The following is a 226,210-nucleotide window of genomic DNA, read 5'->3' as shown; positions in this document are numbered from 1 at the left end:
AAGATCGGTTGCAGCCGCCGGCGTAACCGGCATCTGACCGGCAAGAACAAGAAGCGCGAACGTGACATAGCCTTCACGCACTATCATTGGGCTCACTCGCTCTCCGGCCGGTATACTTAAAACTGCTGCAGTCTAGTTCGCAGATAAAGCGTTGCAAAGAGGCGCTAGCACGGCACAAGCTGCGCCGAAATCTAACTATGGGTAATATGCCAATGACAACAGTCGAGCAAAGGCTTTCCGAATTGGGCCTTAAACTCCCCGAAGCGCCTCAACCCGTCGCCAATTACGTGCCTTTTCTCATTTCCGGTGACCAGCTCTTCATTTCGGGACAGGTCGCCAAGGATGCGACCGGCCGTGTGCTGACAGGCAAGCTTGGAGCCGATGTCTCTATCGAAGACGGGCAGGAAGCCGCCCGGCAATCCGCGCTCAGCTTGCTGGCACAAGCGAAAGCCGCTCTCGGCGATCTTGAACGCGTGGTCCAGGTCTTGAGGCTGACGGGCTTTGTGGCCGCGACGCCGGAATTCGTCGATCATCCGAAGATCATCAATGGCGCATCCGACCTTCTCGTCGCCGTCCTCGGCGACGCCGGACGGCACACGAGATCCGCAGTCGGCGTCTCGAGCCTGCCGCTCGGCACCTGCGTCGAGATTGATGCGATCTTGAAAATCCGCTGACGCCATGCGCGACCGTGCAGCCTTCCTCCGTCCGATCGCACACCGTGGGCTGCACGACGCGAAGCGCGGCATCATCGAGAATACGGGTCCTGCATTCGAGGCCGCGATGACGGCAGGCTACGGCATCGAATGCGATGTGCGGCCCATCAAAGGTGGCGTTCCAATCGTCTTTCACGATGAAACGTTGAACCGGCTCGTCCAAGGACGGGGGCCCCTCTCGGCCGTCAAGGAACGTGATCTCGGAACGCTTCGCTATCGTGTCGGAGGCGACACGATCCTGACGCTCGCCGGCCTTCTGGACTTGGTCGGTGGGCGTGTCCCGTTGCTCATCGAAATCAAAAGCGAATGGGAGCCGCCGGACCGCGAGTTCATCGCCAGCATCGCGAGGCTCGTCTCAGAGTATCGCGGCCCCGTCGCCTTGATGTCGTTCGATCCGGGCGTGATGATGGCAGTGCGGAGCTTGGCTCCAGCCGTCCCGCACGGGATCGTTTCGGGAAGTTACGCGGGCGCCGGTTGGTGGTCGCGCAAGATCAAAAGAAAGCGAGCAACTGCCCTTCGCGGCCTGCTCGAGTCGGGCCCAGTCGCGCCAGACTTTTATGCCTACCAAGTCGATGCACTGCCGACACCGGTAACGGAATACGTGCGCCGCGTCTCGGGCCTGCCGCTCTTTACGTGGACAGTGCGCACGCCGAAGCAGCGGCGCATCGCCGAAGCACACGCCGACGCCATGATATTTGAGGGCTTTCATCCCTAACGATTGGGCCGCCGTTCTAGATCACCGCACTGAGCGCGGATCTGCCCTGCCCTTTGTCGCTTTGAGACAGCGAAGGAGTTGCATAGACTTGGGACATACTCAGCAGCGGTAAAGATGCCGACATTTCCCGACACGGCCGTGAAGCTCGCCCCGTCGATCGCAGCGATCGACGCAGCGCAATGGGATGCGTGCGCCAATCCTGATCCGGCGAAGTTCAATCCCTTTGTTTCTCACGCCTTCCTCAAGGCGCTTGAGGAATCGCACGCGGTCGGAACCAAAAGCGGTTGGCTGCCGCGCCATCTCGTCATCGAAGACGAGACCGGATCGATTACAGCAGCCGCGCCCGCCTACCTGAAATCGCACAGCCAGGGTGAGTACGTATTCGATCACGGCTGGGCCGATGCCTACGCCCAGGCGGGCGGACGCTATTATCCAAAGCTCCAGATTTCCGTACCGTTTACGCCCGTCCCCGGCCCTCGCCTGCTCGTGAAGCCGGGAGCAAAGTCCTATTCCGACGAGCAGATGCTGGCCGCCGCAGCGATTGAGGTTGCCCGCCTCGGCGGCCTTTCGTCAGTACACTTGACATTCCTCGACCGCGACGTCGCGGCCCGCCTGCGCGCCCTCGGCTTCCTGACGCGAATTGGCCAGCAATTCCATTGGCAAAACCAGGGTTACGGCTCCTTCGACGACTTTCTTGGAACCCTCGCGTCGCGCAAACGCAAAGGGATCAAAAAAGAACGCCAAGCAGCATTGGCGCACGGGATCGAGATCGAACGTGTCGCCGGCAGAGCCATCGGCGAAGCCCACTGGGATGCGATGTACACCTTCTACATGGACACCGGAAACCGTAAGTGGGGCCGGCCCTATCTCAATCGCACCTTCTTCTCGCTCCTCGGCCAGGCGATGCCCGAGCGGTGCCTGCTGGTCTTCGCGAAGCGGCACGGAAGCTACATCGCGGGCGCCTTGAACCTCATCGGCGGCGATTGCCTTTACGGCCGCTACTGGGGCGCCATCGAGCACCACCCGGCTCTCCACTTCGAGGTTTGCTATTATCAAGCGATCGAGTACGCCATCGAGCACCGGCTCCCGCGCATCGAAGCCGGCGCCCAAGGCGAGCATAAGCTCGCACGCGGCTACCTACCGGTCGAAACGTACTCCGCGCACTGGCTCGCCGACCCGGCGCTCGAACGAGCCGTGGAACGCTTTCTCAACCAGGAGCGCCATGCCGTGACCCGGTTCAATGCCGACTTGACCGAGATAGGCCCCTATCGCAAAGACGAAGCCTGAAGCGGCGCCCCGTTGGCGGTGGCCCGCATAGTCATATTCAGCCGAGCGGAACATCATGTCGTACGACGCAAACAACATCTTCGCGAAGATCCTGCGCGGCGAAATTCCGTGCCACAAAGTCTACGAGGATGCCGATGCGATCGTCTTCATGGACGTGATGCCCCAGTCGCCGGGTCACACGCTGATCCTCCCGAAGGCTCAGTCCCGCAATCTTCTCGATGCCGACCCAGCAGTGCTGGCGAAGGTCATTCCCATCGTTCAGAAAGTCGCCGTCGCCGCGAAATCCGCCTTCAATGCCGACGGCATCAGCATCGCACAGTTCAATGAAACGGCGGGCGGCCAGACGGTCTTCCACCTGCATTTCCACGTCATACCCCGCTACGAAGGTAAGCCGCTGCACATCCACGCCCGGAATATGGAAGAAGGTTCCGTGCTCGCAGCTAAAGCTGAAAAGCTGAAGGCCGCGCTGGCCTGATAATCCCGGGCCAAGATTGCCGATTTGTCGTCAAGCAGATGTCCGCCCTTATTCAAGCGCAGCGGCGGCCCTCAATCGCGCCCGCTGCCGTCCAGCCTCATCAAAGTTTTCCGGCGCCAGCCAAGCCTCGTAGGCCGCTTTAAGGGCCGGCCACTCCTTGTCCAATATCGAGAACCAGGCGGTGTCCCGGTTGGCTCCTTTGGCCACCATGTGCTGACGGAATAGGCCCTCGTAGGTGAAACCGAAGCGGCGCGCGGCGCGCTTGGATGGCTCGTTATCGTTGTGACATTTCCATTCGAAACGGCGATAGCCAAGATCCTCGAAAACATGCACCGCGAAGAGGTAGAGCGCTTCAGTAGCAACGCGCGTGCGCGCAATCGCCGGACCCCAAAGGATCGATCCGACCTCGATAACGCCGTGGGCCGGATCGATGCGCATCAACGCCTGCCGCCCGGCAGCGCGGCCGCTCGTCTTATCAACCACTGCCCAGAACATTGGATCTTGGCTTTGCGACATCGCATCGAGCCATGACCGCAAATCGGCGCTTGTCGCGGGCGGCGGTTCAAAGAGATAGCGAAAACGCTCTTCAGCCCCGCGAGCAGCCGATTGTTCGAACAACGCGTCTCCGTGCCGTGCTGGATCTAGCGGCTCGAGCCGCGTGTAGCGACCGTCCATGACAACGCGCGCCGGACGCGGGCGGCGCGTCCAGCAGGAAAGATCATGGCCCATGCTCTCGTCTTTCTGTCGATTTTTCACAGATGGATGGATCACTATCCCTTGGCGCATACCCCAAACCACAGCCACCCGGAAGGCCAGCGTGCCGGCACGCCATCCGCACCGAACATCGAGCATGAGAACATAAGAAAACGCGCCGGACTATCTGCCGGCGCGTTTCAATCTTGCGATTTTGTTCAGAGCTGCGAACAGAGGCGACGCTTGCCAGCTGAAGCCTTAGGCCGGACGATCAACCGGCAGTTGTAAGTGAACGCCTCAGGGCCCGGCTGCCGCCCCACACGACGAAAACCGCCGCGATGATCATCGCAAGCGTCGCCGCCGTGCTTGCCGTGAATTCGTTCGCACCGATACTATCGATTGCAATCATAGACCCGGCAACGACGCAGATCAGGATGGGCGCCACCCAGCCGGTTCCGAGCCAGCCCAAAATTCCCGCGAGAAGCAAAGAGGAGAGCCAGATCATGCGACCACGCTGGCCTTCAGGCCCTCCTAACGGCCTCGACACATAAAGAAACGGCACGACCCGAAGGTCGTGCCGTTGAACCTTACTCTTCTCGTTTCTTGCGCGGCACGCTTGGCACCGCACCGGACCCGTTGGGCTTCTCACCCTTCTCCTTTGGACCCGGCAACGCCTTCTTCGGCGTCGCATCCGCAAGAACCGGCTGCGGAAGATCCTCGTCGTCATCATCCGTCTCTTCGTCTTCCGGCGTCTTCACCCTCTTCGAAGGATCGAGCGGCAGGAAGTCGAAGGCCAAAGCCCTGTCAGGGCCTTTGCCGGAGACCAGAACCTTCACCGTTCCGCCGTTCTCGAGCTTGCCGAACAGCAGCTCTTCAGCCAGCGGCTTCTTGATGTATTCCTGGATGACGCGAGACAACGGCCGCGCGCCGAACTTCTCGTCGTAACCCTTCTCGGCGAGCCACCGTGTCGCCTCATCCGACAGCTCGATCGAAACGCTGCGATCTGCGAGTTGCGCTTCGAGCTGGAAGATGAACTTCTCGACGACCTGCGCGATGATCTCGGGCGACAGGCCCGCGAACGGAACGATGGCGTCGAGACGGTTGCGGAACTCCGGAGTGAACAGCTTCGTCACTGCTTCCGTATCTTCGCCTTCGCGCTTCGTGCGGTTGAAGCCCATAGGCGGCTTGGCCATGTCGGACGCGCCCGCGTTCGTCGTCATGATGAGGACGACGTTGCGGAAATCGACCGACTTGCCGTTGTGGTCCGTGAGCTTGCCGTGGTCCATCACCTGCAGGAGGATGTTGAACAGGTCCGGATGCGCCTTCTCGATTTCATCGAGCAGCAGCACCGAGTGCGGATGCTGATCGATGCCATCGGTCAGCAGGCCACCCTGATCGAACCCGACATACCCCGGAGGTGCGCCGATCAAACGCGAAACCGTGTGCTTCTCCATGTATTCCGACATGTCGAAGCGCAGTAGCTCGACGCCCATCAGGTTGGCGAGCTGCTTGGCGACTTCCGTTTTGCCGACACCCGTTGGACCGGAGAACAGATAGCAACCGATTGGCTTCTCGGGCTCGCGCAAACCGGCACGCGCCAGCTTGATCGCGCTCGAAAGAGCTTCGATGGCCTTGTCCTGACCGAAAACCAGCCGCTTCAGATCGCGACCGATATGAGCGATGACTTCGGCATCGCTCTTCGTGACGGTCTTTGGCGGAATACGCGCCATGACGGCAACGGTCGCCTCGATCTCCTTCGTGGTGATCTTCTTCTTCCGCTTGTTTTCCGGGACAAGCATCTGCGACGCACCCGTCTCGTCGATCACGTCGATCGCCTTGTCCGGCAGCTTCCGGTCGTGGATGTACCGGGCCGAGAGCTCGACCGCGGCCTTGATGGCCTCGTTCGTGTACTTGATCTTGTGATAATCCTCGAAGACCGACTTCAGGCCTTTGAGAATCTCGATCGCATCCTCAACTGTCGGCTCCTTCACATCGATCTTCTGGAACCGGCGCACGAGTGCCCGGTCCTTCTCGAAGTGCTGCCGGTACTCTTTGTATGTCGTCGATCCGATGCAGCGGAGCGTTCCGGACTGCAGTGCAGGCTTCAGCAGGTTCGAAGCGTCCATAGCTCCGCCCGAAGTCGCACCCGCGCCAATCACGGTGTGGATCTCGTCGATGAAGAGAACCGCGCCGGGAAACGCCTCGACTTCCTTCATGACGGCCTTCAACCGCTCCTCGAAATCACCGCGATAGCGGGTTCCGGCAAGGAGCGCGCCCATGTCGAGCGAGAAGATCGTTGCGCCCTTCAGAACGTCGGGCACCTGACCGCCCACGATCTTGCGCGCCAACCCTTCGGCAATCGCCGTTTTACCGACGCCCGGGTCGCCGACGAAGAGCGGATTGTTCTTCTGGCGGCGGCAGAGCACCTGCACGGTGCGCATAACCTCCTGCTCGCGGCCGATCAACGGATCGATCTTGCCGTCGCGAGCTTTCTTGTTGAGGTTCACGCAATACGTGTTGAGCGCATCGCCCGGTTTCTTCTCTTCACCCTCGGTCGCGTTCACGTCCTCATCGACTCCACGAACCGTCCGCGGCTCAAACATGCCGGGCCGCTTTGCAATTCCATGAGCAATGTATTGAACAGCATCGAAGCGTGTCATTTCCTGCTCCTGCAGGAAATACGCCGCGTGGCTTTCGCGTTCCGAGAAAATGCCGACGAGCACATTAGCGCCCGTGACCTCCTCCCGGCCCGACGTCTGGACGTGGACGATCGCCCTCTGAACGACCCGTTGGAACGAATTCGTCGGGTGAGCGTCGCGCGCTGATTTCGAAACGATCGGCTTGAGCTCGGTGTCGAGATATTCGATCAATCGGGCACGCAATTGCTCGATGTCGACGGAACAGGCCCGCATAACGGCAGCAGCGTCACGATCGTCGACGAGCGCGAGCAATAAATGCTCAAGCGTCGCAAACTCGTGGTGGCGGACGTTTGCATACTGCACAGCGCGGTGCAGCGAGGCTTCAAGATTTTTGGAGAGCGATGTCAATCCAGTCCTACTCTTTCTCCATGGTGCACTGTAGAGGGTGGCCATGCTGCCGTGAAAAGTCCATCACCTGCGTCACCTTTGTTTCGGCGACCTCGTAAGTATAGACCCCGCAAATCCCGACTCCTTTGTGGTGGACATGGAGCATAATGCGGGTCGCATCCTCCTGTCCCTTGTTGAAGAAGCGTTGCAGCACCAGAACAACGAACTCCATCGGCGTGAAGTCGTCGTTCAACAGAAGAACCTTATATAGGTTCGGCTTCTTCGTTTTTGGACGGGTCTTGGTGACGATACCTGTTTTCGACTCGCCGTCATCGCGCCGCGGCCCATCGGGCGGATCGTCCTTGTTCGCGGCCATGCGGTGGGCCGCCAACGAGGGAATAAGTTGCACCGTCTTCATCGCGTGCCTCGGGGAAAACCCGAATCCGTCGGATCTTCCAAAGCTATCCCGCATCGGGTGCATGTTGGAGGCAGAAAGGTAACGCCCGCTTCCCCAAATGCGTGCCCGGCGGGGCACTCGTCTTTCTTGCCAAATGTTCAAGCTAACACCCGTCTCCATCAAGCACGTAATATAGGCACGCTGACGAACAAAAAATAGAACGAGCCGAGTGACGCATCTGGCATTTCCAACAATTGAATGACGCAAGCCCTTTCAAGTTCCGATTAGCCTCAATAGCGACGGAGCCGGTGTCACGCACAGCGCTCCACCTGGGGCGTCGGGAGCTCCGGGCCTTGCCCCTGTCTCACGCCGAACCTGAGGTTGAACGCCTGCCCCCGTCTTGCCCCCGGCCTTGAACTCTGCCTGTCCATGAGCCGCCTCCCTGGAGCTTGCCCTCCGAACGCTCGCTTGGCGAGCGAAATTGAGACACCGCGAGAGGGTATTTTTACCGCGTTCTTTAACCCTGCTGCAGTTCTCCGCCCATACACTTCCCCGAGCATCTGCGGGCGCTGAAAAATTCGGGAGCGCCCAAAAGGTGCCCAAAAACAGTGCTCTGCTGTCAACGTTGACTGCGGGGCCTTCCACGGGAGCCTTTACCGCCAACCCGTGGATTAGGGTTGTCAAAACAACCGCTCGGTACGAGCGGCAGAGGGAATTAGCGTCTTGTTTCGACGAGCGTTGGCCTATGCGCCGGCTTTTGCAGTTGTGTTTGGTGTGTTCCTGGGAGGCGCAAGCGCCGCCGGGGGAAATCGCCACGCAGCCTTGATCCTTGATGCCAATACGGGCACGGTCCTGCACGACGCGGACGGCGATGCGCTCCGGCATCCGGCATCTCTCACGAAGATGATGACCCTTTATATGACCTTCGAGACGCTCCAGTCCGGGCGTTTGAAGATGTCCGACCGGCTGACGATCTCCACGGCAGCCGCCGGTGTCGCACCCTCGAAGCTCGACCTCAAACCAGGCGAGCAAATCACGGTCTCCGATGCCATCAGGGCCGTCATCACAAAATCCGCCAACGACATCGCCGTAGCGCTCGCCGAGAAGGTCGGCGGCTCGGAGGCCAATTTCGTTCGCCTGATGAATGCCCGCGCCCGCGAGATCGGCATGTCCAAGACGAATTTCGAGAACGCTTCGGGCCTCCCGAACAACGCTCAGGTGACGACCGCACGGGATATGGCGACGCTTGCCCTGCGTCTGCAGGACGATTTTCCGTCCTATTACCCGCTCTTTGCCACCCGCACATTCGAGTATGGCGGCAAAAGCTTCCGCAATCACAATACGATGCTAAAGAGCTTCTCAGGCATCGACGGCATCAAAACCGGCTACACTCGTGCCTCGGGTTTCAATCTCGTGACCTCGTGGCGCCGGGGCGACCACCATCTCATCGGCGTCGTCTTCGGCGGTGACACCGCGGCCGAGCGAAATGCCGAAATGCGGGTTCTTTTGACGCGGATGGCCTCGCGGGCCTCTTCTCAGAAGACCCGGAAGCCCACGCAGTTCGCACGCCTGAAGAGTGAGCCCAAGACGGCCCAACGCCCTGTCGACCGAAAGTCGCGGCCGACAGAGGTTGCAGAGGCAGCGCCGCCTGCCCCCCGGCAGCCGAGCGCCGCACCCTCGCCGGAGCCTTCTTCTGCTGCCGAGCCTGAAACGCCGGTCCAAATCTTCAAGGTTCGCGCCGTGCCGATGGTGCCGAAAGCGCGCCCGGTCCCCGCATCTCCGGAAGAAACGACCGACATGGAAGCGTCGGATCGCAGGCCCGACCGCAACACGCCACCACCGCGCGGCACCTCCACAAGGTCCGACCTGGTCCGTGTGGCCGACAACGCGGCCAGTCAAAATCCGGCAAGCACAAATGCACCCGATGAGGATATCGTCCTTCGTCCCTTCGCGCCCGCCAACCTCGGAGCGTCCGACCGCGGAGCAGGCATACCGGCTCCGAACGAAATGCCCTCGACGGCGAGCCGTCAGACGGGCGGCACGCAACTCGCAATGCTGAACGCTTCGGATGCTGAGCCCTACCGTGCGACAGCTGCAATCGCAGCCGAAGCCCCAACAGCTTCACAGGCAGCTTCACCAGCAGCCGAAGTGAAGCCCATCGCCCGCACAAAGCAGAAGAGTGCGAACACCGCATCGCATGCCGCACCCGTGATCCGCGGACTGCCGCCGTCCACGCTCGGCGCACAAGCAAGCGCGATCCACCTGGCTTCCGCCCAAGGAAGCTACGAGCCAAGGAACGCCGGCAAGAAAGCCACCGGTGGCCGGTACACTGTGCAAATCGGCGCCTATGGCTCGATTGACGACGCGCAGCGTGCCCTCACGAACGTTCAAGGCCGCGCGGGCAAACTCCTCGCCGGCATTCCCACGGTCACGCATCCCGCCCAGAAAGACGGCCGCCAAGTCTATCGCGCGCGCTTCACAGGCTTTGACGCCGACCGGGCGACGACCACCTGCAACGCCCTTCGCCGGCAATCTGTCGATTGCTTCGTGATGGCGGGCGACTGACGACGGCCGCCCATCACAGGCTTGCCCACCGAAGCGGACGCGTCGTACCGTTGCGGGCAGTCCGTCAACCAAGGCTCATCCGTGTCCGCCAATCCAGAATTTCCGAAGCTGATCCTCTTTCAGGGCAATCTGCCCGCTCCCGAAGTTTACCGCCCGGCGGCCGAGCGCATCACCGCCGGCGATCCGGTTCAAAGCGCGCAGAACTTGTTTCAAAGCCCGGACGGCCGCTTCAACAGCGGCATCTGGATCAGCGAGCCGGGAACCTGGCGCGTCGTTTTCTCAGAAAATGAATTCTGCCACCTGCTCGAAGGCGTCATCGTCGTCCGAGGCGACGACGGCTCCGAGGTGACTTTCCGCGCGGGCGACGCATTCCTAACCCCCGCGGGCTTCACCGGCACGTGGCAAATCGTTGAGCCCGCCAAGAAATTTTATGCGTTCTACGAGTGAAATCGTCATCCTAGGCCGGGCACGACCGAAGGACGTGTCCAAGGCCGGGGATCCAGTCCAAGACTTGTCGCAGACGCAACAGACCCCTCGTCACTTCCCGCTGAGCAGCGTGTAGTTGCCGCCAGTCGCGGTAATGTCCGTCGCCCGCACGCGCTCAGTCGCGAACCGCGCCAGATAGTTGGGGCCCCCCGCTTTGGGACCGGTTCCCGAAAGCCCCTCACCCCCGAAAGGCTGAACGCCGACGACGGCGCCGATCTGATTGCGGTTGACGTAAAGGTTGCCGACCCGCGCGTTCTCCGCGACGTAATCGGCGACGCTCTCGATGCGGCTATGCAGCCCGAGCGTCAGGCCGTGCCCGGTAACATTCAGTGCCGCAACGACCTTGTCCAAATGCCCGCGCTCGTACCGGATCATGTGGAGAATCGGCCCGAACACTTCATGGTCGAGTTTGCTCAGGCGATCGATTTCATAGAGCGACGGCGTGACGTAGGTCCCCGCGCGGCACGCTTCCGGCATCGCCAGATCGATGATCTCGCGACCCTCGCGCTGCATGCGGACTTTATGGCTCTCAAGAGCATCCTGCGCCGTTTCATCGATGACGGGACCGATATCCGTCGCATAATCGAGCGGATCCCCGACATCGAGCGCCTCGATGGCGCCCGCGAGCATTGAGCGGATGCGGGGCGCGTTATCGTCCTGCACGAAAAGAACGCGGGCAGCTGAGCATCGTTGACCGGCGCTATCGAAAGCCGACCGCACCGCGTCGCGGACAACCTGCTCGGGAAGAGCAGATGAGTCCGCGATCATGGCATTGATGCCGCCCGTCTCCGCAATGAACCGCACGATTGCGCCGCGGCGATCGGCGAGCGCCCGCTGAATGGCCCACGCGGTTTCGTTGGAGCCGGTGAACGCTACACCCTGAATGCGCGCATCTTTGACGATGGCCTCTCCGAGCTTGCCGCCGCCCGTCACGAGATGAAGCGCGTCGCGCGGCACGCCGGCCTCTTGCAGCAGCTTCACCGCAAGAAATCCTGCGATTGGCGTCTGCTCGGCTGGCTTCGCGATGACGGCGTTACCGGCCGCGAGCGCCGCCGCGACTTGCCCCGTAAAGATCGCGATGGGGAAATTCCACGGCGAAATGCACGCAAACACGCCGCGGCCTCTGAGCGACAGCGTGTTTTCCTCGCCCGTCGGCCCTTTGAGGACAACCGGATCGGAAAAGAGCCGTCGCGCTTCGATCGCGTAGTAGCGAAGATAATCGACCGCCTCGCGAACCTCCGACTGCGCGGCTTCGATCGTTTTCCCCGCCTCGCGAACGAGGGCAGCCATCAAAACCGCGCGATCCCTTTCGAAAAGTTCGGCCGCGGCTTCCAGAATGCGCGCACGCTCCGAGGCATCGGTTTTCTCCCAGCGCGGCGCGCCGTTCACCGCCGAGAAAATCGCATCCTCGAGATGCTGCGGCGTTGCGAGCCGCACCGTACCGATACGATCGCGATGATCGTGCGGCGATAACGAGATCGCCGCCGCATCGCCGCCAGCCGTAACCGTGCCGTTGACGACAGGCCCAGCCAAAAACGGAGCCTTCAGGATCTTCGCAATGTCCGCTTGAATGCCTTCGCGGACGCTCGCCTGCACCAGCGCCAATCCGGCGCTGTTTTTCCGCTCGGGCAGAAAGATATCCCGCGGCCGCGTGATCAGTTTGACGCGCTCGCCCGAGGTGAACTCCCGATCGGCGATCTCGACCGGATCGGCGATGATTTCGGAAATTGACATTTCCTCATCGCCCAGCCGGTTGACGAACGATGTGTTGGCGCCGTTTTCGAGTAGGCGGCGCACGAGATAACCGAGCAAGTCTTCATGCCCGCCGACGGGCGCATAGATCCGGCATGCTCGCCCGAACTTGCCCTCGCCGATGACCTGTTCGTAGAGCGCTTCGCCCATGCCGTGCAGCCGCTGATATTCGAATTCGACCGCGCCGCCCGCAACCGAAGCCGCCGCGATCGTGTGCGCGTTGTGGGTCGCAAACTGCGGGTAGAAGGCTGCGGAATCGGAGATCAGCAGTCGCATCGCAGCCAGATAGGAAACGTCCGTATGCAGCTTTCGCGTGAAAACCGGATAATCCTCCAAGCCGCGCTCCTGCGCCCATTTGATTTCGCTGTCCCAGTAGGCGCCCTTGACGAGGCGCACCGGGATGCGCTTGCCGGTCTTCTCGCTGAGACGGCGCAGCCAGCGGAGCATCGGAATGGCCCGCTTGCCGTAAGCCTGGACGGCGATGCCGAGACCGTTCCATCCCTCGAGGTGCGGACTGATAAGCGTCTCGCCGAAGAGATCCGCGGTAACATCGAGCCGGTCCTGCTCTTCCGCGTCGACGGTCAAACCCAGGCCCTTCGCCCGGGCTGCACGCGCGAGCGTCAAGAGCAGCGGCGCAAGCTCGGCCCTTAGACGATGTTCCTTGCCGGGCTCGAAACGCGGATGAAGCGCCGAGAGCTTCACGGAGATGGAAGGCCGGTCGAAAATCGCATCCGCATGCGGCGTCGTAAACGGCCCGGCATCCGCGCCGACCGCGTCGATCGCCGCCATGTATCGTTGAAAATAGCGCTCCGCATCCTGCTTGGATCGGGCGGTCTCTCCGAGCATATCGTAGGAGAAGCGGTAGCCCTTTTCCGCGAATGCCCGCGACCGCGATAGCGCTGCTTCGATCGTCGAGCCGAGCACGAATTGCTCGCCGAGAAGCCGCACGGCTTGGCGAATGGCGAGCCGGATCGTGCCCTCGCCCGAGCGCGCCACGAGGCGCTTCATCGCCTGCAGCGGGTTTGCGCCCTTGGCTTCCCTGAGCCGCATGATGCGGCCCGTCAGCATCAAGCCCCAAGTCGAGGCGTTGACGAAGAGGCTCTCCGAATGCCCGCGATGCTTCTCCCACGCGCCGCCGGAAATCTTGTCTGCAATGAAAGCATTTGCCGTCTCGGCGTCCGGAATGCGCAAGAGCGCCTCGGCGAGGCACATCAGGATCACGCCTTCGTCCGTCGCCAAACCGTATTCGTGCATGAACGCATCGACGCCGGCGTGGCTCGCCTTGTCCGCCCGCGCCGCGTGCACGAGCCGCCGCGCCACGTCCGCGGTCCGCCGCCGCTCGTCCTCGGTGAAGAGCGCGCGTTCGATCAGAGCGCCGACAAGCCGCGGCTCGTCCATGAGATACTGCGCGGCGAACTCGTCCCGTGACGGGAGACCCCGTTGTGTCACGCTATCCTCGCGCCGCAATGTGGCGACCATAATGTTCCCGCTGATAAAAGGCGCTCACAGCGATTCGCCCAGCGCCAATATTAGCAGATTGAGGGGCCTGCGCCTGCGGCTGAAAAAACTGCCATCAGCTTGTCCACTTGACGACTTGCCCGTAATCCCTGCACCACTGCCCCGAAATCTCATCTGGGCCTAAGCTTTGTCCGAAATCATCACAGTCGTCCGCAATCTGCGCGACCTCCGAAAAGCCACCTCGAAATGGCGCCAGCGTGGCCAGACGATCGCCCTCGTGCCGACGATGGGCGCGCTCCACGCCGGCCATCTTACGCTCGTCAAGCTTGCCAGGAAGAAGGCGGACAAAGTCGTCGTTTCGATCTTCGTCAACCCCACGCAGTTCGGGCCAGCCGAAGATCTTTCGCGCTACCCGCGCGACGAGGCTGGCGACCTGCAAAAGCTCGCCGATGCTGACGCCAATCTCGTTTGGGCGCCGACTGTTGAGGAAATGTATCCGGAGGGTTTTTCCGCGGGTGTCCGCGCCGGCAGCGCCGCCAAGGATCTCGACGGCGCATTCCGTCCAAACCACTTCGACGGCGTGGCGACGGTATGCACGAAGCTCTTCAACCAGGTCACGCCCGACATCGCGATTTTTGGCGAAAAAGACTATCAGCAGCTCGCCGTGCTGCGACAGGTCGTCGGCGATCTCAACATCCCCGTGAAGCTGATCGGCGGAGCGACCAAGCGTGACACCGACGGGCTGGCGCTTTCATCCCGCAACGCCTATCTGAGCGAAACCGAACGTAAGATTGCCCCCGCGCTATACGCCGTGATTTCCTCGCTCGCCGAAGATGTTGCAAATGGCGCGGATGTGCCGACCGGCATCTCCAACGCCAAGCGCAAGCTCATCGCAGCCGGGTTTGCGAGAATTGACTATATCGAGGTCCGCGACGCCGAAACGCTGGCCGTGCCGCCTGCGGCAGATGGGCGGGCGCTGCGCGTCCTGGCTGCTGTTTGGCTCGGCAAGACGCGATTGATCGATAACGTCGCAGTCTAAGGCGTTTGCGCGTTGCCGTGCCGCCACAAGTCGCAAAGGCGATGGTGGCTTCAGCCCGGCTCAGGTTATAAGTAGCCCTCAAGATTCGCTTCAGCGGCTTCTGCTGTCGGGCGTCCCGCCGCTTCTTTCCGAACGTTTGGGTCACGCCACAGACGATCAAGGGCTGCAGATGAGCCGATCTCAAACCGACCTCTTTCCGGAATTCGATAACGAAATGACTGAAAAATCGTCGCGTGCACGCAAGCCTGCCGAAACGGGCGCCTATAGCGAGCACGACATCGAAGTGCTCGAAGGCCTGGAGCCCGTACGCCGCCGCCCCGGCATGTATATCGGCGGCACTGACGAAAAGGCCATGCACCACCTCTTCGCCGAGGTGATCGATAACTCGATGGACGAAGCCGTCGCGGGCCACGCGACGTGGATCGAGGTCGAACTTTCGACCGACGGCTTCCTGACGGTCACCGACAACGGCCGCGGCATCCCCATCGGCCCGCACCCGAAATACAAGAACAAGAGCGCGCTCGAAGTCGTGCTGACGGTGCTGCACGCCGGCGGCAAGTTCGATTCGAAAGCCTACAACACGTCCGGCGGCTTGCACGGCGTCGGCGTTTCCGTCGTCAACGCACTGTCCGAAACGCTTGAAGTCCAGGTGGCGCGCGACCAGCAGCTCTACCGGATGGTATTCTCGCGCGGCGAGCCGCAAACCAAGCTCGAGAAGCTTGGCTCGATCATGAACCGGCGCGGCACCAAGGTGCGCTTCAAGCCGGACGAAAAGATCTTCGGCAAAGGCTGCGCTTTCAAGCCCGCCCGCCTGATGAAGATGGCCCGTTCGAAGGCTTACCTTTTCGGCGGCGTCGAAATCCGCTGGAAGTGCGATCCCGAACTCATCAAGGACGAAACGCCCGCCGAAGCGGTGTTCCACTTCCCCGGCGGTTTGAGCGACTACCTGACGGCGTCGATCGACGGCCAAATCCAGGTAACGAAGGACATATTCTCGGGCCGGGTGGAGAAGGAAGCCGGTCACGGCTCGGTCGAATGGGCAGTTGCCTGGATCGCCAACGAGGACGGCTTCTCGTCCTCCTACTGCAACACCATCCCAACTGCCGAAGGCGGCACGCACGAGAACGGCCTGCGTCAGGCGTTGTACAAGGGCCTCAGGGCCTATGGCGAACTCGTCAACGCCAAGAAAGCAATTCAGATCACGTCGGAAGACGTGATGGGCACGGCAGCGTCGATGCTGTCAGTCTTCATTCGCGAACCCGAATTCCAGGGGCAGACGAAGGACAAGCTCGCGTCCGTCGAAGCGACGAAGATCGTCGAAACGGCTGTCCGCGACGCCTTCGACCACTGGCTCGCCGATAGCCCGCAACAGGCGACCAAACTGCTCGAGTGGACCATCGAGCAGTCCGAAGAGCGCTTGAAGCGCCGCCGCGAGAAAGAGGTCGGACGCCAATCAGCCACGCGCAGGCTGCGCCTCCCCGGCAAGCTTGCCGACTGCTCGATTCAGCAGGCAGCAGGCACAGAAATCTTCATCGTCGAAGGCGATTCCGCCGGAGGCAGCGCCAAGAGCGCGCGCGATCGCGAAACCCAGGCGATCCTGCCGCTACGCGGTAAAATCCTGAACGTCGCCAACGCGTCATCGGCGAAGCTGTCACAAAACCAGCTGCTCGCCGATCTCATTCAGGCGCTCGGCATCGGCACCGGCACCAAATATCGCGACGAGGATTTGCGCTACGAGCGCGTGATCATCATGACGGACGCCGACGTGGACGGCGCCCACATTGCTTCGCTCCTGATAACGTTCTTCTATCAGGAGACGCCGGAACTCGTTGAAAACGGCCATCTGTTTCTGGCTGTTCCGCCGCTCTACAAAATCTCCGACAAGAGCGACGTTGCCTACGCGCGCAACGAAGTGCATCGCGACGAACTTATCGCCACGCGCTTCAAGGGCCGGAAGCCAAAGGTTACGCGCTTCAAAGGCCTCGGCGAGATGGATTTCAAAGATCTCAAAGAGACGACCATGGACAAGAGGAAGCGGACGCTTCTGCAGGTCGGCATCAGCGAAGATGCGCGCGGCGGATTGGGCGATGTCGTCAACGCGCTGATGGGCTCGAAGCCCGAAGCGCGCTACCGCTTCATCCAGGAGCACGCCGCTTTCGCGAAGGACCTGGACATCTGAGACGAAACGATACGTTGGCAGCTTGAACGAGGGGAGCGCAAACGCTCCTCTCGTTTTTTATGTACCGTCGCGCAGAGACGCTTCGTTCTCGCGCAGAATGGCGGCAGCGTCGCTCACCTTGGCGTATTCGAGCGTATCGGTATCGAGGTAGACGTTACCGCCCGGCTCCGGCGCGTACTTTTCACCCAGAACCTCGATGACGGTCGGATTGCGATCCTCGACCTTGCCATGCGGCGAGTTGAAGTAGCCCTCAACGACGATCCCCTTGTCTCGGTATTCGGGATCCTGCAGCAGCAGCTCGTGCAAGCCCTTCAGCTTGTAGTGGGGCACGGACGCGAAGACGTGATGCGGCAGGTGATAATCCATGCCGAACGGAAACACCGCGTAACGAATGAACGGGTTGACGAGAAACACCCGGGTGTTCGTGTAACGCCCGCGATCGGCATTTCCGTGTTGCACCCATTGGCGCATGATCATGAAGAGCGGAAACGCCGTGAAGAGCGGCAAAATCCACAAGAGCCCGTAGTAATCCCAAGCCGGGCCCCATCCCGCAACTTCGATCGCCGTCAGAGCCGTATAGACAATCGCCATAAAGAGGATGCGGCTGATGTTCGTCGTCCGATGCGAAATCACCGTGTCGACGTGCGCGTGCGGCAGCTTCTCCTCATCGAGAAAATAGAAGTACGCAACAGCCGCCGCCGTCATCGCGCCAAGCGCCGCGAAGGCCCACGCGCCATGTCCCAACTTGATGAGCGTGATCGCAGCGGCAGGCGCCGACACGGCGTAAATGACGCCCATCAGCGTCGGTAGCCGCTCGCCCTTGCGCTCGCGGTCCATGTACGGGTTGTTGTCGGTACCGAGCGCGCTGTAGCGGGCACGCACGATCATGTAGCGGAAAAGATTTGGCAGCCAAAGCTGCTTCCCGAGTTCCTTCAGCATCTCGAAATGAGTGATGGGGAAGTCGAGGTCATGACCGCTTTCATTCAGCTGAGCCCAGTCGGGATCGCGGAGCGGGTCGTTGATGAATTGGTGATGCGCGAGATGGTGCAGCCGGTATTGGAACGTCGACGTGTAGATCGGAAACCCGCCGAGCCAATCGGATACCAATTCATTCAGCGTCTTATTTTCAAAGAGGATGAAGTGCGTCCCCTCGTGGATGACGCCGCCGAACTGGTGTTGCGACGCGCCGACCTCGGCAATGCACAAAAGCGTCATGGGGATGTTCCACCACCACCCGAGACCTGCCTCCGCGACCGCGCCGTAGCTCCAAATGGTCAAGCCAATCGATGCAGCGATGACGAGGTAGACAAACGCGATATGGCGGAAATTCGTGTAGTTATCCCGCGTCTTGAGATCTCGGATGGCATCACCGCGGCGGACGCCTTTCGGACGCGCTTCGCCGATCGTCGCGGCTCCGCGAATCGTCAGACCGGCTCCACTCACCGAAGAATCAGCACTTCCAGCCATCGATCGATCCTAGCGAATTTCAGCAGCGCTCGCGTATCTCTAACCTGAGAATCACGTCGCACCAGGCAACGCCATCGACTTTTAGCGAACCAGCGTGCCCGACCGGTATCTGCGCCCCCGGGCAAATATCTACGGCACTGATTATTGATCCAAAAGTCATTTTCACTGATACGACAAATAAGCCGTTCTTGGGCTGGGACCGTTTGTAATCACCTTCAACCTTCAACCGGACCGGCGTCCTATACCTCGCGACCTATGCCCCCTACGCCAATGAGTGCGCGACGCAGTTTCGTCCCGCGGCCATTGTCGGGCCAACATTCTACTCCTCCTGAGCGCCACCGGGCACTGCGGGCATCCTCGGCGTCGCCTTCTGCACCGTGGGAGTGCCTCTCAAGACCGGCGCATAGTGACGACGTCCGGGCAAGCGCCCGAATTCGCTCATCCTTTCCTCACCTGTGACACAACCCCGCGGGTTTAGAGGCCTAAACCGCCGAGATTCCCTTGCGCTGGACCAAGATGTATGCGAGCACCCGAATGTGCCGGAGCGCAGGGGATCGATTTGCGCATTTTTTAAATGCTTTTTGATCCGCACTCCTATTTCGGCTTAGGTCCTTTCGGCACCCGTTCCCCCTGCGCTCTTGAAAGACTGTCTGACGCTGCGTTGCGCCGGACCATCCGAGCTGTGCAGATGGAGATACTGACTTTTGGAAACCAAGACGTTCGCTGACCTAGGGCTTTCGCCCAAGGTTCAAGCGGCCATAACGGCTGCGGGTTACGCAAACCCCACCCCGATTCAAGCCGCCGCCATCCCGGTTGCCGTTACCGGACGAGACGTGCTCGGCATCGCCCAGACGGGCACAGGAAAAACGGCTTCGTTCGTCCTCCCGATGATCACGCGCCTCGAAACCGGCCGCGCGCGAGCACGAATGCCCCGTTCGCTGATCCTCGCTCCGACCCGAGAGCTTGCTGCCCAGGTCGAGCAAAGTTTCGAAAAATACGGTGTAAATCACAAGCTGCAGGTCGCGCTCCTCATCGGCGGCGTTTCGATGGACGACCAGGTCAAGAAGCTTGACCGTGGCGTCGACGTTCTGATCGCGACCCCCGGCCGGCTTCTCGACCATTTCGGGCGTGGCCGCGTCATGCTTATGGGCGTCGAGATCCTTGTCATCGACGAAGCCGACCGCATGCTCGACATGGGCTTCATTCCGGACATCGAGAAAATCTGCAAGCTTCTGCCGCCCCGGCGCCAGACGCTGTTCTTCTCGGCAACGATGCCGCCGGAGATCACGCGGCTCGTCAATCAATTCCTGAACGATCCCGAGCGGATCGAAGTCGCAAAGCCCGCGACGACCGCGAAGACCATCACGCAGCGCTTCGTCTATTGCTCGAACAGCGAAGACTGGGCGAAGCGCGATGTTCTGCGCAATTTGATCCGCGACGGCAACGTCAAGAACGCGATCATCTTCTGCAACCGCAAGCGTGACGTCGCCGTCCTTCACAAATCGCTGACGAAGCATGGCTTCAACGCCGGTGCGCTTCATGGCGACATGGATCAGTCGAGCCGGACGGAAACACTCGACAAGTTTCGGGCCGGCGAAGTCATGCTGCTGGCAGCGTCCGATGTCGCGGCGCGCGGCCTCGACATCCCGGAAGTGTCCCACGTCTTCAACTTCGACCTCCCCTGGGCTGCGGACGATTACGTTCATCGCATTGGCAGAACCGGACGCGCCGGTCACGAGGGCCATTCGATTTCGCTCGTAAGCCCGGACGACCTGAAGTTCGTGAAGGACATCGAGAAGGTCACGGCCGAAACAGCCGTCTGGCTCGGTGATCCGCCGACCGAGGAAGATATCGCAGGCGCCGGCAAACGCCGCCGCGGTCGCGGTGGACGCGGCCAAAGCTCGGGCCCCGATAAATCACGGAGACCGCCGCAGGCAGCCCAACGAGCCAGCCGCCCGCCAGAACATCGGGAACATAAAGACCGCGCACCCGAGCGTCGGGAACGACCCGAGCAAATCGCTCCCCCGCCCCAGCACGAGCACGCTCAGCCGGAGCATGCGGAGCCGATGGAGCAAACGCACCGCCCGGAGCGCCAGGAGCGTAAGCGCACGCCTCGCCCGGAGAGAGCGCCACGACCGCAATCCGAGCAGCCACGGCCCCAACACGCAAGATCCGACCGCTCGAGATCATCCGAGCATTCAAGATCCGAGCAACCGAGGCCTGAGAACCAGGGGTCTGATCAGCCGAGCGTTGATCACCCAAGATCCGAGCACGCACGGTCCGAGCATCCTCGTCGGTCAGCAGAACCGGGACGGCGTCCTCAGCGTCCGAAACCCGCTCCAGATGCGTGGACGGACGAGCCCGCACCCGCGCAGCGACAGGCTCGCCATGCCCATGAGCGGCCGGAGAAGCGGGAAGCGGCAAGGGAAGCGCCTCGTAAGCAGCAACCCTCTCACAAGGGTGATGAGCGTTTAGGCTTTGCCGAGAACGTGCCCGCGTTCATGCGCAAGCCACCGCGACCGATGAAAGTCCCGGGACGCGGCTGATCATCAGCGCCTCTTCGGCTTGACCTTCTGTTTCGCCGGCCTCGTCGTTCCAACGGCGCGAGCCGGCGAAACTTTTTCCTTGGTATGCAAAGCCGCATGTTTCGCAGCCGCGACCGATGCGGACGCCCAGTCTCGTAGGTCCTCCGCGTCGTCCAGGAGGCGCTCTGGAAGTAGCCAATAGGAATGCAGCTCCGCGCGGCCGTTCTTCGTCATGTACGAGAACGCGCGCGAACATTCGGCCGCGAACCTCGGCCGTGTCTCGTCCGACGTCTTGAGATAGATCGCACCGTCGTCGATGATCGCGAAGAAGATGCCGTCGAAATAAACGCCGACGCCGCCAAACATGCGCCGCCCGCGAACCGAGCCCGCACGGCCCAGCGCATCCTTCAGAATTTCGAGAATTTCGTCATTGGCGGACATGATCGACCGTCATGCCCGCGCCCGCGTTCTCATCAAGCTGCGGGGGGAGCAAATCCCGGAGGCGTTGCCGGTTCGAGATTGACGCTCTCGCCGCAGCCGCACGCGCTCTTCTGGTTCGGGTTATTGAACACGAACTGCGAAGAGAGCTTCTCCGTCTTATAGTCCATCTCGGTGCCGAGCAGATACATCATCGCAGCCGGATCGATCAGGACGACCGCGCCCTTTTCCTCGATGATCTCGTCGAACTTCCCGATCTCTTCAGCCCACGTCATGGTGTATTCCATGCCCGCACAGCCGCCCTTCTTCACCCCGATCTTGAGGGCTTTGACGCCGGGCTTCTGCGCAATGAGCGCGGAGACGCGCGACGCGGCGGCATCGGTCAGGGTCATGACTTTTGGCATCATTCTAAGCGAGGGCACGCGGGCCTCCGTATGTGCGAGTCGTGGCTACAGCCACATCATATAGGAATTCGGCGCTCAAATGCGAGGTCGTCCTCAAAACATGCCGACAGCGAGGCGCGCTTCGTCCGACATCCGGCTCTGATCCCAAGGCGGATCGAACACGATGGCGACTTTCGTCTGCGCGACGCCCGGGACCGCGTTGACGGCATTTTCAACCCAGATCGGCATTTCGCCGGCAACCGGGCATCCGGGAGCCGTTAAGGTCATGTTGATCGCGACATTGCGGTCGTCGTCGATCTCGACCTTGTAGATCAATCCCAACTCATAGATGTCGGCAGGGATCTCGGGATCGTAAACGGTCTTCAGTGCAGCGACGATGTCCTCCGTCAGCCGCTCGACCTCTTCCCGCGGCAGCGGGGTCGTCGCAGCCGCCGTCTTTTGATCAGTCGACTTTTGCTCATCCGGCGTCGCAATTTCCGGCACGGGGTCCGGAATGATGCCGCCATCCGGAGGCGATGTCGGCGGCGCGTCGAGCGCTTCGACCGCCTGCTTCACGGCTGCCCGGTCTTCAATTTGCTTCCCGTCCATACGGAAGCTCCTTAAGTAAAAAGGTCATGAGCTTTGGTAAGCGCTGTCACCAGCGCGTCAGCCTCGGCCTTTGTGTTGTACAACGCGAAAGACGCACGGCAGGTTGCGGTAACCCCAAGCCTCTCCATCAGAGGCTGCGCGCAGTGATGACCGGCGCGAATAGCGACGCCCGACCGGTCGATGATCGTCGAAACGTCGTGCGGGTGCAGGCCGTCGATCGTGAACGAAAAGATCGAGCCTTTTCCCGGCGCAGTCCCGTAAAGCTTCAGCCACGGTAGCTCAGCCAGGCGTTCTGCCGCGTAGTGGCCAAGCTCCGCTTCGTAGAGCGAAATCTTTTCTCGTCCGATCTGCATCATGTAGTTGAGCGCGGCGCCCAGGCCGATGGCTTCGACGATGGCCGGAGTACCCGCTTCGAACCGGTGCGGCGGCTGGTTGTACGTCACGTTGTCGAGCGTCACGGTCTCGATCATATCGCCGCCGCCCTCGTAAGGCGGCATGGCGGCGAGGTGTTGGCGCTTCGCGTAAAGCACGCCTATACCCGTCGGTCCGTACGTCTTGTGCCCCGTGAAAACATAGAAATCGGCATCGAGATCGCGAACGTCGACGCCCATGTGCACGGCCGCCTGACTGCCGTCGACGAGAACCGGCACGCCCTTCGCGTGCGCAATCTTGATGATTTCCTTCACCGGATTGATCGTGCCGAGCACGTTCGACATATGCGTAACGGCGACAAGCTTCGTGCGCTTCGTGATCAGGCTCTCGAGCTTTTCAATGATCAGCTCGCCGCTATCCGTCATCGGCGCCCATTTCAGAACGGCGCCCTTCCGCTCGCGCAGGAAGTGCCAGGGCACGATGTTGGCGTGATGCTCCATGATCGTGATGAGGATCTCGTCGCCCTCGCCGATCCTGGGTTCGCCGAACGAACGCGCAACGAGATTGATCGCGCTCGTCGCATTGCGCGTGAAGATGATCTCGTCCTGATGCTCGGCATTGAGAAAGCGGCGCACGGTTTCCCGTGCCGCCTCATAGTGCTCCGTCGCGGTATTCGAGAGATAGTGCAGCCCGCGATGCACGTTCGCGTACTCGAAGCGATAGGCGTGATCCATCGCCTCGATGACGGAGAGCGGCTTCTGCGCCGACGCTCCATTATCGAGATAGACGAGCGGACGATCGTTCACCTCGCGAAAGAGAATCGGAAAATCGGCCCGAATGCTTTCGACGTCATAAGGCGCCGCCGTCAGCCCCGCGTGCGAGGCCGTGCTTCTCGCTACATCAATCGACGTTTCGCGTCCCATATGCCTATCCGCGTGGCGAGCGGCCGAGCCACTGCATCGCGTACGATGCAAGCGCCTCTCTGAGCCCCTCGTGCTCGACCTTGTCGAGCGCCTCACCAATGAACGATTCGATCATCAGCGCGCGGGCCTCCTTCTCAGGAATTCCCCGCGAGCGGCAGTAGAAGAGAAGATCGGAATCGAGTTCCGCACTCGTCGTACCATGACCGCAAACGACATCATCGGCGTAAATTTCGAGTTCGGGCTTTGAATCGAACTCGCAATCCTCGGACAGCATCAACACTTGCGCCATCTGCTTGCCGTCCGTCTTCTGCGCGTCGGGCCGAACAATGACCTTGCCCTGAAACACACCGCGGCCGTGACCGTCGAGAACGCCCTTGAACAGCTCCCGGCTTTCGCAACGCGGCACCGCATGGTCGACGACGAGTGTGTTGTCGACGTGCTCGGAATGCCGCGCCAGATACGCACCCGAAAGATCGAGCTTGCCGCCTTCGCCGTCGAAACGAATGTTGCTGCCATGCCGTGCAAAGCCGAGGTTCGACGAAAATTGGAAGCCGCGATAGGTTGCATTGGCTGCAAGCGTTACCTCGCAATTCGAAAGATGCAGCGACTTGCCTTCATCGACCGCCGACCTGACGTGATTGAGGGTCGCGCCCTTCCCGACCGACACTTCCGCAAGGGCATTGAGATGCGCGTCACGAACAGCTCCCGGCAGCACGACATTCGCTTCGACGATGGTCGCGCGTGCGCCTTCGCCGACCGTGATCAAATTCCGGACGGTAACGGCGTTCGCCTCGGAGCCCGCACGAACGAAAACGATCAGCAGCGGCTTGGCGACCGTCGAGCCCTTGGCGACGTCCACGATGGCGCCGTCGGTCATGAAGGCGGTGTTGAGCGCCTCGACGGCGTCCCCGCCCTCTGGCGTCGAAGCCAAGCGGACGACGGTCTCTTCCGACGCCGACTGAAGCGCTTTCCCGACGGTCGAGATCGCCAATCCCTTGGCATCCGCGATATCGCTGAGGTCTGCACGATGGTGGCCGTTCACGAACACGATGCGATGCGCGTCGACGTGAGCCAACGGCCCGAGCGCGACGATGAGTTCGCCGATGCTCAGCGGAGTCTTATCCTCGACGGCGGCAGGCAGCACCTCTTTGAGGTTGGCGCGCAGATCCGTGTATTTCCACTCTTCGATCCGCCGGTGCGGAAGCCCGAGACCGCCGAACGTGCCGATTGCCTCCGCACGGCGCGCCTTCACCGCCGCGCTGCCCGGAAGCTTCGCAGCGGCCGCCTCGAAGCTCTCCGAGATGGCCTGCTCCGCCTTGGTCTTCATAACTGCTACGTTCATTTCAGGCTGCCTTATGCGAGTATTCTGCGTAGCCGGATTTCTCGAGTTCGAGCGCGAGTTCCTTGCCGCCAGTCTTCTGGATGCGCCCGTCCGCGAGCACGTGCACCTTGTCCGGCACGATGTAATTCAAGAGCCGCTGGTAATGCGTGATGACGAGGAATGCGCGATCGGGCGAACGAAGCGCATTGACGCCTTCCGAGACGATCCGCAGCGCGTCGATGTCGAGGCCCGAATCTGTTTCGTCGAGCACGCACAGCGTCGGCTCGAGAAGTCCCATCTGCAGGATTTCCGAGCGCTTCTTCTCGCCGCCCGAGAACCCGACATTGACCGGCCGCTTCAGCATGTCGATATCGATGTTGAGCTTCGCGCCCTTCTCCTTCGCGAGCTTCAGGAAGGCAGGCGTCGTCAGCTCGGTTTCGCCGCGCTTCTTGCGAATGGAATTGAGCGCCGTACGAAGAAACGTCAGGCCGGCCACACCCGGAATTTCCATCGGATATTGGAACGCCAGGAACACGCCCTTCGCGGCACGCTCGTCCGGTTGCATGTCGAGGATCGACTCGCCATTCCAAAGGATGTCGCCGTCGGTGACTTCGTAGCCGTCGCGCCCCGCGAGCACATACGCGAGCGTCGACTTGCCGGAGCCGTTCGGCCCCATGATGGCGTGCACTTCACCCTTCGGCACCGTCAGCGAAAGCCCCTTGAGGATCATGCGATCCTCATCCGCCAGCTTTACGTGCAAATTCTTGATTTCAAGCATCTCAGCAACCGTTCCTATAAACTTCCGTTTGAATTCTTACCCCAGCGCCAACCCCACTCCCCGCTCGTCTTCGATTTCGCAAACAACGAAAAGACGACGACGACCGCGAGTGCGAGCGCCAAACCTAAACCGACGTCCCAAATCGAGTGCGGAGCACCGCCGGGAATCGGCAAAACAAAAAGCCGGAGAACCGCGAGCAGCGCCACCACCAAAACCAGCGTCGACGCCCAGCCCTTCCAGTTGATCGGCGTCGCGCCGTAGCCGTAGTCGGTCATGGCCTCACCTCAACGTTCTCACCCTGGCCGCTGTACCGTTCGCTGTTTCCCACTGACCACAGCTCTACGGGCAATCGATTTTCGGACGTTGACGGAAAAAACGGGACCATGCAGCACTGTGCGCGGTCTCGAGGGAAAGAATTCGAACCATGCTGCGGGTCGCCGCCCGCAAGAATTGCGGCCGCCGGCTCCGGCAACGGAGCCAGTGGCAACGTTCCCAAATTATGAGCCGGCATTCCGATCATCCCACGCTTCCTTCAAGCGAGATGCCAATCAGCTTCTGCGACTCAGCCATGAACTCCATCGGCAGCTGCTGCAGCACATCGCGGACGAAACCGTTGACGACGAGCGCAACCGCCTCTTCCGACGAAAGCCCGCGCTGACGGCAGTAGAACAGCATGTCGTCCGAGATCTTCGACGTGGTCGCCTCGTGCTCGAAATGCGCGCTCGAATTCTTCGCTTCGATGTAAGGCACGGTGTGCGCACCGCACTTGTCGCCGATGAGCAGCGAGTCACAGTTCGTGAAGTTGCGAACGCCCGTCGCCTTCCGGTGCGCCGACACGAGACCGCGATAGGTATTCTCCGAATAGCCCGCCGCGATGCCCTTCGAGATGATGCGGCTCGACGAATTCTTGCCGAGGTGGATCATCTTCGTTCCGCTGTCGACCTGCTGATAGCCGTTCGAAACGGCGATCGAATAGAACTCGCCACGTGAATAGTCGCCGCGCAGAATGCAGCTAGGATATTTCCACGTGATGGCCGAGCCGGTTTCCACCTGCGTCCATGAGATCTTCGAATGATGACCGCGGCAATCGCCACGCTTCGTCACGAAGTTATAGATGCCACCTTTGCCCTGGGCGTCGCCCGGGTACCAGTTCTGCACCGTCGAGTATTTGATCTCGGCGTCGTCGAGAGCCACAAGCTCGACGACCGCCGCGTGCAGCTGGTTTTCGTCGCGCATCGGCGCCGTGCAACCCTCGAGATAGGATACGTAGGCGCCGCGATCGGCGATGATCAGCGTGCGCTCGAACTGTCCCGTCTGCTTCGCGTTGATGCGGAAATAGGTCGAGAGCTCCATCGGGCAGCGCACGCCTTCCGGCACGTAGACGAACGAGCCGTCGGAGAACACTGCCGAGTTCAGCGACGCGTAATAGTTGTCCGACTGCGGCACAACCGAGCCCAGATACTTCTTCACGAGTTCGGGATGCTCGCGCACGGCTTCCGAGATCGAACAGAAAATCACGCCCGCTTTCTTCAGCTCGTCCTTGAACGTCGTGACGACCGAGACGCTGTCGAACACGGCATCGACCGCGACGCGCGGCGACGTCACACCCGCAAGAATCTCCTGCTCCTTGAGCGGAATGCCGAGCTTCTTATAGGTCTCGAGCAACTCCGGATCGACTTCGGCGAGGCTCTTCGGACCCTCGGTCGATTTGGGCGCCGAGTAGTAATAAAGATCCTGAAAATCGATCTTCGGATAACGCACCTTCGCCCACGTGGGCTCGGTCATCGCCTTCCAGCGGGTGAACGCCTCGAGCCTCCAATTCAGAAGCCACTCCGGTTCGCCCTTCTTGGCCGAGATGTAGCGCACGGTCGATTCATCCAGGCCCTTCGGCGCCCGGATGCTGTCGATCACCGTCTCGAAACCGTACTTGTACTGGTCGACATCGATCTTCCGAACGTGATCGATCGTCTCCTGAACAGCAGCCATTTCTTCGTCTCTCTTTCAACGCCGCCAACCGGCGGCCCTTCAACTAAATGTCGTTACGCAGCGAGCGCCGGCGCCCCTGCGATCGTCGTCCATGCGGCCAGAAATGCCGCGATGTCGTCCTTCGTCGTCGCCGGTCCGAGACTGATGCGGATGGTGCCCGCAGCAATGTCGTGACCTAATCCCATCGCTTCGAGAACGTGGCTCGCGCCGACTTTGCCGGATGAGCAAGCCGAGCCGGCGCTTACAGCGATTCCGGCGAGATCCAACCTGATGACCAGCGTCTCGGCCAGCTTCCCGGGAAGCGCCAATGCGGTCGTATTTCCGAGGCGCGCTGCGCCTTCGCTGATGATCACGACATCGGGATTGATGCGTTTTACGTCGGCCTCGAACTCATCCCGCAAAGCTCGGATGGCCGGCGCCGCCTGCAAGTCACGAAGCGCGGCTTCTGCAGCTGCGCCAAATCCGGCGATTGCCGCGACGTTCTCTGTTCCCGCCCGCCGCCGCCGTTCCTGGCCGCCGCCTCGAAGTAAGGGCACAAGATCTATATGGTCGCGAATGACCAACGCGCCAATACCTTTAGGCCCGCCCAATTTGTGCGCGGAGAGCGCCAGCGTATCGACCCCGAGTGCGGCGAAATCGATCGCCATTCGGCCGGCCGCCTGCACGGCATCCGTATGCACGCTGAGCCCATGCGATCGCGCCAGCCCGGCCATTTCCGCGACAGGCTGAACGACACCGGTTTCATTGTTGGCGAGCTGGAGCGCAAGAAGGGATGGCCGCGCAAAGCCCCGCGGCAATACCTGCTCAGTGACGTCTTTGACGTTCACCACACCGTTCCGGTCGACCGGCAGCATGATGATTTCGCCGTGCGCAGAACGGACCGGCGCGAGGACCGAATCGTGCTCGACGCCGCTCGTCAAAATCGACGCCCACGGCTGCGCGATCACCCAGTTGTTGGCTTCCGTCGCGCCGCTCGTGAAAACAATCTCGGACGGCTTCGCGCCGATCAGACGCGCGACGCTTTCGCGCGCTCCCTCGACGACCGCGCGAGCGCGACGTCCTTCCGCATGAACCGATGAAGAATTGCCGACGACGTCGAGCGCCGCGATCATCGCAACCTTGGCCTCGGGCCGAAGCGGCGCCGTGGCATTATAATCGAGGTATGTTCGCTTTCCCGCTGGTCGCGCGGCAGCGGCTGCGAATATCGGCCGCGACGAATATCGCCCGCCCGTAATGACGTCGGCGAGATTGACGGAGGACAGGAACTGCCCCGTCGACTCACTGAGCGCGCTCCAAAGCCAATGCGTGACACAAGGCGTCGCGGTAGAGCAGCGCGGATCGTTATGCGAGCAACGGGTGAACCGCGTATCTTCCTCGACCGCATCCATGACCGCAGCAATCGAGATTTCCGCGGCAGGCTTGGAAAGCCGGTAACCGCCGGACCGGCCGCGGGCGCTTTCGACGAGGCCGGCGCGGCGAAGTGGCACGAAAAGCTGCTCAAGATAGGCAAGCGGCAGGCTCTGCCGCTCAGCGACGACCGATAGCGCTATGGCGCCTTCATCGGCATGCCCGGCGAGATCGGCCATGGCCATGACCGCGTAGCGGCCTTTGGTCGTCAATTCCACGTTTCTAATCTCCGGACTATCGTCGCCCCAAGTGGCGACGGAATCCAAACCTTGCGTCCGGCACCCCGGACTGTGCTAAGAGAGCCGCCCTGATCCAATGCCTTTTGTAAACGAGCCAGGACCCCAGTATTTCGAACGGTTCTAAAGTTATGGAAATCCTGAGCGCCGGAGTCAAGGATTGAGATTCGACCCACAAGGATTTGATCGCCCGGAGGCCATACATTGGCTTCCCCAGTCGCTCTGAAGCCAACGCCTGAACCCAATCACCCGAAAAAACCGAGTAATCTCCGATGCCCGAACTTATTATCAATGGCCCAGGCGGACGCCTGGAAGCCCGGTACCATCACGAAAGCAACGGCGACAGCCCGATCGCGCTGATTTTGCATCCCCATCCCCAATTCGGGGGCACGATGAACAATCAGGTCGTCTATTCGCTCTACCACACCTTTGCCGCACGTGGATTTTCCGTGCTGAGGTTCAATTTCCGCGGCGTGGGTCGCAGCCAGGGCGTCTGGGATGGCGGCCCGGGCGAGCTTGCCGATGCGGCATCCGCTCTCGACTGGCTCCAGCAGGTTAAGCCCGACGCCAAGACGTGCTGGATCGCCGGCGTGTCCTTCGGAACGTGGATTGCCATGCAGCTGCTGATGCGGCGTCCCGAGGTCGATGGCTTCATCTGCGTCGCCCCGCCGTCTAATCTCTACGACTTCTCCTTCCTCGCGCCCTGCCCCTCTTCGGGCCTGATCATCAACGGCGACATCGACCGTGTCGTCCCGACGGCGTCGGTCGCCGAAATGGCCGCAAAGGTTAAGGTGCAAAAAGGCATCAAGATCACGCATGAGGTCGTGCCCGGCGCCAACCACTTTTTCGAGAACAAGATCGAAGAACTCGGCGGCATCGTCGGCAGCTATCTCGACGACCGGATGATCCAGTTCGAACAGGATCGCGAACGCAACAAGGAACGCGAGCGCGAACGCGAACGCGAACGCCAGCGCCAGCGCGAACTCGAGCGCATGGAAACCCAGAGCACCCCGGCGGCGGCGGCGGCCACCGAGGACGACAGCGACGACGAATAAGTTCGTCGCCGAACTCTCTAAAAGCTGGCTTCCTAATGAACCACATGAGCGGTGGGGTCTGCGCGCAGCCCCCCGCTCATCGGCTCGGCAACGCCGGTGGTTCCAGGATAAGTGATCGGCAAACCGCGGATTGAGCGAACAGCCAGATAGGCCCACGCTTCCGCTTCCAAACTGTCGCCATCGAGCTCCACGGTCTCGGCGGGCACGACCGCATTTTGAACCTGCTCTGCAAGCATCCGCATGATCGCACGGTTCTTGCGGCCGCCCCCCGCGACGATCCACAGCTCAGGCTCGGCGGGCATGTGCTCGCGCGCTCTGGCGATGGCCCGCGCCGTGAAAGCCGCAAGCGTCGCCGCCCCGTCATCGACCGAGAGATGGTCGACGAGATCAGTCGAGAACGTATTCCGGTCGAGTGACTTCGGCGGCGTCTCTGGGAAGTAGCCGTGGCTCAGAAAAAGCCGCACGGCTTCCTCGTCGACATTGCCGTTCGAAGCGGTCGCCCCGTTGGAATCGAGATTCGCGCCGGTTTTCCGCGCCATCCAATCGTCGAGCAACGCGTTGCCCGGCCCCGTATCGAACGCCAGCAGATTGCCGTCGTGGCCGATCCACGTCACGTTCGCGACGCCGCCGATGTTGACGACCGCGACCGGCCGTTGCGGCAGCTTTGACGTGAGCGCGCGATGGTAAACTGGAACGAGGGGCGCGCCTTGCCCGCCCGCGTCGACGTCGGCAGCGCGGAGATCGTAGACGACGGGACAGCGCGTGAAATTGGCCAGAAGTTCGCCGAGCCCAAGTTGCACGGTCAAGCCCGCCTCAGGCTTGTGAAGAACGGTTTGGCCGTGAAACCCGATGACGTCGACCGACGCCCCGTCGATCTCAGTATCCTTGAAAAACTGGCTGACGGCGACAGCATGACACTCGGTCAGAGCCCGCTCGGCCTCCGCCAGTGAGTGATTGCGATCTTCCCGCGACTCGAGACCTCCAGCGTCCGCAATCGCGTTGATGAGCATGCGCCGCATGGCGTCGTCATAGGGATAGGTCCGCGCCGGGCCGCGGCGAACAATGTCCTCCCCGTCCGTTTCGAGAAGGGCTACGTCAACGCCATCGAGCGATGTGCCGCTCATCAGCCCAATCGCCCGCATCAACTTGCCCATGGGCACCTTCCCGTGCATGGTGTCGCCCGCCCGCGACACGGCTCGATTAGAGCAGCCCGCGGCCACCCAAGCGGAAGCCAATAATAACGATGTCGACACCGAAATCCGAATTTCTCAAGATTATGACCGAGCGCGGCTTTGTTCACCAGAGCTCGGATATCGAGGGCCTCGATAAATTGGCGAGCGAGGGCCGCCTCGTCGCCTATGTCGGCTACGATTGCACCGCGCCGTCGCTGCATATCGRCCATCTCCTGTCGATCATGATGCTCCGCTGGATGCAGACATCCGGCGCGGGCAAGCCGATCGCCCTGATGGGTGGCGGCACCACGCGTATCGGCGATCCGTCCGGCAAGGACGAGACGCGCGTATTGCGCACGGTCGAAGAGATCGAAGCCAACAAAGAGAGCATCAAGCAGGTCTTTGCGGAATTCCTGCGCTTCGGCGATCAGAAGACCGATGCACTGATGGTCGACAACGCGGAATGGCTGGCGCCGCTGAATTATATCGACTTCCTACGCGACGTCGGCCGCCACTTCTCCGTTAATCGCATGCTGACGATGGACAGCGCAAAGCTGCGGCTCGAGCGCGACCAAGAGCTGTCGTTCATCGAATTCAACTACATGCTGCTTCAGGCCTACGACTTTGTGGAACTCAACCGCCGGTATGGCTGCAACTTGCAGATGGGCGGATCGGACCAGTGGGGCAACATCGTCACCGGCATCGACCTTGGCCGCCGAATGGGCATCAAGGAGCAGCTCTACGCTCTGACGTGTCCGCTGTTGACGACCGCATCCGGCGCGAAGATGGGCAAGACCGCCGCCGGCGCGGTCTGGCTGAACGAAGCCCAGCTTTCCGCATACGATTACTGGCAGTTTTGGCGAAACACGGAAGACGCGGACGTCGGGCGCTTCCTGAAGCTCTTCACATTCCTGCCGCTCGACGAAATCGCCAAGCTCGAGAGCCTTTCGGGCTCCGGGATCAACGAAGCAAAGAAAGTTCTGGCGACGGAAGCAACCGCCCTTCTGCACGGCCGCGAAAAGGCCGAGGCTGCAGCCGAGACCGCGCGCAAAACGTTCGAGCAGGGAACGCTCGCGGATGATCTTCCAACGATCGAGATCCCCCGCGCCGATTTGGATGCCGGGCTTGGCGTTCTGACGGCGTTCGTGAAAGCGGGCCTTGTCGCGTCGAACAGCGAAGCCCGCCGGCAAATCCAAGGCGGCGGCCTGAAGGTCAACGACGAAGCCGTGACGAGCGACAAGGCAACCGTCGGCACCGCCGACGCCGGAGCGAACGGCGTCATCAAGCTTTCGCTCGGCAAAAAGAAGCACGTGCTTCTGAAACCGGTCTAACCACCCGCTCAGTGGTTGGTCGTCGTCGACGACCAACCGTCGACCGCCTCAGCCTCCTTCGGAGCGGGCTTCTTCGCCTTGGCCTGCGCTGGCGCCGGTGTCTTTGCTTTTGACTTCGGCTTGTCGCCCGCAACGGAGGGAACGGGCGGCGCCGCGCGCACGCGGTCCTCGACCGGCTTTTGCGGAGCCCGGTCTTCGCGCACCTGAATGGTCGGATCCATCGACGTCATCTGGAATATGTCCCGGAATATTCCAGGCGCGACGAGAGAGAACGGGTTGACGATAACCTGCGGGTCGGACGTCGGCCCCTGAACGGCAAATGTCATTCCGACAATTCCCTCGCCCTGCGAGCCCGAAAGGATCTGCCCGAGCAGCGGAATGTCGCCGAGTGCGCCATTCAAACCCTGCAACGGAATGTAAGTGCCGCCGATGTTTACGCGCTTCGTCCTGAAATCGACCTTGCCGCGAAGCGTTGCGCCGAGCAGCGGCCCTTTGAGATAGGATTCCTGCAGCACGAACTGACCGTATCCGACCGAGAAGGGCGCGCGCATTCGCGTGAAATCGAAAACCTCGCGCGTAACTTTGCGGTTGCCGCCGATCGCCGGACGCCCATCATCAGCGCTGCTGACGACTTCGGAAACGATCGGATCGCCCAGAACCCTGAAATTGTCGACGACGAGAACGCCGGTCTTTTCCGCGGGCCCAGCGCCGTCGAGCCCAACTTCGAGCTGCATCTTCCCGCCCGTCATATTGGGATAGAAGTTCACGAGCTTCATCACCTGGCCCGCGTCGCTCGAGGTAACGACCAATCTCCGCCCACCCTGGCCTTGATCGAGTTTCGCGACGAGCAACGCTCCCCCGTCAAGCGTACCCTTGGCATCGAGGCTCGCGAGATTTCCGTTGCGCATTTCGATCGCCATCTTGAGATTGCGCAACGAAACGTCGGAGCTACCGATGACGTTCGCGAGGTCGACGGTAACGTGCGCACCAGGCGACGACGCCTTGTCCTTCCGGTCCGGACCGTCGCCGACGCTGAACAGCGAACGGAAGAAATTTCGCGCATCGAAATTCGATCCGGCGATTTTGATCGTCCAAATGTCCTCCTTGCTGCGCGATCCACTCATGTCGAGCCGCGAGATGACGTTCAGATTGACCCCAGGAAAATCGAATTCCTTGACCTTGTTGTCGGTGCCGATGACGATCCGCCCATCGGCGGCGATATCGTCGCTGATGACCTTGAAGTTCTGCAATTCCGTGTCGCGACCCGGGCTGCTGACGATATCCGCGTCAAGGCTCGCTGTCCGGCCCGCAGGCTTGCGCCATTGCAAATGTTCGAATGTAAGCTCCGCCTCCGTCAAATCGGCATGCAACTTGATCGCAGGCTCTGGCCGATCACCCTTCTGCAAGGAAATTTCGACCGGGACGACGCCATGAACGAGGTTGTTGATGTCGAGGCCGAGCTGCGTGCGATCCGTCTCGTCCAGCTTCGCGACGATCTTGACCGGCGGCTGCTGCCCCGCATCCGGGCCGAGTAGCCGCTGTCCGACGACCTTCGCCGGGATGCCATTGATGAGCAGATCGCCCTTCGCATCGAGCGACGTGTCGGTGAGTGTAAGATCGAGAGTAAAGCCTTGAACATCGAAACGGCCGGCGACTTTGCCGAAGCGACCGTCGGATACGCGCGCTTTGCCGGTAATGGTCATATCGTCGCCGGTAACCCCGGGGACGAACGGCAGCTTGATCACAAGCTGGGCGTCCACCTTGCCTTCACCGGCTTTCGGCAATGGCGACGCATCTCGCACAGCCCGGACCGGAAGCTGCTCCATGGCTTCAAGGAAGGGACCAAGATCTCCGACAGCCGAAAAAGCGATCTCGCCGTTCGTCCGAGGCGCCAGGATGTCGTCCGTCGTCAGACGCCCGTTCTTGAGCGGCAGCTGCCCGCCGCTCGGCAATGCGACAGAGCCTTCGGGCACAGTGATGTCGAGCACATTGTCGTTGATGCGGATCGATGCGCTCGGAGCCGCAATCGCCTGCATGCCGGGCAACGGCGTGAACACCGCGTTACTCGCCTCGAAACTCGCACCGACTCGCTCGAGCTCAGTCGAAACGGAGCCGGGTTCCATGCCACCCACGTTGCTGTTCGTGAACCGAAGAACTCCCCCTTTGAAGTCGACGGCCGACACGTTCTTGCCAACCCAGTCGCGCGTCCCGGTCGCCACCGCACGCGGCCATAGCGCCTTGAGCGTCGCAAGCGGCATCGGTGAAACGGCGAACTCAGCCGACATACTCTGACCTTGTGGTCCCGCCTGCGTCGTCGCCTTGATCGTCGCCTCGCCGCCACCACCAGCAAGGCGGAATTCGGTAAGATCGATGAAGCCCCTCCGGGGTATAATCGTGCCGCGCGCCGACCAGTTGTCGATGGTGACGGGAGGCACGTTGAATTCCGACGCCTCGAAAACACCATTCTTGCCGTCGAGCGCGAAGAGCCACTGCGGCGGATCCGTTCCTTTCGCAACGTCGGTCATGTTCCCGGTGAACATCATTGTGCCGTCGGCCCATTTCACCGGGCTCGGCTGCAGCTCCCAATGCCGGGCCTTGCCATCGAACGTCAGCTTGAAGAGACCGGCCGTGACCTCCATCGGGTGGACCAGATGCGGAAGCCGCACGCGTCCTGCACCGACTTCGACGGCGAGTTCGCCGCTTTCGATATCGCCGACGCTCGAAAGCTCGATCGTGGCATCGCCCGAAACCGGAAATTCGAAGTTGCCGAGCAAGGCTAGCGGCGGCGCCGCGGCTGCGAGCGACGATGGAACGAGGTCGCGGATCGTTGCCTTCACATCGAGCTTGCCGGTTTGAACGCTTTCGTCCGTCAGGAACGATACGGACCATGCCCCCCTTGGCGACGCGACGGTCGCGCGGCCGGAGATGACGCTTCGCCGCTCGGCGTGATTGAAATCGACGCTCGCCTCATCAATGCGCCATGAGCTGCGCTGGCCCTCGTAGTCGACGACGACCGTCGCATTCGAAAGACCGAATTCCGTCAGATACGAAGTCGCGTCGAGGCGCTTTCTGGCGCGACGCGATGACTCGCTCAGCATCTTTGCGAGATTGACCTTCGTTCCCGCTTCCACCGCCGAGCGCGGAGGAACGACCGTTGTTCCCGGGTTGGCGACAGGCGGCGGAGCGGCAGGGGTGCTACCATCCGGACGCACCGGCGTCGGCTTCGGGATCGCCCGCTCGAAAACAAAACCGGATTTCTCGGAATAGGCCAGCGCGATGATCGGATCGATGAGTTCAATGCGCGCCGGAACAATGCGTCCGCGCGCCAGCGCCGCCATCGAGATGTTTACGGCGGCAAGCGGCGACGAGAGCACAACATCGCCGCCCTGCTCGAGCACGCTCACGTCTCTCAAGCGGAATTCCAACTCGCTGTTTGGCCCAAGCCTGAGTTCGGCGCCGTCGATTTTCACCGAGCTCGTAACGAGTTCCGCGTTGATGCCGCGCTCGATCGGCGAGACGACGAAATCAAAAGCGATCGGACCATGCTTCAGCCGTACATAGAGCAGGCCGGTCGCCATCATCGCAAGCAACGCCAACGGCACGACGCAATAGAAGAGAACGCGGCAGCCGCTAAAGAAATGCCGGAGACCGGCAGACGCGGCTCCTTCTTCTTCGTCAGCCAATGCAGGCTCGGACGGAGCCGTCGCCACGCGCTGCGAAACAGCAGTTCGTGGCACGACATTTAGCTGCGCGCTTTGATCGGCGTCGCGCCGATTTGGAGGGCGCCCGCCGGTTGCCAGTTTCGTCAACGCCGCTCCCCAAAAACCCCCGCGGGCCATACCGGCCCGACCCCTCGTGCTGTCGCCGGGAACGGACAAAAAAAGCTTTCAAAAAGAAAGTCTAAATCTGTCTGGCCTCCGCTCGCTCGACGTGTCAGCTACAGTGCCGAAAAGCGACAAAAGAAAGGCACGTTCAAGATGATCGAGGATGGAAAGAAGGCGCCTGATTTTAGCTTGCCTGATGACATCGGTGGAGAGATCCGGCTTTCCAAATTGAAGGGCCGCATAGTCGTCCTTTATTTCTATCCGAAGGACGACACTTCGGGTTGTACGCAGGAGGCAAAAGATTTCTCCTGCCTCGCCGAAGAATTCGCAGCCGCAGGAGCCGACATCATCGGCATCTCCCCCGATAGTCCAAAGAGCCATCAAAAATTCAAAACCAAACACGGCCTGTCCGTTCGCCTAGCTGCCGACGAGCAGAAGGAGACCGCGATCGCCTATGGCGTATGGGTCGAGAAGTCGATGTACGGCCGGAAATACATGGGCGTCGAACGCTCGACCTTCCTGATCGACAAATCGGGAAAACTTCTCCGCAGCTGGCGCAAAGTCCGCGTTCCGGGGCATGCCGAAGAGGTTCTAGAGACGGTTAAAGCGCTCAAATCCTGATCAAAACGGTGCGAATGCGGGCACCGTTGATCTTCCGCCACACTTCTCCACCAAGAATATGCCATCTGCAGCAATGCAGAGAGTTTCCGGTGGAAATTGTTACGCTCCACGGTGGATTGGGCCGCCAAAAATGCTACCCGAATCAAACGCGCTCGCCGCACGTTTGAATAACGTAATGCGTTGAGGCCGCTTCGGGCGCGGGTCGTTGCTTATGTTGTGTTAGAGGGGAAGACCATATGTTGCCTAATTTTCGCCGTACCGAGGCCGTTTCCTCGAGATCGCAGCCGACCGCCTCTGCCGCTGAAGCGAGCGCCGCACCAGCCTTCCAGCCGCGCCCCTTTCTGACCGTGCCCCGCGCCGCCACGACCGAAGGACCAAAATCCGTTTCGGTGATTGGCACGGACCTGACCATAACCGGCAATCTCATCTGCAAGGGCGAAGTCCAAGTCGACGGCATCGTCGAGGGTGACATCCAAGGCAGCAATGTCGTCGTCGGCGAACACGCGACGGTCACCGGCAGCATCTCCGGTGAAGAAGTCATCGTCCGCGGCCACGTCGTCGGATCGGTACGCGGACGCCGCGTCATGCTGCAGACGACCAGCCAAGTCGAAGGCGATATTTTCCACCAGTCGCTGTCCATCGAGCAGGGCGCTCTGTTCGAAGGCAAGTCGCGCCGTACCAAGGAAGACCCGCGTACGATCGCGGCTCCGAAATCCGAGCCGATCGGCTTTGTCGTGCCGCCGAGGCTGCCGCCCGAACTTCCGAATTAATACCCGTCACTACCGACTAAACCCTCTCAAACCCCCAAGGCCTTTCCCCCTAAAGGCCTTAACTTACCTTTCCGGCCGCCAGTTTGTAACTGTGAGTCGACGGCCGGGAAGGATTTCGAAAGCTCTCTCGCGACACGTCAGAACGATGATCTGCGGAACGCTGCTGGCGGCTGCAAGCTCCCCGCATACGGCCGCGAGACGCGCGTCGTCCGAGTAGGCCAGCGGATCGTCGACCACGAGAGGCACGCCCCGTCCGCTCTCGGCGAGTATTTCCGCAAACGTCAGGCGCACCAGGATCGAGAGCTGCTCGCGCGTACCGTCGGAAAGCGCGGTGACGTTCTCGGCGCCGGCAGCACGCCGCAAGGCATCGACAGCGAAATCATCGCGAAATGTCAGCTCCGACGTCCCGAACACCCGCTCGAGATGCCCACCGAGCCGGCGTGAGATTGGGGCCGAATAAGCAGCCTTCGCTTGGGCTTCGATAGCGGCGAGCGTTCGCTCCAAAAGCCGCAACGCTTCCGCCTCATGCCGAAGCCGCTGCGCCTCGGCTTCCGCGCGCTCGAGTTCGCCTTCGCGCGCCGCAAGTTCGCCCGCCCGGCCGTTTTCGTCGCTCGCCTGCTGCGCGCCTTTTGCGTGCGCAAGCTCATCGCGCAGGCGCCCAATCTCGTTTCTGCGATGTTCTTCGTTCTTTCGAGCTGCCGAGATTTCGCTGTCGAGCTTGCGGAAGTCGTCGTCGTCCATCGCCTGCGCACTGAGCGCGTTGAACGTTAGACGAGCGTCCATGGCGACCGACTTCAAACGTTCGACGTCAGCTTCCGACAGTGGGGCTTGATCCACTGCCCCCAACTCCGCCTCGATCTGCACAATGTCGCTCGCGAGCACATCCGCTCCGCGCGGCGCAAGATCGGAGAGCCGGGCGCGCGCCGCGGCGAGATCCGCCTGCTTCTTCGTGCGTGCCGCAGCCCGGTCGCGCGCTTGTTCGGCTGTCGCGACGCCGAGACGCTTCAGCACGTCCTCGATTTCGCGCGTCGCCGCTCCACTCTTTGCGCGAAGTTCCGCGCCGCGTGCAGCATGCGCCGTCGAAATCGAAATCGCCGCTATCCCAGGAATCCGAATTTCGAGCGGCTCGACGACCGCGAAACTGCGGCTCTCTTGAAGCGGCGACCCGCCGATCTCGATGCGCCCCCGGCCGCCGTCTTCGACCGCGATATCGACTGTTGCGGCGTGCCCTGAAAGCTCGGCTTCGGCGACGGCACGTTCCCGTTCCACAACGTCGAGCCGATCGATCACGCGCGGAAGCGCCGGATCGGCTTCGATCTCCGATGTCCACGTGGCGATCTGCCGGCTGAGTTCGAGCGCCGTGGCGTAGCCGGCGCGCTTCTGATCGAGCGATTCAGCCAATTTCTTACGCGATGCCAGCGCACCCAACGCAGTAGCGTGTTCCGCTTCCCGCGCGCGCATCGTCTCCCGTGCAAGATCCCGCTGAGACCGCGTGTCGATGGCAGCCGCGCGCCGCGCCTCTAGCACCACGGTCCCCGAACCGGACGCATTCGATTGCGCCTCGGCTTCCAGTTCGCCAAGCCGCTTCGTCATCTCCACGATGTCGTTGAGCCGCTGCTCTGCGGCCTGAGCGATAACCCGCGTCTCGTCGCGCTCCTTTTTGGCGTCGTCGCGAAGCTGCTGCGCGACGTAAAGCGGTCCGTCTTTCTTGATGCCAGCTCTCGACGGCGTCAGCAGCAGATCGAGCGCACGCTTGGTTCGATCGCGCACGCCCTCGAAAGCCGCATCGAATGCGGCCGTTTCGATTTCGCGGCCGATCACGTCCCTGAGAATGGCCCTCTCGCCACGATCCTTCACTTTGCCAGCGGAATCGATGTCGGGCTCAGGCAGCGACAACGTCTGCTTCTGACGAACCCAGACCAAGCCGAAGCTCCCGGGAAGGTCGCTGCTTCTGCCGGTCAGCTCGGCAAGGCGCTCTTCGGCCTCGGCGTTGCGCGCGACGATCGTCGCGGAATCGAGATCGCTCAAAAGAGCGCTCGCTCCGCGTCCGAACTGTTTGCGAATACGCCAGCGGCGATCCTGCGCTTCGAAGTCGACTTCGACCAGGGGCTCGCCTCCCCCATACGGCCGCATTGCCTCCAGTGCACCGCCGCTCACTTTGTGGCGCGTGAGAAATGCTGCTTCGAGCGCGTGAAACATCGTCGACTTACCCATCTCGTTGGGTCCGCAGAGAACGTTCACGCCGTCGCTGAATGTTTCGATGGCAACCGGCTCGCCAAATCGTCTGAATGCCGCGACGCGGAGGGCGAGGATCTTCACGGGCCCGCCTCGCGCCGGCCTTCAGCCGCGAAGCCCGCGAGCCGAAGCAGCGCCGTTGCGGCAGCGTCCCGTTCCGGATTTGCCGGATCTGAACTCACCTGAGCCAAATGTCGTGCCGCGTCCAACAGGGCCCCCGCGAGACCGAGACTCTCGAAATCCGTGGAGCCGGACGTAACCGTCAGCGCTTTGTCGTCGATTTCGAACCGGCGCAACCGCGCCGACCATTCTTCCCGCCACACATCGAGCGCCGCGCGATCCGCAAGCGAAAGATGCCCGCCAAGAGAGAGCCGAAGCAAGGTCTTACCGAGCGTCGAAGCCGCGATCCGGACATCGCGTTCGATCGCGCCGAGATCGGCGGACGAGTGAACGGTCCGGTCGAACTTCAGCCAGGTGAACTCCGCTGTCGGCACCTTATCGACCGCAACCAGCTGCGCGCCGTCGACCGTAACGGCAAGCGCAAAGCCCGGCTCGTTGTCAGGAAATTGATCCGGTTCCGGCGTTCCCGAATACCAGGTCTCAGTCGAAACACGCGCCGCGCCATGCCAATCGCCGAGCGCCAGATACGCGAGTCCCGCGCGTTTCGCGCGATCGGGCGCCAAACGCAGGGCCGCGTCGTCGTCACTGCCGAAGCCGCGAACGGAGCCATGCGCGAGCCCGATGCGGGCGGCACCCGGCGGGGTCTGGGCCGCGTCCATCCATTCGGTGACATCGCGCCCAGGATCTTTCGACGTTACCGGTGAAGGCAACAGCACCGCATCGCTGGCAAGCACATGAGGCGTCGCACTGGAAAGCACGGAAACGTTCGGCGGCAGACCAAGTCGCGAGACCTGATCCCACACGCCGCTCAAGCGTAAGGGATCGTGATTGCCCGGCAGGAGCAGCCAAGTCACATCGCTTTCCTCGGCGAGTTGCGCGAGCGCACGCCGGATCTCGAGCGTCGCGATCAATTCGGAATCGAAAACGTCTCCCGCGACCAGAACATGCCGCGCGCCACGCTCGCGCGCGATCTTTGCAAGCCGTCCGATAATTCCGAGCCGCGCAGCGGCCAGCTCGCCCGCGAGCCCCGGCTCGAAGCGGCGAAACGGTTTTGCGAGGTGCCAGTCAGAGGAATGGATGAAGCGGAAGGTCATGGCGCGAGGTTTCGCCGCTTCGTCCGTCAACTTCAAGGCATCTATGGGCGCGGCCATTTTTGGACGAGGGCTGGGCGTGTGGATAACTTTGCCAGCACGCGCAGCTCAAGCCAGCGCGCGCAGCCCAAGTTAGAGCGTGCGGCCCAAGAAGAGCAGCTGCCCGCTCGTCCCCGCGCGGGCGATCTCGGCGAACCCGTTCCGGTTGTAGAAGCTGATATTGGGCGAGCCAGCCCCCGTGACGACGTGCACGCCCGGCGACCCGTGAACCTTGGCATCGGCTACGAAGCGATCGACCAACCGCCCGCCGATGCCGCGATTTCGAAAATCCGGCGCGATGTTTACATGCAGGTGCGCGGGGAATTTCTTCGTCTGCTCGCGAAGCGTTGTGAACAGCTCGATATCGGCGAAGCGAGGCGCCAGCGCCGGATCCTCGATGGCCCCGACGAGATAACCGGCGACCTCTCCCGACGGCCTCAGCGCCAGATACCCGAATTGCGGATCGTGCCGCAGATAGCTCCCGAGCCACCGCTCCCGGAACGCTGCCCGAGCCGGCTCGCTCTCGAACGATTTCGTATTGCTCGATTCAAAGAAGATAGCGTCGATGCCGCGCTCGATTTCAGGCGTCGGACCGGCGTCGAGCAAACGGTGGATGGTCACGGATTCGGACATTGCTCTCGCTTGTCACGCAATGGCGTTTGGACGAGGGCAACCCCGATAAAAACATCCCCCTAGCGCACGCATCTACCCGGCGGCGTCGACGGCTGCAACAAGTTGTCTGCGAAACGACGGGGGCAGATCGGCCGGAATTGCAACGGGCATTGGCATCGACGTCAATGCCGTGTCGTTCGGTCTATTCACAGTCGCCGGCGCGGAACGCCGGTCTGCCGGATTGGCGCCGCCGTAGTTGGGGCTAAAGGGCTCGTTCGGATCATCCGGCATCGCCCGGATACGAGTCGACGGAGCTGCCTGCACGGGCAGACCGTCCGCTTCCATCTGGACGGTTGGTGCTTGCGCGACATAAGCCGGAGGCGGCGAGCCCGCGTAATAGGCCTGATTGTCGGTAGCGCATCCCGCCGCTGAGATCGGAACCACTCCGGCCATCAGCGGGAATAGGACCGCGCGCAGGACTTCGACCGGCCGTCGGCCGCTGGATAACGCGAACATGGAACACGCCTTCGACAACGCCACAAACGCTACAAAACCCAAGAACTGTCCGAGATTGAAACATCTGGGCGTTAATGCCGCCCTAACGGCTGCCAGCTTTTGGAAAACCCAGCAGCTTCTTTCGCGCTCAGCGAGGAATAAGCCCCGAGGCGCCTATGCCGTTGAAAACAGCCTGCATGGCGATCGCCGCAAGCAGAATGCCAAACACGCGGATAAGCACGCGTTGCGCCGTGACGCCGAGCAGGTGATTGAGTTCATTCGCGAGCATGAGCAGCACAAGCGTTATGACCATCACCGCGGCGAGTGACGCCGTCACGATTGCAACGCCGAGCGGCTCGCCATGCGCGTTCGCCGTCAGCAAAATGCCGGCGCTCATTGCGCCCGGCCCCGCGATCAACGGAGTCGCTAGCGGAAAAACAGCAATGTCGTCCTTCGTCTGAGCCTCCGCGCCTTCGGGCGGCGTGAGCTTGATCGCGCCCCCCGGCCTCGCAAAAATCATATCCAGCGCGATCAGCAGCAGGATAATTCCTCCGGCGGCTTGCAACGCCGCGAGCGATACGCCGAGTTCACTCAGGATCGGATCGCCGAACAGCGTGAAAACCGCGAGAATGCACGATGCGATGAGCGTCGCGCGAATGGCGATGCCTCGGCGCACGTCGTAAGGCATCTTCGGCGTCAGCGTCGCAAACAGCACCGCCGCTTCGATCGGTCCGATCGTTACGAAAAATGTCAGAAAGCTTTTGAGCGCCATCTCAACCATTGTCATGCGCCTCCAACGCCGCAACAGACACCGAAGCAAAACGCAGAGCTGCACAGCAAGGCAGCGCTTTGCCCAACGCTACGGCGACAAATCCAAGCACTCGATTTGGTCGCCTGCTAACAATTAGAATTGGCCAACAATCATTATGGACACGGAACGAATCTCGCGTGATCATCGTCGTTTCAGGGAGGGCGCCCAATCACCTAATAGAAAGGAGATTGCTACGTGACCGAACGTGAAATGTCTTGCGACAATGGTTTCAAAGCCCAGCTCGCTGGGTTCAGTCTGACGACTGCCGAGATCCTTTATCGTCTTCCGGATCATCCGTCGCTCATCCAAAGCTATATCTGGCAGGAATACGACTCCGCGCCGCGCTTTCCAAAGCTCAAATCCTTTCTCGACTTCTGGACAGCAAAGCTCGAGGGCCAGCTCTACCGCGTGACCGTCGCGCATTCGAAGCTGATCCGCCCGGCCGAGCTCAGGTTGATCGGAACGGAGATCAAGCTGCACTAGGAAGCGAGATCGCATTAAAAGCAGTCCGCCTTTTCGATGATGGCGGCGCCGAGTTCGGAAACGGGGGATCGCGCGCCGCGTCGCGCGCGAAGTGGAACGAGTTCAATCGTCCCGGAGCTGCGCCAGTCTGCGCGTTTCGTTGCATCAGGTCAGTCCCTTCGGGCTCAACCGCCGCGAACGGGCAGACCGGCCCACAAGCCACTTTACGAAAGCGTAAGTTCTGTTTCCGGCCGGCTTGGGTTTAGGCTCAAAGCTCACTGGGGAATCCCCAAGGACTCCGAAACTCGAGGCAGCGCGAATGTGCTGCCTTTTTTTATTTCACGGTCTTCACCGGGATCGTGACGACGATTGCAGTCCCCGGCGAGCGAGGTTCGACTTCGATCTTACTGCCGAGCTGCGCCGCGAGCATCCCCATCAGGCGATTACCGATGCCAGACTTTTCCGATTCCGGCCCGTCGCCCTGACCCACACCATTGTCCGCGACAACGAGCTTATAGACGTCTCCTGCCCGCCGAAAATCCACGACGATGCTGCCATGCCGTTGGCCGGGAAAAGCGTGCTTCGTGGCGTTGGTGACGGATTCGTTGATAATCAGCCCGAGCGGAACTGCCTTTTCCAAACTGACCGAGTGGCTTTCAGCATTGCACTCGATTGCAATGGGGCGCATCGCGAGTCGCGACAGCCGGAGGTCAGCGCACAATTCGCCGATGTACGATTTCGTATCGACCACCACGTGATCGTCGCGAAGCTCCAAACGCCGATGCACCCGCGCAATCGTCTGTACGCGCTCGGCCGCGGATACCAGCGCCTCCTTCGCTTCTTCGTTCGCCGTCCGCGCTTGCAAGTTCAGCAGCGTCACGACGTTTGCGAAATCATTCCGCGTACGGTGAGAAAGCTCGTTGAGCAGCAGATTGCGTTCCCGCACCGCCTCGCTCGCTGTTTCATGCTGGATCGCCAATGACACCAGACCGACATGCAAAGCTTCGACGACCGACGAGATCGCAAATCCGATCACGACGAACAGTACCACAGCCGCCTGGTCTGAAGGGTTGACGACGGCAAGCGAATAGCGCGGGTATAAAAAATAATACGAAACCGCCAGCGCGCTGAGCGTCGTCGCGAAAAAGCCGTTGCCCCGGTCGAGCAACGCGCCGCAGACGAAAATCACCGGGATGAACGCCAGGAACGGATATCGATTGCCCGCCTCTTCGCCGAACGTCATCTGCAACCAGACGGTCAAAGCCACGAGCACCACGGTCGCTACATAACGAACTGCAACGGGCATCCTCCGCGAAGCATTGGCGGCTCGGTGAACTGTCGAAATCCATCCTTGCATGGGCAGAAAACGCGCCTGAGCAAAAATCGTTCAAAAGACATCGATAACACAGCAGGTTCGCCACCTTGACTAACATTTCCTGAAAGCTGCGCTCACCCCTGGCACGGTGACTTCCTCACCATCCGATCGCCGTCAGCGACCATTCTGCGGGAACCACCCTTAAATCGCCTCTCCAGGTCCCAAGGGGGCGTGAAGTTGCTTTATTGGCGCACTTCCGGTACGGTCGCCACACACTATTCGGCAGTTCGATCGGCCTCGCCAAGAACAGCCCGAGGCGCCGCCGGCATAATTGGAGCTGACGCCCACCGAGGCCGGCAGCGCAGAAGTCGCAACGCAGACATCGCGGCTACACCGATAGAGACGCATATTCGCCGACCGGTTCCACGATCTGGATCGGCAACACGCCGTCCACCAACCGGCGTCCACGATGACTTATCCGAAAATACTCGACTAACCCGGACGACCAATTTTAACACGGTGTGCATCTCGCTTTGCGGGTGCTCGAAAAGCACCAACCAACCCCAGCGAGGATCCGACGAATGTCCACTAGCGCAGCTCAGATGCATGCGGCACGCGGCACAAAACACACGTGCAGCAACGACGAATGCGGCGAACGCTTTTATGATCTGAACCGCTCGCCAACGGATTGCCCCTATTGCGGCGTCACTTTCGAGCCGATGGCCGCCAGCACCCGCCACACCTTCGAAATGGAAGTCGGCAAGCGCACCCGCGGCAAGGTCTATAAGCTGACCCAAGCCGCTCCGGAGGCTGAGGAAGCCGAAGCTGGCGTTGAAACCGAGATCGACGTCGAGGAAACCGAGGATGACAGTGCCGACGCGGCGAACATCCTCATCGAAGACGACGACACCGAACCGACGACCGACGACGTCATCGACCCGGCCCACACCAGCGACGAAACGTAAGCGCTCACATTCGTCCTTCGGCGATGCCACACCGGATCGCCGAAGGACCTCTCCGCTTCCAAATCGAACAACCCCGGCAAACCAAAAAAGAACGTGACGCTCCGTATGCTCTCTGGGCATAAGGAGCCCGAGGAACTGCGCCTTCGTCTCGGCAGATTTTTTGCCGAAAAGTTGGAGGCAGTTCCAGGCACGGACGGAGGACGAATGCAGCGCTGGCTTTTTCTGATTTTGATTGGACTGATCTCTCCCGCAAGCGCCGCGTCGATTGACCAATCTCTGCTCAAGCTTGATCCGGAGGAGCGCGCACATCAGGCCTGCATCCTGAAGGGCATCGACGATATCAAGCGCTCGAAGAAGTTGCGGCACGTCGATCGCGTGAAAACGAGCATCCTCTCGCGTGCAAAATTCGACGGCACGACGGTCGTCGCGAACGGCGGCGCCGTCCGCGCCAATAATCGCTGGTATCAGCTGAAGTTCACGTGCGCCGTCACGAATGAGCAAATGAAGGCGACGTCGTTCACCTACGAAGTCGGCCCCGAAATTCCCGAAAGCGAATGGGAAGACCTCGGCCTGTGGAAGTGACGCTGGCGAGCGGCGGCGCGATGCCGCCATCCGAGACAGTGCTCGACATCCTTCCTAACGCCGGCATCGGCATCCCAGCGCGCAAAAAGAAATAGCTCGCATTTACGAGCTTGCGCGAGCGTGCCCACCGGCTATCGCTTGAACAGCGCGCGGCCGATTACAGCACGCTCCTGGTACCCGGGAATATCTTTTGCGGCGGGCGAGCATAAACTTCGCGATATCTCGAAATACTTTGTCGACGAACAGGCAACTATCCACGGCCGCCCTCATACGGGCCGCTTGGGTCTAGCATCCCGGCCCCGCCACACCGCCCTAGCCTTTCGCAAAACAGCCCGCGAACCAAGTGCACGCCGAGTGCACGATGAACCATGTTCGTTCAGTCTCGCCCAAGCCTGAAAGCGGCGTCGCGGCGAATAATGGCGCGTACTGATTATGACGAAAAACCAATACGCCAGATATATTGCGCAAGGAGATTGCCAGTGAAAGCTCCAAAAATTGCAGCATGCGTTTTAGCCTTACTCAGCGCTCCCGTAGGCGTCGCGCATGCGACGGACGCTTCGTTCGATATTAGGCGAGCGTGTGCCGGGCTTCCCAGCGTTTCGGCGCTGCGAGCCAGCCTCATTGCAGCAGCGACCGATCCAAAAGCCTTGAATGGGCTGCAGCTGCTCAACTGGGCGACGGTCGTCAACCGCGACGGCATCGTCTGCGCCGTCGCATTTCAAGGTGACGACCGCGGCGCGCAATGGCCCGGAAGCCGCGTGATCTCGGCGCAAAAGGCCAACACCGCGAATGCGTTCAGCCTCAACAAGCTCGCGCTTTCGACGGCGAACCTCTTCTCGGCCGTGCAGCCGGGTGGAAGCCTTTTCGGCCTGCAGGAAAGCAACCCCGTCAACACAAACGTCGCGTACGGCGGCGATTCACGCCTTATCGGCACGTCGAATGATCCGATGGTCGGCGGCAAAATCGGCGGCGTCAACGTCTTCGGCGGCGGCCTCGCGCTTTACGATGGCAGCGGAACGATCATCGGGGGCGTCGGCGTTAGCGGCGACACCTCGTGCCGCGACCACTTCGTCGCTTGGGAACTGCGCCACGTGCTGAAACTCGACTACGTACCCTCAGGCGTTTCCGGCGATCCTAACCGGCCGGACAACATCATCTTCGACATCCCGACATCGCAGGTCGCAGCGCCGTCACCGGTGCCAGGACCGAGCACCAGCGGCTTTGGACATCCGAAATGCATCAACACCGGCAACCCCGCCGCGCTCGATCCGATCCGCCACGTTTCGATCGCCTCATCGCATTGACCGTTTGAAATTGATCGTTTGAATACGAGAGAGGGCAGCGAGCGGTTCGCCACAAAGGCGGCCGCTCGATTTTCATACCGACCAGCGCGCGACCATCCCTCATCCTCGAACGCACGATCAGCCCCCACCTTCGGCGCCAAACTGAACCCGTTTCTGTCGGCTCAGAGATGCAACGAACGCAGCTACGGCGCTGCTCGGTACAGTTTGATCTGCGGCCGCAACGGTTGATTAATTCGAATTGAATCGAGTCCGAGCGCACTCCGTTTCAACGTCATAAGCATTTGGCGTCCGCGCTCTTGGAGCCGAGCTTCACCGTATTCGAGTCAATTGGACGGACCCAATTGGACGGACATGGTGACCACGTGTTCCGGGAGACTGGAGCAGCGTTATACCGCCGACATTTCAGTAGCAGCGTCCTTCTCGCCCGACGGAAGGCGAGACAATTTTTCCCGCACAAATGGTTTGACGGAACAGGAGTTATTCCATGTTCGATTTTCAAAAACTCAGCAAACTGACGCCACTCATTGCAGCATCCGCGCTCGCGCTCCCGGCACTCTCTGCCTCACCCGCGCACGCCCAATCCCAGCCCAACATCGTCGTCATCATGGGCGACGACATAGGCATGTGGAACATCGGCGCTTATCACCGGGGACTGATGGCCGGGCGAACGCCGAACCTCGACAAGATGGCCAAGGAAGGCATGCTGTTCACGGACTATTATGCCGAGGCGAGTTGCACGGCGGGTCGCGCTAATTTCATCACCGGCGAACTTCCGATACGCACCGGCATGACGACGGTCGGCCAGGCGGGCGCAGCGATCGGCCTCCCCGCCGAGGCCGTGACCATCGCAACGGCACTGAAATCGATGGGCTACGCCACGGGCCAATTCGGCAAGAACCACCTCGGCGACAGGAACGAGTTCCTCCCGACCGTCCACGGCTTCGATGAATTCTTCGGTTACTTGTATCATCTCGATGCCATGGAAGACCCGGCCCATCCCAACTATCCGCAGAACCTGCTGAACGTCGTCGGCCCGCGCAACATGGTCCACAGCTGGGCGACAGACGTCGACGATCAGACCGAGATGCCGCGTTGGGGCAAGATCGGCAAACAGCGGATCGAAGACGCAGGCACGCTCTATCCCAAGCGCATGGAAACGGTCGACAACGAGATCCGCGACCTCGCGATAAACTTCATGGATAAAGCCAAAAAGGACGGCAAGCCGTTCTTCGTCTGGCTCAACCCGACGCGCATGCACATCGTCACCCATCTCTCTCCCAAATATGAGGCGATGCGCAATTCCGAGAATGGCTGGTCGGAAGAGGAAGCTGGCATGGCTCAGCTCGACGACGACGTCGGTCTCGTGATGCAGAAGCTCAAGGACCTGGGTGTCGACGATAACACCATCGTCGTCTTCACGACCGACAACGGCACCGAAGTCTTCACGTGGCCCGATGGCGGTCAAACGCCGTTCGCACAGTCGAAGGGAACCGTTCTCGAAGGCGGCTTCCGCGTACCGGCGATTGCTCGCTGGCCCGGCCATGTACCGGCGGACTCCGTGCAGAACGGAATTTTTTCCGGCCTCGACTGGTTTCCGACGTTCGTCGCCGCCGCCGGCAATCCGAACATCACGGAAGAATTACTGAAGGGTAAGCAGATCGGCGACCGCACCTACAAGAACCATCTGGACGGCTACAACCAGCTCGATTGCGTCACCGGCAAGGGCCCCTCCGCGCGTCACGAGATTTTCTATCTCGGCGAAAGCACGGTCGGTGCGGTGCGCATCGACGACTACAAGTTCCGCTTCATCGATCAGCCACAAGGTTGGGTGGGACAAAAAACGCACCCCGACATCCCCTACATTACCAACCTGCGCCTCGATCCCTTCGAACGCACAGGCTGGCCGGAGAGCGGAACGAAAGAAGGCGGACAGCAATACTTCGATTGGTTCAAGTATCAGTTCTGGCGCTTCGTGTTCGTCCAGCAGATCGTCGGCAAGGAGCTTCAGACGTTCATCGATTTCCCGCCGATGCAGCGAGGTGCGAGCTTCAACCTAGACGCCGTCAAAGCGGAAATGCAGAAGCGTATGGCGCAGGCCGAAGCCGCAAGCAAAGGCACAGGCCAGTGACGCAGCCAACGCAATCGGCGGCCGGCGCAACGGCAAGAGTGATCGGCGGCCGGCTCCCCGAAGGGGTGTCGCCGATCACAAATCAACCGAGTCAATTTTGCGTCTTGTTGCCAGCCGCTGAATCGCCGGCTTTCGCTGGCGCCGATGTCGTGCTGGACTTATCGGCCGCAGCCGCTGGCGTCGTCGCAGTCGAGGAGCCAGCCGCCGATTTCCCTTTCAAGTCCTTTTTGCACTGAGCGCGGAATTTGACACGCTCCTTGCCGTGCAAGCCCTTTGCGTCGGCCTGTTTCGAGCATTCGATCGATTGAGGCGTCTTCGGCTTGGATTTCGAATCTGCCGCAAAAGCCCCAGTCGATGTGGCCGCAATCGCAACGGCCGCCAGCATCATCGTCAAAGATTTCATCTCGTAATTCCTTTAGCTCTTTTCAGATCAGTTACGTTGCACGACTCGTCAGTTCCACCACCCGTGTCGAGAGCGGTAGTCTTCGCTGAGGTCCTCGCGGTCGCGACGAATGTCCGTCACGTCCCGATTGAACTTTTGCTCCGCTCCGCGAAGCTCGACGGCCTCTTCGCGGGCATTTTCCCCGGCCGCGTGGGCGGCCCAGATTTCACTGTGCGACCACGCCCAGCGCGCATGGCGGCGCGCATCGCTGAGCTCCTGGCGTTCTTCATCGACATGGCGCACATCACGCGCGATTGCGGCGCGATCCGGGCGAATGTCGTTCCAATCTGTGCGGATGTGAGAATTGTACTCATAAGCGTAAGCCGCGGACATCGCCGTTGCGGTGATACCAGCGGCTAGAGCGATAGCGGGAAAAATCTTATTCACGACACTCTCTCCATGGAGACGCGTTGAATGCGTTAGCGCAGCGGCGTCCTCGCGCTTTTGCTTGTCCGGATTATTGAAACGCGACGCCACCCGACGCAGCGCAATTTGCGCGCGTTCGGTTGAACCGTTTCGGAATAGACAGTTCACAGACCGTTCAGGATCCAGTCATCGTTTTGCTTGGAAACGTCTTTTGCTGACGCACCCGCACTTCCGCTCCCGCATTCCCGGCCGAACCGAGAGGCGCTCAGGAAATCTCCGATTGCTCCCGGTGGAGCGGCAGCATGCTGTCGCGAGCCCAATCGTCGAGGGACGCGCTCGAGGTCCGCTCGGCCGCCCCGGGGGCAGCGATGCCCACCGGCATGCGCGCACGATTGAAGTGTGTGCCAACAACAATGCCGTGAACTCGTGACCAAGCTGCAATAGCCTCGTACGGAGCAGATTCGATTCGGGCCTGTCATCAAAGGGGGAGCGGCTGTGCGGTTCAAACTGACGCTAGCGATCATCGCGAGTTTTGTGGCGGCCCCGGCCGACGCGGCCGATAGGCAGCTGCCGGGACAAGCCGCGCCGGCCCGTGGTGTCTACGTCGGCGCTTTCGGCGGCGGAGGCTTCAGCACCGCCACTGACGTCACCCAACTCGGCACGGCCTTTTTTCCCGAGATCGCCGGAGGTCAATTAGCCGTCAATGCTAGGGGGCGGACCGGCAGCGGCGGTGTCGGGTTTGTCGGCGGGCAGATCGGTTATGAATTTGCGCACGGCTCGTTGGTGCTGCCCGCCTTCGAGATCGAAGGTCTCTATCTCGCCAACGGGACCCGGCGCGCGACGCTGCAAAATCCTACTGACCGGCTTCCAGAGCATACGTTCGACGACTCTTTCCCGATGAGCAGCTCCGTTATTCTGGCAAATCTGGTTTTGAGCTTTCCGACGTCCTATCCGGGCGTGACGCCCTATATCGGCGGCGGCATCGGCGGCGCCCGCGTCTCCATCGATGGCGCGAATTCCCTCCAGACCGCCCCGGCGGAAGCTGGCATCAACCACTTCAACTCCGGCCCCGATTCATCTGCCTGGACCTTCGCGGCACAAGCCAAGGCCGGTGTTCGCGTCGCCCTTAGCAGCAACGCCTACGTGTTCGGCGAGTATCGCTACCTGTACGTCGGCTCCACCGATCAGACCTTCGGGCCGACCGTCTATGACACCCATGTTCAGACCACCGCCTGGACGGATCGCTTCGGCGATACGTCGTACCATCTGGGAACGGCGGGCCTCGGGTTCAATTTCTAGTTTGACGTCGTGGACGTGCCGCCCGGACACTGCGTCTCGGCTGCACGGTACGCACGTTGCACCATGCCGCTCCAACGGCCGCTCTTCCGCGCCTGCGTGATCATCGAACGGCTGAGCAACGACCCCCGTCATACTCGACCGAGCGCGGCACACAGCGCTGGCGGCCGGCTCGCGGAACGGGAGTCGCTAGCGCAAAACGGAGCCGCGTGGATCCAGCGTAAGACTGGACAAAATTGAATTGCGCACCGCGCGGACCGCCAGCTCCCGGACCGGAAGTCGACAACGCAAAGATGTACTGCTTAAGCTTTCATTCGGCAGCTTCAGCTGCATTACCTAAATCGGTGTTAGCGGCGTAGCCCAAAACTACATCTATCAACTCAGGCTTCTTACGCCTCCCGATATCTTTGCAAGGAATGTGATGTTGACGGATAAGTACACGAAGTGCATCGGCGTTCAATTTTCCTAGCTTTTTTCGCGTTCCGTCTTGCCCCTCTTCCCGATAGACAACAAGAGGATCGATCGGAATAGAAACAAGGCGGTATTCGATAGCCTCAACCAGTCTTTTGGCCAGCGCAGGCTTCTCACCTACTATCTCAATGAGTTCTTGCAGGAACGCCTGCGCCACCTCGACTGCCTTTTCGGACATTTGTAGTCTCCCTTTTGCCCTTCGGCGTAGGCCTGACTTCGTTACCTAGAGATAGGCCTAGGCGATTGAGCACAGTCAGCGAAATTTCCTTAAGCTCCTTCTCAGCAGCTCCGTACTTTTCCTTAATCGTCTCACCGTCTTCAGAGCTAAATAGCTCATGATCAGCCAGCGACTTTTGCTTTTTCAGCTTTAACGGCGATTTGAAATACAAGCGAACGCGGTCAAGAAAGCTTCTATTGGCAGCTTCATACATAGTTGCAACGATCAGAGCGGGTGGCACGGCAGCCCCAGTGGTGTGGAGATGTTTTTCAATTTGCCGCTGTGTGCTCCCGTAAAGCAGTTCGGACGTACTAAGAGCTGCCATCGGAACTAACAGAAGATCGGCCACACCAAGCGCACCTTGGACAAGGGTCGAGAGTCCAGGCGGTGAATCAATGACCAGGACATCATAGTTGGAAGACCGAGCAAGATTTTCGAATGCGCTGCCGAGCTTTGCAAAAACATACTTGTCTCCGTCTGTCATGCAACGACCGGCAAAGTGGCGGTCGGCATCGAGCGTATCATGCGAGCCCATCAATACGTCGACCTGACCATGCCCGTGTATGGTGCCACATCGTTCTGTGATATATCCGGACCCTTCTGGCAGGCTATTTCTCACCATGGCATCAGAAAGATACTTGCTCAAATTCCGACCGCTGCTAGGTTTGCTGCAAGCATCAACCTCCGCCAGCGCACACAGTCGATGTGAGGCACTGCGCTGAGGATCGGCGTCGGCAAGCAATACCTTCAACTTTCCGTACTGCGCCAAACTTTCAGCGAGCGTTACCGCTAGCGTCGTCTTTCCAATTCCTCCCCGCATATTGAAGACGACAATCGTTTTCATGATAGATTCAACTCCAACTCACAAATGCGCGATTTCAAAGCATCAAGATCGGGTTTCTTTAGCCTTTTTTCCAAATAGTCTTCGACATCCACGGGGTGCGGGGATTTTCGCGTCGGAGCGAGCAGGATGTCATAAGACGCAGCGAGCAACGGATCGGAAAACACTATCAAACCGATACCATGAGCCCGACAGTTCGTTTCAACGTCCTTTTTCTTTTCAGGTGGGATGAAATTCCCAGACGGCTGATGCCAAGCCAAATAAGCGTAATGGGTCCAACGCGTGTGAGCCACCGCCTCGAATACGCTGTCAACATTGCTATCGCCAGCGCGCTTCAATTCGAACGAGAAAAGCTCGAGTTCAATGCGTTTCTGAATTGAAAGTTTTTGGATCGCAACAAGGGTAAGATCCGGCTGAGTCCACTTCCCGGATCGGGGGCCGCCGCGCGCAGTATTGGCAACGATTTTTGCGCTGCCACGGAATGGCGTGGTTGCATTGTGCACAAATGGCCCATCAAGAAATCGGGCGAGACCATCCTCGAGCTCTTGTTCGTAGCGAAATTCTAACTCTGCAGAATCCTGCATACTCCGCTACGCCCCACTACACAGGATGAGATTACACCAAACTCCCACGCAACTTCACGTGTACCCTTCAAACGGTCAGTATGCCAGAGGGGGTCAGCGTATATTTGGCAATTGCTCGATCAATCGAAGTCGCGGCGATATCCTATTTGCACCGCTCTCCATTCGTTAGAGAGCAAAAACATCATCCATTATTCCCCCCTCACCCCATCCCCCACCACGTCCCCCCACTCCACACACCAACCGCATCCCCAGCCGCGTCACCCGCCTCCGCCAACTCCACCAACTCCGCATAAACCGCACGCGTACAGAGCGCCTCCAACCTCCCGCGCACGAGCACATACGGCTTCAGCCCACCATCCGGCTCCGTGCGCACGAAACGCAGCGGATGCTCGGCATCCACCGTCACCACATCATCGACGTTCGTTCGAAGCGTAATCGTCCGCGCACGGCCTTCGCCCTCCGCCGCCATCTCGACGGCGAGGAACGGCGCATCCTCCACCTCGACGTCGACCTTCTCGGCGGGCGTCACGAGATAGGTCCGGCCGTCGTCGTCCTTCCGGAGGATCGAGGCGAAGAGCTCGACGAGCGCGATGCGTCCGATCGGGCTGCCCTGGTACATCCAGGTGCCGTCGCGGCGGATCTTCATGCCGATGTCGCCGCAGTACGGCGGGTTCCACTTTTCCACAGGTCTGATGCTCTTCTCGCCGCCCGGCCCCCCGCCTTGAGTTGCGCCCTCTGAAGCGGCCCGCAGCAGCGCTTCGAGGCCCGCCGACGGCTGCGACTGATGTGCATCAGACTCGACGTTCAGACGGCTAACTTCCGATTTTTCATTCGCCATTTACGTTCCGCGCAATCGCGGGCCTCAAAGAGTGCAACATCCTAACGTAACGTTCACTTGACCCTATGAGGGCCGGGCAGGATCGTCTAGGTTCACGCCACCGCCGGGAACGCCCTTCCTCGGCCGTTGTTTCCCAAGGCGTTTTTGCCACCAAGAATGACAAGAAGCTGCCGCGCGAGGCCTCCCTTATGAGCACTGTCGTCGAAACTCACACCGATATCGTGCCGCGGCTCGAAGCCGCTGCCGAACGCGTGCAACGCGCGCACAAGGCGGCCGCATCCGTCATTTTCGGACAGGATCAGGTGATCGAGCGCACGCTCATCACGATCCTCTCGGGCGGACACGCGCTGCTCATCGGTGTTCCGGGCCTCGCGAAAACGCTGCTCGTCGAAACGCTCGGCAAGGTGCTGGGCCTCGACGCCAAGCGCATTCAGTTTACGCCCGACCTGATGCCGTCGGACATTATCGGCTCCGAAGTGCTGGAGGACGAGCCCGGCCGTGGCCGCTCGTTCCGCTTCATCAAAGGCCCAATCTTCACGCAGCTGCTGATGGCCGACGAAATCAACCGCGCGTCTCCGAAGACGCAGTCGGCGCTGCTGCAGGCGATGCAGGAGCATCACGTCACCGTCGCCGGCCAGCGCCACGATACGCCCGCGCCGTTCCACGTGCTCGCGACCCAGAACCCGCTCGAGCAGGAAGGCACGTATCCGCTTCCCGAAGCGCAGCTCGACCGGTTCCTGCTGCAGGTCGACGTCAGCTATCCCGATCTCGCCGCCGAGCGCCGCATGCTATACGCGACGACCGGCACCGAAACGCCGAAGCTCGAAGCCGTCCTCTCCGCGCAGGAATTGATGGCGACGCAGCGTCTCGTCCGCCAGATCCCCGTGCCCGATAAAGTCGTCGAAGCGATCCTGAAGCTCGTGCGCTCCGCCCGTCCTGGCACCGGCGCGAACAGCGACACCGACCGCTTTGTCGCCTGGGGTCCGGGACCCCGCGCCAGCCAGGCGCTGATGCTTGCAGTGCGCGCGAAAGCGCTCATCGATGGCCGCCTCGCACCGTCCGTCGATGACGTCATCGCGCTCGCCGAGCCGATCCTGAAGCACCGCATGGCGCTGACGTTCGCCGCCCGCGCCGAAGGTGAAGACCTCAGCCATATCATCGCCCGTCTCGCAGCGGCCGTGGAGTAGTGCACGAATGGCGGGCCCACTAGGGCGGACAAGCGGCGGAAGCGAAGGCCCGACAGCGGAAAGCCGGCGCGTTCTGGGGCTTGAGCGCGAAGCCATATCGCTCGTCGATCGCATGCCCGAGTTGCTGATGGAAGCGGCGCGCATCGCCTCGACGGTCGCGCAAGGCATCCACGGGCGCAGACGGGCAGGTCCCGGCGAGACGTTCTGGCAGTTCAGGCAATATCAGCCGGGCGAGAATGCCAACCTCGTCGATTGGCGGCGCTCCGCGAGTTCCGATCATCTATACGTCCGCGAACGCGAATGGGAAGCGGCGCACACGCTCTATCTCTGGCCCGACATCTCGCCGTCGATGGATTTCAAAAGCCATCTGTCGAACGTGACGAAGCGAGACCGCGCGCTCGTGCTTGCGCTCGCCTCGGCCGAACTTCTGGTGCGCGGCGGCGAACGCGTCGCCCTTCTCGCACAGACGCTGCCGACCGCGAACCGCAATGCCGTGACGCGCATCGCCGAGACGATCATCGTCAACGCCAAATCGGATCTGACGCAGAAAAGCCTGCCGCCGAACGCGGGTCTCAATCGCTTTTCCGGCCTCATCCTCTTCAGCGATTTTCTGGCCCCCGTGCACGCGCTCCGCGAGCGCCTCGAAGGCTACGCTGGCCACGGCGTCGGCGGCCATCTCGTGCAGATCATCGATCCCGCGGAAGAAACGCTGCCCTATCATGGCCGCACGGAATTCACGTCGCCTTCGGGCAACCAACGCTGGGTCGCCGATCGCGTCGAAGCGTTGCGTCCCAAGTATCAGGAGCGGTTCGCGGCGCACCGCGCCGAGCTTGCTGAAATGACGAAGCGGTTCGGCTGGTCGCTCCTCACGCATCACACCGACCGTCCGGCTTCCGAACCTCTGCTGTCGCTGCTGATGCGGCTCAACGGCTCGGCGACGGGCTATCGCTGGATGTCGTCGAGCTCGGATGCCGTCTCGACCCAAACCAAGGAGCGCGCCCGATGAGCCTCGGCCCGCTCGCATTCCTCAATCCATGGCTGCTTGCGGCCCTCGTCACGCTGCCCGTTATCTACTGGCTTCTGCGCGCCGTGCCCCCGCGCCCGACGCAAGTCGAATTTCCGCCGACGCGCATTCTCGTCGGCCTCGAGAACAATGAGAAGACCGCGGAGAAAACGCCGTGGTGGCTGACGCTCATTCGCCTCATCGCCGCAACGCTCGTCATCCTCGCGCTTGCCGAACCCATTCTCAATCCGTCGAAGGGTTCGAACCTCGGCGGCACCGGCCCCGTCGTCGCGTTCGTCGATAACGGCTGGGCGGCAGCGTCCCGCTGGCCGGAACGCGCGAACATGCTCGAACGCATCATCGGCGAAGCCGAAAGCGGCGGACGCCCCGTCGTCATCGTGCCGACAGCCGCGACGAGCAAACTCCACAACGCCAAGATCGAACCGCCGGGCGAAGCCCGCAGCACGGCAGCCGCACTCGCGCCCGAACCCTTCGATCCCGATCGCGAATCCGCATTCGCCGCCTTGCAATCGGCGCTGTCGGAAGCGGGGGTCAAGAACCCCAGCATCGTCTGGCTGCACGACGGCATCGACCACAAATCCGAGGTCGGCGACGTTGCGAAGAAGCTCCAAAACCTGTCGGGCAACGGCACCTTCGCCGTGCTCGACGAAACGAACGGCCGCGAGGCCTTAGGGCTCGTCGCGAACCTCGCCGAGAAGGGCAAGCTCGAAGCCGTCGTCCTGTCGCCGGGAGGCCCCGCGCGCGAAGGCACCGTCAACGCTTTTTCTGCGCGCGGCGAACGTCTCGGCGAAGCGCCGTTCAAGCTCGCATCCGGAGCGACGGCCACGAAGGCGACGTTCGAACTGCCGCTCGAATTGCGCAATCAGGTCGCCCGCATCGAAATCGCGAGTGAACGCTCGGCGGGCGCCGTGAGCCTGATCGATGCCATGACGCAATGGCACCGCGTCGGTCTTCTGTCGGGTGAAAGCCGCGAAGAGGCGCAGCCGCTGTTGGCGCCGCTCTACTATGTCCAAAAGGCATTGAAGCCTTACGCCGACGTCGTCGTCACGAAGGATTCAAACCTCGTCCAGGGTCTCGATTCCGTTCTGAAGCAGAACGTCTCTGTCCTCGTGCTCGCCGACATCGGCACGCTCGCGGGCGAAGCCGCAGAAAAGGTCGCCGACTTTGTCGATCGCGGCGGCCTGCTCGTTCGCTTTGCCGGACCGAGACTTGAAAAGGCCGGCGACGATCTCCTCCCCGTCGCGCTGCGCTCGGGAGGCCGATCGCTCGGCGGCGCCTTGTCGTGGTCGTCGCCGCAACCGCTTGCGCCGTTCGATGAGAGCAGCCCCTTCTCCGGTCTCGCAATTCCAAAGGACGTGACGATCAACCGTCAGGTTCTCGCCGATCCAGCCGAACTCACGCCCGACGTCGAGATCTGGGCGCGGCTCAAGGACGGAACACCGCTCGTCACGTCGGCGAAACGCGGCAAGGGCCGATTGGTGCTCTTCCACGTAACCGCGAATTCCGACTGGTCCAATCTTCCGATCTCCGGCTTGTTCGTCGAAATGCTTCGCCGCCTTTCCACCATGGGCGTGGTTGGCGCGTCGGCTTCCGGACAAGGCGGCGGCACGAAGGTCGAGAACAGCGATGCGACGGCGAAGCCGAGCAACGACGCCGGCTCCCTCGCGCCGCTGAAAACGCTCAATGGCCTCGGCACGCTCGTATCCCCGCCGCCGACCGCGGAGCCGCTGAAATCGTCGGAACTGCAATCGGCGAAACCGAGCTTCGAGCATCCGCCGGGCTACTATGGCCAGTCGGCGAGTCCGCGCGCACTCAATGTGCTTAACGCGAAAAGTGCGCTCATACCCTTCCCGTCGCTACCGGCAGGCGTCACGCGGTTGAGCTATGACAACGCGGCAAGCACGGCGCTGAAACCTGCATTGCTCTCGGCCGCACTCATGCTTCTCTTCCTCGACATCCTCGCCGTGATGCTGCTGCAGGCCGGCGGCATGCGCGGGCTGTTCTCACGCCGTCCGCGACGCCCGAGGGCAGCCGGTGCCGGTGCTGCTGCGCTTGCGTTCGCCGTACTTGCATTCGCAGGCGCGGGCGATGGCAAAGCCCAGGACATTCAACCGAATTTCCAGGACATACCGCAGCTCGACAATTTCGCACCGATGCAGCCGCAGCAGTCGGGGCCGGAGGTCGTGCGCCGCGCGCCGACACCCGCCGACAAAGCCGCGATCGATGCAACGAGCAAGGTCACGCTCGCGTACGTGACGAGCGGCGACCGCGAAACCGACGAAACGAGCCGCGCCGGCTTGCAGGGGCTCGGCCGCGTTCTTCAGACCCGAACCGCCGTTGAACCCGGCGAGCCCGCGGCCGTCGACATCACCAAGGATGAGATCGCCTTCTATCCGATCCTCTATTGGCCTGTGCTGGAATCTGCTGAAGCCCTTCCTGACGCGACGATCGCCAAGATCGACGCCTACATGAAGGAAGGCGGCCTGATCATATTCGATACGCGGGACTACGGTCAGGGCGGCGCGAATACATTGCCGCTTGCGGGGCGCGGAGGCACAGCCTTGCAGCGGCTCTTGAGCAAGCTCGACGTGCCGCGCCTCGAGCCCGTTCCCGAAAACCACGTCGTGACGAAGTCGTTCTACCTGTTGCGCACGTTCCCGGGACGTTGGGATGGCGGCCAGCTCTGGGTTGAAGCCATTTCGAACAACGATAGCGATACACATAAGGCGCGCGTCTCGGACGGCGTCACCTCCATCATGATCACATCGAACGATCTTGCAGCCGCCTGGGCGCTCGACGATCGCGGCCGCCCGATGTACCCGGTCGTGCCCGGCGGCGAGATGCAGCGCGAAATGGCGTTCCGGGGCGGCATCAACATCGTCATGCACGCGCTGACAGGCAACTACAAAGCCGATCAGGTTCACGTACCCGCTCTCCTCGAGAGACTGGGTCAATAGAGGCATAACTTTTGAACTGGTCGATCACATTCGCCCCGCTCCTTCCGACGCCGGTCCTCATCGGCCTGACGGTGCTGGCTGTCGCGCTGATCGTGGCGCTGCTGTTCCGCCGTTCGCGCGGAGCCTTCATTCGCGCAGCCGCGCTCGCGGCGCTGATTGGCGCGCTGTTCAATCCGATCCTCAAGGAAGAGCAGCGCGAAAGCCTCGCCAACGTCGCGATTGTGGTTCTCGACGAAAGCCCGAGCCAGAAGCTCGCCGACCGCAGCAAGCAAATGGAAGCGATCCGCTCCGACCTCGAGACGAAGTTCGCGAAAATTCCGAACCTCAATATCAAGTGGGTCACGGGCGGCGTTCCCTCCGAGACGGCCCCGCCTGGAACGAACCTCTTCACTGACCTCAACGCCGCGCTGAATGACACCGCGCCCGACCGCATCGCTGGCGTCGTTTTCGTAACCGACGGCCAAGTGCACGACGTTCCGAAGTCCGCCGCGGCGCTCGGCTTCGACGCGCCGGTTCACACCCTGTTGACGGGCAAGCGCGACGAGTTCGACCGGCGGATCGAAGTCATCGAAGCGCCACGCTACGGCCTTGTCGGACAGTCGCGCGAAATCCAGGTCGCCGTGCGCGAGACGGGACACGCGCCGTCCGCCAATTCAGGCGTAGCAACCTTGAAGGTCCGTCGCGAAGGCCAGCCCGACGAGACGGTGCGCACCGAAATCAATCGCAACGTCAAAATCGACATGCCCATCCCGCACACCGGGACGAACATCGTCGAGATCGAGCTTCAACCCGTCGAAGGCGAGCTGACGACCGCCAACAACCGCGCCGTCGTTGCGGCCGAAGGCGTGCGCGAAAATCTCCGCGTTCTGCTCGTATCGGGCGAACCCCATCCCGGCGAGCGCACGTGGCGCAACCTTCTGAAATCCGACGCGGCCGTCGATCTCGTGCATTTCACGATTTTGCGTCCGCCGGAAAAGCAGGATGGGACGCCGATCAATCAGCTCTCGCTGATCGCCTTCCCAACGCGTGAGCTCTTCTCGGAAAAGATCAACGAGTTCGACCTGATCATTTTCGACCGCTACGAGCACCGCGGCATTCTGCAGTTACTCTATTACGACAATATCGCCCGCTACGTGAACGATCACGGCGGCGCGCTTCTCATTGCAGCCGGCGACGATTACGCGAGCCCCTACAGCATTTACAAAACGCCGCTCGCGCCGGTGCTGCCAGCTCCGCCGACCGGCCGTGTCCTCGAAATGCCGTTCAAGGCGAAGGTGACGCCGGACGGACAGAAACATCCGGTCACCAAGGACCTGCCTGGCTGGAACGCGGCGCAAGTGGCTGATGCCGCGCCGGAGCCGACATGGGGAAAATGGTACCGCCAAGCCGAGGTGACGCCCCAGCGCGGCCGCGTCGTCATGAGCGGCGCCGAGGACAAGCCTCTCCTCATCCTCGATCGGAAGGGCAAAGGCCGTGTTGCGCTTTTGACGTCCGATCACGCGTGGCTGTGGGCCCGCGGTTACGACGGTGGCGGACCGCACACCGACCTTCTCCGCCGTCTCTCGCATTGGCTGATGAAGGAGCCCGACCTCGAGGAGGAGCGGCTCATCGCGTCGGCCAAAGGCCTGAAGCTGACGATCGAGCGGCGCTCGATGGAAGACAAGGTCGGCCCCGTCAAGATCCTCGGCCCCGGCGGCGATACCTCGAACGTCACGCTCGACGCCGTGCCGGTCGAAGCGGGCGTGTGGCGCTCGGCCATCGATGTGAAGCTTCCCGGACTCTATAAAATTGAAACCGATGGTCCCGATGGCGAACTGACGGCGGTCGCCAACGCCGGCGTCGAAGACCCGCGCGAAATGAGCGAAGTGACCGCGACCGATCAGAAAATGAAGCCGATCGCCGATGCGACGGGCGGCGGCGTTTTCTGGACAAAGCCGACGAGTGTGCTCGCGTCTGCAACCGATATCGATGTGCCGCGTATCTCAATGATGTCGGCCGCCAAGGTGATGGCAGGGTCCGGCTGGCTTGGCCTCAAGGATCGCCAAGCCTATCTGACCCGCGGCGTCAAGCTGACGCCGATGTTTACGGGCCTCGCAGCGCTTTCGGCTCTGCTCGCCCTGATCGCGTTGGCTTGGTGGCGTGAGGGAAGATAGCAACAAGCACTAACAATGGGGCACGACACAATGGGTCACGCTCTCAACAATCGGCCGGTCGGCGTTATCGGCAATGACGAATTCGGCGGGGCAATCGCCGAGCGCATCGCCGGTTGCCGCCTCCGAGTCATGTACGCTGCGCTGGCTGGCTCCCCACCGGTCGCCTACGGCGAGATGCTCGAGCCGGCGAGCGAGTCGACCATCGCCATGCGATGCCCGATCGTGCTTGCAGCCATCGAAGACACCGAGACCTTCCGCCGGCTCCTCGTAGGCGACGGAGAGAAGGCCCTTGCGGGCGGACTGCAGCCGGGCTCCGTACTTGTCGATCTTGGCGCCCGCACGCCGCGCGAATTCCAAACGCTGTTCGAAGTCCTGGAGCCGCGAAACGTCGCGTTGGTCGATGCAGCATTGATCAGCGCCCCCGAGGCGACGCTGCACGGCCACGCGAAAATTCTTCTTGGCGGCGACCTCGCTTCGGTCGAAATCGCGGAAAGCATTCTGGCGCTCCTCGGCAACGTCGAACGCACCGGCCCGCTCGGCAGTGCGCACGCTGCGGCCGCGCTGATGGGCTACATCGAAGCCGCACAATCCGTTGCGCGCGAGGAGGCCCTCGCTCTCGGTGCGGCCTGCGGACTGACGCCGGAGACGCTGAAACGCGTCCTGTCCGACGAATCGGTTCCGCGTGACCTGAACGTCGTGCAGCTCGCCCGCCGCGCCGCCCTCGCCCGCAGAATAGCCCGCGACCGGCGCGGCAGCGCCGATATCATCAACCTCGCTGCCGAAAAGCACGCACGAAACCGCGAAAATCGTTGATGACCTGCAACACGGGAACCGAATCAATCGAGCGGGGAACGCGACTCACGTAGACATCGGGAGCGGTTGCTCACCCTGAGGCTCCCATGTCCCTTCTCTTCCGAATTGTCTACGCCACGCACGCCAATGGCACCCATCATAAGCTGGCGCTCGACGGGCTCGAAGCCATGGCGCGCGACGACAGCGAAGATTGGACGCGTCTCTTCCTGAAGCATGTGGACCGCTACCTCGAGGGTTCGAAAGCCCCCGACGTGACGTTCAAGGATTTCAAGAACCACGTCCTGCACGTCTCCGAGAACTATTGGGGCGGCGCGCTCGAGAAAACCAACGAATGGTACGGCCGCACCGTCTTTGAACTCAAAGCCGGTAATTGGCCCGAAGCCGTCTACGCCGCGGGCGTGCTGAGCCACTACTTCACTGATCCCGTCATGCCGTTTCATACCGGCCAGACCGAAGCCGAAAACGCCATTCATCGCGCCGCCGAATGGAGCATCAATCGCTCTTACAATACGCTCCGCGCGCTCGGCGAAAAACGCTACCCGAACCCGGACGTTCGCGTTCCCGCCGGTCCGCGCTGGCTCTCCGAATTCGTGTGCAATAGCGCCGAGTTCTCGCATCGCTATTATGAAAAGCTCATCGCCCACTACGACATCCACAAGGGCGCGACGCGGCCGGAGGAAGGCCTCGACGACATCGGCAAAAACATCGTCGCCGAACTTTTGATCTACGCGTCGGCAAGTTTCGGCAAGGTTCTCGATCGCGCCATCACCGAAGCGAACGTGCTGGTGCCCGAAGTGACGCTGACGTCGGAAACATTCCTCGCGATGTCCGAAATCCCGCAGAAGTTCATCGAGAAGCGGCTGTCGAACGCCGAAGACAGAAAGCTCGTTGCCGCCATCTATGACGAACTGCGCGCGACCGGCACTGTCCGGCATTCGCTCTCGGAAGACGACAAGACCATTCGCGAGCTTCATTACAACGAGGTTCTGGCGCCCAAACTCGCGGAGCGGAACGAAGAGCGCGCGGCCCGCATCGAAGGCCGCGACGACACTCCGCTGGAACTCGCCGTCGCCAAATCGGCCGTATCGCTCGCGCAAATCTCCGAGCAACCGCCCGCGCTGCCTGAAGCGCCGCCGCCAAGACCGCGCGCCGAGACCATGACATCTCATTACCAGCCGGCGCCTGCGCCCCGGCAATGGGAAGAGCGCACGATCCAAGCGAAAACATATCTTATGCCGGACGACGATCTCGAGGCCGCGCCGTCCATCGGACCGAAGACCGCCGATCGTATCGCGGCAATCGGCGTCTACAGCGTCGGCGATTTCCTCGCACAGGATCCGGATGCGCTCGCGGAGCTTCTGAATGATCCGCATCTCGACGCCGAAACGCTTCTCGAGTGGCAGGATCAGGCAAGGCTCGTGATGGCCGTGCCCGGCCTCAGAGGCACGCACGCGCAATTGCTCGTCGGCGCGGGCTATCGGACGGCGCAGGCTGTCGCCGATGCCGATCCCGTTGCGCTTTCCGCCGATGTATTGAGGTTCGTTACGACGTCCGCCGGCAAGCGCGTGTTGCGCGAAGGCCGCCCGCCCGACATCGAGAAGATCAAGGGCTGGGTCACTGTCGCCAAACAAGCCATCGCCGCCTAGCTTCGCCTATTCAAGGCGCGCCTGTTTTTTTTCGTCATCCCGGCGAAGCCCGGGATCCATCCAGGCAGATGGCAACCGTAGCCCAAACGCACGTGAGCGCGCTGTCTTGGCTCCGGCAACTTGGGCGGATCCTCGCCTTCGCGGGGATGACGGCGGTAATTGTCCCCCCAGGCTTGCAAACGTCGGCCAATGGAGTCACTGTTTCCCCGTTTTCCGAGGGGCGCCGGTGATCCGGCTGAGATCGCGTAGTGGAAGCGCGAGCACCCTTCGAACCTGATCCGGGTTATGCCGGCGAAGGGACGGAGCACGCAGTGGCACAACGCCACGAATCCGCACCTTTCCGGGCAACGCATTTGTCCGCACGCGTTTTTCGCGTGCCATCGCCCAGCCACGTCCTCACAGAGGCGTGGCCGAGAGGAGCAAAACTGCCATGAATAAACTCACGCGCGCCGCCGACATTCAAACGCCGAAAGTCACCGTCGGACCGCACCGGGCTTCAACGAAAGTCTATTCGTCACCTCAGGGTCACGACGATATTCGCGTGCCCTTCCGCGAAATTGCGCTGACCGACCCGGCAGAGCCGACGTTCCGCGTCTATGACCCCTCGGGGCCCTACACCGATCCATCCGAGACAATCGACGTCACGAAAGGCCTGCCCCGCATTCGCGACGCGTGGAACGCCGGACGCGCCGGCCTCGAGACTTACGACGGCCGGACCGTGAAGCCCGAGGATAACGGCAATGTGTCAGGCACCCACGCAGCGCGCGTTTTCCCGACGGTTCATCGCCCGATGCGTGCGTCGGCCTCCGAACCCCTCACCCAATTCGAACGCGCCCGCGACGGCATCATCACCAAGGAGATGATCTACGTCGCACATCGCGAAAACCTCGGTCGCGAGGCCGTTCTCGCGCGCGCCAAAGACGCGTTGGCAGATGGCCAAAGCTTCGGCGCCGAACTTCCCGAACACATCACGCCCGAATTCGTCCGCAGCGAAATCGCCCGCGGCCGCGCCATCATTCCATCGAACATCAATCACGGCGAACTCGAGCCGATGATCATCGGCCGCAACTTCCTCGTGAAGATCAACGCCAACATCGGCAACTCGGCCGTCACGTCGTCCGTCGAGGAGGAAGTCGAGAAAATGGCGTGGGCGATCCGCTGGGGCGCGGACACCGTGATGGACCTCTCGACGGGCCGCAACATTCATACGACGCGCGAATGGATCATTCGCAACAGCCCAGTGCCGATCGGCACCGTGCCGATCTATCAGGCGCTCGAAAAATGCGGCGGCGATCCCGTGCAGCTGACGTGGGAGCTTTATCGCGACACGCTGATCGAGCAGTGCGAGCAAGGCGTCGATTACTTCACGATCCACGCGGGCGTGCGCCTGCCGTTCGTTCCCCTCACCGCCAACCGCGTGACGGGCATCGTCTCGCGCGGCGGCTCGATCATGGCCAAGTGGTGCCTCTCGCATCACAAGGAGAGCTTCCTCTACGAGCGCTTCGACGAGATCTGCGATCTGATGCGCAAGTACGACGTGTCGTTCTCGCTGGGCGACGGGTTGCGTCCGGGCTCCATCGCCGACGCCAACGATCGCGCGCAATTCGCGGAACTCGAAACGCTCGGCGAACTGACGAAGATTGCCTGGGACAAAGGCTGCCAGGTGATGATCGAAGGCCCCGGCCACGTGCCGATGCACAAGATCAAGGTCAACATGGAGAAGCAGCTGAAATCCTGCGGCGAAGCCCCGTTCTATACGTTAGGACCGCTGACGACCGACATCGCGCCAGGCTACGATCACATCACGTCAGGCATCGGCGCGGCGATGATCGGCTGGTTCGGCACATCGATGCTTTGCTACGTCACGCCGAAGGAGCACTTGGGCTTGCCGAACCGCGACGACGTCAAGACGGGCGTCATCACCTACAAGATCGCGGCRCACGCGGCCGACCTCGCCAAGGGGCATCCGGCAGCGCAACTCCGCGACGACGCGCTCTCGCGCGCCCGCTTCGACTTCCGCTGGGAAGACCAGTTCAACCTGTCGCTCGATCCCGATACCGCAGTCGCCTTCCACGACGAGACGCTGCCGAAGGACGCTCACAAGGTCGCCCACTTCTGCTCGATGTGCGGACCGAAGTTCTGCTCGATGAAGATCACGCAGGACGTCCGCGATTACGCGGCGACACTGAACGACAAAGAAGCCGGCATGGCGGAGATGAGCGAGAAGTTCAAGGCGATGGGGAACGAGGTTTATCTCGATGCGGACGAAGTGCGAAAGCAGACAACAGCTCGCGTGCCGCCTATTGGGGATTGAGCACCATCGGTGCTCAACGCACGAACGAGCTGATGCCGCTTCGGATGCTTAGGCCGCGACCGAGGTCACGCGCTCCACGGTTGCCGCAAAATGCCCGCACCAGTCGGCCTTATCGACAACGGGCCAAGCTGCACGCGTATGGGCGGACGCTGTTTGGGGAAGGGGCGGATTGAACCGGCACAATCCGGTATCCTTTTCCTTATGCTTTGCGGCAGCACCCATATGGGTGTCATAGAATTGGCAGTTCGCGCAGGCACAAGTGGTCATCGGACAACTCCTAGCAAAACATGCCCCAAACGGCGTTATAAGCATTGGCGAGGCACATTGAAATAGTGCAGCACACCACAACGGGACGCGGGGCTCGCTGCCGCCCCCGCGCGCCATGCACGCTCCTTCGCGTCGCCGACAATGCATAAAAAAAGCCGGACAAATGCCCAGCTTTTTAATCCGTCTACCGCGTCTTGCGACGGTTATTTGCCGAGCGCGTATGAAACGCCGAAGCGAACGGCGTGGGACGTCAGAGACATTGTGTCCTTGTATGGCTCCGCCCAGATCGAGACATCTTCCGTCTGCGATCCGAAGTCCGTGTAGCGATACTCGGTACGCACCGACCACCTGTCGTCGAGGGCGTACTGGAGGCCCGCGCCAACGGTCCAGCCGACGCGGACCTCACTCCTGTAGCCCGTGGTTCCAGCCCCGCAAAAATCGCAGAATTGTTCGAACGAGAATTCACCCAAGGCCAGACCGGCCGTAGCGTAGACGAGGGAACGATCGAAGGCATACCCGAGCCGTCCGCGCACCGACCCTTGGAATCCGTAATCCGTGCCAAAGCCCCACGAGAGGAGCCCAACTCTCCAATCCTTGTCGCGCCCATCGTTGTATTCAATGTCGCCTTCTATACCGAAGACGACCCGGCCCCGTTGAAAGTTGTAGCCAGCGTGACCACCGCCGACGAATGCGCCCAGGTGATCGCTGCCGGAAGCACCATCAGGAAATTCGTCGTCCGAATTTCGGTCGACGACGCTCTGCTTCGTGTTCGAGTACCCGGCCTGCAAGCCGACGTACAAACCGGACCAATCGTAAAGCGGCGAGATGGCCGGCGTAGCGCGAGGCATTCCGAGATCTGCCCCAACTGCGGGCGCCCCCATCGCGACGAGCGCCACGGCCGACAAGACAGACAATCTCATAGCGGACCTTCCAATTAGACGTTGATCAGTCCGATTGCTGAAGTGATTCGCCAAAGTCCTCAATCGGAGACTAAGTCGCCAGCCCAAACCTTGCAGGGGCCTTGCAGCAAAGGCGCGCCCAAACCATCGGCGTTCTGGAAAGCAAAAAAGGCCGGACATTCATCCGGCCTTCCAAATCTGCTTATCGCATCTCGCGGGCTGGTTATTTCCCGAGCGCGTATGAAACGCCGAAGCGAACCGCGTGAGACGTCAGATCGAATTTTTCTTTAAGGGGCCAAATGCCGTCGGTGGCATAGTTCCAGTACTCGGAGACATCTGTCGTCTGCGATCCAAAGTCCGTGTAGCGATACTCAGCGCGGATCGACCATCTGTCATTCAGCGCATGTTGCAATCCAGCGCCGGCGGTCCAGCCGACACGGGTCTGGTTCATCGAATCCGAGGTGCCCGAATTCCAGCACCAATCGCAGAAGTCTTGGAATGAAAACTCGCCGACGGCCAAACCTGCTGTGGCGTAGACGAGCGAACGGTCAAAGGCATAACCGAGCCGCACCCGCGCCGACCCTTGCCACCCTGTTTGTGCCTTGTAACCCCAGACGCCGTCGGACGGATTAGCCCAGGTATTGCGGCCATCGTTGAACTCGACATCGCCCTCGATGCCATAAACGAGGGCACCGCGTCGAATGTTGTACCCGGCGTGGCCACCGCCGACGAACGCGGGCTGGCTGTCGCTTCCGTGATATTCCCATCCCTGCAGTAAACTATACCCGATTTGATTGGATTCCTGGTGGGCCTGCGAATACCCGGCCTGCAAGCCGACGTAGGCGCCTGACCAGTCGTACAGCTGCGATATGGGTGGCGTCGCGCCGAATTTTCCGAGATCCGCCGCAAACAAAGGCGTGCCCAGCGCAACGAGCGCCGCAGCTGATAAGAACGACAGCTTCATTTCGAGCCTTCCAGTGAACGATGGTCAGTTCAACTGCTATGATTCGCGCACAATCCTCAACGTGAGACCAAGCACCGAAGGGTTGGTTTTTCAGCCTCTAGGCGCATGCGGCCGGTTCTGCCGAACGGCAATGTGCGAAACAAAAAAAGCCGGGCAAATGCCCGGCCTTTCCAAATCCGTCTATCGCGTCTTGCGACAGGCTATTTGCCGAACGCGTATGAAACACCGAAGCGAACAGCATGGGACGTAAGGTCGATGGTATCTTTGTAGGACTGCTCATAGCCGGCCGCAGTGGTCCAGTACTCGGAGACATCTTCCGTCGGCGATCCCAAGTCCGTGTAGCGATATTCGGCGCGCACCGACAATCTGTCGTTGAGCGCGTATTGCCAACCCGCGCCAGCCGTCCAGCCGACACGAACTTGGCTCATGGAACCAGATACACTTTGGGGCGAGCACCAATTGCAGTAATCTTGGAAGGAGAATTCGCCAACGGCCAAACCTGCCGTGGCGTAGACTAGCGAACGGTCGAAAGCGTAGCCGAGCCGTACTCGCGCAGAGCCCTGCAGGCCCATTTTCGCGTGATAGCCCCAGTACTCTCTCGGGGATTCCACGGAGTTGTCGACGCCATTGTACTCGAGATCGCCTTCGATACCGTAGACAAACCTTCCCCGCTGGAAGTTGTAGCCGGCATGGCCGCCACCGACGAACGCGGACACGCTGTCGTGGAGTAAGTAATTCTCGCCTTCCTGCTCCGCGTATCCGCGATTGGCGTAGTCCTGATGATCTTTGGAAAACCCAGCCTGCAAGCCGACGTAGGCGCCTGACCAGTCTAAGGCGGCGAAATGGGTGGCGTCGCGCCGAATTTTCCGAGATCGGCCGCGAGTGCGGGCGTCCCCAGCGCAATAAGCGCCGCGGCCGAAATAAGCGACAATTTCATACGAGCCTTCCTGTGAACGAGATTCAATTTAATGAACATGATTCGCCGGGAAGTCTCCACCTGAGATTAAGCCCAGCCCCCGACGCGGACGCGCCCGGCTGGGCTTGCGCTCGGAGGCCATCCGTTCGCCGACGCTCATCCCGAAAATCAATGGCCCGATCTCCTCTTTTGCTCCATCAAAGAAAAACGGTGAACGCGGAGAAATCGGGGGTGAGGAAATGGGCTTTAAGACATACCAACTCGGCGAACTGTTCGGGATCGTGCTGCTGCTCGGGGCGACGGCAACGCAAATGTTTTATCTCGACCCGTTGAAGCGCGAGATCGAATGGCGGCTTGCAGCCTTCAGCATTCAGCAATCGGCGCAAGTGCAGATCAAGGCGGTTCACGACAATCACATCGTTCTTCTCCAGACGTTGAACGCCCCCGCCGACAGGATCAAGGAAGCCGAAGCGGAACGCGAGAAAAGCCTCGACCGATTCAAGACGGCGGACGCCAATATCTCTGATTACATGTTCGAGAAGGAAGGCGTTGAAGACATTCTCCAGCTCGCCGTTCTGAGCCTCTTCGGACTCGGAACGCTGCTCGCGGGCTTTGGCCGGGCTATGGAAATGCGCAGGCACAGTGGTTGACCGCACGCCGCGCAGAAATACGCAGCAACCTCAGCCAACGGTATACCGCCGCCCGCTCCAAGCTTCAGCTCAATGGATTTCCCATGCTCGTCTTTCGAACCTTCCTGGCGGTCGACATCGCCGCGCTTTTTCTCGCGCTCTACTTCTTCCTCGCAGGCGTCGCCGACGGCTCCGTATCGTCCTTCAACATCCTGCTTTGGCTGAGCGTGCTCGGCGGCATCAGCGCAATCATCGCCGTGGGCCACGGCCTCAAGAGCAAGGACCGCCGTGGGCTAGCGAATGCGGTGCTGGCCGTTCTCGCCCTTCCGTCAATCGCCGCCGCACTATTCGTCATCACGCTGCTTATCTCTCAGCCCCGATGGAACTAGAGAACGCCGCAACGCTGGAAGGATCGTCGCACACCCCTTTTCAAAGCCGGCAAACAGTGCCAGCTTATCTTCATCTTTCAACAACCGAGAGGAGGTGATCCGATGTCGAGTGGGATCTTGAGGCGGACGATGTCGTGGTCGCTCAGGCTTGCATCCGGAACTCTCCTGGAGCGCATCTGAGACCTAAGCGGTAGACATTGCACTCCGCTCAGAACGATGATCTCACGGGGCCGCTCTTTCGGGAGCGGCCCTTTCTTTTTGCCGAAAGCGCGCCGTGTTAGGCCTATCCACAGCAATATGCGCCGCATGCTGATAAATCATTGAGTTGTATCCAGGACGCCACACCTGCCTGGATTCAGAGCAAGATGATTCGTTTTATCTGGAAGAAGCGCCCGGCCTCACATAGCTTTGCGTCAAGTGGGCAGCCGATCGGGGGATCGACTGGGGGATGGGTCTAGTCCCACGTGATGCCGGAAAACGCTACACGTCGATCATCAGCGTCGGCCGTAGCGAACGCCCAAGGATAAGCCACTGCGCTGTCTTGCGCTTAGGCCACAACACTTGGTTTGCGGCGGGCCCGGGGGGGCCTAACAGGGCGTCCAAAAAGAAATGGGTGGCATCGCCGCCCATTTCTTTTTTGTATCTGGCCCCGGGTTTGTATTGGACCCTCGGCGCTTACTGGCCGAACCAATATTCCCAGGCTTCCTTCACGCGCTGTGAAATCGATTTCTTCGGCTGCTGCGGCCCCGTCTCGACCGGCATCATGGGTGCAGCGGGAGCGGCATTTGCCGTCGCGGTCTCCTGCGGCCCTGTCCCTGAAACGGTTTTAACCGGAGATGACGTCTCTGACGCCAAGTTCACGGCCGCCGTGTGCGTTGGTGAAGCGGCTGCGGTGTTGGCCGCCGGAAGGCTGCCCGTCGCCGTGACGACCGGGCCATTCGGAGACGGCGGCGACGACGGTTCGGCGATCGACTTCATCGGCGCGACCGCCGACTGCTTGCCCGGAGCCGGATTGGACGCTGGTTCCGTCGAAGGCGTTGTCGGAAATGCCGGAAGCGGCGGCGCCGCCTGAGCCGCTGGCGTCGCGGTCCCAGCAGCCGGAGCAGCAGAACCCGTGGTCGTCGAAGCCTCAGGAGTGGGCGGAGCCGGCAGCCCTTCGGGCTCTCCACCGTTCGCAGCAGCCTCCGGCGCAGGCGCCGGACCATCGATCGTCTTGACGATGCTCGACACCGGCCGCTCGGAGCCGACCTGCGGCAAGCCCTTGGCTTCCTTTTCGATGGCTTGATCGTATTCCGCGACCGTCGTCAGCGGAAACTTCGCAGTCATGTGGACGATTTTGTATCCCTTCGCCTTGAGCTGGGCGAGGATCAACGGCACGGCCTTCGCGGTCGTCTTGTGAATGTCGTGCATCAAGAGGATGCCCTTGCCCCTCTTGTCGAGCTTCTGCATCAGCGACTTCACGAGATGATCGGCCGTCTGCGGCTTGAAATCGAAGCTATCGATGTCCGTCGAGAACATCGCGATGTTGCGTTTGCCGAGATAGGCGACTGCCTCTGGCGTATCGGCGAGAGTTGGAAAGCGGAAGAACGGCGCGACCGGACCGCCGACCGCGCGACGAACCGCGCTGGCGCCGCGCTCGATCTCGTCCTTGCCTTCATCGAACGTCTTGAGCTTGGCGATCGACTTGTGGCTCCACGTGTGCGTGCCGACCGTATGTCCGGCCTTTGCGACCTCGCGGATGATCTCAGGGTATCCGAGCGCCATCTTTCCGATCGAGAAGAAAGTCGCCTTCACGCATTCGTCGGCCAGTGCCTTCAGCACGGCTTCCGTCGTGTATTTCTGCGGGCCGTCATCGAAGGTCAGGATGACTTCCTTGTCCTGCAGGAAGTCATAGGCCTTGTAGTTGTCCATGCCGAAGCCAGGACCGCCGGTCGTATCGATTTCGACGGTGCGGGATACCCCGAGCGTGCCCGCGCGAGGACAGGCTGCTTCATCCGCTGCATAGGCGGCGGGTACGGCGAAAAGTGCCGTCAGACCACATAAGAGCGCCACCCGACAAACGAACATGTTGTCCTCCCTTATTTTATTAACGGAACCTAGCAGACTCCAATGGCGGCAGCAGCCCGTCACAGAAAAATTGAGACGAGCACGTCGCTTTCTGGCTTCACTACCCAGGCTCACTTTCAGCACAAGTCTGCCATGAGTCGGACCTTTGCCGCACCCGAGTTGCGTTCGAAACGAATGACCCTTAATTTCAATGACCTACAAACAGAAATGAAGTGAGTATCTGATGACGGCATTTTTCCGCCCCGCGCTAACCATTGCCGCGATGCTCGGCTCGGTCGCGCTGACCGTATCCGCAGCTGACGCGATGACGGTCGCGAAGCCTGCAAGCGCAGCATCCACCAGCCACGTTAGAGTGGATTACCGCCGCAACGACCACCGCTATCGGCATCATCATCGCCACTACCGCCATCGCGGTCGTCATGTCGTGCATGCGCCGTTCACGCGCGTAGAAAGCGGCCGCCGAACTGTCGTCGATGCACCCTTCGTGCACGTCTACAAGGACCGTCACGGCAAGCACATCGTTGCGCCGTTCGTGGACTTGTACAGATAGCGCTCGCGGTCGATCGAGAATGTTTTGCGCGGGCCGTCCGCGAGGCGGCCCGCTCGCTTTTTGGGCAAAGGGTGACGTTAATGATCTTCCGCGAAAAAGGTTTTTCGCAGCGCGGCGAAACTAGGCTGGCACATATGCCAACTTGGCCATAATGTACGCCAAGTACAGTGATTAGGCTGCGGTAGCGGGACGGGCGACAGCAGTTCTTTTTTGGGGGTAGTCAGATGTTCAACCGCGTAGCGACGCCGGATATTCGTGGCCCTGAGCCAGTCAAGACACTCACACCGCAACAGCAGCCGATACCACAGATGAAAACTCCGGCTCCGCCGCTTTTCGGCTCTCCGCTTCAGCAATCGGGCTCAATGATCGACGCACCGACGTCGGTCCTCGGGCAGGACATCACGATTGCCGGTCAGCAGCTCGTCATCAAAACCAAAGGCTCGCTTCTCATTGCCGGACATATCCAGGGCGATGTGCACGGCGAAGCCGTGACGGTCGGCGAGACAGGAAGTGTTGTAGGCACCATCACAGCGCGCACCATTACGGTGCAGGGCGAAGTGAGCGGCGCCCTGAAAGGCACCTCGGTCAACCTCAACGCGACATCGCGAGTCGATGGCGACATCATCAAGCAGACGCTCTCGATTGACGAAGGCGCGCAATTCGACGGCAGCGTCCGCCGTGCCAAAGACGTTGGCGAGGTCACGCCTGACCTGAGCTAAGACGACCTGAGCTGAGACGACCTGAGCTGAGATCTATGCCGGTGATCGTCGCGAGATGATCACCGCATCACACCGAAATCGTCAATCACACTAAAAGCGTCCGCGCACCGACGGGCTGACCTCGTCGCACGACTCCTTGATGCGGATGTCCTGGCCGATGAACCGGCAAAGGTGCTGCTTGAACAGCGGCTCATTGCGAACTCTGTCGGGCGAAGCCTTGAACCCGTAGTCGTGGGCCACCTGCGCGACGTACTGGTCCTGGCAATAAGGCGTCGCGAGCCACGATCCTTGCACCAGCTGATAACCCTTGTTGCACGCGATCTTCGCCTCTGCGGGGAGCACAAATCCCGCCGATAAGAGCGCGACGCTGGCGCCGATCCTGCCACCGATCCCGACGGTCAATCGTAGAGCCATGTAGCCCTCCTTTGAGACTGAATTGTCACACTTAGTGCGTCTCGCTGCAACAAACCTCATCCACCAAGCTTAGACCTTACGGGATTGTCCGCCGCCGAACGACGTGAAATGCCTGGGCGGCTGCACCGGAACGGATCCAACCGCCGGTCGGCCGGCAATTGAGAAATACGAGAATCCAAAAAGGTCTACGCACAATGATCACGGTGTATGACGCAGTTGGCGAGAAATTGGTACCGCGAGGAACAGTCGGAGATATCACGACGGCCGTCTGGATCGACCTCATCGACCCGAAGGAAGACGAGGACAAGTTCATCGAGAAGGCGCTCGGCATAGAGATCCCGACGCGGTCGGAGATGCGCGAGATCGAGGCCTCGAACCGTTTCTACACCGAAAACGGCGCCTACTACATGACGAGCATAATCCTGCACAACAGCGAGCAGGGTGTGCCGATGACGTCCGTCGTCACCTTCATCCTTTTCCGCAACAACCTCGTGACCGTGCGCTATGCCGAGCCGCGAGCATTTCCGATTTACATCGCGAGAGCCGCCAAGGGCGATGTCGACTGCGTAACGGGCCCAGGCGTGATGATCGGCCTATTGGAAATGCTGATCGAACGGGAAGCCGATCTCATCGAGCGCGTCCAGGACGAGGTCGAACGCATGGCGCCTCTCGTGTTCGGACAAACCACCGCCAGCCGCAGGCCCCAGAACCGCCGCCTGGACGTCCTCCTCAAATCAGTCGGCAAGGAAGGCGACATAACCTCCAGAGCGCAGGAAAGCGCCATGTCTCTGCATCGGCTCTCGCTCTACTTTGCGAACGCCGCGCGCGAGCGCAAAGACGACACCCGCGTGCTGGCGCGGATCGAAGCGGCCAATCACGATATCCTGTCGCTCATGGAAAGCATGCGCTTTCTGTCCGCCCGTACGAGCTTTCTGCTCGACGCGACCCTCGGCATGATTTCGACCGAGCAGAACCAGATCATCAAGCTGTTCTCGGTCATGGCGGTCATGCTGATGCCGCCGACGCTGGTCGCATCGATCTACGGAATGAACTTCCGCCACATGCCCGAGCTCGAATTGGACTACGGCTATCCACTCGCACTCGTCTTGATGTTCGTCGCCGCCCTCGTCCCCTACCTCTATTTCAAAAGAAAGGGATGGCTCTGACCTCAGCTGAGAAGCGCCAGCAACAACGAGGCAGCCGCTGAAACGCCGAGCGTCATCACGATGCTCGCGCGCAGCACGAAGAGGAGAAGCGCGGCGAGGATGCCAAGCGTCAGCGCCGCGGGATCGATGCTCGAGATTTCGGGCACCTCGAAATGGAGCGGCCCCGCCGCCACCTCGAAACGGGCCCGAAAGAGTACGTGCAGCGAAAACCAAAGCGACAGGTTGAAAATCACCCCGACCACCGCCGCCGTAATGGCCGACAACGAAGCCTTGAGTTTGGGGGCAGACTTCAGCCACTCGACGTAGGGAGCGCCCGCGAAGATGTAGAGGAAGCACGGCACGAACGTCGCCCAGAGCGTGACAGCCGCGCCGAGGACACCGAACAGGAATGATGTCTGCCCGCCTTGCCGCGCCGCTGCGAGAAACCCCACGAATTCCGTGACCAGGATCAGCGGACCAGGCGTCGTCTCCGCAAGCCCGAGCCCATCGAGCATCTCGTCCGGCTTCAACCAGCCATATCCTTCGACCGCCTGCTGCGCCATGTAGGCGAGGACCGCATACGCGCCGCCGAACGTGACGACCGCGAGCTTCGAGAAGAACAGCGCCAGCTGGCTGAGGACGTGATCGAACCCGAAGGTGATCGCCACCGCCAACAGCGGCAGCGTCCAGATCGCGAACCAGATGCCGATCACCCTCGCCGTCGATGCGAGCGGAACCGCCACGGCGGGGACCGGTACTGCCGCCGCACTCTCGTTTGCACCCGCATTGCGCCAGTAGCCGAATAGCCCGGCGGCGAGAATGATCAGCGGAAACGGCACGCGGAAAAAGAAAATGGCGGCAAACGACAAGGCCGCTATCAACCACTCGACGCGTCCCGCCAGCGATCGCCGCGCAATCCTGATCAGCGCCTCGATGACAATGGCAAGGACGGCCGCCTTGATCCCGGTGAAGACGGCAACGACGACCGGCACGTTCCCCAACGACGCGTAAAGTGCGGCGAGTGTCAGAATGACCAGCGCGCCCGGCGCGACGAACAACAGGCCGGCAGCCAACCCGCCGCGCGTCCCGTGCAGTTTCCATCCGGCATACGTCGCGAGTTGCATAGCCTCGGGACCCGGCAGCAGCGTGCAGAAGTTGAGCGCCAGCAAGTAGGTCCCCTCATCGAGCCATTTCTTTTGCTCGACCAGCACCCGGTGCATCATCGCGATCTGCCCGGCCGGCCCTCCGAATGACATCAGACCGATCTGCGCCCAGACCCGCAACGCCTCACCGAACGATGGATTGGCTAGGGGTTCGGTTGGGTGAGCCCGCACCGGTTCGTGGTCGCCCATATCTGTCTCACCCTCGAAATCCCACACACGAAAAGAAGCCGATGCTTTACCGCGACCGGCTCGGTCAATGTGAATCCTTCAATGGATCGAGCGGCGTGCAACGGATGACGAGCGCGCCGCCGACACGTTGAAAAAGGCGCATACAGAGCAACGAAGGCCGCCGCCGCTCTAGAGGATTGAACGGTCGAGATTTTGTGGCGCTGCCACCCGCCACGATTTTTGTTCCGTTAACACGCGTCCAATTCTGCGACCTGGCGTCGCGCAACCTAAAAGTGCATTCAAAATAACTTATAATTTTCCGTAACTTATGGATTATGGTTAAAAGGTGGTATCGGCCGTGGGTTGACCTCTTATCCACAGGGTGCTCGTTGTGCGCGGCCAGGACGGGGGGAGACCCCAGTTAGCACGGGCAGCAGGTAGAACCAGGTTCTGGAGTTCTGTAACGGGTCACACAGGGGGTAATTCGCCTTAAGAGCTACTTCTCCCAACATTAACGACGGTGCCGCTTCCGAAGCGGTTGCCCCGTGGTCGCCTGCTGGCGTGCCGCGGGCGGGGGAAACCGCTCATTCGACCCGGATCACTGCTGCTCCTTTAACAAGGAGTGAACTATGCGTTCAACGATTGCGATCGCCGCGTTCGCGTTCGCCGGGGTTACGGCAGCAACCGTCCCCGCAATGGCGGCCTCGTCGCACCACAAGGCTACGTACCACAAGACGTCGTACCACAAGGCTTCTAACCAGAAGCACGCCCACGTTTCCGGCCGCAAGGCCACCAAGAAAGTCGCAGCCCGCAAGTCGACTGGCGGCAGCGGCGGTTCGCACGGCGTTGCATCTTACTACTGGCAGGGCCAGCAGACCGCTTCGGGCGCCCGCTTCAACCCTGAAGGCATGACGGCCGCTCACCGCACGCTCCCGTTCGGAACGCGCGTTCGCGTCACGAACCAGTCGAACGGCCAGTCGGTCGTCGTCACCATCAATGACCGTGGTCCCTTCGTCGGCGGCCGCGTCATCGACCTGTCGCGCGGCGCTGCCCGGCAGATCAACATGACCGGAGCCGGCCTGGCCCGCGTCTCGCTCGAGGTTCTCGGCCGCAGCTGAGCTTGAGCGTTATCTTCGAATAAACATCGGGAGGCGTTGGGCAACCAGCGCCTCCCGACGTTTTTCCGCCATCCGAATCACCATAGTCCTCGGCGCTAGGGGAGTATCCGGGGGGATGTGCGTGCGCCGAAGCATTTGTTTGGCATGTGTTGCCGTATGGATAGTTGGTCTGGCCCTGCTCGGCGGGGGAACCCCGTCTCAAGCCCAATCACTGGCCGAAAACCTGTCGGGCCCGGCAAATAAGGCCGAGGCAAACGGCCATTGGACCACGGTGACAGCTCCAGCCCGCCCAGTCGGCACATTCGATCACTGGCAGGCGAAAATAACGATCGCAAAGCCGTCCTTCGCCAGCGCCAAGCAACCCGTTGCCGCTGCAGCGCCGATCGGCGAACAACCCTACGGACTTCATGGCCCCGACCCGGCCGGAACGGGTCACGCCCTCAAGGGCATCGCGTCTTTCTACGGAAAAGGCGAACGGACCGCGACGGGGGAAGCCTTCAACCCGCAAGATATGACCGCCGCACACCGGACGCTCCCCTTCGGCACGCGCGTCCGCGTAACGAGGGTCGATAACGGCGATAGCGTGGTCGTTCGGATCAACGACCGCGGCCCCTTCAAGCCGGGCCGCGTCATCGACCTGTCCACGAAAGCCGCCGAAGACCTCGGCATGACCGGCATGGGCTTGGCGGCTGTCAATCTCGAGGTTCTCAACCGCTAAGCCAGTTCGCTTGGGAAAGTTTGGCGCCGGGGGAAGGTCGCTCAGCGCTCACTGCGCCGGTAAGCCTGCTCGAGACGGGATTCCAGCACGCTGATCTGGTCGAGATAAGCGCCCCTGATGCACTCGATGTCCCGGCCGCAGCTATCGCGGGCATCCAGAAACCGGCGCTGATACATCTTCAAGTCGTTGCGCTGATAGCGATTGTCGTAGGCCGACTTCAACTCGGAATATAAAGCGCTCATCCGCTCGTCGAGCCCGGCCAGCCGGTCGCTTCGGCAAATCGTCCGCTCGGACGCCGTGCGCGCGCGCTGGCAATCGAATTCCTGTGCGGCCGCGGGGCGAACCGCACCCGCGATTATGGCGAGCGCCAGCAGCGATCCAGCCGAAACTGCTGCTGCCAACTTCAAAGTTACCGTATCCGACATGTGCCCATCTCCTCGTTTCGCGCGTCTCTTGGCGCGGGTAGCCACCCCAGCGGTGGACACCCCGACAATGCTGAAACCGGTCCGGAAACGTGAGGCCGTTAAGCGCCACTTGGCGGCAATGGCAGGAAGTCGGGTTATTGCACCCGGATTCCGATTGCGTCTTAGCGGAAAGAATCGGTATTTTCCCGCACCGGCGACGTCCGTCGCCCGGCTTCAAAATCAAGCGGCCAATGAAGAAAGCTGTCGCCCAGCCTGCGCCCGCCACCACTCGTCCCGAGGCGCTCGAGCGCATCAAGACGGCAATGGTCGAAAAGAAGCTGACGCAGGCGGAACTCGCCGACGCCGCCGATTGCCACGAGAAGACAATTCAAAACCTCCTCGGCGGACGCTCCGTGCGCGATCAAACGCTGTTCGACGTCTGCATGGTTTTGGGCCTCGATTTTCACGGGCTTCGCGACGCTTGGCATGGTGAGTCCGTTGCGCTCGAAAGCGCGGGCAGGCCGTTGGAGCTGAGAGGCAACGGCGGCGGCATCGCGCCGATTTATATGGGGGCCTACACGCGCGCGGCCGTCGACCATTACATCGGCAGTTATCTGACGCTCAGACGATCGTTCTCGGTTCCCGACACGATTATCGCCTATCGCACCGATATTACCTGGGACGCGGAGTGGCCGAGCCTTCTCTTTCAGGAGCGCGACCGGCCGGACGCCCCATATGCCCATCGCGGCCGGCTCTATATCCCGGCTTCCTCGAGTTTCATCCACCTCGTCTCGCTGACCAAAGGCGCGATGCGGATGGTCGTCGTCTCGCAACTCGATCGCTCCGGCGAGATGCGCGGTATCATCACGACGCTGAACAAGCAACGCGCGACCTTCATTCCGGTCGCGACCCCGATACTCTACGCCCAGCGCGAAAACTTCGATGCCGATGCCTTTGGCGAGGTGACGCCGAAGAACCCGGCCTATGGCGAATACAAACGCCTGCTCGATGCAACCATCGCCGAGGGCTACGCGCGGCTCGTTACCTGATCCCGTCCGCGCTGGCGGCCGGCTCCCTGCTAGGGGAGTCGCCAGCGCAAATCAAAGAGCCGTTCGCGCTTACGACTTCTGATCGTAGAAATAATTCTTTAGTAGGTAATTCAAGCTGCGCGACCAAGTTTCATCCGTATTGCCGCGAATGTCGACGCTCTTCAAGAACGTCAGCTTATCGGTCGCCGGATCGGCCATGTAGAGGTTCATGTTCAAGATTAGGTTTGAAACCTTCTGAACGGTGATCCAAGCGACCCGGTCAACCTTCAGCTCTTTTCCGAACGCCGCCTCACAGCCCCCGCATGAACCGACGAACTGGCCGCTCGATATTTTCGCGCGGATGTCGTTGGTCAACGGCACAATGGAATAGCTGCGCGCGGCTTCGAGTGACGATGTGAACTGTTTCTCGATAATCGAGATCCGATTGCGTTCGGCCTCAGTCGTCGGCTCCAAAATCTCATTATCGTTCTGAAGGCGCAAGCCGAGGAACGCTAGACGAGGCGGTGACGGCGAAGCTCCAGCCAGCTGAACGAAAGGTACCTGCAGCAGCGCCGCGAGTATCAATGGCAATAGGAATAAGCGTCGCCGCTCAATCATCGTCGTCCTCCAAGAATGTAAAACCGCTGAACGCAGGGATGGTTGCGGAATTTTGCGCTGGCGGCCAGCTCCCCACTAGGTGCGTCCCCAGCGCCAATAAAAATCGCTTACTTCTGGCGCTTGCCACCGACGCCCCGCTTCTGAACCGGCCGCTTGGTCAGGATGGGTGAGCGAAACGTGATGCCGTCCTCGACGGGCGGGAAAAAGTGGTTCGCGAGATTGACGGTTTCGAGCCTTCCAACAGCCGAACGCGCAACCTCAAGCCACTTCTCCGCATAGTCGCGGCCGGCGCCATGAAGGTACGTGATGATGTCCCAATCGGGTTTCACGGTTGTCTCCGGATCGAGTGCGCCTGTGACGGGGCCCCCATCAATCAGGTGAAAGCGGTGACGGCAAATCGGTGCAAGGCGTCCTTTTGCGAGCAACGGCCCCGATGTCTCGCGCACCGCTGTTATGACTTCAATATCCCGCAACAGCGGCGCGTTGAACGTAAGGCGGTTGGCGTGAATTGAAATATCGCGCGCAGTCGTCGGCAGCTTGGCGGTGGTGCGCGGAGCAACCATGACAAGCAGCGTATCGCCGATCGGACTTTCGCTCGCGAGCGTCACAAGGTCGGGATTTGCGGAAAAGCCGCCGTCCCAATAGGCCGCGCCATCGATCTCGACGGCATGATGCATCACCGGCAGACAGGCCGACGCGAGAACTGCATCGACCGTGATCTCGTGTTCGCGAAAGAGACGCGCTCTGCCGGTCGCGACATGCGTGGCGGCGATGAGCAGGTCGACCGGCGACTTGGCTCGAATCAATTCGAAATCGACATGCTCGGTGAGGAGACGGCGCAGCGGATCGAAGCCGAGCGGATTGAATTCGTAAGGCGACAGCATCGATGCGAGATGCGTTGTCCGCACCAGCCCGTTGAGAAACGGATTGAGCCGTGTCAGATCGGGGATGGCGGCGTTGTGGATGGCGTGCCAGATTTTGTACATCTTCTCGCGCGCCTTATCGCGCGAGCCTTCGGCAAGCCCTGCCGCGAGCGCGACCGCATTGACGGCGCCGGCGCTCGTTGCGCTGATCCAGCCGAACTGAAGCGTATCGTCCTCTAACAGACGATCGAGAACCCCCCAGGTGAAGGCGCCATGAGCTCCGCCGCCTTGTAAGGCCAGATTGATGTAAGCAGATTTTGGCAAAACCGCATTGCTCCCCGCAGGCCAATAAAAAAACCAAAGGCCAGCGTGACTCCATATCATTAACGCGCGCGGCAGAGGTATGTCATCGACGCCGCGGCAGAACGACTGGGCTATCACCAAGCTTAGTCACTAGCGTGTAAATGTTACACTTGCTCGTTGCGCGATTTGCTTGCTCAACGCTTGTGCGATCCGCGCCTGCAATGTGCTCAACGCGTAAGCCTCAACTCACGAGACTCCGGAATGGTGGTCGCAAATCGAGCTGATGCGTCAGCTTGCAGCACGAACGCCACGAGGTTGGCGCGCGTGGCATTTGGCCGCGAAGACGAGAGCAGCCATGGTATCGAAATCATATCGCGGGCGTCAGAACCGTCTCGCTGATTTTTCTGACGGGCGAATCCGGCCCGTCGATTCCACGCACCACATGGCGGATACGAAGTCCATTCTCGCTTTTGAAGAACGTAAAGAGATTATAGCTTGCCAATGGCTCTTCGCCATATGTGACAGCAGCTGACGCCGACGCGACGCCCACGACCGGAATGGACTTTGTTCGAGATCTGAGCCAATCCACCCGCGTTTTGTGATTATGGCCGTAAAGCACAAGCTCGGCATCGCCGCGCTCGAGCAGATGCGCGAAGTGCGCGGCATCGCTCAGAGCGCGCCTCGGCGGAGCCAGATTGGGAAGCGGCGGATGGTGGATAAGCACGACACGGACGATACCTTCTTCGCCGAGAGCCGCCAGCTGCTCACCCGCAATCTCGAGCTGATGGGCTCCGATCCGCCCGCCGGCGAAGAACGGCGGCGTCTCGACAGCGGAATTCAACCCGATGAGCGCAATCGGGCCGACGCGCCGCACGAACGGAAACGCCAGCGTATCGTTTTCCCCGCCCATATATTCCGCCCACCGGGCGACGCCCGGATCGCCGTGCAAGCTCGAATAGATGTCGTGGTTTCCCGGAATGACGGTCACGTCCTCGGGCGAACCGATGGATTTCAGCCAATCGAGCGCCGCTTCGTATTCCGACGGCAGGCCGAGATTGATGAGATCGCCCGTAATGACAATATGGCCGACGCGAAGCGCCGTAGCATCGGCGATGAGCTTATTGGCGATCTCGCCCTGATGAACGCGACGCCGCTTCCGAAGCCAATTCAAATATCCAAGCACCCGCTTGGCATTCCAATATTGCCATCGGCTCCCGAAAACGGGCGGCAGGTGCACATCGGAAAAGTGCGCGAGCGTGAAAGTCTCGGTCATATTTGGGAATGCGGTAGGTGAGCTGCGGGAAGCACACTCTAGCACACCGTGCTAACTAGCAAATGCCTAGCGCCTAAGAGAAAAGCGAACGGCCGCCACGCAAAGGAGAGTTCGACGATGAGGGAAGATAGATTTCTGCTGGGCCCCCTCGTCGCCCGCGCTTTCCAGCAATACTGGCGATTTACGCGCGGCGTATATTTGTCCGTCGAGGCGTGTGTCATAGACGACGCGGGCCGGACGCTGCTGGTGCGCCAAGACGAGAGCGGCGGCTGGAGCCTGCCCGGAACGACCACCCGGAACGGCGAGACGCTCGAGACCGCGGTCCGGCGTGGCCTGCGCGACATTGCAGGCATCGAGGTTAATACGAAGCCGGAATTGCGCGGATTTTATTCCGGGAGCCGAGACCGCCGGACAGTCCAAACGGGACTGTACGTCGTCCGCGATTGGCGGCGGCTTTCGATCCCAGGTACTCCGGCGACAAGCTTCTTCCCGCTCGCCTCCCTGCCCGCCGGCCTTCCGCCGGTGACGGCGGAGCGAATTCGTCGCTCGCATGAGGGTCGCACAATTTCCCAAGTGTGATAGAAGCCCCGCCTGCCGGACGTTGCCGGCTTCCTCGAGCTGCTTAGAAGTCCGCGCATGTCCCCTTCTCTCGTCATTCGTAAAGCACGCTCCGACGATATCGCCGAGATATCGAAGCTGCATGCGCGCGTTTTCGGACCCGGACGCTTCGCGCGGTCCGCCTATCGGGTGCGCGAAGGAAAAGGGCATCTGTCGCGGTTCTGCCTCGTCGCCTCGATTGGCAACGAGATCGTGGCATCGATCCGAACGACGGAGATCACTATCGGGGGCGCCAAAGGTGCGGTTCTGCTCGGGCCCGTTGCGGTCGACGCCGATCACCGGAGCTTTGGTCTGGGCAGCAAGCTGATGACGGCGGGCCTCGAAGCTGCGCGGAGCGGCGGCGCCAAGGTCGTCATCCTTGTCGGAGATCATCCCTACTACGGCCGCTTCGGCTTCACAGCCGTGCCGCCTGGCCAGATCGTATTTCCGGGCCCCGTCAATCCGTTCCGCATTTTGGCGCACGAACTGGAGCCTGGCGCGCTTGCCGGCTACCGCGGACTGGTGATCGCCGAGCCGCCCGTCGAAACGCTGGACTTTTAAGCCCGGCGAGCCGCGGCGGTAACGTCATCGTAACCCGGATCTGTCGACCATCTTCCGGGCGGCTTATGGCGGTTGCCGGTGACGCACGAGTTGTATCCAACCCACCGACTGCAAATCGCGGCCCTTGGCACGCCGGTTGAGCTGTGAGATTCCTGTTTAACCAATTCGAGTCGATTGAAGCCGAAAGCTCGCGATGATCTCAACGTATCTCCTCTACCGGACCTACGCCGCGGACTTGCCAAAAACGCTTTCGCGTATTTCCGCCCAGAGCGACGTTTCGAACGCCGCGAAATATTATCAGGCCAACATCGACAAGGTGAAGACGGTCGATGAATTCCTAAGCAATTCGCGCCTTTTCAGCTACGCCATGACGGCATACGGCCTGAGCGATATGACGTACGCCAAGGCCTTCATGCAGAAGGTCCTGACCAGCGACCTGACCGACAGCAAAAGTTTCGTCAATAAGCTCACCGATCCGCGATTTTTGGAATTCGCGAAGGCTTTCCAGTTTTCGACCGACGGCAAGCTCGCGACCCAGCCGACCCTCGCGCAGAATTCCGCGGAAGAGAACGATACGATTGGCCTGTACACGCAGCAGCAGGTCAACAAAGGCAACGCCGCCTCGACCGAAGCGACGTACTACCAGGCGGCCATCGGCAACATAACATCCGTCGATCAGTTGATGGCGAACTCGCGGCTGCTGAACTTCGCGGTTTCGGCCTATGGCTTGAACCCCAACACCACGTCTACCGCAGCGATCAGAGCCGCTCTGACGAGCGATCTGTCCGACCCGAACAGCGTCGCCAATACGCTTGCGAATTCGAACTCCAATTTTAAGCTTCTCGCTTCCGCCTTCAACTTCGCGACGGACGGCAGCGTCAACGGGACCGCCCAGTCTGACAACAACATCGTCACCACGATCTCTCAGTACTTCAACGCATCCGGAACAAACGCGACCTCTTCGGCAGCGACATTCAAAACGCAGTATTATAATTCTGCCATTTCAAGCGTGACTTCCGTCGACGATCTCTTGGCAAACAGCACCCTGTTTGACGTCGCGGTCACGTCCGTTGGTCTCAATCCCAACACTCAATCGAAAACGCTGCTGCGCCAGATCCTGACGAGCGATCTCTCCGACCCGAACAGCGTCGCAAATCAGCAGACCAACCCCGCATTCCAGAAGCTGGCGACGATGTTCAGCTTCAACACCGACGGGTCGGTCAAAGACGGTGCGGCGCAGACATCGGCGCAAGTCAGCAGCCTGTTGGCTTCCTATTCGACCAGTTACAATGCTGCCCAGACAACATCGAACGACACGGCAACCGCCGCTTACAAGGACGCGATCGCCGGTATTTCCAGCGTCCAGGATTTGTTGAACAGCTCGGCTTACAACTACATCCTCTCCGCCTACGGAATAGATCCTCTGAACACGACGAAATACACCATCACCAAGATCCTTCAGAGCGACCCGAGCGACCCGAACAGCTTCGCGAACCAGTCGCACAACCCCACCTACATCGCGATGGCGTCGGCATTCAACTTTGACTCGAACGGCAACGCCAAGACCGCGGCGGTAGCCCAGACGGATTCAAATCTAACCGCGACCGTCAAACTCTATATGACGCAGTCCGACACATCGACGGCCGCGCTGGATCAGGCCGAGGCCGATAGCAATTACTACGCAACGACGATCGCCACGATCGACAACGTCGATGATCTTCTGAAAGATTCCAAGCTCGTGAATTTCATGCTCAGCGCATACGGGCTGAAGGATGCGAAACTATCGACGAGCGATTTGCGCACCATTCTGACGAGCGATCCGTTGGATCCAAAGAGCTATATCAACAAGACCGCAAATTCTAAGTATCGCCCGCTGGCCGTCGCATTCAACTTCGGAACCGACGGCAAGACCCTCACCGTCCCGGCGGGAGAAGCGCAATACCGCAGCCAGATCATAGCGACCGCTGACGGCTACCTCCAGCAGACGATGGAATCGCAAGCCGGCGGTCAGAGTGACGGCGTCCGCCTCGCGCTTTATTTCCAGAGGAAAGCTTCGGATATCACCTCGCCCTACCAGATCCTTGCCGATAAGGCCCTGGTGCAGTTCGCCCAGACAGCCCTCGGCCTATCCTCGCTGATGTCGGCCGCCGATATCGACACCCAGGCGAAGATGATAACCAATAGGCTCAATCTGGCTGATCTCCAGGACCCGGCGAAATTGAACAAGCTTATCGCTAAGTTCGCGGCGCTCTACGATGCGCAAAATGCCGATAGCAGCCAGTCCGCCATCCTTCAGATCCTCCAAGGGAATTCGAGATCCAGCAGGATCATAACGATCGATCCGATCACGACATAAGTGGTTCCCTCGCCGGTCGCCCTTCGCTTTTTGTGCCATTAATGCAGCAGACTGAAGGATCCGGTTAAACGGTCTTTTAGTTGTTGGTCGGCAGGATTAACGTCCGCAGCAGGGAAAATGCGTCTTCCTCGACGCCGGGCTCCGATGCGAAGGACCACGCGATGAGATCTTTTGCTTTCACCTCACTTGTCACGGCAGCCGCACTGTTCGCGGCGGGAACCGCGTCAGCCGGCTATCGCTCCCAGTCAGGGCCGCGAACCGCATGCTGCGGCGTCGTATGGGCTCCTGTCGATCGCCGGGGGCCGACGTTCCCAGCCGACGACTTCCTGCTTCCTGACTCGGCGTGGAACGGTCACTCGCCCAGCACCGCCGGCACAGCCGGACCCAACTGGACACTGAGACAACCGGTGTTCGGCCCGCCGTTGCCGACACTGCCGACACCGAGGCGCCGGCCGTACATCATCCTGAACGAGACCGACTGAGCGTCCCTCTCCCGCCAACGAAGATGGGCGCAAACGGAAGCGGGCCAAACGAAAAAGAGACGTGAGTTTCCTCACGTCTCCAGTCGGGAAGCGCGTAGCAATCAGAATGCTCGAAATCGAAATCGCGCCGGAACGTTGGTATCGCGGCTATTGCCGCCACGGACACCGCCATACCAAGCTGCGCAAAGCCCGATAAGAAGTCCAATTCCGGTCAGAAGCCCCGAAAGCTCCGTCGCCTTCTTCGCCTTGTCCAGCGCGGCGATCGCATCGGTGTAAGCCTGATCTATGCGCGTTTGCGCCTCCGCAATGGGGATGCCCGCCTTCGCCGCAACGATCGACGAGACGAGGGTCCGATCGGCTGGCGCCAGATGCTCATTACCGAACGATCTCATGAACACCGCCTCGATCGTCTTTTCCTCCTCCGGAGTGAGAAGCTGCACGTTCGTCACCGGCTTTCCTTCCGGCGGCGTCGAGAGCGTCGAAACGATAGCCGACAACGGGCTGGAGGAAGCACTCGAGAATTTTGCGATAGCCGACGATCCGGCATGGAGTGCAGCCGAACCGATCCCTACCGCGATCAATCCGCCGAACAGTACGCACACACCCCAAGTGACGAGACCCTGAAGCCCGTCGCGAAATTCAACTTCGTCCGGCGGCACATCGCCGACGCGCGGACGCACACGAGCAGCCACAAATCCAGCGATCAGGAACGACGCTATCGTCACGATGAGCGCCCAAGCCGCAGCGACGGACAAAGCAAGTCCACCATGGGATTGCCCGGGCCAAGGAGATAAGAGCGAAAGGCCTCCCGCGACGCCGAGCGACATCAATACGAAGGATAGCGCCGATCCGGCAACCGCACCCGCCAAAATACCCCGCCAGCTGAGAAACGGGGGAGTGTCACGCATATCGATAACTTCTACCATCGTGGCATCTCCATCGATCATCTAAAACCCAAAAGGCCCAGAAGAAACGAAATGACCACGATCAATCCGATCAGATAAATGATCTCGTGCACTGCACGTCTCCTCACATAATGCCGCTCCTTCAACCCGGTCGGAGGGAGGTTTGTTCCGAAACAACGCGCATCTGGAAGCGCCCCCGTGAGCGTCGAACGCCGTTCCTGAAATCTTAAGCTCCTTCTGTCGAATGGAAGCCGCGCTACGCCGGCGGCGGTCTCTGAAGGAGCTGAGATAACTCAATGGGCTACGCGACAACGCCACATAGGGGACAACGAATGTGCCCCGCCGCCGGAGCGGCTCCGTCTACTTTGCCGGTTTGGTATCCGCTGCGGTCCCTGGGACGGGAACCGAAAGCGAGCGCACGAACGCCGCGACCTCCCAAACCTGCTCGTCGGGCAAAAATCCGCGGAACGACGGCATCCCGTTCGGCCGTCCCTCGCGAATGGACGCCGCAATATTCTCGATCGAACCGCCGAAGATCCAGATGTTATCCATCAGCGGCGGGCCCATGCCGCCGCCGCCATTGGCATGGCAGCCGACGCAATTCATCGCCGAGTAGATAGCTTTGCCTTTCTCGATTGCCGCCGGATCGTTCTCCAATTTGCGGCCTTCAGCGCTTGTCTGCGCGATAGGCTCCCCACCTCCAGGCGCAAGTGGAACCAATGAAACTTGCGGCTCGGGATTAGTCGGCTGCTTGTATGCCGGCTTATCGTCCGCTGCTCGAGACCCGTACCCCGCGAGCAAGATGCCCGCCAGAAGCGCAAAGAGAAGCGCAAAGCTCAGATAGGGTAGAAATCGTTTCATCGGAATCACTCCGCCGCTGCGGATTTCTTCATTGCAGAAGTCTGAATGTGATAATCCGCGAGAATGTTGCGAATGTCCGCTTGCCGCCTGTCGAGAGAACGATTGATCTCGTCGGCCAGCGCCATATCGGGTTTCCGCACGCCCATCGAAATAGAAAACGTCATGTCCGGAATGTCGCTGATGTGGGTGACCCGCAATGGCGGCGTCTGCCGGGCCGCGTAATAGTCCGCGACAGGCCCCCACACGACCGAGATATCGACATCGCCGCGCGCGATGCCTTCGACGACCGGAAGAAGCGGGTCGGGCTTCGACCAGTCACCGAAAACCATGTATCCTTTGATGCCGTTCGTGATGCCGCGGCGCGCAAGCTCCGTCATCGGCGGCGTATTCGCTCCATCGTTACCGACGAGCTGAACGCCGATGTGTTTACCGCGCAAGTTTGCGTCGTCGAACGACGATATCGGAGCAGAGGTCCCCGCAGGTTGAACGAACGCGTAACTCGCCGTGTAATAGGGCTTCGTTGGGCGCACGCGATGAAAGTCGACAGGCACACCGGGAACGACATCACAAAGCCCGGCGCCAAGACCTTTTCGGATGAAACCGCGCCACTGCGGCATCCAGACGAACGTCGCCGTCGCCCCCATGTCGGCTGCGATGAGCGTCGCGATCCGATTTTCGAAGCCTTCGCCGCGATCGTTCGAGAACGGCATGTTGTTAGGATCGGCACAGAACTTCAATTCGCGCGCGTACGAGGGAGCGGCCGAAACAGCTACAATGCCGATTGCGAGGAAGAAGGTTCTATTGAACCGAGAAGACATAGAGCGACCCTCCCTTAGTCGTATGCTCGGGAAGATCTTTGACGGCATTGACGAAGCCGAGCGCGGCGGTGCCATCGCGCTTGTCCAATCCGCCGGCAACGATCGCTCCGGCCCAGCCGCCGACACCCGACAGAATGGAGACGTATTGCTTGCCGTCGGGGCCCCGCCACGTCGTCGGCTGACCGATGATGCCGGACCCCGTCTTGTACTGCCAAAGGAGAGCACCGGTCTTCGCATCGACGGCTTTGAACCAACCTTCCATCGTTCCATAGAAGACGACGCCGCCTGCAGTCGCGAGCGCGCCGCTCCATACCGGAAACGACTCGTTGATTTTCCAGACCGCCTTGCCCGCCTGAACGTCCCACGCCGTCATCTCGCCACGGTGACCGCCGGGACCGGCCTTCATGTGCACGTCGGCGCCGACGTAAGGCGTGGCCGCGATATAGCCGACGTCTCTCTCGGTGATATCCATGCACAGATTGTTGTGCGGAATATAGAGAAGGCCTGTCTGCTCCGAGAATGACGACGGCTGCCAATCCTTGCCGCCAGGCGGTGCCGGGCAGATATCCTTCACTTCCTGATCGACCTTCGGCGTCTTAGCCTGATTATAAATCAAGCGGCCCGACATCATATCGACGGTCTGGCTGCTGGTGATCGGCACGAACGGAGTTGCGGCGAGAACTTCTCCCTTCTCGCGATCGATGATGTAGACGTAGCCATTGCGGTCCGGGTGAACGAGGACCTTTCGCAGCTTGCCGTTCCAGTTCATATCCAGGAGGATGCATTCGTTGACCGCGTCATAGTCCGAGACGTCGTGCGGGCTGAGCTGATAAAACCAGCGCGCCTGCCCCGTATCGGCATCGCGTGCAAAAATTCCGGCAGTCCAGAGATTGTCGCCTGGGCGCATCGACGAATTCCACGGGCCCGGATTGGACGTGCCGTAGTAGATCATGTTGAGTTCAGGATCGTAGGAAACCCAACCCCAGACCGTGCCGCCGCCTTGCTCCCACATACCGGGCGGCCAGGTCGCGACGCCGAGATCCTTGCCCTGGAATTGCGGATAGTACGAATTGAATCCCGTTCCGATCAAAACATCCTTGTCGGGACCCGTGCTGAAGGCTTTCCACAAAACCTTTCCCGAGCCCTGATCGAGCGCCGCGATCCAGCCGCGTACGCCCATCTCGCCGCCAGAGTCGCCAACGATGACTTTGTCCTTGGCGACGAGCGGCGCCATCGTCATCGTCTCGCCCTCGTTGATGTTGCCCATCTTCGTACGCCATATCTCGGCGCCCGTGTTGGCATCGACGGCGACGGTATTGCCATCCAGCGTATTCAAGAAGAGCCGGCCGTTGGCGAAAGACACGCCGCGATTGACGACGTCGCAGCAGGCGACGCCCTGCGAAGCGGCGAGCGGATGCGGCTCATATTTCCATTTCAGCGGCGCGCCGGGCTTCGAGAGATCGAGCGCATAGATGATGTTCGGATAGGGAGTGACGACGTAAAGCGTGCTGCCGATGACGAGCGGCGCCGCTTCTTCACCGCGGTCCACACCCATCGAGAAGGTAAACGTTGGTTGAAGTCTCGATACGTTCTCGGTGTTGATGTCTTTGAGCGAGCTGTAGCGCGTCAAACCGGTATTGGCGCCCGGCATCTGCCACTCGTTTCCACCGGCTGTCGCAAAGGACGGAGCTTTAGGTGGCGAAATGTTTTGCTGGGCTAAAGTTTGAGCGGATGCGGGAAGAGAACAAATTGCAAAAAGCGGCAAGCTAAAAAATATTAACTTGTACTGCCTGAAATTGAGCATCGGCGTATCCCCAGATATTGGGCGTGGCCGGTGCCGAAAAGAACAACGCGTAAGCCGCCATAATTCACGCTCACTGCGTCAACGGCACCCTCTGAGTGCCACAACCTGTCGCGTCAAATCAGGTTCCAGGCATTAGATCCCTTTTGCGAAAGGCCAAACGGACTACCGTTAAGCGGAAGACAACAACTGTCCGGCGTCCGAGATCCACGGATGCGATCGCGCTCGATCAAGGCCCAGGAAAGAGGGACGCACTTCGCCCCGACGCCCAGTACGCAAGCAATCCAATCCACTCTTTGGCCGCGAGATCTGTGCGCGCCAATCCAGCGGAAATACTGTCGAACGGGCGAACGGCATCCCCCATGCCGCGCGTCCGGAAATCGACGGGATAAGGCGCGACATCGAATCCGGCCTTCCGAAAAACGCCGACCGAACGCGGCATATGGAAAGCCGACGTGACGAGAAGCCACTTATCCGGCGGTTGGGGTTTGACGAGCGCCTTCGTGAACATCGCGTTCTCGTACGTATTCCGCGAGTTGTTCTCGATGACGATACGGCTTGGCTCGATGCCGGTGTCGATGAAGTACTTCGCGATGACGGAGCCAATGCCCTCGCCGCCGAAAAGAGAACCGCTGCCGCCCGTGAAGATCACCTTCGCATCGGGAAGCGCGTGAGCGAGGCGCACCGTCTCGGTCAAACGTTCCGCTGACTCATTCAGCGCCAAGCCGCCTCGGCTGTCTGTGAGCGCACCGTCTTCAAAACCGCCCAAGAGAATGATGCCGCTGATCTTCTCCTGCGGAACGTCCATCACCCGCGTTGCAAATCGCTGCTCCAAGGGCAGGATAAGAATATTGCCGCCCGGCAGGATGCCAAAGAGAACGATGATCCCGAAGCCGAGAAGCAGCAAAAATGCTCCCGGCTTCGGACGCTTGAAATGAAAAAAAAGGAACCCGCCGGCTAGCGCGAGGAACGCGAGGCTCGAAGGCTGGATACAGAAGAAGATGATCTTCGATGCAATGAAAAACACTGCAGTCCCCTAACCCTCGACCGTCGAACCTAGACCCTGGTCCCTGGGCTCCTCACCTCACCTCTCAGCCTCAGACGAAAGGATCCTTCATCAGAATCGTGTCCTCGCGCTCCGGGCTCGTAGACAGCAGCGTGACCGGACATTCGATCAGTTCCTCGACGCGGCGAACGTACTTAACGGCCTGCGCCGGAAGATCGGCCCACCGCCGCGCACCTTGCGTCGATTGCGACCAACCCTCGAAATCCTCATAGATCGGCTCGACGATAGCCTGCGCCGACGAACTCGCCGGCAAGCGATCGATACGCTCGCCGTTGAGCTTGTAGCCGACACAGATGCGGATCGTTTCGAAACCGTCGAGAACGTCGAGCTTGGTCAGCGCAATGCCGTCGATGCCCGAGACCTTCGCCACCTGACGCACGAGCACGCTATCGAACCACCCGCAGCGCCGCTTGCGCCCCGTGACGGTGCCGAACTCGCGCCCGCGCTCGCCGATCTTTTCACCGACCGCGTCCAGAAGCTCGGTCGGGAACGGACCGGACCCGACGCGCGTCGTGTAAGCCTTCGCGATCCCGAGCACGTAACCGACGTGGCCCGGACCGATGCCCGAGCCCGTCGCCGCTTGCGCCGCAACGGTGTTCGATGACGTGACGAAAGGATAAGTCCCGTGATCGACGTCGAGCAGCGCCCCCTGCGCGCCCTCGAACAGGATGCGCTTGCCCTGCCTGCGTGCCTGATCGAGCAACTCCCACGATACGTCGGCATACGGCAGAACTTTCGGCGCGATGGCGATCAGCTCCGCCATGAGCTCGTCCTTGACGACTTCGGGCTGGCCGAGGCCACGGCGAAGCGCGTTATGATGAGCGAGCGCCCGGTCGATTTTTGCGCCGAGCGTCGCGGGCGACGCCAGATCTTGCACTCGGATCGCACGGCGGCCGACCTTGTCTTCATAGGCAGGTCCGATGCCGCGCCCCGTGGTGCCGATTTTCTCCGTGCCGGCCGCCGCCTCGCGAAGGACATCGAGCTCGCGGTGCAAAGGAAGAATGAGCGTCGCGTTCTCAGCGATGCGCAGATTTTCGGGCGTGATCGTGATGCCCTGCTGCGTCAAGCGCGCGATCTCGTCCGTCAGCGCCCACGGATCAACGACAACGCCGTTGCCGATGACCGACAGCTTGTCCGGCCGCACGACGCCTGAAGGCAACAGCGAGAGCTTGAATGTCTTGCCGCCGATGACGAGCGTGTGCCCAGCGTTATGACCGCCCTGGAAACGAACCACGACGTCGGCCCGCTCCGACAGCCAATCAACGATCTTGCCTTTGCCCTCGTCTCCCCATTGGGCTCCGACCACCACGACGTTTGCCATTAACTTGAACCTTCTCACCTTCTCATGATTTGGCCCCGGCATCGGCCAGGGCCCCGCGGCAAGTCCGCTAGCTTAAACTCAAGATTTGGCCTGCAGCCTCAGGGGCCGTAGACGATCGACTTCGCCGCCGGCCAGGACACGCGATAGCCGTACTCAAGAATTTTTTCCTCGTCCGGCTCGAGCTTGGCCTGGAACGCGATGATACCGCGCTTGTCGTCGACGTTCTGCATCGTCGGCGAAACGCGGCCCGTAAGATCGACCTTGATCTCGTCGTTCTGTCCGACCGGAATGCGGTCGAGAATGGTCACGTCCATCGCCCGCTCGTGCATGTTCTTTACATTGACGCGGAAGTTCCGGCTATCGATGTGCGACGTCGAAATGAGCCCGCTCTCGCCGCGCTTCTCTTCCAGCACCGCATGCTTGATCTTCACCTGGTCGTCGATGCCGAAGCCGAGATCATGTTCGCTCCCCGGACTGAGAAGGGGCAAATCGCCGGTACCGACAAACGTGCCGTCGCGGAACAGATAAACGGTGCCGGGCAACAGAGGCGTGCCCTTGGCGAGCTTCAGCTTCGCGTAAAGGTAGGCGCTCGTATCGACCTTTGGCACGGCACGGCAGCTCAACGCCGGCTCGAGCGCCTCCGACGCGAGAAGCACGCGCTTGGCTTCACCGGTTCCAGCAACGCTCGCCCGCCCCGGAACCTCGAACGTCGCCTCGAACGGCGCGCTTTGCAGCTGCGCGACGGTTTCTTCTACGTTGACGGCTTCGGACGCCGCCTGCGCAAGCTCGCCGCCGACCGCGTCCGCCGCAGCGATATTGCGGTGCTTCGCCATCAGGCGCTGCTCGGGAAAAGGAGCAGGCGCAGCAGCAGCAGCCACCGGTTTCGGCGCCTGTTCGAAATCCACGAATTGCGTTTCAAGGTACGGCGCCGACGAGCTGTCGCTTGGCCGCGACGTCGAAAGTTTCAGCGCAACGTTGTCCCAATTTTCTCCTGAACGCTGCGTGATCGCAGCGCGCCGGTCGAGGGATAGCTTCGGCGGCTCCGTTTTCGTACCCGTCTCTAGCCGCGCGTCGTAAAGGGGTGCCCAATGTGCATCCGGCACCTGATAGCGAACGCTCAAATCCGCTTCGAGAGGCGTTTGCGCAACGACGTGAACGCGCACTTCGGTCTGTTCTGTCCGTGCGGGCGCCAATGCCGCCAGCTGCTTCTCGGCGTCGGAAATCTGCCGGTCGATCTCACGAATTTTCAGCTCGGCATCGAGTGCGAGCTTGCTCGCATCACCCGTCGCTTGCGCAATGAGCGCCAGAACTTTCGGCCAGTCTTCGAGCGGCGTCGCGGCCGGTGCGGACTGCGAGGAAGAACGCGCCGGAAGTTGCGCGAGATTGGCGATCAGCTTCTTTTGCGTCTTTGCGGCCTGAGCCTGCGCGTCGACAGTCGTCTTCTGATCTTTGAGCGCCTGGATCGAGTCTTCTAAAATCTTGCGCTGCTTGTCTGCGGCTTCGCTCTCGGCGCGCTGCAGAAGTTTCCTCGCCGTATCGACCGAACCGATGTCGAGCTTGCCCGTCGCCTTGCCTTCGACCCGCACGGAACCCGGCGCAGCACTCGCAGGCACGTCGCCGATGACGATCGTATGCTCGCCCCTGTCGATGTGCACCTTGACGATGCGCGTGACCTCGGCACCCGATAGGAACACCGTGACGTCATCGACCGCCGACGTCGCCGGGACGTCAGCCGCAAACGCGCTCAACGGCGTGGCGGCCAGGAAAGCTGCCGCAAAGACAAAACGCATCTCGCTGTGACCTTTGGTTGTTTGATTCTGACGATGCCCGGATGAACCGCCCTTGGCGAGGCGCGACCCCGGCCGATTATGGCCGATGCAAAGCGCGATAAAAAGGCATTGACAGGGCAGGTGTTAACCAGAATACGCGAAGGGTTCCAGCGAATTCAGGCCGAGATCGCCCCCGCGCGAACTTTCGCATACGCCCAATCGAGCCACGGCAGAAGTGCGGCGATATCGTCGGTCTCGACCGTAGTGCCGCACCAGACGCGGAGCCCCGGCGGCATGCCCCGGTAAGCGGCGATATCGAACGCCGCAGCCTCATCTTCGAGCAGTCGCACCATATCGCGCATGACATCGAGCCGCACGTCCTCCGAAGCCTCAGCGAGCGCGGGCTCCGCAAATCGCATTGCAACGGAGGTGTGCGAGCGCGTCCGCGGATCGGCGGCAAGCGGCGCGACCCAAGGTGTCCGGTCGATCCACTCGTAAAGCACCGAAGAACTGTCCTTGCTCCGCGCGATCGTTCCAGCGATCCCCCCAAGCCCTTCGGCCCACGCGAGCGCATCGAGATAATCTTCGACGCACAGCATCGACGGCGTATTGATCGTCACGCCCTGAAAGACGTCCCAGAGAATCCCGTCATGGTTGGTCAGCCTGAAAAGCTTCGGGATGGGCCAAGGCGGACGATAGGAAACGAGGCGGTCGAGCGCACGGGGCGACAGGATGAGCATGCCATGCGCACCCTCTCCGCCAAGCGCCTTCTGCCACGAATAGGTGAGCACGTCGATTTTGCTGAGGTCGATCTCTTCCGCGAATAGCGCCGACGTCGCATCGCAAAACACGAGGCCGGTGCGGTCATCGGGGATCCAATTGCCGTTCGGCACCTTCACGCCCGTCGTCGTGCCGTTCCAGGTGAAGAGCACGTCGCGCGAAAAATCCACAACGCTGAGATCGGGAAGATACCCAGGATTGCCTTCGAACGCTCGCATATCGGGAAGCTTCAACTCGCCGATCACGTCGCGCAGCCAGTTGCGGCCGAACACGTCCCACGCCAGCACATCGGCGCCGCGTTCGCCCAAAAGATTCCACATCGCGAGTTCGAACGCGCCCGTATCGGAACCTGGAACGATCGCCACCTCATAACCGGGCGGAAGGTTGAGAATGTCCCGCGTCCGGTCGACGGCGAGTTTCAATCTCTCGCGCCCATCGGCAGATCGATGCGAACGCCCGACGAGCGCGCCCTCCAACGCAGCCGGTCGCCACCCCGGGCGCTTGACGCACGGGCCGGACGAAAAGAATGGTCTTTGCGGTTTGCTCTGTGGCTTTTTGAGTTCGGGCATTGTGGGCTCTTAGCACGGAGGCCGCACAAGAAAAAAGGCGGTCGCGAACGACCGCCTTTCGGCACCAAGCAACACAGGGGTGCACGTTCTAATCGAACTTGATACGGAGGCCGGAGCGGAACTGCTGCAGGACGGCGTCCTTGTAAACGATTTGGTTCGCGCCCGAGGCCGATGGCGCGACGGACGATATCGCGCCCTGCTCCCAAAGCATCTGCCAACCGTTGTCCCAGATGATGGATTCGGTGAGGTTCGTGGCGACACCCGCCTGAACCGCGGCCGCCAGATTGATCTGGTTTTTGCTGGTCGAACCGTTCGTCGTCGAAGAGTTCGGAGGAAGCGAGGTGTTGCCTGAGCAGGTACCGGCCGGCGTATACGGACCATCTATGGAGTTGGACCCACCGATGCACGTTGCCGATTCCGTATAAGACCGCTGCAGCCTCCGCCATGAGAAGCCCGCGCCGCCGCCAACGTACGGCGTAAACCGGGTTCCTGTATTGAAATCGTAGATCAGGTTCACGAGGCCGGTCGTCCGCGAAAGTTGCACGGTGTCCGTACGCGAGACCGCGTATGCGTTTGTATCGATGCCGCCGATGGTGGTGTTCGGGGCAGAGTTCGTAGCCACATACCCTAATTTGTAATCATTGGAGATCTGGTAGTTGGGCGTGTAATCGATCGCGACTTCGGCCCGCAGAGACGGTGTCAGATAGCGGCCGAACGTCAAACCGAATATCGGTGACATCGGCAGGTCGCCGCTGTCCTTTGCGAAATACCCGGGCGTTGAATCTCCCAGATAATCGGTATCCGTGTCTTTGACCGACGCGCTTTGCGAGATGTTTCCGCCGAGCATCAACCCGACGTACCAATCGGAATCCGCATCATACGTCGGCACGGGAACGGGAGCCGGAACGGGTATCGCGACCCCGCCGCCCATATCCTTGACGCCGCCCCAGTCGGCGGCCATCGCGGGCGCCCCACCGGCAGCAATCAGAAAACACGTGGCAATGCACGCTTTCGCAAGTTTCATCTTCGATCCCTCAAACCCGGCACGCATGCATATGCGCGCCACTCAAGACTCTGCTCAACGCTACGCTTGCGCTAACCGAGCCCTAGGAGGGAACAGCGGCTTCTGCTCGGTGTCCGTGGGCTCCTCGGGAAGGAGGAGCCCACTACGCTTCACGGGGAGGACACACGAACGCGAAACACGCACAACAAACCACACCTTTGGCATTCCGGGCGGAAACAGGCGCTACGCCCCTGTTTCCAATTCTTCTCGAGGACGCGACAGGCGCCCCTGACAATCGCTCAGTTCAGGTCGTACCGAAGGCCGACGCGAAGCTGGTGAGCGGTGATGTCCTTTAATTTTTCAGTCGACGTCACAGTGTCTGCATCGAACGAAGCCGTTTCCGCTTTGCCGAGATAGAGGAAGCGATAGCCGAAATCGAGGTAGAGCGCGTTGCCCGAGCTGACCGCTACCGGCTCATCCTTCATGCCGCTGACGTAGGTCGTCTGACCGCCACGGATGCGCCAGGAGACACCAGCCATTGCCGCCGCCGCGAAGTTGTCGGTAGACTTTCCGCCAAATTCGGTTGTGCAACCGCACTCCTCGAACGTCCCTGACGACGTCGAATTGTGCGCATAACCAATGCCGGCGCCGATGTACGGAATGAAGCGGCCACCACGGTTGAAATCGTAATAGAGGTTGGCGAGGACGACGGTGCTGCTCAAATCGAACTTCGAATTGCCGACGAGGTTGCCCGGAGAATAATAAAGTGACGACTCGGTGGTGGAGTTGAAAATATGATCCACCGTGATATCGCCACGGAAGCCGCGTCCGAAATAGCGGCCGATGCCGCCACCGACGCTCCACGCGCCGTCTTGGCTGGAATTTCCGACCTCACGGCCGCTGAAGCTCAGCGAAGGGCTCGTGAACCAGTTATATCCGCCGTCGGCGCGAATGTACCAACCAGCCGACGCAGCCGGCATGGCCTCCATGATCGGAGCATCCTTGAGACTGGTGCTGCCAAGGTCAGCAGCCGACGCACCCAGAGCACTGCCGAGAACGAGTGCCGCGCTGAGAACGAGTACTTTGCGCGTAAAAAGCATGTGTCTTCCCTTCCGGTGTCGGCTCGGCGCGCGAAGCGGCGGGCCGGTACTAAAACCCGTCCCGAATATTACCAATAAGGTTTAAGGGGAGCTTAATCGGCGTCGAAATCTGACACGCCGGAGCACAAGCAGAAGTCCTAATGAGAAGTTAACATGATGCGCGCGCGGATGATCAGGCGCGGCCCGGCGCCCAACGCCGAAGCCGCGGCCCTACCGCCGCCGATTGGCCGCCGCTAATTGACCGCTGCGATTTGAAAGACCCGTTGCTATGTGAAAGTAAGCGAGCTTACGCCGCCGCTGCCGCCGCCGACTTAACCGCGTCGCAGATATCGCCGACGATGCTCGACACGACTTTCTCGTCGTCACCTTCCGCCATCACACGGATGACAGGTTCCGTGCCCGAAGGCCGAATGACGAGACGGCCATTCTCTCCGAGCTTCGCTTTCGCGCCTTCGATAGCCTTGACGACCCGCGTATCCTCGAGCGGATGCCCGCTGGCGTAACGCACGTTCCGCAAAATCTGCGGCAGCGGCTGGAAGCGATTGCAGACTTCCGACACCGTCTTCCCCGTGGCGACGACGCACGCCAGAACCTGCAGTGCAGAGACCAATCCGTCGCCCGTCGTCGTGAAATCAGAGAGCACGATATGCCCCGATTGCTCGCCGCCGACATTGAACCCGTGCTTGCGCATATGCTCGGTGACGTAACGATCCCCGACCGGCGTCCGCGCGAGCGTCAACCCGATGGAGCGCAAATAGCGCTCGAGGCCGAGGTTGCTCATCACCGTCGCAACGATACCGCCAGCCGCGAGCTTGCCCGTCCGGTGCCAGCTTTCCGCGATCACCGCCATGAGCTGGTCGCCGTCGACGATGTCGCCCTTCTCGTCCACGATCACGACACGGTCTGCGTCGCCGTCGAGCGCGATGCCGATGTCGGCGCGAAGCTCTTTCACCTTCTCGACGAGCGCCTTCGGCGACGTCGAACCACAATTCAAATTGATGTTGCGGCCGTTGGGCTCGACGCCGATCTTGATGACCTCGGCGCCGAGTTCCCACAGCGCTTCCGGCGCGACCTTGTATCCGGCGCCATTCGCGCAATCGATGACGATGCGCAGGCCCGCGAGGCGCAGCTGCTTCGGCATCGTGCGCTTGGCGAATTCGATATACCGCTCCTGCGCGCTCTCGACCCGCGTCGCCCGCCCGATGCGGTCGGCTTCGACGAGCAGGGCTTTGCTGTCGGCATCGATCAAATCTTCGATTTGCTTCTCCATATCGTCCGACAGCTTGTAGCCGTCCGGATCGAAGAGCTTGATCCCATTGTCATTGGAAGGGTTGTGGGAAGCCGACAGCATCACGCCGAGATCGGCGCGTAGCGACCGCGTCAACATGGCGACGGCCGGTGTCGGCATCGGTCCGAGAAGGAACACGTCCATCCCGACTGAGGTGAAACCCGACATGAGCGCCGCTTCAAGCATGTAGCCGGAAAGCCGCGTGTCCTTGCCGATCACGACGCGGTGGCGATGCGTGCCCGACCGGAAAACGGTTCCGGCCGCCATCCCGACCTTCAACGCAATCTCCGATGTCATCGGATGCGTATTGGCGAGACCGCGGATGCCATCCGTCCCGAAATAGCGGCGTACCATGCTAACCTCCCGTCGTGCCGGACCGGCGATTGCGCGCGACTGGCCCAAGTCGACGATCCGAAAAAATATCGGCAAGCACTAGGCGATCGCCTGCGGCGTGCTTCGCCGTCCCCTTAGAGAGCATAGATGCCCGAGCAAACACTACCATTCCATTCCGTTGGTTGAATTGCCGCAAATTTTACACCGAATTCCACTGAGGGTTGCACGGGCGCATCCAAACTTTTCACATTGTGTGCTTTTGAGACCCGTGTTGGACCGGGTCATGGAATCGGCCCATAGGTCGGCTATTGATGTAGCGCGCGCTTCAGGGGAATGTCGTTTAGCGAGCGCAATCTGAGGGGTATCGACTTATGGCAGTCTTTCTAGCGGTCGCTAACCGCAAGGGCGGCGTCGGCAAATCCACTTGCGCGGTGATGCTGGCGCACGGGCTCTCCGTCTACGGGGGCAAGCGCGTCCTGCTGATCGACCTCGACTCTCAGTGCAACGCATCGCTGATCCTGATGGGCGGCCAGGGCTGGAACGAAGCCCGTAAGGCCGGCAAGACCATCGCCGATTACTTCTACGACCTCTTCGACGGCATTCCCGCCAATGCCCGTGACTACGTCGCCAAGAACGTCGGCGATGTTTCCCTGGCGAACGGCAAACCGGCCCCGATTTCGCTCGTTCCCGGTTCGCTCCTCCTGGAGGACATCCAGGGCGAGCTCTACCTGAAGCAGGCAAGCCAGAGCAACGTGCCGGAAGTCGTCGCGAACCGCGTCCGCGGCCGCATGGAAAGCCTTATCCGCCGCTTCGAAGGCGACTACGACGTCGTCATTCTCGACTGCGCGCCGGGCCTCTCGTTTGCAGCACTCGCGGCCCTCAAGACGGCCGACAAGGTCATCGTGCCGTTCCGGCCTGATTACGTCTCGCAGCTCGCCGTCGATCGCGTCGCCATGCTGATCGAGGACATGCGCAATCTCGACGACTTGGCCGCGATGCCGGCTGAGGACAGGCGTTATGTCTGCCTCGCAAACTACGTGCGCAACGACGACCGGGACTATATGATGATCGAAGAAATAAGCCTCGTGCATCCGGTGCTCGAGACATTCCTGCCGCAAAGGAATGGCATCGCCAACGCCTTCGACTACATCGGTCAGTTGCGAACGATCGACGTGAAGTATTCCGATGCCGCCGGCGACGTCAAAGAGCTTCATCAGGAAATCGCCCGCCTGGTCGAAACCGTGGCGGCAAAGAAGAAAGCCAAAGTCTCTGTCTCTTAACTGTTGAAGGCGAGAAAACGTCGAACATGAGCAAAGGCAAACAGCTCTGGCCCGGCGACGAAATGGCGACGTTCTTTCGCGCCCACATCCGGCGTGAAACGGCGCTCGAGGACGAAGCCGCCGAACGGCTAGCGATTGCGCTGACCAAAGCGGTCAACCGCATGCTCGTTCGGGAGATGCCTACGGACGCACCGGAAGCGCCGGCCGAAGAGCCCGCCGTCGAGGCCCGGAAGACCAGGAAAGCCACAGCCGCAGCCCCGGCCGAAGCGCAGGACCGGCACGACCGCGCCGAGAATTTCAATCCCTACCGCTTCTCCGCGCTTGTCACGCTCTCCAAGCATGGCCGCGAAGGACTGATGACGCGCCTTCAGGAAATCAAATCGGCGGAAAATCTGCGCGCCTTCGCCGAAGCGCAGCACGTTCCGGTCGAGGCTTCCGTGAAGCGGACCGACGACATTCGCAAGGCCATCATCGCCGGCGTTGAGCGCCGCCTTGCCGACCGCAAAGCCGCGGCGAGCTGACACCCTTAAGAACAAAAAGGACACGACGTGGTGGCCGAAGCGCCGACTGACGCAAAGCAGCCGAGCCTCCGCCGCTCCATCGGAACGACCCAGCTGGCGCTCTATGCGCTCGGCAGCATGATCGGATCGGGCATCTACGGCCTCATCGGCAAAGCGGCCGGCGAAGCCGGATCTGCCGTCTGGCTATCATTTCTCGTCGCCCTCGTCGCGGCACTGCTGACATCGCTCTCCTATGCTTCGCTCGGCTCGCGTTACCCGCGCGCTGGCGGCGCCGCATACGTCACCGACCGCGCATTCCGCCGTCCAAGCCTCAGCTTCACCATCGGCCTCGCTCTTGTTGCGTCCGGACTGACATCGATCGCGACCCAGTCGAAGATCTTCGCGGCGATCCTCGCCGACATGGCAGGGCTCGAAGCCTTGCCGCCGGCCGCCATCGCGGCGGGCTTTCTCCTGATCCTCAGTGGCATCGTCTTCCGCGGCATCCGCGAAAGCATGTGGGTCAACGTCGTCTGCACGCTGATGGAGGTCTCGGGGCTCCTCCTCGTCATCGCGACGGGCATGTCCTACTGGGGCACGGTCAACTACTTCGAAACGCCGCCGGACCGCGCCGACTTCGGACTGCCTCTCATCGTGCTTCAGGCATCCGTGCTCACGTTCTTTGCCTTCATCGGCTTTGAAGATGCCGTCAACGTCGCCGAGGAATGCAGAGATCCCACGCGCACGATCCCGCGAGGCCTCGTCATCGCGACGCTGGCTGCGGCGGTCCTCTATGTGGCTGTCTCGGTTACGGCCGTGTCGGTCTTGCCGTGGCAGGAACTCGCCGCAGCGCCGAGCCCATTGACGGCTGTCATGCAGCGCACCCTCCCCGACATGCCGGCCGGGCTGATGAGCTTCATCGCGCTTTTTTCAGTGGCGAACACCGCGCTCGTCAACTACGTGACGGCATCCAGATTGATCTACGGCATGTCCGGACAGGGGCTTCTGCCGGGCTTCATGGGACGCGTGCACCAGACGCGAAGAACGCCCCACATCGCAATCTGGCTGCTCTTCGCATTGCTGCTTCTCCTGATCATGGCGGGAGAAATCGCCGATCTCGCCGCCGCGACCGTCCTGTTGCTGCTCGTCGTGTTCATCGCCGTCAACGCATCGCTCATCGTGTTGAAGCGCCGGGCGGGCGAAGCGCCGGGGCAATTCGAGCTTCCCTTGATCCTGCCGATCGCTGGCGTCGTCGTCTGTGCAGCGCTGCTCATCACGCGCGTGGCGAGCACCGATTGGCGCGCCCCGGCCGTCGCAGGCGCGCTCCTCGCGGCAATCCTCGGCTTCTACCTCGTCCTTCGAATGATGAGGCTGACGAACCGATAGCGCGAGGCGCCGCGTTCCGCCGCCTCAGTTCAGGGCCGATCAGTCGAGCCCCTTCTCCGTACCCGCCGCGCAAGCGCGCCAAACTTCTATGGCCTGCTTCGTTTCCTTGACGTCGTGAACGCGCACGATCTGCGCGCCCGCGGCAATGCCCGCGATAGCGCAAGCCAGCGACCCGGGCACCCGGTCTTTCGCGTCTTCCACGTTGCAGAGCTGCCCGATCATCTTCTTCCGGCTGACGCCGAGAAGCAGCGGAACGCCGAGGCCGTGATAGAGCGACAGCCCCGCCATCACGGCAACGTTGTGATGAAGGTGCTTGCCGAAGCCGATACCCGGATCCGCGACGAGCTTCGCCTTCGGGATTCCGGCAGCGATGCAGGCCTGAATGCGCCCTTCGAGATAATCGAACACATCGAGCACGACGTCGTCGTACTGCGGATTTTCGTTCATCGTCTTCGGATCGCCCTGCGCATGCATGAGAATGATCGGCAGCCCGGTCTCGGCCGCAACCTCCAAGGCTTCCGCGTCGTACGTGAACGCCGAGACGTCATTGAGAATGTCGGCACCGGCTGCAGCCGCGCGCCGCATGACCTCGGCCTTCCGCGTATCGACCGAGATCACCGCATCGGTCTTGGCGCGCAATCCTTCGACGACGGGAATGACCCGTCGCAATTCTTCATCGAGCGCCACGGTATCGGAATTCGGCCGCGTGCTCTCGCCGCCGATGTCGAGAATGTCCGCACCTTCTTCGACGAGTCTCAGGCCCTGTGCAATTGCCGTCTCAGTGGTCGCGAACTGGCCGCCGTCCGAGAAGCTGTCGGGCGTAACGTTGATGATGCCCATGATGCGAGGGCGCTCGAGCGACAGTCCGGCAACCCGCGCACGAGGTTCCGATAGCTCCTGAAGGATATCGGCGGCCGATAGCGCCTCCCGTCCCCAATCGCCGCTGAACGCGTCTCCGAGAATGACCTTCCGCCGTTTCGTTTCAGGCGAAGCGCGCGTCAGGACATCGAGCGCCGCGAACGAAAGACGGCTGCCCACAAGCGGCAACCCCTTCCATTCCGGAACCTCGGCCTCATCGACCGCCCGCCGCGAGCTCCGATCCCAGAAAATCGCACTAGGCTGCAGGTAGACTGATCGTTTCATTTCGATTGGATTCCACTCACGAAAAAGCGGCCGCGATATTATCGCGGCCGCCAGGAAATTTGAGGACGATTCGTCCAACGATTACTGCGGCTGCGGTTCGGGCTCGATGTCGATCCCGCCCTTAGGCTCGCCCCGTGGTCGCGGCGGCTGCCGGCCTGCAGACGGAACGGCCGAACCAGCCGGACCCTTGCTGCCGTCATCGTCCGACGGACGCACGATCTTGTCGCCACGCATGATCGCCTGGCACTCGTCACCGTTGACCGTCTCGTATTCCATCAGCGCCTGAGCCATCGCCTCGAGCTCGGCCTTGTGCTGCGTCAGCACTTCCCAAGCGATCTTCTCGCCCGTCGTCACGATGCGACGGGTTTCCTCGTCGATGAGCCGGGCTGTCTCCTCGCTCATGTTCTTCTGCTGTGTGATCGAATGACCGAGGAACACTTCCTGCTGGTTTTCCGAGTAGAGCAGCGGCCCGAGCTTGTCGCTCATACCCCACTCCGTCACCATCTTCTTGGCGATGTTCGTCGCCTGGCTGATGTCGCTCGAAGCACCCGTATTCAAATGCTCGCGGCCGTAGATGATCTGCTCGGCGACACGGCCGCCGAATGCCATCGCGATCTTGCCTTCGCACCACTGCTTCGAATAGCTGAGGCGATCCCGCTCCGGCAAACTCATCGTTACGCCAAGCGCCCGGCCACGCGGAATGATCGTCACCTTGTGCAGGGGATCGTTGCCCGGCACGACGAGATTGACGATAGCGTGGCCCGCCTCGTGATAGGCAGTCGCAAGTTTCTCTTCCTCGGTCATGGCCATGGACTTGCGCTCGGCGCCCATCATGACCTTGTCTTTGGAATCCTCGAACTCCGCCTGCGTCACGAGCCGCTTGTTACGCCGTGCGGCAAGCAGCGCCGCTTCGTTGACGAGGTTCGCGAGATCGGCACCCGAGAACCCGGGGGTTCCGCGAGCAATGACCTTCGGATCGACGTCGGGTGCAAGCGGCACCTTCTTCATGTGAACGCGCAGGATTCTCTCGCGCCCGACCACATCCGGATTGGGAACGACGATCTGGCGGTCGAAACGGCCAGGCCGCAGCAATGCCGGATCGAGCACGTCGGGACGGTTCGTCGCCGCGATGATGATGATGCCTTCGTTCGCTTCGAAACCATCCATCTCGACGAGCAACTGGTTGAGCGTCTGTTCGCGCTCGTCGTTGCCGCCACCAAGACCGGCGCCGCGATGACGGCCGACGGCATCGATTTCGTCGATGAAGATGATGCAAGGCGCGTTCTTTTTCGCCTGCTCGAACATATCGCGCACGCGGCTCGCACCGACACCGACGAACATCTCGACGAAGTCGGAGCCCGAGATCGTGAAGAACGGCACATTGGCTTCGCCGGCAACGGCGCGCGCGATGAGCGTCTTACCGGTGCCGGGAGGGCCGACCAGCAAACAGCCGCGGGGAATGCGCCCGCCGAGCCGCTGGAATTTTTGCGGGTCGCGAAGAAACTCGACGATCTCCTCGAGATCGGCTTTCGCTTCGTCGACGCCTGCAACGTCCTCGAACGTGACGCGGCCGTGCCGCTCCGTCAGGAGCTTCGCGCGAGACTTGCCGAAGCCCATTGCTCGGCCGGAGCCCGACTGCATCTGGCGCATGAAAAAGATCCACACGCCGATGAGCAGCAGCATCGGAAACCAGCTCAGAAGAATGCTTGTGATCGACTGCACTTCATCCTCGGCAGGCCGCGCTTTGAACTTCACACCCTTCTCGCGCAGGCGGGTCACGAGGTTCGGGTCTTCCGGAGCGTAAGTCGAGAACGCCGCATCAGTCGAGCTTGCGTCTTTTTTCGTCCCGGTGATGCGGTTGCCCGCGATCATGGCATCCGACACGTTACCCTTATCGACGGCATCTAGAAATTCCGAATACGGAATTTCGTTAGTCCGGCGGGTCGTGCTCGGGTTGCTGACCAGATTGTAGAGTGCCAGCAATAGGACGAACAACGCCGCCCAGATCGCAAGTTTCTGATAATTCGGGTTCATTGGTTTCCTTGATGGCGCCATCGGCACCAAAATGGCGCGTGCTCGGTGGCACTGCTGCCCCCAAAGTGAGAGCTTAACATAGGTGGCGGCCCATCTCCGCACAAGTTGTGCGTTTACGCAGGTTCCACGCGCCACAATACGCGCAAATCCTTAAAATGTACCCGCTGCCAAGGGGGTAAGATTAAAGCCGGCGGGATCGAGCGGCTCAGCCCCCGCCAGGGCAAACGGCGCGAGTGAGGGCGCTGCAACGAATTGTTCTCCCGCCCAAAATGACGGGAGCGCCGCCGACGCACGCGCTGGCGGCAGCATACGCTCGCGAAGCCGCGGCAGGATCGCCCGGTACGCGGCTGGCCCCAGTGGTCTGACGGTAATGACGGAGGCGCCACCCGCCTGCGACCCTCGGTCCCCGGTTTTCGCAGACCAGCGCAGCACAAATCGACTGTCCCAAACCCGGACATCTCCAGGTCGAAGTTCGATCGCCGTCTGATCGAGACGGCCGGCCTCCCGCCAGATGCGAATGAAGCGCGGCCCTCCCGAGATCATCGCGCCACCCAGTGTCGCACCCAGAGTTGCGGCAGCCTTCTCATTCCGTTGCAACTGCGCCGTCAGGGCCTCGATTTCGGATAGCCTCGGCTCGGGACTATCGCCTCCATAGCGAGCGATGAGACCCGCCAACACCTTCTGCCGCAGGTAGGCCGGACCGTCGTCGAAGGCGCGCCGGTCGAGCGTCGCGAAAATCTCATTGCCGAACGAAATCGCGAGCGACGCAATGAAACGCTCTTCGGCATAGACGAGCGCATCGCGAGCATCACCAAGGCGGCGCGCCGATGTGGCAAGCGCTTGCGGTGACAATCCCGCATCGTGGAAATTGGACAACGCCGAACGTACGCGCGTGCGCTCGTAGCGGTCATCCGCGTTCGTTGGATCTTCGACATAGGCAATGCCGCCCGCGGCGACGGTCGCCACGAGACGCGCTTTTCCAAAGCCGAGCAGAGGCCGCGCCAGAGTAACCGGAGACGTCTCGGCGATAGGCCTTTCGGTCCGCATGCCTGAAAGGCCATCGATTCCCGCACCGCGCTGCAGCCGCATCGCGAACGTTTCGGCCTGATCATCGAGATGATGAGCCGTCGCAACGGCAACGCCGTCAGGAGCGAAGCCGCGCGCGTGTTCATCCAGAAGGCGATAACGCGCTTCCCGCGCAGCCATCGGCACGCCGGTTCGCGGCTTCACATCTTCCCAGGTCAGAATGGCATGCGGCAAATCCAGGCGTCGCGCAGCCGCGCCAACCAGCTCTGCTTCGAAACGCGACTCGGGGCGAAGACCATGATCGACAGTCGCGACCGAGATGGACGGCGCCGGCGATTTCGCGCGTGCCCGCCATTCCGCCGCGAGAACCATCAGCGCCATGCTGTCCGGACCGCCGGACACGGCAAGCACGATGTGGCCGAAGCGCGCCAGCCGCTCGAACGCAGCGTCCGCTTCGACATCGGTGACCGGCGACTGCGAACCTCGTGTCACGGATATTCAGCTCGGCGGAGAATTCGCGCCGCCGCTCCTTTATTGGCAGCCGATCCGCTGCCGCTCACTCTGCGCGCGCGACTTCACGTTTTGCGGCGCTGTCGGAAATTTCGTCGTGAGTTCGGAAAAAGACGAACACGCCGCCTCTTTCTGTCCGAGCCGGTCGAGCGACATGGCGAGCTTCAAGAGACTGTCAGGCGCCTTCCCGCTTTGCGCATACGTCTGATAGCCCTTCAGGAACGAGCCAGCCGCCGCCTTGTATTGACCACGGACGAAATAAGTCTCGCCGAGCCAGTATTGCGCATTTCCCGACAGCGAGTCGTTCGGAAACTTCTTCAAAAAATCGCCGAATGCCGTTTCCGCGGAGCCATAATCGCGCTGAAGCAAATAGCCATACGCCGTCTCGTAAAGCTGCTTCGGGTCGCCGCTCGTCTCGCTAGCGGCAGGCAAGGCGGCCGTGGCGACTGGCGCGGGCAATCCGCCAACGCCGCCGCCGTGGTCGGGCTCGGCCGCTTGTCCATGACTGTCGAGGAGTCCGCCGATGGCATCACCGCCCGATGAAACCGTTGTCGATCCGAAACCGTCGGCTGTCGCGTCCGCATGATCGGTGGCGCCGGTTTCAGGGCCGCCCTGAATTTCCGAACGGCGCGGTACGCCGCCCATGCTGCGAACCTGATCCGAGAGCTGCTGCACTTGCGCCGAGAGCGCACGAACCTGCGTCTCTAGTCCTTCGATCCGTGCAGGGTCCGCGGAAACGGCCCCGCCGGACGACGGAAATGGCGCAGCAGTCGAGCCGCCGCCTTTGGCAAGCGATTCCAAAGTTCCGACGACGACTTGCATATCGACGAGTTGCTCTTCGAGAGCTTGAACCCGGGCTTTGAGCGCGGCATCACCCGAGGAAGCAGCCGCCGCCGCTGCCGCACCGCTTTTCGGCGGCCGCACGTCGGTCGTTTGCGCCAGCGCTGGAACAGCCGTAAGGGCGAACGCCAGCGCTACGATTTGAAATCGCAAGCCACTCCGATGGATCATCCCCGCAAGCTTGGCCATTCCCGGCTCTACCCCTAATGTTCGATATGTTCGATCGAATGTTAAATCGCTAACGCTGCATGACGCGACGTCCGGAGAAGCTTACCCCAGCACCGTCCGCACCTCCACCTACGCCGGGTCGCAGGACCCATCAACTGGGGAGCGAGGATTCATTGCGAAACCGAATCGGCCGGATCCGCCCTGCGGACGCTTACCGGGTTGACCGAACCCTTCGCGGGCGAACCCGACATGGCCGACTTCGACCAGTTCCCGTCAAAATGCCATTCCTTGATGAAGACTTCGGCATTCCGGTTCTGCGCCTGGCACATCGGACCATCGCAGATAGCCAGACGGTCCGCTTCGCCCGCTGCTCTCACCTCGATGCGTGATTCCGCTATCCCCGCCGCGATGAACCGGTCACGCACCACTTGGGCACGCTGCAGCGAGAGAATTTCTGCCGCGCTCCGCCCGCCACCGTCGTCGGCCCGGCCAATCACCACGATCGTGAGATCGGGACGAGCCGTCAGCCAGTGTGCCTGACGCTCGACGATGCTGCGCGCGCGCCCGCCAAGGATCGCGCTATTCTCGGCGAAGAACACGCGATCGCCGACATCGAGAAGAAACGCGCGCCGGTATTCGGCGGCTCGCTCGGCAAGCCCAGCCTTGATCGCTGCACGTTCTTCCGGAGTGCTCTCGCCGCGATCAAGCGCGGCCAAGGCACGCTTCGCCCTGAAGGCTTCTGCTGATCCGGGAAAATCGCTGATCACGCGAGCCAGAAGACGCCGGCCCGATTCTTCCGCGTGATCGGAAAGAGCATCGAGCCCGTCTTCGACGAGCTCCGCGGCCGTTTCGCGGTCCGCCGCCTGATCCTGAGCAAAGACGCGAGGTGAAAGCACAGCCATCAGGCCAAGCACCACACACAGAACGCCCGCCGAAACGTTGCAAGTCCGCAATTTCAACATCGAATACCGGCGCCGCACCAAAGAAAACCTCGGGCGCCGTTATGGAAGTCCAATTAGGCCAAACTTTGCTGAAACCGCGTTACTCGAAAGCACTGTGGAAGTGTGGCCTATTTGAGCCAACTCCAGAGCCACAGCCGACCTTCGATGCGCGACTATGCGCGACGCGGCAGCGGCTCCGCGGGGCGACGGTTAACGCTGGCTAACCACGCCGCCAGCGCCGCCGCTGTTGAGCACCGTTTGCGCGCGGCGATTCTGCGACCAGCAGGAGATGTCGTTGCAAACCGCGACCGGACGCTCTTTGCCGTACGAGATCGTGCGGATGCGCGCGCCATTCACGCCGTGCTCGGAAAGGTAGTTGCGCACCGTCGTTGCGCGACGGGCGCCGAGCGCGATGTTGTATTCACGCGTGCCGCGTTCGTCGGCATGGCCTTCGATGGTGATCGTATATTGCGGATACTGCGCCAGCCACTGAGACTGCTTCGACAGCGTCTGCGCAGCTTCCGGCGTCAGATCGACCGAGTCGGTCGAGAAGTAGACGAGGTCGCCGACGTTCTGCGTGAAGTCGCGCTGAGAACCGGGCGTTGCGTTGCCATACTTGCTGCTCAGCCCATCAGGCTGCATGTCCTTGTTGGCGCACGCGCCCACTGTCGCGGCAAGAATCGAAACGGCGGCAAGGCGCAGACACCAGCTCCGCGCAAACGTGGCCATCATTTCGCAAATCCCCTTCGTATCGATCTCATCTCTCGCGTGAGTTGCACACGCTTCGTCCTCTGAGAGAGATAGCTGTTTCATCCCCGCATAGAGAATCGTTCAGCCCAAAATATGGCCGATTCCGCTGTAGACCCATCCATAACCCACAAAAGCGAGCTCAAGATGTTCTGGATCCACTGCGATCCCTTCTCCCTTAAACTCTTAGCATCGGGATAAGAGGTGTGCGTGCGACTAATTCGGTTTTGAGCAGATTTCTCGATGTTTTCCCGCGCTAAACGCGCGCGCAAAAATCGCTTGGCTTTCGAGCCCTCTGCGGACGGCGATGCAGATTGGAAATCAGTCTCAGACAGAGAGACCGGTGACAGAGAGACCGGTCGAGCGGATCACCGAAGACACCGGTCCGGTAGGATCGCCTCGCGCGTCGGAACGCGCCCGCAAAACTGCATAACTACAAACGCGAAACGGCACTCTAGAAAAGCTCAAGACCGAGATGGTGGCGAGGTAGTCGCCAACAACTCGGTCTTGAAGATTAGGATGAAAAACGCAGTACTTTGCAAACAAGAAGCACTTAGCGTGCGACCTGCTCCGAAGCCGCAGGCCCGCCAAGCTTAAGCGGCTGGTGCTCAACTTCTTTCCGGCATGCACCGAGAGCAACAGCTACTAAAACGGTAGCGAGAACAAATGCGCTTTTCATAGGTAGTCTCCTTTGAGTCAGAGTACTCGCTATTAACGAGCAACCTGGTCGCTAGCGGTCGGGCCGCCGAGCTTCAAAGGCGTATGCTCAGCCTCACGGCGGCATGCGCCGAGGGCCACAGCGGCAACAACTGCTGACAAAAGGATCAGCCCCTTCACACCCTGCATGGTCATATCTCCTGATACGATTCCGGCAAAAGCCGTACTCTGGGGTACCGGGAGGGCGCGTTCCGATCAAGAACAGAGGCAGCAATTCCCAAGTTTTCCAAGCCAATAGGTGCGAAAATGCAACGGGACTTAGTGGGGAAAAGTCAACACTTTTGCGACTACGGTTAAGATGTGCAACATGTTGATATTGCACATCTTTGTCGGCCTCAAAGGAAGCGTCGTTAATAATTGGACGGCTTCATTCGTAAATAGGGTGTTAATTCAGAAGCGGTGACCAAGCGGGGTCCGAAGCGAAGGCCGGAGTGTCGACCTTTCGCTCGTTGTAGCCCGTGATATCGACCGAGAAGATTCTCGGGCCCCCATTGCCCCCCTGCGACTCGCGGAAAAACATCAAAACCCGCCCGTTCGGAGCCCAGGTCGGTCCCTCGTTGTGGTAACCTTCCGTCAGGACGCGCTCGCCCGACCCGTCCGGCTTCATGACGCCGATGATGAAATGGCCCCCCGTCTGCTTGGTGAACGCTATATAGTCGCCGCGTGGCGACCAGACCGGCGTCGAATAGCTGCCGTCGCCCGTCGAGATCGGACGCTGATTCGATCCGTCCGAATTCATGACCCAAAGCTGCTGTCTGCCGCCGCTCCGGTCGCTTTCGAAGACGATCTGACCGCCGTCCGGCGAGTAGCTTGGACTGGTATCGATGCCGTTCGACCGCGTGATCTGCCGCGGCTGCCGGGAGCGAAGATCCATCTCGTAGATATCGGAGCCGCCATCGGGGCGCCCGAGGCTCATGACCACCCGCTGCCCGTCGGGAGAGAATCGCGGCGCGAAGGTCATATTGGGAAAGTCGCCGACGAGTTCGCGGCGCCCTGTCTCCAGGTTCATGATGAAAACCTTGGGCTGGCCGCCGCCGCTGTAGGACATGTACGTGATTTCCTGGTTCGTCGGAGAGAACCTCGGCGTCAGCACAAGTTCTTGGCCCTGCGTCAAAAGCCGGACATTCGCGCCGTCCTGATCCATGATCGCGAGACGCTTCACGCGCTTCTCTTTCGGCCCCGTTTCATCGACGTAGACGACGCGCGTATCGAAATAGCCTTTTTCGCCCGTCAGCCGTTCATAGACGCTGTCGGCGATGAGGTGGCCGATCCGGCGCCAATTGCGTGCAGACGTCGAAAAGCGCTGGCCGGCGAGCTGCTTTCCGCCAGCAACATCCCAGACCCTGAACTCTGCGCCGACCTTGCCGTCGCCCGCATTGACCACGCGTCCGACGACGAGCGCATCGGCTTGAATGGAGCGCCAGTCGCCGAAGCGCGGCGCAGCATTGACGTCCCGAACCTGCTCGAGAAACGATTGATGATCGAGCGGCCGGAAGAGCCCCGAACGTTCGAGATCGGCTTCAACCACAGCGGCGATATTGCTCGCGAGTTCCTGATCGTCGCCGAGGAAGGTCGGAATTGCGATCGGGATGGGCGCGATCGTGCCTTCCGTCTGCGTGCCTTTGAGCTGCGCCATCGCGGGCGGCGCCAAGCCTGGAACGAGCCAGACGCAAGCGGCGACGAGCGTCGCAACGGAAAACAGCCGTTTAAGGCGGACTTTCAAGATCATGAATGGTCTCTCATGCGTCTCAGTGCGATTCGGAATTCCCAAGGCCATGTTTCGCTTCGCGGTCGAATGAAGCAACTTTGGGGCGATTACAACATTTCACGCGGATCGAAAGTCCAGTCGATATACTTCCACCCGCCCTCGTACTTGTCCGGAGGCAGGCGGAACGGAGCGCACATCCTGACAGCTCTGAGCGCCGCTTCGGCATAAACTTGCCCCGCCGTGGTCGATGGCGCCGACGTAACCCTCGGCTCGCCCATGAGCGTACCGTCGGGATTGAGCTCCCAGTGAAGCTCGACGACCGGAACCTCGCTGCCGCCGCCCGTACCCGGCGGACGCCAACAGCCATTGAGCTGCGACTTCAGCATTCCCTTCAAGAGATCCTGCTCGCGTGCGGAAAGAACCGTATCGGAGCCCGTTTGCGTCCCGGCTTCCTTGCCGAAGTTCGTTGCCGTCGAGCTTGAGCCTGCCGCCTGCTGCCCCTTCTTCCGCTTGTCCTTGTCGAGAAGAGCCTTGGGCGTAGCATCATCCGGCGACTTCTCGAGCAGAGAAGCGATCTTGCTCGGATCGAACTGCTTCTTGGCGGCTTCGGCTTTCTTCTTGGCCTCTTCCTGTTTCTTTTTCTTGAGCTCGGCGGCCTTCTTCTTCTTCGCCTCTTCTTCGGCTTTCTTCTTGGCTTCCTCTTCAGCTTTTTTCTTGGCTTCGTCCTCGGCCTTTTTCTTCGCCTCTTCGTCAGCCTTCTTCTTGGCTTCCTCGGCCTTACGCTCTTCGTCAAGCTTCTGTTCCAGAAGCTTTTTTTCGTCAGGCGTCGGCCCCGGAGCAGGCTCCGGCGGCGGCGGTGGTTCTTCGATTTTCTTGGCTATCGGATCCGGCTCGGTCGCCGGCGCAGGTGGCGGCGGAGGCGGAGGCTCGGCAGCTTGAGGTGGCTCGGGCTCCGGTGGCGGCTCGACCTTTGCGACCTGCTCTTCGGCGGGCGGCGGAGGTGGCGGCGGCGGCGCGTTGTTTGGCTTCGCCGTGTCGTTCTTGCTGTCGTCGGGCTTCGGTTTGTCGTTCGCCTTGGTCTCGAGGTTTTTCGCGTCCTCAGCGCCCTGCTTCAGGCGCAGGAATTCGGATGGCGTGATGATGTCGGCCGAGATCGCCGGCGTATCGGGCGAGAGCGGCGGCGTCGTGCGCATGGAAAAGAGCGCCCACCCGAGGAGTGAGGCGTGGAAGAAGAGGGACAGAACAAGTCCGAAGGGCACAGTCAGCACCCACCTTCTCTGAAAGACGGCACGTACGAGCGCGCGCAATGGCGGCGAACCGCAGGGCGAACCAGGAAACGCGTCGTCGGCAGCGAGCAATTCGAGCGACGCATCGGCACAGCGCTTCGCATGTTCCTTGGCCGACGCGCATCATGGTTCGTCATACGTATCGTCCTTTAGCGATTACGGGTGTTAGGAGCCTCCCTTCTCTCCATTGAGGACGAACGATAGTTTCTTGAAGCCGCCCTGGTTGATGCGGCTCATCACCTCCATCACCGTCCCGTAGTTCACGCCCTTGTCGCCGCGCACGAAGATTGTCTCGTCGTAACCGTTCCCGGCGATGGCCTTCAGTTTCGTCGACAGTTCTTCCAACGGAACCTGGGTGTCGCCGATAAAAACGTCGCCGTTGGCTTTCACCGTGACCGCCAGCGGGTCCTTCTTCGGAGGCTGGATCTCCTGCCCCTTCGACTCCGGCAAATTGACGTCGATGCCTGTCTGCAGAAGCGGCGCCGCAACCATGAAGATGATCAAAAGCACGAGCATCACGTCGACCATCGGCGTGACGTTGATTTCGCTCATCGGCATATGCCGCGCGCGCCGTCGACTGCGCCCGCCGCCGCCCGCTTTGACGCTCATCCCCATCGGCTTAAGCCCTCACGTCGATCTGGCGAGATACGATCGCTGCAAACTCATCGGAAAACGCATAGAGACGCTGCGATATCGCAGCCGAATCGGCCGAGAACTTGTTGTAGAAAATAACCGCCGGAATGGCGGCCATGAGGCCGAGTGCCGTCGCGAACAAGGCTTCGGCGATACCGGGCGCAACGACTGCCAGCGAGGTATTCTTCGAAACCGCGATCGACTGGAAGCTCGTCATGATGCCCCAGACCGTACCGAACAGGCCGACGAACGGCGCCGTCGATCCAACGGTTGCAAGAAACAGCAAGCGCCGGTCGAGACGTTCCATCTCCCGGCTGATCGTCACGTCCATCACCTTCTCGACGCGCAGCTGAATGCCGCCGAGCGCGCGAATGTTGCCTTCGACCGAGCGCTTCCACTCGCGCATCGCGGCAACGAAGAGCGCCGCCATGGTGATCGTCCGCCCGCGCGACAGGTTCGCGTAAAGCTCATCCAGCGACTGGCCCGACCAGAACAACTGCTCGAAGCGGTCGCTCTCGACGCGCGCGCGGCGGAACGCGAGAAGCTTCTCGAAGATGATCGCCCACGACCAGACGGACGCAACGCCAAGCCCCGTCATGACGATTTGGACGGTAATGCTTGCTTGCATAAAGAGTTCGACGAACGAGAAGCCACTCGCTTGGACCGGGGCAACGGCGCTGTGGGCGACATCCGCGGGATTCATTTCACCATCCATGTCGAAGAATTGCGATACCCGTACGGAGCCGCACGGGCCGTTGAATTTCGGCAGCATTGGGACGCGCCCGGCGCGGGCCCGATGAAGTTTGCGTATGACGGCGTAATGACGTCCACCCCGGTAGCAAGCGCCATCGCCCACCACACTCATTCGCATCGAGAGCTTTTGACGCCCAATATGACCAAACGAGGGCTTGATGTAGCCGATGGCAATGACGCATCGTCGTGTTTATCCACGAAAAACGCGGCCATTTACCTCATGATGAGCCATGACGACCGAGGTAACGAATGTCAATCGGCGTGTGGACGCGCTTTGATGGCGCCAGCGGAAATATTGCGCGCGCCGGCTTACGTACGGGAATTTTTCGCCCCCGCCGCATGCGCTTGAAAGGCTTCGCGCACAGCGTCGCTCAAGCGGAGCGGCTTGCCTGAAATCGACACGAGCACGACGACAACCTCGGCTGAGACGAGACGCGTGCCATCGCGACTGACCGTCTGATCGAGCGTAACGCTGGCCGCACCAAGCTCCTTGACGCGCGTTTCGACCTCCAGGAGATCGTCCATGCGTCCGGGGCGAGCGAAGTCGAAGCTCATCCGCCGGACGACGAAGGCCGCGGGTTCGGTACTCTCGGAACCGTCGATCAGACGCCGGGCGTCGGTGCCGAGAAGGCGTAGAAAATCCGTGCGGCCGCGCTCCGCGAAGCGCACGTACGAGGCGTGATAGACGAGGCCGCCCGCGTCGGTGTCCTCGAAATAGACGCGAACGGGAAGAATGTGCCGCTGACCGCCCGCGTCGCGAACGATGCGCCCGGCAAGATCGGGCCACTGCGCGCCGGTCAAACTTCGCCCCCTTCGGAGCCGCCAAGCTCGATGACCACGATTTCGGGCGGCGAGCCGAATCTGATCGGCAACGACGAGCACCCGAGACCGCCCGAGACGATCATGTGTCGCTTATCCTCGACGATGTGACCATACGCGTAACGCGATCCGAAACGCGACGGCACGACGGGCGCATATCCGAATATCCGAATCTGGCCGCCATGCGTATGTCCGGCGATCGTCAACGAAACCCGGTCCGAAACCTTCGGAAAGATATCTGGCTCATGCGCCATCAGGATCACCGGAGCGTCGTCCGTCACCTGCCGGAGCGTCGACGGAAGATCATCGACGCCGTGATAAGCGATTTTGCCCCCGTGCACGAACTCGTCGTACTCGTCGGTTCGCGGCCAGAACGCCCATTGATCGCCAAGACCGGCGAGCCAGAAAGCTTGCCCATCCTTCTCGAGGCGCACCGCATTGTTTTCGTACACCGGAATGCCGACCACTTGCAGCGCCAATCCGGCAGGCGTCGGGCCCGCGCGCTTTTTCTGCACGTCGCGGGATTCCCACCAGTCGTGATTGCCGAGAACGGCATGGACGCCAAGCGGCGCCTTGAGTTCAGCCAGAGCGGTCGCCCAAGCGCCATTGCTCACGCGCCCCGAATATTTCCCGAGCCGATGACCGACGACGTAGTCTCCGAGCAGCAGTATCGCGTCCACACCGAGTTTGTTGGTCTGCTCGACGATGACTTCAAGTCGCTCGACCGACATCCAAGGCTCGCAAACGTGAAGGTCCGCGAGCACCGCAAACTTCAGTTTGAGACCCGGCGTCCAGTTGGGAGGCGTCAAGTTGTAAAAAGTCACTCTTTCGCGGAAGGCTTCAGCGAGCGCGTAACCGCTGAGCGCCGTCGAGCCGACACCGGCCACACCCGTCAACTTCAGCAAATCGCGGCGACTGATCAAACCCGTTTTCCCTCAAACCGTGCAGCGGGCGGACGAAATCTGCCTGCATTCTGGCCGGAGAATGCTGTCGAATCCGTGAACTTCGCCACCCGAAAGCGAGCCAAGACGTGCGAGAGCGGCGTTAAGTCCCGTCTTCGTCGGCCTCAAAAATAGGCAGTTCCGGCGTGGCGGCGCGCGCGGGACCGTTAACACCGAGATGGCGATAAGCCTTGAGCGTCAAAACCCGCCCGCGCGGGGTGCGGCCGATGAACCCTTGCTGCAGAAGAAAGGGTTCCACGATCTCTTCGAGCGCATCGCGCGGCTCGGAAAGCGCGGCGGCCAGGGTTTCGATACCAACCGGCCCGCCTTCGTAGTTGTGAAGAATGCATCCGAGATAACGATGATCGAGCGCGTCCAGTCCCTCGCCATCGACCTCGAGCATCGTCAGCGCCCGGTCGGCGACCTCGGCATTGATGACGACCGCGCCTTCGACCGATGCAAAATCGCGAACGCGGCGAAGAAGTCGCCCGGCGATCCGCGGCGTACCCCGCGAGCGTTTGGCGATCTCACGCGCGCCATCAGGCGACATCTGCGCGCCGAGCACGCGCGCACCACGGCCAACGACCAGTTCGAGTTCCGGAATCGAATAGAAATTGAGGCGGACGGGAATCCCGAAGCGATCACGCAACGGATTGGTCAGCAGCCCCGCGCGCGTCGTCGCGCCGACGAGCGTGAATTTCGGTAGATCGATCCTGACCGACCGCGCCGCCGGTCCTTCGCCGATCATCAGGTCGAGCTGGAAATCCTCCATGGCGGGATAGAGTATTTCTTCGATAGCCGGATTGAGCCGGTGGATTTCGTCGATGAAGAGCACGTCGCGCTCTTCGAGATTGGTCAAGAGCGCTGCTAGATCGCCGGCCTTCGAGATCACCGGCCCCGACGTTGCACGAAATCCGACGCCAAGTTCCTTCGAAAGGATCTGCGCAAGGGTCGTCTTACCGAGGCCCGGAGGACCGGCGAAGAGCACATGGTCGAGCGCATCGCCCCGCCCCCGCGCCGCTTTGATGAAAACCCGGAGGTTGGCGCGCGCCTGCTCCTGCCCGACGAATTCGTCGAGCGATTGCGGACGTATCGTCGCCTCGAAGGCGTCGACGTCTTTTCGCGCGCTGCTGACGAGCCTGTCGGTCATGGTTTGTTCGTGAGGCTATTCGCCAGCGCCGTCAAGTCGACCGGCTGACGTCTGAAGCCCGATTTCAGTGTTTGAGAATGCCGATCATCATCAGCAACGCCCGCATGCCGATGAAGAGAAGACCCGCGGCGAACGCCAGGAAAGGCACGCCCGCGCTCGCGTCGAACGGGAAAATGATTGCCGCGGCCATGAACCCGAGAACCCCCGCAACAGCCGCCTCGAGCCAGCCGTAAGTGCCGGTCTGCAGGACGAACGGTGTTAAACCCAGCGCCGAAACCGTCGCCGGAAAAGCGCTCCAGACGAACGCGTCGATCCCGGCCTCGCCAAGGCCTTCGCCGCCACGCGAAGGCAGCAGGAAATCGGTCGCCGGGCTGAGAAGCATCAGCCCGAGATCGGCGATGCCCGCAAAAAACGGCAGCGCCAGCGATGTGATAAGCACCATCCAGAGCGCGCGTTGGGTGTTGCTCAAAGTAATTTTTCTCATGGGTAGCGAACTGTTCCGATAGAGATTCCGCGCGGCGCGCTCTAGCGAGCCAATTCCTTGAGACTACGCTTGATGAGGCCCGCTGTATCCGCCGCGTCTCCAAGCTCTTTTGAAGCAACGGCGACCGCGGCACTGGCCTGAGCAGGGTTGTAGCCGAGATTTGTCAGCGCCGAGAGGGCCTCCGAGAAGGCCAATCCCGCGGAGGAGCCATTCGCCTGCGGCGTCGCATGGCCGCCCGCTGGAATGGCGTGGCCTCCGATCGAGAGCCCCGGCGCCTTGTCCTTCAGTTCGGCGACGATGCGCAAAGCGAGCTTCTTGCCGACGCCCGGCGCCTCTTCGACTGCGGCCCAATTGCCGAGCGCCACCGCGCTCGCGAGATCCTGCGGCGACATGATGCCGAGGACGCTCAACGCGACTTTCGCGCCGACGCCCTGGATCGACTGCAGCGTCCGGAACCAGCTGCGTTCGAACTCGCTCTGAAAGCCGAAAAGCCGGATCGCATCCTCGCGCACGTGCGTATCGATCGTAAGCGCCACATCGTCGCCCGGCTTCAAATTGCGCAGTGTTCGCGATGACGCCTGCACTTCGTAGCCGACGCCGTTGACATCGATGATGAGAAAACTTTCGCCGACCGCGTCGACCTTACCCTTGAGCTTGCCGATCATGTGGAAGCGACCTTGGTTGCAACGGCCGCCAGCCTCTGCCGGCTGACGCGGTGATGCGCGTGCGTGATGGCGATGGCCAGCGCATCGGCTTCATCCGCGCATCCGAACGTCGCCTTCGGCAGGAGAAAGCCGATCATCGCCTGGATCTGCTGCTTTTCAGCGTGTCCCGCGCCGGTCACCGACTTCTTGATCAAGTTCGGAGTGTATTCGGCGACGCGCAATCCGAGCCGCGCGGGGGCGAGAAGAACGGCGCCGCGCGCCTGCCCGAGCTTCAACGTCGAACGCGGATTCTCGTTGACGAAGGTCTCTTCGACCGCGGCTTCCGACGGGCTGAAGCTCTGGATGACGCTCGTCACGGCATCGAACAGCGCAGATAGTCGATAGGCGAGATCGTCGTCCTTCGGTGGCGTGATGACGCCGGACGCGACGTACCCGAGCCGGACACCGTCGCTTTCGATGATTCCCCATCCCGTCCGCCGCAAGCCGGGGTCGATGCCGATAATTCGAATCGTTCGTCCATTCATGCTCTCCGCATAGCACGAACCGCATAGGGCGCCGAAGGCGTCATAGGTGGCGGCGGCAGCGGCGGCGGCTTCGTGGCGTCGGCAACCTTGCCCGTCAAAATAGCGTCGAGCGCCTCGGCGACGTCGGGCTCCGTCCAGTAGCCGGTGTGGCCGCCCATCCCCATCACGTGATTGTCGACGCGAAGACCCGGCGGCGGGTTGATGCGGCCGCCGATGTAATCGTCGACGCGATAGAGATTGATCCAGCATTTGAGGCTAGCGGCGATGCCGAGGGGCGCCCCCTTCGATGCCGAGTACTCATGGAAATACTTTTGATAGAGCGTGCCGAGCGGCGAGCCGAACGTCAGCAGCGCCGGCGAAGCGTCGCCCAGCCGTGCGTAATGCGGGCCGTTATCTCGCAGGAAGTCATACACGATGACCGAGCCCTGGCTGTGCGCCAGGAAAATGACGCCGTCGTATCCCTGGTTCTGCACGAAATGTTCGAGAACGAGGTTGAGCCGCCCCTGGATGCGCTCGCGCCGCAAACGCCGGAACCGCGCACGAAATGCTGACGGGATGAAGTACGCCGCCGTTTCCTGCCGCGGCTGATAATGATGATCGATGAGATCGCGCGCGACGTTGACGACGTTCGCAATGCGCCGCCCGAAGAAGAACGGCAGCGCCAGCGCGACGACGGCCGCGACCGGAAGAATGTAGCTGCGCAGCGTCACGAAGACATGGTTGCTGTCGAGATAGGGCTGCACGAAAACCAGCGCCATGACGACGATGAACGCCACGATCAGTAGCGCGACCAGAAAAGGATTGAACAGCAGCCTCGGCATGTTCCGCGCCGTGTGCTCGAGATCGGAAAGGCCTCGTCGTGCTCGCAAATGCCTGAGTTCGATCAGAACGCCGCCGCCGATGATGAACAGCATCACGGTGAGCGCCGCAGCCGCAAAGATGAATTTGAAGCGGCCGATCCAATCGAGTTCGATATTGGGAACCTGCACAAGCTTCGCGACGGCGCTGGTCCTGTCGATCTGACGCGCCTCGATCGCGCGCTCGATGAACGGCTTTGCTTCCTTGAGGGTCGTTATCGTCTCCGCCCGATTGAGGATCGGATAGATCGCGCTGACGACGACCGTCGTCCAAAGCAGGAATTGCATGATCAAAATGGCGATGCTCGTAGAGACTGTCGCCAGGCGCGAATGATCTCCCGTCTTCAGCGCACGCACGTAAGCGAGGCCCAGCAACGCCGTGGCGAACAGCATCACGCTGCCCCAAATGCGCCAGCCCCAGATGATGACTTTGTAAAGCCCGTTGATATAGCAAGCCGCCGCCGACGATCCGGCGATTGCGCAGTCCACCGGATGGGCGCCAACACCGCGGTCCGGACCGATCTCGAGATCGGGAACGATTTTGAGCAGCGGCAACAGCACGTCGTAAAACGTCAGTACAAAAACCGCGAGCGCCGCGATCGCGAGCCAGAACACGGTGTCGTACCACGAGTAATCCTGCTGCCGCGTAATCCGGTAGAAGACGTAGAGCGATCCGACGAACATCATCGCAGTGACAATCAGCACCTGCGATCTCACGTCCACGACGTCGGTCGTCAGGGTCGCGGGCTCGAAAAGGAAAAGGCCGCAGATGACCGACGTCACGATCGTCAGCGCCGCGCTCGGGCCGCGAATGAGCCAGCCGGCGATCCAGAGTATTTTCCTGAGAAGCCACGAAATCGCATCCCGTGACCGGTCGAGCATCGCATCCACGAGATGATGAGATTCGAAGATGACGCGGAAGAGCTGCAGCAGCGTGTTCACGCGGCCTTCCTGAACCGTCGTCAGATCGGCCCAATGCAGCTCCACGGCCTCGATCTCGATGCCGCTGGTGTGCGCCGCGCCTCGGCGAATGACGGGAAATACCGGCGCCGGCGTGCCGATCTCGGGCTCCGGCATCCGGTTGTATTCGTTGGCGGGGGAAACGCTGTAGCCCGGCCGCGTCTGGGCGAGAGTATCGAGGACGGCGTTGACGCAATAACCAGGCTCGGTCTCACCGACACCATGGACAACGACAAGCCCGACGCGAACCCGGCCCCTTCCCCCCGATGGTCCGTCCGCCGCCATTCAGTACCCCCGTACGCAGTATGCTGCGCAACCATAATGCCTTTGACGCGATCCGCGATACCCCTCGGAACTCTCAGGGGGCCTCGTCAGAGCACGCGATTTCGGCTTTAGTGTTGCCGATTGACCAGCATCTTTCGTAACCAATCCGACTTGATGAGGACGTCATGGACCCGACATTTTCTCATCCGCACTGGATTGTGGCGGGTTTACTGCTGATCCTTGCCGGATTCTGGTTATTTCGGTGGTCCGGGCGCAACAGCGCTGCAGGCGAAATCGCCGCCGCCACGACAGAAGCGGCCATTAACAAACTTTTGAAAAATCCTGCGGCGAAGGTCCCGGCGGGCGCGCAAAGCCCGGCGAAGAAGCGCGCGGCCGCGAATTTTCGGAACGCAATGGCTCAGCTTGCAGGCATCGTCGGCTTGCTGATGCTCATTGCCGGACTGGTTTATGCCGTGTTCGGAATATTCTATCCCGGAGAATAGCAGCGGCGGACGATAGCGTTTCCCTCAGGCCGCCGTCAGCTTCTTCATGACATCGTCCGGTATCTCGAAGTTGGCGAAAACGTTCTGAACGTCGTCGTCGTCCTCGAGAGCTGCCAGCATTTTCATGATGGTCTGCGCGCCGTTCTCATCGACCGTGGTCGTGAGGTTCGGCTTCCACATTGCCTTCACGCTTTCCGGTTCGCCGAGCTTCTTCTCGAGTTCCGCAGCAACCGTGCCCAACGAGTCGAATCCGCATGCGATGACGTGCCCATTCGCATCCGACTGCACGTCCTCCGCGCCGGCATCGATCGCGGCTTCGAGAATTGCTTCGGCCGATCCCGCGGCAGCCTTGTACGTGATCTCGCCGATATGATTGAACATGTGCCCCACGGCGCCCGTCGCGCCGAGGTTGCCGTTGAATTTCGTGAACACACTGCGCACAACGCCGCCCGTGCGATTGCGATTGTCCGTCAATGCTTCGACGATCACGGCGACGCCGCCTGGAGCATAGCCTTCGTACCGCACCGCCTCGTAGTTCGCGAGATCGCCGCCCTGCGCCTTCTTGATGGCACGCTCGATGTTGTCTTTCGGCATGTTTTCGGCCCGCGCTTCCTGGATCGCGAGGCGAAGACGCGGGTTCATGCTGGGGTCGGGCGTTCCGGATTTCGCAGCGACCGTGATCTCGCGCGCGAACTTCGCAAAGAGCTTCGAACGCATGGCGTCCTGCTTGCCCTTGCGGTGCATGATGTTCTTGTATTGCGAATGGCCGGCCATGCTCGTGCTCGCTTAGCTTGGAAATATGCGCTGAACTCAAGCCCGTCTTTTGCGCAACGGCCGCGCCCCGGTCAAGAACATCGACGCCAAGCGCGTCTTCAGGTGTTCGACCAGAACGCTGGAACGGCCGGCTCGAGGTGCGGACCAAGGCGCAAAGGCCCGGCGTTCACAGCCAAACCCGTTTTGTCGTCGATATCGACGGCAAATCCCGAAATTGTTCCGGGTCCGACCGCCGGCTCGTACCGCCCGCGCGGAATGCGGGTCAAGAACCGGTTGATCGGCTCCTCGGGGTCCATGCCGAGCACCGAGTTGTAGTCGCCGCACATGCCCGCGTCCGACATATAGGCCGTGCCGCTCGAAAGGATGCGAGCGTCCGCCGTCGGCGTATGCGTGTGCGTCCCGACGACGACGCTGACGCGGCCGTCGAGGAATATTCCCATCGACTGCTTCTCGCTCGTCGCTTCGGCGTGAAAGTCGATCAGGATCGCATCCGCGCCGTGCTTCAACGCGCACGCGGAAATTTCATTATCAACGGCACGGAAGGGGCAGTCGAGCTCGGTCATGAAAACACGTCCCATGGCGTTCACCACAAGGACATCGGCCCCGCTCTTCGCCTTGAGCAAGGTCGCCCCCTTGCCCGGCGTTCCCTTGGGATAATTGAGAGGACGGATCAGCCGGTCGTGACGTTCGATGAAGACCAGGGCGTCCTTCTGATCGAACGAATGATTGCCGAGCGTCACGCAATCGGCGCCGGCATCGATGAGATCGTTGAGGATAGCCTCTGTGATCCCGAAGCCGCCTGCCGCGTTTTCGCCGTTGATTACGACGAAATCCAGTCCATAGCGCTTGATGAGGCCCGGCAATGCATCGCAAACCACCGTTCGGCCCGGGCGACCGACGATATCGCCGAGAAACAAAAGACGCATCAAGGATTCCGGATCAAGGGTCGAGGCAACGTTGCGGGCCTGAGGGGGTCAGAACCCAATCGAGTTTCTCGTCATAGCTTTCGACCGGCACCGCGTCGACCCTTTGTTCATCGTAGGCGATGCCGACAGCAACGATGGGTTTTAGCGCCCTCAAACGCTTGAGCGTCCGGTCGTAGAAACCGCCGCCGTAGCCGAGCCGGTAGCCTCGTCCGTCGAATGCCAGGAGTGGCACCAGAACGACATCCGGGTCCACGGACGGCTTGTCCTCGAGTGGTTCTGCAATGCCCCACGCAGCCGGCGCCATAGCGTCTCCTGGCGACCACGATCGCATCAGAAGCGGCTTCCCACGGCCTTGCATCACAGGGAGCGCCAGCCGGAACCCTTCGGCCTGCAGCCACGCCATCAGCGGCCCCGGATTGATCTCGTCGCGGATAGCGGCAAAACCCGAGACGACCGTATCGGCCTTGATCCCAAGAAAATCGAGGCCCTGAGCCGCAATCTTGCGGCTCGCCTCTGCTCCGTGACGCTCAAAGGCCGCTTGACGCCGAACAAACGCTTCGGTCCGCAGCTCTTTCTTGGCGTCTAGCCTAACTTCCGCAGTCAAACGCGCTTTCCGTTTCCCGATAATCGTTGAATAAAAGTGCCGCGAAGGCCGTTGGGAACATGATCCCGCGTGGTCCCTACGAGTGTAGGTGGGCACCATATGTCCGAAGCCACGGCTCCGGACAGGGACAGCACCCGTGCGGATCTTATAGGCCCCCGGGTCATTTGTCCCTGACGAGCCCCGCAGCACGTTTGATTTAAGTGAGGTGGCAGGAAAAATCCAGGGTTACCGCCGGGATGGCTGTCGATTCCGGCTGCGACCGAGGGCGTACCGGGCCGCCCTAGCCTTTGGCACGCCGCCGCACGGGCTCGAGATCTTCGTCCTCGTGGTCCTCGTCTGCCTCATCGCCAGTTTCGTCCCGGCCAGTTTCGTCCCGGATTGAGCGAATGGCGGCCGATCTGGCGGCCGGCGAGCTGCCTTCGAGCAATTCGTCGACATCCGCCCGGGCGTCGAACAGCTCGTCGGTTACCATCAATGCGGCCATCAAGATTAATCGCTCATCGCCGATGGCCCCGTGCTCGCGCACGACCGCGTCGAGCTTGGAAGTCAGATAATCAACGATATCGGTGAGACGCCCAGCGTCGTGCTCTTCGCACTGGAAGCGATAGGTGCGTTGATTGAAGGTGAACGGGACCTCGGCCATTCTATCCGGCAGCTCCGCCGCTCTCCCCTTGAACGACGCTCACAGTCAACCGCTCTCGTGCAGACTATGAAGCGAATCGAGAACCCAATCAATCCGGTTCAGCGCATCCGCTGTCCGCTGCTCAAGCTCCGCGATTCGCTGCTGCGCGGTCGCGAGTTCGGCCCTAAGGCGCGCGTTCTCCGACCGCAACTCGACGTCGCCAGCCGGTTTGCGGGCCGACTTGACGTCGTCCGCGCGTTTCATCTTAACGGTGTTGCGTTCAGTCATGGCCTCTAATCGCCCTTTCGGACGACACGATTGACGCATCTATCACCTTCGCTTGCAGTCTACGTTACGTGGCGAAGGTAAATGCAGTCAATAAACGAGACCGTGTTGTACCCCGTTGAACGTAAAGATTTGCAGGAGCGGACGCCCCGTCAACGGAGCTGAATGATTGACAGGGGCCCATTAAGTGACGTTAAAGACCCGCAATTACTGGCGATAACGGAGATGAGACCTACATCTCATCAAACCCAGCATAAAATCTTACCCCGGAGGACCCCCGAGAATGACTGTGAAGGTGGCGATCAACGGTTTCGGCCGCATCGGCCGTAACGTGCTGCGCGCAATCATCGAGAGTGGACGTACGGATATCGAAGTCGTCGCCATCAATGATCTCGGCCCTGTCGAAACGAACGCGCATCTGCTGCGTTATGACAGCGTGCATGGGCGTTTTCCGAAAGCAGTGAAGGTCTCAGGCGACACGATCGATGCGGGCAGCGGACCGATCAAGGTTACCGCGATCAAGAATCCGGCCGAGCTTCCTCACAAAGCCCTCGGCGTCGACATCGCGTTCGAGTGCACGGGCATCTTCACGTCGAAGGACAAGGCCAAGGCGCATCTCGAAGCGGGCGCCAAGCGCGTGCTCGTTTCAGCTCCCGCCGACAACGCCGATCTGACAGTCGTTTACGGCGTCAACGACGACAAGTTGACGAAGGACCATCTGATCGTCTCGAACGCGTCGTGCACGACGAACTGCCTCGCGCCGGTCGTCCACGTGCTCCACAACGCCATCGGCGTTCAGCACGGCTTCATGACGACGATCCATTCCTACACAGGTGACCAGCCGACGCTCGACACCCTGCACAAGGACCTCTATCGCGGCCGCGCTGCAGCGTTGAACATCATTCCGACGACGACCGGCGCCGCCAAAGCCGTCGGCCTCGTCATCCCCGAGCTGAACGGCAAGCTCGACGGCGCTTCCATGCGCGTGCCGACGCCGAACGTTTCGCTGGTCGACTTCAAGTTCGTCGCCAAGCGCAACACGACGGCCGAGGAAGTCAATAACGCCCTCATCGAAGCGTCACAGTCGAACCGCCTCGCTGGCATCTTGGCTGTTACGAACGACAAGCTGGTCTCGATGGACCTGAACCACGACCCGGCCTCCTCGACGGTGGCGCTCGATCAAACCAAGGTGATCGACGGGAACTTCGTGCGCGTCGTCACGTGGTACGATAACGAATGGGGCTTTTCGAACCGCATGGCCGATACGGCCGTTGCGATGGCGAAGCTCATCTAACCAAATTCTGACGGGCGCCAACGAACGGCGCCCGTTTTCATGAGTAGTCAATTTGAAAGCGCCTGCGGAGGCAAAAATGAGCGAAAGACTTGAAGATATCGCCCGCGCTCTGGTTGCGCCTGGAAAAGGCATTCTCGCTGCCGACGAAAGCACGAGCACGATCAAGAAGCGCTTCGACACGATCAATCTCGCCTCGACCGAAGACAGCCGCCGCGATTATCGCGAGATGCTGTTCCGCGCGACCGAGGGCATGAAGAATTACGTTTCCGGCGTCATCCTCTATGACGAGACGATCCGGCAGAAAGCTAAGGACGGCACGCCGCTCGTCGACATCATGAAGGCGGCGGGTTCGATTCCGGGTATCAAGGTCGACATGGGAGCGAAGCCTCTCCCCGGCCCGACCTCCAAAATCGAGACCATCACGGAAGGCCTCGACGGCCTGCGCGAACGCTTCGCTGAATATCACAAGCTCGGCGCCCGCTTCGCGAAGTGGCGCGGCGTCATCACCATCGCCGATGGCTTGCCGAGCTGGAACTGCGTTAAGGCCAATGCGCACGCACTCGCCCGTTACGCAGCCCTCGCCCAGGAAGCCGGCATCGTTCCGATTGTCGAGCCTGAAGTGCTGATGGACGGCCCGCATTCGGGTCACGACATCGACGAATGCTATCGCGTGACGGAATGGACGCTTCGCACGGTGTTCCGCGAGCTTTACGACGCGCGCGTCAAACTCGAAGGCATCGTGTTGAAGCCTAACATGGTCATCGCCGGGCAGAAATCGGCGAAGCAGGCGAGCCCCGCCGAGGTTGCCGAGAAGACGATCAAGTGCCTGAAGGAGACCGTACCGTCGGCTGTTCCGGGAATTGCATTCCTGTCGGGCGGTCAGTCCGACGAAGCCGCCACCCAGCACCTGTCGCTCATGAATGCTTCGGGTCCGCTGCCCTGGCCGCTGACGTTCTCCTACGGCCGGGCGCTGCAAGCGGCAGCGATCCAGGCGTGGGGCGGCAAGCCGGAAAACGTTGCAGCCGGCCAGCGCGCGTTCACGCATCGCGCGAAGATGAACAGCCTCGCGGCTCTCGGCAAATGGAACGAGACGCTCGAAAAGGCTGCTTGATCGCGAGGCGCGGCAAACAAAGTTCGCCGTCGAAAACAAAAAAGAGCGGATCGTTTGATCCGCTCTTTTTTTTGTCTCGGTCTGAGCCCGCTCAGTTCAGGAAGATGTTCGAAAGCGCATCCTGAATGGTGCCGCCCGTAGTCTTGCCTTGCGGCTTCTGCTGCTTCGCAGACGCGCTCTTCTTCGTGTTCTGGTTCTTCTTCGAAGGCGGCGGAGCGTCCATCATGCTGTCAGAACCCGCATCACCAGCGACGGTTGCGCCGCCCGGATCGTTGGAAGCCGTCGGCACGCCGCCGCGTGCGCTCGTTTCAGACGGATCGAAGGCCTCGGGTGCCGTATAGCGAACCGGACGCCCGCGCAGCGCCGACATGATCCGCCCGTCATGACCGTAGAGGTCTGCGTAGTTCAAGAGACGTCCATCGTCATCGACGCGAGCCGTGAAGTAGACGAGATAGACCGGCACTTCCTTTGAGAGTGTAACGCTCGCGCCGCTGTCCCAGAGTTGAGCAACTTTTTCAGGCGAATAACCCTTGTCTTCGGCAAGAAGAACCTCAGCCGTGCGCCGTGGCTCCTCGACGCGCATGCAGCCATGGCTCAAGGCACGATTGGTTTGAGCGAACAGGCCGCGCTCGGGCGTATCGTGCATGTAAACATCGTGCCGGTTCGGGAACCGGAATTTCACGAGGCCAAGCGGATTGTCTGCGCCAGGTGGCTGCGTGAAGCTGTACTGGCGGATATCGGCAGTGCTCCAATTGACCGAGTCCGGATCCACCGGCCGGCCGTTGTAGTAGACCTGCAGCTTGTAGGCTTCGAGCACGCGCGCGCCGCCGCTTCCCCCCCCGCCGCCGAACAGCTGATCGAAGAAGCCGATGCCGGTGCCGGAACCCGACGCGCTTCTGAGGCGCGGCAGAAGCTCCTTGGATTTGATGCCGTCAGGCATGCCCCAGCTCGGCTTGAAAATCACGAACTGCATGTTCGCAGCGAGCACAGGCGTCGGCCAGGAAGTCTGCCCGACGATCATCTTCTGTTTGAGTTCGAGCTGGTCGCGCTTCCAGATTTCGCTCGTGAACTCGGGAATGTTGTTCATCACGTAGAGCGGCCCGAGATCCACCGGCAGCCAGCGCCAACGTTCCATATTGGCGATGAGCCGGTCGACGCTCTGCTTGGGATCGGCTCGCTTCGGCTCGCCCGCCTGGTTCAAAGCCGAGCGCACGCGGTTGCTCAAAATGCCGTTGGCCTTGAGACCGTTGTCCCGCTGAATGCCGCGCACGGCATCGGCAAGTTCGTCGTCATAGACGCGCTCGTCCGCCGGATTTGCAGCAGGCATCTTCAAGCGCTGGCGCAGAAGCGAAATCTGATCGTCTTCCGCACCGGGTTTCAGCTGCTTGCCTTGCGGCAGCTTGATCAGGAGCGCCGGATCGACAGCTTCTTCTTCCTGCTTCGGACCGCGCGCTTTCAAAAGCGCCTGGCGCAGGCGCTCGAAGCCGACGTGCTTCGGATTCAATCCGCGCAGATAAGCGTCAGGTTCCGCAACACTCGCCAGTTCGCTGATGACGGTCTTCGCGTCCTTCACCGGCGGCTTCATGTCGAGAATGTTGCTCAGCGCCACGGGATCGAGACGGCCCCCGCGCGCGAAGCGAGCATATTTCAGAGCGGCAAGCGTGAGCTGCGCGTCGGCGGCACCCAGCGCTTCCGCATTCGCGCCGCTTGCGATGTTCGCCACGACGAAATCGGAAGGCTCGAGCCCCCAATCGTCGGCGGTCCGCAGCGTCGAAATGACGGCCTTGGCCTTATGCGTGAAACCGCTGTCGTTCACCCAAAGCGGTTCGGTCCGCGAATTGTAGAAGTCGCGCGCGGCAGCAACGTCGACGGCGACATTTTCCCGGCCGGAGAGTGCTTTGTCGCCGAGCTTCGCGCGCGCAGCCTCCACGATGGGGTCGACGGGCGGCGCAACCGGAGCCGCGACAGCGGGGATCGGTTCGGTCTTCGGCTGAACGGCGGTATCGGCTGGCGCAGTAGCAGGCTCAACAGCGGCGGGAGTGGTGACAGCGGGAGTGGCGGCAGCTGGAGCTACATCCGACGGCGACGGCGCGGATACGCTCGGCGCAGCAGGCGCAGGCGTTTCGGTCGGCGGCGTTACCGCAGCGGTCGCCGGAGTTGTCGGAGTTGGCGTCGGAGTTGGTGTCGAAGCCGGAAGCGCCCGCGTTTCAGGAGTTGTTTCAGGTGTTGTAGCGGCGGCCGCGGCCGCGTCTTTCGCAGCCTCCGAAGCGGGAATAGCGCCAGTCGTCGTGTTCGACGGCGGAAAATAGGTCGTCGTTCCGCTCTCTGATGAAATTTGAACAGGGGGCTCGGCCATTGCAGCCGAATTGACGCCGATTGAACCGATCCCCAGCAAGCTGACGCCCAGAAGGCGAAGAGAAAATTTGATCATTCCCCGTGTGGCTCCGATAGGCGAGAGGCGCGGCGATGCCAGCGTTGCCGACACTACGTGAGCCCTCAAGTTGGCGGAAAAACGCCGAAACTCAGAGATGGGGCAACATTGGCCCCTTCCCCCAAACTGGTAAACTGCCAAACCCTCGGATTCCGGCGAAAAAACCCGTCTGTGACTGAGAAAACTCGAATCGTCTTGAGTATAGCGCCGATTACTGCAACCCAGTGCGCCAAACAAGTTGGCAAACCACTTGCCAATCCACGATGCCCATCCACGTAGAAAGCCGCCCGCTTCTTGTTTCCGCCGCAATCGGCTTTGAAGAGCGGGCCTGAACCGGAGCCTATCGCTTGTCGAGCGCCACCAGCCTCTACCTTGACTTCGAGATCGACGCGGGATCTCCCGCAGCGCACGCGTTGAGCCTGCTCGCCGCGGCGTCCGGTGCCGCCACAATCGCGAGCGTTCTTATCCGCTCCGCTGATGGAACGTCCGTGGACGAAGCACTGGCCCGCAAGCTCGTTGTAGAGGCTCAGAAGAGGAACATCGCGGCCATCGTTCCTTCAAGCCTGGAGGACGCCACGAAGCTCAACGCCGACGGCATCCACCTGCCGTGGTCGCGCGATATCGTCCGTCAGTTCAAAACGTTGAAGCAATCGGCGCCGGCCGGAACGATCATCGGAGTGGATATCGGACGCAGCCGCCACGATGCGATGGAAATAGCCGAAGCCGGCGCCGATTACGTTGCATTCGGCGTTCCACCCCACGTCGAAGATCGCGAGCGCGCCGCCGAGCGACAGCTCGACCTGATCTCGTGGTGGAGCGAAGTATTCGAAATCCCCTCCGTCGCCTTCGATGTCGACGATGCGGACGCAGCGCACCGTCTCGCCTCGGCTGGCGCCGATTTCGTTTCCGTCCGCCTCGGAACACAGGATACGGAAGCAGCAGCCCTTGCGCGCATTCGCGAATTTTCCGAGGCGATAAGGACCCCGGAGCCAGCGAAATGACAGCACGCGCGACGAAGTTCGTCGTACCGCTCGCAGCATTAGTACTCGCCACCTTCGGTGCGGCTGCTCCGCTCTTGGCGGACAACAGTTCGTGGTTCACGCGCGATACCGAAACGCCCGTGCCGAAGCTCGCGCCCTCGCCGAAGAAAGCGCCGCAAAGCACGCCTCCCGCGCAACAGGGAACGTCCGAAATCCGGAAAACAATTCCGTCGACCGTGCCGGCGACCGGGGACGACGCGGCCTATACGGCCTTCGATCAGGGTCAGTACCTGACGGCTCTCAAGCTTGCGGAAGATGCAGCCGCGCGGGGCGAACCGCAGGCCAACACGCTGATCGCGCGGATCTACACGGAAGGTCTCGGCGTCCAGAAGGACGACAGGAAAGCCTTCGAATATTACAAGCGCGCGTCCGACCTCGGCGACATGCAGGGAATGTTCGCACTCGGCATCTCGTACGCCGAAGGCCGCGGCGTGAAAAAGGATCGCAAGGCCGCCGCCGAGCTGTTCGAAAAAGCGGCGCTGACCGGCCACGCCGAAGCCAATTACAATCTCGGCCTTCTTTTCCTCAAAGGCGACGGCAAACCCGAAAACCCCATTCGCGCCTATCAGCACATCCGCTACGCCGCCGAAAAGGGCTTGCCTCAGGCGCAGTACGATCTCTCCGAACTTTATCAGACTGGATCGGGCGTCGCCGCCGACGCGCTCGAAGCCGCCCGTTGGCTATCCCGAGCCGCCGAGCAGGGCTACCCCGAGGCGCAGTACGACTACGCCGTGAGATTGATCCAAGGCATGGGCCTCACGAAAGACGAGCCGAAGATCCCAATTCTGATGAAGGCCGCGGCCGACAAGGGTATCGCGGGCGCCCAGAACCGTTTGGCCTACGTTTATTTCGACGGCATCAAGGTAAAGAAAGATCCGGTCGAAGCCGCCAAGTGGCGGCTCATCGCCAAAAAGCATGGTTTCGAAGACGAAGAACTCGATGCGCGGATTGCGAACATGCCCAAGGCCGACCGCCAGAAAGCAGAAGCCGAAGCGTCCGCCTGGGCGGATCGTATTCGGGCCGATCCCGGCATGGCCGAACTCCAGTAGCCATTCACTGGGGCTTCGGCCTTTCAGTCGCCTTGCCACAGGGTCGAAGAGCCGTTAGAGCCCGGCTCTCCCCTTTTGCGCCCGTCCGGATCATCGAAATGAATAACGTATCGCCGACACTCAACGTCATGATCTCGGCTGCACGCAAGGCGGGGCGCAGCCTCACGCGCGATTTCGGCGAGGTGGAGCAATTGCAGGTCTCGATCAAGGGACCGGCCAATTTCGTCTCCGCCGCCGACCACAAGGCAGAGGACATCATCTTCAAGGAGCTGTCCAAGTCGCGCGGCACCTACGGTTTTCTCATGGAAGAGCGCGGCGAGATCATCGGCGCCGACAAATCGCACCGCTGGATCGTCGATCCGCTCGACGGCACGACGAACTTTCTGCATTCGAATCCGTTGTTCGCAGTCTCGATTGGCCTCGAGCGCGAAGGTCAGCTCGTTGCGGGCGTGATTTACAATCCGGCGAGCGACGAGCTGTTCACGGCCGAAAAGGGCAAGGGCGCGTACATGAACGATCGCCGCCTGCGGGTCGCGGCCCGCAAGAGCCTCGGCGATGCCCTCGTGACGACCGGAATTCCGCACCGCGGCCGCGAAGGCAAAGCGCGCTACCTGAAAGAAATGGACCTGCTGATGAACGAGGTCGCAGGCATCCGCCGGACGGGGTCGGCCGCGCTTGACCTCGCCTTCGTCGCGGCCGGGCGGTTCGACGCCTACTGGGAACATAATCTTCAGCCGTGGGACGTCGCGGCCGGCATCGTCATCGCCCGCGAGGCGGGCGCCTTCGTCACCGATTTGACCGGTAGCGACAAAATGATGGAATCCGGCGACGTCATGGCCGCAAACCCCCACATTCACAAAGCTTTGGGGTCATTCCTCTTCAATAAAGCCTGAATCGAGCCGCATAGCCGCGGGGCGGCCGCCACTTTGGCATGATGTTGCCCGTTTTCGATGGAACAGCCTTGCGCTAAGGTTCTGCAGGACCAGAGGGGCGTTCCGGAGGCAAGGACGAATGGCGAAGATCCGCCCGGGCGATGCTTCGGCACTGGCCCCGGTATCACGGCGGCTGACACCACCCGGTGTCTTTTTGCTGCGCATGACGATATTTTTGACGTTGGTGGGCTTTCTCGCCGCCATTCTGTTCGACCAATTGAAGCACTCGTTCCTGAACAACCCGGGCCTTAACGGCCTGATTGTCGGAACTTTGGCGCTCGGCATCGTTTACGCCTACCGCCAGGTCTTCCGCCTCTACCCCGAAATTCGCTGGGTTAACGCCTTCCGAATCTCGGACCCCGGCCTCTCGATCAGCGCCCGCCCGGTGCTGCTCGCACCGATGGCGACGATGCTGCGCGACCGGACCGGCACCCTTTCGCTGTCGACCGCCGCGATGCGCTCGTTCATGGATTCGATCGGCTCGAGGCTCGACGAAGCCCGCGACACCGGCCGCTACCTCGTCGGCCTGCTCGTCTTTCTCGGCCTGCTCGGAACGTTCTGGGGCCTCCTCGAGACGATCCAGTCGGTCGGCGCGGCCATCGACACGCTCGACAGCAAAGCGACCGACAACGTCCAGCTCTTCAGCGACCTGAAAGCCGGCCTTTCCGCGCCCCTGAAGGGCATGGGCACGGCGTTCTCGTCATCGTTGCTGGGTCTATCGGGTTCTCTCATACTGGGCTTCCTGGAGCTTCAGGCGAGCCACGCCCACAATCGCTTCTACAACGAGCTCGAGGAATGGCTGTCGGGCATCACCGAGCTGACGCCCGCTGGCACCGGCGCCCATACGAATGATTACGTCAATCGCCAGCTCCTGTCGGCGGTTGTCGAAATGCAGCGCTCGCTCGAGGACTTCGCGAACCGCGTCGTGGATCAGGCCGGTATGCCTGCAAAAGGCGTGGCCCCCCAGGAAGACGTCCGGGACCTCGCGCGCGGCGTCAACCAACTCGTCACGCAGATGCGCTCGGAGCAGAAAGTCGTCCGCGAATGGGTCGACGAACAGGCGCAAAGCCAAGCCGAGGTCGCCGCCATGCTGCGCAACCTTGCTGACGCCATGAAGCGCGGAGTTTAAAGGCGCATGGCACGCGGACGGTCCCGTCGCAGCGGTGAATACGGGGAGTTCTGGCCTGCCTACGTCGACGTGCTGTCGACACTGCTTCTCGTCGTCACGCTGCTGATGTCGATCTTCATGATTGCCCAATATTTCTCGGCACAAGAGGCCACGGGGAAAGACTCGGCCCTCCAGCGCCTGACCCAGCAGATCAGCGAGCTGACCTCGATGCTTTCGCTCGAGAAAGGCAAATCGCAGTCGGCCCAGGACGATCTTTCGGCGCTGCAAGCCTCCCTCTCGTCGGTGAAAGCCGAGAATGAGAAATTGACGGGCGCAGGTCTCGGCGCCGACGACCGCGCCAAAGCGGCGGAAGGCCGGATCGTCTCGCTGGGTGCCGATCTCGACAAACAAAAAAACATTTCCGCCGAAGCGCTATCGAAGGTCGACCTGCTCAATCAGCAGCTCGTCGCCTTGCGCCGCCAGATCGCCGCCCTGAGCGACGCGCTCGATGCGTCGCAGAAGAAGACGACCGAGAGCGACAAGACCATCAAGGATCTCGGCGCCCGCCTGAACACCGCGCTCGCGCAGCAGGTGCAGGAACTGAAGCGCTATCGCTCGGACTTCTTCGGGCGCCTCAGAGAACTACTGAAGGATCGCAAGGACATCCGCATCGCCGGCGATCGCTTCGTGTTTGAATCGGAAGTTCTCTTCCCGGCCGGATCGGCGACGCTGACGCCGGAGGGTGACGCCGCGATGGACCAGATCGCATCGGCGATCCTGGAGCTTCAAAAGGAAATCCCGCCCGACATCGACTGGGCGCTCCAGATCAACGGTCACACCGACGTCCGCCCGATCTCGAGATCGCAGTTTCCATCTAACTGGGAATTGTCGACCGCACGCGCGTCGTCCGTGGTCAAATATCTGATATCGCGCGGCGTCCCGCCCGATCGCCTCGTGGCCGCGGGCTACGGCGAATTTTCGCCGATCGATCCCGGTCTGACGGAAGAGGCCTTCCAAAAGAACCGCCGCATCGAGCTGAAGCTGACGAACAGATAACCCAGCGCGACCGGCGGCCGGCGCGCGGAACGCGTGCTCTCGTCATCCTCGGCCGAGCGTGGCGCAGCCACGTCGAAGGCCGGGGATCCAGCGCAAGACTCGCCGAAGGCGCCAAAGCTAATTCGATCAAGAAACTCCGACCGCGTCCGCGAGCCAACGGATCAGCTCGGCGTTGTTGTACGAGATATCGTACGCGAAACAGCCGAACAGGACGACAATGACCGTCAGTGCTCTCATGAGAGCAATGATCAGCATGCGGAAGTTAATGGAACGTTAAAGAACGTCCGTCGAGTTTCTCACTCGGCGGCTTCGCGCCCGAATTGAAGCTCGGCGAGATGCGCATAAATCCCGCCCCGGCGGACAAGCTCGACATGCGTCCCGGCTTCGACGATCCGCCCCTTCTCCATGACGAGAATGCGATCGGCTTTCTGAACCGTAGCGAGCCGATGCGCGATGACGATGCTCGTCCGGCCCTTCATCAAGTCTTCGAGCGCGCGCTGGACAGCCCCTTCGCTCTCCGCGTCGAGCGCGCTCGTCGCCTCGTCGAGCAGCAGGATGGGGGCGTTTTTCAGAATGGCGCGCGCAATGGCGATCCGCTGACGCTGCCCGCCCGAAAGCGAGGTGCCGCGTTCGCCGAGCTTTGTATTGTAACCGTCCGGAAGGCGGCGAATGAACTCGTCCGCCTGGGCCGCCGTCGCAGCCCGCCGAACTTCCGAAAGCGTCGCACCGGGCGTCCCGTAGCGGATGTTCTCCGCGACCGTATCGGCAAAAAGAGCAACGTCTTGCGGCACAAGCGCGATGTGACGGCGCAGCGCCGCGACGTCGGCGTCCCGTACATTCACCCCGTCGACGCGAACGACGCCTTCGTTCGGATCGTAGAATCGAAGAAGCAAATTGAAGATCGTCGACTTGCCCGCACCGGACGCGCCGACGAGCGCCAGCGTCTCGCCGGAACTCGCGCGAAACGATACGCCATCGAGCGCCTTCTCGGCGGGGCGCGTGGGATAGGCGAAGGTCACGTTCTCGAATGCAATGGTGCCGGTTGACGGTTCGGGCAACGGCGTCGGATGCTCGGGGGAACGGATATCTGGTACCGTCGCCATCATTTCCGAAAGCCGCTCGGCGGCGCCGGCAGCCTGGCTCATCTCGCCCCATACTTCCGAAAGCTCGGCCAGCGCGCCGGCTGCAAAAAGTGCGTAAAGAACGAATTGCCCGAGCCGGCCGCCGGTCATATCGCCGACGACGACCTCGGACGCGCCATACCAAAGCACACCCGTGACGCTCACGACGGTCAGCAAGATAGCGACGAAGGTCAGTGCCGCGCGGGCAAGCATCCGCCGCCGCGCAGCTGCGAACGTCCGCTCGACGGCGCGCGCAAAACGATCGGAAACCGTCTTCTCGTTCACGTACGCTTGCATCGTCCGGTAGGCGCCGAGGTTTTCAGAGGCGTATGCCGAAGCCTCGCCGAGCGTATCCTGAGCCTCCCGCGACAACCGCCGCACGGCGCGCCCGAATCCGACAAGCGGAAGCACGATGATGGGAATGGCGAGAAACACCAGCGCCGACAGATTGGGGCTGGTTATGAACATCATGACAAGCGCGCCGACCAGCATGATAGCGTTGCGTGCCGCCTGACTGAGCGCCGTCCCGGCGACCGCCTTGATCTGCGTGGTGTCCGCCGTCAGCCGGCTCATGATCTCGCCGGAGTGATTGAGATCGAAGTAGGCGGGGCCGAGCTTTGCGAGCTGCGCGAAGACCTTGGTTCGAAGGTCGGCAACAACCCGTTCGCCGATCCAGTTCACGAAATAGAAGCGGGCCGGGCTCGCGACCGCGATGACGAGGCCGATGGCGATGATCGTCAGGAAGTAGTTGTTGATCAGCGTTGAATCGTTGCCGCCGAAGCCGTTGTCGATCATCCGGCGGACAGCAAGCGGCACCGAAAGCATCGCAATCGCCGAGACGACCAAGGCGATGATCGCGCCCCACAGCGCGCCCTTGTGACTGAGAATCAGCGGCTTCAGCGTTAAGAGCGGCTTGAGCGCCAAGCGCTTTGACTGCCGCGTGTTTTCTTGGTCGGGCTGGGCCCGTTCGGAGCCCTGATCTGCTACGTCGCTGCTCATCGGCCTTTTTTGGTCCAAAGCTTGGGGAAACAAGATATTTCAACCCTGAAGCCGGCCCGGACCATGCCCCACCGGGCAGCCGGGCTCAAGAGACAATGGGCCGCTTTTTGGCCCGGAAGGCTTACGGTTTCCTCAGGTTAGGCCCGACTTGAGGCCGTTATCCGGCCTTGTGCGGCAAGCTTATCTCGGCTAAAGAACGCGCCAATTCAGTCCCCTCTGCACGTACCGGGGCCGAGGCTCGTCAGAGCTTCGCCGTGAAAATCGCATTCAAGACGGACACAAGGCCATGAAGAAAGACGCCGACCTTCACCCGGATTACCACCAGATCAAGGTGGTGATGACCGATGGAACGGAATTCACGACCTATTCGACCTATGGCAAGGCCGGCGACAAGCTGACCCTCGACATCGACCCGAACACGCATCCGGCCTGGACCGGCGGCGATGCGAAGTTGATGGACCGTGGCGGCCGCCTGTCGCGCTTCAAGAAGAAGTTCGAGGGCATGTTCTGATCGCCAAAGGCGTCGAACGCACTCTCTGGAAAAGCAAAGGCCCGGTCGCGAGACCGGGCCTTTTGCGTCCGAACTGAATTTGAATTCAGCTGAATTTGACTGAAAACGCGCGCTCGAGCATGCCCACCTGCTGCGCAACAGGATTGACGGCCGCTTGCGGCGTCTCGGCAGCGGAAGGCTTCGCCAACACGCGATCGAGCTGCGAGATGCGATCGTGAAGCTGGAAGCTTTCCTCGATCAGGCTCTGCAAACCTTGCGGAAGCTCGGTATAGCCCTTGACGTGCGACGGCCGGCCGAAAGCCTGTAGCTTCACGCGGCGGCGCTTCTTCTGAGCCTCTTCGTCGGAGATCTCACCCTCGCGCAGAGCGCGACGGATCAGGAGCCACGAAGCAAGGTCGAGCAGCCGAGTTGTGAGCCTCATGCTTTCGGTGGCATAGAGCACGCCCACGCCGCCTACGAGATCCTTGGCCTCTTTCCGGCCCGGTCCATCAAGGTAGCTCGCCGTGCGCTCGACGAGCGCCATGCCTTCCTTGAAGATGTGGTCAAACTGCTCGGAGGACTGAAACCGCTCACCGAACGAGACCGTTGTGGCGCCGCCCGCAGGCACGCCGTCCACGCGATATACGTTACTCATGACCCTCAACGATACAAACGCTTACCCGTCCGCAACTGCTACCACGAACTGACATTAGTGCACCATAGTTAAGAAGAATGCCCAAAACGGGGCATGTATCCCCACTTCCGGCGAACCTCCTGTGGACAATGCAAAAAAAGAGCCGCCCAAACGAGCGGCTCGAAAGTCAACAGTGAGGCGTCAACAAGCGGCAGAGGGACCGCTTTTATCCAGATGGCCTGGATCGAGGCTCAAAATGGCCGGATATGCTTAAAGTTCAGTTAAGTGAAACCGTCCGCTCACTGTTCCAGCGTTAGCAAATCGAAACATTGCGCCAAATTGATCCGATCCCAAAATCGGACAGCGCAAAGCGCATTTCAAATAGATGCTTCAGAACCGCTTCACGATTTGAATAGCGCGCGCGCGGCGGCTTCGTGCTGGCGCTTGCGATCGAGCTCCACGTTCACGCGCACGATCTCCGCATTGAGATCCGCGATCCGCTTTTCGAGCTCGGCGACCGACAGCGTTTCGAGATTGTCTCCGATAGCCGCGCCGCTCGGCTTCTTTCGCGGCATCAGATCATCGAGGTCCATGACTGATCCTCCAACTTTTCTTTTGGCGCTCAGTCTATTTGAGACGCGAAGGGGCGTCGAGAGTTGGTCGCCACAGCACGCGCCCGCTTGCCCCGCTTAGCTTCCCAGTGCATTCCTCTCGGCCATCTTCAATGAGAAAGCGAGCGAGATGAGTCTCCCGACATCGATGAAGGCCGTTGTGATCGCGGGATCGGGCGGCCCCGACGTGCTTCAGTTGACCGAAATGCCGGTGCCGCAGCCGAAAGCGGGCGAAGTCCTGATCAAGGTTGCAGCCGCCGGAGTGAACCGGCCGGACGTGCTCCAGAGGCAGGGAAATTATCCCCCGCCCAAAGGTCATTCCGAACTTCCTGGGCTCGAAGTCTCAGGCGTCATTGCAGCTCTTGGCGAGGCGGCTGGTCAATTCGCCGTTGTCGACCCGGTTATGGCTCTCGTTCCAGGTGGCGGATATGCCGAATTCGTCGCCGTTTCCGAGCTGTGCTGCATCAAAAAGCCGGACGCGATCTCATTCACCGAAGCGGCAGCGATCCCCGAAACGTTCTTCACTGTCTGGTACAACGTGTTCGACCGCGGGCACCTGAAGGCGCGCGAGAAATTCCTGGTCCACGGCGGCACGAGCGGCATCGGCGTCACCGCAATCCAGCTCGCAAAGGCGTTCGGAGCAACCGTCTTCACGACCGTCGGCTCGGATGAAAAGTGCGAAGCTGCCCGCGCCCTTGGCGCCGACGTCGCCATCAATTACCGGACGCAGGATTTCGCGCAGGTGATCAAGGGCGAGACCGCCGGCAAGGGTGTCGACGTCATCCTCGACATGGTCGGCGGCGATTACATCGAGAAGAACATTCGCTCGCTCGGAGACGATGGCCGCCTCGTCAACATCGCCTTCCAGAAAGGATCGACCGCAACGGTCGATTTCATTCGCGTGATGCTGAAACGGCTGACCCTCACCGGATCGACGCTGCGCATTCGCACCCCCGAGGTGAAAGGCGAAATTGCCCGCAGCATCGAGGAGCACGCTCTGCCGCTCATCGTCTCCGGCAAGATCAAGATACCGATCGACAGCACCTATCCCATGGCGCGCGCGAGCGAAGCGCACGCGCGAATGGAGAGCAGCGCGCACATCGGCAAGATCGTGCTGACAGTCGCCTGATCGGCAAATCGAGCGATCGGCCTACCAAACCAAACTTTGCATGAGAGCGACCGGCCGCGGTCCACCCGCTGGGAAAAGCCGCCCGGCCGCTCCCGTGAGGACCTCGTCGGAGCCGACGTGGACGCCGCTCGCGATGAAGACCGAACGAATGCCGAACCCCGCCGCTCCAGCGATATCTGTCGCGACGCCGTCACCGATCGCGAGCACGCGGTCTTTAGGAACGGGAACTCCGCGCAGATCGGACCCCGTACGCAGCGCCAGCTCGTAAATCGGCTGATAGGGCTTTCCGGCATAGCTCACGTCGCCGCCCAGCGCCGCGTAGGCGCTCGCGATTGCACCGGCGCAATAAATGATCCGGCCGCCGCGCTCGACCTTCAAGTCGGGATTGGCGCAGACCATCGGCACGTTGCGCGCCTTGAGCTGCTGAAGCTGCTCCGAATAATTTTCCGGCGTCTCGGTTTCGTCGTCGTAGAGCCCCGTGCAGACGGCGACATCCGCATCGTCCGCAGACGCCCCAGGCATTGCGCCAAGTCCGGCGAAGATCGGCAGATCGCGCGACGGTCCGATGTGCAGGATTGGCCGCCCGGCCCACGCTTCGATGAGGCTGCGCGAGACGTCGCCCGAACTCACGATGCCATCGTAAGCGGCGCGTGCCACACCGATACTGTCGAGCTGCCGGGTCACGCTGTCGTGCGGACGGGGCGAGTTGGTGACGAGAAGCGCAGTGCCGCCCTGCTTCCGGAAAGCCTCGCAAGCCGCAACGGTGGATGCAAATGGCCGAACGCCATTGTGCAGCACGCCCCAGATGTCGACGAACCAGAGGTCCGACGAGGCAGCGAGCGGAACGATGGAAGAGAACAGCGGAATGGCAGACATGCGGACCTTGCCCGAGGCCCGTTATGCGAAATGCGATATGCGACCTCGAATTGCGGCCTATAAACGAGCAGGAGCCGGACTGTCATCCGGCTCCGTCGTCACAGTCGGCATGTTCCGGCTGGTTACGCCGCCGCCGAGTGCTTAGCTGGACGGCTCCCATCGAGGTTGACCTGGCGGGGCGCACCGAAGAGCGGACCCTGGCCGAGCAGAATACCCGCATCGAGCAAGCGCTTCTGCATCGCGGCATCCGTGATACCGCTCGCTATGACCGATAGGCCCGCCAGCGTTACCCGCTGCAGGATTTCATCCGCCGGCACGAAGCGGTCGCGCGAGGTCATCCCCTCGAGCAGCGGTTGTGCGCCGAACCTGACGAAGCGGAAGCCCGCTTGCTGGAGCGCGGCAAAGTCCGTCCCCATGTGCGTCACCTCATCGAGCGCGAGGCGGAAGCCGAACGAATGCATGTCGCGCAGCGCCTGCCATGCGGACGGGGTAAATTCGTCGACCGCGCGTTGCGAGAACGTCAACACGAGCTGTGCGGAAATTCTCGGCCGGACTTCGTAGGCGTGAGCGAAGGATTCGAGGAACGCCCTGCTCGTGACCGACGAGCCGAGGAAGCTCGTCAGCAGCGAACCGCCCTTGTCGCGCGCGTCCATTCGCGACGCGAGAGCCGCGGCGCGATTGAGACGCGAGATATCGAAGCGCGTATCGAGATCGCCGCCGACCAGCGTGAAATCGTGTTCGCTTACGTCATGCGCTTCGCCGGAGGCCGAACGCAAGTTGGCCGTCATTTCATAATGGCTGACGGAATGCTCCGCGATTGTCACGATCGGCCCGAGCGTCACGTCGATCGCGTCGTCTTCGATCGCGCGAACGATCGAGGCGACACGCGGCGGCAATTCCGGAGCAGGCGCCGGCTCAGTACTGTATTCCAGGATAGGCAGGTCCGGCAGCGTCAGCTCTGGAAGCGGCGAGGCTTCACGCTGAATGCTGCCCGGATTTGCGCGCTCCATCTCAGCAAGGCTCAGCCCGCTTAGATATGGCTCATGGCGGCCCAATTCCGCGTCAGCTTCTTCTTCGCGGAACGTAGCGTCGTCGACGGAATCTTCCGGCTCGAAACCCGCAATACGCTCTGCAGTCGCCGGAATGACGAGTTCTCCAAGACCCTGGGACTGTACGGGCTCCGCCGGCGGCGAAACAGATGCAGGCGCAGGCGCCGGTTTCATCATCGACGGGCCCGTCATCGAAGCCGGTGACGAAACGGGCTTCGGTGCCGGTGTGGTCGCATCCAGTGTCGGAAGGTAATCGCCAAAGCCCGACGGCCGTTGGCGCATGCTGGTTGCAACGGCCCTCAGCGCACCGATGGAATCTTCGAGTGCGCTGGCGCTCGGCCTCGGCAGCTCATTCGCACGCGAAGACTTCGGCGCGCGCAGAGCCTCGGCGGCGTTCACCTCATCAGCGAGTTCCTTGATCTTCCGCTGCACCAGTTCGAGATCGCCTTCGATCGTCATCGCCACGCCGCCCTTCGGCATCGCATTCGCCGTAGCTGACCAGCTCGGCGGCGGTGTGAGCCCTTTCACCGGTGGCTGCGGTGGCTGAACATCGACGCGCCGCCGGAACGACCAGCGCTCGCGGCCGGTTTCAGGAACCGGCCTTTCGCTCGCCGGTGCCGAAAACACCGGACGGCCCTTTGGCTCCGCAGCGGGTTTTGCGGGAAGAGGTTCGCCAGCGGGCTGCATCGTCGCGTGCGGCGCCGAGCGGCCTGCCCTGTCGGCGTCAACGGATGCGAGCGGCCGGCCACTCGAGAGACCGGCTGCAGCGTGATGCGGCTGGGGCGCGCCGGCTGGCTGCGCCGGAGCAGCCTGCTCAGAGCGCGGAACCAAATTGCCGATATCGCGGCTAAGTTCGCGAATGCGCGATTCCGGTGTGCTCGAAGCTACCGGAGCACTTGTAGCTGCCGGCGCATACGGAGCTGCATTCGGAGCCGACGAAAGCGACGGACCGGGCGCCGCCACCGCTGGCGCCGGACGCGCCTGCGGGATCTTCTGCTTCGCGCCATTCGGCTTCACGTCATGGCGCGCCTGCGTAAACTCGGCTCGTGCAAGCTCCGCCCTGAGCAGCGCAATCTGCGCCGATTTCTGAACCTGCTTATGAATGAGCATCAACAGCGACAGCGCAACGGCGCCAGCGGCAATCGAGATCGGCATCGAAAGGCCGAGCTGCGAAAAGCACATCATCGTAATCGCCGCCGACACGATCAGAATTGATGCAACGATAAGCCCATCGCGCGATCGCGGCTCGCGAGGAGCGTCTGCATCCTGCCCCGTCGCCTGCAACGTCGCCTGACCCGTTGATGGCCCGCTGGCGTCACTCGCCGATCCATTCACGGGTCCATTCGTGGGGGCAACCATTGGACCTCGGATCGGGGCCGGCCCGGTGCCCTGCCCAGGAACTTGTCCGGCCCCCTGAGAGAGAGCCTGCGAAGGCGCAGCCGTGTCGAGTTGATCGACATTTGCTTGCGGCTTTGAATTGTCCTGCTTTGTCATGGTGTTCCAGGCTGCCTTCGATTCGTCTTGCTTCAACCTTCGCAGACAGATGAAGGGAAGCAATGTACCGGCGGCCGCTATCACCACCTTTTCGCGCGGCATCGCCACAACCAAGCAAATCATACTCCCGGCGGGGCGCGCCGGTCACATGATTCTATCCTTCGAACATATCGCCGGCAGCGGTGCATAGCCGCAAAAGCGCCCTTGACCCGTCTCCCACAAACCCGAATCGGCGCGCTGTTTAGATCTCGTTAGGCGAATCGGCGTGCTATCATCCGACCGACGGCGCCTCTCGCGTTTGTTGGTTTAGCGTATGTCTGGAGGGGAAGAGCGCATGTATATGGATCGAGTAGGTGCCAGCGTCGAAAGTGAAGTCTCGAGTGAGCTCGAGCGCGCGCGCATCCTGATCACGGGCCTGACTGGCGTCGCCGGCGTTGACGTTGCACGTGCCTTCGCAGATCTGAAGGCCCGGCTCGTTGTCCATACGACCGACCTTTCGCCCGAGTTGGTCGAACTCGCCGCCCTGCTCTCGCAGAGCGCCAGCGAAATTCGCCTCCACACCCTCGACATATCGACGGCCGATTGCGCCGCGAAATTCGCGCAGACATCGGCCCAGGCTTATGGCGGCCTCGATGTTGCAATCAACATGGCGACAATCTCCTCCGCCGAGATCCAGGCGATTCGTGGCGAAGGCGATCTCGAATCCCTCGTCTCGGCGAAGCTCGCGCCACTCGCACAGCTGACGCGCGTCGTCGCCAACCGCATGAACCTCGTGCTGAGCGAGGGCATGGTCCTGAACGTCTTGAAGATGCCTGAGCCGCAAGATCGCCGCTCGGCCGCTGTCGCCGGTTTTGCCCGGACGGCGCTGGCCGCGATGATCGCGAACGAAGCGCGCGAATGGGCGGGTAAAGGCATCCGCATCAACGGCGTCGGCCCGCGCGCCTTCTATGATGGCAGCCGCACTGGCGCTTATCTGACGAACGAGCCGGACGTGGCCACTTTGGCGCTCCACCTCGCCTCGCGCCGGGGACGCTCGCTCTCGGGTCACGTCTTCGATGCGGGCGGCCTCGACTTTTGACCTTACTTTCAGCTTTCTGCCCGCTGCGCGGGCCTGTCGAGCCATGAACGGGCTGCTCGATTGCATTTGATCATCGAACCGTCGATGATTAGCCCTCTCTCGGGAGAGAGAGACGAATGGACATCCGCCAGCTTCAATATCTGGTCGCCCTCGCCCGCGAAAAACATTTCACGCGCGCAGCCCAGGCCTGCAACGTCACCCAGCCGACGCTCTCGGGGCGTATCCGCCAGCTCGAGCTTGAACTCGGCGTGCCGATCGTCGAGCGCGGCCAGCGTTACCAGGGCCTGACCCAGGAAGGAGCGCGCGTCCTCAAATGGGCGCAACTCATCCTCAACAACTGGACCTCGATGCATCAGGAGCTGGCCCACCTGGCGATCAGCGATTTTGGGCTGACCGGGCGGCTGACACTCGGAGCAATACCGTCCGCGCTGCCGATGCTCCCTTACCTCACGCGCGACATTCAACGCCTGCACCCGCAGATAAACTTCACGATCATGTCGATGAGTTCGGAAGAAATCCTCCGCGGGCTGGAGGATTATTCGATCGACGCCGGCATCACCTATCTCGACAACGAGCCGATCAACGGCCTCATCGCGACGCCTCTCTATACCGAACACTACTGTCTTTTCATCCCAGATGGCCACACCTTCGCCGATCGCGAGACCGTGGCGTGGCGCGAAGCCGCCGAACTGCCGCTGGGGCTGCTGACTTCGAACATGCAGAACCGGCGAATCATCGACCGGGCTTTTCACGATGCCGGATGCCGCCCGTCACCCGCGCTTGAAACCAACTCGGTGATCAATCTTTATTCGAATGTCAGGCTGATGCAGCTCGCCAGCGTGATGCCGCACTATCTTTTGGATTTGCTCGGCAACAACTCTGGATTAAAAGCCATTCCCCTCGTTGAACCGAAGGTCGCCCACAGCGTCGGCCTTGTGACTCAGGACCGCGATCCTGTCGCACCCCTGGTGCGCGCTTTTCAGGCCGCCGCCGCTAAATTTTCAGTAAACATTATTTCTTGAAGAGAAATAAATGGTTAGTCGGCCATCTTTGCCTCAAACTGTGAGCTTCACCTCAGTTTTTGCATTGCCTCATCGGCGATATCTATGATGAGATCGACCATATCGATTTGAATCCCGGTACCGGATGCCACACTTAACGTCATGCGGCAAAGTGGCGTTTTGCGTCACGGCAACCGCCAACAAACACTGAGGAAACGCCACACATGGCGAAGAAAGCCGTAAAGCAAACGAACGGCTCACGGGTGGAACAATTCCCGGCCCCGACCCCTGCTGAGGTCGCGGCGCTGGCGTCATGCGCACGCCACGGAAACAAGCCTGACGAGCTTCTTGAGATCTTCCACGACTTGCAGCACCAGCTCGGCTACGTGCCCGATGCGACCTTGCCGGTCATCGCCAAGGCATTGAACCGCTCGCGTGCCGAAATTTACGGCGTGCTGACGTTCTACCATGAATTCAAACGCCATCCGGTCGGCAAGCACGTCGTTAAGATCTGCCGCGCTGAAGCCTGTCAGTCGATGGGCACTGACGCGTTGTGTCAGCACGCTGAGAAATCATTGGGCACGTCACTCGGTGGCACGACCGCTGACGGAATGGTCACCATCGAGCAGGTCTTCTGCCTCGGCAACTGCGCGCTCTCGCCTGCCATCATGATCGGCGAAAAACTTTACGGCAAAGTCGATCCTAAACGTTTCGATGAGATCATCGGCGGACTCGAGAAGGAAGCCGCGGAATGATCAAGATCTTTATCCCACGCGACGCTGCGGCCCTTTCTGTCGGCGCCGATGAAGTTGCAGCCGCAATCGCGTCCGAAGCGAAGAAGCGGAAACTCGAAGTCGAGATCGTCCGCAACGGTTCGCGCGGCATGCTCTATCTCGAGCCGCTCGTTGAGGTGACGACTGCGAACGGTCGCGTCGCCTATGGCCCCGTCGCGGCAGGCGACGTTGCGAGCCTGTTCGATGCAGGCTTTCTCGAAGGCAAGGCCCATGCGTTGGGCCACGGCCTCACGGAAGAAATTCCATATTTCAAAAACCAGGAGCGGTTGACGTTCGCGCGCTGCGGCATCACCGATCCTCTCTCGATCGAGGACTATCGGAGCCACGGCGGTTTCGTCGGCTTGGCGAAAGCCCTCCAGATGATGCCGATCGACATCGTAACGGAAGTGACGACGTCCGGCCTTCGCGGCCGCGGCGGCGCCGGCTTCCCGACCGGCATCAAATGGAAGACTGTCCACGATCTGCCGCCCGGCGAAAAGTACGTCGCCTGCAACGCCGACGAAGGCGACAGCGGCACCTTCGCCGACCGCATGCTGATGGAAGGCGATCCATTCTGCCTGATCGAAGGCATGACGATCGCGGCCATCGCGGGCGGCGCGCAGAAGGGATACATCTACGTCCGTTCCGAATATCCGCACTCGGTGCACGTCCTGCGCGAAGCAATCGAGATTGCGCGTCGCGCCAACTGGCTCGGCGACAATATTCAGGGAACTAAACATTCCTTCGATCTTTTCGTACGTATGGGTGCAGGCGCCTACATCTGCGGCGAAGAAACCTCCATGCTCGAAAGCCTCGAGGGCAAGCGCGGCATCGTTCGTTACAAGCCGCCGATTCCGGCCATCGAAGGCCTGTTCGGCAAGCCGACGATCATCAACAACGTGATGAGCTTCGCGGCCGTACCGATCATCATCGACAAGGGCGGCGAGTTCTATCGCGATTATGGCGTCGGACGCTCGCGCGGCACGCTGGCGTTCCAGATCGCAGGCAACATCAAGCAGGGCGGTCTCGTCGAGAAGGCTTTCGGCGTTACGACGCGTCAGCTGATCGAAGACTGGGGCGGCGGCACGGCGACTGGCCGTCCGGTTCGTGCCGTCCAGGTCGGCGGCCCGCTCGGCGCCTACATCCCGCAATCCAAGTTCGACGTCCCGATGGACTACGAGGAATTCGCCAAGGTCGACGCGATGGTCGGTCACGGCGGCCTTGTCGTCTTCGACGATACTGTCGACATGGCCAAGCAGGCGCGCTTCGCGATGGAATTCTGCACGATCGAAAGTTGCGGCAAGTGCACGCCCTGCCGCATTGGTTCGACGCGCGGAGTCGAGGTGATCGACAAGATCATCGACGACATCGATCGCACGAAGAATTTGGCGCTGCTCGAAGATCTTTGCGTGACCATGGCCGACGGCTCCCTCTGCGCGATGGGTGGCCTGACGCCGTTTCCGGTCATGAGTGCGGTTCGTGGATTCCCCGAGGACTTCCACAAGCCGTCGCCTAACAAGTTTCTCGCGGACGCTGCAGAGTAATTTCAGGATTAGACATCCTCAACGAGGACGCTCGATGAACCACCACGTCAAGCCGATGACTCTCATCAAAGAGATCGACTACGGCACGCCCAGCCCAGAGATCACCGACGCCACCAAGATGGTGACTCTCGAGATCGACGGACAAGAGATCACCGTTGCCGACGGCACGTCGATCATGAGCGCCGCGATGCAGCTCGGCATCCAGATACCGAAGCTCTGCGCGACGGATAGCCTCGACGCTTGGGGCTCCTGCCGTCTCTGTCTTTGCGAAATCGAAGGCCGCAGGGGCACGCCGGCGTCGTGCACGACGCCTGTCGCACCCGGCATCAAGGTCACGACGCAGAATGCCCGCCTCGCGAACATCCGCCGGGGCGTCATGGAGCTTTACATCTCCGACCATCCGCTCGACTGCCTGACCTGCGGCGCCAACGGCGACTGCGAGCTGCAGGACATGGCGGGCGCCGTTGGCCTCCGCGAGGTGCGCTATGGCTACGACGGCGAGAACCACGTTTTTGCGAAGCGCGCCGATGGCCAAGCAAACGATAGCTTCAAGCCGAAGGACCAGTCGAACCCCTACTTCCAGTTTGACCCCTCGAAGTGCATCGTCTGCTCGCGTTGCGTCCGCGCGTGCGAGGAAGTGCAGGGCACGTTCGCACTGACCATCGACGGCCGCGGCTTTGCTTCGCACGTCTCCGCTGGCATGGACGAAGAATTCCTGGCCTCCGAATGCGTCTCGTGCGGCGCCTGCGTGCAGGCCTGCCCGACCGCGACGCTGATCGAGAAGTCGGTCCTCGACCTCGGGCAGCCCGAACATTCCGTCGTGACGACCTGCGCCTACTGCGGCGTCGGTTGCTCGTTCAAAGCCGAAATGCGCGGCGAGGAAGTCGCGCGCATGGTGCCGTACAAGGACGGCGGCGCCAACGAAGGCCACTCGTGCGTCAAGGGCCGCTTCGCTTTCGGATACGCGACCCACAAGGATCGCGTGCTGACGCCGATGATCCGTGAGAAGATCACCGATGCGTGGCAGGTCGTGTCGTGGGACGAGGCGATCAACTACGCCGCGAAGCGCCTGAAGGAAACGCAAGCGAAGTACGGCAAGGATTCGATCGGCGGCATCACGTCGTCGCGCACGACGAACGAGGAAGTCTACGCTGTCCAGCGCATGGTCCGCGCCGCCTTCAATACCAACAACATCGACACCTGCGCCCGCGTCTGCCACTCGCCGACTGGCTACGGTCTGAAGCAAACGTTCGGTGAATCCGCCGGCACTCAGGACTTCAAGAGCGTCGACAAGACGGACGTAATACTTCTCGTCGGCGCCAACCCGACCGACGCACATCCGGTCTTCGGATCGCGCATGAAGAAGCGCATCCGTGAGGGCGCCAAGTTGATCGTCGTCGATCCCCGCCGGATCGAGCTCGTCCGCTCGGCGCACGTCGAAGCTTCATATCATTTGCAGCTCCAGCCTTCGACCAACGTCGCGATCATGAACGCCATCGGTCACGTCATCGCGACCGAGAACCTGATCGACCGCAAGTTCGTCAAGCGCCGCTGCGAGCCGACCGACTTCTATCGCTGGGAAGAGTTTATCAAGCGGCCGGAGAATTCACCGGAAGCGCTCGAATCGATCACCGGCGTTCCGGCACAGCAGGTTCGCGAAGCGGCCCGCCTCTATGCCACCGGTGGCAATGGCTCGATCTACTACGGCCTCGGTGTCACCGAACACAGCCAGGGCTCGACGATGGTCATGGCCATGGCCAACATCGCGATGGCGACAGGCAACATCGGGCGCGAGGGCGTCGGCGTGAACCCGCTGCGCGGCCAGAACAACGTGCAGGGCTCTTGCGACATGGGCTCGTTCCCCCATGAGCTGCCCGGCTACCGCCACGTCTCGGTTCCCGAGACCCGCGCCATCTTCGAGAAGGAATGGGACGTCAAGCTCGCAGCCGAGCCTGGCCTTCGCATTCCGAACATGTTCGACGCCGCCTCCGACGGATCGTTCATGGGCCTCTTTATCCAGGGCGAGGACATCGCCCAGTCCGACCCCAACACGCATCACGTCGAGCACGCGCTGTCCTCGATGGACATCGTCATCGTGCAGGATCTCTTCCTGAACGAGACGGCGGCGTTCGCGCACGTGTTCCTGCCCGGCACGTCGTTCCTTGAAAAGGACGGCACCTTCACCAACGCCGAGCGCCGCATCAATCGCGTACGCAAGGTTATGCGCGAGAAGCAGGGAATGCCGGAGTGGGAAGTCGTCTCCCGCATCGCGACCGCCATGGGCCATCCCATGCGCTATAACAATGCGGCCGAGATCATGGACGAGATCGCTCGCCTCACGCCGACGTTCGAGGGTGTTTCCTTCGATCGGATCGATGAGCTTGGCTCGATCCAGTGGCCGTGCAACGAAGAGCACCCGACCGGCACGCCTGTGATGCACACGGAAGAGTTCACGCGCGGTAAGGGCCGCTTCATGCTGACGGGCTTCGTCCCGACGGCGGAACGCTCGAACCGCAACTTCCCGCTCATCCTGACGACCGGCCGCATCCTGGCCCACTACAACGTCGGCGCCCAGACGCGGCGCACGGACAACGTCGCCTGGCATCCCGAGGACATCCTCGAGCTCCATTCGAGCGACGCGGAACTGCGCGGCATCAAGACTGGCATGAAAGTGTCGCTCGCGAGCCGCGTCGGCGCCACGACGCTCACAGCGAAGGTTTCCGACCGTATGCCGCCGGGCGTCGTCTATACGACCTTCCATCACCCGGTCACGGGCGCCAACGTCATCACCACGGACAACTCGGACTGGGCGACCAACTGCCCCGAGTACAAGGTGACGGCGGTGCAGGTGACCGTCTCCAACCACCCGTCCGAGTGGCAGGAGGAATGGCAGGAGCGCGAAGTCGAGAACAAGCGCATCGCCAAGGAAAAGAAGCTGGAACCGGCCGAGTAATCTCGGCCCTCCAGCCTGGAGCTGAATTGCGATGAATGTCGTGCCGAAGGACGTCAAGCAGCCTCATGGTGGAGCGGAGCTTTGCTCGCGCCCCGCCGTGGGCGAGCTGCAAACGGCGTCCGGCACGCAGTCCGTGACGTGGCAGCTCCCTGAGGAGGTGCCCGTCGCGCTGCAGATCAATTCCGAGCCCTACACGGTCATGATGTCGACGCCGGCGGATCTCCGCGATTTCGCCGTCGGCTTTCTCGTCGGCGAAGGCATCGTCCCGGATCCGTCCAAGATTCAGGGCATCCTCGTGATGCCGGTCGAAGGCGGTATGGCCATCGACGTCGCCGTGCCTGAGACCGCGATCGAAACATCGCGCCTCGCGCGCCGCGCCATGGAGGCCCGCACGGGTTGCGGCCTCTGCGGTGTCGAAGATATCGAATCCGCCGTTCGGCCCTTGCAGCGTCTCGGCCGGACATGGTCGCCAAGTCCTGACGCGATACGGCGCGCCGAGCAGAACCTTTTCGACCACCAGCCGATGAACCGCTTCAACAGGTCGGTTCACGGCGCAGCTTGGGTATCGAAAGACGGCGAGATCCAACTCGTCCGCGAGGACGTCGGACGCCACAACGCTCTCGATAAACTCATCGGCGCCCTCTACACGCAAGGCATCGACCGGACGGACGGTTTCGTCCTGATGACCAGCCGCTGCAGCTTCGAACTCGTGCAGAAATCGGTCACAGCGGGCATCCAGGCTCTGGTGACCGTCTCCGCGCCGACCGTCCTCGCCCTCGAACTCGCCAAGAAAGCCGATCTCTTTCTGGCGTCTCGCGGACCAGGTGGCCCCGTCGTATTCCATTCCTGATCAACCCAATCCAATCTCAATCGAGAAACCTGATGCAAGCTTCCGATCTCGTCCGCATGGCTAATCAAATAACGGACTACTTCGCCGTCTACCCGAAGCCCGAAGCCATTGACGGCATCTCCAAGCACATCCATGCCTCGTGGGAGCCGCGCATGCGCAACGCTCTGAAGGCCCACATCGATGCCGGCGGAGAGGGCTTGTCGCCCTTGTTTCTCGAAGCGATGGCCGATTACTTCAAATGGCCCAAGACCCCGGCGAAGGCAGCTACACGCTGACCCGGGAACGCACGGCTAGTAGGGCGTTCCGTCCTTGTGCGTGAATAGCCAGCGGCCGTCCGCGCCGAGACGCGCTTCGAGATCGTCGGCCGGGTAGGTGCCGGTGTCACCGGGCGTCCTATCTCCGACTTCGAGGTAGACAACGTCGCGATCCGTCCGGTTGACGAGCTGATGCGCGACGCCGGCTGCGGGAAAGCCCGCGCACATTCCCGGCGCGAGTTCGATCTCGCCTCCATCCGTTACCAGCGTCGGCCGGCCTTCGAGAATGTAGACGAATTCATCCTGCTTGCTGTGCCGATGAAGAAGCGCAGACTCCCCGCCGGGCAGAAGCCGCGTGAGATTGACGCCAAAGTTCTTAAGCCCGAACTGATCGCCGAGCGCACGCTTCTCCCTCTTCAGCATCCGTGAAAAGAATGGCTCGGGATAATTCGAGGGTTTCGTTCTCGGTGGCACCGCGGCCGCCACGACCGCTAACGGAAGTCCCTTGCTTTCCCCCGACATTTTCGTCTCCGCAATGAATATCGCGCGACACGTTTAGCAGCTCTGCAACAAAAAAGGGCGGCGCGAGCCGCCCTTTTCCATTCTGATCCAATGGCCGGCCTTACTCGGCAGCCGCCCTGTTCGCGGCAAGCACCTGATCGCGTAGCCGCCCGCCGACCTCGGACAGATGATCGAATCCGAACGTGAACGAGCCGACACCGGCCGTCGCGGACCTCAGATCAATGATCAGGTTATCCATCTCCGCTTCCGGAATATGAGCCTGGATCAAATCCCATCCGGGCCACCCCGGACGTGCGTCGAAACCGAGGATCTGGCCGCGCCGCTGCGAGATGATGCCGTTGATCCGGGCATTCGACTCCGACGGCACCGCAATCGATACGGCCATGATCGGCTCGAGCAGAACCGGATTGCACTTCGGCAACCCTTCCGTCATGGCGAGCCGCCCCGCTTGCCGGAAGGCCATGTCGGAGGAGTCGACCGAGTGAAACGACCCATCCGTCAGCGTCACCGCGACGTCGACGACGGGAAACCCGAGCGGACCTTCGCTGAGGTAATCGCGCACGCCGATTTCGACCGAGGGAATATAATTCTTCGGAATGGCCCCGCCGGTGATCGTCTCACTGAAGGTGATGCCGCCGCTTCTGGGTAACGGCTTGATGTCGAGCTTCACATCGCCGAACTGGCCATGCCCGCCCGACTGCTTCTTGTGCCTTCCGCGAACCTCAGTCGCCGACCGGATGGTCTCCTTGTATCCGACACGCCGCTTCTCGCGCGCCACGTCGATACCGTACTTGCGCATGAGCCGCTCGAGCGCCACTCGAAGGTGCATCTCGCCCTGTCCGTGCAACAGGATTTGATGCATCTCGGCATTGTGTTCGAGCAACAGCGACGGGTCTTCGTCGATCAGCTTGGCGACGGCGGACGAAAGCTTCACCTCGTCCTTGCGATCCTTGAGGCCGAGCCCAATTGCGAGCGCCGGTTGCGGTGCCTCTGGTACGCGTAGTCGTGCGATCGCCGTCTTGCCGACTGCGATCGTCTCGCCCGAGTGGATGGAATCGAGCCGTCCCAGCGCCACCGTATCGCCCGCCTTGGCGGGCCCGCGCTTGATCGCCTCTTCGCCGCGAATGGTGAAAATACCGGCGACGCGCTGCTCCTGCCCGCTGCTGCCGGTCACCGTCGCACCATCCGCGATTTCACCTGCAAAAACGCGCGTATACGACAGTTTTCCACCCGCCTTCGTATGCACGCTCTTGAAGACGTACGCCGCGGATTTGAGACCATCGAGCCCCAACCGCTTCGCCGTATCTTCAACGGACGGACATTCGTGACGAAGCGCCTTCAACAGCCGAAGGATTCCGTGCCCGTGCTCCGCCGAGCCGATGAGGACAGGGCATATCAGGCCGTCGCGAAGCTCCTTGGAGAGGTCGTCGAAAACGCGGTCGTTTGGCGGCGGAATGTCTGCGAGCAGCTGCTCCATCAGTTCATCGTCGTAATCGGCGAGCTTCTCGAGCATCTGGAATCGCGCTTCCTTCTCGCGCGCTTCGATCGCCGACGGCAGCTCGATGATCTTGCTCGACGCATGTTCGCAGTAGACGTACGCACGCTCCGACGCGAGGTCGACGAAGCCCGTTGCTATCCCGTTTTCCCAGATCGGCATCTGGCGCAGCACAAGCGGTTTGGCGCTTGCCGGCTGCAGGCTCGGAATGACGTCGTGAACCGGAATGGGCGAGGTATCGATCTTGTTCAAGAACACGATGTGCGGAACGCCGGCGTCATCGAGTTGCTTGAGAATGACTTGGAGAGCCGAGACGCGTTTCGGATCGGCTTCGCAAACGACGACGGCCATATCGCAGGCAGGAAGCGCGAGTGTCCCCTCATGCGCGAACTCGACGGAGCCTGGACAATCGATAAACGTGAAATTTTCACCGAGAAATGAGGTGTCCGCGACGTTGAGGCCGACGCTCATCGCGTGCTCGCGGGCCTCTGGCGAATTATCGCCGACCGTCGAATTTTGTGCGATCGAACCGGCCCTTGAAATGCTGCCGGTGCGGGCGAGTATGGCTTCGAGAAGTGTCGTCTTACCGCTGGCGAAGGGTCCGATGAGCGCAACGCATCGCGCGCCTCGGACCCCAGACCTGGTACTTTGATTGCCGTTTCCGCCCTTCGGGCCATCTGAGCTCGTCATGATTGCCTCCGATGTTGCGAGGCGCGCGACCATGCACGCCGCGCCCCGCACCTCGGAAGAGAGCGGCTTCCCGAATGCTCGCTCCAAAGTAGAAGAGGCACAACGGGAATCACCGCACAGTTTCGTGAAAAATTTATTGCAACGCGGTAGAACTACTGAATATGCGAGGATCTATACTGCGCTGCCAAAGCTACTTCTCGCGATATCCTTCCAGAGGGGTCCGGAAAGACAAAAATAACTTGAATAACTTTAAACTTGTCGCATTGTGAACTCTTCCGGCGTTTCGCGCGTTCATAGGGCACTGGCGAGAAATACGGAACGAGCCAGAGGGATATTGGCTCAGGAAATGCGAGGCTGGGTTATGAGTATCGAAACATTGATGTCCGCGGCCAACGCTGCTGGATATGTCATGGCCGCCGAAGAACAACTCCCCGACGCTTTCGGCGCCGAACCTCAGGTGTTTGAATTCAAATCGCAGCCGCCGACGGCTATCGCGATTTGGCGACCGGTTGTCCCAGCCGTCGATGGCAAGCCGCTTACAGGCCACATTGCCAACGCTTGGGACTGGTTCACCGAGCGCTTCGTTCATCACGGCGCAACGCCGGCCTGAGAAACGAACAACGTTCCTCTGAATTTGCAAAGCGCGCGGCCGAAGTCGCGCGCTTTTTGTTTCGCGGATTGTGATCTCAGGTGAGATTTCCGCAGAAGCGCTGAATGCGCGTGCAGGCATCCTTCAACGACTCGGTCGAAGCCGCATACGAAACGCGGAACGACGGCGATCCTTCGAAGGCCGCTCCGTGGACGACCGCGACGCCTTCTTCCTCGAGCAAAGCCGTGACGAAATCTTCGTCGTTATTGATCACCGTGCCCGTTTTGCTCGTCTTGCCGATCAACGCCTTTATGCTCGGATAGACGTAGAACGCACCCTGCGGCTTCGGGCACTGCAAGCCCTTCGCCTGGTTCAGCATGCTGACGACGAGATCGCGGCGCTCGACGAAAATCTTGTTGTTGGCGGCGATGAAGTCTTGGGGCCCGTTGAGAGCTTCGACACCGGCCCACTGCACGATCGACGACGGATTGGATGTCGACTGCGACTGCAGCTTGCGCATGGCGTTGATGAGCACTTCGGGCCCCGCCGCATAGCCGAGACGCCAGCCGGTCATGCAATAGGCCTTCGACAGCCCGTTCATCGTCAGCGTGCGGTCATAGAGCTTCGGCTCGACTTGCGCCGGCGTTGCGAATTTCAGTCCGTCGTAGAGCAGGTGCTCGTACATATCGTCCGTCAACACCCACACGTGCGGATGCTTCAGGAGAACGTCCGTCAGCACTTTGAGGTCGGCAGCCGAATAAGCCGTACCCGTCGGGTTGGACGGCGAGTTGAAGATGAACCACTTCGTCTTCGGCGTGATCGCCTTCTCGAGTGCTTCCGCCTTCAGCTTGTAGCCGTCTTCGATGGTCGTCTCGGCGAAGACGGGCTTGCCGCCGCCAAGCAGTACGATGTCGGCATAGGAAACCCAGCACGGCGCCGGGATGACGACCTCGTCTCCCGGATTGAGCGTCGCGAGCAGCGCGTTATAGAGCACCTGCTTGCCGCCCGTGCCGACCGAAACCTGGCTCGGTTTGTAGTCGAGGCCATTGTCGCGCTTGAACTTCGCGGCGATCGCCGCCTTGAGTTCGGGTATGCCGTCGACGTCCGTGTACTTCGTCTTGCCCTCGTCGAGCGCGCGCTTGGCAGCGTCTTTGATGTTCTGCGGCGTATCGAAATCGGGCTCACCGGCCGACAACGAGACGATGTCTCGTCCTTGCGCCTTGAGCTGCCGCGCTTTCATCGAAACGGCGATTGTCGCGGAGGGTTGGATTCGGTTCAGAGTGTCGGCGATGAAGCCCATGTTCAAGCGGCCTGTTATCGGAGTGAGTTATCGGGATTGAAATTAAGCGTTTCGCGTCGCGAAATAAGCGGCATGGACCGAAATTGCAATGTTTCCCTGCTGCAAGGCAGCGTTTTCCCTGGAGCGGGGCAGCCGTCGCAACCTCTGATGCGACGGCGCAACAAATGCACCAAAATCATCCGGAAAGCGCCATTTGATAAGCTTGCGCCATAATCCGAACCCAAGGCCGCCCAGAAGCCCGGTTCAACATTCACCCAACGTGATCTGCTTACCAAGTTGATGACGAGCGGGAGGAATTGAGACGATGCCAGCCAGCGTTCAGCCGGAATCTCGTGCGCGTCTACGGAACGGCGCGGCGAACTCGAAGAAGTACCGATGCCACGTTTGGCGGCCATTCATAGACGCCACCGTCGCCGGATTGGCATTTGTTCTGGTCTCGACGCTATTTGTGGCGCCGGTCAATGCCGGGACGAGCCCGGCCGCATTCGCAGGCCTCGCACGCGCCGCCAGTCCGGCCGCCGTAAAGGCCCTCGCGGAGCCGGGCCCGCTGCCCATCGTCGCCATAGCGACCGCCAGTTCCCCCGCCGACGCGGTCTACCGCCAAACCAGCCAAACGGCTGCCTGGGGATTGCTCGGGGTCGCATTCTCCCTGATGGCCGCACTGAACTTAGCGTTTCTTAGGCATCTTCGGCGAACCTACACCCCGAATCTTGCCGTTTCCACCGGCCGGGCTAGGGTATGCGGCCGATGTGGCGTGACGCGCTATTGAATTGCCTTAATCTCGACTGTACCTCTGGGAGCGGCGAGCGGGCATCTGCGCCGTTTTCGCCAACCTGATAGGAATGCTGGAGGCCGAAGCATGACGAAGCAGGAACTGAGACCATTCTGGTTGGGCTTGACGGCCGGCGCCGCCGTTGCCGCCATCGCTGGCGCGTTGTTTTTCGCCAACAGCGAAACCGTCCTCCGGAAGAGTTTCCAGACTGCCCTCAACAGAACCAGCGTCGAGGCCAAGCAAGTCGCATCGGCCACCGCCCCGATCTCGGGTTCGGAAGACTTTTGGCTGACCGCCATGCGCGACGGCACCACCCCCGTTACCAAGGCTATCTCTGTCGGCGATCAGATATCGATGAACCTCGGCGGCGTCCGGCGCACGCTCGAAGTCGCAACCGTTGCGGACTTCTCGCCGCAAATCACCCAGATCGACACGTCGTCGGGGCCAAGCCACTTGGTGCTCGTGACGGCGCGTGACTTGGGCGACACGGCCGCTCGGCCGATCCGCTTCGTCATGGAAATCCAACAGGGCGGCGCTCCAGTCGTAGCTGGCCGCGCCGGCCGCACGCTTTAACGGCTTTGAGCGCCTGCGATGGCGGCCGGCTCCTCGCAAGAGGAGCAGCCATCGCCAACCAAAATCCAGCCTCACCACGGCTGCTGTTCATTGTCCTGAAAAAATCCGCCGTTCGGCCCTGCACTATCCAGCGTCGCGAGCCAGATGGCGGTTTCCGCGCCCTGCTCCGGCGAACGAGGCGCAGCCTCGCCCCCCATGGCGGTCCTGACCCAGCCCGGCGAGCAGGCGTTGACCTTCACATTCGTGCCCGACGCCCTGACTTCAGCAGCAACAACGCGCGTCAAAGCATTCAGCGCCGCCTTCGACACGCGATAGGCCGGATATCCTGAGCCCATGTTGCTCAGCTGCCCCGCAAGAGACGACATGTTGACGACGCGCCCATAGCCCCGTGTGAGCATGCCGGGCATGAGTGCACGCATCGTAACGGCCGCTCCCAACACGTTCGTCTCCCACGTTCGCTCGAAGACGTCGTCCGTCATGTCGAAGAAACTGGAGTCGAAGCCACCCGGGCCGTCGATCAGAATAGCGGCGTTGTTCACGAGGACATCGATCGGTGAAGACGTGAGTTCCAGCTCGCTAAGCGCAGCTGACAAGCGTCCCGAGTCCGCCAAGTTGAGAACAACCGGCGTAACGGTGACGCCTGCCTTCTCGAAATCCTCTGACGCTTTGACCGCCTTATCGCGCGTTCTCACACCGGCGAGGACGTTGAAACCCTGGGCCGCGAGCTGACGGGCGATCTCAAATCCGATGCCCCGGCTGGCGCCCGTGACGAGCGCGGTTTTGGAATTTTCCGTGTGCGGCATGATGCGCCTCCGCGCAAAGAATACCACGTCGCCACCGCATCTTGCCGCCATAAGGAAAAACCCCACCGGGGACGGCGGGGTCTCTCACCTAGTCGATTATGCGGTGGCCGGCTTCTTTATTTCTTCTCTTCCGRCTTCATCATGTCCTTCGAGTGCATCATCTCATGCTTGCAAGTCTCACGGAATTTCTTCCGCTCCTTGCCGTGCAAGCCCTTCGCATCCGCCTGCTTCGAGCATTCCATGGACGCAGTCGACTTTTCGGCGGCGGCGAATGCGGCTCCGGTGCCCATCACGAACGTGGCGGCAACTGCAGCAGCAATCAATCTGGTGGTGATCATTGAAGTCTCCGTATTCGCTATTTGGGTTATTGCCCGCCAGAACCGGCCGAATGGGGTTCGGCCGGAAGCGGCCCCCAACTCCCAACCGGATAACGCACGAACACCAAGTTGGTCCCGCTTCGCTATCACCACGCGAAGAACGACCGAACTTACTCTTCCGTAAGGAGAATTTTGGGGAACCAATTGCTCCGAATTTTAGGTATTGCGCAGACGTGACACTGTAGCGTCAAAGTAGCGTCAGATCGGTATTTATGACTAAGGCCTCCTTTCCTATATTCAAGTCCGTGTCAGCACCAACCAAAACACCCGGTCCGAAAGCACCCCGCCCTTCCCGCGGCAAGTCGGGAAAGCCGACTCAGCCTCCTATGGAGACGGAGGCCGGAACGCCGGGCTTTGGAGAAGCGGGCTCCTATTTCGCACCCGCAGACTTTTCGCCGAAGCGCGGAGCGACGGGCCTTCCCAGTCTGCCTGCGCTGCGTCAGTCGGGTCCGCGCCCGCCGATGGGCAGCGAAAGCCTGACCGACAGCCTGACAGCGCTCCTGACCAAGCCACAGGAGCGCTCCGAGCGGGCGAACGAACTGTTGTCCCGCCAGCCGCTGATGGCGACGCACCCGATCGTCTCGGGCGGCATGCCGATCTTCGTTCCCCATCGGCCGGAGCGGCCGGAGAAAAGCGAAGGCGGCGTTCCCTTCAAAATTGTCTCGGAGTACGAGCCGAAAGGCGATCAGCCGCAAGCCATTGCGGAGCTGGTCGAGGGCGTCGGCAAACACGACCAAAATCAGGTGCTGCTGGGCGTAACGGGCTCCGGCAAAACCTTCACGATGGCACACGTCATCGAACGGACGCAGCGTCCCGCGCTCATCCTTGCGCCGAACAAGACGCTCGCAGCGCAGCTCTACGGTGAGTTCAAGAGCTTCTTCCCAAACAACGCCGTCGAATATTTCGTCTCTTATTACGACTACTACCAGCCCGAAGCCTACGTGCCGCGTACCGACACCTACATCGAGAAAGAAGCCTCGATCAACGAACAGATCGACCGCATGCGCCACGCCGCGACGCGTGCGCTGCTCGAGCGCGACGACGTCATCATCGTCGCGTCCGTGTCGTGCATCTACGGTATCGGCTCGGTTGAAACCTACACGGCCATGACGTTCACGGTTCGCGTCGGAGAACAGCTCTCGCGCGACCAGTTGCTGGCCGACCTCGTCGCGCTTCACTTCCGCCGCAACGATCAAAATTTCGTCCGCGGTACGTTCCGCGCGCGTGGCGATACCGTCGAAGTCTTCCCGGCCCACTTAGAGGACCGCGCCTGGCGTTTCTCGATGTTCGGCGACGAGATCGAGTCGATCGTCGAGTTCGATCCCCTGACGGGCAACAAGACCGACGAGCTGGCGCTCGTGAAGCTCTACGCGAATTCGCACTACGTGACGCCGAAGCCGACGCTGCAGCAGGCGATCAAGTCGATCAAGAAGGAGCTGAAGCAGCGCCTCGAAGAGCTTTATGCCTCCGGCAAGCTTCTCGAAGCCCAGCGTCTCGAACAGCGCACGACGTTCGACATGGAAATGATGGAAGCCACCGGCTCGTGCGCCGGCATCGAAAACTATTCGCGCTATCTGACGGGCCGCAATCCCGGCGATCCGCCGCCGACGCTGTTCGAATACCTGCCAGACAACGCCCTCGTCTTCGCCGACGAGAGCCACGTGACAGTGCCGCAAATCGGCGGCATGTTCCGCGGCGACTTCCGGCGCAAGGCGACGCTCGCGGAGTATGGCTTCCGCCTGCCCTCCTGCATGGATAACCGGCCGCTCCGCTTCGAAGAATGGGACGCGATGCGGCCGCAATCGGTATTCGTGTCGGCAACGCCCGCAAGCTGGGAACTCGAGCAGACCGGCGGCACATTCGCCGAGCAGGTCATCCGCCCGACCGGGTTGATCGATCCTCCCGTCGAAATTCGTCCCGCGAAATCTCAGGTCGACGATCTTCTCGACGAGGTTCGCCAGGTCTCGCTGAAAGGCTACCGCACGCTTGTCACTGTGCTGACTAAACGTATGGCCGAAGACCTGACCGAGTACATGCACGAGAACGGCATTCGCGTGCGCTACATGCACTCCGACATCGAAACGCTGGAGCGTATCGAGATCATCCGTGATCTCCGCCTCGGCGCTTATGATGTGCTGATCGGCATCAACTTGCTGCGCGAAGGTCTCGACATTCCGGAATGCGCTTTGGTCGCCATTCTCGATGCCGACAAGGAAGGATTCCTGCGCTCGGAAACGTCGCTCGTGCAAACCATCGGCCGCGCCGCGCGCAACGTCGACGGCAAGGTCATTCTTTACGCCGACCAGAAGACCGGGTCGATGGAACGCGCGATGGCCGAAACCGACCGGCGCCGCGAGAAGCAGCTTGCTTGGAACGCGGCGAACGGCATCACGCCGGAAAGCATCAAGCGCAACATTCAAGACGTCATGCAGTCGGTCTACGAGCAGGACCATGTGACGGTCGATGCCGGCCTCGCCGATGGCGAGAACGTGCAGGTGCTCGGTCACAACTTGCAAGCCGTCATCGCCGACATGGAGCGGCGCATGAAAGAAGCGGCGGCCGATCTGGAATTCGAAACGGCAGCGAGACTGCGCGACGAGGTCAAGCGCCTGCGCGACACCGAACTCGCCATCGCCGACGATCCATTGGCGCGGCAGTCCGAAGTCGAAGACAAAGCCGGCAGCTTCAAAGGTTCGCGAAAGTACGGCCCGAGCGCGAACGTCCCTCCGTCCAAACCCGATGCGAGCCGCGTAAAAACAGAATACGAGCCCGTGCAGCCGACGTATGCGCAGTCCACGTCTCGCGTTAAGAAGCCTTCGCTCGACGACATGGGGCCGGGTACGGACCGGCCTGTCCCGGCGCGCACGCAACATGTCGATAGCCGCGTGAAAGCCGGCGCATTCGGCGAGAAAATCGCAGGCCCCCATAAACCGACGCTCGACGAAATGGGGCCGCACGCATCGCTGCCCGTGAAAGCCGGCGAAAAGCCTTCGCGCATCACCATCCCGACGCAAACCCGCGAATTCGGCGGGCAAGGCGAGAAGAAGGGCCGCCGCGGCCGCCCCCGCAAAACCGGACGGCCCGGCCAGTAGGACTAGGCAGTAGAGGCCGCAGATTTTCCTACGTTTGATCGGTTGCGCGATCTAACATCCGCGACAACGGGGAGCACCACCACAATGGAGGCTCTCATGGCAACGTTTATCATTCTTGCGAACTTCACGGACAAAGGCATTCACGACGCCAAAGACACCATTAGCCGTGGCGACAAGTTCAAAGCCATGGCCACGAACGCTGGCGTCACGGTCAAGGACATCTATTGGACGATCGGCACTTTCGACTCCGTCGCGATCTGCGAGGCGCCCGACGATGAGACGGCCACCGCGTTATCGTTGAGCGTTGCCGCTCGCGGCAATGTCCGAACGCAAACGCTGCGGGCCTTTTCGTTCGAGGAAATGGGCAGAATCCTCAATAAAATGGTGTGAGCGACATCGGCTAAAGCGCCTCAACCCGCCCCTTGCCGCAGGGCGGAACTCCGATGAGCTCGATTGGTTGTTTCTCAGTTGCAAGGCAATCGAGGACCCTCCAATGCCCAAGATCTCGAAGGCAAAAATTCTCATTCTCGCGACCGACGGTTTCGAGCAATCGGAACTCGACGTTCCGCGCGAAAAGTTGAAGGCGGTCGCCCAGCTCGTGCATGTCGCCGCGCCGAAACAGCGAAAGCAGAAGGACTCGATCATCGGCTGGCAAAATCATGACTGGGGCAAGCCCGTCAAAGTCGACATGGAACTGGGCGAAGCGTCGACCTCGCTCTACGACGCCATCGTGCTGCCCGGCGGCCAGATGAACCCCGACACGCTGCGCCAGAACCCCGAAGCGATTAAGCTCATCAAGGCCTTCCTCGCCGACGGCAAAGTCGTCGCCGCGATCTGCCACGCACCGTGGCTGTTGATCGAAGCCAACGCCGTGCGCGGCCGGAAGGCGACATCTTACACCTCGATCAAAACGGATATGATCAACGCCGGCGCCAACTGGGTCGACGAACCCGTGGTATCCGACGACGGCATCGTAACGAGCCGTAACCCCGGCGATATCGAAGCCTTCGTTGCGAAGATCATTGAGGAGATCGAGGAAGGAAAGCACGACCGCGCCGTCCTCGCCGCGTAAGAATAACTGCGGCCGCCATCGACCGGCGGCCGCAGTAACCTCATCGCATTCCAATTCGAGCGCCCAATTCGCGAGCTAAGGCCGCCAGGGGGTCTTCGCCACGCCCAACGATTTGATCATATCGCTCGCGTTGACCGTGAGCCCGCCCGGCATTTGCAGGTCACCAGCCTTTACTCCGGCGGGACAAGCATCCGAGAGCCACTTCGCCTTTTGCGTTGTGACAATTTTCTGAGGAGCGTCGAGACCGCTGATCTCGCCGCTGATGGTCATCTGATAGGCAGATTGGAAATCGCCGGTGATCACCACATGCGACGTCGTCTTCATGGACTCCATCGTACACGTCGAATCCCAAACGTAGGCATCGCCCTCACGCTTGATCTGGCGCTCGGAGCACATGCTCTGCATTGCGTCGGTTCCTGCATCCATCATGGCTTTATCGGTCGCCGCATCGATGCAGGCATGGAGCGTCATCGGCGGCGCATTCTCTTTATGCGTCATGACGATTTCCCAATAACCAGGCTTACGCGCCGGAAGCTCGATCGGGTCGGCGGCAGCTGACACTGCGAAAGCAAGGAAGAGGACGGGCGATAACGTCCGAGAGGTCATCTTCAAGTTCAAGGGCAATGCTCCGGGCTGATGGCGTCCATGTCGCGCCAATTTTCCCGAACTGGAACCCGTTCGCTAGTCGAATTTTTGACCGCGGCCCGCTCTTCGACCAGCCCGGTCAGCTAGCGATCGAACGAGGAGGCTTCGTGCGCGTCGTCTCGATGCTCTTTAAGATCAGGAGCAGGGTATGGCGAACGGCCTCGTCGACCGTTTCGACGATGTGCCCCGGTTCAGTCAGGTTTGCCGGGACCCACACGAGTTGCCGATCCACCGCCCGCCAGCTGCCGAAATAATTCCGGCCCTTCATCACCGTCACGCCCGTGCCCGACAGGCCCTCCCGCACGGAAAAGCCGCTCAGCGCAACTTCAGGGATGTTCGCGAGTTGCTGCAGCAGTTCGCGATCGGGGGTGGCGGACGTCATGCCGGTATCGCAACTCGAATCAGTTGTGAGGCCTATTCGCCAAAATTAGGCAACGAAGGTTGCGTAAGGATTGACGATGTGCCGGGCTTTGCAACTTGGGCGCTATGCTGCGCGTCTTCCCTCCACCGTTGCTGGCCATTTCTGGGGTCAGCGGGTAAGGCTCATGACAGGTCGCGGCATCGTCCGCTTACGGAAAGGTTCGCGGACATGAAGGTCGAAACACCCGAGAAGAAGCGGCATCGAACAGCCCCGCATCTGCCCATGCCGACCGGCGATCCGGTCATTCGCACCATTGCTATGCCGGCCGACACCAATCCCTCGGGCGACATCTTCGGCGGCTGGATCATGTCCCAGATGGATTTCGCCGCCGGCAGCGCCGCGGCACGCGTTAGCCAGGGACGCTGCGCCACCGTCGCCGTCGAGGGCATGAGCTTTCACGAGCCCGTAAAAGTCGGAGACGAATTGACGGTCTGGGCACGCATGATCAAGCGCGGGCGGTCCTCGATGACGTTCGACGTTCAAGCCTGGAGGCGGCCGCGCGACCGCGAAAACCAGACGTGCGTTACCCGCGCCCATTTCACATTCGTCGCCCTGGATGAGAACGGCCGGCCGAGAGCCTTGCCCGACTCCGCCGAGGGCGAAACGTGGGTCTAGCTCAGCCGGAGAAAAACCATGAAAAGCTTCTCTGCCCTGTATCGGCGCTTCGCGACGGCAGCACTCATCGCGACAGGCATCGCCTCGATGACAGTCCTCTCGCAGACCAACGGCGAATGGGTCAGCACCGCCTCGGCGCGCGAGCAGGCCAGCGACTATGCGCCGATCGAACACTTCATGGGCGGACCGAAGCGCATCATCCTGATGCGCCACGCCGACAAGACCGACGATCCCGAAGACGAGGATTTGTCCGACACCGGCCATGCGCGGGCCGAACATCTCGCGACCTACATTCCGCAAACGTTCGGCAAACCGGATTTCATCATCGCGACGGCGCATTCGAAGCGTTCGAACCGCCCGCGAGAAACCGTCCAGCCGCTTGCGGACACGCTCGGAATGAATGTGCTGCACGACTTCGAAAATCGCGATTTCGCCGATCTCATTCAGGAGGTTTTCGACGATCCCGACTTCAAGGGAAAAACCCTCGTCATCTGCTGGCATCACGGAAACTTACCCGCAATCGCAGCGTTGCTCGGCGCCCCCGCCGGTAGCTATCCCGATCCGTGGCCGGAGGATGCCTACAACCTCGTCCTCGATTTGCAATACGATCCGAACTCGGGCAGTGCACCCACCGTCAATCGCGTCATCGAACCGTTTTGAAGATCTGCGAGATCAGTGCAAAGTCGCGCTTCGACGAAAACGCGTGCGCGACGACAACTGGGGCCGCTTGCGCCAATAGCGCAATGCGCGAATGACGGAAACTCACGGAAGGAACGGCATTTAAAAGAGTCTGCGGAACCGGGCCGCGGTATGAAGGCATGGCTGCGCGCGCGCGCCAAATCGCTCTGGGCAGCACTGCGCGGCGCCCCCGCCGAAGAGATAACGGCGACGCATCATCCCGCGGGCGGACCGGGCCGCATACTGCTGATGCGTCACGCTGAGAAGACCGGAGATACGAGCGATATCCTGCTATCGGCCGAAGGCGCCGCGCGCGCCCAGCGTCTCGTGACCTACATCCCCGAGACGTTCGGCCGTCCCGATTTCATTTACGCGGCGGCCCGCTCGAAGCGCTCGATCCGTTCGATTGAAACAATGAGACCCCTCGCCGCCGCTCTCGGTAGCGAAGTTCAGCACCATATCGAAGACAAAGCCTTCAAGAGCCTCGTCAGCGAGATCTTTTCGAAGTCCGGCTATCACGGGAAAACGATCGTCATCTGCTGGCACCACGGCAAGCTGCCGGAGATCGCGGCACTTCTAGGCGGCCGTGAGGGCAACTACCCTGCCCCCTGGCCCCAGGACGTTTTCAACCTGATCCTGGATTTCCGCTACGATCAGAAATCGAACGCGCCGCCGACCGTCGGTCAGATCGTCGAGCCGTTCTGAAAGCAGGCGTCAGTCTGCTCAGCACTTCTTCAGCGTCGCAGCGAGCTCCCGGAAGACGTCCGGATTTCGCGGAAGAACCTTGACGGACTGGTCGCAGCCCTGCCCGGCAACCGCCATGTGGGCTTCAAAGAATTGCCCCGAGAGCTGCACGTCGAAGCCGTCGGCCGTGACGATGCCCGAAACCGTGCCGCCGATGTCGTTTATCTTGTCCTGCCATGCACCCGTAACCTTCTCACCTTCCACGGAAAGGTCGGTCGCGGCGTGGAGCTTGAAGTTCGCACCGTCGTCACAACGCAGCGTCTGACGCATTCCCTGCAGGCCGTCTTTGCGTTCGACGTAGGTCACGACGCATTTGAAGTTCGACGCCGGCCCCGACATGGACGTCATCGTCGCCATCCCCACCCAGCGCCCCGCGAGGCTGGCCAGCGGGTCGATTGGCACGGCGGCCCGGTTCTCCGTAGCAATCAGGCTTGAAATACTTGCAACAACGACATACGTGCCAATGCGGTACGCCCGACCCATGATTCAACTCCCTCAACATTGATATCGGCCATGGCGCACCCCGAGTCCCACCCACGGCAAAAGCCGCTGTCTTCTCAGCGCCACCTAACAATACCGGGAGTTTGAAATCGGATCGCGACTCTTTGTAGGCCGCATTTGGGTAACTCGCGGGCTACACGTCGTTTTGGAAGCGAGGACGCTCCCGGAGGATGCAACCGCCACTGTCGCCCGGCGGCAACACGTTTGAACGCGCAGCAGCGCCGTTCCCATATGGCTCGCAAATCGGCTTACATAAGACAATAATGTCGCCGCTTCGGGGGCTCACCGTTTGGAAGGAAGAATTCGTGGTGCGCAATCACAGACTTGCAGCGTCAATATCGGCGTGGGCCTCCGTCATAGCGGTCGGCGTGGCCCTATCCTTCAACCCCGCCGTCGCAGCGTCGGATAATCCATTCGTCGAACTCGCCGGCACGTGGTCCGGATCGGGCACCGCTCGCTTCGATAATGGCAAGACGGAAAGCCTCCGCTGCAAAGGCTACTATACGAACAACGGCGGGCCGACCAATCTCGGTCTTTCGATCCGCTGCGCCAACGCTTCCGCAAAGGTCGAGCTCAGAGCCAATCTCACGAATGCCAACGGCACGGTGAGCGGCGACTGGGAGGAGCGTACGTACAATCAGTCCGGCACCGTGGCAGGAAAGGCATCCCCCAATAGAATGAACCTTGCGATCAGCGGCGGCATCAGCGGCTCGATGTCGGTCGCGATTTCGGGCGGCTCGCACTCCGTGACCGTCGCGACGAGCGGCCCGTCGTTCAAGGGCGTCAACATTTCGATGTCGCGTTAGCGGAAAAGCCAAGCCAAAGGATGAGATTCTCTATGCGCGCAAAAATGCTGGCAGCTGCCGCTGCCGCCGCGGCCTTCACCACGGCGATCCCGCCCGCTGCGGATGCTCATATCGGCCGCCTCCGGTCGGACTACAAGCAGGGCGAGGTGATTACCGCTTACAGCCGCTTCGGCAATGGCCAGATCTCGAGCGTGGTCCGGCGAGCCCCCAAATGGGGCTGGCAAGTTCAGCTTCCGCGTGGCGCATGGGTGGACTGCAGAAGAAGCTGCGAAGAGACGCTTCGCGTTCAAACGGTCGACTTCTTCGGCGACAACGATAACTCGATCTCGAGCGGCGGTTACGGCACGCTCCAGCGCGAATGCGGAATATTCGGCTGCCTCGGCGGCTCGTACACGTTTTCGTTCTGACCGCCGAAGCCTCGCGAACTTTTAGACCAGAAACGGATTGGTCAGCCGTTCCGGCCCGAACTGGCTCGGCGGACCATGACCGCAAATAAACGCGATATCGTCGCCGAGCGGCAGAAGCTTGGTCTTGATGGACGATATTAATGCGTCGTGGTCGCCGTAGGCAAAATCGGTCCGCCCGATCGATCCGCGGAATATCACGTCGCCGACCAGCGCAAATTTCTGCCGCCGGTCGAAAAAGACGACCGACCCTGGCGAATGTCCGGGGCAATGAAAAATCTCGAACTCGTGTCCGGCGACCGTGACCTTGTCGCCCTCGTCCAGCCAACGATCGGGCTTCACGTTGCGAACGCCGTCGACGCCATACATCTCACCCTGTTTCTCGAGCGCGTCGAGCAGCACGGCATCGTTTCGATGCGGACCTTCGATCTTCACGCCAAGCCGGTCGCGGAGATCGGCAGCGCCGCCCGCGTGATCGATGTGGCCGTGCGTCAGCAGAATTTTCTCGACTGTGATTCCCGCTTCTTTGATTCCCCGCTCGATGCGATCGAGATCCCCGCCCGGATCGACGACAGCGCCGACCTTCGTCGCGTCGTCCCAAATCAGCGTGCAATTCTGCTCGAAGGGCGTCACGCGGACGATCGCCGCCTTGAGCGGTGATGAAGGATTGGGGCGCGCATCACTCATAGGTCTAACTCCGTATTGCTCTGTGTCTCTTAAAACAATCCACGGTCCATCGCGAAGCGGCCCGTTGGCGCGATGTCTTCCTTAGTCCGCGAATCAGATAACGATATCAATGCGCGGGGCATATTTGCTCCGAAAATCACCCACTAAGCCCAAGCCAAGTCGTCGTCCGACGCGTCTCGGAGAGAACCATGATTAGAAATCTTGCCAGTCTCGCATTAGTCGCCGCAGGCACGTCGATTGTCGCCACGGTGCCGGCTGCTGCCAATGACTGGGCAGGACCGTATATCGGTATCGGCGGCGGCTATGGGATGACGAACACCCGCACTGGCAACTCGTTTCTGACGGATGTTCCGGAAGACATCAATGTCAATGCGATGAAGGACGGCCAAGCAGGTACGGGCGGCTTCCTCACTCTCAGCGCCGGCTATGATCACGCGCTGTTCGGACCGCTGGTCGTAGGCGCTTTTGTCGACTACGATTTCTCCGACATCGACACCCACTTTTCCAGTCTCATTCCCGGCAACATCGGGCACTTCAAAATCGGGGATCAGCTTTCGGTCGGCGGCCGGGTAGGATATCTCGTCGCGCCGTCGACGCTCTTTTTCTCCACGTTCGGATACGCCCATTCTGATCCGAGTGACGTAACCCTCAATTTCGGCTCCGACCCGATCCGCGCGAATCTTGGAAGCTTCAACGGCTACTTCCTGGGAAGCGGTGTTGAAACATTGATTGGTAACGGCTTCAGCCTGAAGGCGGAGTACCGCTATACATCGATGCAGACCGAGGAAGTGAAGATCGAAAATGTCCTTACCGAAAGGTTCAAGCCGCAAATCCAAACAATCCGGATGTCACTAAACTATCGCTTTGGTGACGGCAAAAAGGACGTAGTCGACAATTCGATCCCGCCGATCACCTCGAGCTGGACCGGCCCATACTTGGGCTTCGGTACGGGCTATAGCGTGGCCCATAAGCAGGAATCATTCGGCCCGGATGCAGGTCCTTTTAACAATCCGGTCAGCAATGACGGCGGCTTCATCTCGGCATCGGTCGGCTACGACTATCAGTTCAGAGAACGGTTCGTCGTCGGCACATTTTTCGACGCCGATTTCTCGAACCTGACCTACCACGACAGCAATTCTGCTAGTGATGGAGTTGATAGCCAAGAACTTTGGAGCAGCCACGGCGGCTTTAAAAACATCCTGATGGTCGGAGGTAGGCTCGGCTACCTCACCACTCCCGACACCTTGCTGTTCGTCAGCGGCGGCTATGCGAACGCGGGAATGGAACAGACCACGATCAGCATTTTCGGCACGGAATCGGGGGTGCTCTACGATTCAAAGCGCATATCAGGCGCGTTCATCGGCGCCGGTGTCGAAACCAAAATCTGGGATTCGCTCTCGCTCAAAGCCGAATACCGCTACATCGATCTGGCGAGCGAGAACTTGCCGCTATTCGCAGCACAAGATTTCCTATCGGCGCACACCGATCCCGACATCCAGACCGGCCGCCTCTCTATCAACTGGCGCCCCTGACGCTAGCCGGGAAGGCACTGCAGAAATTGATTCAGGGGTCCTCGCAGGCCCCTGATTGCATTTAGGCGGCAACGACAATGACTGAGGGCGCGATGACGCTGTCCGTCGGCAACGGCGCACCGGTCGCCGAACCATTGAATTAAAACCGGTCGCAGGATCGCAGAAGCCACCCCAGAAACACGACAAGGGCCATCATGGCCCCTGTGCGCGTGAACAAAACCATTCGAACGCGATGGATTAAGCGGCTTCCGAACCTTCATGTCCCGGATCGCGCAGCACGTAACCGCGGCCCCACACCGTTTCGATGTAGTGCTTGCCGCCAGTCGCTGCCTGAAGCTTCTTCCTGAGTTTGCAGATGAAGACGTCGATGATCTTCAACTCAGGTTCATCCATTCCGCCGTAGAGATGATTAAGGAACATCTCCTTGGTCAGCGTCGTGCCCTTTCGGAGCGAAAGAAGCTCGAGCATCTGATATTCTTTACCAGTCAGATGTACGCGCTGGTTATTGACGTCGACTGTTTTGGTGTCGAGATTGACGCGAAGGTCGCCGGTTTCGATAACCGATTGGGCGTGTCCTTTCGAACGGCGCACGATTGCTTGAATGCGTGCGACGAGCTCATCCTTATGGAAGGGCTTCGTCATGTAGTCGTCGGCGCCGAAGCCGAGACCACGAACCTTGTCGTCGATACCTGCAAGACCCGACAGAATAAGAATCGGCGTTCCGACCTTCGCAACGCGAAGTGTCTTCAGAACTTCGTAACCGCTCATATCCGGGAGGTTTAGATCTAGGAGAATGATATCGTAATCATAAAGCTTACCTAGATCGACACCCTCTTCGCCGAGGTCCGTCGTGTAAACGTTAAAACCTTCCGACTGAAGCATAAGCTCGATGCTCTGCGCCGTGGCACTGTCGTCTTCAATGAGTAGAACCCGCATGACCGTCCCTCTGGTGCCCTATACGATCCGTGTCCGCGCTATGTCTGTCCTTCGCTCAAAGAAAACGCAAAACAATCGAGCTAAGCGATCGTTAGGAAGTTAGCGACGAGAGGTTAACAAACCCTAATTCGCGTTAGCTAATTCACCATGCAGCGACTTGCCGGTGCTCTGGCAGCAACTACAGGAGACATGACTTCCGCGAAGCGGGTCGCGCTGCTGCCGGTCGCGAGGCAAAAAGATCCTCGTTCGCGCCAGAGCATGGCCCGCCATTACATCAAAATATTAGAACTGTGCCCCTCTCGACCGCCGACAGATCTTCCGCGAAGTCCGATTCCGAGGCGCCCACCCCGTTACCTGACCTCTCCGATCGCTTCTGACCTGCATTCGGCTCGAATCAAGAGCTAACAGAATTCGGAAGAATGCCCTAGACCGCCTCGGACTAAATTTTGCCCCCAAACGAGACGCGTCGTCAGAAATAGTTACCCGTTGCTTTACCGCAACTTAAGTGCAGTATGTCATACATATTTTCAGGGTCTTCGGACGCTGGTGCAACGCGACGGCCCATCAGAATTAACGCATTTCTTCATGGTTGCTGTAGCAGCAAAGCCTTATTCTTGATTGGCACGCTTCTTGGGTATCCTGAGGACAGAGACAAGTTCGAATTTGTTTGGGGTATCGGACGATGAAGTCACGTGACTTGGCCATGCGCCTGAAGCGTCGTGAAGTAGAAGAGAAGTCTAGAAAGGTCGACGACCTAGAAAGAATTATTCGCGAATTCGATCAAATGGCGTCGGATCTCGAACGCCAGATCCAACTCGAGGAAGATCGAACGGGCATCCGCGACCGGGCGCACTTTTCTTATTCGACATTCGCGAAAGCGGCAGCTCAGCGCCGTGACAACCTCCGGCAGTCAACCGAGGGCCTCCGCGAAAAACTCTCAGCCGCCGTTCGCGAGCGCGACGATACGGTCGAGCAATTTTCTCGCGCCGCCCAGCAGGCAGCCAATCTTGACGATCCCCGCGCCGGCCGTCGTGACCGGCCGTTCGGAATTACGGCCCTTCGCTGAATAAGCCGGGCCCATCGCCGGACAAACCTATGACACCGGGCTCTGATGCAGAGCCCGGGTCCCTCGGCTTCATAGTTCCCGAGCTACTACCCCGACCTCCAAGACACCGGCGACGCGGCCCCGCCTGAAAGACGCCGCCTTTCTCCCCTCCAATTTCTGTTGGCTTCGCCGTTTAAGCACTTGTGACCTCTTGCTCAAATCAGGCGAGGCGGGCACGAGTTGCAACTCGCATTTGTGTTCATCCAATGAGTCTATGTGAGCCGCCGCTCGGGGAAAAATGCCTGTTCGCCGTCCATCGATAGTGGTGCCGGCGCTGCTCTCCATAGCGGCGTTGACGGGTTGCGCAGGCAACGCCCCAGAATTGCAGTCACAATTGCAGTCTCTGAGCATTCAGCCGACCAGTGAAACCACCCCGACGGTCGCCGCAATGCCCGGCGAACCCCAAGGCGGCAAGCTGATACCGGGTGCGACTGGATCGGCGACCGAGATTTATTCGAGGTTGGCACGAGGCGCGATGACCTGCTGGTTCCCGGTCGGCGGCCCGTTGAAGAAAGATTACGTCTTCCACGCGACCGCGGATGCGCCGTCACGCGGCGGCAAAGCCGAGATCGTCATTCATGAACGTGATCCGTCGCAGCCCAATCCGCGTGGACCCAAAGCCTTCCTCATCGCCATTTTGCCGACGGGAGACGCTTCCGCCAATCTGACGGCTGAAAACAGGAAAATGCCGAATGCCTTCGCCGCCGCTATGACGGACGACATCTCGCGTTGGGCGAAAGGCACAGATGGATGCGCAACCACCTCACCAACTCCCGGCTGGATTCCCGCGCCACCCGAAACGGCGAACGCAGCACAGCCAGCGAAGAAGAGTAAGGATCAAAAGACAAAGCTCAAAGCTGCTCAGGCCAAGCCGGCCCAGCAACCCTAGACTTTTCTCTGATGTGCCGATCGACAGGCTTCAGGTGACCGACTTGAAGTCAGTCACGATAGTCCTGTAGACGCGTTGCGCGCAGCCCGGGCAATCCGTGCTTGTCGATAGAACGCTGCCACGACAGAAACTCGTCGACGGTCAACGTATATCGCTCGCAAGCTTCTTCGATACTGAGAAGACCGCCGCGGACAGCGGCGACCACCTCAGCCTTGCGGCGGATGACCCATCGTTTCGTATCCCGCGGGGGAAGGTCTGCGACCGTGAGCGGCGACCCATCGGGTCCGATCACGTAGCGCCCGCGCGCTCTCATTTGCTGTTCGGTCATGATACTCAATACACACTCTTTGACCAGGGTTAGTTATAACCGCATGCGATTAAATTAGCACTAACCCATTGAGTGAAAAACATATAAATGGGCGTGCCAATTCCACATTGCATCCGCTGAAACGGGCCGCTTCTAGGCGCCCCGTACCAAACTGAAGCAGTGCGTCAGCTTGGATGTCTTCCAGCGAAATCTGGGCCAAACGCCGGACCTGCGCTCCACGCCGCCTTGCAGACGGCCGATTTGATAATTATTGATTGCGGAGACCAATACCCGCTGGGATCAAAATTGTCCCCGCTACGGCAATTCTCTGAATTTCTTGGATCTTTTGAAGGATAGCGGCGACGGGATATTGTTGTAGGAGCTTTTCCGTGCTCCCTTGCCAAGAACCCGAGCCAGTCGATCACATGAACCAGTTCGAAACAACATCTGCCGGCAGCAGCGCAACGCGCGCCCCAGTTGAGACGGCCGCACCGAAAAAGCGCGTCGTCGTGGCGATGTCCGGCGGCGTCGACAGCTCGGTCGCAGCCGCTATCATGAAGGCAGCCGGCCACGACGTCATCGGGGTCACGCTGCAGCTTTACGATCATGGCACCGCGTCGGGCCGCAAGGGCAGCTGCTGCGCAGGCCAGGATATCCACGATGCGCGCCGCGTCGCCGAAGCCCTCGATATTCCGCACTATGTCCTCGATTACGAAACCCGCTTCGCGGAGAAAGTGATCGAGACATTCGCAGAGAGCTATGTCGCCGGCGAAACGCCGATCCCCTGCGTTACCTGCAACAACGAAATCAAGTTTCGCGATCTTCTCGACACGGCCAAGGATCTGGGCGCCGAGGTCCTCGTAACTGGCCACTACGTTCAGCGGTACGATACCGAAGACGGTCCAGTTCTCACCCGCGCCGTCGATACCGACCGCGACCAGAGCTATTTCCTGTTCGGCATCACGAAAAAGCAGCTCGCTTCGCTGTGGTTCCCGATTGGCGGCATGCAGAAGTCAGCGGTGCGCGACCTTGCCCGCTCTTTCAACCTCCCGGTTGCGGACAAGTCCGACAGCCAGGACATCTGCTTCGTTCCGACGGGCAAGTACACCGACGTAATCGAGCGGCTGAAGCCGAACGCGCTCGAGTCCGGAAATATCGTGCACCTCGACGGCCGCATTCTCGGCCGCCACGACGGCATCGTGCACTACACGGTCGGCCAGCGCCGCGGCATCAAAATTCCGGCGGCCGAACCGCTTTACGTCGTCCGTCTAGACGCCTCCAGGAATGAGGTCGTCGTCGGCCCTAGATCCGCCCTGCAGACCGCGGGCCTAATGCTCCGCAACGTCAATTGGCTCGGGGAAAAGCCTTTGAGCGAGGTCGCGGAAGGCGGCCTCTCCCTCTATGTTCGTATGCGATCGTCGCAGACGCTCCGGCCCGCCATATTGACCGTCGAAGAGAACGGCGCGGTCAGGGTCGAGCTTGCTGACGGCGAAGAGGGTATTGCGACGGGGCAGGCGTGCGTGTTTTATGCCGGCGCCGGGACGGAGGGACGTGTCCTCGGCGGGGGATGGATCGCAAAAACGATCAAGGCCACCAATACCGCCGGAGAGGCGGTTAGGAACAACACGATGGCTGGCGCGGGCCGCTAGGTACATCGCATGAATTCGATTGCGGACGAATGGAGATCGGGCAGTGAGCGATAATAAGCCTTCGGGCTTCCACGCCTCGTCAGGAGCGCGTGCAGGAGCACAGAAAAGGCGGTCGGACGCGAAGGTTTTGCAGCTCGATGAAGGCCAGGTCCGCGACGCATACCGTCGCTGGGCGCCGGTTTATGATTATACCTTCGGCGCGATCTCGACGGCCGGCCGCCGCCACGCCGTCGAAATCATCAATTCTGGTGACGGACGCGTGCTCGAAGTTGGCGTCGGCACCGGCCTCTCGCTCCCCGACTACAAAAAGCATTTGGACATCGTTGGCATCGATCTCGCGCCGGAGATGCTCGATAAGGCGCGCGAGCGCGTCAAGGCCGAGAAGCTGACGAATATCTCGGGCCTTCACGAGATGGACGCGAGCAACCTTCGCTTCCCCGATAACTCCTTCGACAAGACGGTCGCGATGTACGTGATCACCGTCGTGCCCGATCCGCAGAAGGTCATGCAGGAATTGTCGCGGGTGACGAAGCCGGGCGGCGAGGTCATGCTCGTCAACCACTTCAGCCAGGAAGACGGCGTCCGCGGCTGGGTCGAGCGGCAGATGGCGCCGTTCGCCGATCTCGTAGGCTGGCACTCGGTATTCGACGTTTCGCGCGTGATGGTATGCCCCGAACTGAAGCTGATAGACCGTAAGGCGCTGCGGCCCTGGGGCATTTTCACAATGATGCGCTTCCGCAAGGAAGGGGCAATCAATCAGGTTGCGGCGGAATAGCCCCGCGGAATACCCGAAATTAGTGTCCCTTCCCGGCCCTATCGCATTTTGTTGGCACGGATGTGCCGCCGGGACGGAGCGCCGTGTTGACAGAAAGCAGCGGTGCTCCCTATAGACGGTCGCCTTAGTGCCAGCATGCTGGCCGGTGTGGCGGGATAGCTCAGGTGGTTAGAGCGAAGGTCTCATAATCCTTAGGTCGGCGGTTCAAGTCCGCCTCCCGCTACCACTCACACCCTTTGAAATATAAATGTTTCCACCCGACGCGGAGTCAGTCCGGAGTCGAACGGGCGGCGAATAAAGCGAATACGAGCGCGCACAAAAGCCGGCGCAGCGCGTGTTCCGGATTATTGCGCGTGAAGCCCTCACCCGGCAGAGGCTGTATTGTACGAAAAACGCCGGACCTAAACTCGTTCGCGTTTTCTGGCGGCGGTCCCGAAGCTTTCGAGCTTCGGTTGAAAAATTCGCCGACACAAGTCGTCAGGCACAGGCGAAACAGCATTCAGTGAAAATGCGAGAGGCTTTGAAAGTCAAAAAAAGCGCCGGCACGATGGCCGGCGCTTTGGAATATCACGCGGTGTATCCACCTCTTCCGCCCGGCCGCAACAAGCTCTTGGTCAAGACGTAGTGGACCAATCCCGCCGCGATGCATGACGGGACCGACGCACTGATCACATTGAACAAGGCGCTATGTGCGGTGAGCGACAGCGGGTTGAAGAGCGCGTAGTAGACGAGCCCGCCGACGATGAGCGCGACGAAAGCGATCCAGTTAATTCCACCCCAGAAGGCGTAGTCAGTTCCAGGCTCGTCACGGTAAAGGTCGCGTGAGTTCACCTGCCCTCGACGCAGCAGAATGTAATCGACCGCAGTAACGCCGGAGAGAGGCGCAAATCCCAGCGCAGTCCACGCAAGAAATACGAAGAAATTATCGTAGATCTGGGCTGGAAAAAACGAGACGATGATCACCGGAACGAAGAGAGCGCCCGTCAAGACACCCCAGGGGATGTTCTCGAAGCGCCGCCCTCCCGCCTGTCGCATCGCCAGGCACATTCCGTAGAAGATGCTGACGATCGCGGTGATGTTCGCCAACCCGATGAACAGCAGCGCGATGACGCCGATGGTCATTCCGCCGAGCGGGATCATCCAAGTCGTGGGATCGAAACTGCCGAGGCTCAACGCCGCCAGCAATCCGATCACCTCGCCAACGACCGCTGCCGCAAAGATGCCGGTGATGTTCGGCCACAATGCTGCGCGCGGCGTCTTGGTGAAGCGGGCGATATTGCCGAGGATCGGCCACCATCCGAAACTCGCGGCAAGATTGATCTCGACCGCCACCATGAAATTAGTGCTTGGATCGTCGAACGGCTGCAGTGGGGCCGCAGCAGCAATGGCGGTCCATGATTTCTCGGCAAACAGAAGAATCAAAATGCCCGCGCACAGGGCGAGCTTTCCCGGCCCCACGATCCGGTTCAGCCATTTGACTGCAGTCGGCCCTTTCCAGAGAAGCACCCAGGAAATCACGATGGCGACAATCCCGAACATCGTAACCCCAAGGTCGTTCGGGCCTATGGCCGTTCCGGCCGTGCTGTTTGTGACCTCGCTGATCGCCCGGCCGAACATGATCGCCAAGACGGAAGACCAGCCGACACCGTAGATGGCGAGAAAGATGCACACGAGCATCAAGACGCCGAGGCGCCCGAAAACGCTGCGCGCGAAAGTAAATTGCTCGACACCGTATTTGCTCGTGCCCAGGCAAACGCTTACCGACACGATCGCGACACCGATAACGTTGCCGATAATGATGGCCGCGATGCCATCTCGCGCGCCGACGAACATCGCAGTCGTTCCGCCGAGGAGAAAGGCCCAGGTGGCGACCGCGATTCCGATGTTGACCCAAGAGTGGTCTAATAGTCCGAGCTGACGTTCTTCTTTTAGGACCGGGAGCGTGCCGAAGGCAGAACTGGCGCCCGTAAAATTCGTTTCCGCCATGATCAAATCCCCGCCCGGACGACGGCTGTGCCCACAGCGACGAGAATTGCAAAACTGAACCAGAGCAGGAGTTCCCACCGGGAAATATCTGCCCTGGCCGGATCTCCGTAGCCATCTCGCAGCACGATATCGAGACGCCGGTTCAGCTCCTTCTGGATTTCACTTTCGCGGATTATGGATTCTTTCATTGGCACCCTCCCTGGATTTTTTATTTTTTAGGACAGCACGTCGGCGCCCCCCTTAGGCGAGATCGCGCCGTTGGCGCTCTTTTGCAGCATCGTGATTGTCACTTTTCGTGCGGCTCACCTCCCTCGGTCGCGATCCGGCATCGTTGTCAAATATCCAAAACGAGCACGTCGCTTCGTGCGCGCGAGCAGCAGATCATCATCGTGTTCTTCTTCTGCCGTTCCTCCTCTGTGAGCAGCGTATCCCGGTGATCAACGACGCCCTCGATCACCTTCGTCTCGCAGGTGCCGCAGAACCCCTGGCAGCAGGAGTGCGGGATGGATGGATCGACCTTCAGAAGCTCTGTCAGAATGGTTGACCCAGGAGGTATGACGATGCGTCGGCCAGAGCGCTTCATCACCACCTCGAAAGGCTTATCCGAAGCGTCACCATTAACCGGGGCCGCGAATGTCGAAGCTGCAAAACGTTCGACGCGCAGCGCAATGTCGTGGCGCGTGCCGCACAAGGATGCGAGTTCGTCGAGCATTCCACTGGGGCCGCAGGCGTAGATTTGAGCGCCGGGCTTGGCTTGGCTCACAATGTCTCTGATGTTCAGCTTCCCGATCTCGCCTGGGGCAAGCGTGACATTCGCCTGTGGCAACCGGCGGACCTCGTCGAGCAACCCCATCGATGCGAGGGACCTGCCAGCGTAATAGAGATGCCATGAGCTTCGGTCGCGGACGGCATCGGCCATCGGCAAGATCGGCGTGATGCCGATACCGCCTGCGATGAAAATGTAGTCTTGCGCCGCCTCGAGCCGAAAATGATTGACGGGCGCGCTGACGTTCAGAACGTCACCTAACTTGAGCCTGGAGTGGATCTCGCGAGAGCCTCCGCGCCCGCCCTCCGCATCCTTGACGGCTATTTTGTACTGCGAACCATCGCTCCCTCTGGCGTAAAGCGAGTATTGCCGCATCAGGCCAGAGGGTAGGCGAAGCTTGATGTGCGCACCCGGCTCCCAATCCGGGAGACGCCCTCCTTTTGGATCGGTCAAAGTCAACGAGATCACCTGATGTGCCTCGCGCCGCAAGCAGTCGACGCGAAGCCGAAGGTCAGTGCCTGGCATATTGAAATCCACGAGCCGTGCCGATCGCACAGTTGAATTGCGGATAGTTTCGAGACCGCCTATTCGGCGGCCTCGCTCTGCACATAGCCAAATCGCTCTTGGATTTTGTCGACGACATCCATCACGGCGCGGCGATAGTTGAGCGTCACGATATCCGCCGAGCAGGAGAACTCTCGCACCTTGCCGTCGAGCGGCACCTCTTTCGGCACGATTCTGCTGACGATCGGCGTATCCTCCTCGAATACCTTTGTTTCGAGAGCGAGAATGTCGTCCGCTGTCCCGTGCTTGAAGTCGGAACACGTCGCACTGCCCCAATAGACGATGCACTTTTCGGGCCCGACCGGAGACGGAAAGTCGACCAGGTAGCGATGCCCGCCTTCGCCGTAGTCATAGAGAATGGTCGCGATGCCGGGCGCGTAGACATGATAGTGCATCCACGATTCACCCATCGAGGAGAACTCGGACCCCTCCACTCTCGGATAAAAGATGGTCGTCGAAACTTCGCGACCGCTACGATGGATCTGCATGGAATCGACGATTGGGCTGACGTTACCCATCGATCCTGAGTGCACGAAAGCAAAGTGCGCCATGTCATTGAAATTTTCAGTGGCGGCCATGAAGCCGATATCCATCGGAATGGGCGCTGCCGCGCGCCAGTCGAGCTTCAGATTTTGGATTTCCGGAGGATTCGGAAGATCGAACATCGGCTCTTCGAGGCACGTCCATATATGCTCGAAGCGTTCGATCACCGGGTATGCGCGAATGGCCGGCGCATTTGGTGGGAACTTCGAAGCATCCGGAAGCGCCGGAATTCCGGTGCATTTTCCGCTGCTGCCGTCATACGTCCAACCGTGATAGGGACAACGAACACCAGAATCGCAAACCTCGCCGCCCGCCAAATCTCCTCCTCTATGCACGCAATATCGGTCGGTGACACGAGCCTGTCCGTCCTTATCGCGAAAGACGACGAGATCGCGCCCTAAGAGAACAGCTGCTTTTGGCTTTGAGATATCTTGGCTGCGAGCGACGACAAACCAACAGTGGTGATAGGCCTGTTGCAGTGCGGCTTTGGAATAGCGGCTCACTGTTAAATCTCCCGATCCGTGCTTTTTTAAACCATTGCATCCGCCCGAGTTCGCGCCGGCGGCTCCGAATGACAAGCTCGCCGAAAGCTGCAGAAGGTTTGCGAAACTCTGCTGCTCTGGATGTCAAGATAGGTTGAGGTCCAGGGGCGAGCTTGCCATAATGCGCAGCGGAGATGCGCCATATGACAAGTACGCGCGCGCTCATCATTTTAATCTGCATACGCGGCTAATCCCGCACGCGAGAGGACGCACGAGTTGAAACGCAGCTTTGGAGCCGCTCGATTTCGGCAATGATGGGGGAGGTTTAGTGGAGCACCGAAAGACACCTGGTTGTGCCGTAAACGAGCTGCCTCCGAGCAACGGCCAGAAGATGCAACCGGTGCCCGCCGCTGCCTATCAGGTCAGGGTGTTGGTTCTCCCCGGCTCGACGGAACTCGATCTGACACTGCACCAGGAGCTGTTCCGCGTTGCCAATGGACTCCTCAATAAGAAGCTGTTCTGCGTCGATATTCTGACTATTGACGATCAGAATGTTACACTGACGAACGGCCGGGTGATCGCGCCGACAGCCACACTTAATCTCTCCGGCGAATGCGCTCTATCCATCGTTCTCTCCCACATCAATCCCGCTCCTGCGCTGATCCCTGTTATCCATAGCGCGGTCAGGAAGCTCGCAAAGACATCCACACTTATCGCAGCCGCCGACCAGGCACCGCTCCTTCTCGCAAGCGCGGGCATGTTGGACGGTAGGATCGCAACATGCCACGTCGATCTGATGCTTGCGGCACATGAGAGCTATCCCGCGGTAGAATTCGTCGATCGGCTGTGGATCCGGGATGGCGACATCCTAACATATCCCGGCCATCTTTCGACGGTCGACACCATGGTCGAGTACATTGGCGAGATACTCGGCGCAGAATTCGCGGAGGCGCTTTCTGCGGAGTTGATTTCCCACTCGCCGCGATCTCCGCACCTGTCTCAGCGCAGCACGCGAAATACAGTTGAAGGAAACAGCGATCGGCGCGTTCAAAAGGCGATCGACGTAATGCGATCGCATATCGAAGCGCCGCTCAGCATTCCGGCCATTGCTGAAAAAGTCGGCGTATCGACGAGATCTCTCGAGGTCCTTTGGCGGAATGTGCTCGGATCTTCGCCTCAGCTTTTCTACATGCGGGAGCGCATCAACCACAGCTGCTCCCTGCTTTTGTTCAGCGGCCTTTCCATCACACAGATTTCATGCGCGTGCGGCTTCGGTTCCGGTGCATCGTTCTCGCGCGCCTTTGCCGATCTGACGGGGCTCTCTCCGCGCGAATATCGCAGGAAGCACGGCAATAAAATCGCGCCGGCGGTGCTTCTGAAAAATCGAATGACGCGTCGCGCGCAATCCGTCGAGGCGGTCGCCAACGGCGCCGCGAAGCAAGAGCCGCGATCGACCTTGAAGGGCACCCGCGTATCCTGAACGCGCGCCGAGACGAACACAGAGGAGAGCCCTGGAATGGCTTGCATGTCACTTGTTGAAGGAACAGAAACCGGCCAACGGACGGTGCCGGAGCAGCTCATCGGCTGCTGGAAGCGACACAGCATCGACTTCAAGGACGGAACGGTGGACCGCACGACGCGTGTCCTCTGGCTTCAAACGGCATCCGGCGTCGCCGACATTCGCATTTCAGCTGACCGTCCCGATATGCGCCACCGTACAGGGCTCGAGAGCTGCACCCCGGACGAACTGTTGGCCTTGGCCGAGCAGGACTGTTTTGCCGCGACGACGCTATTCGATCCGGCCGCAACTCCCTACCCAACGGCAATCTGGCCAATTTCGCTCGATCTCTTTCGCTTTCAGCCGGTTGTGAGTTTTCCCGAACCGGGCTGGCTCGAGTGGAAAGACAATGGAAGCGTGATGATGGAATACGCACCAAGCGGCGCGTACGAGGAGGACTGGCGCCTGCTCGAGATGAAGCCGCCGTTTGCAATCCATCTCATGAAGGTCACCAACGACGCAATCGAGTGCCTGTATGTGGTCGGCAACCATGCGGTGCGAGCCAGGAGCCGGCATCGCGCGATTACGCAGCAGCGACCGCTCGTCGATATAGCACGCCGACTCGGCAACGACCTCGCGCCGATCCGCGAAATGCTCGATTGCGAATTCTCATACGCCCAGAGAGATGCAGCATCGAAAGATTATGTCATCGAGCTTTCGACGCTTCCCTGGCTCGAAGGCCAAAAACTGAATTGCGATTGGGTTTTCGACATCGCCGCCGGGCAGGTCTTCGCCTACGATCCGGATCGGCACGCATGGAAGGTCGAGTCGCTGTGGCGGCTGGAGTCGGCGAGACCCAGGGCGGACAGATTAGGCTCAAGCCCGTCTCTCGCGACCACGAACACTGTTTGAATCATCGAAGGTTTTGCGCCGAGCCAAAGTCGGTCATGGCTCGGAGGGACAAGACTAGGTCGTCGATGAGCGCGCGAGCCACGCCGTCCGCCCACCGGCCAATGGGTCTTCAACCGTGTGGGCGATGACGTCAAATCCCGAGGCCGCGAGCAATGCCCGGTATTCGGCGGCATCGAGACTGGCATGATAAAGCGGATCGCCGCGATAGGAACCAATGGCTTCTCCGTGAGCCGGCCCGCTATTGAACATCAGCAGCGCCGACGCTGACGCATGCACTGCGAACACCCGGAACATCTTGCGTTGATCGTCGGGCTTGAGATGAAAGAAGCTGTCCCACGCAAGGATGCCGTCGAAGCGTTTTCCGAGCGAGATGGATCGCATGTCGGCGACGGTCCATTCTTGATCGGGCATGCGGCTTCGACAAAGGGAGATAAAGGTCGGCGAAGCATCGACCCCCGTCACGCGGAACCCGCACTCCACGAGATGGCGCCCGATCGGCTCGCCCGCGCCGCAGCCGAGATCGAGTATCGCTGCGCCGTGCGGGAGAGCCTCGACAAATTGATCGAGCCACCGTTTGTCGTTCCACCCCGCGTCGCGGCGATCGGCATCCCAAGCCAGCGCGTGGCGTTCGTAATGACTGATGATGCGCTCGGAAAGGTCGGTCATAGGACTTCCTAACTAGGCCGCCTCTCCGATCCGATTGCTGTGAATTGCGATGTGCATGCCATACAATTCATGAAATTCCAATGGTACGCTAAAGCGAACCAATCGGTGTTGCATGAACTTGATCAGAAGCATTTCATCGCCGCTTTTTCGGCATCGTTACGACATTGCGTTGATCACCGATATTAGATTTCCCGGCGGCACCGGTTCGTCAAACGCTACCGAAATCGATATCCAGCACGAGGCAGGGCTGCGGACCGCTCTCTTCCATGCTCCTTCGCCGCAAATTCCGTCCAAGAAGGTTCCTATAGGCCCGAAGATCGCGACGTGCTTGAACAACGGCCGTGCTCATCTCCTGGAGAATTCAGCAAAGGTCTACGCGCCACTCACCATCATCCGGCACCCGACAGTCGCCAGCACCCGCGACTTCCTGCCGGGAAATCTCAAAACAGATCGGGTCATCGTCGTCGTCAATCATCCCGCCCTACGCGGGAACGGCGTCGTCGATTACGAGCTGGTCGACGTCATAGCGAACGTCAAGGCAACGCTCGGCCACGTGCCCGAATTGCGCGCGAACAGCCCGCTCGTCGAAAGTTACTCCCGCGGCCCCCGAAGCCAGGACGTGGAGCTCGGTGATCTCTGGCCGAATGTCTTCCGTATCCCGGCGAGCACGACACGGCGACATCCATCGAGACCGTTCGTGATCGGCCGGCACTCGCGCGATAGCTCCGAAAAATGGCCGGACACTGCAGAAACGATACGTCAAGCTTACCCGGATGCTGAGGGCATCAACGTCAAGATTCTGGGTGGTGCGAAAGTACCGGCACGCATACTCGGTTCAATGCCGCCGAATTGGAACGTGCTCGAATTCGATCCGTTCGGCCCGGAAGCGTTCCTGCAGTCGATAGACGTCTACGTCTACTTCCATCATCCCGATTGGGTCGAAGCCTTCGGACGCGCTCCTTGCGAAGCAATGCTGGCCGGCGTGCCGGCGATACTTCCGCGTTCGTTCGAACCGCTATTCAAAAGCGCCGCGCTCTACTGCGAGCCGCACGAGGTTTTGTCGCTTGTCAGCAAGCTTCAGGACGATCCGGAATTTTATGCACGTCGCGCCGAAGCCGGTCGCGCCGAGCTGATCTCCAGGTTCGGAGCCGACCGCCATATCGAACGGCTTGTAGATGCCGGCGTCCTGCGGCCCAAAAGTTCGAACCGCATCTCGCCTCTATTGGCCCGACTGAGGTTGCAATAAGCCCGTCGGCGCCCGGTGACGGGCTGTGCTCCGCCTCCCCGATCCGCGATCCCATAACTGTCGATCGCGAACGACGAAACGTCTCCGCTTACGCGATCCGCTTGCGGATTGATTGGTGCCACCGCTCTAAATGCCGGCGCATTCCACGCTGCGGGACATCAATTTTCTTCAGATCGGATGCGGGAGAGGGAGCGGGCTCGGGCCCTTTCGGCGGAGCGCGCCTGAACTCCGGCAGCCCATTGTGTCGAATCGCTTCGACAGCATCCTTAATTGCTTGATCGGCCCAATGTGGCGCGCCCTTACGCTTTTTGTACTGAAAAGACGAGTAGATGTTCGTGTCGATCCATGCGTTCGATGTATGAAGTGTGCGGTAAACGAGCGCCTTCTGGAGGAACAAGGTCCCGCCCAACGCGTGTGCTGCTGGGGCGAGGTAGCCGTCCGCGCAATCCTTATAAGCCAGACTCCTGTTGGGCTTGAGGTACTTCAATACAGCTCGCCTAAACATCATCGCTGAGGTGGACGTCCAATGCCACCCTGGTGTTGTTTTCCCGATATACAGGAGCCTCGGCTTTTCGTGGTCGTGAACTGCGAGAGAATTTCCGTAACGCTGCATTCCAGCGGTATAGATGTCGCCTCTCAAACCTCTTCCAAGTATGCCGCGTTCGGTCGTCAGGTATTGATCAGTTGAAACGATCGGGCACATGACGCCGGCGCCCAAATGCGCGGCCAGCGCCTCTTCCAGAAACGTCTGGGCGTATCTGTCGTCGGGGTCCAGCAAGCAGACGAAATCGCCCGTCGTCCGCTCAACGCCTGTGAAGAAGGCCGGGATTTGCCCCACATTTTCGCCAAGCGTATGGATCGTCACCCGGCTGTCGTTCATCTCGGCGACGATTTTGATCGCCGCTTCGCGATGCGCAGCATCCGATCCGTCATCGACAACGACGCATTCCCAATTCTCGTGAGTTTGATCGAGGATAGAGAGTATAGCGTCTCGGAGGTGGTCCGAATAATTGTGGTGCGTGACGATGACCGAAACCAGGGGATTTCCCCACTTCGCGCGGTCCAGCCCACTCGACCCTTCATCGATTTCGATGACCTGCATTGCCCCTCGTTGGCTTGAATTCAGCCTCAGATTTAGATCGCTACGATGCTGCCACATAGGTAAATCACGGGCGCCGTTGCCATCGCGTCCAAGATCACGGGCAAAGCAACCCGTTTGCGGATGGACTTTCGCCACCGCTCTAAATGCCGGCGCATCCCACGCCTTTGGACCTCGACGTTTTTTGAAGCCGGTGCGGGAGCTGAAGCGGGTGCGGATACTTTCGGGGGATCGCGTCTGAACTCCGGCAACCCATTGGCTCTGATCGCTTCGATCGCATCTTCAACTGCTACCTTGGCCCATTGCGGCGCACCTTTGCGCTGCATGTCCTGTCCCGACGCATAAATATCAGAATCGATCCATGCATTTGACGCATGAAGCGTTCGGTAAACGAGAGCCTTCTGAAGGAACAAGGTTCCCCCTAACGCATGGGCTCCTTGGGCCAGATAGCCGTCCGCGCATCTCTTGTAGGCAAGCTTCTTATTGGGCTTGAGCAACTTCAGTGCAGTTCGCCTAAACATCATCGCTGACGTGGACGTCCAATGCCACCCCGGTGTGTTCGGCCAGGTGAACAAGAGCCTCGACTTTTCGGGTTTGCGCGCTTCGAGATATTTTCCGTACGGCGGCATCCCAGCGGTGTAGAGGTCGCCTCTCAATCCACTTCCAATTATACCGCGTTCGCTCGTCAAGTATTGTTCGGTGCAAACGATTGGGCACATGACACCGGAGCCCAAATGCGCGGCGAGCGCCTCTTCCAGAAACGACCTGGCGTACCTGTCGTCCGGATCGAGCAAGCAGACGAAATCGCCCGTCGTCCGCTCAACGCCTGCAAAGAAAGCGGGGACCTGCCCCACATTTTCATCGAGTGTAAGGATCGTCACCCGGCTGTTGTTTATCTCAGCTACGATTTTTGCTGCAGCATCGCGATGCTCGGCATCCGATCCGTCATCGACGACAACGCACTCCCAATTTTCGTGAGTTTGATCGAGGATAGAGAGTATAGCCTCTCGGAGATGACTCGAATAATTGCAGTGCGTGATAACGACGGAGATCAGCGGATTATGCCATTTGGCGCGGTCCAGCTTGACGCGCGAGGGTTTCCCCCCTTTGAATCCGTGCATTGAGGCCCCCACCCTTTATCCGCATTACGGATATATCGCCTCGCGGGAGGTGGTACAAGTGTACCACCGGGGGTAAGGCCCGGTGAATAGCATGCGTTAGAACAGTCTCTTGGGGACATTCTCGGGGAAGGAACGGGGGAGCAGAGCTGCGGCGACGCAGCGCAAATTTCGCACTGATCAATCGAAATCAACTTTCCGGCTGCGCATCTTCTTCACATGCCCGCGCACTGTCTTCGCCTTGATCCGTTCCTCGCGTGCGCCGCGAGACGGCTTCGTCTTGATCCTGAGCTTCGGACGCTCCAACGCGGTCTCGACGAGTTCGATGAGACGCGCGCGAGCATCGGCTCTGTTCTGCTCCTGGCTGCGAAAGCGATCTGCCTGAATGACGATGATGCCCTCAATCGTCAAACGGCGGCCCGCAAGACGTTTCAGCTTATCGCGCGCGTAATCGGGAATGGATGTGTTTGCCCCGAGATCGAAGCGAAGCTCGACCGCCGTCGAAACCTTATTGACGTTTTGGCCGCCTGGTCCCGACGCGCGCACGAAGCGTTCCTCGAGTTCCGTTTCAGCGATCTCGAGAGCATCCGTCACACGCATGGCCCGTCAGCACCCTTCCAAAATCGACCTGTTCCTGACCGCGTTTCCGGCGACGGTCGATTATGCTCGATGAGATGTATCACCGGCCTCCCCGAGCGCAAACCGTGCCGGAAATGCCCGTCTTATGCTCCGGATTCCCACAGGCTTTCGGGCATCTACAGAATGGCCGGTTGCCAAAAATCGATTCCCCGCCAAACAGTCGTAGGTCGCTTTCGGTGATTCGAAACGTTGTTAACTTCGCTGAGGGGAACCAATTGTTCGCCAAAAGCGTCAACTCGGTGCAACATTGATTCGGCACCGTTAGTTCGCATTCGAGCAATTGCGTTTACCGAGTCTTTAGCGTCGCCGCTTAGCGTCATTGAGTTACCGAAGAATTCAGGACGCCCGTCGGGGGTTCACTGAATTCTAGTGAATGACACGACGAAAGGTCGAGCTCGCCGCCATGCGATCTGCCACGACAGCTGTGATTTCGTCCACCGATACCGCCGTTCGTAGGGCGCATTGGGGCCCTTCCGCGCGGTTCGTCGGGCTAGCGATCGCGTCGATCGCCCCTGCTCTTTTCTGGTGCGTTGTGGTCGAGCTGATCGCCTATTTGTCAGGGGTCTCGCTGTCGCCGATGGCAGTAGGCGCGTTGTTTATCACCATCGCCGCATTCTTGTTTGCCATCTGCGCACCTCTCATATTGCGCAACTCGCCTGCCAAAGAGCAGGCCCCGCACGCCGTCACGCCTGACCTGAACGGTCGCCCGGCTAGCCGATAACAAACAAGCTTCGAGCGGCTAGCTTCCCGCCCAGTCGCATACCATTTGATCGCAAATGCGCTTTCTCGGGCCACCGCCAGGACAAGGCCCGCGAACGAATTCGCATTTCCGGCAGGAATAGGATGACAGACACCCTCGCCAACCGCGGTTGCGTTTAAAATTGCAGGTCAAAATCGACTGACAATTGAGCTGGATACCGGGATCGCCGCCTGGGCCCTGAGCCAAGGCGGCGTCCGAACCGCAAAATGCGGTGATCAGTACAGCGAAGACAAGTAATGCTCTCGCCATTTGAAGTACCGGACAAGTTCAAGCCGCAAAGCACAAGCATCACCCTGTGCGCGACTCGGCGCAAGCCGGAAACTCCGTAATAAGCGCCTATTCCGCAGCGACGCGCTTCTTCGGCTTCACCAGTTCCATATAGTCATTGAGAAGAGTTTCGGAGATGGAACCGGGCTTGTATTTGTGCTCGCCGATCTCAGAAACCGGCGTGACTTCCGCCGCCGTGCCGGTGATGAAGCACTCGGAGAATGAGCCGAGCTCTTCCGGCATGATCACACGTTCGACGACAGTGATGCCGCGCGCCTTCGCAAGATCGATGACGGTGCGGCGCGTGATGCCGTTGAGGAAGCAATCGGCCTCCGGCGTATGCACCACGCCATCCTTCACGAAGAAGATGTTGGCGCCGGTGCATTCGGCGACGCGGCCGCGCCAATCGAGCATCAACGCGTCCGAGTATCCGGCGCGTTCGGCGCGGTGTTTCTCGATGGTGCAGATCATGTAGAGACCCGCAGCCTTGGCCCTCGAAGGCGCACAGGCCGGATCGGGACGGCGATAAACGGCGTCGGTGATGCGAATGCCCTTGAGGCGCTGCTCCATGGGGAAATAGGAGCCCCAATCCCACGCCGCGACCGCGAGATGAATTTTCGCCTGTTGCGCTGAGACGCCCATCTGTTCGCTGCCGCGCCAGGCAATCGGCCGAACGTAGCAATCCGAGAGCTTGTTTGCGGCGATGACATCGCGGCAGGCCTGATCGATCTCGGCGACCGAATAAGGAATTTCGAAATCGAGGATCCGGGCACTTTCGACCAGGCGCTCGCTGTGCTCGGTGAGCTTGAAGATCTCACCGCCATACGCGCGCTCGCCCTCAAACACCGAGCTCGCATAATGGAGCGCGTGCGTCAGAAGGTGCACCTTCACGTCGCGCCAGTTGACGAGGGTTCCGTCGATCCAAATGAGCCCGTCGCGATCGTGATAGGGGATGAGGTCGGCCATGCCAGTCCAATTCCTTCCAGGGCTTTTATAGTTACCGGTTGCCGGGTTCTGTCGGGCGTCTCGAGAGGGACCTGGCAGGCTGCAGACGCCTTTGACGTGCGTTTCAGCGCGCCACGCGCAGAAGCAGAGACCTGCCGGGACAAGCCAGCATTTTAGCTTGCAACAGAATACAATCGAGGCCAATAAGTCAACATGGCTGACATAACGTCAGAAGGCCCGTCCGAACACCTTGGCGCAACTGGGCATTCCCCCGCCGCGGCGGAAGATGACCGGCCTTCTCCGCTCTTCGATCTGATCGGGTACATAGAGCTTTTCTATTTTGCCTATCGTGATTTTACGTGCGACCCGGATGCAATCCTGGCTCAGTACGGCTTTGGCCGCGCCCACCACCGCGTCTTGCATTTCGTGCACCGTATTCCGGGCCTGAAGGTCGCGGAATTGCTGGATATTTTGAAAATCACCAAGCAGTCGCTGGCGCGCGTGCTCAAGCAGCTGGTCGATGAGGGATTCATCATACAGAAGGCCGGAAACGAGGATCGGCGCGAACGGCGGCTATACCTCTCAGCCAAGGGCGCGCGGCTGAACGATAAACTGACACAAATTCAGGCCAAACGCATCGAGGGGGCGCTCGCGAACCTCGGCCCTGGCGCTGATGCTCTTGCGAGAAATTTTCTCTTTGGGATGATCACTGAGAAAAACCGGCCCCAGGTAGAAACCCTCATCAAGGGTCAGCGCGCTGACACTTCGGAAGCTGCACCCGATTGCAACACATGAGAGCCCTGATGGCCCAGGAACGAGCCGAGCCTTTGGCGGACAACGCCCCGCACATACTGGTCGTAGACGACGATCAGAAGATCAGAGGACTTCTCGGGCGTTTTCTATCGAGTAACGGCTTCCGCGTGACCGAGGCGGCGGATGCCGCAGCAGCCCGCGCGTTCATGCGCGGCTTGGCATTCGATCTCGTGCTTCTCGACGTGATGATGCCCGGCGAAAGCGGCCTTTCCCTCGCACGCGATCTGAAGCTGACGCGCCCCGTCCCGATCTGCATGTTGACGGCCCTCGCCGAAGCCCAGGACCGGATTTCTGGCCTCGAAGCCGGCGTCGACGATTACGTCTCGAAGCCGTTCGATCCTCGCGAGTTGCTGCTCCGCCTTCGCAATATCTTGCGTAGAGGCCAGGTGCAGTCCGCCCCGCGCGACGAGATCCGCATGGGCGGCTGCGTTTTCAGCATTGCCCGCGGTGAATTGAAACGCGACGATGAAGCGATCAAGCTCACCGAGCGCGAGCGGGATCTGTTGAGGCTCTTCTCTCAGCGCATTGGCGTCGCCGTCCCCCGTCATGAACTGTCGAGCGATGACAGCACGGGAAGCGAACGCGCGATCGACGTGCAAATCAATCGCCTGCGACGCAAGATCGAGGCCGACCCGTCGAACCCTGTCTACCTGCAGACGGTAAGAGGCAAGGGCTATATTCTCTACACCGATTGAGCCCACTACACGAATTGACCGCGATGACGGGGTTCCCCTCCGGACACGCGAGCGGCGGAAAATTCACGAATGGCTGTTGTGCCCGAAACGACACCGGATGCCGGAAGCAACGCCTCGCGGTATCGTCGTTTCCGCGAGCACCCGTATGTCGTGGGACTGCTCAACATCGGCGCCGAGATGCTCCCGAAGGGCCTCTATGCCCGAGCGCTGCTGATCATCATCACACCGATCGTCGTCCTCGAAGGCGTCATTGCGTTCGCATTCATGGAACGCCATTGGCAGGCCGTGACGCGCCGCCTGTCGGAAGCGACGGCTCGTGACATCGCGGCGCTGATCGAGGTCTATGAGGATCTGCCGAAGTCGGACGGCCCTCAAAAAATCATCGATCTCGCGCGCGATCGCCTCAACTTGGCGATGGAAGTTCTCCCCAACGGCGATCTTCCCCCGCCTGGGCCGAAGCCGTTCTTCCGGCTGCTCGACCGCGCGCTCTCCAATGAGTTGCGCAAACATGTCCAGCTGCCGTTCTGGATCAACACCGTCGGCGACCAGAACGTCGAAATCCGCGTCAAGCTCGACGATGCCATTCTGCGGTTCGTCGCGACCCGCAGCCAGACGTACGCGTCGAACTCCCATATCTTTCTGCTTTGGATGGTCGGCTCCTCGGTCATCCTGCTGACCGTCGCTATTCTCTTTCTGCGCAATCAGATCAGGCCAATTCTGCGACTCGCCGATGCTGCCGACGCCTTCGGCAAAGGCCGCGGCATCCCGGATGACTTCAGACCGCGCGGCGCGCGCGAAGTACGTCAGGCCGCCCTCGCGTTTCTGCAAATGCGCGACCGCATCAAGCAGCACGTCGAACAGCGCACCACGATGCTCGCCGGCGTCAGCCACGATTTGCGAACGGTGCTGACGCGTTTCAAGCTCGAGCTGGCTTTGCTCGACGATACGCCGGAGACGCGCGCACTCTCGAGCGACGTCGACGAGATGCAGCACATGCTCGAAGACTATCTGGCATTCGCCAAGGGCGACGGCGGCGAGGAAGCCAAGCCGACGAATCTCAAGGAGCTGCTCGAGGAAATCGTCGACGACGCGTCGATCTATGCCTGCAACATCGATCTCAAAATCCGTAAAAGCAAAGGCGACATCATCCTGCCGCTGAAACGGCAGGCCCTGAAGCGCGCGATCATGAACCTCGTGACGAACGCCGCGCGTTTCGGCGACCGCATCATCATCCGCGTCGCGCCCGAAGGCCGCTGGGTGCGCATCGAGGTCGACGACGACGGCCCCGGCATCCCCGAGGAAGAACGCGAGAACGTTTTCCGTCCGTTCTACCGTCTCGATCACGCCCGCAATCAGGACGAAGGCAACAGCGGACTTGGCCTTGTGATCGCCCGCGATATCGCCAAGAGCCACGGTGGCGAAGTCGCTCTCGGCGAAAGTTCGATGGGCGGCCTGCGCGCGATTATTTCCCTGCCGAAATAGGAAAAAGTCCCGAGAATATCTCTGCGTTTTGAATACGTTAGGCGTTAATCACACGCCTTTGTGATTTGACCGTTATGTTATGGTGTTACATTGTCCATCCATCGGATCCGGGGGCCAAACCCGTCGACTTTGGCAAGGTGTCCTCCAAGCCTGCAGTCACCGGTACCGACAATCCCGTGCGCCGTGGGCTTGCAGCCCATTCGGGATGCGCTTAGTGGCCGCGAACAACGACCGAGACCGACATCCCAGCCCGGTCAACGTCCCAGTTCGCGGCCGCGCTTTTTTGCGGCGAGCACCGCTTCCGTCATCAGTTCCTTGAGACCGCTGCCCTCTCGCATCAGCACTGCGAGGGCCGCAGCCGTCGTGCCGCCGGGCGACGTCACGTTGCGCCTCAGCGTTTCGGCATCGAGCGGCGATTGATTGAGCAATTCGCCCGATCCTGAGACGGTCGCCCGCGCGAGCTGCGTCGCCGTCGCCTGATCGAGACCGGCAGCCACACCCGCATCGGCGAGCGCCTCAGCCAGAAGGAAGACATAAGCCGGTCCCGAGCCCGATACGGCCGTTACCGCATCGATGAGGCTTTCGTCGCCAACCCACACGACCGGCCCCACTGCACCCAGAAGGCTCTCGCACGCCTGCCTCTGTGCCGCTGTCGCATGGGCGTTCGCGACGGCACCGGTAATGCCGCGGCCGATCGCGGCCGGCGTATTGGGCATCGCCCGGACAACGGCGCTTCCGGGCGGAAGATGGCGCTCGAAGCTCGCAAGCGTTTTGCCCGCAGCGATCGAAACGACGACAGTCTCCGGTCCGGCGATTTTCGCGAGCCCGGGAAAAACGTCGTCCATCGCCTGCGGCTTGACCGCGACGACGATGACGGCCGGTGGCGGATCGAGCGGGGCCAGATGAGCCACCGCCCTGATGCCATGCGTGTTTGCGAGATCTTGCGCAGCGCCTGAGAGATTAGGCTCCTGGATGACGATGCTCGCGGGATCCAGTCCCCGGTCGAGCCAGCCTTGGAGCAGGGCGGCGCCCATCTTGCCGGCGCCTGCAAGCACCACCGAACCATTCAATTTCAACGACATTCTGGGACTTCCTCGGCGAAGAACGCCGAACCCTAGAATGGCGCCCGGCTTAAGCCTGTCCCTGCGTCTCGAACATCGTCGAAACCAGGGCTTCCTTGCTCTCCTTACCCGCCCACACCACGAACTGGAAGGCTTGATAGTAGCGCTCGCAGCCTTCGAGCGCCGCCTTCAGCATCGCTTCGCACTGACGGACCGTCGCAACCGTCCCGTTGAGCAGCAGCGCGTGACGGAACATCACGAGGCCTTCCTGCGTCCAGAGATCGAAGTGACCGAGCCAAAGCTGCTCGTTGATCTGTGCGATCAGGCGATACATTTCAGTCAGACGGTTGGCGGGAACGCGGAAATCGAACGCGCAGGCGAGATGCAAAGCTTCGAGATCGTCGCGCCAATTGATCGAGATGTGATAATCAGCCCACGTCCCGGCGACGATGAGCGTCAGCTCTTCATCGCTCGCCCGTTCACAGGGCCAATCGTGGCTCTGCGCAAGCTGCTCGATGAGATCGATCGGATTGAGAACGCGGTCAGAACCCTGTTCCGCAACTGCCATTTGATATCGCTCTCCAAGTCTGCCGCGCGCCGGGATGGCCTAACGAACGACGCAAAACACTCAATTCAATCGCGCCGCTTAGTGCTGCGCCGGACAAAACCAGACGCCCATACGAGTCGCAAGCTGACCCGACCGGCGCGCAAACCTTGTCCACGATCAAAGTGGCAAAGCCCGGGCGCGCCGGGGTCGGGAAGGCGGCTCAGCGTCGTTAGCTGGTGAAAAGCCGCTTAACCTGTGGATGCTTCGGGCACCGCGTTTCGAACGTGGAGAGAACGCTCGGTTTCGAACGCCCGGCATCAAACGAAACACCTCAAACGGTCGAGGTGCCTTGGAGCGAAAGTTGCGCGACCTGCGATTCAAGCACCGCAATGCGTGCTGCCAGCGCTTCGTTTTCCTGGCGCGCTTTCTGGGCCATCTCGCGCACCGCCTCGAAGTCTTCCCGCGTCACGACACTCATTTCGCGCAGGAACTTTTCGGCCTGAGCGCGAAAAAGCGCTTCCGTCTCTTTTTTTAAGCCATCCGCCGCACCCGCTGCGTCCGTCATGAGCTTGGCAAAGTCGTCGAAGAGTCTGTTAGTTGTCTGGGTCATTGGGGTCTCGGAATTGAGGGTGTTTATAAGTTATGGCGATTGCCGCCCATGGCCGCAAGCTCGAGCAGGGCGAGCCGCCGTCGCGGGCAAACGATGGCCGCTTGACTTTGCCCAGGGGTTCCCAAACAACCCTCGGAACTGGGGCTTTCTTAGCGCCTCGACACGGCCAATCGCGAAATGCCGACCGGAGCGCCGATGACACCCCTCGCCCTTTTGACCTTCCCTGACATCGATCCCGTAGCGATCGAATTCGGCCCCTTCTCGGTCAAATGGTATGGCCTGGCCTACATGTCGGGCCTTCTGCTCGGCTGGCTCTATATCCGTCGTCTGGTCTCGACACCCAAGCTCTGGCGCGGCGACAAGCCCCCGATAACCCTGGAGCGCGTCGACGACCTTCTGCTCTTTATGACGGCAGCGGTCATCATCGGCGGCCGCCTCGGGCAGGTTCTGCTCTACGACCCCGACTTCTACTTTGCGAACCCGGCGGAGATCTTCAAAGTCTGGAAAGGCGGGATGAGCTTCCACGGCGCATTCATCGCGTCTGCATTGCTGCTCTGGCTCTTCGGACGCGTCTATAACGTCAGCGCCCGTTCCGTGATGGACCTCTGCTGCGCCGCGTCGCCCATCGGAATCTTCTTCGGCCGCACTGCCAATTTCATCAACTCGGAGCATTGGGGCCGCGTAACGGACGCCTACGTCGGCATGGTGTTCCCGAACGGCGGAGAAAACCCGCGCCATCCGAGCCAACTCTATGAGGCTCTGCTCGAAGGCCTCGTGATGTTCATCATCTTGAGGTTCGCAACCCATCATCTGTTTGCATTGAAGCGTCCGGGTCTCGTGACCGGCCTCTGGCTCGTCTGGTACGCGATTGCACGCACCATCTGCGAATTCTTCCGCGAGCCGGAAGCCGGCCATATCCTGAACATTGGTCCCTTCACCGCAGGCCAGGTCTATTGCCTGCCCATGCTGGCGCTCGGCATCTATATGATCTGGACCGCGAACCGGACGAACACTCCCGGAAAGGCAGCCGTGTGATCGGAGATACTGGATTGCGTCGCGATACGCCGCTGTCCCGGCGGATCAAGGAGAGCATTCGCCGCGACGGGCCGATGACAATTCAGACCTATATGTCCCGCTGCCTCTGGGACGTGGACTACGGCTACTACCGCACGCAGCCGGTTTTTGGCGCCGCCGGCGACTTCATCACCGCCGCCGACATCAGCCAGGTCTTCGGCGAGTTGATAGGCGTGTGGGCCGGCGTCGTTTGGCAGGGTGTGCTCGGCGCGCCCAATCCCGTCACGCTTGTCGAATATGGCCCAGGACGCGGCACCATGATGCGCGACGTGCTCCGCGCCGCTCGTATCGTTCCGGGCTTTGCAAACGTCGCCCGTGTGCATCTGGTGGAAGGCAGCGACGCCCTCACTGAAATTCAAGCCGCCACACTCGCCGACTTTAGCAGCGTGTTGAGTTGGGGCCGCGAGCTGGACGAGTTCAATCCGCCCGCCATCATCTTCGCCAACGAGTTCCTCGATGCGTGGCCCGTGGCCCAGTGGGTCAAAACGGACACCGGCTGGCACATTCGCGGCGTCACGCTCGACAAGGCGGGTGAACTGCAATTCGCGGGCATCGATAAAAATTGCCCGCGCGAAGCGTTCGAAGCCCTTCTGCCGAACGCGCCGCCCGGAACAGTCATCGAGTCCCAGCGCCTCGATCAGCTCGCCGAAGCATTGAAAGCGCTCGCCGACCGCGGACCCGTAGCATTTTTGATGATCGACTACGGTCACACGACACCAGCTGCCGGCGACACGCTGCAGGCCGTTCGGGGCCACGCTTATGAATCACCTTTAACGTCGCCCGGCGAAGCCGACCTCACGGTGCACGTCAATTTCTACGATCTTGCATCGACCCTGCATCGCGCTGGCCTCGTTCTCGATGGGCCGGTGACGCAGGCCGAATTTCTCGGCTCCCTCGGTATCGTCGAGAGAGCATCCCGGTTGATGTCCGCAAACCCGGCGCGAGCGATCGAGATCGAAACGGGTGTCGCCCGGCTCCTCGCACCGAATGGGATGGGTTCGCGGTTCAAAGTGCTCGCAGCCCGCTCGCCGGGGCTGCCATCGCTACCCGGATTTGGCGCCGCGCGCGTAACGTCCGGAGCGCCGGGAACAACGTGATGAAGGCCGTACGATCATGACGCTCAAACCCGTCGAAGCGGCGAACCTCGCCAAGGTCTCCGGCATTCGCCACGGCTTCTTCACGCGCGCTGGCGGCGTATCGAGCGGACTTTATGCGGGCCTCAACTGTGGGCTCGGCTCGAACGACGACCAGACACTCGTTCTCGAAAACCGCCGCCTCATCGGGCGGCACCTCGGCGCCGGCGACGACAAATTCGGCGGCGGCGTGATCACGCTCTACCAGGAACATGGCACGACCGCCCTGGAAGTCACCGCGCCGCCGTCTCGCGACGCGCTTCCCCGCGCCGACGCCGTCATCTCCGGAACGCCGGGTCTCGTCATCGGCGTGCTGACGGCCGACTGTGCCCCCGTGCTTCTCGCGGACGGTGAGGCGGGCGTCGTCGCTGCCGCCCATGCAGGATGGCGCGGAGCCGTCGACGGGATCGTCGACAGCGCGGTTCGCGAGATGGAACGTCTGGGTGCTCGCCGTGAGCGCATCTCGGCAGCCGTCGGGCCGTGCATTAGCCAGCCGGCCTATGAGGTCGGCCCCGAGTTCGAAGCGGCTTTCCTCGCTCGCGATCCCGCGAATGGCGCTTTCTTCCAACGAAATCCGAAAACCGCCCGCCCCCACTTCGATCTTCCGGGCTTCGTCGTGAGCCGCTTAGCTAATGCCGGCGTTAGCAATATTGAAAACTTAAGCCTCTGCACCTGCGCGAACGAATCGCTTTTCTTCAGCTACCGGCGTAAAACTCTTCGTGGGGAGCCGGACTATGGCCGACAAATCTCCGCCATCGTCGTGGCGTAACTGCACAATCCACAGCCAATGCCTCGGCAAGGGTAACGTTTGACGACCTGACAACAGTTTCACCGGGCTGCCATCTGGACTGGCAGTTAAAGGCTGATCTACAGGGATAGGGTCAGTTCCGGTAGTTTTCAGGGGAGTTCAGGCCGCGCGAGTAGCGTTTTCCGGCCGCCGGGAAGTCGCGGTTGGATAAGGGGGGACGTCCATTGACGACCTTTTGGTTTGCACGTGCGCGTGAGCGCAGAACGCGTCTACGGGTGATCGGGCCAGTGGTTCTGGCTGCTTTCGCCACGATGGGACTAGGCGGCTGCGAGTCGGGGTCGAACCTTTTGAGCGGCGGATCAAACGCACCTCAAGCTTCGCTGATCCTTCCGCCCGCAACCCCAGTCGCTGCACAGACGGCTAAAATTCAGATCGCGCCCGTCATCGGCTCGCCCGACAACGTCGCCCGCGATCTGCAATCGCAACTTGCATCGTCGATCGGCCACAACGGCATCCAGGTCGCCACCGCAGCCAACGCGACCAGCGAATACGTCGTGCGTGGCTACATCGTAGCGGCCCGCGAAAAGACGAAGGCCAAAATCTCCTACATCTGGGACATCACGGACCAGGCCGGTAAGCGCGTTCACCGCATTACAGGCGAAGAAGTCATCGCCGGAGCGGGTAAGGACCCGTGGGCCGCCGTCACGCCGCCCGTCGTGCAGAGCATTGCCGACAAGACGTCGAAACAGATCGCGAGCTGGCTCGCGGCGAGCGGAAGCATCCCCGTCGCGGCGAACGGCAAACCGCCGGCCGGTACGCCACCAACCAACGTCGCCTCGAACGATGCAGGCCCAGCGCCAAGCCCGTCATATCCGACGGCATCGAACACACCGATCGCGCCGACGACGGGTAGCATCACGACGTCCGGACCGATCACCGCTATCGTACCGATGGTAACCGGCGCACCGGGCGACGGCAGCACCACGCTGACGACCGCCATCCAGCGCGAGCTGACCAAAAACGGCTTGGCTCTTTCCAATGTGCCGAACGCCCAGGCCTATAAAGTCGAAGGCAAGGTCGCGATGGGCCAGAGCAAAGATGGCAAGCAGCCCATCCAGATCGATTGGAACGTGATCGACCCGGCGGGCAAGAAGCTCGGCACTGTGTCGCAGAAGAACGAAGTGCCCCAAGGCTCGCTCGACGGCTCCTGGGGCAAGACGGCCGATGCAGCCGCACAGGCGGCAGCACAAGGCATTATCAAGCTTTTACCGGCGAAAAGCACAGATTAAGCAAACTGTGCGCGATATACGTCAGAAGCTTCATAACGATGACATCTTTGGGCTCGGACGGTTGAATCGTCCGGGCCCAATTGCTACAAGCCCGCGCATAAGAGGCTTCTGGAGCGCAAATGCCTTTTGATACCAAGGTCGACGCTCGAAGTTTGGATGGCCGGGGAAAGCTGGGCGTGAAGATCGTCGCGGGAAACAGTAACCGGCCGCTAGCCGACGCCATCTGCTCATATCTGAAGCTTCCAATGGCCAAAGGCCAAGTGAAGCGCTTCGCGGACATGGAGATCTTCGTCGAGATCCAGGAGAATGTGCGCGGCCAGGATGTGTTCGTCATCCAGTCGACGTCGTTTCCGGCTAACGACAACCTGATGGAGTTGTTGATCCTGCTCGACGCGCTCAAGCGTTCGTCGGCACGGCGCATCACGGCCGTCATCCCCTACTTCGGCTACGCGCGCCAAGACCGCAAGCCCGGTCCCCGAACGCCGATATCAGCAAAACTTGTCGCGAACCTCATCGAACGAGCCGGCGCCGATCGCGTTCTGACGCTTGATCTCCACGCCGGACAGATCCAGGGCTTCTTCGATATTCCAACCGATAACCTCTTCGCCGCGCCCGTCATGACGCGCGATATCGAAGAGAACTTCGGCAACACCGACGATGTCGTCGTCGTCTCGCCGGACGTCGGCGGCGTCGTTCGCGCCAGAGCCCTCGCCAAACGCATCGGAGCGCCGATCGCCATTTGCGATAAACGGCGCGAACGTCCGGGCGAAAGCGAAGTGATGAACGTCATCGGCGAAGTCGACGGCAAACGATGCGTCCTCATCGACGACATCATCGATTCCGGTGGAACGCTCGTCAATGCCGCGGAAGCCCTGCTGAAGAACGGCGCGACGGAAGTCTCGGCCTACATCTCGCACGCTGTGCTTTCAGGCGGCGCAGTCAGCCGCATTCAGAACTCACGCCTGAAATCGCTGGTCATCACCGACTCGATACTTCCGACCGAAGCCGTCAGGACCGCGAAGAATATCCGGGTAGTCTCGATCGCTCCACTCATCGGCGAAGCCATCCTGAGAACGAGCCGCGAAGAAAGCGTCTCGAGCCTCTTCTACTGATGTCGCTACTGACGTCATCCTAAGCCATGTCGAGCGTCAGCCGTTGGGCTCCGCACCCGTATCCGTGCTGCAGTCCCCGCAGCGGCCGCGGATCTCCATCGTCATCGACCGGACCTTGAAATCATTCTTGCCCGCCCAGGCCTGCAGGTTTTTGACAGCGGCCGGGTTGTCGAATTCCTTCACCGAGCCGCACGCGTCGCAAATGGCGAACACCGCCTTGCCGTGATGGTGCGGATGATCGCACGCGACGAAGGCGTTAAGGCTTTCGAGCCGGTGCGCGAGGCCATCCTCGATGAGCCGTTGCAGCGCCCGGTAAACCGTCGGCGGCGCGCTGACGCCCTTGCCGCGAACCTCCTCGATCAGCTCATACGCGCTGAGAGGCCGGCCGACACCCCTGAGCGCCTCGACAATGATCTTGTCCTGATCGGCCGCGCTGCGGCGTTTCGTAGGCTTTTTGGCCATCACTCCGGGCATCTCCGTTCCCAATAAATCGACCACCGGCCAAGTTCGCCGTTAATATGCTGATTTTCGCGGCAACTTTCCAGCTAGCCCGAAGCCGACAGAACGCATTGCCCGACCCGTTGCCCGACCTGTTGTATGGGCTCAATCGCCCATCTTTGGCCCGTTGCGCGGGTGCCAAACCCCGAGTATACACGCCCCATCTCATGAAGACCTTCCTGAGACGCCGCCCGGCACCCTTGGAGGCCGGTACGCGGCTTTTTGGCTCTTCTGATAGGCAGAAGAGTCCTAACACTCGGAGACGATGCCATGTCTGAGCTCATCACGCTCAAGGCTACGGCGCGCCCGCGTGCCGGCAAGGGGGCCGCACGCCAAGCTCGCCGCGATGGAAATGTGCCTGCCGTCATTTACGGCAATCAGGAAACCCCTGAGACGATCAATCTCGAATACAACGAGCTCTGGAAGCAGGTCCTCCGCGGCCACTTTACCTCGACCGCCATCGAACTCGACGTCCAAGGGACGAAGCACATCGTGCTCGCCCGCGACGTGCAGGTCGATCCGGTGCGCGATACGCCCCTTCACGTCGACTTCCAGCGTGTTGGCAAGGATGGCGTCATTCGCGTTTCGATCCCGATGCGCTTCGTCAACGAAACACTGTCGCCCGGCCTGAAGCGCGGCGGCGTGCTCAACATCGTGCGCCACGATGTCGAAGTGTATTGCCCTTACGACAAGATCCCGCGCTTCTTCGAGATCAACCTCGAAGGCATGGAGATCGGCCGTTCGATCCACATCTCGGCAGTCAACCTGCCGGAAGGCATTTCGCCGGTCATCAAGAACCGCGACTTCACGATCGCAACAATCGCTGGCGCGCTCAAGGGTGACGACGAAGCCGCATCCGCGACGGCTGAGGCTGGCGCTCCCGCCGCCGACGCCAAGGGTGCAGCACCCGCAGCTGGCGGCAAGGCTGCCCCTGCTGCAGCCGCAGGCAAGGCTGCTCCGGCCGCCAAGGCAGCACCCGCTGCCAAGCCCGCCGCGAAGAAGTAAGAAGATCACGAACCGGCGCGATCATCGGATCGCGCCGGTCTCTCTCACGGGTTCCGCGCCCGGCGGCCCGCTCCGCGAAGCGGTGTAGCCAGGCGCGTCACAATTCCCTCCGCGAAGCGCGCGCCTTCCGGCCGGCTTGCCGGAGGCAAGTCGGAAGGCGCCAGCAAAATGAAGCTTTTCGTCGGACTTGGTAATCCTGGCGAGAAATATCGCGCCAATCGCCACAACATCGGTTTCCTGGCGGTCGATCGCATCGCCGAGCGCAACGGCTTCGGCCCCTGGCGAAAGAAGTTTCAAGGTCTGGTCGCGGAAGGCTCGATCGGCAACGAGCGCGTCACGCTTCTGAAGCCCGAAACCTACATGAACGAAAGCGGCCGCTCGGTCGGCGAAGCCCAGCGCTTTCTCAAAATTCCCCTCGACGATGTCTACGTCTTTCACGACGAGCTCGATCTCGCGCCCGGCAAGGTGAAAGTGAAAACCGGTGGCGGCAACGCCGGCCACAACGGTCTCCGCTCGATCTCCGCGCACATCGAAAACGAATACAAGCGCGTGCGCCTCGGCATCGGACATCCAGGATCCAAGGATGTCGTCATCCATCACGTCCTCAACGATTTCGCGAAATCCGATCGCGAATGGGTCAACGCCCTGCTCGACGCCGTCGCCGATGCAGCGAGCTACCTCGCCAAGGGCGACGACGCGCGCTTCCTGAGCGATGTCGCGCGCTTGTTCCAAGATGAGCCCGAAAAGCCGGCGCGCAAAACCGAACGTGCGCCGGCGGAAGAAGAGCCGCGCGCCCCCAAAAAGCAGGCATCGGGGCCACACCCGTCCGGTGAACGCGCCTCCAAACGACAGTCGGCGTTGGCCGAGAACTTGAAAAAATGGCTGGGCGCGCGAAAATCCGGCGACGGCAGCTCGTGATCGTTCGCTCGCGCGTATCGTAGTCGTCGGGGGGGGGGAGAGTAATGTCCGAGTATCAGGAAGAGAGCGACGTAGGCGGCGCCCGTTCAGGCGGCCGTGCCCAAACGATTGTCGGCGCCCTCATCCTGTTGTTCACGATCGGCGTTTTCGGCGTCGTCGGCTGGGACGCTTACAACTCCGTTGACAAGGACAAGACAGGCGTCCGTCGCATCCTCGCCAAGCGCTGGAACGACCGCACGCTCGTCTTCCCCGTGGAAGGCGCCGACCGGGCGGGACGGCGCGCGCTGTTCGACGTCGTCGTCCTCACCAAGAACTACGGCTGGGTCCGCGGCTCGACGACCGAACTCCAGAAGGACGATCGCCGACTGTCACCGCAGGAAGTTCAGGAAGAGGTGCTCGCGCCGCAACTTCGCGAAGGGCTGAGCGGCGCACGCGGCCTGATCGCCGTCGGCCTCGCGAGCCAGGAAGGCGAGATCGAGCGGGAAGAGCAGCGCGGAAGCCAGCGTGCCATCCGCACCGCGCGATGGGTCCAGGAAGCCCTCGGCGAGCGCATTCCAATGTGGACTTTGAACCTCGGACGCTACGTCGATCCGTGCGCCGATTGCGAGGATTCCGACACCAGCTGGCAGCGCCCGTTCATCGTTATTGCCGTGCGCAATGCCGACGAGGGCACACACATCTCGGAGGCCCTTGCGGACGCGATGTCCTTCAAGTCTAACCTTCCCGCCCCCTCGCGCTATTCGGCGTTTGCATTTGCGAAATTCACGCGGTGAGCCATAGGGCCGCAGAAGGAGCCTAAAAGGCTTCACATTAGGCCGCCGCTCGCTTAACCCCCAGGGCAGCAACTCAACCGGACATTTCCCCGCCATGGGCTTCAAATGCGGCATCGTCGGCCTGCCGAACGTCGGCAAGTCGACCCTCTTCAACGCGCTGACGCAAACCGCGCAAGCGGAGGCGGCCAACTATCCCTTCTGCACGATCGAACCCAACGTCGGCGAGGTCGCCGTTCCCGACGACCGTCTCGAAACGCTGGCGAAGATTGCAGGCAGCAAGGAAATCATTCCGACGCGGCTGACCTTCGTCGATATCGCGGGCCTCGTGCGCGGCGCCTCCAAGGGGGAAGGTCTCGGCAACAAATTCCTCTCCCACATTCGCGAAGTCGACGCCGTCGCCTACGTGCTGCGCTGCTTCGTCGATGAGGACATCACGCACGTCGAGAACCGCATCGATCCGCTCGCCGACGCCGACGTCGTCGAAACGGAACTGATGCTCGCCGATCTCGAAAGCCTCGAGAAGCGCGTCTCGCAGATCGAGAAGAAAGCGAAAACGGGCGACAAGGAAGCCAAGGCGCAATACGCCGTGATGGAGAAACCGCTGCTCCTTCTCCGCGAAGGCAAGCCCGCACGTCTCGCCAAGATGACGCCGGAAGAAATGCCGGCATTCCGCGCGCTGCAACTGCTGACATCGAAGCCGATCGTCTACGTCTGCAACGTCGAAGAAAGCGCTGCAGCAAACGGCAACGCCTATTCGAAGCAAGTCGAAGAGCGCGCAAAAGCCGAAGGCGCGGCCGTCGTCGTCATTTCAGCCAAGATCGAAAGCGAATTTTCCGGCCTCGCACCCGAGGACCGCAACGCATTCCTCGCCGAGATGGGTCTCGAGGAAGCTGGCCTCAACCGCCTCATCCGCGCAGGCTACAGTCTGCTCGATCTCGTGACGTACTTCACGGTCGGACCGAAGGAAGCACGCGCCTGGACGATCACGCGTGGCACCAAAGGCCCGCAGGCCGCCGGCGTCATTCATACCGACTTCGAGAAGGGCTTCATCCGCGCCGAAACCATCGCCTACGCCGACTACGTCGCCGGCAACGGTGAAACGGGCGCCAAGGAAGCTGGCAAAATGCGTCTCGAAGGCAAAGAGTACGTCGTCCAGGACGGCGACGTCATGCACTTCCGATTTGCGAACTAGGGACCAACAGCAATGTCAACCGAGCTTCCCGACCGGCTCAGCAACGACCCGAAAAGTCCCTTCTTCGACGAAGACATCCTGAAACGCGAAATCGGTATCCGTTTCAACGGCGTCGAGAAAACGAACGTCGAGGAATATTGCGTCAGCGAAGGCTGGATTCGCGTCGCAGCCGGCAACGCCAAGGACCGCGCCGGCCGGCCCATGACGATGAAGCTCAAAGGCAAAGTCGAACCGTACTTCCGCCAGCCTACCGAATAGGACGGGGCGAAAATCTTAAGTTAAGCCCGCCGCTTTCTCGTAGCGGCAGCCTTTCTCGCCGAAGCTTTCCGGGCCGCAGTCGAACGCGAAGTCGAAACTTTGCGCGGAGCAGCCGGACGTGAAGCCGAAGCTTTCCGTGTAGCAGCCCGGCGCGAAGCCGTGGCTTTCCGGGCAGCGGCCGAACGCGTAGCCGTAGCCTTTCGGGCCGCAGCCGAACGCGAAGTCGAAGTTTTCCGGGCTGCGGCTGTACGCGACGTCGGCATTTTCCGGGCTGCGGTTGTACGCGAAGCCGAAGTCTTCCGGGCACCGACCGTGCGCGAAGCCGGTGATTTCCGGACGGACGCCGAAGTTTTGCGGGCAGCAGCCGTTCGGGAAGTCGAAGTCCTTCGGCGCGCGGCCGTACGTGATGCGGTGGCTTTGCCGCCGATCCGGCCGCCGCGACGCGACGAAGCGGTGCTCACCTTCTTACCACGGCCGGAGCCGCTCTTCTTACCGCCTCCGGTCTCCTTGTTAACCGTAGCCCACGCGCGCCGCTCGGCTTCGGTCTTGCGAACACCTCGCTTCTCGTAGCCTTCTTCGATGTGTTCGGCTTGGCGCTTCTGCTTGCTTGAGTAGCTTGATTTGTCTCCACGCGGCATCTTCCGCTCCTCCTCATTACGTTGGGCGCTGCTATTGCAACGCTGCAACACCTTCAGAAGTTGCAGCAACGCACCATTGCAAACGCGACGAACAAAAAAGGCCCTGCGTGAGCGGGGCCTTTTTCAGTGTCGAGGATAGGACGTTTGCTGCCTATTCAGCGGCTTCCGCGCCTCGCGGCATCTTCTGCTGCTGTGCGGTTTCCGAGGCCTTCGCGCGCGTCATGTGCTCGAGCGCTGTCCGCACACCGGCCTCATACTCCGGATGCACCTTCTTGAAGTGCGCGAGCTGACGCTCGGTGATGAAATCCGGAATACCCCACATCGCTTCCGCGACGTTGGTAAAGAGGCGCGCCTTCTGCTCTTTGTTGAACAGATTGAACAGCGCCGTCACCTGACGGTAATCGTCGTTGCCATCGCGATGATTGTAGCGCTCGGCATCACCCGAAATCGCGAGCGGCGGCTCGGCCGCCGACTTATCTTCGACGGCGCCGTGGAACGAGTTCGGCTCGTAATAGGCGTCCGTACTGCCGGTCTCCTGCGGGAAGAACCGCATCGGGCCGTCCTTGTGATAGGTGTGCACAGGGCACTTTGCGGCGTTCACCGGCAGATGTTCGTAATGCGTTCCAAGGCGATAGCGGTGCGCGTCTGCATACGAGAAGATCCGCGCCTGCAACATCTTGTCGGGCGAGAAGCTGATGCCCGGCACGACGTTGGAAGGCGAGAACGCGGCCTGCTCGATCTCGTTGAAATAGTTCTCGGGATTGCGATTGAGCTCGAGAATGCCGACGTCGATCGGCGGGTAGTCCGCATGCGGCCAAACCTTCGTGAGATCGAAGGGATTGTACCAATGCTTGCCGACGTCCGCTTCCGGCATGATCTGAACCTGCATTTTCCACTTCGGGAAATCGCCGCGTTCAACCGCCGTGAACAGATCCTCTTGCGTCGACTCGCGCGTGCGGCCGACGATTTCGGTCGCCTCGCCGTTCGTCCAATGCTTGTGGCCCTGTACGGTCTTGAAGTGGAATTTCACCCAGAACCGCTCGTTCTTCGCGTTGATCAGCGAGAACGTATGCGAGCCGTAACCGTTCATGTGGCGAACCGAAACCGGCAGGCCGCGATCGGACATCAGGATCGTCACCTGATGAAGGCTTTCCGGCGAAAGCGACCAGAAATCCCACATCGCCGTCGGCGAACGCATGTTGGTCTTCGGATGCCGCTTCTGCGTGTGGATGAAGTCCGGAAACTTGTAAGGATCGCGAACGAAGAACACCGGCGTGTTGTTGCCGACGAGGTCCCAGTTGCCTTCCGGCGTATAAAACTTGAGTGCGAAGCCGCGCACGTCGCGCTCGGCGTCGGCCGCGCCGAGTTCGCCGGCGACAGTCGAAAAGCGCGCCAGCATCTCGGTCCTGGCGCCCGGTTGCAGCACCTGCGCCTTGGTGTATTTCGAAATATCGCCTGTGATCGTCAGCGTGCCGTAAGCACCCCAGCCCTTCGCATGAACTGTACGCTCCGGGATGCGCTCACGGTTCTGGTGAGCGAGCTTCTCGATGAGCTGATAGTCTTCAACGAGCAGCGGACCGCGCGGTCCAGCCGTCAGCGAATTCTGATTGTCGGCGACCGGAGCGCCGCCAGTAGTTGTGAGTTTTTTGTCAGTCATATGGACAGTCCTTCTGGAAATACCGAAATGGACCTAGATCAGAAAAACTTAAGAGACCAATCTTTTTTATAGGAAAAACTTATAAGGCAATCTTATCGAAGTCGAACTCAAGCCGGTTCTCTAAACTGAACCGTCAGTCTGATCTGGATCGGCGTTTTGGCCATATCCCTTGAATTTATCGACTATTCTGCGCATCTCGGCGTCATCGAGCACATGGCTCTCACCGATGCTTAGTACTTTGTAATAGTGCTCCGCCAAGACTTCCACTTCAATGGCAAGTTCGAGCGCGTAACTAAGCGATTTGCCAAGCGCGATTTGGCCGTGATTTGCCATAAGGCAGGCGTCTCGCTCCTTCAGCCCTGCAACGACATGCCGCGCAAGTTCTTCCGTACCGAATGTCGCGTATGGCACGCACGGGATGTCTTTTCCGCCGGCGACAGCCACCATGTAGTGGAACGCCGGAATTGGTTTGCGCGCGCATGCCAACACGGTCGCGTGCGTCGAGTGGGTATGAACGACGGCGTTCCTATCCGGACGTGCTCCGTAGGCTGCGAGATGAAAATGCCATTCGGTCGAGGGCTTCGATTGCCCTTTGGGAACGCTCCCATCTGCCGCGACGAAGACGACGTCTTCCGGCTCGGTCTCCTCGTAGCGTTTCCCGGACGGCGTGATCAGCATGCCACCCTTGAAACGGCAAGAAACGTTGCCTGATCGGCCGGGCGTGAGACCCGAGCGGCTCATCGAGCGAGCCGTCGCAATAATCTCTTTCCGCAATGCCTTTTCGCTGTCGCGTTTCTCGCTCATCACGCCGCCGCGCTCGTCTTTTCGGGATAAAGCGATTTGAGCCCCTCGCGCGAGGCCGCGCAAATGCCACGCTCCGTTATGAAGCCGGTAACGAGCCTCGAAGGCGTCACGTCGAAGGCGGGATTGCGCGCCTGCGTTCCCTCCGCCGCGATCAGAACCGACCCGACGTCGCCATTGGCAAGCATGCCCTGCACGCGCAGCACCTCGTCCTCGCTCCGCTCTTCGATGGGAATGTCCGCGCCCCTGTCCGTACGCCAATCGATCGTGGAATAGGGAAGAGCGACATAGAACGGAACACCGGTATCTTTCGCCGCCAGCGCCTTCAGATACGTGCCGATCTTGTTCGCGACATCGCCGTTCGCCGTCACGCGGTCCGTCCCGACGATGACGAGATCGACATCGCCGCGCTGCATGAAGTGGCCGCCCGCATTGTCGGCAATGAGGCTGTGCGGAACGCCGTGCTGAAGAAGCTCGAACGCCGTCAACGCTGCACCCTGATTGCGCGGCCGCGTCTCGTCGACCCAGACGTGAACATTTATGCCCGCATCATGCGCCTGATAGATCGGCGATGTCGCCGTTCCCCAGTCGACACACGCAAGCCAGCCGGCATTGCAGTGCGTGAGAATGTTGACCGGCCGGCCGCCTTTCTTCCCGGCGATGTCTGCAATGAGGCGAAGCCCGTTGACCCCGATCTGGCGGCACGTCTCAACATCGTCTTCCGCCAGTTTCGCCGCACGGTCGTAGGCGGCAGCCGCTCGGACATCGGCCGAAAGGGGCGCGAGCGTCGCGCGAAGATCCTCGAGCGCCCAGCGCAGATTGACGGCCGTCGGACGTTGTTCGCCGAGAAACTTGACCGCGTGATCGAGGCCCGCATCCGAAGCGTCGGCACGCATCGCCAGCGCCACGCCGTAGGCAGCGGTCACGCCGATCAGCGGCGCACCACGAACCTGCATCGATTTGATAGCGTGCGCCGCGTCCTCGACGGTCTTGAGCGTCAATCGCACGAGCCTATGCGGCAGCACCGTCTGATCGATAATACCGACCGACCAGCCGTCGCGTTCGAGCCAGATCGTGCGCGAGGCGACCCCATCAAGCTTCATAATTTTCCTCCGCAGACGATCGCGTGAATTCGATGATTTCGGTCGCGGTTTCCGCCGGCCGCGTCTGAAGTAGCATATGTGCCGCCGGGAAGACGATCATGCGCGCCCTCCCCTTTTCGCCGATAGCCTTCTGCATGGGTGCTTTCCGCACCAGCCAATCGGAGCGCCCGTGCAGTGCGAGGACCGGACACTGGAGCCTCATAAAGTCCTGTCTGACATCCACCTCCGCCGCCGCCCGAAGCCGGGCTGCCCGCACCGGACGCGACAACGCGCGAACGATGTCCTCGACCTTGTCGCGAAGCTCCTGATCGCTGAAGGGCCCCATGAGCATGGCATCCCRAATATTGCGGGGCGTCGCGCTAGGATCGACGCGTGCGGCCCTACGCATGAACCACTGCGGCCAAGGGTTCTTGATGAATGTAGCGGCGAGCACGATCCCCCGCACCTGATCCCGAAGCTGCGACGCAACAAGAACCGCAACCGGCCCCGAGAAGGATTCGCCAAGCACATAGACGGGCCTGCTGCCGATCTCATGGCGCACGAGCTCTACATATCCCGCATACCCGAGCGTCGGGTCCTGCGGATAGCGAACGACGTTGACCTTGAACTCCCGGGCAAGATGCGGAGCCACCCGATCGAACAGGTCTCCCGTTCCATCAAGACCCGGCAAAAGAACAATCTCGGGCGCATCGTTCACCATGCTCAATATGTAGCAGGACCTGGTAGCGGAATGTGAAGCGAAGCGTCGAGGCCGCACGCTGCACACTTTAGCACGTACCATTCCGAGTATGGACGCGCCGAGCGGTCGATTATCTCGACGCCCGGCGCTCCGCACACCGGGCATTCCTGGACCGCGTCGGGATCCGCCCGCCAACGGGCGATGCGATCGAGCGCATCGGCCATATGTTCGTTCGGCAGGTCCAAGGTGACGACCTAGTGCCCGCCGAACGCGACGAGCGCGTGGCGGGGAATGCCAAGGGCTTCGAGACGCTGCATGCCGCCGAGATCGGGAAGGTCGACGATGAATGTCGCGCCGACGACATTTCCGCCCGAACGCCGAATGAGCTTCACGGCGGCTTCTGCCGTTCCCCCCGTCGCAATCAGATCGTCGACGATGAGCACGCGCGAACCCGGTTCGACGGCATCCTCATGAATCTCGATCACGTCGACGCCGTACTCGAGCGTGTACTCCTGCCCGATCGTCTTCCATGGCAGCTTGCCCTTCTTACGGATCGGAATGAACCCGCATTCGAGACGGTCGGCGATGGCGCCGCCCAGGATAAAACCCCGCGCTTCGATGCCGGCGACCGCATCGACTTTGCCATCCTCGAACGGTTTCGCCATCCCTTTGATGGCCTTTTTGAGCCCGATGGGATCGGCCAGCAGCGTGGTGATGTCCCGGAACATGATGCCGGGCTTGGGATAATCGGGGATCGTTCGAATAAGGTCTTTAAGGTCGTCGAAGTTCTTCACGTGGCTCACTCCCGCCAAATTGACGGCGCAAAATAGCAATATCTCTCGCGTCTAGGTAGCATTAGAGCAACGAAGCTGTGCTGAATGATTCGGCACGGGCTTATGACACTTGCTTGAAGGACTTCGTGATGGCAGCCCAAGGCCCGTCCGCATCCGCAATAACCGGTCCCGAGTTCGACCCGATTTTGGATGACCAGGAAGACCTGCCCCGAACGTTCCGTCGCGAAAAGGAAGCCCGCGCCCGCGAGGCGCGCGAACGCGCTGAGCAGGAGCGCGCCGCCGCGCCGACCCTGCCGATGGGAACTGCGGACCGCCGCGCGCGTCCTCGGCCGGACGCCTATGCCTCGGGCGAACTCGACGCAGCCGACGACGAGCAACTCGTTTCGGCTTCGGTCCGCCGCTTCGACGTCCCGTTCGTCGATCTCGTCACCTTCTTTCTGAAGGCGGTGATCGCAAGCATCCCGGCGCTGTTACTGCTCGGCGCGATCCTGTGGGTAATGGGCGCAGCTTTGGAAGCGCTCTTCCCGGCGCTGATCAAGATGAAGATCCTGATCAGCTTCCCGAATTGAGCGAACGCCAGCCTCAGACGAGCCTCAGAAAAGAACGCGTCCCGCGATCGCGTCGAGCTTCTTCATCAGCTCTGGATCGCGGGCCTCTGGCGGCGTGATGATCGCAACCTCGAGCGACCGGTCCGAGCCGATCGGGCAAGCCGGGTGTTCGCGCGGAAAATCGCGCGCCAGCCGTGCAACGAGCCTCTGCGCCTTTTCCGTATTGTCCTTCATCACTTCGAGGATCGCGGCCACATCGACATCGCCATGATCATCGTGCCAGCAGTCGTAATCGGTGACCATCGCAACGCTCGCGTAACAAATCTCGGCCTCGCGAGCGAGCTTGGCTTCCGGCATGTTGGTCATGCCGATGACATCGCAGTCCCAGGAGCGGTAGAGATTGCTCTCGGCGCGCGTCGAGAACTGCGGGCCTTCCATCGCGAGATAGACGCCGCCCCGATGCACGTCGATCTCTTCCGTCTTCGCCGCCTTTTCGAGCGCCTTGAACAAGAGCGGGCTGATCGGATCGCCCATCGCGACATGCGCGACGCAGCCGTTACCGAAGAATGATTTTTCGCGCGCGAACGTCCGGTCGATGAACTGATCGGGAAGTACGAAGTCGCCCGGCTTGTATTTCTTCTTGAGTGAACCGCACGCCGAAACGGAAACGAGATCGGTCACGCCCGCCCGCTTCAGGACATCGATGTTCGCCCGGTAATTGATGCCGCCCGGCGATAATTTATGACCCCGCCCGTGGCGCGGCAGAAAGCGGATGGGAAGACCGTCGATGTCCGCAAAAAGAACGTCATCCGAAGGCGCCCCCCACGGGCTTTCGATGGTTTTCCATTCGGGGTTAGCGAGAGCAGGCAGATGATAAAAACCGCTACCGCCGACAATACCCAGAACCGAAGTCGTCATGCCCGTTCGCTCCCCTGTCCCCGATCACGCCGACAAATAAACGGAAAAAAGCCCCGCGAGCGAGGCTTTTTATCAGTTTGCAAATCGGCGCGGGGCCGATGACCGGAACCTGTCACACGAAAGCGGTCAGTGCTTGATGTTCTTCCAGATCCGCTTCTTGCCGAGATAGAGCAGCCCCGTCGTGACGATCAGATACAGGATGACCTGCCATCCGATGCGCTTGCGCTGATCGAGCGACGGATCGGCCGCCCATGACATAAATGCGGCAACGTCACGAGCGTAATGGTCGACCGTCGATGGCGTGCCGTCCTGGTAGGCGACGACGCCATCCGACAGCGGCGGCGGCATGGCGATCTGATGGCCGGGAAACGCCTTGTTGTAGAATTTCCCGTCCGTCAGGTGGAAGTCGGCCGGCGGATCCGCATAGTCGGTCAGCAGCGCGTAGATATAGTTCGCGCCACCTTCCTGATACGCGTTGACGATGTCGCCAAGCATCAGGAACGGATGGATGTACCAGCTCGCTTCCCGATGGCTGTCGCGAGCCCTGGCCATGAGCGAGAGATCGGGCGGTAACGCGCCGTTCTGCGACGCCCGCGCTTCGTTGTCGTTGTGATAGGGCCCGCGGATCGGATCGGACAGCAACGGCGGCCGTTCGAACATCTTGCCTTCGTCGTTCGGACCGTCGGTGATCTGGTTCGGCCAAGAAGCGGCAAGTTCCTTCACCGCATCTGCCGGAAATTCCGGACCGCCCGGCTGCACCAGGTTGCGGAACGCCACCCGCTTCAGGCCGTGGCACGCCGAGCAGACGTCCTTGTAGACCTGAAAGCCGCGCTGAAGTTGCGCCTTGTCGAACTGACCGGTGAACCCGCTGAACGACCATTTCTGCCGCTCGATCTCCTGATGAGCAGCTTCTTCGGCCGACAGGCTACCCATGGCAACGGTTGCCGCAACCATGGACAGCAGAGTGAGAGAAAGATGCTTTTTCATGTGTTCTCTCCCCCTCAGCGCGATTCAGGAGCAGCAGTCGCTCCCGTTGACAACCCGGTCCCGCCCTTACTCAAGACGTCGTCGGTAATTGAGCGTGGCAACCGGCTTGGCGTTTCGATGAGGCCCACGATCGGCATCACCGCGAGGAAGAACAGGAAGTAGCAGAGCGTGAAGATCTGCGACGCGATGACGTAAATCCCCTCGGCCGGCTTGGAACCGAGATAGCCCAGCGCCACGCAGGTGAAGAGGAAGAACCAGAAGAACCATTTGAAGATCGGCCGGTACTTCGTCGAACGCACTCGCGACGTATCGAGCCAGGGAGCGAACGCGATGAGGACCACGGCGGAGAACATCGCCACGACGCCGCAAAGCTTCGCATATTGCCCAAGCGGAATGCCGAGGAACGAGCTCGTGAAGGCCCGGAGGATCGCGTAGAACGGCAGGAAATACCATTCGGGCACGATATGCGGCGGCGTCACCAGCGGATTGGCTTCGACGTAGTTGTCCGCATGCCCGAGGTAGTCCGGCACGAAGAATGCGAACCACGCGAAGAGAATGAGGAACGCGAAGAGCCCGACCGAGTCCTTCGCCGTCGCATAAGGATGCATCGGCACGGTATCGGACGGCTGCTTGATATCGAGCCCGGTCGGATTGTTTTGACCAACGACGTGCAGCGCCCAGATATGGAGGCCGACGACCCCGGTCAACACGAATGGCAGAAGGTAATGCAGCGCGAAGAAGCGATTGAGCGTTACGCCCGAGACCGCATACCCGCCCCACAGCCATTCGACGATCGCCGTTCCCAACCCGTTGTAGATCGTATCGAGCGCGGAAAAGAGATTGGTGATGACCGTCACGCCCCAGAAGCTCATCTGGCCCCACGGAAGCGTGTAGCCCATGAACGCCGTTGCCATCATCAACAGCATGATGATGACGCCCAAGATCCAAAGAACCTCGCGCGGCGCCTTGTATGAACCGTAGTAGAACCCGCGGAAGATATGGATGTAGACGGCGAGAAAGAACATCGACGCGCCGACGGAGTGCAGGTTGCGCAGCATCCAGCCGTAGTTCACGTCGCGCCGAATGTGCTCGATGGAATTGAACGCGCCGGCATCGCTCGGCTGGTAATGCATCGCGAGAACGACGCCCGTTACGATCTGCGCCAAAAGGCAAACCGTCAGTATCCCGCCGAACGTCCAGAGATAGTTCAAGTTGCGCGGCGTCGGATAATCGACGAACGAGCTTTGCATCAACCGGGCGATGGGCAACCGCTCATCAAGCCATTTTCCCCAGCGCGACGTCGGCACGTAATTCGAAGTGTGACCTCCCATGTCCGCTTTCCCCCTAACCGATCTTTATTTTTGTATCAGTCGTGAACGCATAGGTCGGCACCTCGAGATTTCGCGGTGCAGGACCTTTTCGAATGCGTCCGGAGGTATCGTATACGGAGCCGTGGCAGGGGCAGAACCAACCGCCGTACTCGCCGCGCTCGTCCCCCATGACCTGGCCCTTCGGAATGCACCCGAGATGCGTGCAGATACCGATGAGCACGATCCAGTTCTCATGGCCCTTGATGGTGCGATTGGCGTCGCTCCCAGGCTCGTCACCCGGCAGGTTTTCGTTACGCGCGTTGTCGTCCGGCAGCGTCTTGACGTCGACGTTCTCCGCCGCCTCGACTTCGGATTTCGTCCGGTTGCGGATGAAGATCGGCTTGCCGCGCCACATCGCGGTGATGGCCTGACCTTCCTTGACCGGCGACAGATCGACCTCGACCGACGAGAGCGCCATGGTGCTCGCGTCGGGATTCATCTGTTGAATGAAGGGCCAAAGTAGTGACGCCGCGCCGACAGCAACGAACGCGTTCCCGGCCACCACCAGAAAATCCCGGCGGTTCGGTTCTAGTGCTTCAGTAGTCACGGATGCCTCTCGCATTGGAAACCAGAGACGCTGTGATGGCTTTCGATCGCGCGAGATGGCCCCGCCGTCTTTGCCTTTTTTTTAGTGCTCTAGTTTGTTCGTTTCACTTCCCTGATGATCGTTCTGACAGCGTTTGACCTCGCTATCAATATGAACGCGACAAAATGCGAGAGGCAATTTGGCACATATTTCGAACTGGACATTCGAGAGGCTGCAATCGCAGGTCGCGCCGACCATGAGACTCGCTCTTTACCAGCCAGACATTGCCCAAAACACGGGGACGATTCTGCGCCTCTGTGCCTGTTTTGGCATCCCCGTCGACGTCATCGGACCCGCCGGATTCGACATGAGCGACCGCGCCCTCAAACGCGCCGCCCTCGATTATCTGCCCCACGTCGAGCTGACCCGGCATGCGGGTTACGAAACCTTCATGGAGCAAAGGGCCGCCGCCACAACCTCGCCGGGTCGCCTCGTCCTCCTGACGACGAAAGCAGCGACACCCCATTGCGACTTCAGCTTCGCGCCGGACGATACGTTGATGCTCGGCCGCGAGAGCGCCGGCGTGCCCGATGCCGTTCATGACCGGGTCGACGCACGCATCACGATCCCGATGCGGCCGGGACTGAGATCGCTGAACGTCGCCGTTGCGGCTGCCATCGTTCTCGGCGAAGCGCTCCGCCAGACCGGCGGTTATCCTCACACCTGACTCGTCGCTGTCGTACGCGTGACACGTGACAGCGGCATGCCGATCGCATCACCTACGCGATCAGCAAGCGCCCGATGTCGATCGAACAGATTCTGGAAATCGCCGGCGCCGCATCGGCGCTGTTGTTGATCGCGGGCCTCGTCATCGGCCAGTTGAACGTCGAGTGGCGGATATGGCCCGCGCCGCCCGTCGGCTCCCTTAAAAGCTTCGGCTTCTGGACTCTTTTCCGCACGTTGAACGTCGTTGTCTTGGTCCTAGGGATCGAGCGGTTCCTGACGACGCTCGACGGCGCCGCCCTACCGCTTCGGATCGCATGCGCGGCCGTCTCGCTGATCTCAGGGCTGGCGTATGCCTATGCGCTGTGGTCGCTTGGCCGGAAGGCGACCTACTGCCAGGCGAGTGGCTTGGCGACCGGAGGCGTTTACCGGTGGACCCGCAACCCGCAGTATGCCACCGCCATCGCCGCCTTCGCGACGCTTGGGATCGCAGCCGCGGCTTGGGATGCAACCCTGCTCGCCGGTTCGCTCGTCCTCGTCTACGCGATGATGGCGAGGGCGGAAGAACCCTGGCTCGAGACGCGTTACGGCCTGAGCTACCTCGATTACAAGGCCGAGGTGCCGCGCTTCTTCAACCTTCGTCACGCAGCGGCCGAGCTTTCAGCCTTCGTCACGAATAAATCGCCGTCCCTCGCGAAACATCTCCAGACAGGGAGTCGCCGAGTGCAGAAAAAGCGATAGTGCGATAGGCCGCCTATTCGGCAGCCTCTCGCGCCAGGAACCCGCCGGATTGGCGACTCCAGAATTGCGCGTAGAGCCCGCCGCGCTTCAGAAGTTCCTCGTGCTTGCCCTCTTCGATGATCCGCCCCTCGTCCATGACGACGAGGCGATCCATGGCCGCAATCGTCGAGAGCCGGTGCGCGATGGCGATCACCGTCTTGCCGCGCATCAGCGTTTCGAAGCTCGACTGGATTTCGGATTCGACTTCGGAATCGAGCGCGCTCGTCGCCTCGTCGAGAACGAGAATGGGCGCGTTCTTCAGCAAAACGCGGGCGATTGCTATGCGCTGACGCTGCCCGCCCGAAAGCTTCACGCCCCGTTCGCCGACATGCGCATCGTATCCGCGACGGCCCTTCAGATCCTCGAGGCCGAGAATGAACTCGTGCGCCTCGGCCCGTCGCGCCGCCGCGATGACGTCCGCTTCGCTCGCATCCAAGCGGCCGTAGAGAATGTTATCCCGGACCGAACGATGAAGTAGCGACGTATCCTGCGTCACCATTCCGATCTCGGCGCGCAGGCTGTCCTGCGTCACGTCCGCGATATCCTTCCCGTCGATCAGAATGCGGCCGCCTTCGAGATCGTAGAAGCGCAGCAGCAGATTGACGAGCGTCGACTTGCCGGCCCCGGAGCGGCCGACCAGACCGACTTTCTCACCGGGACGAATGGCCAGCGAGAGCGATTCAATCACACGCGGCGGCGCATCATCCGAAGCCGCGCGGCCGGCGCCGTAATGGAAATGAATGTGATCGAAGCGGATCTCTCCGCGCGGCACGCTGAGTGGCTTCGCGTCCGGCTTGTCGAGCAAAAGGTTCGGCCGCGAGATCGTCTCCATGCCCTCGTGGACGACGCCGATGTTTTCAAACACGTCCGCGATTGTCCACATCACCCATCCCGACATCGTCACGATGCGAATGACGAGACCGCTGACGACGGCGATATCGCCGACGGAGACGTACTGCAGCGTCCACAGCCAGATCGCCGTTCCGGTCGTCGCAACAAGCAGGATGCCGTTCAGAATATAGAGCACGATCTCCATGGCTGTGATGAGCCGCAGCGAAGCCTGCCACTTCTGCATCTGCTCCGTCAGCGCCTCGCGCGCGTAGGTATCCTCGCGCTCCGCGTGGGCGAAAAGCTTCACGGTCATGATGTTCGTGTAGCTGTCGACGATGCGGCCGACGAGCATCGAGCGCGCTTCGGATGCTTCCGTCGAGCGCTGCTTGATGCGCGGCACGAAGTAACGCAGCGCAACGATGTAACCCACGAGCCAAATGAGGAGCGGAATCGTCAGCCGCCAATCGGACGCCGCAAAAAGCAGTGCCGATCCGACGAACTGCACGCTCGCGTACCAGAGGGCGTCGATGAGTTGCACCACGCTTTCACGCAGCGACGTTCCCGTCTGCATGATCTTATTGGCGACGCGGCCCGCGAAATCGTTCTGAAAGAAGCCGAGGCTCTGCCGCATCACGTAGCGGTGCGTTTGCCAGCGAATGCGCGAGGTGCAACCGGCCGAAAGCATCTGATTTTTTACGAAATCGTGCGCAGCCGACACGACCGGCCTCAGAATGAGCGCAACGAAAGCCATCAAGGTCAGCATCGTTGCGTGCGTCGAAACGAAGTTCGCTGGATCGGTCTCGGTGCGCATCTTGTCGACGATCGTGCCGACGAACCCCATCAGCGCCACTTCGATCGTCGAGCCAAGGCAGCCCGCAATCAGCAGAAGAACGAAATAAGGCCAAAGAGGCTTGATGAAGAACCAGTAGAATGCCCACAGACTGTCCGGCGGGCGCTCGATGGAGCGCTCGTCGAACGGCTTGATACGGGTCTCCCCCCAGGTCATGAGGCGGCTGAGCATTTATCTATCGCAAGCAAAAAAGCGGCGCATGACCGCGGGCCGGGTGTTCCGACGGGCGACAGCGACCGGATGTTGATCGTGGATGCCTGTTAGGGCTAAGGATCGTTTCCGTCAAAAACAAGACACGGTACACAATTCTAGATGAACGCATCCGATACGCCCCTGGGGCAAAAGCAAGCAGCCGCCCGCGCCTGGTTCGAGAAGCTGCGCGACGATATTTGTGGGGCATACGAGAAGCTCGAATCTAGCCTCCCGGATACGGCTCCGCATGGGAGCGAAGCGCCGGGCACATTCACGCGCACGCCTTGGTCGCGCAACGACCACAGAGGGGCGGAAGGCGGCGGCGGCGTCATGAGCATGATGCACGGCCGCGTGTTTGAAAAAGTCGGCGTCCACACATCGACGGTGTACGGCGAATTCGCGCCCGAGTTCCGCAAGCAAATTCCGGGAGCCGACGAGAGCCCCGAATTCTGGGCGTCCGGAATTTCGCTGATCGCACATCCGCGCAACCCGAACGTGCCGGCAGTTCACATGAACACGCGCATGATCGCAACGTCGAAATGGTGGTTCGGCGGCGGCGCCGATCTGACGCCCGTTCTCGATAAGCGCCGCACGCAATCCGACGCCGACACGCTCGCATTTCACGCGGCGATGTACGGCGCCTGCGCAGCCCACCCGGTTGCCGACTATGCAAAGTTCAAAAAATGGTGCGATGACTATTTCTTTCTGCCGCATCGAAACGAAATGCGCGGCGTCGGCGGTATCTTCTACGACTACCTGACGCCCTCGGACCCCGAAGGCGGCTGGGATGCAGCCTTTGCCTTCACGCAGGATGTCGGCCGCTCCTTCGCGAGCGTCTACCCGATGCTCGTCAGAGGCAATTATTCGATGGCCTACACCGACGAGCAGCGCGAAGAGCAATTGGTTCGCCGCGGCCGCTATGTCGAATATAACCTTCTCTACGATCGCGGCACGATGTTCGGCCTGAAGACGGGCGGCAATGTCGAAAGCATTCTCTCGTCGATGCCGCCCGTGGTAAAGTGGCCTTAATTGACTGGGAAATTCTAGTTCCGTTGCGTTAGTTCCGCGGGCCCGCGGCCTCCGGGGGGAAGGCAAAATGAAACGCCTCGTCTGCTCCATGGATGGCACGTGGAACGACGACGAGGGCGGAGCGTCGCCGCAAACCAACGCTGCAAAGCTCGCCAGCGCTGTTCTCCCGACGGACGACCGCGGCGTATGGCAACTCGTCCGCTTCGTCGTCGGCAAAGCGCCATCGGAAGAAAAGCGGTGGGCGTCGCTGAAGGCCGCGGCCGGCCTTCAAATCAGCGAGCGGATCAAGGCGGGCTATGAGTTTCTTCGAAACACCTACGAACCGGGCGACGAAATCTACCTATTCGGCGTCTCGCGCGGAGCTTACGAAGCGCGCAGCCTCGCAAGCTTTATCGCCCTCTTCGGCATAGCCCGGAAAGACGCCGATTTCCCAATCGATGAAGCGTGGCGGCTCTACCGCAAATCGGAGCGTCGCCGCAAATTCGATGCCGTCGCCGAACTCAGCGCCGCGTGCCACTATCCGGTCCGCATACGTTGCATCGGTGCGTGGGATACCGTCGGCCATGCTGGAAATCCGAATTGGCCATGGGCTTGGCTCGCACGCCGGTTCAGCCGTCACGACCTCCGATGGCACGATACGATCGATGCCGCGCTCCACGCCGTTTCAATCGATGAAACACGCGGCGCCTTTCGCCCATCGATGTTCACGCTGCCCGATGACGTCATGCTGCCGTCGCACCAGCGCGTCGAGCAGGCGTGGTTCCCCGGCACGCACGCCGATGTCGGCGGCGGCTCGCCCGAAGCGGAGCTATCGGACGTCGCGCTTCACTGGATGGTCGAAAAAATTCAATCAACGACGGACCTCGCGATTGATGTCGCGAGGCTGGACCGCGAGAGCCGCCCCGATACCCTTGGCGTTCAACACGTCTGCGACACCGGGTGGCGCTCCGTCTTCAGCCGTCGCGTCCCCTATCTGCGTCTTGTGCGACAGGATGTCGGAGGCATCCCGCATCGGCGTCGCCGCGCGTTCAGAAACTGGAGAACGAGCAAGCTCGGCAAGGGCCTCATTTCGTTGAACGAGACAATCCACCACAGCGCGCTCGAGCGTCTTGGCCAAACGATCCGCGAGGCGAACGGCAGCCGCGTTCATGAACGCATTTACGAGCCGTCAACTCTTGTGGCGGCAGTCTCCCCCACCCGTGAGGAGCCAGCACGTGACGAGCCAGCACATGAGGAGCCGGCCCGCGACGAGGAAGTCCACACTGAGAACGCCTGAGCGCTCGATCGTGCATCACCGCGGTTATCGCGGCCGCTCCAACAATAATGCAGAGCAGCATTTTGGCGCACGCGGTGCCACTTGCCTTGCAACTTTGCTACCCCGGTAGCACTTGCCGGGTAGCAGTTTCAGAAGCCAATCCCTAGGAAACATAAATGGCATCATTATTCGATCCGCTCCAAGCTGGCGCGTTCCTGATGAAGAATCGCGTCGTGCTGGCTCCGCTGACTCGTTGCCGCGCCAGCGCGGGACGCGTACCGAACGACCTCATGCGCGAATATTATGTGCAGCGCGCGTCCGCCGGATTGATGCTTTCGGAAGCAACCTCCGTCTGCCCGATGGGCGTTGGATATCCCGACACGCCGGGCATCTGGTCGGATGAGCAGGTCGCCGGCTGGAAAAAGATCACCGACGCCGTGCACGCCGCTGGCGGCACCATTCTCCTGCAGCTCTGGCATGTCGGCCGCATCTCCGATCCGATCTATCTCGACGGCGAGATCCCCGTCGCACCAAGCGCCATCGCAGCGAAAGGCCACGTGAGCCTGGTGCGCCCCATGCGCGACTACGTCGTACCGAGGGCGCTCGAGCTGAGCGAAATCCCGGGCGTCATCGCCGCCTACCGTCGCGGCGCCGAGAACGCCAAGCGCGCAGGCTTCGACGGTGTCGAAGTTCACGGCGCCAACGGATATCTCCTCGATCAGTTCCTGCAGGACTCGACCAACCTTCGCACCGACGCTTACGGCGGCCCCATTGAGAACCGCGCGCGTCTAATGCTCGAAGTCGTCGACGCGTGCATCGAAGTCTGGGGCGCGGATCGCGTCGGCCTCCATCTCGCGCCGCGCGCCGATTCACACACGATGGGCGACAGCAATCGTCTCGCAACCTTCAGCTACGTCGCGAGGGAAGTCGGCAAGCGCAAAATCGCTTTCATCTTCACGCGCGAACATGAAGCACCGGACTCGATCAACCCGGCAATCAAGAAGGCGTTCGGTGGCGTGCTCATCGCCAACGAGAAGTTCACCAAGGAATCGGCTGAGGCCGCCGTCAATTCCGGCGCGGCCGATGCAGTGGGCTTCGGCAAACAGTACATCGCCAATCCGGATTTGCCCGAGCGGTTCAAGCTGAACGCGCCGCTGAACCCACCTGACCCGTCCACGTTCTACGGCGGCGGCGCCAAGGGCTACACCGACTACCCGGCACTCACGCCCGAAAACGCAGGCGCCTGAAGCCGCGATAAGATGTGATCATGATAACGAGGCGCCGGGCTACCGCTCGGCGCCTCTCGTTGACGAGATGCTGTCGAATGCGGCCGCGAATTCCATCGACCCGGGCAACGAGATTGCATACGTCATCCGCCGGTCGAGTTCGGCCTGCAGCTGCGATCCGGTCAACCCGATCACCATCTTGTTGACGTAGTAGGCGCGCCGCGCAAAAAAGTTCGTTGTCGGCGCTTCCGATCCCGGCGATTGCATCATTTCAAGCCCGGTCACCGGGCCGGCCAGATTCATCAACTCCATTTCGGCGCCCGAAAGCGTATATCGGCCCTGCTTCGCGGCGGTGTCCTGAAGCGTCCTGAGCTTCATCGCCTGCAGCATCGGTCCGATGTCGCCGTCGATATTGAGCGTGTGAATGCCCATGCCCTCACGCGTCTTTGCGTAAGCCTGCTGCACATCCCATTCGAACGGCTGATGCTTGACGTTGGCGTACATCTTCTTGAGCACGGCGAGCTTGCGCTTGAGTAACGCCGTCCGCTCCGGCGAATTGCTCGGATCGCGCAGCTTCGCGTTGATGCGCGCGATGAAGGTCGCGCCGCTGCGCGCGAGTTCGTTGACGGAATTGGCGTCGAGAAGCTGCGCATACCCGAGCGCGCTCGAGATGGGTCGGCCCGTCTTTTTCGTCGGATGGATCCCGGCTTGCATATCGTAGGTGCCGACGCCGCCCGTCTCGAGCGCATAGATCCGGACGACCTGCTCCTTCGAAAGACCGAGAGCGACGGCTTCCGCCGCATAACGGCGCTTGAATTCCTTCTCGGATACGCGCTCCGGCTCGAAATTATAGGCGCTCTTCGCCGCGGCGAGGTAATCCGGAATGGTTGCAAGCTCTTTCGGCTGCGTCGGATCGTTCTGCTTCTGCGCAACGACAAATTGATCGTATTTCGCAGCGAGCTCGCCGGACAGGGACGGGCCCTGGTACTTCGGCGGGAAGCTCATCACGTAATCGCTCGTATCGAACTGAATTTTCCCGGACCGCTTCCGCTTGCGACCCTGGCGCTTCTGATCCACTGCTGCCCAATACTCGTCGAGCTGCGCTTCGAAAACCCGCCGGGCGCCCTTCCACTCGCGAAACTGCTCGACCTCACGATCCGAAAGCGATGCAAGAAAATCGGCCGTCGACGATGCCTGCGCGTTCGCCAATTGAGTAAAGAACATCGTCCCGAGCGCCACCATGGCGAACCCCAGGCAACGAAGGAGCGAACGAAACGGCAATGTCGACCTCTGATAACCCACGCCAAGCTCCACTTTGCCGGTCTCGAGACGCGGCATGAATCACGAAGTGAAGGTACCGTGATTCATTGGAGCCCGGCCATCGGATCGTGTCATCCTTCAACTTCGGCTAGAGTTGAGCAATGGACCGACTTTCCGCCCCCATTATGACCGATATGAACATACCCGGCATCGACGCGGCGACATTCGAGGAATTGGCGCGATCTCGCCTCCTCAGGGTCCCGCCGCTTCTAGACGAACCGCAAGCTCCAAGCGACGATGATCTCAATCCGGGAAGCAGCCGCAGTGCAGCGGGCCTGCGACACGCCGCGGTGTTGGTGCCCATCGTCGCGCGCCAACCTCTTTCAGTTCTCTTGACCGCAAGAACGGATCATTTGCCGTCTCACGCGGGTCAAATCGCCTTTCCGGGCGGAAAGGTGGAATCTTTCGACGCTGGTCCGCTCGCTGCTGCACTGCGGGAAACACGGGAAGAGATCGCCTTGGATCAGGCCTTCATAGAGCCGGTCGGCTTCCTGCCACCTTACCGCACTGGCACAGGCTACATCATCACGCCGTCGGTCGCCCTCGTGCGTCCCGGCTTCAAGCTAACGCCGGATCCAAAGGAAGTTGCCTCCGTCTTTGAAGTTCCATTCGCTTTTTTGATGAACGAAGCCAATCATCAGATACACAGTCGGGTCTTCGGCGGCGTCGAGCGCCGTTTCTATGCAATGCCCTACGAAGAACGCTATATTTGGGGCGCGACCGCTGGAATAATTCGCACGCTCTATCGGAGACTTTTCAGCATATGACTCGGATCGTCATCGAAAACATTTTCTTCTTCCTGTTGCCGACGCTCGTTTACGTCATGTGGATCGCGTTCAAGGAAG

The 226,210-nt window shown here is 60.9% G+C and carries 213 protein-coding genes, 1 tRNA gene, 1 other RNA gene, 1 pseudogene and 1 riboswitch (2 of these 217 cut by a window edge); of the genes and pseudogenes, 99 read left to right on the top strand and 117 right to left on the bottom strand.

Annotation, left to right across the window (positions count from 1 at the left end; translation table 11 throughout):
- Positions 1 to 87, bottom strand: partial view of a cell envelope integrity EipB family protein gene (locus AC1DK3_RS13395; protein WP_477192678.1) — the 5' end (the start) only. Its footprint begins 783 nt before the window's first position; 87 of the gene's 870 nt are visible here — the first part of the coding sequence; it begins with the start codon at positions 85 to 87; its stop codon lies off the left edge, out of view.
- Between the two features lie 125 nt (positions 88 to 212).
- Here AC1DK3_RS13395 and AC1DK3_RS13390 point away from each other — a divergent pair, with 125 nt between their 5' ends.
- The 4 genes from AC1DK3_RS13390 to AC1DK3_RS13375 all read left to right on the top strand — a co-directional run bounded on the left by AC1DK3_RS13390 (position 213) and on the right by AC1DK3_RS13375 (position 3,190).
- Positions 213 to 674: a RidA family protein gene (locus AC1DK3_RS13390; RefSeq protein WP_477192677.1), complete on the top strand. Its 462-nt coding sequence runs from the start codon at positions 213 to 215 to the stop codon at positions 672 to 674.
- A gap of 4 nt (positions 675 to 678) precedes the next feature.
- Positions 679 to 1,428, top strand: a complete 750-nt coding sequence (locus AC1DK3_RS13385; protein WP_477192676.1) for a glycerophosphodiester phosphodiesterase family protein — start codon at positions 679 to 681, stop codon at positions 1,426 to 1,428.
- 114 nt (positions 1,429 to 1,542) lie between these two features.
- Complete coding sequence (locus AC1DK3_RS13380; protein ID WP_477192675.1) at positions 1,543 to 2,715, top strand: GNAT family N-acetyltransferase; 1,173 nt, start codon at positions 1,543 to 1,545, stop codon at positions 2,713 to 2,715.
- Positions 2,716 to 2,770: 55 nt separating this feature from the next.
- Positions 2,771 to 3,190, top strand: a complete 420-nt coding sequence (locus tag AC1DK3_RS13375) for an HIT family protein (protein ID WP_477192674.1) — start codon at positions 2,771 to 2,773, stop codon at positions 3,188 to 3,190.
- Between the two features lie 48 nt (positions 3,191 to 3,238).
- Here the strand turns inward: AC1DK3_RS13375 and AC1DK3_RS13370 are convergent, their stop codons facing one another.
- The 4 genes from AC1DK3_RS13370 to clpS form a co-directional block, all read right to left on the bottom strand.
- Positions 3,239 to 3,919: a GNAT family N-acetyltransferase gene (locus tag AC1DK3_RS13370; RefSeq protein WP_477192673.1), complete on the bottom strand. Its 681-nt coding sequence runs from the start codon at positions 3,917 to 3,919 to the stop codon at positions 3,239 to 3,241.
- Between the two features lie 235 nt (positions 3,920 to 4,154).
- A complete protein-coding gene (locus tag AC1DK3_RS13365; RefSeq protein ID WP_477192672.1) occupies positions 4,155 to 4,388 on the bottom strand; it encodes a hypothetical protein in 234 nt (77 codons plus the stop codon).
- Between the two features lie 82 nt (positions 4,389 to 4,470).
- Positions 4,471 to 6,930 carry an ATP-dependent Clp protease ATP-binding subunit ClpA gene (gene clpA / locus AC1DK3_RS13360; RefSeq protein WP_477192671.1) on the bottom strand — a complete coding sequence of 820 codons (2,460 nt, stop codon included), beginning with the start codon at positions 6,928 to 6,930 and terminating at the stop codon, positions 4,471 to 4,473.
- 7 nt (positions 6,931 to 6,937) lie between these two features.
- Complete coding sequence (clpS, locus tag AC1DK3_RS13355) at positions 6,938 to 7,285, bottom strand: ATP-dependent Clp protease adapter ClpS (RefSeq protein WP_477192920.1); 348 nt, start codon at positions 7,283 to 7,285, stop codon at positions 6,938 to 6,940.
- A 744-nt stretch (positions 7,286 to 8,029) separates the two neighbouring features.
- Here clpS and AC1DK3_RS13350 point away from each other — a divergent pair.
- A complete protein-coding gene (locus tag AC1DK3_RS13350) occupies positions 8,030 to 9,871 on the top strand; it encodes a serine hydrolase (protein ID WP_477192670.1) in 1,842 nt (613 codons plus the stop codon).
- 81 nt (positions 9,872 to 9,952) lie between these two features.
- Positions 9,953 to 10,318 (top strand): cupin domain-containing protein, encoded by a 366-nt coding sequence (locus AC1DK3_RS13345; protein ID WP_477192669.1) that lies wholly within the window; start codon positions 9,953 to 9,955, stop codon positions 10,316 to 10,318.
- 90 nt (positions 10,319 to 10,408) lie between these two features.
- On the opposite strand, the gene putA is transcribed toward AC1DK3_RS13345, so the two are convergent.
- Positions 10,409 to 13,588, bottom strand: a complete 3,180-nt coding sequence (gene putA, locus AC1DK3_RS13340) for a bifunctional proline dehydrogenase/L-glutamate gamma-semialdehyde dehydrogenase PutA (RefSeq protein WP_477192668.1) — start codon at positions 13,586 to 13,588, stop codon at positions 10,409 to 10,411.
- Positions 13,589 to 13,754: 166 nt separating this feature from the next.
- Here putA and panC point away from each other — a divergent pair, with 166 nt between their 5' ends.
- Positions 13,755 to 14,606, top strand: coding sequence for a pantoate--beta-alanine ligase (gene panC, locus AC1DK3_RS13335; protein ID WP_477192667.1), 852 nt, complete (start codon positions 13,755 to 13,757; stop codon positions 14,604 to 14,606).
- A gap of 169 nt (positions 14,607 to 14,775) precedes the next feature.
- Positions 14,776 to 16,785 carry a DNA topoisomerase IV subunit B gene (gene parE, locus AC1DK3_RS13330; protein WP_477192666.1) on the top strand — a complete coding sequence of 670 codons (2,010 nt, stop codon included), beginning with the start codon at positions 14,776 to 14,778 and terminating at the stop codon, positions 16,783 to 16,785.
- 57 nt (positions 16,786 to 16,842) lie between these two features.
- On the opposite strand, the gene AC1DK3_RS13325 is transcribed toward parE, so the two are convergent.
- The gene (locus tag AC1DK3_RS13325) at positions 16,843 to 18,252 is read right to left on the bottom strand and encodes a fatty acid desaturase family protein (protein WP_477192665.1); all 1,410 of its coding nucleotides are present in this window, start codon (positions 18,250 to 18,252) and stop codon (positions 16,843 to 16,845) included.
- Between the two features lie 704 nt (positions 18,253 to 18,956).
- Here AC1DK3_RS13325 and AC1DK3_RS13320 point away from each other — a divergent pair.
- Positions 18,957 to 20,798 carry a DEAD/DEAH box helicase gene (locus AC1DK3_RS13320; RefSeq protein WP_477192664.1) on the top strand — a complete coding sequence of 614 codons (1,842 nt, stop codon included), beginning with the start codon at positions 18,957 to 18,959 and terminating at the stop codon, positions 20,796 to 20,798.
- 3 nt (positions 20,799 to 20,801) lie between these two features.
- On the opposite strand, the gene AC1DK3_RS13315 is transcribed toward AC1DK3_RS13320, so the two are convergent.
- The 9 genes from AC1DK3_RS13315 to AC1DK3_RS13275 form a co-directional block, all read right to left on the bottom strand.
- On the bottom strand, positions 20,802 to 21,218 hold the full coding sequence (locus AC1DK3_RS13315; protein WP_477192663.1) for a TfoX/Sxy family protein: 417 nt from the start codon (positions 21,216 to 21,218) through the stop codon (positions 20,802 to 20,804).
- Positions 21,219 to 21,250: 32 nt separating this feature from the next.
- On the bottom strand, positions 21,251 to 21,637 hold the full coding sequence (sufA, locus tag AC1DK3_RS13310; RefSeq protein WP_477192662.1) for a Fe-S cluster assembly scaffold SufA: 387 nt from the start codon (positions 21,635 to 21,637) through the stop codon (positions 21,251 to 21,253).
- 75 nt (positions 21,638 to 21,712) lie between these two features.
- Positions 21,713 to 22,033, bottom strand: a complete 321-nt coding sequence (locus AC1DK3_RS13305; RefSeq protein WP_477192919.1) for an SUF system Fe-S cluster assembly protein — start codon at positions 22,031 to 22,033, stop codon at positions 21,713 to 21,715.
- 185 nt (positions 22,034 to 22,218) lie between these two features.
- Positions 22,219 to 23,502: a cysteine desulfurase gene (locus tag AC1DK3_RS13300; protein WP_477192661.1), complete on the bottom strand. Its 1,284-nt coding sequence runs from the start codon at positions 23,500 to 23,502 to the stop codon at positions 22,219 to 22,221.
- Positions 23,503 to 23,506: 4 nt separating this feature from the next.
- Complete coding sequence (gene sufD, locus AC1DK3_RS13295) at positions 23,507 to 24,844, bottom strand: Fe-S cluster assembly protein SufD (RefSeq protein WP_477192660.1); 1,338 nt, start codon at positions 24,842 to 24,844, stop codon at positions 23,507 to 23,509.
- Position 24,845: 1 nt separating this feature from the next.
- On the bottom strand, positions 24,846 to 25,601 hold the full coding sequence (gene sufC, locus AC1DK3_RS13290; protein ID WP_477192659.1) for a Fe-S cluster assembly ATPase SufC: 756 nt from the start codon (positions 25,599 to 25,601) through the stop codon (positions 24,846 to 24,848).
- A gap of 14 nt (positions 25,602 to 25,615) precedes the next feature.
- Positions 25,616 to 25,876 (bottom strand): hypothetical protein, encoded by a 261-nt coding sequence (locus tag AC1DK3_RS13285; RefSeq protein ID WP_477192658.1) that lies wholly within the window; start codon positions 25,874 to 25,876, stop codon positions 25,616 to 25,618.
- Between the two features lie 241 nt (positions 25,877 to 26,117).
- On the bottom strand, positions 26,118 to 27,587 hold the full coding sequence (sufB, locus tag AC1DK3_RS13280) for a Fe-S cluster assembly protein SufB (protein ID WP_477192657.1): 1,470 nt from the start codon (positions 27,585 to 27,587) through the stop codon (positions 26,118 to 26,120).
- Positions 27,588 to 27,640: 53 nt separating this feature from the next.
- The gene (locus AC1DK3_RS13275) at positions 27,641 to 29,212 is read right to left on the bottom strand and encodes an aminotransferase class V-fold PLP-dependent enzyme (RefSeq protein WP_477192656.1); all 1,572 of its coding nucleotides are present in this window, start codon (positions 29,210 to 29,212) and stop codon (positions 27,641 to 27,643) included.
- Between the two features lie 290 nt (positions 29,213 to 29,502).
- Here AC1DK3_RS13275 and AC1DK3_RS13270 point away from each other — a divergent pair, with 290 nt between their 5' ends.
- Positions 29,503 to 30,285: an alpha/beta hydrolase gene (locus AC1DK3_RS13270; RefSeq protein WP_477192655.1), complete on the top strand. Its 783-nt coding sequence runs from the start codon at positions 29,503 to 29,505 to the stop codon at positions 30,283 to 30,285.
- Positions 30,286 to 30,317: 32 nt separating this feature from the next.
- Here the strand turns inward: AC1DK3_RS13270 and AC1DK3_RS13265 are convergent, their stop codons facing one another.
- The gene (locus AC1DK3_RS13265) at positions 30,318 to 31,439 is read right to left on the bottom strand and encodes an anhydro-N-acetylmuramic acid kinase (protein ID WP_477192654.1); all 1,122 of its coding nucleotides are present in this window, start codon (positions 31,437 to 31,439) and stop codon (positions 30,318 to 30,320) included.
- Positions 31,440 to 31,528: 89 nt separating this feature from the next.
- On the opposite strand from AC1DK3_RS13265, the gene tyrS reads away from it, so the two are divergent.
- Positions 31,529 to 32,788, top strand: a complete 1,260-nt coding sequence (gene tyrS, locus AC1DK3_RS13260) for a tyrosine--tRNA ligase (RefSeq protein ID WP_477192653.1) — start codon at positions 31,529 to 31,531, stop codon at positions 32,786 to 32,788.
- An 8-nt stretch (positions 32,789 to 32,796) separates the two neighbouring features.
- Here the strand turns inward: tyrS and AC1DK3_RS13255 are convergent, their stop codons facing one another.
- A complete protein-coding gene (locus tag AC1DK3_RS13255) occupies positions 32,797 to 36,471 on the bottom strand; it encodes an AsmA-like C-terminal region-containing protein (RefSeq protein ID WP_477192652.1) in 3,675 nt (1,224 codons plus the stop codon).
- 294 nt (positions 36,472 to 36,765) lie between these two features.
- On the opposite strand from AC1DK3_RS13255, the gene AC1DK3_RS13250 reads away from it, so the two are divergent.
- Positions 36,766 to 37,233 carry a peroxiredoxin gene (locus AC1DK3_RS13250; protein ID WP_477192651.1) on the top strand — a complete coding sequence of 156 codons (468 nt, stop codon included), beginning with the start codon at positions 36,766 to 36,768 and terminating at the stop codon, positions 37,231 to 37,233.
- A gap of 236 nt (positions 37,234 to 37,469) precedes the next feature.
- Positions 37,470 to 38,003 (top strand): bactofilin family protein, encoded by a 534-nt coding sequence (locus AC1DK3_RS13245; RefSeq protein ID WP_477192650.1) that lies wholly within the window; start codon positions 37,470 to 37,472, stop codon positions 38,001 to 38,003.
- A 63-nt stretch (positions 38,004 to 38,066) separates the two neighbouring features.
- Here the strand turns inward: AC1DK3_RS13245 and AC1DK3_RS13240 are convergent, their stop codons facing one another.
- The 5 genes from AC1DK3_RS13240 to AC1DK3_RS13220 form a co-directional block, all read right to left on the bottom strand.
- On the bottom strand, positions 38,067 to 40,322 hold the full coding sequence (locus AC1DK3_RS13240; protein WP_477192649.1) for an ATP-binding protein: 2,256 nt from the start codon (positions 40,320 to 40,322) through the stop codon (positions 38,067 to 38,069).
- Positions 40,319 to 41,452 (bottom strand): metallophosphoesterase family protein, encoded by a 1,134-nt coding sequence (locus tag AC1DK3_RS13235; protein WP_477192648.1) that lies wholly within the window; start codon positions 41,450 to 41,452, stop codon positions 40,319 to 40,321. Before AC1DK3_RS13235 ends, AC1DK3_RS13240 begins: the two co-directional genes overlap by 4 nt.
- 129 nt (positions 41,453 to 41,581) lie before the next feature.
- Complete coding sequence (locus AC1DK3_RS13230; RefSeq protein WP_477192647.1) at positions 41,582 to 42,121, bottom strand: N-acetyltransferase family protein; 540 nt, start codon at positions 42,119 to 42,121, stop codon at positions 41,582 to 41,584.
- Positions 42,122 to 42,193: 72 nt separating this feature from the next.
- Entirely contained in the window at positions 42,194 to 42,616 is a 423-nt protein-coding gene (locus AC1DK3_RS13225) for an adhesin (protein ID WP_477192646.1), read from the bottom strand.
- A 127-nt stretch (positions 42,617 to 42,743) separates the two neighbouring features.
- Positions 42,744 to 43,382 carry a MarC family protein gene (locus AC1DK3_RS13220; RefSeq protein WP_477192645.1) on the bottom strand — a complete coding sequence of 213 codons (639 nt, stop codon included), beginning with the start codon at positions 43,380 to 43,382 and terminating at the stop codon, positions 42,744 to 42,746.
- Between the two features lie 219 nt (positions 43,383 to 43,601).
- Between AC1DK3_RS13220 and AC1DK3_RS13215 the strand changes: the two genes are divergently transcribed.
- Positions 43,602 to 43,889 (top strand): usg protein, encoded by a 288-nt coding sequence (locus AC1DK3_RS13215; RefSeq protein WP_477192644.1) that lies wholly within the window; start codon positions 43,602 to 43,604, stop codon positions 43,887 to 43,889.
- 313 nt (positions 43,890 to 44,202) lie between these two features.
- Here AC1DK3_RS13215 and AC1DK3_RS13210 read toward each other — a convergent pair whose 3' ends face one another.
- Positions 44,203 to 45,174, bottom strand: coding sequence for a sensor histidine kinase (locus AC1DK3_RS13210; RefSeq protein WP_477192643.1), 972 nt, complete (start codon positions 45,172 to 45,174; stop codon positions 44,203 to 44,205).
- Between the two features lie 590 nt (positions 45,175 to 45,764).
- Between AC1DK3_RS13210 and AC1DK3_RS13205 the strand changes: the two genes are divergently transcribed.
- The 4 genes from AC1DK3_RS13205 (at position 45,765) to AC1DK3_RS13190 (ending at position 50,162) form a co-directional block, all read left to right on the top strand.
- Entirely contained in the window at positions 45,765 to 46,148 is a 384-nt protein-coding gene (locus tag AC1DK3_RS13205; protein ID WP_477192642.1) for a TIGR02300 family protein, read from the top strand.
- Positions 46,149 to 46,352: 204 nt separating this feature from the next.
- Positions 46,353 to 46,730, top strand: a complete 378-nt coding sequence (locus AC1DK3_RS13200; RefSeq protein WP_477192641.1) for a DUF930 domain-containing protein — start codon at positions 46,353 to 46,355, stop codon at positions 46,728 to 46,730.
- 479 nt (positions 46,731 to 47,209) lie between these two features.
- A complete protein-coding gene (locus AC1DK3_RS13195; protein ID WP_477192640.1) occupies positions 47,210 to 48,034 on the top strand; it encodes a GlcG/HbpS family heme-binding protein in 825 nt (274 codons plus the stop codon).
- 484 nt (positions 48,035 to 48,518) lie between these two features.
- The gene (locus tag AC1DK3_RS13190) at positions 48,519 to 50,162 is read left to right on the top strand and encodes an arylsulfatase (protein WP_477192639.1); all 1,644 of its coding nucleotides are present in this window, start codon (positions 48,519 to 48,521) and stop codon (positions 50,160 to 50,162) included.
- Between the two features lie 91 nt (positions 50,163 to 50,253).
- Here the strand turns inward: AC1DK3_RS13190 and AC1DK3_RS13185 are convergent, their stop codons facing one another.
- Positions 50,254 to 50,565 carry a PsiF family protein gene (locus AC1DK3_RS13185; RefSeq protein WP_477192638.1) on the bottom strand — a complete coding sequence of 104 codons (312 nt, stop codon included), beginning with the start codon at positions 50,563 to 50,565 and terminating at the stop codon, positions 50,254 to 50,256.
- Positions 50,566 to 50,613: 48 nt separating this feature from the next.
- The gene (locus tag AC1DK3_RS13180) at positions 50,614 to 50,991 is read right to left on the bottom strand and encodes a hypothetical protein (protein WP_477192637.1); all 378 of its coding nucleotides are present in this window, start codon (positions 50,989 to 50,991) and stop codon (positions 50,614 to 50,616) included.
- 474 nt (positions 50,992 to 51,465) lie between these two features.
- Here AC1DK3_RS13180 and AC1DK3_RS13175 point away from each other — a divergent pair, with 474 nt between their 5' ends.
- Positions 51,466 to 52,269: an outer membrane protein gene (locus AC1DK3_RS13175; RefSeq protein WP_477192636.1), complete on the top strand. Its 804-nt coding sequence runs from the start codon at positions 51,466 to 51,468 to the stop codon at positions 52,267 to 52,269.
- Positions 52,270 to 52,576: 307 nt separating this feature from the next.
- Here AC1DK3_RS13175 and AC1DK3_RS13170 read toward each other — a convergent pair whose 3' ends face one another.
- The 4 genes from AC1DK3_RS13170 to AC1DK3_RS13155 all read right to left on the bottom strand — a co-directional run bounded on the left by AC1DK3_RS13170 (position 52,577) and on the right by AC1DK3_RS13155 (position 55,217).
- Entirely contained in the window at positions 52,577 to 52,915 is a 339-nt protein-coding gene (locus AC1DK3_RS13170) for a hypothetical protein (RefSeq protein WP_477192635.1), read from the bottom strand.
- Entirely contained in the window at positions 52,863 to 53,798 is a 936-nt protein-coding gene (locus AC1DK3_RS13165) for a ParA family protein (RefSeq protein WP_477192634.1), read from the bottom strand. The genes AC1DK3_RS13170 and AC1DK3_RS13165 overlap by 53 nt, the downstream gene beginning before the upstream one ends.
- On the bottom strand, positions 53,795 to 54,379 hold the full coding sequence (locus tag AC1DK3_RS13160; RefSeq protein ID WP_477192633.1) for a hypothetical protein: 585 nt from the start codon (positions 54,377 to 54,379) through the stop codon (positions 53,795 to 53,797). The genes AC1DK3_RS13165 and AC1DK3_RS13160 overlap by 4 nt, the downstream gene beginning before the upstream one ends.
- 199 nt (positions 54,380 to 54,578) lie before the next feature.
- On the bottom strand, positions 54,579 to 55,217 hold the full coding sequence (locus AC1DK3_RS13155; RefSeq protein ID WP_477192632.1) for a DUF1285 domain-containing protein: 639 nt from the start codon (positions 55,215 to 55,217) through the stop codon (positions 54,579 to 54,581).
- 188 nt (positions 55,218 to 55,405) lie between these two features.
- Here AC1DK3_RS13155 and AC1DK3_RS13150 point away from each other — a divergent pair, with 188 nt between their 5' ends.
- From AC1DK3_RS13150 to thiC, 7 genes are all read left to right on the top strand, one after another.
- A complete protein-coding gene (locus AC1DK3_RS13150) occupies positions 55,406 to 56,404 on the top strand; it encodes an AAA family ATPase (RefSeq protein ID WP_477192631.1) in 999 nt (332 codons plus the stop codon).
- Positions 56,405 to 56,411: 7 nt separating this feature from the next.
- Complete coding sequence (locus AC1DK3_RS13145; protein ID WP_477192630.1) at positions 56,412 to 57,410, top strand: DUF58 domain-containing protein; 999 nt, start codon at positions 56,412 to 56,414, stop codon at positions 57,408 to 57,410.
- Entirely contained in the window at positions 57,407 to 60,385 is a 2,979-nt protein-coding gene (locus AC1DK3_RS13140) for a DUF4159 domain-containing protein (protein ID WP_477192629.1), read from the top strand. The genes AC1DK3_RS13145 and AC1DK3_RS13140 overlap by 4 nt, the downstream gene beginning before the upstream one ends.
- Before the next feature lie 11 nt (positions 60,386 to 60,396).
- The gene (locus AC1DK3_RS13135) at positions 60,397 to 62,538 is read left to right on the top strand and encodes a hypothetical protein (RefSeq protein ID WP_477192628.1); all 2,142 of its coding nucleotides are present in this window, start codon (positions 60,397 to 60,399) and stop codon (positions 62,536 to 62,538) included.
- Between the two features lie 15 nt (positions 62,539 to 62,553).
- Positions 62,554 to 63,351 carry an NAD(P)-binding domain-containing protein gene (locus AC1DK3_RS13130; protein WP_477192627.1) on the top strand — a complete coding sequence of 266 codons (798 nt, stop codon included), beginning with the start codon at positions 62,554 to 62,556 and terminating at the stop codon, positions 63,349 to 63,351.
- An 86-nt stretch (positions 63,352 to 63,437) separates the two neighbouring features.
- Positions 63,438 to 64,997, top strand: coding sequence for a DUF4332 domain-containing protein (locus tag AC1DK3_RS13125; RefSeq protein ID WP_477192626.1), 1,560 nt, complete (start codon positions 63,438 to 63,440; stop codon positions 64,995 to 64,997).
- 206 nt (positions 64,998 to 65,203) lie between these two features.
- A riboswitch (TPP riboswitch) is annotated at positions 65,204 to 65,314 on the top strand.
- A 113-nt stretch (positions 65,315 to 65,427) separates the two neighbouring features.
- The gene (thiC, locus tag AC1DK3_RS13120; RefSeq protein WP_477192625.1) at positions 65,428 to 67,311 is read left to right on the top strand and encodes a phosphomethylpyrimidine synthase ThiC; all 1,884 of its coding nucleotides are present in this window, start codon (positions 65,428 to 65,430) and stop codon (positions 67,309 to 67,311) included.
- A gap of 48 nt (positions 67,312 to 67,359) precedes the next feature.
- Here thiC and AC1DK3_RS13115 read toward each other — a convergent pair whose 3' ends face one another.
- The 4 genes from AC1DK3_RS13115 to AC1DK3_RS13100 all read right to left on the bottom strand — a co-directional run bounded on the left by AC1DK3_RS13115 (position 67,360) and on the right by AC1DK3_RS13100 (position 70,247).
- Entirely contained in the window at positions 67,360 to 67,578 is a 219-nt protein-coding gene (locus AC1DK3_RS13115; protein WP_477192624.1) for a hypothetical protein, read from the bottom strand.
- A 203-nt stretch (positions 67,579 to 67,781) separates the two neighbouring features.
- Entirely contained in the window at positions 67,782 to 68,498 is a 717-nt protein-coding gene (locus tag AC1DK3_RS13110; protein ID WP_477192623.1) for an outer membrane protein, read from the bottom strand.
- A 202-nt stretch (positions 68,499 to 68,700) separates the two neighbouring features.
- Complete coding sequence (locus AC1DK3_RS13105) at positions 68,701 to 69,441, bottom strand: outer membrane protein (protein WP_477192622.1); 741 nt, start codon at positions 69,439 to 69,441, stop codon at positions 68,701 to 68,703.
- 200 nt (positions 69,442 to 69,641) lie between these two features.
- A complete protein-coding gene (locus AC1DK3_RS13100) occupies positions 69,642 to 70,247 on the bottom strand; it encodes an outer membrane protein (RefSeq protein WP_477192621.1) in 606 nt (201 codons plus the stop codon).
- 349 nt (positions 70,248 to 70,596) lie between these two features.
- Between AC1DK3_RS13100 and AC1DK3_RS13095 the strand changes: the two genes are divergently transcribed.
- Both AC1DK3_RS13095 and AC1DK3_RS13090 read left to right on the top strand, forming a co-directional pair.
- Entirely contained in the window at positions 70,597 to 71,007 is a 411-nt protein-coding gene (locus tag AC1DK3_RS13095) for a hypothetical protein (RefSeq protein WP_477192620.1), read from the top strand.
- Positions 71,004 to 71,375 carry a hypothetical protein gene (locus AC1DK3_RS13090; RefSeq protein ID WP_477192619.1) on the top strand — a complete coding sequence of 124 codons (372 nt, stop codon included), beginning with the start codon at positions 71,004 to 71,006 and terminating at the stop codon, positions 71,373 to 71,375. Before AC1DK3_RS13095 ends, AC1DK3_RS13090 begins: the two co-directional genes overlap by 4 nt.
- 675 nt (positions 71,376 to 72,050) lie before the next feature.
- On the opposite strand, the gene AC1DK3_RS13085 is transcribed toward AC1DK3_RS13090, so the two are convergent.
- Positions 72,051 to 73,442 (bottom strand): polysaccharide deacetylase family protein, encoded by a 1,392-nt coding sequence (locus AC1DK3_RS13085; RefSeq protein ID WP_477192618.1) that lies wholly within the window; start codon positions 73,440 to 73,442, stop codon positions 72,051 to 72,053.
- 223 nt (positions 73,443 to 73,665) lie between these two features.
- Here AC1DK3_RS13085 and AC1DK3_RS13080 point away from each other — a divergent pair, with 223 nt between their 5' ends.
- Positions 73,666 to 73,992: a hypothetical protein gene (locus tag AC1DK3_RS13080; protein WP_477192617.1), complete on the top strand. Its 327-nt coding sequence runs from the start codon at positions 73,666 to 73,668 to the stop codon at positions 73,990 to 73,992.
- A 224-nt stretch (positions 73,993 to 74,216) separates the two neighbouring features.
- Entirely contained in the window at positions 74,217 to 74,711 is a 495-nt protein-coding gene (locus tag AC1DK3_RS13075; RefSeq protein ID WP_477192616.1) for a bactofilin family protein, read from the top strand.
- Positions 74,712 to 74,801: 90 nt separating this feature from the next.
- Here the strand turns inward: AC1DK3_RS13075 and AC1DK3_RS13070 are convergent, their stop codons facing one another.
- Positions 74,802 to 75,125: a hypothetical protein gene (locus AC1DK3_RS13070; protein WP_477192615.1), complete on the bottom strand. Its 324-nt coding sequence runs from the start codon at positions 75,123 to 75,125 to the stop codon at positions 74,802 to 74,804.
- Positions 75,126 to 75,319: 194 nt separating this feature from the next.
- On the opposite strand from AC1DK3_RS13070, the gene AC1DK3_RS13065 reads away from it, so the two are divergent.
- Positions 75,320 to 76,291, top strand: coding sequence for a magnesium transporter CorA family protein (locus tag AC1DK3_RS13065; RefSeq protein WP_477192614.1), 972 nt, complete (start codon positions 75,320 to 75,322; stop codon positions 76,289 to 76,291).
- Positions 76,292 to 76,293: 2 nt separating this feature from the next.
- On the opposite strand, the gene chrA is transcribed toward AC1DK3_RS13065, so the two are convergent.
- The gene (gene chrA, locus AC1DK3_RS13060; RefSeq protein ID WP_477192613.1) at positions 76,294 to 77,622 is read right to left on the bottom strand and encodes a chromate efflux transporter; all 1,329 of its coding nucleotides are present in this window, start codon (positions 77,620 to 77,622) and stop codon (positions 76,294 to 76,296) included.
- 608 nt (positions 77,623 to 78,230) lie between these two features.
- Between chrA and AC1DK3_RS13055 the strand changes: the two genes are divergently transcribed.
- Entirely contained in the window at positions 78,231 to 78,719 is a 489-nt protein-coding gene (locus tag AC1DK3_RS13055) for a septal ring lytic transglycosylase RlpA family protein (protein ID WP_477192612.1), read from the top strand.
- Between the two features lie 271 nt (positions 78,720 to 78,990).
- Positions 78,991 to 79,437 (top strand): septal ring lytic transglycosylase RlpA family protein, encoded by a 447-nt coding sequence (locus tag AC1DK3_RS13050; RefSeq protein ID WP_477192611.1) that lies wholly within the window; start codon positions 78,991 to 78,993, stop codon positions 79,435 to 79,437.
- A gap of 41 nt (positions 79,438 to 79,478) precedes the next feature.
- Here the strand turns inward: AC1DK3_RS13050 and AC1DK3_RS13045 are convergent, their stop codons facing one another.
- The gene (locus tag AC1DK3_RS13045; RefSeq protein WP_477192610.1) at positions 79,479 to 79,862 is read right to left on the bottom strand and encodes a lysozyme inhibitor LprI family protein; all 384 of its coding nucleotides are present in this window, start codon (positions 79,860 to 79,862) and stop codon (positions 79,479 to 79,481) included.
- Between the two features lie 230 nt (positions 79,863 to 80,092).
- On the opposite strand from AC1DK3_RS13045, the gene AC1DK3_RS13040 reads away from it, so the two are divergent.
- Positions 80,093 to 80,890 carry a helix-turn-helix domain-containing protein gene (locus AC1DK3_RS13040; protein WP_477192609.1) on the top strand — a complete coding sequence of 266 codons (798 nt, stop codon included), beginning with the start codon at positions 80,093 to 80,095 and terminating at the stop codon, positions 80,888 to 80,890.
- 69 nt (positions 80,891 to 80,959) lie between these two features.
- Here the strand turns inward: AC1DK3_RS13040 and AC1DK3_RS13035 are convergent, their stop codons facing one another.
- From AC1DK3_RS13035 to AC1DK3_RS13025, 3 genes are all read right to left on the bottom strand, one after another.
- Complete coding sequence (locus AC1DK3_RS13035) at positions 80,960 to 81,487, bottom strand: DUF3280 domain-containing protein (protein WP_477192608.1); 528 nt, start codon at positions 81,485 to 81,487, stop codon at positions 80,960 to 80,962.
- A gap of 107 nt (positions 81,488 to 81,594) precedes the next feature.
- Positions 81,595 to 82,674 carry a patatin-like phospholipase family protein gene (locus tag AC1DK3_RS13030; protein WP_477192607.1) on the bottom strand — a complete coding sequence of 360 codons (1,080 nt, stop codon included), beginning with the start codon at positions 82,672 to 82,674 and terminating at the stop codon, positions 81,595 to 81,597.
- 346 nt (positions 82,675 to 83,020) lie between these two features.
- Positions 83,021 to 83,926, bottom strand: a complete 906-nt coding sequence (locus AC1DK3_RS13025) for a metallophosphoesterase family protein (protein WP_477192606.1) — start codon at positions 83,924 to 83,926, stop codon at positions 83,021 to 83,023.
- Positions 83,927 to 84,043: 117 nt separating this feature from the next.
- Between AC1DK3_RS13025 and AC1DK3_RS13020 the strand changes: the two genes are divergently transcribed.
- From AC1DK3_RS13020 to AC1DK3_RS13005, 4 genes are all read left to right on the top strand, one after another.
- Positions 84,044 to 84,505, top strand: coding sequence for an NUDIX domain-containing protein (locus AC1DK3_RS13020; protein WP_477192605.1), 462 nt, complete (start codon positions 84,044 to 84,046; stop codon positions 84,503 to 84,505).
- A 57-nt stretch (positions 84,506 to 84,562) separates the two neighbouring features.
- The gene (locus tag AC1DK3_RS13015) at positions 84,563 to 85,084 is read left to right on the top strand and encodes a GNAT family N-acetyltransferase (protein ID WP_477192604.1); all 522 of its coding nucleotides are present in this window, start codon (positions 84,563 to 84,565) and stop codon (positions 85,082 to 85,084) included.
- Positions 85,085 to 85,277: 193 nt separating this feature from the next.
- Entirely contained in the window at positions 85,278 to 87,440 is a 2,163-nt protein-coding gene (locus AC1DK3_RS13010) for a DUF1217 domain-containing protein (protein WP_477192603.1), read from the top strand.
- A gap of 161 nt (positions 87,441 to 87,601) precedes the next feature.
- Positions 87,602 to 87,922 (top strand): hypothetical protein, encoded by a 321-nt coding sequence (locus tag AC1DK3_RS13005; protein ID WP_477192602.1) that lies wholly within the window; start codon positions 87,602 to 87,604, stop codon positions 87,920 to 87,922.
- 101 nt (positions 87,923 to 88,023) lie between these two features.
- On the opposite strand, the gene AC1DK3_RS13000 is transcribed toward AC1DK3_RS13005, so the two are convergent.
- The 11 genes from AC1DK3_RS13000 to glmM form a co-directional block, all read right to left on the bottom strand.
- A complete protein-coding gene (locus AC1DK3_RS13000; RefSeq protein WP_477192601.1) occupies positions 88,024 to 88,848 on the bottom strand; it encodes a hypothetical protein in 825 nt (274 codons plus the stop codon).
- 339 nt (positions 88,849 to 89,187) lie between these two features.
- A complete protein-coding gene (locus tag AC1DK3_RS12995) occupies positions 89,188 to 89,688 on the bottom strand; it encodes a c-type cytochrome (protein ID WP_477192600.1) in 501 nt (166 codons plus the stop codon).
- A gap of 5 nt (positions 89,689 to 89,693) precedes the next feature.
- A complete protein-coding gene (locus tag AC1DK3_RS12990; protein WP_477192599.1) occupies positions 89,694 to 90,506 on the bottom strand; it encodes a quinoprotein dehydrogenase-associated putative ABC transporter substrate-binding protein in 813 nt (270 codons plus the stop codon).
- Positions 90,487 to 92,310: a methanol/ethanol family PQQ-dependent dehydrogenase gene (locus AC1DK3_RS12985; RefSeq protein ID WP_477192598.1), complete on the bottom strand. Its 1,824-nt coding sequence runs from the start codon at positions 92,308 to 92,310 to the stop codon at positions 90,487 to 90,489. The genes AC1DK3_RS12990 and AC1DK3_RS12985 overlap by 20 nt, the downstream gene beginning before the upstream one ends.
- Positions 92,311 to 92,536: 226 nt before the next feature.
- On the bottom strand, positions 92,537 to 93,334 hold the full coding sequence (locus tag AC1DK3_RS12980) for a YdcF family protein (protein ID WP_477192597.1): 798 nt from the start codon (positions 93,332 to 93,334) through the stop codon (positions 92,537 to 92,539).
- 70 nt (positions 93,335 to 93,404) lie between these two features.
- Positions 93,405 to 94,694, bottom strand: a complete 1,290-nt coding sequence (locus AC1DK3_RS12975) for an adenylosuccinate synthase (protein ID WP_477192596.1) — start codon at positions 94,692 to 94,694, stop codon at positions 93,405 to 93,407.
- A 98-nt stretch (positions 94,695 to 94,792) separates the two neighbouring features.
- A complete protein-coding gene (locus tag AC1DK3_RS12970; protein ID WP_477192595.1) occupies positions 94,793 to 96,484 on the bottom strand; it encodes a mucoidy inhibitor MuiA family protein in 1,692 nt (563 codons plus the stop codon).
- Positions 96,485 to 96,639: 155 nt separating this feature from the next.
- Positions 96,640 to 97,812: a phosphoserine transaminase gene (locus tag AC1DK3_RS12965; protein WP_477192594.1), complete on the bottom strand. Its 1,173-nt coding sequence runs from the start codon at positions 97,810 to 97,812 to the stop codon at positions 96,640 to 96,642.
- Positions 97,813 to 97,900: 88 nt separating this feature from the next.
- Positions 97,901 to 98,836, bottom strand: a complete 936-nt coding sequence (locus tag AC1DK3_RS12960; RefSeq protein ID WP_477192593.1) for a hypothetical protein — start codon at positions 98,834 to 98,836, stop codon at positions 97,901 to 97,903.
- A 278-nt stretch (positions 98,837 to 99,114) separates the two neighbouring features.
- Positions 99,115 to 99,915 (bottom strand): outer membrane protein, encoded by an 801-nt coding sequence (locus AC1DK3_RS12955; protein ID WP_477192592.1) that lies wholly within the window; start codon positions 99,913 to 99,915, stop codon positions 99,115 to 99,117.
- A 286-nt stretch (positions 99,916 to 100,201) separates the two neighbouring features.
- Positions 100,202 to 101,557 carry a phosphoglucosamine mutase gene (glmM, locus tag AC1DK3_RS12950; protein ID WP_477192591.1) on the bottom strand — a complete coding sequence of 452 codons (1,356 nt, stop codon included), beginning with the start codon at positions 101,555 to 101,557 and terminating at the stop codon, positions 100,202 to 100,204.
- Between the two features lie 350 nt (positions 101,558 to 101,907).
- Here glmM and AC1DK3_RS12945 point away from each other — a divergent pair, with 350 nt between their 5' ends.
- The 3 genes from AC1DK3_RS12945 to AC1DK3_RS12935 are packed head-to-tail and all read left to right on the top strand — an operon-like array spanning position 101,908 to position 104,699.
- Complete coding sequence (locus AC1DK3_RS12945; RefSeq protein ID WP_477192590.1) at positions 101,908 to 102,816, top strand: ParA family protein; 909 nt, start codon at positions 101,908 to 101,910, stop codon at positions 102,814 to 102,816.
- A 26-nt stretch (positions 102,817 to 102,842) separates the two neighbouring features.
- Positions 102,843 to 103,337, top strand: coding sequence for a hypothetical protein (locus AC1DK3_RS12940; RefSeq protein WP_477192589.1), 495 nt, complete (start codon positions 102,843 to 102,845; stop codon positions 103,335 to 103,337).
- Between the two features lie 30 nt (positions 103,338 to 103,367).
- Positions 103,368 to 104,699, top strand: coding sequence for an APC family permease (locus tag AC1DK3_RS12935; RefSeq protein WP_477192588.1), 1,332 nt, complete (start codon positions 103,368 to 103,370; stop codon positions 104,697 to 104,699).
- A gap of 39 nt (positions 104,700 to 104,738) precedes the next feature.
- Here the strand turns inward: AC1DK3_RS12935 and folP are convergent, their stop codons facing one another.
- From folP to AC1DK3_RS12850, 17 genes are all read right to left on the bottom strand, one after another.
- Positions 104,739 to 105,842 (bottom strand): dihydropteroate synthase, encoded by a 1,104-nt coding sequence (gene folP, locus AC1DK3_RS12930; RefSeq protein WP_477192587.1) that lies wholly within the window; start codon positions 105,840 to 105,842, stop codon positions 104,739 to 104,741.
- Positions 105,843 to 105,923: 81 nt separating this feature from the next.
- Positions 105,924 to 107,876, bottom strand: a complete 1,953-nt coding sequence (ftsH, locus tag AC1DK3_RS12925) for an ATP-dependent zinc metalloprotease FtsH (protein WP_477192586.1) — start codon at positions 107,874 to 107,876, stop codon at positions 105,924 to 105,926.
- A 150-nt stretch (positions 107,877 to 108,026) separates the two neighbouring features.
- Complete coding sequence (tilS, locus tag AC1DK3_RS12920; protein WP_477192585.1) at positions 108,027 to 109,394, bottom strand: tRNA lysidine(34) synthetase TilS; 1,368 nt, start codon at positions 109,392 to 109,394, stop codon at positions 108,027 to 108,029.
- 39 nt (positions 109,395 to 109,433) lie between these two features.
- Positions 109,434 to 110,441, bottom strand: coding sequence for a tol-pal system protein YbgF (ybgF, locus tag AC1DK3_RS12915; RefSeq protein WP_477192584.1), 1,008 nt, complete (start codon positions 110,439 to 110,441; stop codon positions 109,434 to 109,436).
- A 149-nt stretch (positions 110,442 to 110,590) separates the two neighbouring features.
- Positions 110,591 to 111,382 carry an OmpA family protein gene (locus tag AC1DK3_RS12910; protein WP_477192583.1) on the bottom strand — a complete coding sequence of 264 codons (792 nt, stop codon included), beginning with the start codon at positions 111,380 to 111,382 and terminating at the stop codon, positions 110,591 to 110,593.
- A 189-nt stretch (positions 111,383 to 111,571) separates the two neighbouring features.
- Positions 111,572 to 112,093 (bottom strand): peptidoglycan-associated lipoprotein Pal, encoded by a 522-nt coding sequence (pal, locus tag AC1DK3_RS12905; protein WP_339082821.1) that lies wholly within the window; start codon positions 112,091 to 112,093, stop codon positions 111,572 to 111,574.
- 1,117 nt (positions 112,094 to 113,210) lie between these two features.
- A complete protein-coding gene (gene tolB / locus AC1DK3_RS12900) occupies positions 113,211 to 114,554 on the bottom strand; it encodes a Tol-Pal system beta propeller repeat protein TolB (RefSeq protein ID WP_477192582.1) in 1,344 nt (447 codons plus the stop codon).
- Positions 114,555 to 114,640: 86 nt separating this feature from the next.
- Complete coding sequence (tolA, locus tag AC1DK3_RS12895; RefSeq protein ID WP_477192581.1) at positions 114,641 to 115,801, bottom strand: cell envelope integrity protein TolA; 1,161 nt, start codon at positions 115,799 to 115,801, stop codon at positions 114,641 to 114,643.
- Between the two features lie 183 nt (positions 115,802 to 115,984).
- A complete protein-coding gene (gene tolR / locus AC1DK3_RS12890) occupies positions 115,985 to 116,434 on the bottom strand; it encodes a protein TolR (RefSeq protein WP_477192580.1) in 450 nt (149 codons plus the stop codon).
- Between the two features lie 4 nt (positions 116,435 to 116,438).
- Complete coding sequence (gene tolQ, locus AC1DK3_RS12885; protein ID WP_477192579.1) at positions 116,439 to 117,155, bottom strand: protein TolQ; 717 nt, start codon at positions 117,153 to 117,155, stop codon at positions 116,439 to 116,441.
- Between the two features lie 359 nt (positions 117,156 to 117,514).
- Positions 117,515 to 118,006, bottom strand: coding sequence for a YbgC/FadM family acyl-CoA thioesterase (locus tag AC1DK3_RS12880; RefSeq protein ID WP_477192578.1), 492 nt, complete (start codon positions 118,004 to 118,006; stop codon positions 117,515 to 117,517).
- Positions 118,003 to 118,947: a metallophosphoesterase gene (locus AC1DK3_RS12875; RefSeq protein WP_477192577.1), complete on the bottom strand. Its 945-nt coding sequence runs from the start codon at positions 118,945 to 118,947 to the stop codon at positions 118,003 to 118,005. Before AC1DK3_RS12875 ends, AC1DK3_RS12880 begins: the two co-directional genes overlap by 4 nt.
- Before the next feature lie 121 nt (positions 118,948 to 119,068).
- On the bottom strand, positions 119,069 to 120,115 hold the full coding sequence (ruvB, locus tag AC1DK3_RS12870) for a Holliday junction branch migration DNA helicase RuvB (protein WP_477192576.1): 1,047 nt from the start codon (positions 120,113 to 120,115) through the stop codon (positions 119,069 to 119,071).
- 64 nt (positions 120,116 to 120,179) lie between these two features.
- On the bottom strand, positions 120,180 to 120,584 hold the full coding sequence (locus AC1DK3_RS12865; RefSeq protein WP_477192575.1) for a hypothetical protein: 405 nt from the start codon (positions 120,582 to 120,584) through the stop codon (positions 120,180 to 120,182).
- Between the two features lie 56 nt (positions 120,585 to 120,640).
- Positions 120,641 to 121,264 carry a Holliday junction branch migration protein RuvA gene (ruvA, locus tag AC1DK3_RS12860; RefSeq protein WP_477192574.1) on the bottom strand — a complete coding sequence of 208 codons (624 nt, stop codon included), beginning with the start codon at positions 121,262 to 121,264 and terminating at the stop codon, positions 120,641 to 120,643.
- Positions 121,261 to 121,788, bottom strand: a complete 528-nt coding sequence (gene ruvC / locus AC1DK3_RS12855) for a crossover junction endodeoxyribonuclease RuvC (RefSeq protein WP_477192573.1) — start codon at positions 121,786 to 121,788, stop codon at positions 121,261 to 121,263. Before ruvC ends, ruvA begins: the two co-directional genes overlap by 4 nt.
- Positions 121,785 to 123,890, bottom strand: coding sequence for a hypothetical protein (locus AC1DK3_RS12850; RefSeq protein ID WP_477192572.1), 2,106 nt, complete (start codon positions 123,888 to 123,890; stop codon positions 121,785 to 121,787). Before AC1DK3_RS12850 ends, ruvC begins: the two co-directional genes overlap by 4 nt.
- 164 nt (positions 123,891 to 124,054) lie before the next feature.
- Between AC1DK3_RS12850 and AC1DK3_RS12845 the strand changes: the two genes are divergently transcribed.
- Positions 124,055 to 124,372 (top strand): hypothetical protein, encoded by a 318-nt coding sequence (locus AC1DK3_RS12845; RefSeq protein WP_477192571.1) that lies wholly within the window; start codon positions 124,055 to 124,057, stop codon positions 124,370 to 124,372.
- A gap of 24 nt (positions 124,373 to 124,396) precedes the next feature.
- Here AC1DK3_RS12845 and AC1DK3_RS12840 read toward each other — a convergent pair whose 3' ends face one another.
- From AC1DK3_RS12840 to AC1DK3_RS12815, 6 genes are all read right to left on the bottom strand, one after another.
- On the bottom strand, positions 124,397 to 125,146 hold the full coding sequence (locus tag AC1DK3_RS12840; RefSeq protein ID WP_477192570.1) for a YebC/PmpR family DNA-binding transcriptional regulator: 750 nt from the start codon (positions 125,144 to 125,146) through the stop codon (positions 124,397 to 124,399).
- A 98-nt stretch (positions 125,147 to 125,244) separates the two neighbouring features.
- Entirely contained in the window at positions 125,245 to 126,072 is an 828-nt protein-coding gene (locus AC1DK3_RS12835; RefSeq protein WP_477192569.1) for a TIGR00282 family metallophosphoesterase, read from the bottom strand.
- Positions 126,073 to 126,085: 13 nt separating this feature from the next.
- Entirely contained in the window at positions 126,086 to 126,676 is a 591-nt protein-coding gene (locus tag AC1DK3_RS12830; protein ID WP_477192568.1) for a 5-formyltetrahydrofolate cyclo-ligase, read from the bottom strand.
- Between the two features lie 32 nt (positions 126,677 to 126,708).
- A non-coding RNA gene (gene ssrS, locus AC1DK3_RS12825) (6S RNA) lies at positions 126,709 to 126,868 on the bottom strand.
- A gap of 88 nt (positions 126,869 to 126,956) precedes the next feature.
- Positions 126,957 to 127,319 (bottom strand): cell division protein ZapA, encoded by a 363-nt coding sequence (locus AC1DK3_RS12820; RefSeq protein ID WP_477192567.1) that lies wholly within the window; start codon positions 127,317 to 127,319, stop codon positions 126,957 to 126,959.
- Between the two features lie 45 nt (positions 127,320 to 127,364).
- Positions 127,365 to 127,586, bottom strand: coding sequence for a hypothetical protein (locus AC1DK3_RS12815; RefSeq protein WP_291166083.1), 222 nt, complete (start codon positions 127,584 to 127,586; stop codon positions 127,365 to 127,367).
- Positions 127,587 to 127,866: 280 nt separating this feature from the next.
- Here AC1DK3_RS12815 and gap point away from each other — a divergent pair, with 280 nt between their 5' ends.
- Positions 127,867 to 128,877 (top strand): type I glyceraldehyde-3-phosphate dehydrogenase, encoded by a 1,011-nt coding sequence (gap, locus tag AC1DK3_RS12810; RefSeq protein ID WP_477192566.1) that lies wholly within the window; start codon positions 127,867 to 127,869, stop codon positions 128,875 to 128,877.
- Between the two features lie 76 nt (positions 128,878 to 128,953).
- Positions 128,954 to 129,988: a class I fructose-bisphosphate aldolase gene (locus AC1DK3_RS12805; protein WP_477192565.1), complete on the top strand. Its 1,035-nt coding sequence runs from the start codon at positions 128,954 to 128,956 to the stop codon at positions 129,986 to 129,988.
- Positions 129,989 to 130,079: 91 nt separating this feature from the next.
- Here the strand turns inward: AC1DK3_RS12805 and AC1DK3_RS12800 are convergent, their stop codons facing one another.
- Positions 130,080 to 132,419 (bottom strand): L,D-transpeptidase family protein, encoded by a 2,340-nt coding sequence (locus AC1DK3_RS12800; RefSeq protein ID WP_477192564.1) that lies wholly within the window; start codon positions 132,417 to 132,419, stop codon positions 130,080 to 130,082.
- A 347-nt stretch (positions 132,420 to 132,766) separates the two neighbouring features.
- Here AC1DK3_RS12800 and AC1DK3_RS12795 point away from each other — a divergent pair, with 347 nt between their 5' ends.
- From AC1DK3_RS12795 to AC1DK3_RS12775, 5 genes are all read left to right on the top strand, one after another.
- Positions 132,767 to 133,420, top strand: a complete 654-nt coding sequence (locus tag AC1DK3_RS12795; RefSeq protein WP_477192563.1) for a thiamine phosphate synthase — start codon at positions 132,767 to 132,769, stop codon at positions 133,418 to 133,420.
- A complete protein-coding gene (locus AC1DK3_RS12790) occupies positions 133,417 to 134,508 on the top strand; it encodes an SEL1-like repeat protein (RefSeq protein WP_477192562.1) in 1,092 nt (363 codons plus the stop codon). Before AC1DK3_RS12795 ends, AC1DK3_RS12790 begins: the two co-directional genes overlap by 4 nt.
- A 98-nt stretch (positions 134,509 to 134,606) precedes the next feature.
- The gene (locus AC1DK3_RS12785; RefSeq protein WP_477192561.1) at positions 134,607 to 135,401 is read left to right on the top strand and encodes an inositol monophosphatase family protein; all 795 of its coding nucleotides are present in this window, start codon (positions 134,607 to 134,609) and stop codon (positions 135,399 to 135,401) included.
- A gap of 118 nt (positions 135,402 to 135,519) precedes the next feature.
- On the top strand, positions 135,520 to 136,569 hold the full coding sequence (locus AC1DK3_RS12780) for a flagellar motor protein MotA (RefSeq protein ID WP_477192560.1): 1,050 nt from the start codon (positions 135,520 to 135,522) through the stop codon (positions 136,567 to 136,569).
- Positions 136,570 to 136,575: 6 nt separating this feature from the next.
- Positions 136,576 to 137,604: a peptidoglycan -binding protein gene (locus AC1DK3_RS12775; RefSeq protein WP_477192559.1), complete on the top strand. Its 1,029-nt coding sequence runs from the start codon at positions 136,576 to 136,578 to the stop codon at positions 137,602 to 137,604.
- Between the two features lie 296 nt (positions 137,605 to 137,900).
- On the opposite strand, the gene AC1DK3_RS12770 is transcribed toward AC1DK3_RS12775, so the two are convergent.
- Positions 137,901 to 139,724: an ABC transporter transmembrane domain-containing protein gene (locus tag AC1DK3_RS12770; protein ID WP_477192558.1), complete on the bottom strand. Its 1,824-nt coding sequence runs from the start codon at positions 139,722 to 139,724 to the stop codon at positions 137,901 to 137,903.
- 286 nt (positions 139,725 to 140,010) lie between these two features.
- On the opposite strand from AC1DK3_RS12770, the gene rpmE reads away from it, so the two are divergent.
- Positions 140,011 to 140,235: a 50S ribosomal protein L31 gene (rpmE, locus tag AC1DK3_RS12765; RefSeq protein ID WP_339082762.1), complete on the top strand. Its 225-nt coding sequence runs from the start codon at positions 140,011 to 140,013 to the stop codon at positions 140,233 to 140,235.
- A gap of 85 nt (positions 140,236 to 140,320) precedes the next feature.
- Here the strand turns inward: rpmE and rcdA are convergent, their stop codons facing one another.
- Both rcdA and AC1DK3_RS12755 read right to left on the bottom strand, forming a co-directional pair.
- Complete coding sequence (gene rcdA, locus AC1DK3_RS12760; RefSeq protein WP_477192557.1) at positions 140,321 to 140,869, bottom strand: protease adaptor protein RcdA; 549 nt, start codon at positions 140,867 to 140,869, stop codon at positions 140,321 to 140,323.
- A gap of 380 nt (positions 140,870 to 141,249) precedes the next feature.
- Positions 141,250 to 141,441, bottom strand: coding sequence for a DUF1192 domain-containing protein (locus AC1DK3_RS12755; protein WP_477192556.1), 192 nt, complete (start codon positions 141,439 to 141,441; stop codon positions 141,250 to 141,252).
- A gap of 148 nt (positions 141,442 to 141,589) precedes the next feature.
- On the opposite strand from AC1DK3_RS12755, the gene AC1DK3_RS12750 reads away from it, so the two are divergent.
- Positions 141,590 to 142,588, top strand: a complete 999-nt coding sequence (locus tag AC1DK3_RS12750) for an NAD(P)H-quinone oxidoreductase (RefSeq protein WP_477192555.1) — start codon at positions 141,590 to 141,592, stop codon at positions 142,586 to 142,588.
- A gap of 21 nt (positions 142,589 to 142,609) precedes the next feature.
- Here AC1DK3_RS12750 and AC1DK3_RS12745 read toward each other — a convergent pair whose 3' ends face one another.
- Positions 142,610 to 143,464 carry a TIGR01459 family HAD-type hydrolase gene (locus AC1DK3_RS12745; protein ID WP_477192554.1) on the bottom strand — a complete coding sequence of 285 codons (855 nt, stop codon included), beginning with the start codon at positions 143,462 to 143,464 and terminating at the stop codon, positions 142,610 to 142,612.
- 122 nt (positions 143,465 to 143,586) lie between these two features.
- A complete protein-coding gene (locus AC1DK3_RS12740) occupies positions 143,587 to 145,872 on the bottom strand; it encodes an EAL domain-containing protein (RefSeq protein WP_477192553.1) in 2,286 nt (761 codons plus the stop codon).
- A gap of 469 nt (positions 145,873 to 146,341) precedes the next feature.
- Here AC1DK3_RS12740 and AC1DK3_RS12735 point away from each other — a divergent pair, with 469 nt between their 5' ends.
- From AC1DK3_RS12735 to AC1DK3_RS12705, 7 genes are all read left to right on the top strand, one after another.
- Entirely contained in the window at positions 146,342 to 147,085 is a 744-nt protein-coding gene (locus AC1DK3_RS12735) for an SDR family NAD(P)-dependent oxidoreductase (RefSeq protein WP_477192552.1), read from the top strand.
- A 116-nt stretch (positions 147,086 to 147,201) separates the two neighbouring features.
- Entirely contained in the window at positions 147,202 to 148,107 is a 906-nt protein-coding gene (locus AC1DK3_RS12730) for a LysR family transcriptional regulator (protein ID WP_477192551.1), read from the top strand.
- A 203-nt stretch (positions 148,108 to 148,310) separates the two neighbouring features.
- Positions 148,311 to 148,841 (top strand): NAD(P)H-dependent oxidoreductase subunit E, encoded by a 531-nt coding sequence (locus AC1DK3_RS12725; protein ID WP_477192550.1) that lies wholly within the window; start codon positions 148,311 to 148,313, stop codon positions 148,839 to 148,841.
- Positions 148,838 to 150,403 (top strand): formate dehydrogenase beta subunit, encoded by a 1,566-nt coding sequence (locus AC1DK3_RS12720; protein WP_477192549.1) that lies wholly within the window; start codon positions 148,838 to 148,840, stop codon positions 150,401 to 150,403. Before AC1DK3_RS12725 ends, AC1DK3_RS12720 begins: the two co-directional genes overlap by 4 nt.
- Positions 150,404 to 150,458: 55 nt before the next feature.
- Positions 150,459 to 153,356, top strand: coding sequence for a formate dehydrogenase subunit alpha (gene fdhF, locus AC1DK3_RS12715; protein WP_477192918.1), 2,898 nt, complete (start codon positions 150,459 to 150,461; stop codon positions 153,354 to 153,356).
- Positions 153,357 to 153,387: 31 nt separating this feature from the next.
- Entirely contained in the window at positions 153,388 to 154,206 is an 819-nt protein-coding gene (gene fdhD / locus AC1DK3_RS12710) for a formate dehydrogenase accessory sulfurtransferase FdhD (protein ID WP_477192548.1), read from the top strand.
- A 32-nt stretch (positions 154,207 to 154,238) separates the two neighbouring features.
- On the top strand, positions 154,239 to 154,481 hold the full coding sequence (locus tag AC1DK3_RS12705) for a formate dehydrogenase subunit delta (RefSeq protein ID WP_477192547.1): 243 nt from the start codon (positions 154,239 to 154,241) through the stop codon (positions 154,479 to 154,481).
- A 15-nt stretch (positions 154,482 to 154,496) separates the two neighbouring features.
- On the opposite strand, the gene AC1DK3_RS12700 is transcribed toward AC1DK3_RS12705, so the two are convergent.
- Complete coding sequence (locus AC1DK3_RS12700; protein WP_477192546.1) at positions 154,497 to 154,982, bottom strand: cupin domain-containing protein; 486 nt, start codon at positions 154,980 to 154,982, stop codon at positions 154,497 to 154,499.
- A gap of 100 nt (positions 154,983 to 155,082) precedes the next feature.
- The gene (locus AC1DK3_RS12695; RefSeq protein ID WP_477192545.1) at positions 155,083 to 157,167 is read right to left on the bottom strand and encodes an elongation factor G; all 2,085 of its coding nucleotides are present in this window, start codon (positions 157,165 to 157,167) and stop codon (positions 155,083 to 155,085) included.
- A 361-nt stretch (positions 157,168 to 157,528) separates the two neighbouring features.
- Between AC1DK3_RS12695 and AC1DK3_RS12690 the strand changes: the two genes are divergently transcribed.
- A complete protein-coding gene (locus AC1DK3_RS12690; protein ID WP_339082733.1) occupies positions 157,529 to 157,777 on the top strand; it encodes a hypothetical protein in 249 nt (82 codons plus the stop codon).
- A 76-nt stretch (positions 157,778 to 157,853) separates the two neighbouring features.
- Here AC1DK3_RS12690 and AC1DK3_RS12685 read toward each other — a convergent pair whose 3' ends face one another.
- Positions 157,854 to 159,056, bottom strand: coding sequence for a pyridoxal phosphate-dependent aminotransferase (locus tag AC1DK3_RS12685; protein WP_477192544.1), 1,203 nt, complete (start codon positions 159,054 to 159,056; stop codon positions 157,854 to 157,856).
- Positions 159,057 to 159,360: 304 nt separating this feature from the next.
- On the opposite strand from AC1DK3_RS12685, the gene AC1DK3_RS12680 reads away from it, so the two are divergent.
- Both AC1DK3_RS12680 and AC1DK3_RS12675 read left to right on the top strand, forming a co-directional pair.
- Positions 159,361 to 159,825: a hypothetical protein gene (locus tag AC1DK3_RS12680; RefSeq protein WP_477192543.1), complete on the top strand. Its 465-nt coding sequence runs from the start codon at positions 159,361 to 159,363 to the stop codon at positions 159,823 to 159,825.
- A gap of 90 nt (positions 159,826 to 159,915) precedes the next feature.
- A complete protein-coding gene (locus tag AC1DK3_RS12675) occupies positions 159,916 to 160,401 on the top strand; it encodes a hypothetical protein (protein WP_477192542.1) in 486 nt (161 codons plus the stop codon).
- A 71-nt stretch (positions 160,402 to 160,472) separates the two neighbouring features.
- Here AC1DK3_RS12675 and AC1DK3_RS12670 read toward each other — a convergent pair whose 3' ends face one another.
- Together AC1DK3_RS12670 and AC1DK3_RS12665 are read right to left on the bottom strand one after the other, a co-directional pair.
- Positions 160,473 to 161,204, bottom strand: coding sequence for an SDR family NAD(P)-dependent oxidoreductase (locus tag AC1DK3_RS12670; RefSeq protein WP_477192541.1), 732 nt, complete (start codon positions 161,202 to 161,204; stop codon positions 160,473 to 160,475).
- A 116-nt stretch (positions 161,205 to 161,320) separates the two neighbouring features.
- On the bottom strand, positions 161,321 to 161,542 hold the full coding sequence (locus AC1DK3_RS12665) for a PsiF family protein (RefSeq protein ID WP_477192540.1): 222 nt from the start codon (positions 161,540 to 161,542) through the stop codon (positions 161,321 to 161,323).
- A 284-nt stretch (positions 161,543 to 161,826) separates the two neighbouring features.
- Between AC1DK3_RS12665 and uvrB the strand changes: the two genes are divergently transcribed.
- The 3 genes from uvrB to AC1DK3_RS12650 all read left to right on the top strand — a co-directional run bounded on the left by uvrB (position 161,827) and on the right by AC1DK3_RS12650 (position 165,745).
- Positions 161,827 to 164,673: an excinuclease ABC subunit UvrB gene (gene uvrB / locus AC1DK3_RS12660; protein ID WP_477192539.1), complete on the top strand. Its 2,847-nt coding sequence runs from the start codon at positions 161,827 to 161,829 to the stop codon at positions 164,671 to 164,673.
- Between the two features lie 96 nt (positions 164,674 to 164,769).
- Positions 164,770 to 165,063, top strand: a complete 294-nt coding sequence (locus tag AC1DK3_RS12655; RefSeq protein WP_477192538.1) for a GYD domain-containing protein — start codon at positions 164,770 to 164,772, stop codon at positions 165,061 to 165,063.
- A 103-nt stretch (positions 165,064 to 165,166) separates the two neighbouring features.
- Entirely contained in the window at positions 165,167 to 165,745 is a 579-nt protein-coding gene (locus AC1DK3_RS12650) for a type 1 glutamine amidotransferase domain-containing protein (protein WP_477192537.1), read from the top strand.
- A 75-nt stretch (positions 165,746 to 165,820) separates the two neighbouring features.
- Here the strand turns inward: AC1DK3_RS12650 and AC1DK3_RS12645 are convergent, their stop codons facing one another.
- Positions 165,821 to 166,363: a DUF3617 domain-containing protein gene (locus AC1DK3_RS12645; RefSeq protein ID WP_477192536.1), complete on the bottom strand. Its 543-nt coding sequence runs from the start codon at positions 166,361 to 166,363 to the stop codon at positions 165,821 to 165,823.
- Positions 166,364 to 166,469: 106 nt separating this feature from the next.
- Positions 166,470 to 166,772: a hypothetical protein gene (locus tag AC1DK3_RS12640; protein ID WP_339082713.1), complete on the bottom strand. Its 303-nt coding sequence runs from the start codon at positions 166,770 to 166,772 to the stop codon at positions 166,470 to 166,472.
- Between the two features lie 207 nt (positions 166,773 to 166,979).
- Between AC1DK3_RS12640 and AC1DK3_RS12635 the strand changes: the two genes are divergently transcribed.
- From AC1DK3_RS12635 to AC1DK3_RS12625, 3 genes are all read left to right on the top strand, one after another.
- Entirely contained in the window at positions 166,980 to 167,426 is a 447-nt protein-coding gene (locus tag AC1DK3_RS12635; protein WP_477192535.1) for an acyl-CoA thioesterase, read from the top strand.
- Between the two features lie 18 nt (positions 167,427 to 167,444).
- Complete coding sequence (locus AC1DK3_RS12630; RefSeq protein ID WP_477192534.1) at positions 167,445 to 168,086, top strand: SixA phosphatase family protein; 642 nt, start codon at positions 167,445 to 167,447, stop codon at positions 168,084 to 168,086.
- Between the two features lie 150 nt (positions 168,087 to 168,236).
- Positions 168,237 to 168,809, top strand: coding sequence for a SixA phosphatase family protein (locus AC1DK3_RS12625; protein ID WP_477192533.1), 573 nt, complete (start codon positions 168,237 to 168,239; stop codon positions 168,807 to 168,809).
- A gap of 18 nt (positions 168,810 to 168,827) precedes the next feature.
- Here AC1DK3_RS12625 and AC1DK3_RS12620 read toward each other — a convergent pair whose 3' ends face one another.
- Positions 168,828 to 169,331 carry a hypothetical protein gene (locus AC1DK3_RS12620; protein ID WP_477192532.1) on the bottom strand — a complete coding sequence of 168 codons (504 nt, stop codon included), beginning with the start codon at positions 169,329 to 169,331 and terminating at the stop codon, positions 168,828 to 168,830.
- A gap of 281 nt (positions 169,332 to 169,612) precedes the next feature.
- On the opposite strand from AC1DK3_RS12620, the gene AC1DK3_RS12615 reads away from it, so the two are divergent.
- The gene (locus tag AC1DK3_RS12615) at positions 169,613 to 170,155 is read left to right on the top strand and encodes a hypothetical protein (protein ID WP_477192531.1); all 543 of its coding nucleotides are present in this window, start codon (positions 169,613 to 169,615) and stop codon (positions 170,153 to 170,155) included.
- Between the two features lie 32 nt (positions 170,156 to 170,187).
- Complete coding sequence (locus AC1DK3_RS12610; protein WP_477192530.1) at positions 170,188 to 170,562, top strand: hypothetical protein; 375 nt, start codon at positions 170,188 to 170,190, stop codon at positions 170,560 to 170,562.
- A gap of 21 nt (positions 170,563 to 170,583) precedes the next feature.
- On the opposite strand, the gene AC1DK3_RS12605 is transcribed toward AC1DK3_RS12610, so the two are convergent.
- On the bottom strand, positions 170,584 to 171,246 hold the full coding sequence (locus AC1DK3_RS12605; RefSeq protein ID WP_477192529.1) for an MBL fold metallo-hydrolase: 663 nt from the start codon (positions 171,244 to 171,246) through the stop codon (positions 170,584 to 170,586).
- Between the two features lie 188 nt (positions 171,247 to 171,434).
- Between AC1DK3_RS12605 and AC1DK3_RS12600 the strand changes: the two genes are divergently transcribed.
- Complete coding sequence (locus tag AC1DK3_RS12600; protein WP_477192528.1) at positions 171,435 to 172,778, top strand: outer membrane protein; 1,344 nt, start codon at positions 171,435 to 171,437, stop codon at positions 172,776 to 172,778.
- A 237-nt stretch (positions 172,779 to 173,015) separates the two neighbouring features.
- Here AC1DK3_RS12600 and ctrA read toward each other — a convergent pair whose 3' ends face one another.
- On the bottom strand, positions 173,016 to 173,714 hold the full coding sequence (gene ctrA, locus AC1DK3_RS12595; protein ID WP_045836896.1) for a response regulator transcription factor CtrA: 699 nt from the start codon (positions 173,712 to 173,714) through the stop codon (positions 173,016 to 173,018).
- Positions 173,715 to 174,396: 682 nt separating this feature from the next.
- Here ctrA and AC1DK3_RS12590 point away from each other — a divergent pair.
- Both AC1DK3_RS12590 and AC1DK3_RS12585 read left to right on the top strand, forming a co-directional pair.
- Positions 174,397 to 174,780 carry a flagellar export protein FliJ gene (locus tag AC1DK3_RS12590; protein WP_339082695.1) on the top strand — a complete coding sequence of 128 codons (384 nt, stop codon included), beginning with the start codon at positions 174,397 to 174,399 and terminating at the stop codon, positions 174,778 to 174,780.
- Between the two features lie 277 nt (positions 174,781 to 175,057).
- Positions 175,058 to 175,708 carry a hypothetical protein gene (locus tag AC1DK3_RS12585; protein WP_477192527.1) on the top strand — a complete coding sequence of 217 codons (651 nt, stop codon included), beginning with the start codon at positions 175,058 to 175,060 and terminating at the stop codon, positions 175,706 to 175,708.
- A gap of 49 nt (positions 175,709 to 175,757) precedes the next feature.
- Here AC1DK3_RS12585 and sciP read toward each other — a convergent pair whose 3' ends face one another.
- Positions 175,758 to 176,036: a CtrA inhibitor SciP gene (sciP, locus tag AC1DK3_RS12580; RefSeq protein WP_045836900.1), complete on the bottom strand. Its 279-nt coding sequence runs from the start codon at positions 176,034 to 176,036 to the stop codon at positions 175,758 to 175,760.
- A gap of 404 nt (positions 176,037 to 176,440) precedes the next feature.
- Between sciP and mnmA the strand changes: the two genes are divergently transcribed.
- The 3 genes from mnmA to AC1DK3_RS12565 all read left to right on the top strand — a co-directional run bounded on the left by mnmA (position 176,441) and on the right by AC1DK3_RS12565 (position 178,665).
- Positions 176,441 to 177,664: a tRNA 2-thiouridine(34) synthase MnmA gene (gene mnmA / locus AC1DK3_RS12575; protein ID WP_477192526.1), complete on the top strand. Its 1,224-nt coding sequence runs from the start codon at positions 176,441 to 176,443 to the stop codon at positions 177,662 to 177,664.
- A gap of 43 nt (positions 177,665 to 177,707) precedes the next feature.
- The gene (locus AC1DK3_RS12570) at positions 177,708 to 178,439 is read left to right on the top strand and encodes a class I SAM-dependent methyltransferase (RefSeq protein WP_477192525.1); all 732 of its coding nucleotides are present in this window, start codon (positions 177,708 to 177,710) and stop codon (positions 178,437 to 178,439) included.
- 149 nt (positions 178,440 to 178,588) lie between these two features.
- Positions 178,589 to 178,665, top strand: a tRNA-Met gene (locus tag AC1DK3_RS12565).
- 341 nt (positions 178,666 to 179,006) lie between these two features.
- Here AC1DK3_RS12565 and AC1DK3_RS12560 read toward each other — a convergent pair.
- The 4 genes from AC1DK3_RS12560 to AC1DK3_RS12545 form a co-directional block, all read right to left on the bottom strand.
- Complete coding sequence (locus AC1DK3_RS12560) at positions 179,007 to 180,425, bottom strand: purine-cytosine permease family protein (RefSeq protein ID WP_477192524.1); 1,419 nt, start codon at positions 180,423 to 180,425, stop codon at positions 179,007 to 179,009.
- A gap of 2 nt (positions 180,426 to 180,427) precedes the next feature.
- Positions 180,428 to 180,613, bottom strand: coding sequence for a hypothetical protein (locus tag AC1DK3_RS12555; protein ID WP_477192523.1), 186 nt, complete (start codon positions 180,611 to 180,613; stop codon positions 180,428 to 180,430).
- Positions 180,614 to 180,759: 146 nt separating this feature from the next.
- Positions 180,760 to 181,716 (bottom strand): PDR/VanB family oxidoreductase, encoded by a 957-nt coding sequence (locus AC1DK3_RS12550; RefSeq protein ID WP_477192522.1) that lies wholly within the window; start codon positions 181,714 to 181,716, stop codon positions 180,760 to 180,762.
- A gap of 59 nt (positions 181,717 to 181,775) precedes the next feature.
- Positions 181,776 to 182,801, bottom strand: coding sequence for a Rieske 2Fe-2S domain-containing protein (locus AC1DK3_RS12545; protein ID WP_477192521.1), 1,026 nt, complete (start codon positions 182,799 to 182,801; stop codon positions 181,776 to 181,778).
- 379 nt (positions 182,802 to 183,180) lie between these two features.
- Here AC1DK3_RS12545 and AC1DK3_RS12540 point away from each other — a divergent pair, with 379 nt between their 5' ends.
- Positions 183,181 to 184,260, top strand: a complete 1,080-nt coding sequence (locus AC1DK3_RS12540; RefSeq protein ID WP_477192520.1) for a GlxA family transcriptional regulator — start codon at positions 183,181 to 183,183, stop codon at positions 184,258 to 184,260.
- 45 nt (positions 184,261 to 184,305) lie between these two features.
- The gene (locus AC1DK3_RS12535) at positions 184,306 to 185,190 is read left to right on the top strand and encodes a hypothetical protein (RefSeq protein WP_477192519.1); all 885 of its coding nucleotides are present in this window, start codon (positions 184,306 to 184,308) and stop codon (positions 185,188 to 185,190) included.
- A gap of 54 nt (positions 185,191 to 185,244) precedes the next feature.
- On the opposite strand, the gene AC1DK3_RS12530 is transcribed toward AC1DK3_RS12535, so the two are convergent.
- Positions 185,245 to 185,856, bottom strand: coding sequence for a class I SAM-dependent DNA methyltransferase (locus AC1DK3_RS12530; protein WP_477192518.1), 612 nt, complete (start codon positions 185,854 to 185,856; stop codon positions 185,245 to 185,247).
- 112 nt (positions 185,857 to 185,968) lie between these two features.
- Here AC1DK3_RS12530 and AC1DK3_RS12525 point away from each other — a divergent pair, with 112 nt between their 5' ends.
- Complete coding sequence (locus AC1DK3_RS12525; protein WP_477192517.1) at positions 185,969 to 187,102, top strand: glycosyltransferase; 1,134 nt, start codon at positions 185,969 to 185,971, stop codon at positions 187,100 to 187,102.
- A gap of 88 nt (positions 187,103 to 187,190) precedes the next feature.
- Here AC1DK3_RS12525 and AC1DK3_RS12520 read toward each other — a convergent pair whose 3' ends face one another.
- The 4 genes from AC1DK3_RS12520 to AC1DK3_RS12505 form a co-directional block, all read right to left on the bottom strand.
- Positions 187,191 to 188,204 (bottom strand): glycosyltransferase family 2 protein, encoded by a 1,014-nt coding sequence (locus tag AC1DK3_RS12520; RefSeq protein ID WP_477192516.1) that lies wholly within the window; start codon positions 188,202 to 188,204, stop codon positions 187,191 to 187,193.
- Between the two features lie 32 nt (positions 188,205 to 188,236).
- Positions 188,237 to 189,322 carry a glycosyltransferase family 2 protein gene (locus AC1DK3_RS12515; RefSeq protein ID WP_477192515.1) on the bottom strand — a complete coding sequence of 362 codons (1,086 nt, stop codon included), beginning with the start codon at positions 189,320 to 189,322 and terminating at the stop codon, positions 188,237 to 188,239.
- A gap of 177 nt (positions 189,323 to 189,499) precedes the next feature.
- Positions 189,500 to 189,919 carry an alternative ribosome rescue aminoacyl-tRNA hydrolase ArfB gene (arfB, locus tag AC1DK3_RS12510; RefSeq protein WP_477192514.1) on the bottom strand — a complete coding sequence of 140 codons (420 nt, stop codon included), beginning with the start codon at positions 189,917 to 189,919 and terminating at the stop codon, positions 189,500 to 189,502.
- Positions 189,920 to 191,054: 1,135 nt separating this feature from the next.
- On the bottom strand, positions 191,055 to 191,951 hold the full coding sequence (locus AC1DK3_RS12505; protein ID WP_477192513.1) for a branched-chain amino acid aminotransferase: 897 nt from the start codon (positions 191,949 to 191,951) through the stop codon (positions 191,055 to 191,057).
- 192 nt (positions 191,952 to 192,143) lie between these two features.
- On the opposite strand from AC1DK3_RS12505, the gene AC1DK3_RS12500 reads away from it, so the two are divergent.
- The 3 genes from AC1DK3_RS12500 to AC1DK3_RS12490 all read left to right on the top strand — a co-directional run bounded on the left by AC1DK3_RS12500 (position 192,144) and on the right by AC1DK3_RS12490 (position 194,920).
- Positions 192,144 to 192,725, top strand: coding sequence for a MarR family winged helix-turn-helix transcriptional regulator (locus tag AC1DK3_RS12500; protein ID WP_477192512.1), 582 nt, complete (start codon positions 192,144 to 192,146; stop codon positions 192,723 to 192,725).
- An 8-nt stretch (positions 192,726 to 192,733) separates the two neighbouring features.
- Positions 192,734 to 193,438: a response regulator gene (locus AC1DK3_RS12495; protein WP_339082671.1), complete on the top strand. Its 705-nt coding sequence runs from the start codon at positions 192,734 to 192,736 to the stop codon at positions 193,436 to 193,438.
- 69 nt (positions 193,439 to 193,507) lie between these two features.
- Complete coding sequence (locus tag AC1DK3_RS12490) at positions 193,508 to 194,920, top strand: ATP-binding protein (protein WP_339082669.1); 1,413 nt, start codon at positions 193,508 to 193,510, stop codon at positions 194,918 to 194,920.
- Between the two features lie 254 nt (positions 194,921 to 195,174).
- Here AC1DK3_RS12490 and proC read toward each other — a convergent pair whose 3' ends face one another.
- From proC to AC1DK3_RS12475, 3 genes are all read right to left on the bottom strand, one after another.
- A complete protein-coding gene (proC, locus tag AC1DK3_RS12485) occupies positions 195,175 to 196,002 on the bottom strand; it encodes a pyrroline-5-carboxylate reductase (RefSeq protein ID WP_477192511.1) in 828 nt (275 codons plus the stop codon).
- A gap of 49 nt (positions 196,003 to 196,051) precedes the next feature.
- Positions 196,052 to 196,549 (bottom strand): type III secretion system chaperone family protein, encoded by a 498-nt coding sequence (locus tag AC1DK3_RS12480; protein ID WP_477192510.1) that lies wholly within the window; start codon positions 196,547 to 196,549, stop codon positions 196,052 to 196,054.
- A 310-nt stretch (positions 196,550 to 196,859) separates the two neighbouring features.
- A complete protein-coding gene (locus tag AC1DK3_RS12475; RefSeq protein ID WP_477192509.1) occupies positions 196,860 to 197,138 on the bottom strand; it encodes an accessory factor UbiK family protein in 279 nt (92 codons plus the stop codon).
- A 195-nt stretch (positions 197,139 to 197,333) separates the two neighbouring features.
- Between AC1DK3_RS12475 and lgt the strand changes: the two genes are divergently transcribed.
- The 5 genes from lgt (at position 197,334) to AC1DK3_RS12450 (ending at position 202,494) form a co-directional block, all read left to right on the top strand.
- Entirely contained in the window at positions 197,334 to 198,173 is an 840-nt protein-coding gene (gene lgt, locus AC1DK3_RS12470; RefSeq protein ID WP_477192508.1) for a prolipoprotein diacylglyceryl transferase, read from the top strand.
- On the top strand, positions 198,170 to 199,309 hold the full coding sequence (locus AC1DK3_RS12465; protein ID WP_477192507.1) for a class I SAM-dependent methyltransferase: 1,140 nt from the start codon (positions 198,170 to 198,172) through the stop codon (positions 199,307 to 199,309). The genes lgt and AC1DK3_RS12465 overlap by 4 nt, the downstream gene beginning before the upstream one ends.
- Before the next feature lie 16 nt (positions 199,310 to 199,325).
- Positions 199,326 to 200,114 (top strand): peptidoglycan editing factor PgeF, encoded by a 789-nt coding sequence (pgeF, locus tag AC1DK3_RS12460; protein ID WP_477192506.1) that lies wholly within the window; start codon positions 199,326 to 199,328, stop codon positions 200,112 to 200,114.
- 326 nt (positions 200,115 to 200,440) lie between these two features.
- Positions 200,441 to 201,382, top strand: a complete 942-nt coding sequence (locus AC1DK3_RS12455; RefSeq protein WP_477192505.1) for a hypothetical protein — start codon at positions 200,441 to 200,443, stop codon at positions 201,380 to 201,382.
- A gap of 176 nt (positions 201,383 to 201,558) precedes the next feature.
- Positions 201,559 to 202,494 carry a ribose-phosphate pyrophosphokinase gene (locus AC1DK3_RS12450; RefSeq protein WP_477192917.1) on the top strand — a complete coding sequence of 312 codons (936 nt, stop codon included), beginning with the start codon at positions 201,559 to 201,561 and terminating at the stop codon, positions 202,492 to 202,494.
- 36 nt (positions 202,495 to 202,530) lie between these two features.
- Here the strand turns inward: AC1DK3_RS12450 and AC1DK3_RS12445 are convergent, their stop codons facing one another.
- Entirely contained in the window at positions 202,531 to 202,956 is a 426-nt protein-coding gene (locus tag AC1DK3_RS12445; protein WP_477192504.1) for a Fur family transcriptional regulator, read from the bottom strand.
- Positions 202,957 to 203,262: 306 nt separating this feature from the next.
- On the opposite strand from AC1DK3_RS12445, the gene AC1DK3_RS12440 reads away from it, so the two are divergent.
- From AC1DK3_RS12440 to AC1DK3_RS12420, 5 genes are all read left to right on the top strand, one after another.
- Positions 203,263 to 203,997, top strand: coding sequence for a 50S ribosomal protein L25/general stress protein Ctc (locus AC1DK3_RS12440; RefSeq protein ID WP_477192503.1), 735 nt, complete (start codon positions 203,263 to 203,265; stop codon positions 203,995 to 203,997).
- A gap of 168 nt (positions 203,998 to 204,165) precedes the next feature.
- Positions 204,166 to 204,915 carry an aminoacyl-tRNA hydrolase gene (gene pth, locus AC1DK3_RS12435; protein WP_477192502.1) on the top strand — a complete coding sequence of 250 codons (750 nt, stop codon included), beginning with the start codon at positions 204,166 to 204,168 and terminating at the stop codon, positions 204,913 to 204,915.
- A 44-nt stretch (positions 204,916 to 204,959) separates the two neighbouring features.
- Complete coding sequence (locus AC1DK3_RS12430; protein ID WP_477192501.1) at positions 204,960 to 205,688, top strand: hypothetical protein; 729 nt, start codon at positions 204,960 to 204,962, stop codon at positions 205,686 to 205,688.
- Between the two features lie 94 nt (positions 205,689 to 205,782).
- Entirely contained in the window at positions 205,783 to 206,880 is a 1,098-nt protein-coding gene (ychF, locus tag AC1DK3_RS12425; RefSeq protein WP_477192500.1) for a redox-regulated ATPase YchF, read from the top strand.
- Between the two features lie 12 nt (positions 206,881 to 206,892).
- Complete coding sequence (locus AC1DK3_RS12420; protein WP_477192499.1) at positions 206,893 to 207,138, top strand: DUF3297 family protein; 246 nt, start codon at positions 206,893 to 206,895, stop codon at positions 207,136 to 207,138.
- Positions 207,139 to 207,488: 350 nt separating this feature from the next.
- Here the strand turns inward: AC1DK3_RS12420 and AC1DK3_RS12415 are convergent.
- From AC1DK3_RS12415 to AC1DK3_RS12390, 6 genes and pseudogenes are all read right to left on the bottom strand, one after another.
- A pseudogene (locus tag AC1DK3_RS12415) lies at positions 207,489 to 207,776 on the bottom strand (hypothetical protein); the annotation flags it as partial.
- A gap of 151 nt (positions 207,777 to 207,927) precedes the next feature.
- Entirely contained in the window at positions 207,928 to 209,433 is a 1,506-nt protein-coding gene (locus AC1DK3_RS12410; protein WP_477192498.1) for a catalase, read from the bottom strand.
- 120 nt (positions 209,434 to 209,553) lie between these two features.
- Positions 209,554 to 210,237 (bottom strand): class II aldolase/adducin family protein, encoded by a 684-nt coding sequence (locus AC1DK3_RS12405; protein WP_477192497.1) that lies wholly within the window; start codon positions 210,235 to 210,237, stop codon positions 209,554 to 209,556.
- Positions 210,237 to 211,337 (bottom strand): S-methyl-5-thioribose-1-phosphate isomerase, encoded by a 1,101-nt coding sequence (gene mtnA, locus AC1DK3_RS12400; RefSeq protein WP_477192496.1) that lies wholly within the window; start codon positions 211,335 to 211,337, stop codon positions 210,237 to 210,239. Before mtnA ends, AC1DK3_RS12405 begins: the two co-directional genes overlap by 1 nt.
- Positions 211,327 to 212,037 (bottom strand): alpha/beta fold hydrolase, encoded by a 711-nt coding sequence (locus AC1DK3_RS12395; protein ID WP_477192495.1) that lies wholly within the window; start codon positions 212,035 to 212,037, stop codon positions 211,327 to 211,329. The genes mtnA and AC1DK3_RS12395 overlap by 11 nt, the downstream gene beginning before the upstream one ends.
- 233 nt (positions 212,038 to 212,270) lie before the next feature.
- Positions 212,271 to 212,810, bottom strand: coding sequence for an adenine phosphoribosyltransferase (locus AC1DK3_RS12390; RefSeq protein WP_477192494.1), 540 nt, complete (start codon positions 212,808 to 212,810; stop codon positions 212,271 to 212,273).
- A gap of 185 nt (positions 212,811 to 212,995) precedes the next feature.
- Here AC1DK3_RS12390 and AC1DK3_RS12385 point away from each other — a divergent pair, with 185 nt between their 5' ends.
- The gene (locus AC1DK3_RS12385; RefSeq protein WP_477192493.1) at positions 212,996 to 213,379 is read left to right on the top strand and encodes a hypothetical protein; all 384 of its coding nucleotides are present in this window, start codon (positions 212,996 to 212,998) and stop codon (positions 213,377 to 213,379) included.
- 24 nt (positions 213,380 to 213,403) lie between these two features.
- On the opposite strand, the gene AC1DK3_RS12380 is transcribed toward AC1DK3_RS12385, so the two are convergent.
- The 4 genes from AC1DK3_RS12380 to petA all read right to left on the bottom strand — a co-directional run bounded on the left by AC1DK3_RS12380 (position 213,404) and on the right by petA (position 217,195).
- On the bottom strand, positions 213,404 to 214,276 hold the full coding sequence (locus AC1DK3_RS12380; RefSeq protein WP_477192492.1) for an S-methyl-5'-thioadenosine phosphorylase: 873 nt from the start codon (positions 214,274 to 214,276) through the stop codon (positions 213,404 to 213,406).
- A gap of 126 nt (positions 214,277 to 214,402) precedes the next feature.
- Positions 214,403 to 215,263 carry a cytochrome c1 gene (locus tag AC1DK3_RS12375; RefSeq protein ID WP_477192491.1) on the bottom strand — a complete coding sequence of 287 codons (861 nt, stop codon included), beginning with the start codon at positions 215,261 to 215,263 and terminating at the stop codon, positions 214,403 to 214,405.
- Between the two features lie 14 nt (positions 215,264 to 215,277).
- Complete coding sequence (locus tag AC1DK3_RS12370) at positions 215,278 to 216,594, bottom strand: cytochrome b (protein ID WP_477192490.1); 1,317 nt, start codon at positions 216,592 to 216,594, stop codon at positions 215,278 to 215,280.
- Positions 216,595 to 216,607: 13 nt separating this feature from the next.
- Complete coding sequence (gene petA, locus AC1DK3_RS12365; protein ID WP_477192489.1) at positions 216,608 to 217,195, bottom strand: ubiquinol-cytochrome c reductase iron-sulfur subunit; 588 nt, start codon at positions 217,193 to 217,195, stop codon at positions 216,608 to 216,610.
- A 220-nt stretch (positions 217,196 to 217,415) separates the two neighbouring features.
- Between petA and AC1DK3_RS12360 the strand changes: the two genes are divergently transcribed.
- Both AC1DK3_RS12360 and AC1DK3_RS12355 read left to right on the top strand, forming a co-directional pair.
- The gene (locus AC1DK3_RS12360; RefSeq protein WP_477192488.1) at positions 217,416 to 217,886 is read left to right on the top strand and encodes a tRNA (cytidine(34)-2'-O)-methyltransferase; all 471 of its coding nucleotides are present in this window, start codon (positions 217,416 to 217,418) and stop codon (positions 217,884 to 217,886) included.
- Positions 217,887 to 217,960: 74 nt separating this feature from the next.
- Positions 217,961 to 218,623 carry a methyltransferase family protein gene (locus tag AC1DK3_RS12355; RefSeq protein WP_477192487.1) on the top strand — a complete coding sequence of 221 codons (663 nt, stop codon included), beginning with the start codon at positions 217,961 to 217,963 and terminating at the stop codon, positions 218,621 to 218,623.
- Between the two features lie 13 nt (positions 218,624 to 218,636).
- Here the strand turns inward: AC1DK3_RS12355 and AC1DK3_RS12350 are convergent, their stop codons facing one another.
- Positions 218,637 to 220,514: an ABC transporter ATP-binding protein gene (locus AC1DK3_RS12350; RefSeq protein ID WP_477192486.1), complete on the bottom strand. Its 1,878-nt coding sequence runs from the start codon at positions 220,512 to 220,514 to the stop codon at positions 218,637 to 218,639.
- A 141-nt stretch (positions 220,515 to 220,655) separates the two neighbouring features.
- On the opposite strand from AC1DK3_RS12350, the gene hemF reads away from it, so the two are divergent.
- From hemF to AC1DK3_RS12335, 3 genes are all read left to right on the top strand, one after another.
- Entirely contained in the window at positions 220,656 to 221,564 is a 909-nt protein-coding gene (hemF, locus tag AC1DK3_RS12345; RefSeq protein WP_477192485.1) for an oxygen-dependent coproporphyrinogen oxidase, read from the top strand.
- Positions 221,565 to 221,631: 67 nt separating this feature from the next.
- Positions 221,632 to 222,840, top strand: coding sequence for a DUF2235 domain-containing protein (locus tag AC1DK3_RS12340; RefSeq protein ID WP_477192484.1), 1,209 nt, complete (start codon positions 221,632 to 221,634; stop codon positions 222,838 to 222,840).
- A gap of 155 nt (positions 222,841 to 222,995) precedes the next feature.
- Positions 222,996 to 224,066, top strand: a complete 1,071-nt coding sequence (locus AC1DK3_RS12335) for an alkene reductase (protein ID WP_477192483.1) — start codon at positions 222,996 to 222,998, stop codon at positions 224,064 to 224,066.
- A 39-nt stretch (positions 224,067 to 224,105) separates the two neighbouring features.
- Here the strand turns inward: AC1DK3_RS12335 and AC1DK3_RS12330 are convergent, their stop codons facing one another.
- A complete protein-coding gene (locus AC1DK3_RS12330) occupies positions 224,106 to 225,287 on the bottom strand; it encodes a hypothetical protein (protein WP_477192482.1) in 1,182 nt (393 codons plus the stop codon).
- A gap of 179 nt (positions 225,288 to 225,466) precedes the next feature.
- Between AC1DK3_RS12330 and AC1DK3_RS12325 the strand changes: the two genes are divergently transcribed.
- Positions 225,467 to 226,132: a CoA pyrophosphatase gene (locus AC1DK3_RS12325; protein ID WP_477192481.1), complete on the top strand. Its 666-nt coding sequence runs from the start codon at positions 225,467 to 225,469 to the stop codon at positions 226,130 to 226,132.
- On the top strand, positions 226,129 to 226,210 hold the 5' portion of the coding sequence (locus AC1DK3_RS12320) for a DUF6111 family protein (RefSeq protein ID WP_477192480.1). Its footprint extends 224 nt past the window's final position; the window shows 82 of its 306 coding nt (coding positions 1–82); its start codon is at positions 226,129 to 226,131; the stop codon falls past the right edge of the window. Before AC1DK3_RS12325 ends, AC1DK3_RS12320 begins: the two co-directional genes overlap by 4 nt.

This window comes from Hyphomicrobium sp. 01T421, from assembly GCF_056398805.1.
Note: the sequence above shows the minus strand (reverse complement) of the source record. Positions and strands in the feature narration are given on the sequence as shown.

Excerpts from the sequence above, each read along its gene's own strand:
- AC1DK3_RS13390 (WP_477192677.1), top strand. The coding sequence starts at position 213 with ATGACAACAGTCGAGCAAAGGCTTTCCGAATTGGGCCTTAAACTCCCC.
- AC1DK3_RS13385 (WP_477192676.1), top strand. The coding sequence starts at position 679 with ATGCGCGACCGTGCAGCCTTCCTCCGTCCGATCGCACACCGTGGGCTG.
- AC1DK3_RS13380 (WP_477192675.1), top strand. The coding sequence starts at position 1,543 with ATGCCGACATTTCCCGACACGGCCGTGAAGCTCGCCCCGTCGATCGCA.
- AC1DK3_RS13375 (WP_477192674.1), top strand. The coding sequence starts at position 2,771 with ATGTCGTACGACGCAAACAACATCTTCGCGAAGATCCTGCGCGGCGAA.
- AC1DK3_RS13370 (WP_477192673.1), bottom strand. The coding sequence starts at position 3,919 with ATGGGCCATGATCTTTCCTGCTGGACGCGCCGCCCGCGTCCGGCGCGC.
- AC1DK3_RS13365 (WP_477192672.1), bottom strand. The coding sequence starts at position 4,388 with ATGATCTGGCTCTCCTCTTTGCTTCTCGCGGGAATTTTGGGCTGGCTC.
- clpS (WP_477192920.1), bottom strand. The coding sequence starts at position 7,285 with ATGGCCGCGAACAAGGACGATCCGCCCGATGGGCCGCGGCGCGATGAC.
- putA (WP_477192668.1), bottom strand. The coding sequence starts at position 13,588 with ATGGTCGCCACATTGCGGCGCGAGGATAGCGTGACACAACGGGGTCTC.
- parE (WP_477192666.1), top strand. The coding sequence starts at position 14,776 with ATGAGCCGATCTCAAACCGACCTCTTTCCGGAATTCGATAACGAAATG.
- AC1DK3_RS13325 (WP_477192665.1), bottom strand. The coding sequence starts at position 18,252 with ATGGCTGGAAGTGCTGATTCTTCGGTGAGTGGAGCCGGTCTGACGATT.
- AC1DK3_RS13315 (WP_477192663.1), bottom strand. The coding sequence starts at position 21,218 with ATGTCCGCCAATGACGAAATTCTCGAAATTCTGAAGGATGCGCTGGGC.
- AC1DK3_RS13300 (WP_477192661.1), bottom strand. The coding sequence starts at position 23,502 with ATGGGACGCGAAACGTCGATTGATGTAGCGAGAAGCACGGCCTCGCAC.
- sufD (WP_477192660.1), bottom strand. The coding sequence starts at position 24,844 with ATGAACGTAGCAGTTATGAAGACCAAGGCGGAGCAGGCCATCTCGGAG.
- sufC (WP_477192659.1), bottom strand. The coding sequence starts at position 25,601 with ATGCTTGAAATCAAGAATTTGCACGTAAAGCTGGCGGATGAGGATCGC.
- AC1DK3_RS13285 (WP_477192658.1), bottom strand. The coding sequence starts at position 25,876 with ATGACCGACTACGGCTACGGCGCGACGCCGATCAACTGGAAGGGCTGG.
- sufB (WP_477192657.1), bottom strand. The coding sequence starts at position 27,587 with ATGGCTGCTGTTCAGGAGACGATCGATCACGTTCGGAAGATCGATGTC.
- AC1DK3_RS13270 (WP_477192655.1), top strand. The coding sequence starts at position 29,503 with ATGCCCGAACTTATTATCAATGGCCCAGGCGGACGCCTGGAAGCCCGG.
- AC1DK3_RS13265 (WP_477192654.1), bottom strand. The coding sequence starts at position 31,439 with ATGGGCAAGTTGATGCGGGCGATTGGGCTGATGAGCGGCACATCGCTC.
- AC1DK3_RS13250 (WP_477192651.1), top strand. The coding sequence starts at position 36,766 with ATGATCGAGGATGGAAAGAAGGCGCCTGATTTTAGCTTGCCTGATGAC.
- AC1DK3_RS13245 (WP_477192650.1), top strand. The coding sequence starts at position 37,470 with ATGTTGCCTAATTTTCGCCGTACCGAGGCCGTTTCCTCGAGATCGCAG.
- AC1DK3_RS13235 (WP_477192648.1), bottom strand. The coding sequence starts at position 41,452 with ATGACCTTCCGCTTCATCCATTCCTCTGACTGGCACCTCGCAAAACCG.
- AC1DK3_RS13230 (WP_477192647.1), bottom strand. The coding sequence starts at position 42,121 with ATGTCCGAATCCGTGACCATCCACCGTTTGCTCGACGCCGGTCCGACG.
- AC1DK3_RS13225 (WP_477192646.1), bottom strand. The coding sequence starts at position 42,616 with ATGTTCGCGTTATCCAGCGGCCGACGGCCGGTCGAAGTCCTGCGCGCG.
- AC1DK3_RS13220 (WP_477192645.1), bottom strand. The coding sequence starts at position 43,382 with ATGACAATGGTTGAGATGGCGCTCAAAAGCTTTCTGACATTTTTCGTA.
- AC1DK3_RS13210 (WP_477192643.1), bottom strand. The coding sequence starts at position 45,174 with ATGCCCGTTGCAGTTCGTTATGTAGCGACCGTGGTGCTCGTGGCTTTG.
- AC1DK3_RS13205 (WP_477192642.1), top strand. The coding sequence starts at position 45,765 with ATGTCCACTAGCGCAGCTCAGATGCATGCGGCACGCGGCACAAAACAC.
- AC1DK3_RS13200 (WP_477192641.1), top strand. The coding sequence starts at position 46,353 with ATGCAGCGCTGGCTTTTTCTGATTTTGATTGGACTGATCTCTCCCGCA.
- AC1DK3_RS13190 (WP_477192639.1), top strand. The coding sequence starts at position 48,519 with ATGTTCGATTTTCAAAAACTCAGCAAACTGACGCCACTCATTGCAGCA.
- AC1DK3_RS13185 (WP_477192638.1), bottom strand. The coding sequence starts at position 50,565 with ATGAAATCTTTGACGATGATGCTGGCGGCCGTTGCGATTGCGGCCACA.
- AC1DK3_RS13170 (WP_477192635.1), bottom strand. The coding sequence starts at position 52,915 with ATGTCCGAAAAGGCAGTCGAGGTGGCGCAGGCGTTCCTGCAAGAACTC.
- AC1DK3_RS13165 (WP_477192634.1), bottom strand. The coding sequence starts at position 53,798 with ATGAAAACGATTGTCGTCTTCAATATGCGGGGAGGAATTGGAAAGACG.
- AC1DK3_RS13160 (WP_477192633.1), bottom strand. The coding sequence starts at position 54,379 with ATGCAGGATTCTGCAGAGTTAGAATTTCGCTACGAACAAGAGCTCGAG.
- AC1DK3_RS13155 (WP_477192632.1), bottom strand. The coding sequence starts at position 55,217 with ATGGCGAATGAAAAATCGGAAGTTAGCCGTCTGAACGTCGAGTCTGAT.
- AC1DK3_RS13150 (WP_477192631.1), top strand. The coding sequence starts at position 55,406 with ATGAGCACTGTCGTCGAAACTCACACCGATATCGTGCCGCGGCTCGAA.
- AC1DK3_RS13145 (WP_477192630.1), top strand. The coding sequence starts at position 56,412 with ATGGCGGGCCCACTAGGGCGGACAAGCGGCGGAAGCGAAGGCCCGACA.
- AC1DK3_RS13140 (WP_477192629.1), top strand. The coding sequence starts at position 57,407 with ATGAGCCTCGGCCCGCTCGCATTCCTCAATCCATGGCTGCTTGCGGCC.
- AC1DK3_RS13130 (WP_477192627.1), top strand. The coding sequence starts at position 62,554 with ATGGGGCACGACACAATGGGTCACGCTCTCAACAATCGGCCGGTCGGC.
- AC1DK3_RS13125 (WP_477192626.1), top strand. The coding sequence starts at position 63,438 with ATGTCCCTTCTCTTCCGAATTGTCTACGCCACGCACGCCAATGGCACC.
- AC1DK3_RS13115 (WP_477192624.1), bottom strand. The coding sequence starts at position 67,578 with ATGACCACTTGTGCCTGCGCGAACTGCCAATTCTATGACACCCATATG.
- AC1DK3_RS13110 (WP_477192623.1), bottom strand. The coding sequence starts at position 68,498 with ATGAGATTGTCTGTCTTGTCGGCCGTGGCGCTCGTCGCGATGGGGGCG.
- AC1DK3_RS13105 (WP_477192622.1), bottom strand. The coding sequence starts at position 69,441 with ATGAAGCTGTCGTTCTTATCAGCTGCGGCGCTCGTTGCGCTGGGCACG.
- AC1DK3_RS13095 (WP_477192620.1), top strand. The coding sequence starts at position 70,597 with ATGGGCTTTAAGACATACCAACTCGGCGAACTGTTCGGGATCGTGCTG.
- AC1DK3_RS13085 (WP_477192618.1), bottom strand. The coding sequence starts at position 73,442 with ATGTTCGTTTGTCGGGTGGCGCTCTTATGTGGTCTGACGGCACTTTTC.
- AC1DK3_RS13080 (WP_477192617.1), top strand. The coding sequence starts at position 73,666 with ATGACGGCATTTTTCCGCCCCGCGCTAACCATTGCCGCGATGCTCGGC.
- AC1DK3_RS13075 (WP_477192616.1), top strand. The coding sequence starts at position 74,217 with ATGTTCAACCGCGTAGCGACGCCGGATATTCGTGGCCCTGAGCCAGTC.
- AC1DK3_RS13070 (WP_477192615.1), bottom strand. The coding sequence starts at position 75,125 with ATGGCTCTACGATTGACCGTCGGGATCGGTGGCAGGATCGGCGCCAGC.
- AC1DK3_RS13065 (WP_477192614.1), top strand. The coding sequence starts at position 75,320 with ATGATCACGGTGTATGACGCAGTTGGCGAGAAATTGGTACCGCGAGGA.
- chrA (WP_477192613.1), bottom strand. The coding sequence starts at position 77,622 with ATGGGCGACCACGAACCGGTGCGGGCTCACCCAACCGAACCCCTAGCC.
- AC1DK3_RS13055 (WP_477192612.1), top strand. The coding sequence starts at position 78,231 with ATGCGTTCAACGATTGCGATCGCCGCGTTCGCGTTCGCCGGGGTTACG.
- AC1DK3_RS13045 (WP_477192610.1), bottom strand. The coding sequence starts at position 79,862 with ATGTCGGATACGGTAACTTTGAAGTTGGCAGCAGCAGTTTCGGCTGGA.
- AC1DK3_RS13040 (WP_477192609.1), top strand. The coding sequence starts at position 80,093 with ATGAAGAAAGCTGTCGCCCAGCCTGCGCCCGCCACCACTCGTCCCGAG.
- AC1DK3_RS13035 (WP_477192608.1), bottom strand. The coding sequence starts at position 81,487 with ATGATTGAGCGGCGACGCTTATTCCTATTGCCATTGATACTCGCGGCG.
- AC1DK3_RS13025 (WP_477192606.1), bottom strand. The coding sequence starts at position 83,926 with ATGACCGAGACTTTCACGCTCGCGCACTTTTCCGATGTGCACCTGCCG.
- AC1DK3_RS13020 (WP_477192605.1), top strand. The coding sequence starts at position 84,044 with ATGAGGGAAGATAGATTTCTGCTGGGCCCCCTCGTCGCCCGCGCTTTC.
- AC1DK3_RS13015 (WP_477192604.1), top strand. The coding sequence starts at position 84,563 with ATGTCCCCTTCTCTCGTCATTCGTAAAGCACGCTCCGACGATATCGCC.
- AC1DK3_RS13010 (WP_477192603.1), top strand. The coding sequence starts at position 85,278 with ATGATCTCAACGTATCTCCTCTACCGGACCTACGCCGCGGACTTGCCA.
- AC1DK3_RS13005 (WP_477192602.1), top strand. The coding sequence starts at position 87,602 with ATGAGATCTTTTGCTTTCACCTCACTTGTCACGGCAGCCGCACTGTTC.
- AC1DK3_RS13000 (WP_477192601.1), bottom strand. The coding sequence starts at position 88,848 with ATGGTAGAAGTTATCGATATGCGTGACACTCCCCCGTTTCTCAGCTGG.
- AC1DK3_RS12995 (WP_477192600.1), bottom strand. The coding sequence starts at position 89,688 with ATGAAACGATTTCTACCCTATCTGAGCTTTGCGCTTCTCTTTGCGCTT.
- AC1DK3_RS12990 (WP_477192599.1), bottom strand. The coding sequence starts at position 90,506 with ATGTCTTCTCGGTTCAATAGAACCTTCTTCCTCGCAATCGGCATTGTA.
- AC1DK3_RS12985 (WP_477192598.1), bottom strand. The coding sequence starts at position 92,310 with ATGCTCAATTTCAGGCAGTACAAGTTAATATTTTTTAGCTTGCCGCTT.
- AC1DK3_RS12975 (WP_477192596.1), bottom strand. The coding sequence starts at position 94,694 with ATGGCAAACGTCGTGGTGGTCGGAGCCCAATGGGGAGACGAGGGCAAA.
- AC1DK3_RS12970 (WP_477192595.1), bottom strand. The coding sequence starts at position 96,484 with ATGCGTTTTGTCTTTGCGGCAGCTTTCCTGGCCGCCACGCCGTTGAGC.
- AC1DK3_RS12965 (WP_477192594.1), bottom strand. The coding sequence starts at position 97,812 with ATGCCCGAACTCAAAAAGCCACAGAGCAAACCGCAAAGACCATTCTTT.
- AC1DK3_RS12960 (WP_477192593.1), bottom strand. The coding sequence starts at position 98,836 with ATGAAACTTGCGAAAGCGTGCATTGCCACGTGTTTTCTGATTGCTGCC.
- AC1DK3_RS12955 (WP_477192592.1), bottom strand. The coding sequence starts at position 99,915 with ATGCTTTTTACGCGCAAAGTACTCGTTCTCAGCGCGGCACTCGTTCTC.
- glmM (WP_477192591.1), bottom strand. The coding sequence starts at position 101,557 with ATGGTACGCCGCTATTTCGGGACGGATGGCATCCGCGGTCTCGCCAAT.
- AC1DK3_RS12945 (WP_477192590.1), top strand. The coding sequence starts at position 101,908 with ATGGCAGTCTTTCTAGCGGTCGCTAACCGCAAGGGCGGCGTCGGCAAA.
- AC1DK3_RS12940 (WP_477192589.1), top strand. The coding sequence starts at position 102,843 with ATGAGCAAAGGCAAACAGCTCTGGCCCGGCGACGAAATGGCGACGTTC.
- folP (WP_477192587.1), bottom strand. The coding sequence starts at position 105,842 with ATGAAACGATCAGTCTACCTGCAGCCTAGTGCGATTTTCTGGGATCGG.
- ftsH (WP_477192586.1), bottom strand. The coding sequence starts at position 107,876 with ATGAACCCGAATTATCAGAAACTTGCGATCTGGGCGGCGTTGTTCGTC.
- ybgF (WP_477192584.1), bottom strand. The coding sequence starts at position 110,441 with ATGGCCAAGCTTGCGGGGATGATCCATCGGAGTGGCTTGCGATTTCAA.
- AC1DK3_RS12910 (WP_477192583.1), bottom strand. The coding sequence starts at position 111,382 with ATGTTGAAATTGCGGACTTGCAACGTTTCGGCGGGCGTTCTGTGTGTG.
- pal (WP_339082821.1), bottom strand. The coding sequence starts at position 112,093 with ATGATGGCCACGTTTGCGCGGAGCTGGTGTCTGCGCCTTGCCGCCGTT.
- tolB (WP_477192582.1), bottom strand. The coding sequence starts at position 114,554 with ATGATCTTGAAAGTCCGCCTTAAACGGCTGTTTTCCGTTGCGACGCTC.
- tolR (WP_477192580.1), bottom strand. The coding sequence starts at position 116,434 with ATGGGGATGAGCGTCAAAGCGGGCGGCGGCGGGCGCAGTCGACGGCGC.
- tolQ (WP_477192579.1), bottom strand. The coding sequence starts at position 117,155 with ATGAATCCCGCGGATGTCGCCCACAGCGCCGTTGCCCCGGTCCAAGCG.
- ruvB (WP_477192576.1), bottom strand. The coding sequence starts at position 120,115 with ATGACCGACAGGCTCGTCAGCAGCGCGCGAAAAGACGTCGACGCCTTC.
- ruvA (WP_477192574.1), bottom strand. The coding sequence starts at position 121,264 with ATGATCGGCAAGCTCAAGGGTAAGGTCGACGCGGTCGGCGAAAGTTTT.
- ruvC (WP_477192573.1), bottom strand. The coding sequence starts at position 121,788 with ATGAATGGACGAACGATTCGAATTATCGGCATCGACCCCGGCTTGCGG.
- AC1DK3_RS12850 (WP_477192572.1), bottom strand. The coding sequence starts at position 123,890 with ATGGCGGCGGACGGACCATCGGGGGGAAGGGGCCGGGTTCGCGTCGGG.
- AC1DK3_RS12845 (WP_477192571.1), top strand. The coding sequence starts at position 124,055 with ATGGACCCGACATTTTCTCATCCGCACTGGATTGTGGCGGGTTTACTG.
- AC1DK3_RS12840 (WP_477192570.1), bottom strand. The coding sequence starts at position 125,146 with ATGGCCGGCCATTCGCAATACAAGAACATCATGCACCGCAAGGGCAAG.
- AC1DK3_RS12835 (WP_477192569.1), bottom strand. The coding sequence starts at position 126,072 with ATGCGTCTTTTGTTTCTCGGCGATATCGTCGGTCGCCCGGGCCGAACG.
- AC1DK3_RS12820 (WP_477192567.1), bottom strand. The coding sequence starts at position 127,319 with ATGGCCGAGGTCCCGTTCACCTTCAATCAACGCACCTATCGCTTCCAG.
- AC1DK3_RS12815 (WP_291166083.1), bottom strand. The coding sequence starts at position 127,586 with ATGACTGAACGCAACACCGTTAAGATGAAACGCGCGGACGACGTCAAG.
- gap (WP_477192566.1), top strand. The coding sequence starts at position 127,867 with ATGACTGTGAAGGTGGCGATCAACGGTTTCGGCCGCATCGGCCGTAAC.
- AC1DK3_RS12805 (WP_477192565.1), top strand. The coding sequence starts at position 128,954 with ATGAGCGAAAGACTTGAAGATATCGCCCGCGCTCTGGTTGCGCCTGGA.
- AC1DK3_RS12800 (WP_477192564.1), bottom strand. The coding sequence starts at position 132,419 with ATGATCAAATTTTCTCTTCGCCTTCTGGGCGTCAGCTTGCTGGGGATC.
- AC1DK3_RS12790 (WP_477192562.1), top strand. The coding sequence starts at position 133,417 with ATGACAGCACGCGCGACGAAGTTCGTCGTACCGCTCGCAGCATTAGTA.
- AC1DK3_RS12785 (WP_477192561.1), top strand. The coding sequence starts at position 134,607 with ATGAATAACGTATCGCCGACACTCAACGTCATGATCTCGGCTGCACGC.
- AC1DK3_RS12780 (WP_477192560.1), top strand. The coding sequence starts at position 135,520 with ATGGCGAAGATCCGCCCGGGCGATGCTTCGGCACTGGCCCCGGTATCA.
- AC1DK3_RS12775 (WP_477192559.1), top strand. The coding sequence starts at position 136,576 with ATGGCACGCGGACGGTCCCGTCGCAGCGGTGAATACGGGGAGTTCTGG.
- AC1DK3_RS12770 (WP_477192558.1), bottom strand. The coding sequence starts at position 139,724 with ATGAGCAGCGACGTAGCAGATCAGGGCTCCGAACGGGCCCAGCCCGAC.
- rpmE (WP_339082762.1), top strand. The coding sequence starts at position 140,011 with ATGAAGAAAGACGCCGACCTTCACCCGGATTACCACCAGATCAAGGTG.
- rcdA (WP_477192557.1), bottom strand. The coding sequence starts at position 140,869 with ATGAGTAACGTATATCGCGTGGACGGCGTGCCTGCGGGCGGCGCCACA.
- AC1DK3_RS12755 (WP_477192556.1), bottom strand. The coding sequence starts at position 141,441 with ATGGACCTCGATGATCTGATGCCGCGAAAGAAGCCGAGCGGCGCGGCT.
- AC1DK3_RS12750 (WP_477192555.1), top strand. The coding sequence starts at position 141,590 with ATGAGTCTCCCGACATCGATGAAGGCCGTTGTGATCGCGGGATCGGGC.
- AC1DK3_RS12745 (WP_477192554.1), bottom strand. The coding sequence starts at position 143,464 with ATGTCTGCCATTCCGCTGTTCTCTTCCATCGTTCCGCTCGCTGCCTCG.
- AC1DK3_RS12740 (WP_477192553.1), bottom strand. The coding sequence starts at position 145,872 with ATGGTTGCCCCCACGAATGGACCCGTGAATGGATCGGCGAGTGACGCC.
- AC1DK3_RS12735 (WP_477192552.1), top strand. The coding sequence starts at position 146,342 with ATGTATATGGATCGAGTAGGTGCCAGCGTCGAAAGTGAAGTCTCGAGT.
- AC1DK3_RS12730 (WP_477192551.1), top strand. The coding sequence starts at position 147,202 with ATGGACATCCGCCAGCTTCAATATCTGGTCGCCCTCGCCCGCGAAAAA.
- AC1DK3_RS12725 (WP_477192550.1), top strand. The coding sequence starts at position 148,311 with ATGGCGAAGAAAGCCGTAAAGCAAACGAACGGCTCACGGGTGGAACAA.
- AC1DK3_RS12720 (WP_477192549.1), top strand. The coding sequence starts at position 148,838 with ATGATCAAGATCTTTATCCCACGCGACGCTGCGGCCCTTTCTGTCGGC.
- fdhF (WP_477192918.1), top strand. The coding sequence starts at position 150,459 with ATGACTCTCATCAAAGAGATCGACTACGGCACGCCCAGCCCAGAGATC.
- fdhD (WP_477192548.1), top strand. The coding sequence starts at position 153,388 with ATGAATGTCGTGCCGAAGGACGTCAAGCAGCCTCATGGTGGAGCGGAG.
- AC1DK3_RS12705 (WP_477192547.1), top strand. The coding sequence starts at position 154,239 with ATGCAAGCTTCCGATCTCGTCCGCATGGCTAATCAAATAACGGACTAC.
- AC1DK3_RS12700 (WP_477192546.1), bottom strand. The coding sequence starts at position 154,982 with ATGTCGGGGGAAAGCAAGGGACTTCCGTTAGCGGTCGTGGCGGCCGCG.
- AC1DK3_RS12695 (WP_477192545.1), bottom strand. The coding sequence starts at position 157,167 with ATGACGAGCTCAGATGGCCCGAAGGGCGGAAACGGCAATCAAAGTACC.
- AC1DK3_RS12690 (WP_339082733.1), top strand. The coding sequence starts at position 157,529 with ATGAGTATCGAAACATTGATGTCCGCGGCCAACGCTGCTGGATATGTC.
- AC1DK3_RS12685 (WP_477192544.1), bottom strand. The coding sequence starts at position 159,056 with ATGGGCTTCATCGCCGACACTCTGAACCGAATCCAACCCTCCGCGACA.
- AC1DK3_RS12680 (WP_477192543.1), top strand. The coding sequence starts at position 159,361 with ATGCCAGCCAGCGTTCAGCCGGAATCTCGTGCGCGTCTACGGAACGGC.
- AC1DK3_RS12675 (WP_477192542.1), top strand. The coding sequence starts at position 159,916 with ATGACGAAGCAGGAACTGAGACCATTCTGGTTGGGCTTGACGGCCGGC.
- AC1DK3_RS12670 (WP_477192541.1), bottom strand. The coding sequence starts at position 161,204 with ATGCCGCACACGGAAAATTCCAAAACCGCGCTCGTCACGGGCGCCAGC.
- AC1DK3_RS12655 (WP_477192538.1), top strand. The coding sequence starts at position 164,770 with ATGGCAACGTTTATCATTCTTGCGAACTTCACGGACAAAGGCATTCAC.
- AC1DK3_RS12650 (WP_477192537.1), top strand. The coding sequence starts at position 165,167 with ATGCCCAAGATCTCGAAGGCAAAAATTCTCATTCTCGCGACCGACGGT.
- AC1DK3_RS12640 (WP_339082713.1), bottom strand. The coding sequence starts at position 166,772 with ATGACGTCCGCCACCCCCGATCGCGAACTGCTGCAGCAACTCGCGAAC.
- AC1DK3_RS12635 (WP_477192535.1), top strand. The coding sequence starts at position 166,980 with ATGAAGGTCGAAACACCCGAGAAGAAGCGGCATCGAACAGCCCCGCAT.
- AC1DK3_RS12630 (WP_477192534.1), top strand. The coding sequence starts at position 167,445 with ATGAAAAGCTTCTCTGCCCTGTATCGGCGCTTCGCGACGGCAGCACTC.
- AC1DK3_RS12625 (WP_477192533.1), top strand. The coding sequence starts at position 168,237 with ATGAAGGCATGGCTGCGCGCGCGCGCCAAATCGCTCTGGGCAGCACTG.
- AC1DK3_RS12620 (WP_477192532.1), bottom strand. The coding sequence starts at position 169,331 with ATGGGTCGGGCGTACCGCATTGGCACGTATGTCGTTGTTGCAAGTATT.
- AC1DK3_RS12615 (WP_477192531.1), top strand. The coding sequence starts at position 169,613 with ATGTCGCCGCTTCGGGGGCTCACCGTTTGGAAGGAAGAATTCGTGGTG.
- AC1DK3_RS12610 (WP_477192530.1), top strand. The coding sequence starts at position 170,188 with ATGCGCGCAAAAATGCTGGCAGCTGCCGCTGCCGCCGCGGCCTTCACC.
- AC1DK3_RS12605 (WP_477192529.1), bottom strand. The coding sequence starts at position 171,246 with ATGAGTGATGCGCGCCCCAATCCTTCATCACCGCTCAAGGCGGCGATC.
- AC1DK3_RS12600 (WP_477192528.1), top strand. The coding sequence starts at position 171,435 with ATGATTAGAAATCTTGCCAGTCTCGCATTAGTCGCCGCAGGCACGTCG.
- ctrA (WP_045836896.1), bottom strand. The coding sequence starts at position 173,714 with ATGCGGGTTCTACTCATTGAAGACGACAGTGCCACGGCGCAGAGCATC.
- AC1DK3_RS12590 (WP_339082695.1), top strand. The coding sequence starts at position 174,397 with ATGAAGTCACGTGACTTGGCCATGCGCCTGAAGCGTCGTGAAGTAGAA.
- AC1DK3_RS12585 (WP_477192527.1), top strand. The coding sequence starts at position 175,058 with ATGCCTGTTCGCCGTCCATCGATAGTGGTGCCGGCGCTGCTCTCCATA.
- sciP (WP_045836900.1), bottom strand. The coding sequence starts at position 176,036 with ATGACCGAACAGCAAATGAGAGCGCGCGGGCGCTACGTGATCGGACCC.
- mnmA (WP_477192526.1), top strand. The coding sequence starts at position 176,441 with ATGAACCAGTTCGAAACAACATCTGCCGGCAGCAGCGCAACGCGCGCC.
- AC1DK3_RS12560 (WP_477192524.1), bottom strand. The coding sequence starts at position 180,425 with ATGGCGGAAACGAATTTTACGGGCGCCAGTTCTGCCTTCGGCACGCTC.
- AC1DK3_RS12555 (WP_477192523.1), bottom strand. The coding sequence starts at position 180,613 with ATGAAAGAATCCATAATCCGCGAAAGTGAAATCCAGAAGGAGCTGAAC.
- AC1DK3_RS12550 (WP_477192522.1), bottom strand. The coding sequence starts at position 181,716 with ATGCCAGGCACTGACCTTCGGCTTCGCGTCGACTGCTTGCGGCGCGAG.
- AC1DK3_RS12535 (WP_477192519.1), top strand. The coding sequence starts at position 184,306 with ATGTCACTTGTTGAAGGAACAGAAACCGGCCAACGGACGGTGCCGGAG.
- AC1DK3_RS12530 (WP_477192518.1), bottom strand. The coding sequence starts at position 185,856 with ATGACCGACCTTTCCGAGCGCATCATCAGTCATTACGAACGCCACGCG.
- AC1DK3_RS12525 (WP_477192517.1), top strand. The coding sequence starts at position 185,969 with ATGAACTTGATCAGAAGCATTTCATCGCCGCTTTTTCGGCATCGTTAC.
- AC1DK3_RS12520 (WP_477192516.1), bottom strand. The coding sequence starts at position 188,204 with ATGCAGGTCATCGAAATCGATGAAGGGTCGAGTGGGCTGGACCGCGCG.
- AC1DK3_RS12515 (WP_477192515.1), bottom strand. The coding sequence starts at position 189,322 with ATGCACGGATTCAAAGGGGGGAAACCCTCGCGCGTCAAGCTGGACCGC.
- arfB (WP_477192514.1), bottom strand. The coding sequence starts at position 189,919 with ATGCGTGTGACGGATGCTCTCGAGATCGCTGAAACGGAACTCGAGGAA.
- AC1DK3_RS12505 (WP_477192513.1), bottom strand. The coding sequence starts at position 191,951 with ATGGCCGACCTCATCCCCTATCACGATCGCGACGGGCTCATTTGGATC.
- AC1DK3_RS12500 (WP_477192512.1), top strand. The coding sequence starts at position 192,144 with ATGGCTGACATAACGTCAGAAGGCCCGTCCGAACACCTTGGCGCAACT.
- AC1DK3_RS12495 (WP_339082671.1), top strand. The coding sequence starts at position 192,734 with ATGGCCCAGGAACGAGCCGAGCCTTTGGCGGACAACGCCCCGCACATA.
- AC1DK3_RS12490 (WP_339082669.1), top strand. The coding sequence starts at position 193,508 with ATGGCTGTTGTGCCCGAAACGACACCGGATGCCGGAAGCAACGCCTCG.
- proC (WP_477192511.1), bottom strand. The coding sequence starts at position 196,002 with ATGTCGTTGAAATTGAATGGTTCGGTGGTGCTTGCAGGCGCCGGCAAG.
- AC1DK3_RS12480 (WP_477192510.1), bottom strand. The coding sequence starts at position 196,549 with ATGGCAGTTGCGGAACAGGGTTCTGACCGCGTTCTCAATCCGATCGAT.
- AC1DK3_RS12475 (WP_477192509.1), bottom strand. The coding sequence starts at position 197,138 with ATGACCCAGACAACTAACAGACTCTTCGACGACTTTGCCAAGCTCATG.
- lgt (WP_477192508.1), top strand. The coding sequence starts at position 197,334 with ATGACACCCCTCGCCCTTTTGACCTTCCCTGACATCGATCCCGTAGCG.
- pgeF (WP_477192506.1), top strand. The coding sequence starts at position 199,326 with ATGACGCTCAAACCCGTCGAAGCGGCGAACCTCGCCAAGGTCTCCGGC.
- AC1DK3_RS12445 (WP_477192504.1), bottom strand. The coding sequence starts at position 202,956 with ATGGCCAAAAAGCCTACGAAACGCCGCAGCGCGGCCGATCAGGACAAG.
- AC1DK3_RS12440 (WP_477192503.1), top strand. The coding sequence starts at position 203,263 with ATGTCTGAGCTCATCACGCTCAAGGCTACGGCGCGCCCGCGTGCCGGC.
- pth (WP_477192502.1), top strand. The coding sequence starts at position 204,166 with ATGAAGCTTTTCGTCGGACTTGGTAATCCTGGCGAGAAATATCGCGCC.
- AC1DK3_RS12430 (WP_477192501.1), top strand. The coding sequence starts at position 204,960 with ATGTCCGAGTATCAGGAAGAGAGCGACGTAGGCGGCGCCCGTTCAGGC.
- ychF (WP_477192500.1), top strand. The coding sequence starts at position 205,783 with ATGGGCTTCAAATGCGGCATCGTCGGCCTGCCGAACGTCGGCAAGTCG.
- AC1DK3_RS12420 (WP_477192499.1), top strand. The coding sequence starts at position 206,893 with ATGTCAACCGAGCTTCCCGACCGGCTCAGCAACGACCCGAAAAGTCCC.
- AC1DK3_RS12410 (WP_477192498.1), bottom strand. The coding sequence starts at position 209,433 with ATGACTGACAAAAAACTCACAACTACTGGCGGCGCTCCGGTCGCCGAC.
- AC1DK3_RS12405 (WP_477192497.1), bottom strand. The coding sequence starts at position 210,237 with ATGAGCGAGAAACGCGACAGCGAAAAGGCATTGCGGAAAGAGATTATT.
- mtnA (WP_477192496.1), bottom strand. The coding sequence starts at position 211,337 with ATGAAGCTTGATGGGGTCGCCTCGCGCACGATCTGGCTCGAACGCGAC.
- AC1DK3_RS12380 (WP_477192492.1), bottom strand. The coding sequence starts at position 214,276 with ATGACGACTTCGGTTCTGGGTATTGTCGGCGGTAGCGGTTTTTATCAT.
- AC1DK3_RS12375 (WP_477192491.1), bottom strand. The coding sequence starts at position 215,263 with ATGAAAAAGCATCTTTCTCTCACTCTGCTGTCCATGGTTGCGGCAACC.
- AC1DK3_RS12370 (WP_477192490.1), bottom strand. The coding sequence starts at position 216,594 with ATGGGAGGTCACACTTCGAATTACGTGCCGACGTCGCGCTGGGGAAAA.
- petA (WP_477192489.1), bottom strand. The coding sequence starts at position 217,195 with ATGCGAGAGGCATCCGTGACTACTGAAGCACTAGAACCGAACCGCCGG.
- AC1DK3_RS12360 (WP_477192488.1), top strand. The coding sequence starts at position 217,416 with ATGAGACTCGCTCTTTACCAGCCAGACATTGCCCAAAACACGGGGACG.
- AC1DK3_RS12355 (WP_477192487.1), top strand. The coding sequence starts at position 217,961 with ATGTCGATCGAACAGATTCTGGAAATCGCCGGCGCCGCATCGGCGCTG.
- AC1DK3_RS12350 (WP_477192486.1), bottom strand. The coding sequence starts at position 220,514 with ATGCTCAGCCGCCTCATGACCTGGGGGGAGACCCGTATCAAGCCGTTC.
- hemF (WP_477192485.1), top strand. The coding sequence starts at position 220,656 with ATGAACGCATCCGATACGCCCCTGGGGCAAAAGCAAGCAGCCGCCCGC.
- AC1DK3_RS12340 (WP_477192484.1), top strand. The coding sequence starts at position 221,632 with ATGAAACGCCTCGTCTGCTCCATGGATGGCACGTGGAACGACGACGAG.
- AC1DK3_RS12335 (WP_477192483.1), top strand. The coding sequence starts at position 222,996 with ATGGCATCATTATTCGATCCGCTCCAAGCTGGCGCGTTCCTGATGAAG.
- AC1DK3_RS12330 (WP_477192482.1), bottom strand. The coding sequence starts at position 225,287 with ATGGTGGCGCTCGGGACGATGTTCTTTACTCAATTGGCGAACGCGCAG.
- AC1DK3_RS12325 (WP_477192481.1), top strand. The coding sequence starts at position 225,467 with ATGGACCGACTTTCCGCCCCCATTATGACCGATATGAACATACCCGGC.